General features: G+C 38.4%; 123 protein-coding genes and 1 tRNA gene. 61 read left to right on the top strand and 63 right to left on the bottom strand.

The window, feature by feature from the left end; translation table 11 throughout:
* Nucleotides 1-247: 247 nt before the first annotated feature.
* The gene (locus IM793_RS16415; RefSeq protein ID WP_193423167.1) at nucleotides 248-1,729 is read right to left on the bottom strand and encodes an NAD(P)/FAD-dependent oxidoreductase; all 1,482 of its coding nucleotides are present in this window, start codon (nucleotides 1,727-1,729) and stop codon (nucleotides 248-250) included.
* Between the two features lie 551 nt (nucleotides 1,730-2,280).
* Between IM793_RS16415 and IM793_RS16410 the strand changes: the two genes are divergently transcribed.
* The 3 genes from IM793_RS16410 (at nucleotide 2,281) to IM793_RS16400 (ending at nucleotide 4,219) form a co-directional block, all read left to right on the top strand.
* The gene (locus tag IM793_RS16410; RefSeq protein ID WP_193423165.1) at nucleotides 2,281-2,811 is read left to right on the top strand and encodes a hypothetical protein; all 531 of its coding nucleotides are present in this window, start codon (nucleotides 2,281-2,283) and stop codon (nucleotides 2,809-2,811) included.
* Between the two features lies 1 nt (nucleotide 2,812).
* Nucleotides 2,813-3,502 carry a lycopene cyclase domain-containing protein gene (locus IM793_RS16405; RefSeq protein ID WP_193423163.1) on the top strand — a complete coding sequence of 230 codons (690 nt, stop codon included), beginning with the start codon at nucleotides 2,813-2,815 and terminating at the stop codon, nucleotides 3,500-3,502.
* Between the two features lie 474 nt (nucleotides 3,503-3,976).
* Nucleotides 3,977-4,219, top strand: a complete 243-nt coding sequence (locus tag IM793_RS16400) for a cytochrome b5 domain-containing protein (protein ID WP_193423161.1) — start codon at nucleotides 3,977-3,979, stop codon at nucleotides 4,217-4,219.
* Between the two features lie 114 nt (nucleotides 4,220-4,333).
* On the opposite strand, the gene IM793_RS16395 is transcribed toward IM793_RS16400, so the two are convergent.
* Nucleotides 4,334-5,254: a PfkB family carbohydrate kinase gene (locus IM793_RS16395; RefSeq protein ID WP_193423159.1), complete on the bottom strand. Its 921-nt coding sequence runs from the start codon at nucleotides 5,252-5,254 to the stop codon at nucleotides 4,334-4,336.
* A gap of 144 nt (nucleotides 5,255-5,398) precedes the next feature.
* Between IM793_RS16395 and IM793_RS16390 the strand changes: the two genes are divergently transcribed.
* A tRNA-Asn gene (locus tag IM793_RS16390) sits at nucleotides 5,399-5,475 on the top strand.
* Nucleotides 5,476-5,800: 325 nt separating this feature from the next.
* On the opposite strand, the gene IM793_RS16385 is transcribed toward IM793_RS16390, so the two are convergent.
* The 23 genes from IM793_RS16385 to IM793_RS16275 all read right to left on the bottom strand — a co-directional run bounded on the left by IM793_RS16385 (nucleotide 5,801) and on the right by IM793_RS16275 (nucleotide 40,088).
* Complete coding sequence (locus IM793_RS16385) at nucleotides 5,801-6,907, bottom strand: TlpA disulfide reductase family protein (protein WP_193423157.1); 1,107 nt, start codon at nucleotides 6,905-6,907, stop codon at nucleotides 5,801-5,803.
* A gap of 14 nt (nucleotides 6,908-6,921) precedes the next feature.
* Nucleotides 6,922-8,040 (bottom strand): TlpA disulfide reductase family protein, encoded by a 1,119-nt coding sequence (locus tag IM793_RS16380; protein ID WP_193423155.1) that lies wholly within the window; start codon nucleotides 8,038-8,040, stop codon nucleotides 6,922-6,924.
* A gap of 27 nt (nucleotides 8,041-8,067) precedes the next feature.
* Nucleotides 8,068-8,622 (bottom strand): TlpA disulfide reductase family protein, encoded by a 555-nt coding sequence (locus IM793_RS16375; protein WP_193423153.1) that lies wholly within the window; start codon nucleotides 8,620-8,622, stop codon nucleotides 8,068-8,070.
* A 36-nt stretch (nucleotides 8,623-8,658) separates the two neighbouring features.
* Entirely contained in the window at nucleotides 8,659-9,660 is a 1,002-nt protein-coding gene (locus IM793_RS16370) for a DUF1735 domain-containing protein (protein ID WP_193423151.1), read from the bottom strand.
* Between the two features lie 34 nt (nucleotides 9,661-9,694).
* On the bottom strand, nucleotides 9,695-11,101 hold the full coding sequence (locus tag IM793_RS16365) for a RagB/SusD family nutrient uptake outer membrane protein (protein WP_193423149.1): 1,407 nt from the start codon (nucleotides 11,099-11,101) through the stop codon (nucleotides 9,695-9,697).
* Between the two features lie 3 nt (nucleotides 11,102-11,104).
* On the bottom strand, nucleotides 11,105-15,175 hold the full coding sequence (locus IM793_RS16360) for a SusC/RagA family TonB-linked outer membrane protein (RefSeq protein WP_193423147.1): 4,071 nt from the start codon (nucleotides 15,173-15,175) through the stop codon (nucleotides 11,105-11,107).
* A 330-nt stretch (nucleotides 15,176-15,505) separates the two neighbouring features.
* Nucleotides 15,506-16,699: a FecR family protein gene (locus IM793_RS16355; RefSeq protein WP_193423145.1), complete on the bottom strand. Its 1,194-nt coding sequence runs from the start codon at nucleotides 16,697-16,699 to the stop codon at nucleotides 15,506-15,508.
* Between the two features lie 88 nt (nucleotides 16,700-16,787).
* Nucleotides 16,788-17,381 carry an RNA polymerase sigma-70 factor gene (locus IM793_RS16350; protein ID WP_193423143.1) on the bottom strand — a complete coding sequence of 198 codons (594 nt, stop codon included), beginning with the start codon at nucleotides 17,379-17,381 and terminating at the stop codon, nucleotides 16,788-16,790.
* 1,565 nt (nucleotides 17,382-18,946) lie between these two features.
* Entirely contained in the window at nucleotides 18,947-20,056 is a 1,110-nt protein-coding gene (gene glf, locus IM793_RS16345) for a UDP-galactopyranose mutase (protein WP_193423141.1), read from the bottom strand.
* Nucleotides 20,056-21,693 carry a beta-1,6-N-acetylglucosaminyltransferase gene (locus tag IM793_RS16340; protein ID WP_193423139.1) on the bottom strand — a complete coding sequence of 546 codons (1,638 nt, stop codon included), beginning with the start codon at nucleotides 21,691-21,693 and terminating at the stop codon, nucleotides 20,056-20,058. The genes glf and IM793_RS16340 overlap by 1 nt, the downstream gene beginning before the upstream one ends.
* Before the next feature lie 23 nt (nucleotides 21,694-21,716).
* Nucleotides 21,717-21,959 (bottom strand): hypothetical protein, encoded by a 243-nt coding sequence (locus IM793_RS16335; protein ID WP_193423136.1) that lies wholly within the window; start codon nucleotides 21,957-21,959, stop codon nucleotides 21,717-21,719.
* 2,069 nt (nucleotides 21,960-24,028) lie between these two features.
* Nucleotides 24,029-24,361 (bottom strand): hypothetical protein, encoded by a 333-nt coding sequence (locus tag IM793_RS16330; protein ID WP_193423134.1) that lies wholly within the window; start codon nucleotides 24,359-24,361, stop codon nucleotides 24,029-24,031.
* A gap of 926 nt (nucleotides 24,362-25,287) precedes the next feature.
* Nucleotides 25,288-26,733, bottom strand: a complete 1,446-nt coding sequence (locus tag IM793_RS16325; protein ID WP_193423132.1) for a hypothetical protein — start codon at nucleotides 26,731-26,733, stop codon at nucleotides 25,288-25,290.
* A gap of 343 nt (nucleotides 26,734-27,076) precedes the next feature.
* Entirely contained in the window at nucleotides 27,077-27,673 is a 597-nt protein-coding gene (locus IM793_RS16320) for a Crp/Fnr family transcriptional regulator (protein WP_193423130.1), read from the bottom strand.
* Between the two features lie 260 nt (nucleotides 27,674-27,933).
* Nucleotides 27,934-28,833 carry a serine protease gene (locus IM793_RS16315; protein ID WP_193423128.1) on the bottom strand — a complete coding sequence of 300 codons (900 nt, stop codon included), beginning with the start codon at nucleotides 28,831-28,833 and terminating at the stop codon, nucleotides 27,934-27,936.
* A 10-nt stretch (nucleotides 28,834-28,843) separates the two neighbouring features.
* A complete protein-coding gene (locus tag IM793_RS16310) occupies nucleotides 28,844-29,935 on the bottom strand; it encodes a thioredoxin family protein (RefSeq protein WP_193423126.1) in 1,092 nt (363 codons plus the stop codon).
* 17 nt (nucleotides 29,936-29,952) lie between these two features.
* Entirely contained in the window at nucleotides 29,953-31,299 is a 1,347-nt protein-coding gene (locus IM793_RS16305; protein WP_193423124.1) for a TlpA disulfide reductase family protein, read from the bottom strand.
* A gap of 62 nt (nucleotides 31,300-31,361) precedes the next feature.
* Nucleotides 31,362-32,282: a hypothetical protein gene (locus tag IM793_RS16300; RefSeq protein ID WP_193423122.1), complete on the bottom strand. Its 921-nt coding sequence runs from the start codon at nucleotides 32,280-32,282 to the stop codon at nucleotides 31,362-31,364.
* An 11-nt stretch (nucleotides 32,283-32,293) separates the two neighbouring features.
* Nucleotides 32,294-33,874, bottom strand: coding sequence for a RagB/SusD family nutrient uptake outer membrane protein (locus IM793_RS16295; protein ID WP_193423120.1), 1,581 nt, complete (start codon nucleotides 33,872-33,874; stop codon nucleotides 32,294-32,296).
* 12 nt (nucleotides 33,875-33,886) lie between these two features.
* Nucleotides 33,887-37,552: a SusC/RagA family TonB-linked outer membrane protein gene (locus IM793_RS16290; RefSeq protein WP_193423118.1), complete on the bottom strand. Its 3,666-nt coding sequence runs from the start codon at nucleotides 37,550-37,552 to the stop codon at nucleotides 33,887-33,889.
* A gap of 133 nt (nucleotides 37,553-37,685) precedes the next feature.
* Nucleotides 37,686-38,840, bottom strand: coding sequence for a FecR family protein (locus tag IM793_RS16285; protein WP_193423116.1), 1,155 nt, complete (start codon nucleotides 38,838-38,840; stop codon nucleotides 37,686-37,688).
* A gap of 68 nt (nucleotides 38,841-38,908) precedes the next feature.
* Nucleotides 38,909-39,502 (bottom strand): RNA polymerase sigma factor, encoded by a 594-nt coding sequence (locus tag IM793_RS16280; RefSeq protein ID WP_193423114.1) that lies wholly within the window; start codon nucleotides 39,500-39,502, stop codon nucleotides 38,909-38,911.
* 172 nt (nucleotides 39,503-39,674) lie between these two features.
* Nucleotides 39,675-40,088: a VOC family protein gene (locus IM793_RS16275; protein WP_193423112.1), complete on the bottom strand. Its 414-nt coding sequence runs from the start codon at nucleotides 40,086-40,088 to the stop codon at nucleotides 39,675-39,677.
* A 255-nt stretch (nucleotides 40,089-40,343) separates the two neighbouring features.
* Here IM793_RS16275 and IM793_RS16270 point away from each other — a divergent pair, with 255 nt between their 5' ends.
* Complete coding sequence (locus IM793_RS16270) at nucleotides 40,344-41,498, top strand: aspartyl protease family protein (RefSeq protein WP_193423110.1); 1,155 nt, start codon at nucleotides 40,344-40,346, stop codon at nucleotides 41,496-41,498.
* A 189-nt stretch (nucleotides 41,499-41,687) separates the two neighbouring features.
* Here IM793_RS16270 and IM793_RS16265 read toward each other — a convergent pair whose 3' ends face one another.
* Nucleotides 41,688-42,302, bottom strand: a complete 615-nt coding sequence (locus IM793_RS16265; protein ID WP_193423108.1) for a hypothetical protein — start codon at nucleotides 42,300-42,302, stop codon at nucleotides 41,688-41,690.
* Between the two features lie 328 nt (nucleotides 42,303-42,630).
* Here IM793_RS16265 and IM793_RS16260 point away from each other — a divergent pair, with 328 nt between their 5' ends.
* From IM793_RS16260 to IM793_RS16185, 16 genes are all read left to right on the top strand, one after another.
* Complete coding sequence (locus IM793_RS16260; protein WP_193423106.1) at nucleotides 42,631-43,635, top strand: histidine kinase; 1,005 nt, start codon at nucleotides 42,631-42,633, stop codon at nucleotides 43,633-43,635.
* Entirely contained in the window at nucleotides 43,632-44,324 is a 693-nt protein-coding gene (locus IM793_RS16255; protein ID WP_193423104.1) for a LytTR family DNA-binding domain-containing protein, read from the top strand. The genes IM793_RS16260 and IM793_RS16255 overlap by 4 nt, the downstream gene beginning before the upstream one ends.
* A gap of 17 nt (nucleotides 44,325-44,341) precedes the next feature.
* Nucleotides 44,342-46,096 carry a CocE/NonD family hydrolase gene (locus tag IM793_RS16250; RefSeq protein ID WP_193423102.1) on the top strand — a complete coding sequence of 585 codons (1,755 nt, stop codon included), beginning with the start codon at nucleotides 44,342-44,344 and terminating at the stop codon, nucleotides 46,094-46,096.
* Nucleotides 46,097-46,574: 478 nt separating this feature from the next.
* Nucleotides 46,575-48,110, top strand: coding sequence for a SulP family inorganic anion transporter (locus IM793_RS16245; protein WP_193423100.1), 1,536 nt, complete (start codon nucleotides 46,575-46,577; stop codon nucleotides 48,108-48,110).
* A 524-nt stretch (nucleotides 48,111-48,634) separates the two neighbouring features.
* Entirely contained in the window at nucleotides 48,635-51,649 is a 3,015-nt protein-coding gene (locus IM793_RS16240; protein WP_193423097.1) for a SusC/RagA family TonB-linked outer membrane protein, read from the top strand.
* Nucleotides 51,650-51,683: 34 nt separating this feature from the next.
* The gene (locus tag IM793_RS16235; protein ID WP_227256277.1) at nucleotides 51,684-53,189 is read left to right on the top strand and encodes a RagB/SusD family nutrient uptake outer membrane protein; all 1,506 of its coding nucleotides are present in this window, start codon (nucleotides 51,684-51,686) and stop codon (nucleotides 53,187-53,189) included.
* Nucleotides 53,190-53,200: 11 nt separating this feature from the next.
* Nucleotides 53,201-54,310: a discoidin domain-containing protein gene (locus IM793_RS16230; protein ID WP_193423093.1), complete on the top strand. Its 1,110-nt coding sequence runs from the start codon at nucleotides 53,201-53,203 to the stop codon at nucleotides 54,308-54,310.
* Nucleotides 54,311-54,313: 3 nt separating this feature from the next.
* Nucleotides 54,314-55,438, top strand: coding sequence for a DUF5007 domain-containing protein (locus tag IM793_RS16225; protein ID WP_227256276.1), 1,125 nt, complete (start codon nucleotides 54,314-54,316; stop codon nucleotides 55,436-55,438).
* 21 nt (nucleotides 55,439-55,459) lie between these two features.
* Nucleotides 55,460-58,606, top strand: a complete 3,147-nt coding sequence (locus IM793_RS16220) for a SusC/RagA family TonB-linked outer membrane protein (RefSeq protein WP_193423090.1) — start codon at nucleotides 55,460-55,462, stop codon at nucleotides 58,604-58,606.
* 11 nt (nucleotides 58,607-58,617) lie between these two features.
* Complete coding sequence (locus IM793_RS16215) at nucleotides 58,618-60,138, top strand: RagB/SusD family nutrient uptake outer membrane protein (RefSeq protein WP_193423088.1); 1,521 nt, start codon at nucleotides 58,618-58,620, stop codon at nucleotides 60,136-60,138.
* 19 nt (nucleotides 60,139-60,157) lie between these two features.
* Nucleotides 60,158-60,898: a hypothetical protein gene (locus IM793_RS16210; protein WP_193423086.1), complete on the top strand. Its 741-nt coding sequence runs from the start codon at nucleotides 60,158-60,160 to the stop codon at nucleotides 60,896-60,898.
* Between the two features lie 34 nt (nucleotides 60,899-60,932).
* The gene (locus IM793_RS16205) at nucleotides 60,933-62,552 is read left to right on the top strand and encodes a DUF5008 domain-containing protein (RefSeq protein WP_193423084.1); all 1,620 of its coding nucleotides are present in this window, start codon (nucleotides 60,933-60,935) and stop codon (nucleotides 62,550-62,552) included.
* A gap of 39 nt (nucleotides 62,553-62,591) precedes the next feature.
* Complete coding sequence (locus IM793_RS16200; RefSeq protein ID WP_193423082.1) at nucleotides 62,592-64,286, top strand: DUF4983 domain-containing protein; 1,695 nt, start codon at nucleotides 62,592-62,594, stop codon at nucleotides 64,284-64,286.
* Nucleotides 64,287-64,317: 31 nt separating this feature from the next.
* Nucleotides 64,318-65,754 (top strand): PA14 domain-containing protein, encoded by a 1,437-nt coding sequence (locus IM793_RS16195; protein WP_193423080.1) that lies wholly within the window; start codon nucleotides 64,318-64,320, stop codon nucleotides 65,752-65,754.
* Between the two features lie 13 nt (nucleotides 65,755-65,767).
* Nucleotides 65,768-66,601, top strand: a complete 834-nt coding sequence (locus IM793_RS16190) for a PKD domain-containing protein (RefSeq protein WP_193423078.1) — start codon at nucleotides 65,768-65,770, stop codon at nucleotides 66,599-66,601.
* A gap of 456 nt (nucleotides 66,602-67,057) precedes the next feature.
* Nucleotides 67,058-69,532, top strand: coding sequence for a glutaminase family protein (locus IM793_RS16185; RefSeq protein WP_193423076.1), 2,475 nt, complete (start codon nucleotides 67,058-67,060; stop codon nucleotides 69,530-69,532).
* Between the two features lie 691 nt (nucleotides 69,533-70,223).
* On the opposite strand, the gene dinB is transcribed toward IM793_RS16185, so the two are convergent.
* Together dinB and IM793_RS16175 are read right to left on the bottom strand one after the other, a co-directional pair.
* Complete coding sequence (gene dinB, locus IM793_RS16180; RefSeq protein WP_193423074.1) at nucleotides 70,224-71,324, bottom strand: DNA polymerase IV; 1,101 nt, start codon at nucleotides 71,322-71,324, stop codon at nucleotides 70,224-70,226.
* Between the two features lie 252 nt (nucleotides 71,325-71,576).
* A complete protein-coding gene (locus IM793_RS16175; protein WP_193423072.1) occupies nucleotides 71,577-71,936 on the bottom strand; it encodes a PleD family two-component system response regulator in 360 nt (119 codons plus the stop codon).
* Between the two features lie 287 nt (nucleotides 71,937-72,223).
* Between IM793_RS16175 and IM793_RS16170 the strand changes: the two genes are divergently transcribed.
* The 12 genes from IM793_RS16170 (at nucleotide 72,224) to IM793_RS16115 (ending at nucleotide 91,822) form a co-directional block, all read left to right on the top strand.
* Entirely contained in the window at nucleotides 72,224-73,252 is a 1,029-nt protein-coding gene (locus tag IM793_RS16170; RefSeq protein WP_193423070.1) for a LacI family DNA-binding transcriptional regulator, read from the top strand.
* Between the two features lie 418 nt (nucleotides 73,253-73,670).
* On the top strand, nucleotides 73,671-76,658 hold the full coding sequence (locus IM793_RS16165) for a SusC/RagA family TonB-linked outer membrane protein (RefSeq protein ID WP_193423068.1): 2,988 nt from the start codon (nucleotides 73,671-73,673) through the stop codon (nucleotides 76,656-76,658).
* Between the two features lie 15 nt (nucleotides 76,659-76,673).
* Nucleotides 76,674-78,257, top strand: coding sequence for a RagB/SusD family nutrient uptake outer membrane protein (locus IM793_RS16160; RefSeq protein WP_193423066.1), 1,584 nt, complete (start codon nucleotides 76,674-76,676; stop codon nucleotides 78,255-78,257).
* 17 nt (nucleotides 78,258-78,274) lie between these two features.
* A complete protein-coding gene (locus tag IM793_RS16155; protein ID WP_193423063.1) occupies nucleotides 78,275-79,285 on the top strand; it encodes a SusE domain-containing protein in 1,011 nt (336 codons plus the stop codon).
* Nucleotides 79,286-79,358: 73 nt separating this feature from the next.
* Nucleotides 79,359-81,293, top strand: a complete 1,935-nt coding sequence (locus tag IM793_RS16150) for a glycoside hydrolase family 13 protein (protein ID WP_193423061.1) — start codon at nucleotides 79,359-79,361, stop codon at nucleotides 81,291-81,293.
* An 85-nt stretch (nucleotides 81,294-81,378) separates the two neighbouring features.
* Nucleotides 81,379-82,065, top strand: a complete 687-nt coding sequence (pgmB, locus tag IM793_RS16145) for a beta-phosphoglucomutase (RefSeq protein ID WP_193423059.1) — start codon at nucleotides 81,379-81,381, stop codon at nucleotides 82,063-82,065.
* 101 nt (nucleotides 82,066-82,166) lie between these two features.
* Complete coding sequence (locus IM793_RS16140) at nucleotides 82,167-84,491, top strand: glycoside hydrolase family 65 protein (protein ID WP_193423057.1); 2,325 nt, start codon at nucleotides 82,167-82,169, stop codon at nucleotides 84,489-84,491.
* Complete coding sequence (locus IM793_RS16135; RefSeq protein WP_193423055.1) at nucleotides 84,488-86,353, top strand: alpha-amylase family glycosyl hydrolase; 1,866 nt, start codon at nucleotides 84,488-84,490, stop codon at nucleotides 86,351-86,353. Before IM793_RS16140 ends, IM793_RS16135 begins: the two co-directional genes overlap by 4 nt.
* A 127-nt stretch (nucleotides 86,354-86,480) precedes the next feature.
* Nucleotides 86,481-87,857 carry an MFS transporter gene (locus IM793_RS16130; RefSeq protein ID WP_193423053.1) on the top strand — a complete coding sequence of 459 codons (1,377 nt, stop codon included), beginning with the start codon at nucleotides 86,481-86,483 and terminating at the stop codon, nucleotides 87,855-87,857.
* Nucleotides 87,858-87,929: 72 nt separating this feature from the next.
* A complete protein-coding gene (locus IM793_RS16125) occupies nucleotides 87,930-88,169 on the top strand; it encodes a hypothetical protein (RefSeq protein ID WP_193423051.1) in 240 nt (79 codons plus the stop codon).
* 218 nt (nucleotides 88,170-88,387) lie between these two features.
* The gene (locus IM793_RS16120; RefSeq protein WP_193423049.1) at nucleotides 88,388-89,947 is read left to right on the top strand and encodes a S10 family peptidase; all 1,560 of its coding nucleotides are present in this window, start codon (nucleotides 88,388-88,390) and stop codon (nucleotides 89,945-89,947) included.
* Nucleotides 89,948-90,859: 912 nt separating this feature from the next.
* The gene (locus IM793_RS16115) at nucleotides 90,860-91,822 is read left to right on the top strand and encodes an acetyl-CoA carboxylase carboxyltransferase subunit alpha (RefSeq protein WP_121287702.1); all 963 of its coding nucleotides are present in this window, start codon (nucleotides 90,860-90,862) and stop codon (nucleotides 91,820-91,822) included.
* A gap of 199 nt (nucleotides 91,823-92,021) precedes the next feature.
* On the opposite strand, the gene IM793_RS16110 is transcribed toward IM793_RS16115, so the two are convergent.
* The 3 genes from IM793_RS16110 to IM793_RS16100 form a co-directional block, all read right to left on the bottom strand.
* Nucleotides 92,022-92,576, bottom strand: a complete 555-nt coding sequence (locus tag IM793_RS16110) for a transposase (RefSeq protein WP_193423047.1) — start codon at nucleotides 92,574-92,576, stop codon at nucleotides 92,022-92,024.
* A 232-nt stretch (nucleotides 92,577-92,808) separates the two neighbouring features.
* The gene (locus tag IM793_RS16105) at nucleotides 92,809-95,847 is read right to left on the bottom strand and encodes a DUF2723 domain-containing protein (RefSeq protein ID WP_193423045.1); all 3,039 of its coding nucleotides are present in this window, start codon (nucleotides 95,845-95,847) and stop codon (nucleotides 92,809-92,811) included.
* Between the two features lie 216 nt (nucleotides 95,848-96,063).
* Nucleotides 96,064-99,090, bottom strand: a complete 3,027-nt coding sequence (locus IM793_RS16100; protein ID WP_193423043.1) for a DUF2723 domain-containing protein — start codon at nucleotides 99,088-99,090, stop codon at nucleotides 96,064-96,066.
* Nucleotides 99,091-99,460: 370 nt separating this feature from the next.
* On the opposite strand from IM793_RS16100, the gene IM793_RS16095 reads away from it, so the two are divergent.
* The 3 genes from IM793_RS16095 to pth all read left to right on the top strand — a co-directional run bounded on the left by IM793_RS16095 (nucleotide 99,461) and on the right by pth (nucleotide 101,898).
* On the top strand, nucleotides 99,461-100,402 hold the full coding sequence (locus tag IM793_RS16095; protein ID WP_029278327.1) for a ribose-phosphate pyrophosphokinase: 942 nt from the start codon (nucleotides 99,461-99,463) through the stop codon (nucleotides 100,400-100,402).
* Between the two features lie 154 nt (nucleotides 100,403-100,556).
* Entirely contained in the window at nucleotides 100,557-101,141 is a 585-nt protein-coding gene (locus IM793_RS16090) for a 50S ribosomal protein L25/general stress protein Ctc (RefSeq protein ID WP_121287705.1), read from the top strand.
* A 196-nt stretch (nucleotides 101,142-101,337) separates the two neighbouring features.
* On the top strand, nucleotides 101,338-101,898 hold the full coding sequence (gene pth, locus IM793_RS16085; protein ID WP_025144146.1) for an aminoacyl-tRNA hydrolase: 561 nt from the start codon (nucleotides 101,338-101,340) through the stop codon (nucleotides 101,896-101,898).
* Nucleotides 101,899-102,948: 1,050 nt separating this feature from the next.
* Here pth and IM793_RS16080 read toward each other — a convergent pair.
* Both IM793_RS16080 and IM793_RS16075 read right to left on the bottom strand, forming a co-directional pair.
* Nucleotides 102,949-103,614 (bottom strand): tetratricopeptide repeat protein, encoded by a 666-nt coding sequence (locus IM793_RS16080; protein WP_121287707.1) that lies wholly within the window; start codon nucleotides 103,612-103,614, stop codon nucleotides 102,949-102,951.
* 123 nt (nucleotides 103,615-103,737) lie between these two features.
* A complete protein-coding gene (locus IM793_RS16075) occupies nucleotides 103,738-104,145 on the bottom strand; it encodes a hypothetical protein (RefSeq protein ID WP_193423041.1) in 408 nt (135 codons plus the stop codon).
* Between the two features lie 105 nt (nucleotides 104,146-104,250).
* On the opposite strand from IM793_RS16075, the gene IM793_RS16070 reads away from it, so the two are divergent.
* Together IM793_RS16070 and IM793_RS16065 are read left to right on the top strand one after the other, a co-directional pair.
* Nucleotides 104,251-105,354, top strand: a complete 1,104-nt coding sequence (locus tag IM793_RS16070) for a DNA replication/repair protein RecF (protein ID WP_193423039.1) — start codon at nucleotides 104,251-104,253, stop codon at nucleotides 105,352-105,354.
* Nucleotides 105,347-105,637: a DUF721 domain-containing protein gene (locus tag IM793_RS16065; protein WP_121287710.1), complete on the top strand. Its 291-nt coding sequence runs from the start codon at nucleotides 105,347-105,349 to the stop codon at nucleotides 105,635-105,637. The genes IM793_RS16070 and IM793_RS16065 overlap by 8 nt, the downstream gene beginning before the upstream one ends.
* A 98-nt stretch (nucleotides 105,638-105,735) precedes the next feature.
* On the opposite strand, the gene IM793_RS16060 is transcribed toward IM793_RS16065, so the two are convergent.
* The 3 genes from IM793_RS16060 to IM793_RS16050 form a co-directional block, all read right to left on the bottom strand.
* Nucleotides 105,736-105,912, bottom strand: coding sequence for a hypothetical protein (locus IM793_RS16060; protein ID WP_168202555.1), 177 nt, complete (start codon nucleotides 105,910-105,912; stop codon nucleotides 105,736-105,738).
* A 319-nt stretch (nucleotides 105,913-106,231) separates the two neighbouring features.
* Nucleotides 106,232-107,002, bottom strand: a complete 771-nt coding sequence (locus IM793_RS16055) for an FKBP-type peptidyl-prolyl cis-trans isomerase (protein WP_193423036.1) — start codon at nucleotides 107,000-107,002, stop codon at nucleotides 106,232-106,234.
* Nucleotides 107,003-107,136: 134 nt separating this feature from the next.
* Nucleotides 107,137-107,556: a nucleoside-diphosphate kinase gene (locus IM793_RS16050; protein ID WP_025144153.1), complete on the bottom strand. Its 420-nt coding sequence runs from the start codon at nucleotides 107,554-107,556 to the stop codon at nucleotides 107,137-107,139.
* Between the two features lie 244 nt (nucleotides 107,557-107,800).
* Here IM793_RS16050 and IM793_RS16045 point away from each other — a divergent pair, with 244 nt between their 5' ends.
* The 3 genes from IM793_RS16045 (at nucleotide 107,801) to IM793_RS16035 (ending at nucleotide 111,020) form a co-directional block, all read left to right on the top strand.
* Entirely contained in the window at nucleotides 107,801-108,811 is a 1,011-nt protein-coding gene (locus IM793_RS16045) for a bifunctional oligoribonuclease/PAP phosphatase NrnA (protein WP_193423034.1), read from the top strand.
* Between the two features lie 46 nt (nucleotides 108,812-108,857).
* A complete protein-coding gene (locus tag IM793_RS16040; protein ID WP_193423032.1) occupies nucleotides 108,858-109,853 on the top strand; it encodes an FKBP-type peptidyl-prolyl cis-trans isomerase in 996 nt (331 codons plus the stop codon).
* Between the two features lie 198 nt (nucleotides 109,854-110,051).
* Nucleotides 110,052-111,020 (top strand): FKBP-type peptidyl-prolyl cis-trans isomerase, encoded by a 969-nt coding sequence (locus IM793_RS16035; RefSeq protein ID WP_193423030.1) that lies wholly within the window; start codon nucleotides 110,052-110,054, stop codon nucleotides 111,018-111,020.
* A gap of 294 nt (nucleotides 111,021-111,314) precedes the next feature.
* Here the strand turns inward: IM793_RS16035 and IM793_RS16030 are convergent, their stop codons facing one another.
* From IM793_RS16030 to eat, 8 genes are all read right to left on the bottom strand, one after another.
* Nucleotides 111,315-111,785: a CYTH domain-containing protein gene (locus IM793_RS16030; RefSeq protein WP_193423027.1), complete on the bottom strand. Its 471-nt coding sequence runs from the start codon at nucleotides 111,783-111,785 to the stop codon at nucleotides 111,315-111,317.
* 47 nt (nucleotides 111,786-111,832) lie between these two features.
* Nucleotides 111,833-113,782 carry a beta-N-acetylhexosaminidase gene (locus IM793_RS16025; protein ID WP_193423026.1) on the bottom strand — a complete coding sequence of 650 codons (1,950 nt, stop codon included), beginning with the start codon at nucleotides 113,780-113,782 and terminating at the stop codon, nucleotides 111,833-111,835.
* Between the two features lie 973 nt (nucleotides 113,783-114,755).
* The gene (locus IM793_RS16020; protein WP_193423025.1) at nucleotides 114,756-115,145 is read right to left on the bottom strand and encodes an STAS/SEC14 domain-containing protein; all 390 of its coding nucleotides are present in this window, start codon (nucleotides 115,143-115,145) and stop codon (nucleotides 114,756-114,758) included.
* A 3-nt stretch (nucleotides 115,146-115,148) separates the two neighbouring features.
* On the bottom strand, nucleotides 115,149-116,513 hold the full coding sequence (locus IM793_RS16015) for an aldehyde dehydrogenase family protein (RefSeq protein WP_193423024.1): 1,365 nt from the start codon (nucleotides 116,511-116,513) through the stop codon (nucleotides 115,149-115,151).
* 27 nt (nucleotides 116,514-116,540) lie between these two features.
* Nucleotides 116,541-117,260 carry a gamma-glutamyl-gamma-aminobutyrate hydrolase family protein gene (locus IM793_RS16010; RefSeq protein ID WP_193423023.1) on the bottom strand — a complete coding sequence of 240 codons (720 nt, stop codon included), beginning with the start codon at nucleotides 117,258-117,260 and terminating at the stop codon, nucleotides 116,541-116,543.
* 120 nt (nucleotides 117,261-117,380) lie between these two features.
* Entirely contained in the window at nucleotides 117,381-118,529 is a 1,149-nt protein-coding gene (locus IM793_RS16005; protein ID WP_193423022.1) for an iron-containing alcohol dehydrogenase, read from the bottom strand.
* 240 nt (nucleotides 118,530-118,769) lie between these two features.
* Nucleotides 118,770-120,131: a glutamine synthetase family protein gene (locus tag IM793_RS16000; protein WP_193423021.1), complete on the bottom strand. Its 1,362-nt coding sequence runs from the start codon at nucleotides 120,129-120,131 to the stop codon at nucleotides 118,770-118,772.
* Entirely contained in the window at nucleotides 120,131-121,444 is a 1,314-nt protein-coding gene (gene eat, locus IM793_RS15995) for an ethanolamine permease (RefSeq protein WP_193423020.1), read from the bottom strand. The genes IM793_RS16000 and eat overlap by 1 nt, the downstream gene beginning before the upstream one ends.
* 251 nt (nucleotides 121,445-121,695) lie before the next feature.
* On the opposite strand from eat, the gene IM793_RS15990 reads away from it, so the two are divergent.
* A complete protein-coding gene (locus IM793_RS15990) occupies nucleotides 121,696-123,726 on the top strand; it encodes a M48 family metallopeptidase (RefSeq protein ID WP_193423019.1) in 2,031 nt (676 codons plus the stop codon).
* A gap of 37 nt (nucleotides 123,727-123,763) precedes the next feature.
* On the opposite strand, the gene yiaA is transcribed toward IM793_RS15990, so the two are convergent.
* Nucleotides 123,764-124,171, bottom strand: coding sequence for an inner membrane protein YiaA (gene yiaA / locus IM793_RS15985; RefSeq protein WP_193423018.1), 408 nt, complete (start codon nucleotides 124,169-124,171; stop codon nucleotides 123,764-123,766).
* A 306-nt stretch (nucleotides 124,172-124,477) separates the two neighbouring features.
* Between yiaA and IM793_RS15980 the strand changes: the two genes are divergently transcribed.
* Both IM793_RS15980 and IM793_RS15975 read left to right on the top strand, forming a co-directional pair.
* Nucleotides 124,478-125,974, top strand: coding sequence for an NAD(P)H-hydrate dehydratase (locus IM793_RS15980; protein WP_227256275.1), 1,497 nt, complete (start codon nucleotides 124,478-124,480; stop codon nucleotides 125,972-125,974).
* A gap of 125 nt (nucleotides 125,975-126,099) precedes the next feature.
* Nucleotides 126,100-126,801 carry an AIM24 family protein gene (locus tag IM793_RS15975; protein WP_193423017.1) on the top strand — a complete coding sequence of 234 codons (702 nt, stop codon included), beginning with the start codon at nucleotides 126,100-126,102 and terminating at the stop codon, nucleotides 126,799-126,801.
* A gap of 583 nt (nucleotides 126,802-127,384) precedes the next feature.
* Here the strand turns inward: IM793_RS15975 and IM793_RS15970 are convergent.
* The 4 genes from IM793_RS15970 to IM793_RS15955 all read right to left on the bottom strand — a co-directional run bounded on the left by IM793_RS15970 (nucleotide 127,385) and on the right by IM793_RS15955 (nucleotide 130,410).
* Nucleotides 127,385-128,242: an anti-sigma factor domain-containing protein gene (locus IM793_RS15970; protein WP_193423016.1), complete on the bottom strand. Its 858-nt coding sequence runs from the start codon at nucleotides 128,240-128,242 to the stop codon at nucleotides 127,385-127,387.
* A gap of 2 nt (nucleotides 128,243-128,244) precedes the next feature.
* Complete coding sequence (locus tag IM793_RS15965; protein WP_121287728.1) at nucleotides 128,245-128,796, bottom strand: RNA polymerase sigma factor; 552 nt, start codon at nucleotides 128,794-128,796, stop codon at nucleotides 128,245-128,247.
* A gap of 114 nt (nucleotides 128,797-128,910) precedes the next feature.
* Nucleotides 128,911-129,804: a lipoyl synthase gene (gene lipA, locus IM793_RS15960; RefSeq protein WP_025144173.1), complete on the bottom strand. Its 894-nt coding sequence runs from the start codon at nucleotides 129,802-129,804 to the stop codon at nucleotides 128,911-128,913.
* A gap of 174 nt (nucleotides 129,805-129,978) precedes the next feature.
* Nucleotides 129,979-130,410, bottom strand: a complete 432-nt coding sequence (locus IM793_RS15955) for a GNAT family N-acetyltransferase (protein ID WP_193423015.1) — start codon at nucleotides 130,408-130,410, stop codon at nucleotides 129,979-129,981.
* A 449-nt stretch (nucleotides 130,411-130,859) separates the two neighbouring features.
* Here IM793_RS15955 and cysS point away from each other — a divergent pair, with 449 nt between their 5' ends.
* The 5 genes from cysS to IM793_RS15930 all read left to right on the top strand — a co-directional run bounded on the left by cysS (nucleotide 130,860) and on the right by IM793_RS15930 (nucleotide 136,325).
* Nucleotides 130,860-132,320, top strand: coding sequence for a cysteine--tRNA ligase (cysS, locus tag IM793_RS15950; RefSeq protein WP_193423014.1), 1,461 nt, complete (start codon nucleotides 130,860-130,862; stop codon nucleotides 132,318-132,320).
* Between the two features lie 37 nt (nucleotides 132,321-132,357).
* A complete protein-coding gene (locus IM793_RS15945) occupies nucleotides 132,358-133,038 on the top strand; it encodes an aspartate/glutamate racemase family protein (RefSeq protein ID WP_193423013.1) in 681 nt (226 codons plus the stop codon).
* A gap of 238 nt (nucleotides 133,039-133,276) precedes the next feature.
* Complete coding sequence (locus IM793_RS15940; RefSeq protein WP_193423010.1) at nucleotides 133,277-134,257, top strand: M28 family peptidase; 981 nt, start codon at nucleotides 133,277-133,279, stop codon at nucleotides 134,255-134,257.
* 89 nt (nucleotides 134,258-134,346) lie between these two features.
* The gene (locus tag IM793_RS15935; RefSeq protein ID WP_193423008.1) at nucleotides 134,347-135,204 is read left to right on the top strand and encodes a nuclear transport factor 2 family protein; all 858 of its coding nucleotides are present in this window, start codon (nucleotides 134,347-134,349) and stop codon (nucleotides 135,202-135,204) included.
* A 233-nt stretch (nucleotides 135,205-135,437) separates the two neighbouring features.
* Entirely contained in the window at nucleotides 135,438-136,325 is an 888-nt protein-coding gene (locus IM793_RS15930; protein ID WP_193423006.1) for a glycerophosphodiester phosphodiesterase family protein, read from the top strand.
* Nucleotides 136,326-136,393: 68 nt separating this feature from the next.
* On the opposite strand, the gene IM793_RS15925 is transcribed toward IM793_RS15930, so the two are convergent.
* The 8 genes from IM793_RS15925 to IM793_RS15890 form a co-directional block, all read right to left on the bottom strand.
* Nucleotides 136,394-136,582 (bottom strand): hypothetical protein, encoded by a 189-nt coding sequence (locus tag IM793_RS15925; RefSeq protein WP_090502258.1) that lies wholly within the window; start codon nucleotides 136,580-136,582, stop codon nucleotides 136,394-136,396.
* Nucleotides 136,583-136,723: 141 nt separating this feature from the next.
* Complete coding sequence (locus tag IM793_RS15920; protein ID WP_193423004.1) at nucleotides 136,724-137,245, bottom strand: hypothetical protein; 522 nt, start codon at nucleotides 137,243-137,245, stop codon at nucleotides 136,724-136,726.
* A 260-nt stretch (nucleotides 137,246-137,505) separates the two neighbouring features.
* The gene (locus tag IM793_RS15915; protein WP_193423002.1) at nucleotides 137,506-137,994 is read right to left on the bottom strand and encodes a DinB family protein; all 489 of its coding nucleotides are present in this window, start codon (nucleotides 137,992-137,994) and stop codon (nucleotides 137,506-137,508) included.
* 101 nt (nucleotides 137,995-138,095) lie between these two features.
* Nucleotides 138,096-138,485: an RDD family protein gene (locus IM793_RS15910; protein WP_132398390.1), complete on the bottom strand. Its 390-nt coding sequence runs from the start codon at nucleotides 138,483-138,485 to the stop codon at nucleotides 138,096-138,098.
* Between the two features lie 93 nt (nucleotides 138,486-138,578).
* A complete protein-coding gene (locus IM793_RS15905; protein WP_193423000.1) occupies nucleotides 138,579-139,196 on the bottom strand; it encodes a hypothetical protein in 618 nt (205 codons plus the stop codon).
* Nucleotides 139,197-139,379: 183 nt separating this feature from the next.
* On the bottom strand, nucleotides 139,380-140,342 hold the full coding sequence (locus IM793_RS15900) for a MoxR family ATPase (protein WP_193422998.1): 963 nt from the start codon (nucleotides 140,340-140,342) through the stop codon (nucleotides 139,380-139,382).
* A gap of 5 nt (nucleotides 140,343-140,347) precedes the next feature.
* Nucleotides 140,348-141,706, bottom strand: coding sequence for a peptidylprolyl isomerase (locus IM793_RS15895; RefSeq protein WP_193422996.1), 1,359 nt, complete (start codon nucleotides 141,704-141,706; stop codon nucleotides 140,348-140,350).
* A 54-nt stretch (nucleotides 141,707-141,760) separates the two neighbouring features.
* Nucleotides 141,761-142,285, bottom strand: a complete 525-nt coding sequence (locus IM793_RS15890; RefSeq protein ID WP_370629796.1) for a hypothetical protein — start codon at nucleotides 142,283-142,285, stop codon at nucleotides 141,761-141,763.
* Nucleotides 142,286-142,452: 167 nt separating this feature from the next.
* On the opposite strand from IM793_RS15890, the gene IM793_RS15885 reads away from it, so the two are divergent.
* Nucleotides 142,453-143,106 (top strand): hypothetical protein, encoded by a 654-nt coding sequence (locus IM793_RS15885; protein WP_193422994.1) that lies wholly within the window; start codon nucleotides 142,453-142,455, stop codon nucleotides 143,104-143,106.
* A 100-nt stretch (nucleotides 143,107-143,206) separates the two neighbouring features.
* Nucleotides 143,207-143,779, top strand: coding sequence for a non-canonical purine NTP diphosphatase (locus IM793_RS15880; RefSeq protein WP_193422992.1), 573 nt, complete (start codon nucleotides 143,207-143,209; stop codon nucleotides 143,777-143,779).
* A gap of 134 nt (nucleotides 143,780-143,913) precedes the next feature.
* On the opposite strand, the gene IM793_RS15875 is transcribed toward IM793_RS15880, so the two are convergent.
* Entirely contained in the window at nucleotides 143,914-146,352 is a 2,439-nt protein-coding gene (locus IM793_RS15875) for an OstA-like protein (protein WP_193422990.1), read from the bottom strand.
* A gap of 65 nt (nucleotides 146,353-146,417) precedes the next feature.
* Here IM793_RS15875 and tilS point away from each other — a divergent pair, with 65 nt between their 5' ends.
* The 4 genes from tilS to IM793_RS15855 all read left to right on the top strand — a co-directional run bounded on the left by tilS (nucleotide 146,418) and on the right by IM793_RS15855 (nucleotide 150,272).
* Nucleotides 146,418-147,749, top strand: coding sequence for a tRNA lysidine(34) synthetase TilS (tilS, locus tag IM793_RS15870; protein ID WP_193422988.1), 1,332 nt, complete (start codon nucleotides 146,418-146,420; stop codon nucleotides 147,747-147,749).
* Nucleotides 147,750-148,238: a hypothetical protein gene (locus IM793_RS15865; protein WP_029282618.1), complete on the top strand. Its 489-nt coding sequence runs from the start codon at nucleotides 147,750-147,752 to the stop codon at nucleotides 148,236-148,238.
* Between the two features lie 189 nt (nucleotides 148,239-148,427).
* Nucleotides 148,428-149,570, top strand: a complete 1,143-nt coding sequence (gene bshA / locus IM793_RS15860) for an N-acetyl-alpha-D-glucosaminyl L-malate synthase BshA (RefSeq protein WP_193422986.1) — start codon at nucleotides 148,428-148,430, stop codon at nucleotides 149,568-149,570.
* 255 nt (nucleotides 149,571-149,825) lie between these two features.
* The gene (locus IM793_RS15855; protein WP_029279950.1) at nucleotides 149,826-150,272 is read left to right on the top strand and encodes a KTSC domain-containing protein; all 447 of its coding nucleotides are present in this window, start codon (nucleotides 149,826-149,828) and stop codon (nucleotides 150,270-150,272) included.
* Between the two features lie 288 nt (nucleotides 150,273-150,560).
* On the opposite strand, the gene IM793_RS15850 is transcribed toward IM793_RS15855, so the two are convergent.
* The 4 genes from IM793_RS15850 to IM793_RS15835 all read right to left on the bottom strand — a co-directional run bounded on the left by IM793_RS15850 (nucleotide 150,561) and on the right by IM793_RS15835 (nucleotide 154,785).
* Nucleotides 150,561-151,292: a phytanoyl-CoA dioxygenase family protein gene (locus IM793_RS15850; protein ID WP_193422984.1), complete on the bottom strand. Its 732-nt coding sequence runs from the start codon at nucleotides 151,290-151,292 to the stop codon at nucleotides 150,561-150,563.
* A 4-nt stretch (nucleotides 151,293-151,296) separates the two neighbouring features.
* Nucleotides 151,297-151,791, bottom strand: coding sequence for an SRPBCC domain-containing protein (locus IM793_RS15845; protein WP_193422982.1), 495 nt, complete (start codon nucleotides 151,789-151,791; stop codon nucleotides 151,297-151,299).
* 18 nt (nucleotides 151,792-151,809) lie between these two features.
* A complete protein-coding gene (locus IM793_RS15840) occupies nucleotides 151,810-152,919 on the bottom strand; it encodes a lactonase family protein (protein ID WP_193422980.1) in 1,110 nt (369 codons plus the stop codon).
* 282 nt (nucleotides 152,920-153,201) lie between these two features.
* On the bottom strand, nucleotides 153,202-154,785 hold the full coding sequence (locus IM793_RS15835; RefSeq protein WP_193422978.1) for a pseudouridine synthase: 1,584 nt from the start codon (nucleotides 154,783-154,785) through the stop codon (nucleotides 153,202-153,204).
* A gap of 263 nt (nucleotides 154,786-155,048) precedes the next feature.
* On the opposite strand from IM793_RS15835, the gene IM793_RS15830 reads away from it, so the two are divergent.
* Nucleotides 155,049-155,831, top strand: coding sequence for a lytic transglycosylase domain-containing protein (locus IM793_RS15830; RefSeq protein ID WP_193422976.1), 783 nt, complete (start codon nucleotides 155,049-155,051; stop codon nucleotides 155,829-155,831).
* Between the two features lie 264 nt (nucleotides 155,832-156,095).
* A complete protein-coding gene (locus IM793_RS15825) occupies nucleotides 156,096-157,136 on the top strand; it encodes a ferredoxin--NADP reductase (RefSeq protein ID WP_193422975.1) in 1,041 nt (346 codons plus the stop codon).
* A gap of 62 nt (nucleotides 157,137-157,198) precedes the next feature.
* On the opposite strand, the gene IM793_RS15820 is transcribed toward IM793_RS15825, so the two are convergent.
* The gene (locus IM793_RS15820) at nucleotides 157,199-157,663 is read right to left on the bottom strand and encodes a hypothetical protein (RefSeq protein WP_193422973.1); all 465 of its coding nucleotides are present in this window, start codon (nucleotides 157,661-157,663) and stop codon (nucleotides 157,199-157,201) included.
* Nucleotides 157,664-157,832: 169 nt separating this feature from the next.
* Between IM793_RS15820 and IM793_RS15815 the strand changes: the two genes are divergently transcribed.
* From IM793_RS15815 to IM793_RS15800, 4 genes are all read left to right on the top strand, one after another.
* Complete coding sequence (locus IM793_RS15815; RefSeq protein ID WP_193422971.1) at nucleotides 157,833-158,792, top strand: hypothetical protein; 960 nt, start codon at nucleotides 157,833-157,835, stop codon at nucleotides 158,790-158,792.
* 112 nt (nucleotides 158,793-158,904) lie between these two features.
* A complete protein-coding gene (uvrA, locus tag IM793_RS15810; protein WP_193422968.1) occupies nucleotides 158,905-161,829 on the top strand; it encodes an excinuclease ABC subunit UvrA in 2,925 nt (974 codons plus the stop codon).
* A gap of 77 nt (nucleotides 161,830-161,906) precedes the next feature.
* Complete coding sequence (locus IM793_RS15805) at nucleotides 161,907-162,674, top strand: TatD family hydrolase (protein ID WP_193422966.1); 768 nt, start codon at nucleotides 161,907-161,909, stop codon at nucleotides 162,672-162,674.
* A 419-nt stretch (nucleotides 162,675-163,093) separates the two neighbouring features.
* Nucleotides 163,094-164,113: an asparaginase gene (locus IM793_RS15800; protein ID WP_193422964.1), complete on the top strand. Its 1,020-nt coding sequence runs from the start codon at nucleotides 163,094-163,096 to the stop codon at nucleotides 164,111-164,113.
* Nucleotides 164,114-164,290 lie beyond the last annotated feature (177 nt).

Here is a 164,290-nt window from a genome sequence, read left to right as displayed (position 1 = left end):
AGGATGGAGATGACGCTTAAACTTTGAGCAAACTCTGCCCAAAATACCCTAAAAAGCAAAAGGCCTGGAAAATCCAGGCCTTTTTACTTATCATATATTTGGTTAGTTGATTCTTATTTTTTCTTTCAACAAATTGCCTTCTCTCTTATTTCGAAACAAATGCAAACCTCAAGTGATTATGTGTTTTGAAGCGTTATTGCAGTGTTTTTGTTTTGTGGTTATAAAGATAGGGGAAATTTTAAATTTGTCAAGCTTTTTTTAACTTTTTTTTTATTTCTTTTGCTACCACTTGTCCAGAGATGATTGCAGGTGGCACTCCTGGGCCTGGAACGGTTAATTGTCCGGTATATAAAAAATTTGTTACTTTACTTTTTATTTTGGGTTTTAAGAAAGCAGTTTGTTTCAAAGTGTTTGCTAATCCATACGCATTTCCTTTAAAAGCGTGGTAATCTTCAACAAAATCATTCATGGCGTAACTCCGTTTAAACAGGATGTTACCACTAATGTCGTTTCCAGTTAATTTTTTGAAGCGGTTTAACAATAAATTAAAATATTCTTCCCTTTTGCTTTCGCTATCTTTTAAATCGGGTGCAAGCGGAACCAAAAAGAAAAGGTTTTCGCAACCCTCTGGCGCTACGCCCGGATCGGTAACCGATGGACAGCAGGCATAAAACAATGGTTTTGTTGGCCATTGTGGATTAGTGTAAATTTCTTCAGCATGTTGGTCAAAATTCTCGTCGAAGAATAAATTATGGTGTAATATATTGTCTAGTTTTTTATCTAGGCCGATATAGAATAATAGACAGGAAGGCGCCATTGTTCTCTCCTCCCAATACTTTTTACTGTAATTACGGTAAGGTTGATCAAAAAGACGTTGATCGATGTGTTGATAATCTGCATTGCCTATAAAAAAATCGCTTTTAAAGCTGCCTTTATTTGTAATCACTTTTTCAGCAATATTGTTTTTAACTTCAATTTTAACCACCTCGGTATCGAAAATAAATTTCACACCCTGCTCTTCGGCAATTTTCTGCATGGCATTCACAATTTTGTGCATGCCACCCATAGGGTACCAGGTACCTAACACCAGATCGGCATAGTTCATCAGACTATATAATGCGGGGGTATTTTGTGGTGTGGCGCCTAAAAATAGAACTGGGAATTCTAACAGTTTCCTTAAACGCTCGTTTTTAAACAACTGGTGTACGTGCTTGCGCATATTGCCCAATAGCTGTAGTTTGATTCCGCTAACAGCTAAACGTGGGTCGAAATATTCCATTACGCTATGCGAGGGTTTGAAAACATATTCGTTCATGCCTACATCGTATTTATACTTCGCCTGATCGAGGAAATGTTTTAGGTTACCGCTGCTGCCGGGCTCTAATTTTTCAAATAAAGCATATAGGTCATCTAATGTCGCTGGAACATCAATAGTATCACTTTTACCAAAATAAATGCGGTAAGAAGGACTTAGCCTTTTCAGTTCATAAAAATCGGACGCTGTTTTATCAAAGATCTGGTAGTAGTTTTCGAAAACATCGGGCATCCAATACCAACTTGGCCCCATGTCAAACAGAAAATCATCTTTTTCCCAGGTTCTGGCCCTGCCACCGGCCATTTCGTTCTTTTCGATAACAGTAACATCACAACCATCTTTGGCCAATAAAGCTGCCGCAGCTAAGCCTGCAAAACCAGCACCTATGACGGTAACCGTGGGTTTTTTCTCCATGATGTAAATAAAGGAATTTTATTGCGTTTTGTTTTGGTTTTTTGTCATTCTGTGTTTGTCATTCTGAACGCAGTGAAGAATCTTTCTTTTGTTAGCAGTAATCCTTATGGAAGCTTGATTCGATCGATCGTTTAGGTGTTGTGTTTCATCGGTTGTAGATCCTTCGCTGCATTACCATTGACAGAATCTATAAGTACGGTCGTCATTCTCGCGCAGGCGGGAATCTTAAAGCGCTTGCATTACGATTATTCATAAGTTTCCCTTATTTCAAAGGCATTCATGAGCACTCCGTGGTTCCCAATCAAGTTGGGAATGACGATTCCTCGCAGCCTATAATCCGCTAAGAAATCTGTTATTCATATAATTTTTAATAATAAATTATTCCTCAGGATGACAGTGAAGAACCTTTCTTTTGTTAGCAGTAATCTTTATGAGAGTTTGATTCGATCAATAGCTTGGGTGCTGTGTTCATCGGCTGTAGATCCTTCGCTGTGCCACAGGATCACAGTGGAAGCAAAAGCGCTTAGCTTTTCTTACCTTTGTCCATAATCATGACTAAAATACGCATTATATTTTTGCTGCTCTTTGCAACAAGCCATATTACTTACGCTCAGTTATCCACTAAAGAAATTGCGATATTAAAAATTAATATGGTTAAGGCGGTTGAAAACTCGAAGCTAACCGACTCGTTATTTGCCAACCTGAACAAACTTTCTAATAAAACAGCCCTGATAACCGGCTACACAGGAACCCTGGAGGCGCTCAAAGCCAAACATTCCTGGAATCCATACAACAAGATCAAGTATGTGAGCCAATCGCTAAAAACAATGCAAAAAGCTATAGATATGGACAAGGAAAATCTGGAGATCCGTTTTATGCGGTTTTCAATTGAATTTTATACCCCTTCCTTTCTCGGTTTCAGTAAAGATTTGGTTCAGGATAAAAAAGAGATCGTTAAACATTATCAAAATGAAAACTTTGGTTTGGCCGATCGTGAGCTGGTTAAAAACGTAGCTAAATTTATGATCGACAGTAAAAAATGCAGTTCTGCTGAAGTTAAAATTTTGACCAAACACCTTTAGAATGAAGTATATCTATTTACTTATTAATATTGCTGTAATTTTTTTTCCACTGGTTTTATCGTTCGATAAAAAGGTTCATTTTTTTAGCAAATGGAAGTTTGTATTTCCTGCAATATTGCTCACTGGTATTATATTTTTAATTTGGGATATCCTGTTTACCAAGCTCGCTGTATGGTCTTTTAATCCCGATTACCTTATTGGGGTAAATCTTTTGGGGCTACCTTTAGAAGAAATTCTATTCTTTTTAACGGTTCCTTATGCCTGCGTATTTATTTACGAATGTTTGAATGCTTATTTTCCAAAAAACGACCTGCAAAAGTATAGCCTCGCGTTAAGTAATTTGTTCCTGGGGCTTTGTGTGGCCATTTTATTTTTTGGTTATAACAGGTGGTACACGCTGATCAATTTTGGCTTTTTATTTGTGGTGCTGGCTTATGTAGAGTATGTAAATGTCGATTTTAGGTTTATGTACAAGTTCTACAGGGCATACCTGATTTCGCTTATTCCTTTCTATGTTGTAAATGGATTTTTAACTTCTATACCTGTGGTGATGTACAACGATAAGCAAAACCTTGGTTTTAGAGTGGGAACTATTCCTTTCGAAGATCATTTTTATTTAATGGGGCTCTTGTTGATGAATATTTACCTGTACGAAGTTTTTAAAAGCAAGGGCGATAAAAGCCAGGCATAAGATAAGATTGTTTATTTTTTTGGAAAACAAATATTCAGTAGTTTTTAGCGGGATTCAGTCATTACTCCCGACTTAACGTCGGGATTCATTGCATCCGATAGCTATCGGATCGGGTTTAAGAACAGGGTTTCTGCACACTGCAATCCCAAAAATGAAATGCTGTAGTAGCCAACTAGTCCCGGTTGAAGCCGATACCCTGCAACAACGAGGCACGAGGCAGCAAAGCGTATAAGCGTAAAACGGGAGGAAACTTGGTGCTTTGTACAGGCCTTGTGCTTCAAATAAGAATAATAATTGAAATATCCAGATATTGGTCTTCGACTCCGTTCAGACAGAGAACTTTGCATTGACTTTGCGTTAAAAAATAATAGCTACTTTGACCTATGTAAGGAGTTAAAGAAAAGCCAATATGCCCTCATATTTCTTATATGGTTAAAAACCTTTTTGATTATCTTCAACCCGAAATTAATTTAAATGGATTTACCCAGCTATACCAAGCAACAACTCGCTTTACGCAACGGACAGGACAAACCTCAGATCTGGGTGGCTTATAAAGGTTTAATCTACGATATGACCAATAGCAGGCTGTGGCGGAACGGTAAACACTATGAGCACTGGGCCGGACAGGATTTGACTGACGAACTGCCTGATGCACCGCACACCGATGCTGTTTTTGAAAAATTTATACCGATAGCAATATTGGCTACACTAAGTTGATTTTTGTCAGGGTAGAATTAACGATAGAATTAAAATTAAGATATGTCATGTTGAGCCTGTCGAAACAGCTCGTGTTAAGTCCTTCGACAGGCTCAGGATGACAATTAATTTATATTAAATTTCTATAGTGAAAGCACTTAAGTTTACAAATTCTTGTATTCTCGCTGCAACTTCCTCATCGGTTAAATTTAATAACTTTTCTGTTCCAAATTTCTCTACACAGAAAGAAGCCAGTGCAGAACCGTAAATGATTGCATTTTTCATGTTATTGAAGTTGATTGTACCCACCTTAGCCAAATAACCGATAAAACCTCCTGCGAAGGTATCGCCAGCGCCTGTAGGATCAAATACTTCTGCCAAAGGCAAGGCCGGAGCTGAGAAAATCTGATCTTCATGGAATAACAATGCGCCATGCTCACCTTTTTTAATGATCAAATATTTTGGGCCCATTGTAAGGATTTTCTTCGCTGCTTTTACCAATGAATATTCGCCCGACAACTGACGTGCTTCGGCATCATTGATGGTTAATACATCCACCATTTTAATGGTTTCCAATAAATCATCCATCATAATATCCATCCAAAAGTTCATGGTGTCCATTACGATCAATTTCGGGCGGTTTTTAAGGCGCTTAATTACCGTTTGCTGCACCTGTGGGGTTAGGTTACCTAACATCAGGTATTCGCAGTCTTGATAACTCTCCGGGATGATCGGGTCGAAATTTTCCAATACATTCAATTCCGTAATTAAAGTATCGCGGCTGTTCATGTCGTTGTGGTATTTACCTGACCAGAAAAATGATTTTTCACCTGCTTTAATCTGTAGTCCTTCGGTGTCAATACCGTGTTTGGTTAAGGTGTCAATATCTGATTGATGAAAGTCATCCCCCACTACAGCTACAATTTTTGCTTTATTATAAAAGTAAGAAGCGGCTAAACTTGCGTACGTTGCAGCACCACCAACAATTTTATCTGTTTTTCCGAAAGGAGTTTCAATAGCATCAAAAGCTACAGTACCTATGATTATCAGGCTCATATATATGTATTAAATTTTTTTTTAAATTTTTCACTGCAAATATTGCATAAATAATTTAAAAGCCCTAATATTGCATTCCCAAAAAGAACAAGGGTATATGTACTGCAAAGTGTAAATAACCTCGTTTTAGGAAACAACCAGCACTCCTTCTTAGCTCAGCTGGTTAGAGCATCTGACTGTTAATCAGAGGGTCGCTGGTTCGAGCCCAGCAGAGGGAGCCAAAACCCACGACGAAAGTTGTGGGTTTTTTGCGTTTAGGGCTGGGCGAGAAGTTTATCTTGAGCGCAGACGAAAGGAGCCCAGTAGAGGGAGCAAAGATTTTCAAGACTGAAAATCACATAAAAACCCCATTTCTAGCTAATAGGATGGGTTTTTTTATTTCCATAATAGGATTTTCCTACCTCCATTTTGTCTTTTCAATAGCCAGGTAATGTTGAGTTTTACAGGAAAAACTGTCGAATTTAACGTGTAACTTTCCAATGCTTTTTTAGCATAAGAGACTGTTTCAAAAATTAATGATCCAGCCTCTTTATACTGAGCGCATATTTAATGTATATCTAAGCTATGATTCTCCTGGTTGTGATCAGTCATTAATTCAGTGAGCTTTTTAGTTAACTCTATACCTCTTAAATCTTTGGCAACAATATTTCCCTTAGGATCAACCAATAAAGAACTTGGAATCGCCAGTATTCCGTAATATGTAGCAAGTTCCCCATTCCAGGCTTTCAAGTCAACCACCTGCGTCCAGGGCATTTTTAGCGCAGCTAATGCATGCATCCATTCATCACGGCTGTCGTCAAGGGAAATGCTTAAAATGGTGAAATTTTGATCTTTAAACGTGCTGTAGTTTTTAATCAGATTGGGGATTTCTTTGCGGCAAGGAGAACACCAGCTTGCCCAAAAATCAATCAGCACATACTTACCTTTATACATCGAGATATCAATTTGATTACCATCATGATTACTCAGGGTAAAATCCTTTACCTTTTCACCAATCGCACTGCGCTTAAGTATCACCAGCCGCTCAGCTATGCGCTTTCCTTCTGAGGTTGATTGCATTTTTTTACTTAACAACCCGTACATCTTTAGCACGCTTTCGTAAGTGCCTATTCTGCAATGTTCTGTAGCCAGGTTTAAACTGTACGCACTTCCGCTGTGGCTACCGATGTACTGAATGGCCATTGCCATTTTCTGTTTCGCAATATCTGAATACCTTTTCTGGCGTTCCAACTCCTCAGCCTCGCTTACCTTACCATATTGCGAAGCAACCATGTTAGACTCCTCTGTTAGAGAACTCGTCATTTGCGCATAGGCAACAGCTTCGTCATTTGTTTTCGAACCACTTACCTGAAGGTTATCTACTGAATCCCTGCTTCCCTTTATGATCATTTCTCCCGGATCAACGAAAATAGAAATTGCCCTGCCTGGAAAGATCAGGGTGATTTTTTGCGATTCGGTTACTGGTGCGCGCCAGACAAATTTTCCATTAGTAATTTTCAATGAAGTGTCTTTTTTGGTAGATCCCTCATAATATTTGATCATCAGTTTCGAATTCCCTATGGCTTTGATGTCACCGCTTAAGCGCAACTGAGCAAACAAATTTGTGGTTAAGCATAAGAGCGCGGCTGTGCTAAGGGTTAAAAAACGTTTCATAAATCCCATCGCGGTTAAAGTAAAGTTGCTAGTTTTTTATTAAGCTCCTCGCCACGCAAATCTCTTCCAATGATCTTCCCTGTTGGGTCCAGCAAAAAATTGGCGGGTACGGCATTGATGTGGTAGAGTTGAGCGGCATAACTTGCCCAGCCTTTAAGATCAGACACTTGCGTCCAGTTCAGGCCGTCTTTAACAATGGCATCCATCCATTTCGCCTTCGCATTTTCGCCCCCGTCTAAGGATACGCCAAGGACCGTGAAGTTTTTTGACTTATACTTTTCATACGCTTTAACCAGGTTTGGGTTCTCCTTTCTGCAAGGTCCGCACCAGCTTGCCCAAAAATCTACCAACACATATTTACCTTTGAATGAGGATAAACTTACATCCTGATCTTTGGTGTTCTTTAATATAAAATCAGGTGCCATGTTGCCCACAGTTAGCGCTTTCGCTTTTCCAATTTTACTTAAAAAGGATTGTCCGGCAACAGAAGCCTTTAGATCAGCGTTTAAACTGTTGAATAAGGCAGTGGCTTTTTCCGGGTATTGGTTCGGGTCTATAGTGCTGCGCAGCAAGTTTAAACTCACCAGTGAGTTGGGGTGTTTCCTGATATAGCTTTCCTGCACCTGCATTCTGCTGTCTGCCAGGCGTTCAAGTAATTCTTTTAATTTTGCTTTCTCCTTACTGTTGTCGGCTAGTTTTTTATAGTCCGCATTCATTTGGGCTTCTTTGTGCTTAATTGACATTAATGAAGCGATGAGCTCCTGCTGGTCCTGATTTAAAGGTGTACCAGAAATTTTTGCCCTGATTAATGAATCAGTCGTATTTATTTCGATAATGCCGTTTTCCAGGTAAATTGCGATCTGGTCCGGGTTAGGCCTCGACTTTAAATTTTCACCATTCTGCCCCAGCAATACAAAGGCTTTCATTGGCATAGATACAGTGCCTTTAATCATAAACTTACCATCCGGCTGAACGGTAGCAGAGTCATATCTCATACGTCCCTGCTCTTGATATGCCAAATAAGCCGTAGCTGGAAGTTTAATTTTACCTATTGTTGCATTGATGGTGTACTGTTGCTGGGCTAAAACGGCAAAAGGTGCTAATGCTAACAATGTGATCAATCTTTTTTTCATGTATTTCATTTTTAATAGTATACTGTTTTAAATTCCCTTAAGCTTTATCAGTTCTTGCTCAAGTTCCGGCTGTGATGGTTTAGTCATGTTCAGACTTAATATGATGCCATTTTTATCCAATAATATATATCGGGGAATGGTATTGATGCCAAAGGCCTTTTCGAATGTTTCATCTTTTACCTTCCATTGGAGGCCACCCATCTGGTTAAGTACCGGGCCTTTCCATCGCCAAACCTGGGTGTCCAGGGATATGCTTAAAAAAGTGATTTCCTTGTCTTTCATTTTTTTTGCAAGTAAAGCGAAATGAGGATATTGAATACGACAGGGCGCACACCATGAAGCCCATACATCAATGAGCACATATTTACCTTTCAGCTCACTAAGCTTTACATTATTCCCGTGATCTCCTGTTGTATCCTGAAATATAATATCCGGGCATTTATCGCCTACTTTAAGCCTTATGGTATCCGTAACGACATTGGAGTTGCTATGTTTTTCTGATAAATATGGTTGGGCTGATATCATTTTACTGAGCAAAGTGATCATCGTTGCCAAGGCCCAAAATTTTGACGTTTTTAACATGTCTTTGAATTAAATTTCTGAAATATAAACCGTTAATTATTTGAAAAACCGGAGATAGGCCCTGCAGGAATCATTGGCTACGGGGGGAACGCCATATGCCGAACCGGTATAGGTGATGATTTTTACGCCGGTTATATACCATCCGGATTTTAATGTCGCCCTATTGATAAAGCCTACGCTAATACTGTCTTTGCTTAATAAGGCCCTGGCGGGTACAGTGACGAGATTTTTGGTAAATATTGTATTTGCTTCGGTTAAGCTTGTGCCAACAAATTTTTCTTTAGTGATCGCAGCAGCGATCTCACTTTGTGTAAGGAAGCTTGCCTGCACGCTGACATCGTTAGCAGGAAATACCTTATTCAGCGTTATTCTTAATTTCAACGAATCACGAAGGGTACCAATGTTGTTCACTTGTAAAGCACCACTTGTTAACCTTGTGAGACTAACTCCGGTGCCTACGGTGGCGCCATATATTTTCGCTTGCAGGTCGCCTTTAGTGACCAATACTTTGAAGAAGAAAAGTGAATATTTTAAATTGGCGCCTTGTTTTGAAGACAAGGTAACGGGTACAAGGTAAATGGTGCTGTCTTTTAACTGACTGCCGTCCTTCAATAACACATACAACGAATCTTTCGCCTCTACATCACCCGAAGCGAATGGAAATTTCCCTTTATGAGAAACCTCGAAAGCACCCCCGGATATAGTTGGATTTTTTTCCTGATACAGTTGATTGTATTGTGTAACCATCGACGGATCGACAACTGCGGTTATCGTATCCACAGAATTCACCGCCTCTTTTAGTCGCACGGGTACGCCAACATAATATGGCGTAAAATTATATTCCTTGCCATTTAACCTAACTACATTGCTACCTTGTACATAAGAAACCATTCCACTGTCAAATCTGGATTGTAGCCCATCGGCATCGCTCGTGTTCTTTTTGCAGGCGGCGATCCCTAAAAGCAGCAGGGTAAACAGCAACGCTCCTTTAAAACTTAACATTGAGCCAGGTATATTATAATATGTTTTGTACGACATGATCTTATTGATTAAATAATAAAATTCACCCACGTTATCTTGGGTTTTGACTGATGTTTGGATTAGCGGCTAATACGGTAGTACTGAAAGGTACCAGGTAACGCCCTGATCCTGCGGGTAAGGTTGCGAGCGTGGTGTTGCCGGCATAATTGAGACGACTAAGGTCTCTCTTTAAACTTGTTTCCTTGTTTAACCTCTTCAGATCAAATAAACGAAGCCCGCCGTGGTAAAACAATTCACGTCTCCGCTCATCCAATACATACCCTAAAATATTTGTTGCCGTATAGGTGCGCTTTTCTGCGTTAAATGTCGCAGGCGATAACCTGGTTTCCCTAAGTTTGCTGATCAGTGCGCTGGCTTCGGAAAATGACCCGTTACGGGCTAAACATTCCGCTTTAATCAACATCACTTCCGGTACACCGATGCTATTGTCAAATACCATGGTGTTACCATTCGCAGAGTTGTAATATGCAGGTTGAAATCTGCTTGGTGATACGAATTTTTTAGAATACCTTAAATCAGAAGTCGTTAAGGTGTTTGTAAGTGTTGTGCTGGGTAAAACCGTAGCGTTATTAAAAGAATAAAATGCAATATCCGTAGTTATCCGTCCCAGCAATATTTCCGGATTGCCTACCATGTCAGGTAACTGGGATAGGCTTTTATAGTCGATTGAATTATAATTTAACAAAGTACGTTCCTTCGCTAATGTAGAATCTGCATAGTTTGAGGCCGAAATATAGTCTCCTTTATATAAATAAGCCCGTGCCAACAAGGCATAAGCCGAGGATTTTCCGGGATGAATCACATCAGTTCCTTTACTGCTTAGATGCGAATTGTTTACCGCTGCTTTCAGGTCAGAAATCACCAGGTCATATACCTGTCCAACGCTAGCCCTCGGCGGCAAGGCATTGCCCTTTGCGGTGAGTACAAGCGGAACACCAGGATCGTTGAAAGCTGTTGTTGGATCGTAAGCTGCACCATAAGCATTTACCAGCTGCAGGTAGTAAAATGCCCTGTTTACAAGGGCTTGTGAAATGACAACGCTTTTATTTTCTTGCGTATTATACCCGTCTGCAGGCGCAGCATTAATCCGGTCCAGAATGATATTCATTTGCAATATCCTGGAATACGTAGAATTGTACATCTCGTCTTGATCAGAGGGGTTCCAAACGGTGTTCTGCCATAAATATGCCCGCAGATAATAATTGGAGGAGGCTGTAGTTTGTACATCCGAATACTGAAGGTCGTCACTCATCACATCCAATAGAAAAAAATGGCATTTGCTTAGTGAATCATTGTTGAGCATCTCCTGAAAATCCTTCACCGTAGTTGGGTTCACATTAGTGGAAGAGGGCGAAATATCAAGAAATTTTTTACAGCCTTGAAATGACCATAAACTATAGGCAGCCAAAAGAAAAAATAGTGCGCGTTTATACATCATATTTTAAAAATTTACACTTATGTTACATGAATAGATTTTTGCCAGTGGACTTCCAATTCTCCCGTCCTGGCTCACAGTTGCGGGATCTATATTATATTTATTCTTTGCCCAATAGGCAAGGTTTTGTACCTGAAAGGTCATTACAAAATAACTCAACCCATATTTTTTGAGAAAGTTGTTTGGTAAGCTAAAGCCTACCATTACCTCTTGCAGTCGAATATTATCTGCGGGCAATATGGTGTTACTTGAATAGCGGGTAACAAAGTCCCTGTACGGGCTAACATCAGCGATTTTTGGTACATCAGTCCGGTTCTCATCTCCTGGAACCCGCCATCTGTCGGCAATCAAACTGCTGTTTTCCCGGTCGTATCCAGGATACGGCCTGTAATACCTCATCACATACCCTAAATTAAAGGTAAGCGCTACACGCGCAAAAAATTGTTTTACCCTGATTTCCTGGATAAATCCACCGGTAAAAGGTGCTTTGGTTACTCCCTGGTTGATTAAGGCAGAAGCAACCGTAATACTGTCCAGCTGAGCGGTGACGTTTCCATTCTTATCATACATCTGAGGATCCCCGGATGAATTTAGTCCTGCCCATTTTGGCGCCCATATATTACTGATATCATAACCCTCCCTTGCTACTGTTGTATAGCTGTTTGTTGCAGTAAAGCGTGTTACAGGTACATTTTTCGCGATGTTCTTATTGTATGCACCATTTAAGGTAATAGTGTAATTGAAATTATTGGATTTGATCAGATTTGCGCTCATGAAAAGCTCTATCCCCTTATTGGTAATGCTGCTGTAGCTAACCTGGGAAGAAAGGCCTGTACTTGGATCTGTTAATACAAACAGGTTGTTATTTACACCGCCGGAATTTTGATTATAATACCGCACATCCGCATTGTATCTACTGTCAATCAAACCAATTTTGCCATGAACTTCAAACATCTTATTGGCCGCAGGTAAAAGGCCAAAGTTGCTGTTTGTGGCCTGGCTAAAAGATCCGCCTGTTGCAATATTGGTTGATGTCATCAGCGAAAATCCCTGATACGGGCTGATGTCCTGTAAGAGCGCGTTAACTTCAAGATCGGTTATCGTGTTAGATTTAAAGTAACTTTCCCTAACAATGTTATAGTAAAAGCCACCATTGTATTGTGCTTTTCCTTCTGGTGATTTTCCATAGTTAAAGTGAAGATTAAGCAGCTTCTTTCTCAGAAACATATCTATTCCACCACTGAGGAAATTTAATTCTTTAGTCGTATTGCTTTTCGCATTGTACGTGTTGTTTGTTTCCAGGTTTCCTGTATTGGTTTGCGTATTGTAAGCCCCGTTTACAACAAAAGTACTATCGGCAAAAGCAAGCGATAATTTTTGATAGAGCAACTTAGAGCTTTGGCCTTGCTGCTGGGTGGGGGTGGCTCCATTTACCCAAATGGTATAGTTTTTAAAATAGGGCTGCAAATACCTGCTGTTACTATATTGAGTAGGCAAATCCGGCATTTTAATGTTGGTGGTTCCAACAGATAATAAAACATCCTTTAAAACGCTGTTCCAATTTTTAACCACTCGTCCTGTCACATCGCCACTATAAGAAGTTTGCGTTGAGTACGTCGCTGCCTGTCCGTAAAGCGGGTTTAATACGTTGATATAGGTTCCCACCGCTTTTATTCTATCCGAAAATCCATATATAAGGGATGCATTCCCATTTAGGTTACGGTTTCTGGTGGTGTCGCCTGACAGGCGATGTGTCAATATACTCGGGTAAGCACTAGAGGTGGCCCCTGCAAACAAAGAATAAAAGTTGGTTATAGCTGCATCAGTTGAAGGAAACGTTGGTAAATAAACGGGTGTACTGGTTTTTGTTGATGAATTATAACCATATAATGCAGCATTGGCCGGACTACTGCTAAGGGTACTTGCAGCACCCACACCTAAGGTAGCGCTAATGTTATGTTTACCAATTACCCGGGAGTAGGTGAGGGCGGATCTTAAGTTTAGGTCTTCAGAAACCCGGTTGCTCTCCTGCAGTATGTCACCGTATGGAAGATAAAAGTTAACACCCTTACTGCTTAACTGTCCATATTTATCTACCAGTTGTCTTGAATAGCTTGATTCGGCACCATAGAGTGTCTGGTTATTTGTATTTCTACCGGTATACAAAAAAGAGGTAACCCATGACAGGCCAGGTAGCAACTGCCAATTCATGTTTAAGTTGGAACGCTTGATTGTTTCCTTAGATGAATTTTTATTGACTCTGGCGTCTTGAAGCAAATTTACTCCATAATTCTTATAGCCAAGTCCTACAATCTTATTGTTTGCATCTTGCGAGAGTAAAGTGTAATCATAAGCATAACTTCCCTGGTCATCCAAAAGCATCTGATAAGGGTCCAATCCCAGGTTTGCAGGAGAAAAAGAATTCCCGGCAGTGTTTTTTGCATCTGAAAAATTGACAAGCCACCGGATATGAAGTTTGTCTTTTAAAAGACTAAAATTATTGTTCAGGTTGAAAGTGTACTCATTTTTCTTACTTCCCAGGCCATTGTCATGTCCGGTGATGTAATTACCTATAGCCGTAAACTTATACGCTTTTGTACCCCCGCTAACGGTTAGGGTGTGGTTTTGATTAAAGGAACTTTGCTGAAGCATGTTAACCTGGTCTTCGTTATCCAGCCTCCCCAGAGAATCCCATCGCGATTGAAACTGCGTCTCGGTAATCTGTTTTAATTTTCTTTTACTAAGCAGCTGCCTTGCAGGAGATAATCCAAATGGAGTACCATCATTATTTAGAAGTAAAGCCGGATCGTTAAGGTATTCTAAATAAGTAGCTGTATTGGCCAGGTTTAATTTTTGCCTGTTATATTTGGGTGCCGGCGAGTAATATAAATTAGTTGAATAATTGATCTGCAATTGTCCTGCCCTTGCCATTTTTGACTTGATCAGGATAGCGCCCCCAGCAGCTCTAGAGCCCCATTTAATTAATTCTTTAGGATCCTTAATAACTTCAATAGACTCTACGTTAGTCATCGGGTAATTGGCCGGAAACCCATCTTGCGGAAAACCATCGATTACTACGAGCATATTAGAGGCATTGCTTGCAAAATTGCTTGCCCCTCTGATCTCGGGGACTAAAGTATTCGTTACCGTTGTGATTGTATTGATATGGTAAATAAGGCTGATCTCGGCAGGAACATTGGTCCCCTTCAATAGCAGGTCAATAATCTGCTGTCCTTTTGTTTTACCGACAGCGGCCAGGAAATCTTCGACAGAATAACGCGTGAATCGCCTGGACTCCTGTCCACCTACAGTATGGGAATAGGCGTCAATACTAGTTACTGTTTTAGTACTTGTGTTTACAATTTGCAAACTCAATCCAGGAATAGTACCCTGCAGTACCTGTGCAAGGTTCATATAACTCCGGTTTTCCATGTTAATAAATCTTGTAGGATTAGCTTTAGCCTCATTCATCCGGTGGATTTGTACTTCCGATAAATCAATACTTTCCAAATCACCTTTCTTTAAATTAATTTCTATTGATGTCGTGTCAGAATAGCTGATACTCTGCTTGGCAAAACCGGGAGCTGATACTACAAGAGTACCGGAAGCACCAGCCACGATCCTAAACTCACCCCTGGCATTCGAAAGCGTTTTAAAACCAAGATTGAGCTCTTTGATCATTACGTCTTTTAAAGGCAGTTGATTTTCGTCCATTACGATGCCTTTGAGATGTAGTGCCGGCTTTTTTCCGGGATCTGCTTTGGAGGCAATATTTTCCGTTTTTTTCTGTTTCACCAATATCGTCTGGGCTATAATGGTGTAGGTTAGCGGTAAACCTTTAAAAGCCTGGCTGAGTGCCTCCTCAACAGTGCCATTATTTATATCAACGGTTACTTTGGGTATACTCTTGATGTCCTGGCTGTCGTATAGAAAGGTGAATTTAGATTGTAACTCAATTGATTTAAAGATGGTTTGAATATCTACATTTTTTTCATGAATGGTAATTTGACTATAACTTTTGGTATTGACCAATAAAAATAATATAGTACTTAAGAGTGCTGTTAAACTAATCCGCATAGTAGATCCGCTTTTTAGGTAACAGGTTATTAGTAGACATTATGGGGAAATTGCAAAGCAAACTTATTTTTTTAATCAGCAGCAATACCTGCTGCAAGGGCTTATATAAACCATTTAAATACATACTTTTGTAGGGTTTGGGTTAAACGTTGATATTCAATTGCTAATTTTTTTGATGGTTAACCTTAATCATGATTGAACCGGGGAGTGCGTCAACACTTTCCGGTTTTTATGTTAACCGACTTAGATGCTAGATGTGGTGTAGATCTTTCTTCATTTTGTGTGGTTTAGGTGAGTAGTTAGGTTGGTTAGTTAATTGTTGTTCTATTATTAGTTTTTTACAATAATTGTTCGTCCTTCAATGCTGAAATGCACATTAAAAAAAGCAAGCATTTGTAAAAATTCGGATGCATTGACATTACGTTTGATTTTTCCGGAAAATTTCCTTTCTGGTATTTTCCCCTGGTATACAACATCCACATCATACCACCTGGATGCCTGGCGCATGATCGTTTCTAAACTGACGTCATTAACCTGAAACAGACCATTTTTCCAGGCTACAGCCTGTTCCAGATCTGCTTTTCTTACCAGGATTGGCCCGGATGATTTATTGATAGCTAGTTGGCCCGGTTTAAGAAGTGCCGTAAATCCGGTGTTCAGTTGAAGTATCTTAACAGCCCCCTCCAGTAATGTTGTTTTAATGTCCGGTTCATCATCATAACTGTTGATGTTGAAATGGGTGCCCAATACTTCAACAAGTTGATTTCCAGATTGAATTATAAAAGGTTTTGCTTTATTTTTAGCTATTTCAAAATAAACTTCTCCGGTAATTTTTACTTTTCGTTCCTTACCGGTGAACGTGGCAGGAAAACTGATAGAAGAAGCTGAATTTAACCACACTTTACTTCCGTCAGACAAAATAACATGATACTGACCGCCCCTTGGCGTTTTAATGTTATTAATAGTTGACCTTATACCTGATGCTGTGTTTGAACCAACGGCAGCATGGTAGCTGATTTCACCATCACGGGACTTATTCACTTCAATGTTATCTTCACTTGCTAATTTCCCGTTATGGGCATCATCCAGATTTATGGTTGAGCCATCGCTAAGGGTTAGGGTGGCTTTGTTGCTACCTGGCCTAAAATCCGCTTTTACGTTTTGCGTATCAGCGGTGTGCTTGTGTGTAAAAAGATAACCGCCAATGGTCATCAATATCAATAGAGAGGCAGCGACTGAATATTTAAACCATCTATTTTTACAATGGATTTTGTTCATCACTTTTTTCCGCTCTGTACCATCGATGCCAGACAGAATGTTCTGCAACATTTTGTCTCGCTGATCTTCAATAAACGGACTTTGCTGTGGCGTATAACTTATATAAAGATCTTCTACCAATGCGCTTAATTCTTTATCAGAATCAGTTTCACTAATTAAAAGCATTAGCTCATTCCGTTCTTCGGCAGTATCCGTTCTATCAAAATATTTTTGAAATAAATCAGCTATACGGTTTTTTTGAGTCATAATCTTCAGTAAAGCATTTTTTAATTAATGCTATTTTAATACTAAAGACACATGCTCTTAAAAAAAGGGGTAACTGAATTTATTTTTTTTAAAAAAATAATGGAGTAACTAATATTGATATAATAACTATATCGCTTTGAGAAGATACCTCGCTTTTAATGAAACGCAAGGCCAACTTAATATGCTTTTTAACTGTTTCTGGAGATATGTTTAAGATTTTAGCGATTTCTTCGTGTTTTAACCTTTGTTCCCGGCTCAGTTTGTAAACTTTCTTTTGCTGAGGAGGTAGTTTTTCTACTGCTGTATCTAAAAGTTGGCGGTATTGTTCATTTACACTAGAATCATCAGGTAGATCATCTTCATCCGACTGCTTTAACCATTCCAATTGCCTAACTTTGTTATTAGCCTCTTTTCTTAAATGATTTAAGGTCTGGTTTCTGGAAAGAATAAACAAGTAGTAACAGAAATTATCTAATTCATTAAGCGTTTCTCTTTTAAGCCACACTTTTATAAAAACATCCTGAACAATCTCTTCAGTAACTTCGATTGAGTCAGTAAGTTTATAAATATATTCTCCAAGTTGTTTATAATAGGCATCAAAAAGTTCAGTAAATGCACGCTGATTCCCTTTCGCAACTAATGCAAGTAAATTAGCTTCATTTTTTACAGGTTTCAGAGCCATTTTTTTGAATAATTTTTAAAGTTATGTAAAATTTTGGCTAACTTCTTTACTTGTCTGCCAATTGGAGCATGAAAGATAGTTCATGTACCTAAAGAATTTATAGATTTAAACAAAATAGCTTCTAAAAACTGACAGATAACAATTTACCGTTATAAAATAGGTCTGTATACAAAAATAAACCTTGATCTTTAGAAAAATTAGCTTGTATCAGCATGTTCAATAAGATAAATATGATACTCACTGCGTGGCTAGTTTAATGGCCTCATCAAGGATTTCATCTTTATCCTTCTGTATTCCTAAAATGGTATTCTTTACCATCAGGTATTACATCGTTTAAATGATGTTTACTTCTGTCAGGTTTTTTAACCAGCATACCTTAATAAAAAAAATGATATCCGCCTGGCATGGAAACTAAATTTATATTTCCATTAGTACCTGAGGTTGGCTGCACTACTAACTTGAGTTCGATAATTAATTGGAAGAAAAATATGTAATCAAAGCGATATTTTTTATATTTAAGTATCTAAAATTCAATTTTTTTAACAAAAAAAACGATGATAAATGTGATTTTAAAAAAGGCAAGGAATTATGCTCTTAAATAGTTCAGGAACCTGCAAATAAATTACATATCTGGAATGGTGTCTGAGTGTGAAAAGACTGTTGAGCAATTATTGGCGGAACTAGGACCAAAAAAAAGCAGTACCGTTCTCAGCTTGGTACAAAAAAATAAATGATAACAATGAATTAAGCTAGTAATGATGTATAAAGTTACACAAAAAATAATCTTTTGTAAACTGGAGAAGAACCACTTTCACTGAAATACACAGTCTTTATCTGAAAACGTTATGAACGAGTTACATATCCCGGTGTGTATTTCGGTGAAACTGGCCACCAATTGATTACCAGATGATGCATATCTAAGCTCCTCCCTCTAAACAAATATACATTTCGGTTCCAAATCCATTTCCCTCAGGATTTTTCGCTTTAATCCATCCTACTGCTGAATTATCTTCAATTCATATCTTCCTAAAGATCAAAATCCATCCGCAGGTACCGTAACGCATAAAAAACACACCATAATTCCTCCAAATAGCTAAACGACCATTGCTACCCCGAATGGCAGATGTGCTCCCAGGCGCCTTTATTTATGTAGAAAAATTGAAAGATTATTCCTGAAAGCCAGTCTCGAAAAAAAACTGATCGAAAGAGCAGAACGGCCCGTTTGCCCCGAAACAGGTGGTTATTTTAAAGAGAAATAGAGTGACAGCTTAAATGCGGAACGGACGGCCATTTTTGCCGAAATACCCACATAATCACGGCTGTAGTGTTAGCTAACTTATATTCAATCAAATTATCACCCCTCCCAATTCTCATGTATTTTCTTAAGAACATTTAAAACAACGTTGTGAACCAAAACTTCCCTTACTTATATCAGAACTTCTCAATATTCAATATTTACTTCTCATCCATCTTCAGCAATGAGTTATAAATCTACTTTAAATCCTTTGTTTTGCAGGTATAACCATAGTACAGCTTTATTCTCGCTATTGCCATATCTATTTAAATTAACAATTCATTAACCTTGCACGCTTTAGGGCCGATGCGATTACCTGGTGCATATCGTAATACTTGTATTCTGCTAGGCGTCCTCCAAAAAATACATTTTCCTCACATTCGGCTAGTGCCCGATATTTTTTAAATTTTATTGTGTTCACGACATCATTAATGGGATAAAAAGCTTCCATGCCCTGTTGCCATTCTTCGGGAAATTCTCTAGTGATTACAGTTCCCGGCTGTTTTCCAAATTCAAAATGTTTATGCTCTATAATTCGAGTAAATGGAACTTCCCTTTCGGTAAAATTTACAACAGCTACACCCTGATAATTTGGAATGTCTCTATACTCGTGTTCAAATCTTAAGCTTCTGTATTCTAAACAACCATACCTATAGCTAAAATATTCATCGAGTTTACCCGTATAAATAAGTTTAGTACCTAATTCTGACAAACATGCTCTACTACTAATGAAGTCTACATTCGTCCTAACCTCTATCCCTTTTAGTAAACCACTTATTAAAACATTATATCCACCAACTGGTATGCCCTGATATTTATCGTTGAAATAATTATTATCAAAAGAGAACCTGACTGGAAGCCTTTTAATTATAGAAGGAGGAAGGTCTACTGCATCTCTTCCCCATTGTTTCTCTGTATAACCTTTTATAAGCTTATTGTATATATCGACTCCTACCATCTTAAGCGCTTGATCGGCTAGATTTTTCGGCTTCCCCAGGTTATTTATCATGCTGATCTGACTCTTTATATGATCTTCTGCCGCCTTAGGTGTTTGAGTTTTCCAAAGCTGATAAAATGTATTCATATTAAAAGGCAGGTTATACAATTCCCCTTTATAGTTGGCCATTGGAGAATAGATAAAATTATTAAAAGTACAATATCTATTCACGTAATCCCATATCTGTTTATCATTTGTATGAAAGATATGAGGTCCATATTTATGTACATTAATTCCCTCGATATTCTCACAAAACAGATTACCACCAATGTGATGTCTTTTCTCAAGAACCAGACATTTTTTTCCAAGATCGGTCATTTCTCTGGCAATAACTGCTCCAAAGAGCCCTGATCCGATGATCAAAAAATCATAAGGTGCTTTCATTAATTATTAGGGTTAGAAAATTTCACAGGGTGGTAGATTAGGGGTTCCGTCATTTCTCCTTCTGTTATAAAAGGACGGTACCTCATACTCCCTCTCAGCATACCTCCATAATTGTCAGGTTGTGAAGCTGTGTAAAAAAAGTTTTTGCATCCTGGCAATACATATTTACCTTCTCCGCCGAATTCTGAAATGCTAAAGCCAGCTGACTTCAATAATGTTGGCAATAAAACTTCGAAGTGCCCCGACCAGCCTTCACTATGGCACTGATCTATGTATGCCAAGGCTGACCTCGATATTCGAAATATTGGGTTAAATGACCTAATATATTCCTTTTCAATCCCACTCTGTTCATTCTTTAAGCTACTCCACCAATACCAATCAGGTTCATCTTCATAATCTCTGATGTGACTACTCAAAAAATCATCATCAATCCCATTATTCAAAAAATAAGAAAAGAAAACATCCCATCCTCCTAAAAACCTAACATCATCTTCAACATACCAATAGAAATCATATTCTGGAAAATCCCTGAAAAATTTGATCAATGGAAAGTGGTTACTTCCATCCAATTCTGCATGCCGCATGGTTTGATATCCCAACCCCTCGTATATTTCATCTGAAAATACATAAGGGGCAATATTCAGAAGTTCACTATCCAATGGTTTGTCTTGGCCCTTATGATACAACATCGTAATATCTGAAAGTCCCGTAATCTGCGTTTTAAGGCGATTGTATTCACCCAATATTCTAATATCATTTTTGTTAGTTAAAAAGGCAACAACTTGGTTCACTACCGTGGCACCTGACTTGATTTCGGAATCAGAAACATCTTCAGCGCCGGATCTGACTGTGTTTTTATCTAGAAAACTCAATATCGAGTCTGAAATACCAGGTTTGAATTTTCTTGCAAATAAGTGTTTACTTCTTTTAATGATAGCTTCATCTTTACAAGTTAATATTCTTGGGTGATTGAATGGATAATCCCATTTTATGAGCCTAAGGCTGTTGTTTACCAGATTATCTACAATAAATGGCTCCTCACAGGCAAACAATAGTGTCTGAAAAAAACTTTCATCAGGAATTGTGACTAGTTTAAAATAGGAGATAAATTCAGGATTAAATGCTAAAAACGACAAAACAAACTCCATAACCTCATAGGGAAATGACCACCACTGTGACCCTCCATATAACTTCATGTTTTCCTGAATAATCTCGAAATTTGGAAAGCGGCTTTTACCACCATTATTCCATTTTGAATGAGGAATTGTAAAATAGTCTATAAATATCTTCTTTGGATTGGCCTCCAAAAACCTTTCAATATGCCTTACGGACTTTAAAGGATAATCACTTCCACTCAACAATACTACCCGACTGGTCTCCGGTGAATTTTTCTGGATAAATTTCATTCCTGAAAGCGTCGCATCTACTAACCCAAAACTTCCCCACTGCGACTCCTCTCTATTTTGTAGAAAGAAAACCTGAGCATCATTTTCAAAGTAAGAAGCAAAACCATCAATTGCTATTCGTGCATCAATATGTACTACAAAATTGCAATTATCGCTTCTTAAAGCCTTAATAAGTCGCGACAATTGTTTTGGGTTTTCATGGGCTAATATAAGATAACTAATTAATATCATAAGTATTCTAGATCAATTAACATTTAGTGAAATTCCTGAGTAATAATCTCATTCGCCTTTATTTCTCTTTTTATTATTAGCCTGTGTTCAGAATTTTTATTTTCAAATCCTGTACAAATGTCTTCGTAGGAACTTTTTTGATCATCTTCATTTATCCAAAGCTTAATATCCCAATTTTCTATATCTGCTAAGAAAAACGTTTGCCGTTGGACGCTCATGTCTGATGGATTATAGGGCAGCCTATTGCTTATATCTCCAAAATTCATGCATTGGCATCCTATAACTATTATCAATTGTTAAATCTACAAAATCCAAATTGAAAAATAGTTAGTCTGCTGAAAAATCAAATTGGTAATCACCGAGTAATTACGAGTTTGGAAATACCAGGTTTAAGGAAATATGAAAAAGTGATAAAATATGTGTATCAGAAGCTACTTTTGTAAGCTGAAAATTTAGCGGGCTGTACTCGGAATGCCAATATTAAAACTTCACCTCAACTGCCCGCTGGATTGCCAACCTTCAATCAAGGCCAGCGTAGCGCTGCGCTTTTTTTCCCAAGTTATTCATACAGGCAAAGCTAAATCCAGAAAATTAGCAAGTCAGGATGTACTTGGTAGGTTGGTTACTGAAAGACCGCACTATCAATTTGTTCTGGTTGATATTCCTGACTAAAGTATCGATCTAATGTTTTATAAAAGAACGGTATAAATTCAAATCATTATTTTATAAAATTATATTATTTAGATTTTTTTAAATTCATCGGAAAACTGTACGTTTCGATTTATAGTGCATATTTTTAGTATTATTCAAGTAAAGAAATAATATGAGTTTAGTAATGGAGCAGGCTGAAGAATACGGTCTACGTGGTTTATCCAGTGTGCCTGAAAAAAAGGTTTGTGCATTCAGATATTGAAGATTATGCAATATTGCTTTTCATTAAACGTAATGGAGAAGAGAATAAATGTGATTATTGTGAGAAGCATAAGAATGTAATAGGTCTGGACCCTTTAATGATTTTCCTAACGGATACACTTACACACTTTTTTACTGATCAGCAAATTTTATGCAATATGTTTAATCTGAGGAGGCTATTTGGGTGGGTTTGATGGGCCTTGGAAAATACTCGAAATATGGGATTATCTGTAGAAAATGATACTTTACAGCAGGATATATAATAGTTTTGATCACTCAAGTGCATGGGTAGTGAAGAAGTTTCTGAATCCAATTAGAACTACGAAGGCTGGTTTCATTTAATACGTTGTAAAGTATTAATATCTTTTTCTATTATGACATTCCCCTATGTTTAATTCTGCCTAGACAGTCTAGTGGCCTCGTCAAGGATTTCATCTTTACCCTTCTGTAATCCTAGAATGGTATTCTTTACCATTACATCAGGTATTAAACCATTTAAATGATGTTTGCTTCCGCACGGGCACTAAAAAGTACCAATTAAGATTAGATTAGAAAAAGGAGTAGAAACAGTTCAACTTTTGTTTTCTGATTCGTATTTACCATGCCATATCATTTATAATTTCATTAACTATATCAACTAATTTAGTCAAAGGAGCTATAATTTGGTTCGAGAATTTCCCCTTAGGGTAGGAAGATTTTTAATTCCATAATAGGAAGTTTCCTACTCCATTTTGTCTTTTCGATAGCCAAATAATATTAAGTTTTACAGGAAAAACTGTTGAATTTAACGTATGACTTTTACAAATATTTAACAAAGAAAATCCCGCGATTTAGGGCTTCCGGTATCCGTAAACGCAATTTTTTTAAAGTTAAAATGGCAACAGTTGATGCAAAAATCTACGTTTACCATTACAAAAATGATGGTAAGTGCAATGTAAAGATCAGAATTTACCACAAAAATCAGCAGAGGTTCATCGAAACGACACACTATCTATGCGACAAACAGTTAAAAATGCATCCTGAAAACAAGCGGGAGTTCTTAATCAAAGATCAGTTTGTTAAAACACTGGTCAATTCCGAATTGGATAGCTATAGATTGGCCATTAGCAACCTTGGTCCAAAGGAAAATTCTTTGATACAACACATTTCCCAATAATACCCCAAGCTATCCATTCAGGGGTACAGGCTGTTATTTGATTTTAGGAAAGGTTGTTGATGAATTTGGGTTTCCAAGCCTGGAGGTAAGCAAATTTGCTAAACTTGAAATAGCGAAAAATCCAGTAATGGATTAACAGTTAGCTGGCTGGAACAACCTAACTAATTGAAGGGCTTAACATTTGAAGTAACTTAGAAAGTTTGGCGCTAGCGCCAAACTTTCTAAGTTTTACCGGACAACAGTGATTAAATATTAATCGAACTCAGATTATGACTTCTTATATGGTAGTTTATACCTATCATCTTTAATGTTTAAATAAGTATGCCAACGCCAGAAAGCGATAGGATTCTTCCAGAAAGTTCTATATAAAACAGTATCTGCTTCCTGAACTTTGTTGCTTTTCACATACTCTTTAAATGATTCTTTTATCCCTGTTATATTGTTTCCACTTCTATCGGGCAAGACGAAATTTCCTGAATCATTACTATATCTATAATGCTTTTCATCTAAAGCGTAGTCGAATATATAGCTCAATGGCGGAATATTGCTTAGAATAATTGTTATACCGGTCAATATTATTAAAACATATTTCTTTTTCATGCATGTCTTTTCCTCAAATTTTGACTATCGTGAGAGATAATTGGCACGGCATTTCAACTATTGTTATTAATTCTATTGACTATTATTAAAATAATCCATACAATTAAATATGGAACTAAAATAAAAGCAAATATTGTCAGGTACCAGGAAGCTAATATGCCAAATAATAAAGGTATGTATATGATAAGCTTTCTGTTCTTCAGCTTATTATGAATAAACGGCAGTAAAAGCAGTGCTATATTTGTTGTGAATTGTAGTATCCAATGTATAAACATTAGCCAAGCCAATTGATGACGGATTATATCAAAATAAAACATTTTTGGAGCGGTGAAAAATGTGTATTGATACAAAAAGCTATATTCCCCATTTATCCTTATCCCTGTAAATAAACTAATTAACCCAAGAATAACGAGTAACGAAGTAATCTTTCTATCTTTCATATGAAAACCACTTAATTGCAACTATTTTGTCATTTATTGCGGTAGTTAAATATCCCAAGTATAGGCCGATTGAATCATTTGACTTGTTTATCTTTATTTGATTCTACTTTTTTTACTATTATTAGAATGACCCATATAGTCATAAATGGAATCAATATGAAAGAGAATAGACTTAGATGAATAGATGCTAAAACTGCAAATAATAGCGGTATGTATATGATAACGTTTCTATTCTTCATTTTGTCGTAAATAAATGGTAAAATAAGAAGAGCTAAATTCGTCGAAAATAATAAGACCCAGTGTATGATCCTCGGCCATCCCATTTTATTATAAAGCATGTCGTAATAGAACATTACTGGTGCTCCACGAAATGTGTATTGGTATAGAAACCCATATTCACCATTTATTCTAATACCCGTAAATAAGCTAAGCAGTGCTAAAATTATGAGTAATACAGTGATCTTATTATTTTTCATATAAATTCCTTTAGTTACATGGACCTTTTCCAATTGTCCCAACACTTGATATCGTATCTGCACCAGGTAACGATCTTAAGGTTTGTCCAAAATTTCCCGGTGTGTTCTTAAATAGTCCGGATGTAGAATTGGTAAACGTAGCACCTGCTGCATTCATCCAACTAATTGCTGCATCAGTGCAATTATATTCATCCCCAAGAACATTGGTTAGTACATAATTCTTCGTTGCGAAATCTCCTTCAACTTTTGCTAGACCGTTATTAAACTGTTGTTGTGTAACATCAATAGTATAGCTTACATCAAATGCGTGCGAACTATTGTTTACCATAGTACCTTTATTGGCTAGGATGCTTTCAGATGGATAAAATCCCAGTGTCTGTTTAACACTAGTACCATCTAAGTTATTTTTTTCAAAAGTCACGAAGGTATGTCCGACATCAAAATTATCTCCATTTATAGTCGAGAATATAATTCCTGTAGGTACATTGTAGGGATTATTTGTAACAACCCCACCAGTTGGAAGAATTATGTTGTACCAATCACCTTGACCCTTTACAGGTTGATCAACAAAAATTGTCATTTTATAAGTTGCGGGTTTACCGTCTGCAAAGCATTTGGTGTATTTTTTAATGTCTTGAATTTTAGGTATATTATTCGCTACAGGTACCGCTTCCGGTAGCTCTTCTGCAGTGATCGTAGGTGTACCTGGAGTGCCTCCACCACCACCGCTACTGCCCCCACATGTCGAATAAAGCACGTCAATATAATAATAACCAACCCAGGACTGTTGCAAATTCCAAAATGATCCGGTAGTATACGCTGCATAATCAAGTGCTACGTGAATCATATTTCCTAGTTGATCATTATCTGTTATATTGTAAAAAACCATGTCGTTTTGGTGTCCATACAGTGGCATTTCATAATCTAAATTCAAATTGTTTTTCATATATCCAAACACGAGAGTTCTGAAATAATTAGCGATTTCAACACTTTTATTTTGCACAGAATATTCATCCCCCCGATATCCAGAAAATTGATAATAAAAGTCAAAAGTTATTGCAGTTTCACAGGTTCTGATATATTGTGTTATTGACGAGCCGGCTCTATCTTTTGTTGTAAGCGACATCTTTTGATTTTTTACCGATGCTATATTCTTTTGCTTCAACTCTTTTTGGATTGTCTTTTCCCGATTAATCACGGTTTGAGGTATGGTCAGACCCATTGTCGAGAAATTGTAAAGTATGGTTTGCAACCTACGCGTTTCTGAAGAGCTGCCAGCCGTAGCAGATGTGGTAATATAAGTTCTCACAGTAGCCTGAAAAATATTTTTTTCGGTGCCAAAGGATAATTCTAAGGCTTTGTTGCAAGGTTGGTTGTCATTTAGAATCGGTACATAGTAATTGATACTGCGTTTGGCATCAGATGAAATCCTAAGTACAATTTTCTCCCAATCCAATTTTTAATTTGGCTTTAACGAAGCCTCATCGGGATGGTCTTTGGTGTAACTGACCCATTGTGTATAGAGTTCCTTAACAAAAGGGGAGGTTGACTGATCGGGTGGCGGAACATCAACAAGACGCGTCTCTTTTTTGCACGAAATGGCAATGACTGCGATAAGCAATAAATAATAACGATAAAATCGCTGGATGGAGGTTAAGGTCTGCGTCATTTTAAATGTCTAATAGTGGTCAATTTGGTGATTTTAATAAAAGTAAGTTTGCTTTAAGAAAGCACCTTCTCACTATATTAAGTTATACTCCAAAAATATGAGATCACTCTTTGAGATTTTTTGACAAAAGTCACAAAATGAAACGCTTACTTTTTCTTATTCGACTTAAAGTTTCTCTGCTTATACCCAAATAGGAAGAGATATGACTCAGAGAAATTCGGTTCAAAAGTTGGGGTTGGTTTTGAATCAACTGTTCATAACGTTGTTTAGCGGAAAACATACGCAGCGAATTTGCCTGCGCTTCATTACGTATATAGTATAATTCCGTAAGCCTTCTTCCAATAATATTAAATTCAACGAAACGCTCATAAAGCCAATCTAGCTTATCCTTCCTGAGAACAATAAAAACACTGTCCTCCAATGTCTCAATATATTCAAAACTAGGCTGGGAAGTAAAAAAGCTGTATACTGAGATAACAAGTTCATTTTCAAACAAAAACCACGTATTTGTTTCAATGCCCTCTTTGTTTAAGTAAAACACCCTAACAGCACCACTCACAATGAAATAAATACGTTCACTTTTTTCTCCTTCACTTAACACCTTTTGGTTCTTATCCAAACTCATGATCTTACTCTGCTCAACAATAGCTTCTTTCAATGTGGTGGATAGCTCGCCCAATTTTGAGAATACCCCAAACAATTGGGCATAAGGTGTTAATTTTTGCATTAGAAAGATTTTCAGACAATTTAGAACTTGTAAAAGTTATTTAATAATCTCAGTATTAAACTAAAATTTAGTTACCTATAAATCCGCAACTAACAATACGCAGGCCATACAGCGCAATACCTACCTTAATTATTTAATTAAGTTAAATATTTCAAAATGTAATAGCGCTATTAGCAAAAACCCAAAAAGAGGAAATACCATTTCAAGGCATTTCTCTTTTTGGATTTAACTGTAACAGATTACTTATGGAAAACGCTATTTTAAGGCTTTATAAGTTTATACAAAGATTCCACCGGCACGGTATTCTTCAATACCATCTGCAATCCCGGATTCATCTCACTATGTATTAATGGATGTGTATTAGAAACAGTAGCGACAACATCACCATATTCATTCATCACCGGACCTCCGCTTGATCCTGTTGCATAATCTGCTGAAATCACGACCATTTCGCGAAAGAATTTGTTATTTGGTTCTCCCGCTTCCTCCAGGTACTTGTCCATCACGTTACCCTGTGAAAAGAAATAATGCATCCCTTTTGGATGTCCCAATACGAAGACCTTTTCGCCCACTTTTGCACCTTCTGCAAGCGGTAAAGCTGGTAACAGATCACCATTAGTCTCCAGTTGGAGTACGGCCAAATCATTTTCTTTTGAGGATGTCAATACCGATTTTACGGCATAGGTGCATCCATTGGCCATACGAACAACGAAACCTAAAGGTTTATTTCCGTCCGTCATATTCGCATACTGGGCGACTACATGGTAATTTGTTACCATTATCCCTTTGGGATCAATAATGTAACCTGAAGATTCGCTGATGTGTGCATTAGAACACCTGGGACATAAATAAACGCAACCTGTAATTACAGTAGCGGCTTTTGCACGCTCGTAGATCGCATTGGCTGTTAAAACTTTTTTTGAAGGTTTAACGATTCCAACAGCAGCTGATTGAGGTGGATTAACCAGCACCTGCTTTGCTTCCTGCAAAGTCATCGTCTTTACTTTCAAAAGCAAAGAATCTACAGATTTCTGATAATCGGCTGCTATCTTGGCATCGTTGGTAAATCCTTGCGCCATTGTAAGAGTAGAAATTAAAATAAAACTCAATAGCATTATAATGACCTTTTTACAGGCCAACTTCTCTGAAAATATACTCATCTTAATCCTATTAATTAGTAAGACCAATCATGCTACGATAACCTTTAGCTTCTTTCTCTAAACTCTCCACCCTGGTTTTAAAATAGTCTTTAATGGCTGCTTTCTGTGCATCATTTGCTTTAGCCATCTGCCCCATTAAAATTCCGTCCAGTATTCCCTTGTAAACATCTGTCGGAGGCATTATCCAGATATAACGCTTATAATAGCTGATCAGACCATCGATATCTTTGTTAGTTACGTAAAGCGCAATCTTACAAATGTGTGTTTCTGCCTGATCTGGTCGTAACTTTAGCAAACCAATAATATAAGCAACCTCTTCAACCTCCTTAGAGGTGTAAAATATGTTGTAACGTGCTGCGCTACCTGCGGCAATGCAATACATGTCTTTTCGCACTTTGTCGAAAATAATGCGGTTGATAACATCAGTACCCATCGCCTGATCCATATCGCCCTTATACATCAAAAGCTTATGAAAAAAAGGACTGCCAAACTTCACGGTACCTAATGCCAGTTGAAGATAATCAGGGCTAAATCTTTCATAATCTAAAAGGTGGTCAAATACATCTTCCAAAACTGGTGAAGGATCCTGAGAGTTTTGGTACAGTGCAAGGGCGTAAGGCATTCCAGTCTGCATGCCTTTCTGTGCTTCATAAGCTGCTTTGAGGCCTTTCAGAGAATTCTTCGGATCTAAGGCAGCCTTTACTTTTTCCACAAATTCATCGGCAGTCGACTTTCCAACTACTCTATTGATTTCCTGCCCCTGAGCATTCAGAATTAAAAAAGTAGGGTATGCGGTTACATTGTATTTTTTCCCGATTTCTTTGCCTTCACCTTTCTCCATATCGATTTTTATCGAAACGAATTTTGGATTGATATAATCGCCCGCAACCTTTTTTGGAAACTCCTGTTGCGCCATCTCAATACAAGGTATACACCAGGTTGTGTAGCAATCAATTAAAATAAGCTTTTGTTTTGCAGGGTCATTTGCTTTTGACATGGCTTCGCTGAGTGTTAAGTGCTCAAAATTGATGCCTTGTGCGAGCACTTTTTGTAAAGGAAGCAAAGCGAATACAAGCAAGAAAGCTGCGATTAATTTATTCATCTTAAAGAGTTTATGCATTATAATTTTGAATTGATCAATTCTGTAAGTTTTGGATCAGACGGTCTAGGCGCGTCGATAGCTACTGTTTTGCCGTTTTTATCAAATAACATGTAACGAGGCACGGTTTCCAATTCATAGTCTTCTGCAATCGGCCCCTTACGGTTAGAAAACAAATGCAAGCCAGACATTTTCTTACTTTCTACCATTTGTTTCCATTTTGCTTTATCAGTATCAATGGAAAGGCTGATAAATGTCACATTCTTTCCTTCAAAAGCTTTTTCCAGAGCTTCAAGGGCAGGTAGCTCGTCCAAACATGGTTTACACCAGGTTGCCCAAACATCAATAAGCACCACTTTACCAAGGTTTTCTGACAGACGGTGCATTTTTCCGTTCAGGTCGGGATATGAAAAATCTATCCAATCTCCTCCTGCAACCCTCATTTTGGCGCGGGCCTGCAATAATTTCATTTTGGCTTTCTGCTTTTCAGTAATCATAGAAGACTGATAGGTATCCAGATAACCTAAGAGATCGAAAGTTGCACCTTTTTCAGCTTGAGCTAAAGCGAAATCTGCTTTTAGCTCTTTATCAGCGATATCAGGTACAAGTAACTGGCCTCCTATACCCTGTTCGTTGTTGTATATAATGTGTTTTGCAAAGCCAAAGTACTGCATTAAGTTAAAACCTATAGGCAAGGTCCAGATTTGCTTATCAGAAAAAGTCTCATTTTTAAACCAGTTTACCAGGTACGGCGGATATTCATTTTTAGTACCTACATTTAAGCCAGTCGCAATCGGTACTAAAACATCAAACTTATAGCTGTATGGCAAGAGGTATTTAACTTGTTTATCGAAAGAAGCGTTTCCGGTATTGATGTTTTGAACAAAATCGGCAACTGGTTTTTCCAACGAATCCAACACCTTGACATAGCCTTCACTCGGTAACGCATATCCTTTTGGGGTATAACCGTACTTTCTAAGCGGCAGTATCATCTTATACCAGTCAGCAAAAACCTTATTTTCTTTACTCACTTTTCCTGAATACGTGATGGCTCCATCGCCAGCGTCAATCATCAGGTTTTCTCCTTTATGAAGGTAAAATGGATAGAGCTCTCCATACATGCCAACATATCTGATCACATCCAGATCAGAAGCACTCAGTTCAGCATTAAAAGTTTTCGTTACTTTATCGATTTTTGGTTCGGCGATTAAAGTTAAATCTGCATTTTCTGGTTTGGCGATAAGCATACTCTCAGCTAGTGCGCCATTGGGAAGAAGCTTCTTAAATTTACCTGTAATGGTAGCACTCTGTGCAAATGCCGTCAGTGACATCGTTGCCATTAAAATAGCAATAATTGATTTTTTCATTTGTTTAATTTGAATTTTTAATAGGTGGGTATGGCGTGCATTCGCCACACCCGTTAAGTAGTTTATAAAGTTGGGATGCCTAAATCTGTTAATATTTGGCGTATTAAATTATATTTTATCATGATTACCGGGTTGGTGCCATACAGCTGCTTAAATTCTGCATCTGTACGCCCAAGTATAGCTTCCAGGTACATATTTGCATCCATAGAAGGCGTTGCTGGCGTAGAATATGGATTTGTTGGCTCCGCATCAATAAAGCCTATAGCCTGCAATGATGGTCTTACACCGGCGGGCAAACCAGTTACCCTTGAGTCGAGGTAAAACGTAGCCAGATCATAGGCATCGCTCACCGTGACGAATTTCCGGGTAGCATTGGCAAATTTATCCAGTATGTCGGCGTATTTAGGCCTGAGCATGGCATTTGTAAGCATCGCCCGCAAGATCGCTCCTTTATACTGTGTTTTTGTGGCTTGATTCATCGTAGGAATGTCCGCAATCTGACTGATCACTACGGTATTTAACCCCTTAAAAGCATATTTAAAACCATTGGTATTCAGGTTGCCAACTAATAAAATACTGGGTACATAAACGCCTTTCGGCAACACCGATAAAATTTCACTCTTCAAATAGGCAAGTGCAGCAGGTACATCCGCTTTGTTGCAATAAGTGAATGAGTTAACGAGTGGTGGCGCTCCTGCCTGCAATCCGCCAATGGAGTAACTTAAAGACAATTTCTCATAATGGGTAAAATTATGCCCAAAAACATCTGTTCGGGCTTGTGTACCAATGGTATCATTAACGAACACCGGAATCCCCGTCTCTTTAAAGAAGAGGTAATTGCTATGAATGGTGGGGTCGTTGGGATTGTCATCCACCACCAGCCAGTTTTTATCGTAATCCGGAAAAACGGTTACCTCCTCCTTCCGGCATGCTGTTGCCAATAGAACAAAGAATATACCTGCGATATAAATTTTATGATTCATATTAAATATGTTTATAGAGGTTGAACGGTACGTACACTTCTGATGGGATTTGTTAAAGTACCCCGGTTAAATTCTATGGCGTAATTTGGTATCGGAACCTGCCAGCTCGGCGCATCCTGAGCAAAAGACTTCAATACATAATTACCAATAGGTGTATTTGCATTGGTTTGTGCATTGTAGCTGTAAGCCGGGTGTTTGATGTTAAAATCTTGCGAAAGCGGGTATTTGGAATTTACCGCATACCGTCGCAAATCGAACCACCTGTGCCCTTCAAAACACAATTCCCGTCTGCGTTCTGCCCTGATAAATTCAACCAGTTCTTGATTGCCTGTTGGAATTTGATCCATACCGGCGTTGCGAAACCTTTTCAACCGCAATTTCTGAATCTCATTTCTCGCGTCTTCATTTGCACCAGTCATCGCTAAGGCCTCTGCATTGTTTAAAATTACTTCTGCATAACGGAAAGAAAAAATGCAGGATACCTGTTCCGGGTCATTGTAGGCTTGCCAGCTACGGTATTTTGCCGGTAACCACGATTTAGTTTTAGCAGACCTTTTAAAGAAAACATTAAGCCTGAGATCATCTGATGCATAGCTACTGATTAAAGTGCTTGAGGCTTTAAAAGACGAGGCGAGACGATCATTACCATTATTATTAGAGGTAGAATCATTTACAAATACCGCAGGAACCGAATTTGGCCCCATGGTAAAAATGGATTCAGTCGAACTCCGGTAAGTGAAATTGGCATCTGGCGAATATAAATTCAGATCATTAAGCGTGTAGCCCATTGTGCCAAAACTTTTGCATGCAGCAATCGCCTTGTCGTATTGCTCGGTATATAAATATATTCGGCTTTGCAGAATTTTTACCGCTGCAATCCCAACCCTTACTTTAGTGGCAGGGTTATAGCCCTGTAGGTATTGTTCGGCCTGTTCAAGGTCTGCAACAATTTGTTTATAAATTTTATCATTGTTGTCTCTTTTAAAATAATTGTCTTCTACTTTTTCAGAGATTTTCAATGGAACACCTTCATCCGTAGCAGCAGAACTGACACGGTATGGACTGCCATAAACATTTTGTAACAGATAATAATAATAGGCCCTTAAGAAATAGGCTTCGCCCCGAATGTGCTGTAAGGTTGAATTATCGGATGTTTCAGCTAATTTTGAGGCCTGAAAAAGTATAGCGTTTATAGCTCCCACCCGCTTATAAATCTTTCTCCATAAAACTTCCTCCCAGGAAAGATTCAATACGTTTACAGCTGGGGATTGGCTCCAGTTGTGGAATGCGGACAATTTATAAAGTGGGGTAGGCTTATCAGTATCTGCAAAGCCAAGTACAAACTGTTCAGAATCGTCGTCCATAACATGGAGCCATGGCGCGGTTAAACCAGTTTCTGAAAGATCGCCCATGGTCTCCTGATCACTATAAGCGGAAAGGGAGACACTGTTTATGAATGCTTCTCCGATCATGAGCTTGTTCAAATCATCTGTATTTTGAACATATTTCAGATCTGTTGAATATTCATCCAGGAATTTGCTGCAAGATGACATCAGCAACAATACCGGTAAAAATATATAGATGTATTTCATGATGCTTTAAGTTTAAAATGAAACATTGATGCTACCTGAGTAAGTAGGCGTTAGTGAAAGGTTGATGTTTGGCGTTGAACCAGACTGTGTTGGATCTTGTCCTTTCAGCATTTTACTGCTGATAATGAAAAGATTGGTTCCGGTTACGCTGACATATGCTGAACTCAGTCCAAGCTTGTGCACTAATTTATCTGCAAAGTTGTACCGGAAAGAGGTGGATTGCAGCTTCAAATAGTCTCCACTCACCAGTCTGATGTCCGAATTGTCGTACATATCATAGATACTGCCTCCAAGTTCGTAAGCTACTGCCGGATATTGAGTCCACCAGGGCGAGTTCAAATAATTGTTTGCTTGCAGTCCGGGTATGTTGGTGTACGCTTCATCTCCGGGCCTGCGCCAGCGGTCTACAAACTCTTTACGAAGGTTTTGCTGTGGGTATGCAACTGCTGTTCCATATCCTGAAGCGATCTTCATCAAACGAATCTTGTTGCCCAAAGAGTAGGTTAAATTGAAGGATAAACCAAAGTTCCTCCAGCCGAAATAATTGGATAAACCGCCTTGAATAAAGGGTTCGCGGCGTCCAGACTCACTCATCACCTCCAGGTATACGTCTTCTCTTTGCATTGAACCGTATTTTTGTTGATAAGCAGCTGCCTGCTCCTCTTCTGTTCCATAAAAAATCGGAGAACCGTCTACCGGGCTCAGCCCCTTAAACTTATAGGAATAGAACGTATTCAGTGGCTTACCGGCAAGCTGAACAGTTCCGGCCAGAAAGTCGGTGTATTTGATGTTATCAACCAAAACATTGTTTCTGTTGTTAATTGTACGATTTAAAACTTTGTTCAACACCTGCCCAAGCTGCGGGTCAAAGTGCCATGTGAATCCACGTTTTGAACCTTTTGCGCCCACATTATCGATCGCTCTAATACTTAAACTTACCTCGATACCCTTATTTTCCAGTGTACCGCTATTGATTACGTACTTTTCTATCCCATTAATCTCTGAAACCGTTTTATCAAGAAATGCATCTTCAGTCTTTTTATAGAAGTAGCCCAGCGATCCGCTTATTTTATTTCCAAACAAGGAGAAGTCCATTGCAACGTTAGAGGAAGAAGTCCGTTCCCATTTCAAATCCGGATTTGGGAAATTGACAATTTTCGAAGACTGTGCATTGTAATAAAGGTCTGTAGTTGGTATTTGCTGAATCACCATATTGGCAGATTGTCCTGGCAGCATATTTCCCTGCCAACCCCATGAGGCTCTCATAGCGAGATCATTTACCCAGGACATATTTTTCACCAAATCGTCTTTCATATTCCATCGACCGGAAATGGCCCATATCGGCAGGAATCTATTGTTTGCTCTTGCTCCGAATAAGTTCGACTGCTCACCCCGGATATGTACATTCACCATGTAACGGTTATTCCAGGAATAACCCGTGGTACCGTACCAGGCCAGGCTATTTGTCAATTGACGGCTATAGGAGCCTAGCGCCTTAATATTAGACATCCATTGTTGATAATATGCCGTATTAGTAGTAGGTACGACATCGAAATAGCCACCCATTTCAGGGAAATACCCTCTTCTGGTGATTTCAAAACCTTTGTATTCGGAAGATATAGCCTCTATACCCGCACTTGCGTTGATCGAATGTTTAGCATCTTTTCCAAAATAAGTGCTGTAATTGGTCTGTATACGGGCCGTATACCCGTTGTTACGCATTTCACTTCTTTGCAATTCACCGCCGACAGGTGCAAGATCTGATCGGAGATTCTGGTTCCCCCTTAGTTTATAAATGTAGTAAGTGTCTTTCGTATAATATAGCTCTCTATTGTTGCTGCTCGCATTGTAAGCAAATGTACCATCTACATCCAGGCCAGTCATTACCCTATATTTTATTAATGCCCTGATGTTGGCTGAAATAAGGTCAGTATGGTCTCCTGAATTTTCCTTTTCTTTTAGGATGTTGTAATTATAAATCGGTGATCCGCTAATCACCTTTGGATAGAAAAAATAACTGCCGTCTGCATTGTAAGCCGGGATCGTTCTGCTGGTGTTGTAAGCATAGTTCATCACACCTAAATCCTGCGGGGTATAATCTCTGGTTGAATAGTTACCGGTAAATGAGATTTGAGCCATAAATTTTTTATAATCTGCAGTAATGCTCATGAGCGACGAATAGCGTTTATTATTCTCACCCTTAATAGCACCATTTTCATTCTGATAACCTAAAGAGGAATAATATTTGATTCCATTGGCGCCACCGGAAAGGTTTAGGTTATGATTCTGAGAGATGGCATCCTGGGTTACAAGCCCCATCCAGTCTGTATTTACATTTGCATAATAATCAGTCAACTGCTTAAATTCATCGTATTTTATATTACCTGCATAATAGTCCTGAAGTGCTTTTTCGTAACCTGTAAACTGCGTAACATTGTTGTACTGCATTCCTCGTTCGATCATCTCTTTAGAGACATCCATACGTTCCTGCGAGTTCATCATGTACATACTTTTATCCGAGTACCTTGGGTGCCTGGAGAAGCTGGTTGTACCCATGTAGGAGATTACAGGTCTGCCAACCTTACCTTTCCTTGTTGTGATTACAATTACGCCGTTACCTGCTTTTGCACCATAAAGTGCCGTTGCTGATGCGTCCTTAAGCACATCAATTTGTTCAATATCCTGAGGATTCAGTCCTGCGATTGCATTACCCAGTAAATTTACAAAGTCGAGGTCATTGATCTGTTGTGGGTTAACATTAACAGGATCGGTTAATACAATTCCGTCTAAAACCCATAGTGGCTCCCTGTTTCCCAAAATCGTTGATGTTCCCCGAATCCTTAACCTCGGCGCGGCACCCACCTGACCAGAGTTTTCCATAAAGATCATCCCGGGAACCCTGCCTTCTAATAATTTATCAATGGTGTTAATTCCGGGAGTGATTATACTATCCATTTTAAGGGTAGTTACTGCACTTGTCAGCTTTCTGCTGTCAATCTTCTCATACCCCGTGTTCACAATAGTTACTTCGTTCAGGGCTGAAGAAACAAGTTCCAGTGTAACCACTCTGGCCCGTATGGCATTGACTTCCAATTTGGCATAGCCCAGGTGATGGATCTCCAGTGTGGCGTTTGCGTACTGAGTAGGAATTACAAATTTCCCGTTTTCATCTGTTCTGGTTGAAAAACTTGCACCTTTAACTTTAATTGTAGCCCCGTCCAACGGTTTACCGTCCTCTGTAGTCACTCTACCCTCTACGGGAGTCTCCATCAAATCAGAAGGAGCAGATGCGTTCTTATCCAGTATGATAATGATACGGTCTTTGATTTCATAAGTAAGCGGTTGTTCAGCGAACAATTTCCGTAATGCGTTGATTAACGGTTCGTTAACAAGCTTTAAGGTTACCGGTCTGGCTTTTTTTAAAATCCGGTCGTTGTATGAAAAATCATATTTCGTTTGCTTACTGATGGCCTCTGCTGCCTGTACAAAAGGTGCATCTTTTAAGTTAATGGAAACGGTTTGCGCACTCAATTTACTGCTTAGCTGTAGTGCAAAAAAAGCCAGGAAGATGAAAATAAATTTAACAATAAATGGTGATGTGCTGCTGTTGGTTACAGTATCGCCTGGTTCAGACGGCACACGCCTCCCTTTGTCCTTGTGGATAAGGAAATAGTTCATATTTTTGTAAGGTTAGTTAGTTTGTTTGAATGGTTTGTTGATTATTTCTCTGAATCGGATCTATCTATCACAGCTGATGGTGTGCCCACACCGTCAGCCTTTTTAACAGATGCCGAAAATTACATGGTAAATTCTAGCGCATAAGCTTTACACTCCTTCCTTTGATCTCAAATTTTAAATCCGTTATTTTTTCGAGTGCGTGTAATACTGTAGATAATTTTTTATCCCTGCTGATTGATGCATGAATCTGTATATCAGTAGGTATCCCGGTGTAATCAATATCCAGGTTATACCAACGTTCAACCTGCCGCATAACTTCGGTTAATGGGGTTGCTTTAAAACGGAACTGACCGTCTTTCCAGGCAATAAATAAACTTGCGTCAACTTCTGCGATTTCGAAACCAGCGCCCGCAAGTACAGATTGTTCTCCGGGATGCAGTTGCGGTGCCTCATCATTACCATCTCTGCTAAGTTGTACACGACCATTGACCAAAGTGGTAACCGTTTTATTGTCATCATTATAAGCGTTAACGTTAAAACTGGTTCCCAAAACCCTTATCTGCTGTCCCCTGGTGCTCACAATAAATGGCTGGCTGGCATTATGATGTACTTCAAAATAAGCTTCACCAAGAAGTTCTACCCTTCTTTCTTTACCCGAAAAAGTTGCCGGATAAGACAAGGATGAGGCTGCATTTAGCCATACTTTGGTACCATCGCTTAATGTGACACAATACTGTCCCCCTTTTGGGGTAGTTAAGGTAAGATTTTGATCTGACTCTTCATTTTCAACCAGTGTTCCATCTTTATAGTGGACAATTCCATTTTCGGTAATAATCTCTTGTTTTTCGCCGTTCAACTGATATACGGTACCTTTTGATGAAATTAAAGATGCACGGTTGGTTCCGGGTTGTATATCAGTGATGTAATCCTTTGACGCCAGTTTACCAGCCGAATCATTTTTTAAAATAAAATATACAGATAAGGATAGAAAAATCAGAACTGCTGCCGCCACTTTAGTGATCCAGGAAATTCTGCCCATCAATGTGGGTTTCCTCAGGCCTATGTTTTGTTGAATTTCAATCCAGGCCAAATCTGCTACTTCAGCAGATTTTTCTTCAGGTATATCTGAAGTAACTTCAGATGCAAAATAAGCTTGAAGTAATGTATTTAATTGCTCCTCATTATTCCCAGTCTGAAAAAATGAGTGTAATTGAAACAACTCCTCATCATCGATGGAATTATTTGTATATTTTTCAAATAAAAGTTCAACATTAATCTCTTTGTTCATCTAATAGGTTGTTTTATCCACGGGTATATAATGAATACACACAAAAAATAAAAAATAGCACCCCTAGATCAATTATTTTTCAAAAAAATTGGAAGTAAGCATAATAAAAGTTCAAGATGTTTAGATCTTAGCACCAGTCTCAACCTTTTATTAGACTCCTGAATATGATGGTTGATCGCAGACGCGCTGATCTTTAACTCATCACTAATTTCCTGATAACTCCGTCCTTCTAACTTATGCATGACATAAACCTTGCGCTGTCGCTCTGTCAGTTTACTCAAAGCCATGTTCAGCAATGCTTTAGTTTGCGATGCATCGTCTGCATCGTCCATAGGATTATAACCTACATCCGGATCGATTTCGCTCCGCATAAGCTGGTCATAAATATTTCTTCGGAAAGTATTTTTTGAAAGATTTGCTGCCATTTTATACAGCAAAGCGCTAAAACTAAGTTCTGGATCTATTGTTTTACGAATTTCCCAGATCTTCATGAAGATGTCCTGGAGAATATCTTTGGCTATTTCTTCAGATTTTAAAATCTGAATCAATTTTGAAACCAGGCGCTTCGCATAACATTTATATATTTCTTTAAATGCAGATTCGTCCCCATCCCGCAACTTTCGCAGCAGTTCCTTTTCATCGGTGATGGCTATTTTTCTCAAGAAAATCAGAAGTTAGTTGAAATCGAAGGTAACAAAAAAGTAACTTAAACACAATAACATTGACTTAACAAACCAATGGTTTGACCTTGGTTGGCTTTTATCTGCCCGTTCCAAACTAAAAAAGCAAGCAAAGGATTTTACCATGCTTGCTTTACTTAAAGTCATATCTAAATTACCCCTGCTGTTCAGGCATGCCATTCGGGTCCATCCATACATATTCCCAATGATGACCATCAAGATCATCAAAACTATGCTGATACATAAAACCATAATCGGTAGCCGGATTAGGTATCGTCGCGCCAGCTGCTACCGCTTTATCTACCATTTCGTTAACCGCATCTTTACTCTCGGCCGATATGGCAATGGAAGTTTCTATTGTTTTGTGTGCATCTATAATTTCTTTTTCGGTAAACGTTTGGAAAAATGTTCTGGTCAGCAGCATGATATAAATGGTATCGCTAATGATCATGCAGGTTGCTTTCTCATCGGTAAATTTGGGATTAAAAGTATATCCGAGTTTGGTGAAAAATTCCACCGATTTGTTAAGATCGTTAACAGCGAGGTTTACGAAAATTTGAGTTGCCATATGGTTTTTATGATTTAGTATATTCAAAGGTATATTAAAGCTACATAGGTATTAATGTGCAAAAACGACAAGTTAGGGGGTAAAACGCGACTTATTGATGGCTTGCCAATTAGAGAAAGATTATGGAAGAGAAAGCACAAAAAAAATAAATCTATAGTGGCTTAGAACCATTTTTAATTCTTTTATCTTTAGTTTTTGGTAGTAACCATCAATATCATCTCTTGCAAAACTTAAACCTTTATCTATTACCCGCTCATGAAACAAATATTACTCATTTTAACCGCCTTATTGCCCTTTTATACTTTCGCTCAAAAGAAATTGCCAGTTGTAAAGGCAAGTGCTGGCCAGGCAAAAATTTATGAACAGGAGAACGCAGTATCGAACTGGTATATCAATCCCAAAATAAAACCGGATGTTTTTATAACCGGTAAGTTCACAAAATCTGAACGCGTAAAATTCAAAACTGATATTGATTCAATCGTTTTTAGCATCAGCCCGGGGCAGAAAAAGGAGTTTATTGTTTTGTTAAACGGCAAAGATTCGTGCCTTACTCAGATTACTGCTCCTGCGCTAAAAAACTTAAGTAAAGTATTGTCCGAAATTCACGACTCAATACCTTTTTTCGTTAATAAATTCAATACCAATTTTTTGCCGGTCGTTTTAAATGGCACTGACTCGCTGTTGTTGAATTTTGATTCAGGTGCAAATGACATAGACCTTACCAATGCTGCACTGGCGAAAAAGGTGAAATCGAAACTCAAACTTTACGACGCAGAATACGGTATAAAAATTGGAAACCATACCTACAAAAGCAAGATTTATGACATAGAATTGGCAGGCAACGAAACCGACGGACTGCTGGGATGGGATATATTCGATGGCATGATTGTGGCACTGGATTACGATCAGAACAAAATGATGGTGCATTCTACCATGCCAAAGGAGATTTTACAGGATAAACAATATACCCGTTTTAAGATCACCTATATCAAAAATAAACCATTTATCGAAAGTGAAATTTCGCAAAGCGGAACCAAAAATAAAACCCTGTTTTTATTCGATTTGGGTTACCAGCGTACGGCTATGCTCGATAACGATTTGCTGCGGGAAATGAAGTTTCCAACCGAAAAGATGGAAGTGATCAAAAAGGTGATGATGCACGGAACAAGAGGTAACGAAGTGCCGGTAACCACAGTAAAGCTGCAAAGTTTGAAGATTGGTAACTTTGAACTTAAAAATGTTCCTGCGCAAGTGATGGAACAAAATAAGCCCATGCCCGGTATTAACGTTCATTACCTTGGAACCGATATTCTGAAAAGATTTAATACGGTTTTTGATTTTCAAAATAATGTGATCTATTTAAAGCCAAATCATCTTTATGATGTCGCCTATGCAGACCAAAAGATCTAATATAGGCCGGCATCCCGACTGAAGTGCAATGAAATGGAGAGATCTTTAAACAGGGGCTTTTACTTCCATCATCTATTTTTTACCGCAAAGAGTGCAAAGGGAAGACGCAAAGCACGCAGAGTTGCCTGGCTAGCGTATAGTATCGGCTTTACGTCCATCTTACATCATTCATTTTGCCTCAGGCCTCCGTTAATTAGTAAATTGTATCTGCTGTACCAAATAGGCTTTCCCAAATTGCTGTGGATCGTGTACCACTGTAGCTTTAATGGCCTTCCATTTTGGCCGTTGTCCATTTTGCCAGTTCGTACGGATTTCCTGTGCATTCAACCAGATTTCCTCCAGCTCATTCTGAATGGTACTGTTTGCATAAGTGAGCTGTAACTTACCTGGAATCAGATAATAGTCATTTCCAGTTTTGCTTAGTCTTATTACTGGTCCTCCAGGTACATAAGAAGTAATCAGCTGCAAGGTAAAAGATTCACTTCCTTTATACTGCTCTTTGCTGATTATCTTTTCGAAAATAAAGTAGTATTCAGGCCCGTCTTGGAGGGGCACTTCATCGCGGTTGAACTTCGCTTTAACACGGTAGGTATAACCAGGCTCCCGCTGATCAAAACCCGAAAGCGAAGCGCCAGCATCGACATTACCGGGCAATTTTAACAGCTGATCGTTATCTGCACCATAGCGATGGCTTACCAGTAATTCAACTTCCTGTCCGTTTTTTAAGTTCAGCGGACCATATCTTTCTGATTTTTTACAAGAAACAAATGCGAATACGATGAATAGAAGGAGTAGATTTTTCATAGAGATATGATTTTAGATAAGGTCCACTGCTAAAACGTAAAGATGCCAATAGACGCTACAACAGATTGATCATTTTGTTTCTCCCGCAGATTTAACAGATTAACGCAGAGCGCACCAAGATATTTTTTGTTTCTTTGATGCAATAGACTTCGGACTAATTCCATCCCTTTACTCCTGACTAAAAACCACTCATCCCCCAAAATCTTACGCTCCTGTACTTTGTCTTTTTTCTTAAAATTAGTTTTCGTTGTTTTGTTCAGCGCAGAAAATTTTGGTAAAGAAATTCTACATATCACTTTATTGGAAATGTCAGCTAATTGGCTGGTCGGTGGCGGCTTTATATTGGGCATTCCAGGGTTGGTCTGCTGCAGGTAATTTTAGATTCGATTTGGCTGTTGTGCAGTTTGTTTCGGATGTGCTGATGTACATTTTGATTACCCATTTGTACCGTAATTTTGCAAACAAAAACCGTTGGCAGGATCTTTCAATAGAGAAACTGATCTGGCGGATGTTGATCGTTATTCCGGTAATGGGTATTTTTTATCTGCTTGTTACCACTGGTAAATTGTACCTGGTGAGGCTGTTGTTTCTGAGCCATCCAGCACAGTTGTTTGCCGATTTTTTTAGTATAAATGCTCTTGGTATTTTTGTAGCTGGCATCCGCTTAATGGCCATATGGCTTTTGGCTTACCATCTTTACCATTATGCAAAAAGAGAAATCAGGTTATCGGTAGAAAATGCCAGACTGGAGCTTAGCTTTAAACAATCGCAGTTGGACAATCTTTCTGCTCAGTTAAACCCCCATTTTCTATTTAATGCACTCAATAATATAAAATCTTTGGTTTACACCCGCCCCGATGCTGCAGGTAGGGCAATTGATCTGTTAAGCGAACTGTTGCGCAGCGGATTATATAAGGGTAGTGCCATGCTCATCAGGTTAAATGAAGAAGTAGACCTGGTTAGAGATTACCTGGAGCTGGAAGCTTTGAGAATGGAAAAAAGATTAACTTACAATTTGGATATCGATATTTCGCTTTCCGGGTTGATGGTGCCACGTTTGTGCATTCAAACATTGGTCGAAAATGCGGTAAAGCATGGAGTTGCCTTAGAAAAACATGGTGGAAAGATTGAAGTAATAATTAAGGAATATGATGGATTTGTAAATATCTGTGTCTTAAACCCGGGCAAATTGGAACAGGATAAAACGACTACAGGAATCGGACTTCATAACCTGAAAGAAAGACTCGATCTCAGTTATCATCACCGTGCTTCTTTCAGCCTGTATGAAATGGAGCAAAAAGTTTGCGCCGAAATTAAAATTCCGATCAGATGAGAAACATTAGGACGCTAATCATCGACGATGAACGTGGCGCAAGGCAGGAGCTGATGAGGATGTTAAAAAGCTATCCTCAGATTACTGTATTGGGAGAGGCTGCTAATGCTGATGAGGCTGAACAGCTTATCGGACTTTTAAAACCCGAACTGATTTTTTTGGATATACAGATGCCTGGTCGTTCGGGTTTCGATCTGTTAGAAAATCTGGTACATGTGCCACAGGTGATTTTTGTAACGGCTTTCGACAGTTATGCGGTGCAGGCTTTTGAAGTAAGTGCCATGGATTACCTGATGAAACCTGTACGTGATGAACGTTTTAAAAGTGCAATTGATAAAGCCATAGAAAAGATGAGCGTGGATGATGGCACAGCTATTTTTGTAAAAGACAGGGGCAAACATCATCTCATAAAGTGGAAAGATGTGCATTTGATCGAGTCGGTAGAGAATTATGCGCGACTCTTTTTCGGCAAGGAGCAGGTATTGCTCAAAACCTCCTTAAACAAACTCGAAGAAAACCCCGATTGTGAAAGATTTTTTAGAGCCAGCAGAAGTATATTATTTAACCTCGACTACATCAGTTCAATAAAAAAAGATGATAAGGGGATGTTTGTAGAGCTTAAGATGGGAAATTTAATCAGGATCTCAGAACGGAGGGCTGTTAAATTAAGGAGCCTCATTAAAATATAAACTATAATTTTTTGATCATGAAAATAAACTTAGTAAAACTGGGTGTGGCTGTGCTATGCCTCATAATGGGCATAGAAACTTTTGCACAACAAAAACTAACCTTACCCGATAGCAATAATTACATCATTAACGATAGTGTGATGATTAAAACAAAATACGGCATTACTTTATCTGCTGTAGTGGTGAGGAAAAAAGGTGTTCGACAGAAATTACCAGCAGCACTCTTTTATTTTATCTATTCCAATACAAATAGAAGTTTGATGGAAGCCAAATATGCAGCTGATCATGGTTATATTGGTATTGTTGCAGATGCAAGAGGAAAACGGCTCAGTTCCGATATGCCGGTGCCTTACGAACATGAAACCAAAGATGTAAATGCAGTTATTGATTGGATCATCCAACAATCATGGAGCGATGGCAGGGTGGGGATGTATGGTGGAAGTTATTCAGGCTTTGCACAATGGGCAGCGGCTAAACACCTGCATCCGGCATTAAAAACCATTGTGCCCTATGTAGCGGCTATTCCAGGGCTTGGCTTGCCTATGGAAAACAATGTTTTTTTAGCCGCTAATTACCAGTGGGCCTTTTATATTACCAACAATAAATATACTGATGAAGAGGTAAATAACGACAAGGTCCGCTGGCGCAACATGAGGTTTAATTGGTGGAATAGCGGGGCTGCTTATAATAAGATTGATAGCGTTGACGGCACACCAAATCCATTGTTGCAGAAATGGCTTAGCCACCCTGATTATGATACCTACTGGCAGTCGATGGTACCCTATGGTAGCGATTTTAAACACATCAATATTCCGGTGCTCAGCATTACCGGTTATTACGATGATGGACAGGTTTCTGCATTAGAATATCTCCGCGAACATTATAAGTATAGTCCGTCAGCTGAACATTATTTAATTATAGGTCCTTATGATCATTTTGGATCGCAGGTGGGTGGAGTAGCCAGGCTAAGAGATTATGAGGTAGATTCAATAGCGCTAATCAATACCCGTGAAATCACTTTCAAGTGGCTCGACTATATTCTTAAAGGCGGAAAGAAACCTGCATTGTTAAAAGATAAGATCAATTTTGAGGTAATGGGCGCAAATAAGTGGAAGCATGCTTCTTCATTGGCAAAGATGGAGGATTACCACATCCGCTTTTATCTGGATAGTGCTGAAAACGGGATGATGCTGTCGGAGCAAAAGCCAGCCAAAGAAATTTTCATGCATCAGCAGGTTGATCTGGCCGATAGAACTAAGTTTTACAACGATTATTATCCTGATCCGATCATCAAAAAGGAGATCGACAGATCTAATGGACTGTTTTTTATCACGAAGCCATTTAATCAAGTCGTTTCAGTATCAGGCGCACTAGAGGGGCAGCTTAAAGCCATCATCAACAAAAAGGATATGGATGTAGGACTCATTCTGTACGAAATTACTCCATCAGGGAAATATTTTAAGCTCTCTTATTATTTAGGAAGAGCCAGTTACTCATATGATATGAGCAAAAGGAACTTGCTTAAGTCTGGGAAATTAGAAACTATACCTTTTCATAGGTCGAGAGTATTCAGCAAGCAGCTGCAAAAAGGTAGCAGGTTGCTTTTAGTGCTCAATATTGATAAAAATCCTTTTGCACAGATCAATTATGGAACCGGTAAGGATGTGAGTACAGAAACGATAAAAGATGCAGGCCCTCCACTTGAAATTAAATGGTCGACACAGAGTTTTATTGAGCTTGGTCTTTCGGCGGATGTTGAAGGTTTGTTTTAAATCATGTAACTGGTCCGGATTAGTAACCCAGACCTGAATGCTACAGATTTGCAGTAAGTTTCTGATGTTTATTTGTCCCCCAGATTTAAAAGATTAACGCAGAGGGCATCAAGGTATGTTTTGTTTCTTTTTGCACAATAGACTTCAGAATCTGGACTTTAGATTAATCTAAGAGCCTGTTTAAGAACTAAATAAAATTATTTCGTATGTCAGTCTGAGGGATAATTTATTTTATAAAAATCAATATGAATGGACAGATGAATAAAGAAGGTGAATAGTCTCGAAGTATCTTCATTTCGACCGCAGTAGAGAACCCGAAGGCTCTGCGAAGCAAAATCTTTTAAATTTGATTTCAATAAATAGTACAAAGATCTCTCCACTTCGCGTTGCTCCAGTCGAGATGACGACCATTCTATTGAGTCTTCAATGGCAGAGGTTAGAATTTTTTAGATATTTGCAGTTGCTAATAATTTTACTGATGAAGCCTTACCTGCAACTATTCGATTTTTCAAAGAAAATAAATTACAGAACTGAAATTCTTGCAGGTTTAACGGTGGCCATGACCATGATCCCTGAATCGCTATCATTTGCTATTCTTGCGGGTTTCCCTCCTTTAACCGGTTTGTACGCTGCTTTTATTATGGGCTTGGTTACGGCTGTTTTAGGCGGCAGGCCAGGTTTGGTTTCCGGTGGGGCAGGTGCAACAGTAATTGTGCTCATCGCTCTAATGAAAAGCCAGGGTATAGAATATGTTTTTGCAGCAGTGGCTTTGGCAGGTGTAATCCAGATTATGGTTGGGCTGTTTAAACTTGGGAAATTTGTCAGATTGGTTCCACAGCCCGTAATGTTCGGTTTTGTTAACGGTTTAGCGGTTATTATATTCATGTCGCAGTTAGAACAGTTCAAAACCCTTGTTAATGGTAAGGTAGAATGGTTGAGTGGTATGCCTTTATATATCATGCTGGCATTGGTATTGCTCACCGTTGCCATAGTGGTTATCCTCCCAAAAATAACCAAAGCCATTCCATCCTCACTGGTGGCTATCATTGTGGTTTTTCTTGTTGTTTTATGTTTTGGGATTGATACCAAACTCGTTAAAGATATTGCTTCAGTAAATGGTGGCTTTCCTCCCTTTCATATTCCGAAAGTACCGCTGAATCTGGATATGCTCAAGATCATTTTCCCTTATTCACTTATTATGGCTGGTGTGGGCTTAACAGAAGGCCTGCTTACGTTGAACCTGGTTGATGAAATTACAGAAACCAAAGGCAATGGGAACAGGGAGAGTATTGCACAGGGAATTGCCAATATTGCCAATGGTTTTTTTACCGGGATGGGCGGTTGCCCGATGATTGCACAAACGTTGGTTAACCTTTCGGCAGGAGCGAGGGCAAGGTTATCGGGTATTATTGCGGCCCTAACCATATTGCTCATTATTTTAATCGGTGCCCCCGTTATCGATCGTGTGCCTATGGCTGCGCTGGTTGGTGTAATGATGATGGTAGCCATTGGCACTTTTGAATGGATGAGTTTTAAGGTGATTAATAAAATGCCTGTGCAGGATATTATTATAGGTATAATGGTGGCTGTAATTACGATTTGGCTGCATAACCTGGCACTTGCCGTATTAGTAGGAGTAATTATTTCGGCGCTTGTTTTCGCCTGGGAAAGTTCTAAACGGATACGTGCCAGCAAACATATAGATGTTGATGGTGTAAAAACCTATGAAATATTTGGTCCCTTGTTTTTCGGATCGATTGCCAATTTCAATGAGCTGTTTGATGTAGTACACGATCCGCAGCATATTATTATTGATTTTAAGCATAGCCGCGTTTTTGATATGTCGGGCATTGATGCGCTGAATAAACTAACTGAACGCTACCGTTCGGTTGATAAAAAACTCCAATTAAAACATCTGAGTAACGACTGTAAACGCCTGCTGAAAAATGCTGATCAGATTATTGCAGTAAATATTATAGAAGATCCTACTTATCGGGTAGCCACTGAACAATAAATTAGGTTAAGCTTTTGTTTAAGGTATACCACCATTTTAACCATACTCACTGCAGAATATAATAAGGGGTAATTACTGTGCACAGACCAAAACTATTGCTGGTAGTTTAATGGTAACGCTTTGTCCATAATCAAATTTTTTACTAAAACGTTTAAGTGTTTTAAGAAATTGTAACCTAAAATTGTTCGGATTATTGTTGAAAAATATCCTTATATGCTGTTTTATAGGATGTTAATTTTTTAAATTATTTTGATAATATTTACTTTTTACTTGTCTGGCTGACAGTTATTTTAGTATAATTAAATATTATTGTGCTATTTAATAAAAATTTCATAAAAATGACAATTTATTGTTAAAACGTTTTAGTATATTATATATTTGAGTTAACCAAATACTAAATTTTATGAGAATCCCTAACTATTACTACCAGAATTCCTGTCTTTTTAACCTAGGACATATCTTGCCGTTTCCGAAAAAATAAGTTTTAGAAATCATTTTTTTACCAATTAAAAGATCCATTAACTATGCGATACTTATGGGCGTGCCTTGTTTTTTTTGCCGCGTTTACGTTAAACGTTTTACCGGTTTTTTCGGTAGGTAGAAAACTTCATAAAGGCCTAACGATTAATTATTTGATCCTTCAGGATACGACGAAAATTAAGATCGTGTCGGCTAAAGATTCTTTGCGAAAAGATAGTCTTGAACAGATCAGGAAAAAAACACTTTACAACAAATTGGCTGGTGGTGTACAAAAAGACACCAGAGATTTATCGCTCTTCCCTGCTATTTCATTGCAGCAAAATTTAAAGGGCAATTTTGCTGGTCTTTATGTTCAGGAACCCTCAGGCGAACCAGGTTCTATTCAGAACATGTTTATTAGAGGAGCTGCAATGCCGCTATTATCTAAAAAGGATTTGTACGATGCTCAGCCTCTGGTAGTTCTCGATGGAATCCCCTTGGTGCGGGAGCATCCTTTCGCTTTTGACATACAACAATTCGATTTTAATAGAATCGGTCCTGCAACTAATTTGTTGTCCGGTATTGATATGAATAATATTGCATCGGTAGAGGTACTTAAAGATTTAGGTTCCACTTCTGTTTACGGGCCTAGAGGTGTTAATGGGGTAATTGTTTTAACCTCAAAAACAGCAGTGGGTAAATACCGCGCTATATCTTTCAACTCGTATATAGGTATGGTGCAAAAACCATTTGTAAATACCATCAACGGTAAATATGAAAATGAGTTCAGACAGCGCTTTTATGATGTATATACCACAAATGGCAGATATTCTGATGATGAAGAGTATCCGGTATATTTAAGCGATTCGCTAAATAATGTGTACAGTGGAAAATCAGACTGGACAGATTTATACTATAAAAATGCGCTGGTATATGGCATTAATTTCTCACTTGCCGGCGGTACGGATAGAGCAAACTTCAGGTTTGCATTGGGCAATACCAAAAGTGAAGGTGTAGCAGATCAAACGGGTATCGACCGTTATAGCGCCACTTTCAATATCAATATGAAACCAACCAAATGGTTGTTGTTTTCGACTATGATTAATGCGAACCGTTTAAACCGCGATAGAAATAAAACCTTGCGTGACCGGTTTGCACAACTTAATTATTTTCCTGATTTAAGTGCGCCTCTACCTCCGAATAAAGATTTCTATGGTTCATACCTGCAAGAATATAAGAAAGGTTTTGATGATAATAAAACAAACTCTATTCAGGGTTATGCCAAATTAGAAGGGATTTTTGGCCGGTTTAAGGTGGTTTCATCTTTTAATGCCGATTACAGTGAGGGCTATAGAGATGTTTTTTATGCCAGAACGCTTTTGCAGGGAAACAGTTATGCATCCAATTATTATGGCTTTAGCCAAAGATTAATGATGGATAACAAAGTAACTTACGATTTAAACCTGAATAAGGTTCACGATTTTCATTTTGCCTTAGGGCAATCCATGCAATGGGATATTTATAAATATAGTAACGCCTACGCTTATAAAGGTGTTAATGATTATATTAAAATCAATTTGCTGGATTCTAAACCTAAAAATGACGATGGTACGGATAATGGAGGTTATTTAACACCAGTTGCTTTTCCAAGAGAATTGACTTACCGGTTTTTAGATAAAACAGAAGATAACTTATTGTCTTTTTATGGAAAAGCCGACTACTCATTTAGCGATAAATACTTCTTATCAGCCATATTACGTTTAGATGGCTCTTCAAATGCACAACCAACAAGCCGTTGGTTTTATTCGCCAACTATTTCGGCCGCCTGGAATATCAAAAACGAGTTTTTGAAAGATAACAGCTTGGTTGATGATTTGGTATTGCGTGCAAGTGTTGGTAGAATGGGGCGCACCTTTAGTTACGATAATTATACACAGGGGCCACAATATACCGCCTCAGTTGGTTATACAGGTAATTTAACGGTGCCCGGATATAATGCATTCGGTGTTTTAACACGTCCTTATCAATTTGGCTGGGTAGGTTATGGTGTGCCCTGGTCGTACTCAGATCAACTTAATGTTGGTGCTGATGTCGCAATGTTGAAAAACCGTCTTCACGTTTCTGTTGACCTTTATAGCAAAACCGATAAAAACCAATTAATTGGGATCCCTGCTTATGCCGAATATGGTTATAAACAATCTATCGAAAGCGGAATGTCTGTTAACAACATGGGTATCGATTTTACAGTGAGTGCTCAGATCATCGCGAAAAGTAAATTTTCATGGAATTCGGCCTTAAATTTTAATCACAACGCTAACGAATTGAAAGCATTGCCAAGAGGATTGGATCAATTGGTAATAGGGAACAGATTTTTAAAAGTTGGCCAGCCGGTAGATCAATATTGGTTATTAGAGAATAATGGCATTTATACTTCAGATGCTGATGTACCAGCGGTTAACGGACAAAAATTAAAATATAAGGGAATTGTTTTAAAGGCCGGCGATCCGCGTTGGAAAGACCAAAACGGAGATAATACCATTGATGATAACGATAAAGTATTAAAAGGCCATTCATTACCAACCCTTGCAGGTGGTTTCGATAACAATTTTAGATATGGAAATTGGAGTCTGGCTACAAGTCTCTACTTTAATTTAGGAAGAAAGCTAATCAACCAGGAGATGGCTAACCATTTTGATTTTGTTAACCGTGAAGGTAATACCGATATCAGTTCTGTTAAAGAAATTACTTTCTGGGAGAAACGTGGCGATTACTCAAAATATCCACTTTACAATCCCTGGAGTACGGTAATCCCATACCGTGCAGATCAGGATCTTTTTTTAGAGAATGCTTCATTCCTAAAATTAAGGCAGGTTTCATTAGGTTACGAACTGGGTAATTTGCTCAATAGGAGGAACATCAAAATCAACAAATTCTTCGTATACGGTGCAGTGAGTAATATTTTCACCATCACGCCTTACACTGGTCAGGATCCTGAATTGGTGAGCTACGATGGCGTTGATACAGGTTATGGCCAACCCATTCCGAGAACATATACCCTGGGTGTTAAAATGGAGCTTTAAGATGAAAACAAGAACTAACAAAACATCAAGTAAGATGAAAAATATATTATACACACTTCTGGTTTCTATAATTGCCTTTTCGAGTTGTAATAAAGCTTTAGAAACCGATTCCACCAGGGTTGTAGGTGAAAAAAATGCCTGGAATACAGTAGAGGATGCCCGATCCGGAATTTTGGGGGTTTATGCTTTAACACGGGCTGCTTTATCAGATAATAACGGCCACTGGATTTATGGTGATGTAAGAACAGGAGAGTTTTTGAGTCCAAAAAGACAGGATTTAAAAGCTGTAATCAGCAATAATTTAAATGCAGCATATCCCGTAATGGAGGCGTTATCTGATTGGACAAGGTTTTATGCCATTGTAAACGGGGCCAACGTTTTCTTAGAAAATATTGGTCATGTAAAAGAAACAGATAAACGATACACGAGCAATAACATGACCGTGGATATTGCGCAAGCCAGGTTTTTAAGGGCTTTTGCCTATTTCTACATGGTAAGAATCTGGGGCGATGTACCATTTATTACCTCTTCAGACGAAGGTAAATTTACCAATAAACCCCGCGAAAGCCAGGCCAGGATTTTAGCATGGGCTGAACAGGAAATGCTAAAAGCAGCGGCTGATCTGCCATTTATTTATAGCGGTGGCGATGTACAGCAGCCAACTGATTATTATAATGAAACTTCAGGCAGATGGGGTGGTGCTTTGGCTACAAAAGTTACGGTATACGCGGTTTTAGCTCATTTGGCAGCCTGGAATGCCGATTATACTAACGTTGCTAAATATGCCAAATTTGTTGAAGATAATTACGGTAGAAGTGCAGGAGGTTTTACAGGAAGTGCTGATTTATCAAATTCCAATGGGTTTTTCTACAATAAAAACACCAGGCAGATGTTCGGTTTTAACTCCGATTATGGTCACGTAGATGGTTCATCTACCGGGCATATTGAAGAGTTAACTTTAGCTGAACCGGTGATGACCAAGTCCGTTCCGGATATTTATCTTCCGAAAGATTCGATTCTGAAATATTTCAATGTTGCCAAAGATCAAAGGTTTGCCGTTGATACATTAGGTCAGGCAAAATATGATGGAAGATATTTTACGAACATAAACGGTAAGTATCCCATTTTCAGCAAAATCAAAGTGATTCAGGGCGGAGGAACAGATCCGAATTTCAGGTATTTTACCAGTGCTTTGGTTTTTACCCGCTTAGAAGACATCGTGTTATTAAGAGCAGAAGCGCTGTCTGTCTTGGGCGACCAACAGGGAGCTTTAAATGAACTGCTTTCTGTGATGGGTAGAAGGTATGATGACGGACTTTCTATAAACATAGACGACGTCATAAAATTAATCTTCGAAGAGCGCCACCGTGAATTGTTGGGTGAAGGCTCAAGGTGGTATGATTTGATCCGGTACAACAAGATCAAACAGAACGACGCCAAGTTCATGAATCTCATCAATTCTGGTGGAATTTACTGGCCTATATCAAGAAAACTCCTTTCCCAAAATAGTTTATTAACCCAAAATGCTTACTGGCGCTAATGATAACGGATATGAAAAATTCAATAAAATACATAGGCGCACTGGCAATCTTATCATTGCTTACGCTCATCAATTCGGCCTGCAAAAAGAATGGAGGATTTTACGATGCGCCAGATCAGAATGTAACCTTTGCCGGCAATACTTACGATTATTTGAAAAGCAAACCAGGGGTTTTCGATTCGCTTATTGTAGCGATTGACAGGATGGGTTTGAAAAAAACATTAACCGATAGTAATGTTACGTTATTTGCAGTCAGCAATCCAAGTTTCCAACTGGCTTTACGGAATCTAAATACGTTAAGGAAACTATCTGATAAAGACCCACTTTTTTTGGCCAATATTGATGCCATTCAGTTAGATACGATGACTTCGTACTACATCATCAGAGGTAAGAAAACAACCGATTCATTAAAACTTCAGGATGGCTTAGACTTGAAAAGTGTACATATTGGTTATCCGATGCATGCGAGTGTAACCAAAATATCGGCTTCTGGCCAGGTTGGTGCCGGACCGGAGGTTATTAATTTTGATAATACCAAAAAAAGCAAATTCGTTCGCAACTGGGCGACCAGTACAACCTCATCAAATAACATTAAAACCAAAAATGGAATCGTACATGTAATCAGTGCTGATCATGTATTTGGCTTTAATGAATTTGTTACCCGATTAACTTTTGTACCACCACCGCCTAACCTTTACCTGGAAATTGGCGGGATATTTTCATCAAACCGCGAAAATGGCGGAGGTATAACCAGTGGAGAAAATTCGCGAAAAGTAATTGATGGTGATGATCATACCAAATTCCTGGCCGACTTACAAGGCGAACTATGGATGAGGTTTGAACTTAAAACACCTGCTGTTTCATCGGTATATACCTTAACATCTGCAAATGATGCCAACGAAAGAGATCCAAAAGCATGGACTTATGAAGGCTCGATGGATGGTTCAAACTGGGTAGAATTGGATAGAAGGTCTAACTTTTTCTTTGAAGAAAGATATCAGCAAAAGGTATTCAGGTGTACCAATACGGTTGCCTACAAATTTTACCGCATTGTGATTACCGAACTCAGAAACAGTGGCACATTCCAGTTGGCTGAGTTTACCATAAACAAAACGAAATAAGTAATGCAAAATAGAAACATTAAAATAAATAGCCCGATGAAATCGATCATATATAAATATTTTGCGCTCCTTTTACTTGCTTTAACCGTTTGCAGTAGCTGTAAAAAGATTTTCGATTTACCCGATGAGAAAGATTATATCAGCAATAATGTGAATTTTAGCAATAAAATTCTGGAGCCAATAATCGGAAGAACCAATCTTATCGGTGGTTTTAACAGCGATAACTCAACCAATCCCATCACGTTCGAAATTGTAAACGTCAGGTTTGGGGATGGAAAGCCAGTGAGCGATCTTTTTACCACAGCACCAACTTACGTATGGACAGCCCCTTACACCGGTTTGGAAAAAAGCCTGGCTGAAATTGAGGCAAAAAGGAAAATCGAAACGCATCCGATATTCGAAATACGTTCATCAGGCGAATTCATCTTATGGCCATCAGCTACCAACCAGATATTGAAACCCCGTCCGACAGATAGTACCAACTTTTCGCAGGATACACGCTTTTTTGATGTAAAGGTTAAAAATACCGGTGGTGAGCGCCTGATCCGGGATTTTCAGATCAGACCTTTCAGAGAGCGCCCTTACGAGCCATCGAATGATTTTAATGCTTATACAGGTTTGCCTGCCCCTGATCCAAAATTTCCGTTAGACAAAAATCTGAGAGATTATATCCGTCCTTATCTGAATAATGTTATCGGGGCTACTTCTAATTTAAACTTAGTGAGCAACAATGATAAAAAGGATGCAATTGTTTACATCCGTCCGCTAACATCAGGAGGTAATGGCCATTCGTTACGCATTGTGGTTTTGGGTAAAGATTCTTTACCGATCGATCCTAAGTTTTTCAATGAAACGGTTTGGGATAAAATGATCCATGGTTTCAATATCCAGAAAACCGATCAATATGTCCAGTATGATGTTGCTTATCCGATACCATTGGTAGAAATCCCTACATCTTATGCCAGAGGCGGATCGAGGGCAAAAGCAGAACTGAGTTACTCCCGGATTGGTTTTGGGGGGGCACGTACAGTGGCCAATTTCGGTGTCGATTTCGCTATTTATAAGGCTGGCGACTGGGAAATCGTCTTTTATTTCAAAAATGAGAACCCAAAATTTGCTAACGAATAGTTGATCAATAAAGCTAATATTATGAAAAGAAATATACTTTTATATACATTACTTATTGTATGTATAATCTATTGTACGAATGCCTATTCGCAGGAAAAAAATATTATTGTAAATGGCAGGGTTCTGGATAAAGAGACCAAACAGGGGGTGCCAGGCGTATCTGTTGTTCTGCAAAGCACCAATAAAGGCTTAACGCAAACCAATGGCGATGGAAAGTTTTCGGTTAACGTACCTGTTGGCGGAACACTTTTATTTAAATTTTTAGGGTACAATACCTCATCGGTTAAAATTACCAATCAAACCAATATCACCGTAACCATTAGCGAGGATCGTAAAGATCTGAATGATGTTATTATTGTAGCCTACCAAAACAGACCAAAAGAAACAACTGCCGGATCGGTAACGGTGCTTAACGCTAAGGATGTATCCGATATTCCGGTATCAAACATTGAAACCCTTTTACAGGGTAAAGTACCAGGGTTAAATATCCAGAACAATACCGGTGCCCCTGGTTTTAGGGGATCGGTACAGCTTCGTGGTTTATCGAGCTTAAGTATTTCGGGTAGTGGTAACGATTCATTTTTACAACCTACATCGCCATTATATATTATTGATGGCGTGCCTTTAGATGCAGATAAGGCAGCAGAGTTTGGTTTTCAAACACAAGGTCCAGGGGTGAGTCCACTTTCGCTAATCCCTCAGGAGGATATCGAAAATATCCAGATCCTGAAAGATGCGCAGGCCACTTCTATGTACGGCTCCAGAGGTGCTTATGGGGTAATCATCATCACCACAAAAAGAGGTAATTCTAAAGTGCCGCGTATTAAATACGTATCGAACTTTTTCGTTAATGCTCCGCCTAAATTACGAGAAACATTAGGCGGTAATTCAGAACGCCAATTAAAAATTCAGCAAATTATTTTAAATGCAGAAACCATTAATCAGATTAGGGGAATAAGCAATACACCTTTTCTTGCCGATAGTTTAAATGCGTATTACAATAACTCTACCGATTGGCAGGATGTATTTTATCAAACTACCTTTAACCAAAGTCATAACCTGGCTTTAGATGGTGGTGACCAAAAATTTAATTACAAAGCCAATATGGGCTATTATGCCGAAAAAGGTGTAATTAAAAACACGGGTTATAACCGTTACAATTTAAACATGAATATGGAGTTTAAACCGAATGATAAATTTAGATTTTTCGGTTTCGTTAATGGTTCGGTAGGTAAACAGAATAAAGGTAACGGTGCGGGTTTACTTCAATCAGGCGTGGCTTCAAACGGTCAGGCATCAACGCTTTTGCCTCCTCCGTCTTTTTATCAGGCATCTGGTGGGGTATTATCTGCTTTGCAAACCCTAAACGATAATAATTCCAGAAATTTAAGAGCAAATATCGATGCCCGTTACGAATTTATACCAGGTTTCGCAGCATCTTCTACCTTAAGTTATGATTATACCTCAGATACTGAAACTACATTTACACCAGCTGCGGCCAATGGATCATTTGCCAAGCTTTATGATTATAATGGCAGAAATTTCCAGTTATACAATAGAAATGCAATCACTTACGCCAAAACATTAGGTGAAAAGCATAATTTCTTTATCAATACATTTAACGAAATTTATAAACAAGGTTCCCAATCATCAATAAGCCGGCAGGAAAGAATTCCAAACGATCAGCTTCAGGGACCAGTCGGGTTCGATGGTTATTATTCAAGAGGCGGCGGAGTTTTAAGTAGCTATAAAAATGCTACAATTGCCTCTTTCGCAGGGTCGCTATCTTACGATTATGACAAAAAATACGTAGCCGAGTTCTCTTACCGTTTAGATGGTACTTCATCAAGTGGTTTGGAAAATCCATATTCAAAAAACTCTTCAATAGGTTTAAGATGGAATTTCAATAAAGAAAACTGGTTAACCGATCAAAAATGGTTAGACTATGGTAGTTTAAGGTTAACCTGGGGCCAAAATATTGTGCCAACAGGTAATCTTCAAAGTATTTATGGTATTTATAACCTGAATGGAAATTACAACAATACGCAAACCATTGGTATCAATTACGATTTAATTCCAAATCCGGCTTTAAAGCCAACCACTACAAGTCAGTATAACCTTGGTTTTGACATTGGTTTCCTAAACAGATTCTCGATCGTTGTGGATAGTTATTTTAAAAAGGTAGATAATTTATTGTTCGATCGTGTTTTATCTAATACAACAGGTTTTAATAAACTATCGAGTAACGATTTGGGGATCGCCAACTATGGTACCGAGATTAGCTTAATTGTTAAAGCCGTTACCAGTAAGGATTTTGACTTATCTTTTTCGATAAACGGTGCATATAACCGCGATGTGCTGTTAAAATTACCTGAAGAGTATAACGGGCAGTATATCCGCTTTGATGGTTCCGGTTATCTGCAGCATAATGTTTTCCGTGTAGGCAGAAACACCCTGTCAAACTATTTAAGAATTAACCAGGGAGTTTACAAAACAGATGCGGATGTACCTGTAGATCCGGTTACCGGAAAAAGGTACCAAACAAACAATACCTTCTTTTACGGGGGAGACCCGATCTTAAAAGATGTAAATGGCGATTATATTCTGGATGGCAGAGATTACGAAATTACCGGAAACTCACAACCATTGATAACAGGTGGTTTATCGTTCACCATGAGGTATAAAAAATGGGGGCTAAATATGTACGCCAGTTATACAGCCGATAGAACAATCTTAAATAATGCACTTGCCGATCGTATTGCCATCATGAGAGATCCTTATGCACTAAATGCCGTAGTACCATTAGGCGATTTAAATATCTGGCAGAGACCCGGCGATGTAGCCAAATATCCATACCCTTATGATTTTAGCCGTTATGGAAATATCCAGCCATTAAGAGCCGATCAAACCTTATGGCAGGAAACTGGTACGTATCTGAAAATTAACAATTTAACACTTTCTTATATGTTCGATAAGAAGTTGATAAGCAGATTCGGACTGGCCAATTTAAGGATATTTGGTTCTACCAATAACCTGATTACATTTTCTAAGTATAGCGGCCCTAACCCAGAAAACGTAACCGCATTGGGTCGCGATATTTCTAACGGTTATCCTGTGCCACGTACCTATAACATTGGTTTGAACTTAGAACTTAATACAGGCAACTAAAAATATTGATTATGAAAAAAGTTATTATTTACACTTTGGTTATTGCAGCATCTTTTTGCTTGCCTTCATGTAAAAAGTTTTTAAACGTACAGCCTTTAGATAAACTAACAGGGAACAATTTTTTCCAGACTAAAGAGGACGTTGTTGCCAATATTTATGATTTGTCGAGGATTGTTTTTAGTAAAATAAATGAAACACATTATGTTGGTGCGGTTGGAGAATACAGATCAGGCGAGGTATTGCACGAAAGCCAGTCTGATAATGCCGCCTCACGCGAATATGTGGAGTTCTTAGGTCGAAATGATTTATTAAACCTGATCAGAAGAGGGCAACCCTGGGACTATTATAATTTTGATAGAATAACAGATTGGACTGGTTATTACAGGGCAATTCAAGGTGCCAATATCCTGATCGCGAAATTAGATGAGGGTGTTCCGGGGGTTTCTGAAACAGAAAAAGGACAGTTTAAGGCTGAAGCCGCATTTATTCGCTCACTTTGTTACTTTACCATGGTGCGGTTATTTGGCGATGTAGTGTATTATACTGATGCATTTCATTCTACATCCTTACCCCGCGAAAATTTTGTATCTGTATTAAATAAATGTATAGCCGATTTAAATGGTTATAAAAATCAAATTCCATTTACCTATAGCGATCCTGCTTTAAAGGGCGTTCGGGCAAGTAGAGGCAGCATCATTGCCTTAATGATGGAGATGAATATGTGGAACGCTGGTTTTGATGGCGCTAACGCAAGAAAATATTATCAGGCTACTGCAGATCTGGGTAAAGAATTGGTTGCAAGTAATGCCTATCGGTTATTGCCGCTTTCAGACTGGTCTACAGTGATTAAGGGCCGTTCGGATGAAAGTTTGTTCGAATTTTATCAAAGTATAAATTATGGAGATGCCGTACTGAATGTTGCGCCGATTGCCGATATGTTTTTGCATTACCCATACAAAAGACCTGAATATACCCACCGCGTAAGTTTTGCTTATTACAGGGGCGAATACATGCAAAAAATCTTTCAGGATGGGGGCGACAAAAGAATCACCACCTGGTTTAACGAAGATATTTTTGCCGACAATGGTAAGTTCATGTTATTAAAATATGCGAAGAACTCTTTCATTGTAGGTGAGGAAGATGCCAATCCGGATAATACTTTTATGATTTTTAGGTACGGTGGAGAACTCCTGTTGGCGGCAGAAGCGCTTGCAAATATAGATGAAGATACCGAAGCCATAAAACTGGTAAATATGGTAAGGAACCGTGCCGGCGCCTCTCCGTATACGTCTTCAAATGGAGATCTTAAAGAATTTATTTTTTACGAACGTTCAAGGGAACTGATCGGTGAGGGGCACCATTACTTCGATTTGGTTAGGACGAAGAGAATTTTAAATAGCCAGTATTCCTACAACGTGCTTACATCCGATAAATTTAGTCGTGGTGCCTGGACCTGGCCAATTAACTCAGGTGCACTAAACAACAACCCATTTATGAAATTGAATGATTACTGGGTTAATGGTGGTAATTAATTTTTATAATAAAAGATATATGAAAAAGCTAATTTTTGCTTGTGCTGTTGTACTGCTGATATTAAATGCTTGTAAACGTGATGAGTACTACCGTGATGGAGGCTTGGCTAACCCTAACTTTGAAGGCAATATGCTTCAATATTTGCAGGCTAAAAAAGTACCTTTTGATACCATAGCCCAAATTGTTAAGCTGGCGGGTATGGAAAGCGCCTTTTCTAATGAAGACTTTACTTTTTTTGCGCCTGATGATGATGTAATTAAAAGAACAATTGGAACAATCAGAACTGATGGGTTAAATAGTTTTCTTTTTTATGCAGGAAAAGATACCGTTAAAACACTGGATCAGATTAGCCCGTTAATTTGGAGGAAATATCTGCAGCGCTACATGTTTAAAGGTGTGAACAGATTAAAAGACTATCAGCAAATAGATTTTGATGTTAAAAGTGTTTATCCGGGTGGTTTGTATTATTCTCTTGGTGGTAATATCTCAAATATTGGTGTAACCTATGGTACTGCCAACAATATCAAATATATTGGCTACCGCCAATTGGTTTTAACCTACATTCCGGATGCCTCAAAACCAAATGACAATTGGTACATCAATAAGGTATCATCATCTGATATAAAACCTACCAATGGTGTAGTACATGCTCTGGCCTTTAACGATTTGGCAGGTGGTGCTTATTTTGGATTTAACCCAAATGATTTTTTTAGTGATGTGTATTACAGTGGGTTAACGCCTTCTGATTCTTCGAAATAAAATCACATCCGGTGTTACCTCAAGAAATTAAACGATGAAAAAAATTAAATTAATATTCGCAATAATCACTTTGATTGCTTTTAGCTTTCAGGGATGTAAAAAAGCAGATGATGTGATCCCTGATCCTTATGCTGATGCTAAATCTCCTTTAGGTGTGGCCATTTCGCAAACTGATGTCCCTGTTCCTGCTGTTGGAATTGTAGGTACATCTGTAGTCATCAAAGCTTCAGGCTTTGATAAATATAAAAATCAATTAACCTTTATGTTTAACGGCGAAAAGGCTGAGGTAGTTAATGTAACCGCCACTGAAATTACGGTTAAAGTTCCGGAAACCGGAAGTACGGGTGTAACATCAATTGCTATTGGCGACCAGTTGTTTATTGGTCCAACCTTTACCGTAACGGGGCTGATTCAGATTGATCCTACATTCAAAGCTATAGCTGGTACTAACGGTTATGTAAGTCAGGTGTACGAAATGCTTGATGGAAGGAACATTGTGGTTGGTAATTTTACAAATTTTGATAACAAAGGAGGTGTGGTTCCCATCAATAGGATCGCAAGAACATCATTAGACGGAGAATACGACCGTACTTTCCGTACAGGAAGAGGATCCAACGGTGGCTTAGCCAGAATTGTAGAAATTGGTAACCGTTTTATTATAGCAGGTGGCTTTTCCGGATTTAACCAACGGACTGAAAACATCAGCAACATTACCAGTTTGTTTACAAGCGGAGCAATTGATACTGTAAAAATTCAGACAAAAAGAAAGCCAACGGTTACCGATACCGTTACACAGAAATGGTTTCCGAGGTTTAACGGTGGTACAAATGGTTTTATTGACCGTGTATATGCGCACCAGGGAAAAATTTTAGCAACCGGCGATTTTAGGTATTATGTAAAAAGAACTTACGATAAGTTTAATTACGATTTATCAAGGGATACTGTAATATTGGACAGTACAGAAATTCGACAGATTTTGCGCTTTAATTTAGATGGTAGTCTTGATAAAACATTCCGTTTTAATACCGCTACCAATAAGGGAAAAGAAAGTGCAAACGGACGTGTGGACACTTACATGCATATCGATGCAGAAAAGTTAGAAAAACTGGTTGTGTTTGGTAATTTTACCACATTCGACGGTCAGCCGGCCAATCGCATTGTAAGGTTAAACCCAGACGGAAGCATCGATCCAACTTTTACGCCAGGCTCAGGAACAGATAATGTGATTTCATCCTGTACTTATAACACCTCTACAAAAAAATACGTAATTACAGGAAACTTTACTCAATACAATGGCAAATCTGCGCTCGGTGTAGCTGTTTTAAATGATAATGGCACCTTAGATGAAACATTTGTTTCTAAATCATTTGAAGGTGGCATACCTCGTTTTGCTAAACAGCTTAATAATGGGTTAATCGTGGTAAGCGGGTATTTTATTAAATACAATGGCATCACCAGAAATGGTTTTATGGTTTTAACACCAACAGGATCATTGGCAAAAGGATACAATTCTACAGGTCCTTTTAATGGTAACCTGTCTGATGTAATCGAAACCAAATCGGCAGATGGTAAAAAAGCATTATTATTAATCGGCGACTTTAATCGTTTCGATAATTTACCATTATACAACATTATTAGAGTAACGATCGAATAATAGATTAAGCTAACCAGGATATAAATTAAGATGAGTATGATGAAAAAATATAAATTATTGATTGGCTTAATCGCAACAATAATGATTACGGCCATATTTTCTTGTAATAAAGAATTCGAAAGAACAATTGGAGATAAGAATGCCAGTGACACAACAACTGTTAAATACGGAAACCGTAAGGTACTTTATTTGGTTGTTGACGGAGCAAGGGGGCAATCGGTTTTAGATGCAAATACGCCTAATATCGATGCAATTTTGCCGCACGCTATCTACACATGGGTAGGTTTAAGTGATGCTGAAGCACCCGGAAATGCAACCAATTGGGCAGACATGTTAACCGGCGTTAAAAAAGATAAACATAAAGTTACTACTGATGCATTAACGAATAACAATCTGCAGAATTACCCAATTATCTTCAACAGGATTAAAGAGGCCAGTGCAAAATCGAAAATTGTTACCTATACCTCATCAGCGGTTTTTAAATCATTAAATTCAGGAGCCGATGTGAGTAGCCTGTTGGCAGATGATGATGCGGTTAAAGCCGGATTGATCAGCAATCTAACTAGTGATACTGCAACGGTTATTGTAGGCCATTTTACAGGGATTAATGCGGCCGGTGCAGCATCCGGATATGATGTTTCTTTTCCGGCCTATAAAGCAGCTATCGAAAAATTCGATACTTCTGTAGGTGAAATCCTCGCTGCACTAAAAAAACGTCCTGATTATAACAATGAGCAATGGCTGGTGGTTATTGCATCAAGTGCAGGTGGGCAATATACCTTACCCTCAAATGCCGATGATCAAACTATTTTTAGCCAGCCAAAAGTAAATTCATTTGTAATTTATTATGCACCAACCTACAACAAACGAATTTTAACAAAGCCATTTACAGGTAACAGGTATTTAGGCAAAACAATCCGTTTTAAAGGGGAAGATGTGAGGGCACAGGTTGATGCTGCTGACGCAGATGTTTACAACATAGACGACACTACAAAAGTGACCATAGAACTTAAGGTTAAAAAGAACGAAGACAAATTTTTCTGGCCGAGTGTTTTAGGTAAACGTAATGAGTGGTCTGGCGGTCACCCAAGTGTAGGCTGGGTTATTTATTTAGAAGAAGACTATTGGTATTTTGAGTGGCGGGGTACCAAAGATGGAGATTACCACCAATGTAGGGGGGGGAGTTTTGCCAAGGGGAAATGGACAAATTTAACGGCGAAAATAGAGGTGCGTAATGGCCAAAGGTTTGTTCGTACCTATACCAATGGTAGCTTTAATAATGAGCTCGAAATTACAGGTTCAGGTTCGCTGGCAAATTCGAATCCTTTAAAATTGGGATTTTTAAACGGAAATGGACACGGGGTACCGGATGTATATGTAAGTGACATCCGCTTTTTTAAATTTTCTGTTCCGGATGGAATGATCGGCAACTATGCCTGTCAAACTTCAATCGATCAAAGTCATCCATACTTTAATTTTCTGGTAGGGTATTGGCCCGCAACAGATGGAAATGGTAATATCATGGCAGATATAAGTTCTCAGGCACATGATTTTAAATTTCAGGGAACCTATGCCTGGGAGAGTTTTAACGATTTAATCTGTCCTCCGGCACCAGAAACACTGGCCATATTTGTTCCTCAAACATCAGATATACCTGCACAGATTATAAACTGGTTAAAGATTGCCAATAAACAAACATGGGGGCTTGATGGCCGGGTTTGGTTAGATCAATAACGGATTTGCTGATCATTTAAAATATCGTAAAATGAAAAAAAATATATATATCGCATTGATAAGTTTAGCCATCATTGGTGTTTATTCTTGTCGCAAATCACAAATAGATGATTTAAAATTGCCGGATCCCAATACCAGAAGTGTAACAGGAGAAGGTATTGTTGCAGGAAACGTTTCCATAGATAACGAATACATTAAAGTTCCTTTTAAAATTTCTTTAACGGGCGTTGCAGAAGAGGCTTTTCAGGTAGGTTTAACTTTAAATAACGATACGGTTACGCAGTTAATTAATAACGGAACCATTACAAATGCAATCCTAATGCCGTCTGCAGGGGTAGAATATCCTAATGTGATCAACGTGGCTTATGGCACCGATAACAGCGAAGGTGTCGCTATTGTTCGCCGGTCAGTATTGGAGCGTAATTATGGTAAAAAAGTTGTTTTCGCCCTAAAGCTTTCAGCTCCCGGTAAAGGAAATAAGATTGCAGCCGGCAAATCTACCATCATGGTTATTATTAATACTGCCGATCTGTTAAAACCTACCGATCTACACTATTTAACTTTAAATGGAGGTGGTACCTATAATGTAGTGTACCAGGGCGATTATATTGTAGGTCCTGCCGGGGTAACGATTCCGCTTATTGTAAGTTTAGAAAACCAACCATCAACAGCTTTCAATATTAAAATCAAAGAAAACATAGATACCATTGCCACTTTAGTTGGCAGGGGAACTTTGCCCGCAGATGCAATACACCTGGATGCTAAAGATTATAGCGTTGATACTTTGGTTCGGTTTGCTACAGGGGCTTCGAGTACGATCGTCAGACTTCAGATCCCATGGCCGGTTTTCGACGCCAATATTGTTGCAAATAAAAAATTTGCATTCGCTTTCAGCATTAGTGAGGCCAGCAATCATGTAATTCACCCAACCAAGAGTAAATTAATAGTGATTGTAGATCCTAATGTAAATTTGGATAATAACTCTTACATCACCGGAAACGGTACTGGTTTAACAGCAAAATATTATACCAATACCCAATTAGACCCTGATGATGGGCGTGCGCCATTTGTAACCAGAGTTGATGAAACCATAAACTTTAGTGGTGATGGATGGCCAGACAATGTGAAAAATGCAGTTGGAACTCAATTAAGCAGGGACAACTTTGCCAGTAGATGGAAAGGCGAGTTTTTGGCACCAGTGCGTGGTATTTATACTTTTTATCAAACCCGTTGGGATGATGGCTCAAGACTATATGTTAATGGTGTACCATTAGTAGACGATTATACCACCCAATGGGATAAAGATACACGTAAAGGCACCATATTTTTAGAACGCGGAAAACGGTATACCATTGAAGCACATCACCGTGAAAATGTAGGCGGGCAGCAGGCTTATCTGGAAATTGAAGTGCCGAATATTTTATCAAAAAGGGTAATACCAAAATCTCAATTATTTCCAACGCCTTAAATATTAATAAGATATGAAAAATAACGTAAAAAGATTATTCAGCATTCTATCTCTTTTAATACTTATTGTAATTACAACAGTAAAGTGTAAGAAAGATGCAGAAGAGATTGCTCCTGTGGTAGACGAACCTAAACCAACTGCAGGTTTTGATTATGCCGTAGCCAGTCCGACAAAGTTTTTAGAATACCAGTTTACGGGTACTTCTACAAACTATAAAACTTTGTTATGGCAATTTGGCGATGACAGTACATCTGTAGCGGTTAATCCAAAACACGTGTATCGTTTTCCAGGTAAATATAAAGTTACTTTAACCACCAGAAACAGCCAGGGCTATTCGGCTGCAAAAGAAGTGCTTTTAAATATTGTAGATCCAAATTTCGATCCAACAAAAATTGGGGAGAATTATATGCAGACCGTTGGCGGCATATTCTCGGTAAATTTAGAGGCTGGTGCTGGACCTAATTCTGATGAGGGATCAAAAAAACTGGTTGATGGCGATACCAAAACCAAATTTTTGCAGGCAGGTTTTGATGGTACCCAAAGATGTACTTTCGAGCTTGCAACACCACAGGTAGTTGGTGCTTATACTTTAACTTCAGGAAACGACGCTGAAGACAGAGATCCCAGGTATTGGATTTTACAGGGATCATTAGATGGTATTCAGTATACGGACCTACATACGGTAACCACTTGTCCATGGCCAGCGCAAGGTGAGAGAAATGTTACCAAAAGGTATTATTTCGACAACTTTGTTGCTTATAAATTTTACCGTCTTTATATCAAAGCCAACAGGGGAAGCCGTGTATTTCAGTTATCTGAGTGGACCATCAATAAAAAACAACCCTAAATAATAAGCGCTCCACAAAATTTGAAGAATACATGAGGCTTAACAACCTCATGTATTTTTTTTGAAGAAGTCAAGTTAGAATAACGGACAGGCCATAAAACTTGACTTCTTTGAGATTTATTTTTCTTTTTAAATAAAAGAAGTCAAGTTTCCTGGCATTATGGTCATTAAAACTTGACTTCTTAATGGGTAATGTCACCCTGATCCGATAGCTATCGGATTTATTTCAGGGTCTATTTAGCAGAAAAGTAACAGATCTCCAAAGAAGTCAAGTTTCCTGGCATTATGGTCGTTAAAACTTGACTTCTTTAGACTCTGTTTTAAATGTCGTTCTGACAATTAAAAATTGACTTGTGTTGCAAAAAGTAAATTATATTTTATACATTAGTAAAACGTTTAACTAAGCGTTACATCTAACCAATATATAACATCAGATTTTCGATACACACAAAAATTATGAACAAAACCAACACTTTAAAATTCTTAGGCATACTGGGCTGCATGTTCGTAGGCAGTTTGCTAAAGGCGCAGGAGCGGAAGGCTCCGGCTTATCCCCTAATTACACATAATACCTATTTCAGTATCTGGTCTAACACAGATAAATTAAATGAGTCTTCTACTCAACATTGGACAGGTGCCGATCATTCTCTTTTAGGAATGATTAATGTTGATGGAGGTATTTATCGCTTTTTAGGTAAAGAAACCACTACCTATAAAACGGTTGTACCTACTTCAGATGAAAAAGCTTACGAAGTAAAATATACAGAAACTGAACCTCAGGGCGATTGGAAAGCTGCGAACTACGTGGCCAGCACCTGGCAAACAGGTCACGCACCAATAGGAGATGATGCCAAAAATGTAAAAACATTGTGGAAATCGCACGATATATGGGTGAGGAGAACCTTTAACGTCGCTAACCCGGCATCAATAAACGAACTGTTTTTAAAGATCAACCATGATGATAATATTGAGGTTTACCTGAATGGAAAGAAAATCTACACCAAAGAAGGCTGGACCAATAACTTCCAATACATTGCCTTAAGCAATAGCGATAAAAGTGCGTTAAAAGCCGGACCTAATGTAATCGCCATCCACCTCATTAACACCGACGGTGGCCGTTTCCTGGATTTTGGTCTGGTAGAAAAGCTAAAAGACAATGCCGAAAAGGTGCAGCTGGCTAAACAAAAAAGTGTTGATATCAATGCCACGCAAACCATTTATAACTTTACCTGCGGTAAGATCGATTTAAAATTAACTTTTACCTCGCCATTGTTAATGAACGATTTGGGTTTATTTGCACGCCCGGTTTCTTATGTTTCCTATCAGGTAAAAGCAAATGACGGTAAAACGCACCAGGTGAAAGTATACCTGAGTGCATCATCAAATATTGCGGTTTATCGCCCTGCGCAAGAAGTTACGGCGAGCAAATACAGCACAGCTAAATTATCGGTATTAAAAACAGGTACAGTAGAACAACCAATTCTTCAGAAAGCAAGTGATGATATGCGGATTGATTGGGGTTATTTTTATGTAGCTGCGTCAAAAACAAGCAATGCCATCCAGTTTGTAACGGCCGAGAAAGATGCTGCCGATGCTTTTAGAAATGGCAATTCTGCTTCAACAGCTAAACAAGGCAAAATGCTCGCGTTGAATACTGTTATCCCCTTTGGAATAGTGGGTAAAGCTGCGGTAGAAAAATATGTTGAATTAGGCTATGATGAAATATATTCAGTTCAATACTTTAATAAAAATTTAAGACCATGGTGGAATACCTCAGGTAAGGAAACCATTGAAAATCAGTTAACCGCAGCGGCTAACGAATACAAAACCGTAATCCAGAAATGTGAAACATTTAATAAAACCTTGTATGCCGATGCTTTAAAATCAGGTGGTAAAGAATATGCTGATTTATGCGTTTTAGGTTACCGCCAGAGTATTGCAGCACATACTTTGGTAAAGAGCCCGCAAGGTGAAATTTTATGGTTATCGAAAGAAAATAACAGTGGTGGTTTCATTAACACCGTTGATGTAACTTACCCTTCGGCACCATTATACCTGATTTATAATCCCGAGTTATTACAAGGCATGTTGAACGGTATTTTCTATTTCAGCGAAAGCGGAAAATATCCTCATCCCTGGGCAGCTCACGATCTGGGTACCTATCCACTAGCCAACGGACAAACTTATGGCGAGCCTATGCCGGTTGAAGAATCGGGTAACATGATTATTTTAACTGCTGCCATTGCCAAAGCGCAAGGAAATGCCAATTACGCCAAAGCACATTGGAAAACCTTAACCACCTGGGTTGATTATTTAACCAAAGAGGGTTTAGATCCAAAAACACAATTATGTACCGATGATTTTGCTGGTCACCTGGCCCGTAATGCCAACTTATCGGTAAAAGCGATTGTAGGCATAGCGTGTTACGCCCAAATGGCCCAAACATTAGGTTATGATGATGTTGCTAAAAAATACAGGGATATTGCAGAAAGTATGGTGCCAAAATGGATAGAAATGGCCGATGCAGGCGATCACTACGCTTTAACTTTTGATAACAAAAATACCTGGAGCCAGAAGTATAATCTGGTTTGGGATAAGGTTTTAAATTTAAATTTGTTCCCTCAAAAAATATATGATACCGAAACCAAATATTACCTGACCAAGCAAAACAGATACGGTATTCCGTTGGATAGCAGAAAGGCCTACACTAAAAACGACTGGATCTTGTGGACCGCTACTTTTGCACCAACACAAAAAGAATTCGAAGCTTTGGTGTATCCTGTTTACAAGCATGCTATCGAAACTGAATCGAGAGTGCCTTTGAATGATTTTTATGATTCAAATACCGGTATCCGCGATAACTTTAAAGCACGTAGTGTTGTGGGTGGTTTTTACATGAAAATGCTTGCCGATAAATTAAATAGTAAATAAGATCTCACCCCTTTAAATTAACAATCAAAGGTTCTGCATTAATTTGTAGAGCCTTTTTTGTTTCCCTCTTTTAGAGCGGTGTCCGCATGACGGGATGTTTTAATCATGCATTATAAACCACTAATCTTTATTGCATGCGATAGATCGTCCTTTTCGATCGTAGTGGAAAAATCTACAAGACTGGTTTAAATAAACGTAAAAGATTTCTCCATTTCGCTGCGCTTCAGTCGAAAGGACGACATTTCTAGTTCTGCGATACATGAGCTTATATGTTTCTTAAATGCCTTATATGGTCAAAAAACTACGGTAGTTCTCACTTTAGGATGAATCCTATTCCTTGGTCTGTGTCCTCACAGACCGAAATTGATCGTATTATGTATAGGAAATGATTGGCTTGTGGTTCTTGGAGGTTTTCGGCCCCGCCATTCGCTACTTCCGATGAAGGATCGGAACCGCTGCTGTCGGGTTTAGGCACAAAGGCTGGTGCAAAATGCAACCCCGAAAATGAAATGCTGTTTTGGCTCACTAGCCCCGGTTGCAGCGTCACCCTGCAGCAACGAGGTACGAGGAAGCGAAGCGTATAAGCGTAAAACGGGAAGGAACTGACTGTTTAGTACAGGTATTGCGCTCCAAGTGCAAATTGGTGTTTTATCCTTTTCTGCTTTGTACTGGCCTTGCGCTTATGTTTTCATCAAAACTCAAATTCCAGCTGATTACTTTCTGGCTTTTCGATCTCCACATCATCATAAAACCGCGATAAGGTAATACCTAAAAGCCTCACCTGTGTTGTACCGATAGCGGCCTCTTCCAAAAGTTTAATCGCCTCTGCATAAATTATCTCAGCTTTGTTTATGGGTATAGCAAAAGAACGGCTGCGCGTAATCAGTTTAAAATCTGCAAATTTGATTTTTAAGGTTACGGTTTTGCCCTTTAATTGATGTTTTTCCAAACGTTTAGCTACCGTTTCACTGATCTGTTTCAGCAGATCGTGCATCACCGAATCTTCATTGGTATCTTCCGAAAAGGTATCTTCTGCGCCTACCGATTTGGTTTCGCGATTCGACTGAACGGGGCGTTCATCAATTCCGCGTACAATTTTATAATAAAACATTCCCGATTTCCCGAATTGGGCAACAAGCTGAGCTTCAGTTAATTTTTTTAAATCTGCACCCGTATTAATCTGCATGGCCTTCATTTTGGCGCCGGTAACTTTACCCACGCCAAAAAACTTCTCGACCGGAAGTTTTTCCATAAAAGATTCAATCTTCGATGGGCCAATAAAAGTTAAGCCATCTGGTTTATTCATGTCTGAAGCTACTTTGGCCACAAATTTATTGATCGATACGCCTGCCGAAGCGGTTAAGTTTAACTCATTTTTAATGGCATCTTTAATCGATTGTGCAATATCAATAGCCGACCCAATTCCGAGTTTATCTTCCGTTACATCGAGGTAAGCTTCATCCAATGAAAGGGGTTCTATACTATCGGTATATCGGCTAAAAATTTCCCTAAGCGCTTTCGAAACCGCGGTGTAGGCATCAAAACGGGGGTATACGAAAATTGCTGTCGGGCAAAGTTGATAAGCTTTACTCGAAGACATTGCCGAGCGGATTCCATATTGCCGTGCTTCGTAACTGGCTGTAGAAACCACACCACGGCTATCGGGCTTGCCACCAACCACTAAAGGCTTTCCACGGTATTCAGGAAAATCGCGTTGCTCTACAGATGCATAAAAAGCATCCATATCAATATGAATTATTTTTCTTAAAACCGGTAGATCTAAATCAGACATGCAATGACCTAAATTTCGTGATTTTTATCAGGATTATCGATTTAGATTTTTTTCTTTACAAAATATGGAGAGAGTACCGACTTTGTTTTAAGTAATTGCCCGAACGGTTTTATTTTAAGGAGATTGAATAATGAGATTTTGAGCGAAGCTAAATTTATGAAGGCAGATCTCTCCGTTCTGCTGCGCGCCAGTCGAGATGACGATCGTTTCGGAAAGCTACACACCTTAAACCTTATCCCTTACACCTTTTATCTAATCCAACAATACTTCTACTTTATTCAGCAGCGAATCCATCTCGAATGGTTTCTCCATAAAATCATTCGCACCAGCATCGAGTGCAGATTGCCTGATATCTCTACTGGCGGAGATCATTAAAATTGGAATTTCGCTAAATTCCGGGTCGTTTTTAAGTTGTCTGCATATATCCCTGCCATCATATCCACTCATCCAAATATCGAGCATAATCAGGTCCGGCTTATTTTTTACTGCATCTATTACTGCCCCACCATCATATGTAAATTCAACATTATAGCCCATTACTTCCAAAATCATCGTCACAGCGTCAACAATTCCTTCGTCATCATCGGCGATGAATATTTTCTTATTTCCCATTTTGTAATTTTATTTCATCTAGTTATGCTTTGCAATAGGTTAAATGAGAAGGTGATTGATAGCGTATACTAATTAATGCAGTAAAGATGCTTTTTGTTTTAAAAAAAATGAATATTTATTTAAAGAATTTTATGGTGAATATTGACTAATGTCAATTGATAAAGTATAGCTGTTTTATTCCCGCACTAGTGAATTAACTGATAATTTATTTTACATGGCAGATATTCGTGCATTAATATTTTATATTTACAGCGTTTATTCGACTTAATTGGGTTTAAAAGCCAAAAATGGATAGTATTAATATAAAAAAGTTAGCAGAAGCATTAAAATTATCTACTTCTACAATTTCGAGGGCTTTTAGGGATAATAGTGACATTAATCATGTTACAAAAGAGCGTATACTGGCCAAGGCGAAAGAGTTAAACTACCAACCCAACCATTACGCCAGTAATTTAAGGGAGCAAAAAAGTAAAACCATTGCCGTAATTGTACCCGAATTAGCGAATAATTATTTTTCGCAGGCCATTCACGGTATTGAGCGCTTAGCCAGAGAAAATGGTTACCATATTCTGATTTACGTAACCGATGACGATTATCAAAAGGAAGTAACTTTCATTAACCACTTACATAATGGCAGAGCCGATGGCATTATCATGTCTGTTTCCGGAGAAGCCAACGATCATAATTACCTCAATAAATTTGGCAGTAAAAGGCTGCCGCTTGTATTTTTCGATCGTATTTACGAAGACATTGATACTCCAAGGGTAATTACAAATGATTATAACAGCAGTTTTCTGGCAACAGAACACTTAATAGAGCAGGGTTGTAAAAGAATTGCTTACCTGGTGGTGAATAAAAGTTTATCTATAGGTAAAACCCGTATGCAAGGCTATCTTGATGCACTGGCCAAACACCAGATTCCTTTCGAAGAAAATTTAATTGTAGATTGCAGTAATAGTTACGAAGAAAATAGTGTGATCATTAAAGATGCTTTAATGCAATTAAAACCCGATGGTGTTTTTACATCGGTAGAGCGTTTAGCTTTTGCCACCTATTATGCTTGTTACGATCTTGATATTAACATTCCCAAAGATTTAAAGGTGATCAGTTTCTCCAGTTTAGAAATCGCTCCTTTGTTAAATCCTTCACTTACTACAATCACCCAACCGGCCACCGAAATAGGGGAAGAAGCGGCTAAATTGTTGTTTACTATTTTAGATGATCATGCCGATAAAAACCTGCCGAATGAAGTGGTTTTAGAGTCTAAAATTATCAAGCGGAATTCGACTGTAAATGGGCAAAAAACGAGCCTGTAAATGGGCTGATTTTTAGTTCGAAAAATTCAAAAAAATTCTTCACTTAGTGTAAAATACGCAGAATTTATACCAATTTTCGGGAACGTTCCCGAAAACAGGAAGAATTTTAGTCTAATTTTTTCGGGAACGTTCCCGAAAAAAGCACTAAAAATAACTTAGTGTAATTATTACACTTTAAATTAGAATTTTTAAATTATAAAAATTTGATATTCAATTAATTAAAAATTTAACAATTGTTTATAGTAGACTTTTTCCTGTATTAAAAAACTATTTTTTATGCTGATTTTATTGTTGATATTTTAGCCAGAAATATATTTTTTAAATAAATTTTGAAATATCATTAACAGCTGTAAATTAGGCCAATGTGTAAATCACTATAATATTTAACCAAATTTTTATTCTTAAACGAGCTTCAAATATGAGAGTATTTTACCTGTTAAAACAGGGGCTTTTGGTGCTGTTAGTTTTTTCAGCATTAATGGTAAAAGCACAAACCGGATCAGTATCTGGTAAAGTGCTTGACGAAACCGGCCTACCATTACCTGGTGCTTCTGTTGTTGTAAAAGGAACAACAAGAAGTACATCAACCGATGCTGATGGTAATTTTAAACTGGCAGGATTATCGAATGGCTCGATAACGCTATCTGCAAGTTTTATCGGCTATCAAACCCTTGATAAAGTCCTAAGCATTTCAACAAATGCTACTGTTAATTTTCAATTGGTGCCTGATGCACAAAAACTAAATGAGGTGGTGGTAATCGGTTATGGTACTGCCGAAAAAAAGAATCTAACCGGATCAATCACTACGGTAGGCGCTAAAGATTTTCAAAAAGGAACGATCACAACGCCTGAACAACTTATCCAAGGTAAAGTGGCAGGGGTTAACATTATTAGCAGTAGTGGTCAGCCAGGGGTTGGGAGTCAGATCCGCATCCGTGGCGGAGCCTCATTAAATGCTAGTAACGATCCATTAATTGTTATTGATGGAGTTCCTTTTAGTGGAAAATCAATCGATAACGCACCTAGTCCTTTATCATTGATCAACCCGAACGACATCGAGACCTTTACCGTGTTGAAAGATGCAAATGCTACAGCAATTTATGGTTCGAGGGCATCTAATGGCGTAATCTTGATTACCACTAAAAAAGGGGGTACAGGTGCGCCGGTAATTAATTTCAGTACCAATAATTCTGTTGCAACCATTGCAAAAAAGGTAGATGTGCTCTCGGCCGATCAAATCCGTACTTTTGTAAATGCCAATCCAACCTCTGCCTATGATGTAGGCAAAACATTTGTTTCACTTTTAGGAAAAGCAAACACTGATTGGCAGGATGAAATCTTTCAAAATGCTTTTGCAAGTGATAATAACCTCAGTATTGCAGGTAAATTTCATGGTGTTCCCTATCGTGTATCAGCAGGTTATTTAGATCAGCAAGGTTTGTTAATTACCGATAGGTTTAACCGGGCAACAGGAGCCATTACAGTTTCCCCAAGATTATTCACCGATCATTTAAAAATTGATCTAAGTCTGAAAGGGACATTAACCGGATCCCACTTTGCCAATGATAACAATAATGCCATTGCCAATGCCATCCAGTTTGATCCTACACAATCGGTTACCGCAACTAATCAGTTTGGAAATTATTTCGAATGGTTAAGAGCAGATGGATCCTTAAATCCTAACGCACCAAGAAACCCGGTAGCGCAGATCATGTTAAGAAATAATAATGGAAATGCCGCCCGAAGCTTTGGAAATGTAAGATTCGACTATTCTTTCCATTTTTTACCAGAATTACATGCTAACTTAAATTTAGGTTACGATGTTTCTAAAGGCACAGGACGTATTTTTGTTCCGGCATTTGCCGCCACAAGCTTTTCAACTAACGGATCTTCTACTCAATCGCTGAATACATCCAACAATAAGGTATCTGAGTTTTATTTAAATTATGCCAAAGATGTGGGCCGCATCAGAAGTCGTTTTGATGCAACCGCGGGTTATGGTTATTATGATAATGCGAAAACAAACTTCAGCTTTAACGAATATAGTGCAACAGGGGTATTAAGAACTACGCCTAAGTTTCCATTCTCTGTTGACCGCAACAAATTGTTATCCTACTACGGAAGGTTAGTTTACACCTTAGCCGATAAATACATCCTTTCAGGAACCATGCGTGCAGATGCGTCATCAAGGTTCGCCGAGGAAAACCGTTGGGGTTATTTCCCTTCAGTTGGTTTTACCTGGAGAATTGCAGGCGAAAACTTCTTAAAGGAAAGTAAAGCCGTTTCAGATTTAAAACTGAGGTTAAGTTATGGTGAAACGGGTAATAAAGATGGAGATACCGTGGGCGATTACAGTTATCTAGCTAAATATTATTCGAACAGTAATACGGGACAATATCAGATAGGCGATACTTTTTATGATTATTACGCACCTTCTGCATATGATCCTGATTTAAAATGGGAAACCACCACTACCTATAACGCTGGTTTAGATTATGGCTTTTTCAAAGGAAGAATCTACGGTGCATTAGACGTTTACTATAAAAAGACAAAAGATTTATTGGCTACGGTGAACATTCCTGTAGGAACAAACTTTAACAATAATTTGATTACCAATGTAGGTAATATGGATGTAAGGGGCGCTGAGTTTAGCTTAAATTTTGCAGCTATCAAAACGGATAACGTTTCATGGGATTTTGGTTTTAATGTAGCTTATAACAAAAGAAAAGTAACCAATTTAACCTTAAATCCTGATCCGGGAAGTAAGCAAGGTGCAGGCGACATTACTGGTGGAACAGGGGTTACCATTAAATACAATGCTGTAAATCAACTTCCTGGTGCCTTCTACGTTTACAAACAGGTTTATAACAGTGCCGGAAAGCCATTGGAAGGTGTATATGAAGATTCAAATGGTGATGGCGTAGTAAACTCAAATGATCAGTATTTTTATAAGTCGCCAGATCCTAAAATTACTTTGGGATTCAACACTGCCTTCAGCTATAAAAAATGGACCATCAGTACGGTACTGAGAGCTAACTTAGGCAATTATGTTTATGATAACGTATCATCAAACTTTGGTATTAAAAACAATATTCTTAGCGCAGCTGGCTTAATTAACAATGCTAGTGTAGATTTCTTAAACACCAACTTCACTACAAGTCAGTATTTAAGTGATTACTATGTTAAAAATGCTTCATTCTTAAAAATGGATAACCTTGGCCTGGCTTATGATGCCGGCAAGTTATTTAAAAATAGCAACACCAATTTAAGAATTACGGCCAATTGCCAGAATGTGTTTGTAATCTCTAAATATAAAGGGCTGGATCCTGAATTAACAGATGGTATCGACTTTAAGTTATATCCCAGGCCAAGGACATACACACTAGGTTTAAATGTTGGTTTTTAATAAAGATAAAGAGAAATGAAAAATTCGTTTAAAATAATATTGGCAACCACAGGTTTATTACTTTCTTTAAATTCTTGTAAGAAAGATGCCTTAAATTTAAAGCCTACGAATGATGTAACTGCCGACGTGGTATATGCTACGCCTGCAGGATACAAACAAGAGCTGGTGAAATTGTACGCTACTTACGCATTAACCAGTCCAACAGGATCAGATAATAGTGATATTGGCGGCTTAAATGCTGGTTTTGCAGATTTCTTCCGTTTATTCTGGACTTCCCAGGAGTTGGTAACCGATGAAGCAATTTGTGCCTGGGGAGATACAGGTATTCCGGAATTAGATTATGCTACCTGGAATAGCGATAATCAATTTTTAAGGGGTTTATATTCTAAAAGCATTTTGCAGATTACGATTTGCAATGAGTTTCTTCGCGAAAGTACACCTGAGAAGCTGGCAAGTCGCAATATTACTGGTGCCGATGCTTCAGCCATTCAACGTTACCGTGCCGAAGCCCGTTTCTTAAGAGCATTTCAATATTGGGTTTTATTAGATGGTTTCGGAAATCCCCCTTTCGTAACAGAAGAGGATGCGATTGGCAAAACCAATCCTAAACAAATTCAAAGAGCAGCTTTGTTCGCTTATGTAGAATCAGAATTAAAAGCGATTGAAGGTGATTTGGCCGATCCCCGTACCAACGATTATGGCCGGGCAGATAAAGGAGCCGACTGGGCATTGTTAGCCAGATTATATTTAAATGCTCAGGTATACACGGGAACTGCAAAATATGCAGAAGCCATTACCTACTCAACTAAGGTGATCAACTCTGGTTATTCATTAAAAGCTAATTATAAAGATTTATTTTTGGCCGATAATAATGTAAATAATACAGAAAACATTTTAACCATTAATTACGATGGTGTAAGAGGAACAAATTTCGGAGGAACTACCTTTTTGGTTAATGCTGCAATTAATGCAGACATGAGCCCTGCATCATATGGAGTACCTTCAGGTGGCTGGGGTGGTAACAGGACCCGTCAGAATTTACCGGCATTATTTCCTGATCCTAACGGAACGGCAGATAAACGCGGTATATTTTTTGGCTCAAAAAGTAATGTGGACGATATCGGTGTATTTACAGATGGATTAAGGGTAACGAAATTTAAAAACATTACTTCCGGAGGAATTACACCTGCATCGTTAAACGGCACATTCAGTTCATTGGATTTTGCATTATTCCGTTTAGCAGAGCAATACTTAATCTATGGTGAAGCCGTAATGCGTGGTGGTTCAGGCGGGAGTACAGCACAAGCACTTACTTATGTGAATAACTTGCGTCGCCGTGCTTATGGTAACAACAGTGGCGATTTAAGCAGCCTCTCAGTAGATTTCTTTTTAGACGAACGTGCCCGTGAATTGTATTGGGAAGCGCACCGTCGTACTGATCTGATCCGTTATGGCAAATTTACTGGTTCTACTTATTTATGGCCATTTAAAGGAGGCGTTAAAGCAGGCGCAAGTTTACCGGCTTACCGTAACTTATATCCAATTCCGACAGCAGATTTAATTGCCAATCCAAATCTGGTTCAGAACACAGGTTATTAATCTTAATATTTATAAAGATGAAATCAATATTCTTTAAATCCTTAGCCTTTAGCTTTATCATGCTCTCGCTATGGTCATGCAAAAAAGACGAAACCCGTGCCATAGCCAATGCAGGCACCGGAGGTTCTTTAAAAAGTTCGGCTACATCTGTAGTTTTGGATAAAAGCATGCTCACTACCAATGTGGTTACTTTTACTTTAAGCAATGCTAATTTTGGTTATCAGGCAGCTGTTACCAATACTTTACAGTTATCTCCAAAAGGAGCAAATTTTGCAGCAGATAAAACAAAAGAAGTAATTATTGATCCAAATGTGACTAGTAAAAGTTACAACGGATTGGATTTTAACAATTTATTGCTTTCTTTAAATTTATCTACTGCTGTAAATTCTGATGTAGAAATCAGGGTAAAAGCAGCTATCTCCAATGCGATAACCCCGGTTTACAGTAACGTAGTTTCTATAAGTGCAAAGCCATTTCCTTTAACTTCCTGGGTGTACGTACCGGGGGCATATCAGGGATGGAATCCACCAACAGCTGATAGCTTAGTTTCTGTCTCCGGAAATGGCATTTATACGGGAATTATCAAGTTCGATGGTGGTAATTTTAAGATTACTGCTGCGAAGAAATTTGACTTAGCTTATGGTGATGCAGGAGGTGGTAAACTCAGTACTTCCGGTGGTGATATCAGCTCCGTTTCGGCGGGTTTTAAACTGCTAACTGTCGATCTTAATGCGAATGTTTACACCATCGCCGATGCAGATTACTGGTCAATTATTGGTAATGCCATTCCCGGAAGTAACTGGTCTGTTGATACTGACCTTAGTCCGGTAAACGATGGTAAAAACACATGGACTGCAACCGTTGCTTTAACTCCTGGTGCCTTTAAGTTCAGAAGGAATCACGATTGGGGAACCAGTATTGGTGATAATGGTGGAGATGTTAATGTTACTGTAGCTGGTACCTATAAGCTGATCTTAACACTTAATGCCGATGGTAAAACAGGTGCTTACACCATGGTTAAAATTTAATTATTAACTATACTATTCCTGTAGAGATCTTTTGATCTCTGCAGGATTTTTAAAAAAATTAAAAAGTTTTAGCATGATCAAATCACTTACCTCTGCTACCTTTCTTTCCGTTAATTCTTCTGCTTTAAATGCTCAAACTAAAATCCATGCAAATGCGTGGAGATTTAAAAAAACGTTGACTATCCTTATTATACTGCTTAGCAGCATCAATCTTTTTGCACAAAAGTTAGAGCGGGTAGAGCCGATGTTCTGGTTTACAGGTATGCACAATCCTAAGTTGCAATTGCTGGTTCATGGCGAAAATATTGCTTCAAGCTCGGTTTCATTAGCTTATCCAGGGGTAAAACTCGCAAAGGTTAACAAAGTTGAAAACCCGAATTATTTATTTCTCGACTTAACAATTGCTCCATCAGCCAAGGCCGGCAAATTCCCGATTAACTTTGCCATTAACGGAAAAAAGACATTTACTTACACTTACGAATTAAAAAACCGGGATAAAAGTGCAGGCAGGATTCAGGGTGTAACCAACAAAGATTTTATTTACCTGCTCATGCCCGATCGTTTTTCGAACGGCGATAAAAGCAACGATGTTGTTCAGGGTTTAACCGAAACCGCATTAAACCGCGACAGCATGTACTACCGTCACGGTGGCGATATCCAGGGCGTAATCAATCACCTTGATTACCTGAAAGATTTAGGAATTACGACCGTTTGGATGACACCAGAGGTAGAAAATGATATGCCACAAGCTTCATATCATGGCTATGCAGTAACCGATCATTATAAAATAGATCCACGTTATGGCACAAATGCACTTTATAAAAAGTATGTTGATATTGCTCATGCCAAAGGATTAAAAGTGATTAAAGATGTTGTACACAACCATATTGGCACCCAACATTGGTTTTATAAAGATTTACCGATGAAAAGCTGGTTAAACCAATGGCCGAAATACACGCAAACGAGTTATCGCGATCAGACCTTAATGGATGTACATGCATCAGCAGCCGACCGCAAGCAGATGCTGGATGGCTGGTTTGTACCTTCAATGCCCGATTTAAACCAGCGTAATCCTTATGTACAGAATTACCTGACCCAAAACCACATCTGGTGGATTGAATATGCAGGTATTGATGGTTTACGCCTGGATACCTACGGTTACAACGATCCGGTTTATATGGCCGATTGGGCTTTAAAAGTGCAGGCAGAATTCCCGCACTTATCCGTATTCGGCGAAACATTGGTAACCGCAGTGGCCAATCAGGCTTTTTTTACGGGTGGTAATACCGTTAACCGTGGTTTCGATACCCATTTACAAGGCATTACCGATGCTACTTTAAAAGATGCGATTTATGAAGGAATAAATGGCAAGAATGGTTGGGTAGACGGAATTAACCGTTTGTATGCAACCCTGGCACACGATTTTCTTTACAAAAACCCAAATACCAACTGCATATTTTTAGATAACCACGATATGAGTCGCTTTTACTCAATGGTTGGCGAAGATTTCGATAAATACAAAATGGGAATGAGTATCTTGTTAACCATGCGGGGCATTCCGCAGATGTATTACGGAACTGAAATTTTAATGAAAAATTTCTCCAATCCAGATGGATTGATCCGTTCTGATTTTCCTGGTGGATGGGAAGGTGATAAAAAAGATAAATTCATTGCCGATGGACGTACAAACAAAGAGAATGAAGCGTTCAACTTTGTAAAAACCTTAGCGAATTTCCGCAAAAACAGTCCGGCATTGCAAACAGGTAAATTGATGCAGTTTGTACCGCAAGATGATATTTATGTTTATTTCCGCTACAATGTAGAACCAAAAGGCACTGTAATGGTTATTGTAAACAATACTGAAAAAGAAAAAACATTAAATACCGATCGCTTTGCCGAAAGAACAGCAGGAATTACTTCCGCTAACAACGTAATTACAGGCGAAAACATCGAATTCAAAAACATTAAAGTACCCGCTAAGACCACTTTGGTGCTTGAGCTAAGATAGATGGGTAAAGGTAGAGAGTTTAAGGTGTAGCTTTACATCTCGATACTTGATACTCACTACCTGATACAAAAAAATATAACAAAAGATGCAAGAAAATCTCAAATCTCAAGTCTCAGATCTCAAATCTCAAATCAAAGCTTGTCTTTTCGATCTTGATGGTGTGCTGGTAGATACTGCCGTTTACCATTATAAAGCCTGGAAACGTTTAGCCAACACTATGGGTTTCGATTTTACAGAAGAGCAGAACGAGCAGTTAAAAGGCGTTAGTCGGGTAGAAAGTTTAAACAAGATTCTCGCCTGGGGCGGAGTAGATAAAACCGATGCCGAAAAAGAAGAACTTGCCAGTTTAAAAAACGGCTGGTATGTAGATATGATTACCAAAATGACACCTTCAGAAGTTTTACCCGGAACTGTTGATTTTTTAACCGCTATTCACAAAGCCGGTTATAAATTGGCTTTAGGCTCGGCAAGTAAAAACTCAGGGATCATTTTAGAAAAAACAAATTTGGCCCATTTCTTCGATGAAATTGTGGATGGCAATATGGTCACCAAATCAAAACCAGATCCCGAGGTATTTTTAAAAGGAGCAGAACTTTTAGGCTTTAAACCTAATGAATGCGTAGTTTTTGAAGATGCTGTTGCAGGCGTAGAAGCGGCAAAAAGAGGCGGAATGAAAGCTATCGGTATCGGCGAAAAAAGCGTACTCACCGATGCAGATGTGGTAGTAAGTGGATTAGATAAATTAACAGTTAAAGATTTAGAAGAGTTGTAAAGGAGTAGCAAGTATTAAGTAGCAAGTATCAAGTAGTTAATTTATCTTGATACCCGATACTAATTACTTGATACTAGTAACTCGCTACTTGATACTAGAATATGAGAAACTACATTAAAGCAGATGAGTGGAATATTATCGAAGAAGGCTTTGATCCACATTTAAATAAAATTTCGGAAAGTATTTTCAGTTTGGGTAATGGACGTATGGGCCAGCGCGCCAACTTTGAAGAAACGTATACCGGAGAAACCCTACCTGGAAATTACGTTGCAGGTGTTTATTATCCGGATAAAACACGTGTGGGATGGTGGAAAAACGGTTATCCCGAATATTTTGCAAAAGTATTAAACGCGGCAAACTGGATAGGTATCGAAGTAAAACTAGATGATGAGATTCTTGATTTAGCAACAGCTGAGGTAAGCGATTTTAAACGTGTGCTGAACATGCATGGGGGATACCTGGAGCGTACCTTCACTGCAAAATTAAAAAGGGGTAAAACCTTAAAAGTTAAATCAACCCGTTTTTGCAGCATTGCTGATGATGAAGTTGGTGCGATTCGTTATAGCATTACGCCATTAAATTTTGATGGTAAATTAACATTAATGACTTTTATTGATGGCGATGTTAAAAATCAGGACAGTAACTATGACGAAAAATTCTGGTATATGGTTGCCGATGAAATTTCAGGAGCAGGAGCAGAAGCTTATATCAAACTAAGAACAAAGAAAACTGAATTTGAAGTTTGCACAGGGAGTAATATCGAGCTGTATAAAAACGCGGAGAAATTAAATCTCAATCCTGAGGCTGTTCGCAAAGAGAAATTTGTGGGACAAACTTTTTCTCTCGATATTAAAGCAAACGAAGAGATCACGCTGATTAAAATTGCAGCGAATTTATCTTCAGAAAATTATCCTAAAGAATCACTTTTAAAAGAAACAAAATCTGTAATAGCCAAAGCATCTGCTAAGGGTTTTGATACCTTGTTAAAGGAACAAGCCGAAGCATGGGCAATCAAGTGGGAAGAAAGCGACATCATTATCGAAGGTGACGTTTCAGCTCAACAGGCTATTCGCTTTAATATTTTTCAACTTTTTCAAACCTATACCGGTAAAGATGACCGATTGAACATTGGTCCGAAAGGTTTTACCGGCGAAAAATATGGTGGCTCAACCTATTGGGATACTGAGGCTTATTGCGTGCCTTTTTACCTGGCAACTGCTCGACAGGAAGTAAGTAAAAATTTGTTGGTGTATCGCCATAAACAATTGGGTAAAGCCATAGAAAACGCCGCAAAATTAGGTTTTAAAGATGGTGCAGCGCTATATCCAATGGTAACGATGAACGGTGAGGAATGCCACAACGAGTGGGAAATTACTTTCGAAGAAATCCACCGTAATGGAGCCATCGCTTTTGCCATTTTTAATTATATCCGTTATACAGGCGATGAAAGTTACCTTTCTGATTTTGGTTTAGAGGTATTGATCGGTATTGCCCGTTTCTGGAAACAACGCGTTAACTGGAGCAACGATAAACAGCAATATGTAATGCTTGGTGTAACCGGACCAAACGAATATGAGAACAATGTAAACAACAACTGGTACACTAACATTTTGGCAACCTGGTGTATGAAATATGCTACCGAAGCCGCCGAAATTGTAAAAGCACAGCAGCCAGAGAAATACAATACTTTATTAAAAGCATTAAGTTTTAATCAGAAAGAATTTGCCGATTGGGCTGATATTATCGAAAAGATGTATTATCCACAAGATGAAAAACTGGGCATTTTCTTACAGCAGGATGGATATTTAGATAAAGAACAGACTTTAGTGAAAGATCTACCTGCCAGCGAACGCCCGATTAATCAAAAATGGAGCTGGGACAGGATTTTACGCTCGTGTTTCATTAAACAGGCCGATGTTTTACAAGGATTATATTTCTTTGAAGAAGATTACGATCTGGATACGTTAAAACGCAACTTCGATTTTTATGAGCCACGTACCGTGCACGAAAGTTCATTGTCGCCTTGTGTACACAGTATTTTAGCGGCAAAATTAAATGACGAAGCACGTGCATACGAATTCTACTTACGTACCGCTCGTTTAGATCTGGATGATTATAACAACGATACAGAAGATGGTTTACACATCACTTCTATGGCAGGAACCTGGATGAGTGTGGTAGAAGGTTTTGCGGGCATGCGTGTGCGCGACGGTAAATTGCAGTTTAATCCTTTCTTGCCAGGCAAATGGAAATCTTTTTCATTTACCATTGGGTTTAGAGGCGCTACCCTAAAGATTAATATTACCGAGAGCGGTATCAATATTAAAAATAATGCCGCTGTTGATTTAGAAATCGGCATTAGAAACCAGTTTTATAAATTGACTGGAAATACTGAAATTGAAGTAAACAACACAGCGTTGGTATGATTGTAGAGGTAAAATGTAAAATGGAAAACGGACGGAGATTTGCCTCGACTGATCGTCATTGCGAGGAACAGCCTGTTCCGATTTTTCGGGAAAGCAATCTTAATGCGGTAGCCTATATTGTTGCTATTTTCTTTTTACTTATTTCATCATCATCCTTTGCACAAAAACAAAGTACAAAAATGAACGATAAGCAGATCGTTATTTACCAGTTATTGCCCCGCTTATTTGGGAATAAGAATACCACCAATATCCCTTACGGAACCATCGAACAAAATGGTTCGGGTAAGTTTAACGATATTACCGATAAAGCCTTAGATGGCATAAAAGAACTCAGCGTAAACTATATTTGGTATACCGGCGCAATTGCCCATGCAAGTTTAACTGATTATTCTGCATACGGAATTAAACCTGATGACGCCGATGTGGTAAAAGGCAGAGCAGGCTCTCCCTACGCCATTCGCGATTATTACGATGTAGATCCTGATTTGGCTTTTGATATTAATAATAGAATGAAGGAGTTTGAAGCGCTGGTGAAAAGAACACATGCTAAAAACTTAAAAGTGCTGATCGATTTTGTACCCAATCATGTTGCCAGGAGCTATCATTCTCATGCAAAACCAAAAAATGTAATCGATTTTGGTGCCCAGGATGATGTAACAAAAGCATTTAGTGCTCAGAACGATTTTTATTATACTCCTGGTCAGCCGTTCGCCACGCCAACTGGTGGTGCAAAGCAAACACCAATTACGAGTATGCAGGATGGGAAATTTGATGAAAATCCTGCTAAAGCAACAGGGAACAATGTGTTTTCGGCGCAGCCTAAATACGACGATTGGTACGAAACCATTAAGTTAAATTACGGCGTAGATTATCAGAACGGCGAAAAACAATATTTTGAACCCATTCCGCCAGTCTGGCTGAAAATGCGTGATATTTTAACCTATTGGACCAATAAAGGAGTGGACGGTTTTAGATGCGATATGGCCGAAATGGTACCCATTGCTTTTTGGAACTGGGTCATTCCACAGGTTAAAAAAGTGAATCCTGATTTAATTTTTATCGGAGAGGCCTATAATCCAAAAGTTTATAAACAATATTTAGATGAAGGTAAATTTGATTACCTATACGATAAAGTGGGTTTATATGATGGTTTAAAAAGATTGATCAGGAATGAATCAAACGGAGATGTAAAAGATATCAGTTTCGTTTGGCAGAAAGAGAGTGCTGGTTTTGGCCACCGCATGTTACGCTTTTTAGAAAATCATGATGAAGAACGCATTGCATCTGCCGGATTTGCAGGCAAGGCCGAACTGGCTCTACCCGCAATGGTAGTTTCAGCAACTTTAGGTGGCGGTCCGGTAATGCTTTATTTTGGTCAGGAAGTTGGCGAACCGGGAAAAGGTCAGGAAGGTTTTGGCGGCGATGATAACAGAACTACCATTTTCGATTATTGGGGCGTTCCGAATCACCAGAAATGGATGAATAATGGTGCTTTTGATGGTAAACAGTTAAATGAAAATGAGCAGAAATTACGTGCTTACTACCAACAGTTATTAAAAGTTACTTCCACAAGCGATGCTGTAATAAATGGCGAAATTTATGAAGTGCCTGTTACTGGGAACATCAACAACCGCATGTATGCTTTTATCCGTTACTCGGGTAAACAGCGTTTATTGGTCGTGGCCAATTTTGATCGGACAGAAACTTTAACCGCCAATATTGAAATCCCAGATAAGATTTTAAAAGTTAAACATTCATCGCCGGTTAAGGATCTGTTAACAGATAAAAAATTGAATATCCCGGCAGGAACAAGCATTCCAGTAACCTTGGCGCCGGTTAGCGCTCAGGTGATAGAATTTTAAACTAATTAAATTAACCGCAAAGAACGCAAAGGCATTCGCAAAGAACACCAAGTATAAGCGCCCAGCTTTGCGTTCTCTGCGTTTCTTTTCTCTGTGCCCTTTGCGGTTAAAAACTAAACCAGATATAATGACGTTAAAAACAATATTCGAAAATCCCAAATTAACAATCGTCCAGATCATCAACATGAGTGTTGGTTTTTTCGGGATTCAGTTCGGTTGGGATTTACAAAGGGCCAACATGGGGCGTATTTACGAAAACCTGGGCGCCAATCCCGATCAGGTTCCATTGTTGTTTTTGGCAGCACCTTTAACAGGATTACTGGTTCAGCCGGTAATAGGTTACCTGAGCGATCGTACCTGGCATCCAAAATGGGGTAGAAGAAGGCCTTATTTTATGATTGGGGCCATTGTGAGTAGTATTGCTTTAATCTTTATGCCGCATAGTAGTGTATTGTGGATGGCAGCCGGACTGCTTTGGGTTTTAGATGTTTTTGGAAACATTGCAATGGAACCTTTCCGCGCTTTTGTTACTGATAAATTGCCTGATAGTCAGGTTAATCGTGGCTTCATTATGCAGAGTATGATGATTGGTTTGGGTGGCAGCGTGGCTTCGGCCTTACCGTGGATTATGAATAATATATTCCACTTAACCAATACAGCAGAAAAAGGGAGTATTCCGGAAAACGTGAAGTTTTCTTTTTACATCGGTGCTTTTTTCTTCTTCGCTGCAGTATTATGGACGGTTTTTACCACGAAAGAATATCCGCCTCAGGATGTAGATTTTAAAGAAAAAGTACAAGAAAGCAATAAAGGTTTTGGCGGCGGTGCAAGAGAAATTTTTCATGCCTTAAGGAATATGCCAAAAAGGATGCAGATTGTTTCTTTGGTTCAGTTTTTTACCTGGCCAGGTCTATTTTTAATGTGGTTTTATTATACCACGGCAGTGGCTGTGAATGTTTTTGGGGGTAAAGATGCTGCTGATCCGGTTTATGCACATGGTGCAGATTTTGGCAGTTTAACACTCGCTTATTACAGTGTAATTACTTTTCTGTTTGCCCTGGTGCTGCCAAAAATTGCCGATGCATTGGGCCGTAAAACCACACATGCCCTTTGTTTAGTCTGCGGAGCCATTGGTTTAATCAGCGTAGCCTGGGTGCACGATAAAAATATGCTGTATTTATGCATGACAGGAGTAGGCATTGCATGGGCCAGTATCCTATCGATGCCTTATGCCATGTTAAGCGGATCGTTGCCCAAAGATAAAATAGGGATTTACATGGGTATCTTCAACTTCTTTATCGTATTGCCCGAAATTATCGCTTCGCTCGGTTTTGGCTGGCTCATGCGCAATGTACTCAATAACGACAGGCTTTTGGCCGTACAATTAGGCGGTGGATTGATGATTTTAGCAGCTGTAATCTGTTATGTATTTATCCGTGAACCAAAGAAAACAGATGAGGTTCTGACTTCTAAACTGGAAGTAGAAGAGAATAGATCTGTGTAAAGATATCCATGGTCTGTGTCCTCACAGACCGAGGCGGATGCAATGAAAAAAAATATTTACCGACCTTGGTTCATGTCTGCAAGGAACGAAAAAGGCAAAAACATCCTTTATCTGTTTCTCTTGTTAACAGTGTTTACTAGCGCATGTAAAAAAGCATCGACTGATGAAGATATAGCGGCAAATATCGATTTCGGATCGGCTGGAACCTGGATCGATGCGGTTGGTGCCGGTATTAATTTAGGTACCGGTATTTACTCACAAACTTTAGCTCCTGGCGAATATCATATTTTTAGTAAAATGGCTTTAAAGTAATTTAATTTACAAATAGAAGCTGCATCATAATCATAAGTATGGAATTATCATCCTGTGTAACTTATGCGTAACGTTAAATAAAGACTTTACTGCTGTATACTGCATGTTATTGAAGAATCTGTATACCAAAAGCAGTGCTGGCTTTATGGTAACATTTCTAATGCGCTTTTTTGATTAATGCTACAATAGTTTGATATTTAGCAACCAAACCAAACTAGATGAAATTCAGATTTATACTCGCTACATTTTTAAGCATGGGCATTTTTGCGTATGCACAACAAGGACCAAGAAAAGGCCAATCAAAAGAAACCATAACCACTACGCAGGTTACCGTTAAAGACGAAGCTAAATCCTCTACAAACGAACGGAATATTAATGTAGAGAGCTCTGTAATTACCAATCATTCGGTAAATATTAATGGCAAAGCTGTTCCGTATAAAGCCACTACAGGTACATTACCAGTTTGGGATGAAGATGGAAAACCGATTGCTGGTTTGTTTTATACTTACTACGAACGGAGCGACGTGCAAAATCGGGACGGACGGCCTTTAGTGATTTCTTTTAACGGAGGTCCGGGCTCAGCTTCAGTTTGGATGCACATTGCCTATACCGGTCCGGTAGTGCTGAATATTGATGATGAAGGTTATCCCGTACAGCCTTACGGTTATAAAGAAAATCCATATTCTATTTTGGATGTGGCCGATATTGTATACATCGATCCGGTTAACACAGGTTATTCCAGAGCGGTGAGCAAAGATATTCCAACCAATAAATTCTTTGGTGTACGTGCCGATATTAAATACCTGGCCGAGTGGATCAATACTTTTGTAACCCGTAATAACCGATGGGCTTCACCAAAGTTTTTAATTGGCGAAAGCTATGGTACTACACGTGTTTCAGGCTTAGCTTTAGAGCTGCAAAACAGTCAATGGATGTATTTAAATGGTGTGGTATTGGTTTCGCCAACCGAACTCGGTATTGAGCGTAGTGGTCCTGTTGATGCCGCTTTGCGTTTACCGTATTTTGCGGCTACCGCATGGTACCATAAAGCTTTGGCAGCCGATTTACAGGGCAAAGATTTAACGGACATGCTTCCTGAAGTAGAAGGTTTTACCATTAATGAGTTAATTCCGGCTATTTCGCAGGGCGGGATGCTGAGTGCCGATAAAAAGAAAACCATTGCCGCAAAAATGGCGCGTTACTCCGGTCTTTCAGAAAAAGTAATTTTAGATTATAACCTTAATGTACCAACCGATTTCTTTTGGAAAGAACTATTAAGAGATAAAGGTTTTACTGTTGGCAGGTTAGATTCGCGCTATCGAGGCATTGATAAAATGAGTGCAGGTGAAGGACCCGATTATAATGCAGAGCTAACTTCCTGGCTGCATTCCTTTACGCCAGCTATCAATATGTATATCCGTAACGAGCTGAATTATAAAACCGATTTGAAGTACAATATGTTTGGTTCTGTTTACCCATGGGATAAATCTGGCGATCAGACGGGAGATAATCTGCGTCAAGCCATGGCGCAGAATCCATATCTGCATTTATTGGTGCAATCGGGCTATTACGATGGAGCCTGCGATTATTTCAACGCGAAATATAGCATGTGGCAGTTAGATGCAGCAGGTAAACTGCAAGACCGTATGAGTTGGGAAGGTTACCGGAGCGGGCACATGATGTATTTACGTAAGGATGATCTGAAAACGGCGAATAACCACATCCGTGAGTTTATCAAAAAAGCATTACCAAAAGCAGGCGAGGCTGCTAAGTTCTAAGATTTTAGCGTTGACAAATTCCTATGCACATTGCTATTAATTTGTCAACGCTTTTAGGTTTATTGGAGCGCAGTTGCAGTATAATAATTATTGTTAGTCCTGCTTTGCGCTATATCTTTTTTATTCTTCATGTCATGCTGAGGCACGAAGCATCTCACCCCGATGAAACAGATGCTTCGTGCCTCAGCATGACAGCAATTTGAAGGTAGTGTTGTAAAAAAGTATGCCGCTCCAATCAGTGCTAGGTAGGTTAGGGCGGTGGCGCGGAAACCCGGCATAGTTGCACAGGCATTCGTAATCTAAACATAACAGCCGCGATAGCCCCAGATTTTTCGTCTGGGCTAAAGCAAATGGCAGGGCTGCTTTTAAAGAAGTACTACTGGAAGTGCTTTCCAAATCATATCACCTTTTCATGACTGAAAGAATGCTACGCGTGTTCGCTATCAATTGGTAAACGCTTTTCAAATTATTTGGAGCGCCGGTGTAGTACAATAATTAATGTTCGTCCTGCTTTGCATTGCAAGTCCGCGCTCGTGCCTCGCTTGCGTGCTTTCCATTGCAATCAGGGCTAGGTAGGTTAGGGCGGTGGCACGGAAACCCGGCATAGTTGCACAGGCAGGTGTAAAGTAAACCCGACCGGAGTGAGATGCCGATTTTAAGCATCTGTTTTTATTTACTTTATGGCATGCTTGCTTGTTTCACAGGTTTTCAATCGGCAGAAACGGGGGCGGGACAGAACCAAACCAAAGCACTACTGCAATTGCTTTCCAAATCATTAAGAATAAAAAAATAGTAAAAGGCTATTTACGATGCTATTTTCCATTATGCTAACACGATTTACTCCGGCAAAAACGCAAACAAAAAACTGTTCACTGCAAACTAAAAATAATTACTTATTTTTGTGGTTCAATTATGCAGCAAATAAAAACATCATTCGATTTTGAAAAACCTATTGCCGATTTAGTTCAGCAGATAGAAAAGGTTAAGCAAGTTGCCGAAAAAACTAAGGTAGATATGTCTGCCACTTTAGACGAGCTTGATGGTAAATTAGATGAAACTACCAATAACTTATATAAAAATTTAACCGGTTGGAACAAGGTTCAGATGAGCCGTCACCCAGATCGTCCACAAACTCTTGATTATATCAATATGATCTGCGATGATTTTATCGAGATGCATGGTGATAGAACGGTTAAGGATGACAAAGCGATTATCGGTGGTTTTGCTTCCATCAATGGTCAAACGGTAATGGTTATCGGTCACCAGAAAGGTAAAAATACCAAAGAGCGTCAGTTTCGCAATTTCGGTATGGCCAATCCGGAAGGTTACCGTAAAGCATTGCGTTTAATGCGTTTGGCTGAAAAGTTTAATAAACCGGTTGTCTCTTTTATCGATACAATGGGTGCTTACCCTGGTTTAGAGGCAGAAGAGCGTGGACAAGGTGAAGCTATTGCCAGAAACTTATTGGAAATGTCTATCCTTCGCGTGCCGATTATTTGTGTTGTAGTTGGTGAAGGTGCTTCCGGAGGTGCTTTGGGCATCGGTATCGGTGATAAAGTATATATGTTAGAGCATACCTGGTACTCGGTAATCTCTCCTGAATCTTGCTCATCTATTTTGTGGAGAAGCTGGGATTTTAAAGAGAAAGCTGCTGAATGCTTGAAATTGACTTCTGATGATATGTTTGGCAACAAATTAATCGATGGCATCATTCCTGAACCACTTGGTGGCGCTCACCAGGATCCGGAGTTAATGGGTAAAACTTTAAAAGATTACCTAATTAAAGATTTAGCTGCTTTAGGTAAATTAAAAACGGATAAACTGATCGAACAACGAATTGATAAATTTTGTGCGATGGGTGTTGTAAACGAGTAATCATTAACTAAAATAAATTTGAATCCTGTTTGGCAATGCTAAACGGGATTTTTTTATGCTCACGCTCGTTTCTAACGAGCGTGTAAATAGGATATCGTATTTTATGGTGTTAGTTATCGATATATTTAGCTTGCTTTACGATATAATCGTAAAGCTATTGCTGCACTCGTTAGAAAAGAGCGCAAGAATTCAATAAATATTAATCAATGTCTAGTAATTCAATTTCTATTAGTCCTCTAAGCCCGTGATAATTAGTCGCGGAACTATAAATATAATGTTCGGGCTCTGATACAATTCCAGCTCTAACTGGATTTTGATGAATGTAATTTAACTTTTGAAATGTAAAATCTCGACTGATTAATTCAACAGCATGGTAACCGTCTTGCCAAACCTTATAATTCTCAATTCTTGTCGAGTATTTGCCTGCAAATTCAAATTTATTCAGCAGCCACTTTTTCCTGCTTTCATTTCCTGAAGTAATCTCTTCGATAATCGCCCTATTCGTAAACTTCTTAAAATCTCTAATAATTTCAAAAAGTTTTACATCTCCACTCGCGGAGGCAATGAGATGTATATGATTGGTCATCAGGCAATATACGTAAAGTGTTAACCCTTTGTTGGATTGGCAGTATTTCAGTGAATTAATAATAATTTCTTTATACGATGAACGGGTGAATATATCTACCCAATCCACAATCGTAAAAGTTAAAAAATAAATGCCTTCCGGATCTCTTGCTTGGTATTGGTTTGACATATATTAAAAGTATTTATTTATTCAGAAAAATCATAATTGCTCACGCTCGTTTCTAACGAGCGTGTAGATGGCTGGTCGTATTTACGATTATATACGCTTTTATTTTTAAGTAATTTTTTTACGATGAAATCGTAAGGCTATTACTGCGCTCGTTAGAAACGAGCGCAAGCAAATAAAAAAAGCAGCTACAATTAATGCAGCTGCTTCGTAAATTTATTTTCAGATTCGCTTATTATTGTGGACCCTGTTGCGGGAAAAACATCGACAAACGGCTTTCTAAACTGTTGAAGGTTTTCTGCAGCTTATCGCTCAATTTATCCTGACCTGCAGCTTTACTTGTTTTAATCATTCTGTCCAGGTAATATAAGCCTGTTTGAATGTTCTGCGATCCGGTTAAACCTTTCGATTGTGAAATATCAGCCAGGTAGTTTAATTCCTTATTGATATAATCACAAGATTTGTCTAAAATATCATTTGCTCTGGCAGTTTCACCTAGTTTATATAAGTTTTCAGCCATATAGAATTTCACTACAACCGTACGGATGCCGAAGAATTTATCAGGCATTACCGCGAAATATTTATCTACTACTTTTTTAGCTTCAGCAGTTTTACCTTCTTTAATTAAGCTGTTGGTTAAGCTACTAAATAGGTTCGTGAAAATGAAAGTATCATCTGATGATTGCGGATCTAAATATTTAGCGGTTTTCATATTTCCCCACTTAAATTTAGTCATCACGTTATTATACAAAATCGGGGTATTTAATTGCTCTGGTCTATCCTCAGATGCTGTAGTATCAGCTTTAAGCGGTAATAAACGCATGGCCAAACCTTCGCTATATAAATACTTGTCTAAGCCGTTATATTGCTCTGAAGGAACGGTAGATGCGAAATAAATCGGACGTTTCCAGTTGTTATGTGCAAGGATATCGAACATGGCCAAAGTTCCTTTAGTAACATAACCTTTATTAAATTTCCAATCCATGGTGGTAGTAATTTTTGAAGCATCAGCTGCAGGCACTGTTCCTGTGCTGATTACTTGCTGCGGATCTACCGTAATTTTAAGGTTTTTAGTTGGCAGGAAATTAGATTTTGATCCATCCTGCATGGCTACTTTATCGCTCTCATCGTTTGATAACAATAAATCAACTACATTTTTAAGCTCAACATTACCTGCAATTTTATAATCATCATACGGCATTACATCTCTTTCACCCTGTACATATTGTTCAGGTTTCATGGTAATTGGCAATGGCGCAGATTCATTTTGTTTTTGTCTTAAACCATTGATGTACCAATCTGTATCAAATAAACTTAAGTTTACAATACGTACATCAGGACGCACATTTTCTACTTCCTGGATATACCAGAGCGGGTAGGTATCATTATCGCCATAAGTAAATAAGATGGCATTTGGTGCACAGGATTGTAAGTAATCTAAGGCAATATCGTGAGGAACCATTTTGGTAGAGCGGTCATGGTCATCCCATCCCTGCTCGGCCATAATTACCGGTGCAGCCAATAATCCAATCACCGTTGCACCAATGGCACCGGTAGTTGGGGTTAGTTTTTTAAACAGCCATTCTTTAATGGCGAGTGCGCCGAGCCCAATCCATATGGCAAAGGCATAAAAAGATCCAACATAAGCATAATCCCTTTCACGCGGCTCCAGGGGTTTTTGGTTTAAGTATAATACGATCGCTATACCCGTAAAGAAGAATAATAATGCTACAACTCCGGCATCTTTCTGGTTGCGTTTAAAGTGCCAAAGTGCGCCGATTATTCCCATAATCAACGGTAAAAAGAAAAAACGGTTGTATGCTTTATTATCAACAGTTGATGGCGGCAAATGACTTTGATCTCCACGTAACCAGCTGTCAAACGGTTTAATACCACTAATCCATTCGCCTTCAAATCCACTGCCCTGACCTTGCTCATCGTTCTGGCGACCAACAAAATTCCAGAAAAAGTAACGCATATACATGTAGCCGATCTGGTAGCTGGCCAAAAAGCCAACATTATCAACTAAGTTCGGGTGTTTACTATCATCCAAATGCATCCACTCTTTATAAAAACTGGCATGTTTAGGGTCGTCGCTATACATACGAGGCAATAAAGTGTTGTTGCTATATTCGTAATCGGTTTTTTTACCCGCTACTTCATATTTTTCTTTTCCTTTTCTCCAGATGGTTTTACCTTCTGTTACACCTGTTCTTTCAGAGTTATAATTAGGACCGTAACCCAATGGCCTATCGCCATATTGCTCACGGTTCAGGTAGCTTAAGAAAGAGAAAGCATCTTTCGGTGCACTATTGTTTAAGTTCGGATCTGCTTTTGCCCTGATGATGATCATCGAGAAAGATGCATAACCGAAAATGATTAAAACGGTAGAGATTAAACCTAAGTTTAATAATCTCTTTTGATGCTTGATCGAATAACGGATCCCCCAAACCAATGCACTGATTAATAAAACAGCGAAGAATAAAACGCCTGTTCCGAAACCAAGACCCAATGTATTCACAAAGAATAAATCGAAATAAGCGCCGAACGAAACCAGGTATTGGATAATACCATATTGGATTACCGCTAAAATTAAGATACCAACAATAAGTGTTTTGAAAATACCTGCAGTAGTTGCTTTATCAGTTCTTTTAAAATAATAAATGAAGGCAAGTGCAGGGATAGTTAATAAGTTTAACAAGTGGATACCAATTGATAAACCCATAATATAGGCAATAAATAGTAACCAACGGTCTGCGCGTGGCTCATCGGCATGTGCTTCCCATTTAAGAATAGCCCAGAATACAATCGCGGTGAATAAAGAGGATTGTGCATAAACCTCAGATTCTACTGCCGAAAACCAGAAACTATCAGAGAAAGTATAAGCTAAAGCACCAACGGCACCCGCACCCATAATACTGATCAATTTACCGGTTGTTAATTCTTCACCAGCTTTTAATACTGTTTTTTTAGCCAATGCAGTGATGGTCCAAAATAAGAATAAGATAGTTGCCCCGCTTGAAACAGCTGAACCAACGTTCATCCAGTAAGCGATTTTAGTTAAATCTCCAGCTGCGAAAATGGAGAAAAAACGTTGGATCATTAAGAATAATGGTGCGCCAGGCTGGTGAACAACCTGCATTCTGAATGCCGATGCTATAAATTCACCGCAATCCCAAAAACTGGCAGAAGGCTCTAAGGTTAAAACGTAAGTTAGTGTAGCAATTAAAAAGCAGATCCAGCCTACTATATTATTAACTTTTGAATAATTCATTGGTTTGTTTAATGATATTAAAAATTGTTTTCACATAAAAATGCTGCCGAAATTAACTATTCTAGTCGATAAAACAGGTAAATTTTTGCATTGATTTAACAATTTTTAACGGCTTAAGACCTTTAACATAAAGGATTTTAATTTATTGGAGAAGCAAAAACCCATAGGCGGAAAGGTGAAATCTGCCTATGGGTTAAAATTTAGAATGTTTTTTGACTAACCAGTTGCGAACGGCGTAAACCTGGTGATTAGATCGTTATATTGTTTTTCGAGATTTTTACTCAACGCACCTTGCTTAAAAGCCTCAGTTAATTTTACCATTTGCCCCAAATAACCAAGGTAGAAACGAACATCCTGCTCTGATGACAACTGATTTTTGCTTTCCGAAACATTTGCAAGGTGGGTGAGTTCCTTACCTACATAGTCTGCCGTTTTTTTGATCATTGCATTGGCACGGTTCAAATCATTTAACCGATACAGGTTTTCAGTAAAATAATAGGTGCTCATTACCTGGCGCATACTGTAAAATTTAGCCGGAATTACCTCAAAATATTTATTTGCCACTTTTTTGCTCTCCGCAATTTTACCTTCGTTTATCAAGCCAGTTAATAAGCCGTTAAACATATTAGATAACATGGTTACGTCATCAGCAGATTGCCTGTCTAAATAGTTTGCATTTTTAATGTTGCCGAAACCATATACATTCATCAAATTATTGTACATGGGTTTCAGGTTTACACGATCAAAATCCTGTGTAATCGCTGTATCGGGTTTCAAGGGTAGCAGCCTTTTGTTTAAACCTTCCGAATAGAGGTATTTGTTCAATCCTACGTATTGCTCATCGGGCATGCCTCCGGTAAAATAAATCGGTCGTTTCCAATTGTTATGCGTTAAAATATCAAATAAAGCTAAGGTACCTTTAGTTACAAAATTAGAATTGTAAGTCCATTCCATACTGCTCGCAATTTTACCGGCATCCTCTTTGGGTACGGTTCCTGTATCCAAAACCTGTTGCGGATTCACCGCCAGTTTAAGATTTTTGGCTGGCAGCACATTGTATTTAGAACCATCTGTCATGGTTACTTTATCTTCGTCGTGATCGGATAAAAGCACATCTAAAATTTCCTGTAACTCAATATGCTGTGCAATTTTATAATCCTGGTAATACATAATGTCCCTCGTGCCTTCAACATATTGCTCAGGTTTTAAGGTGATAGGTAGTGGTGCCGATTCATTTTGCTTTCTGCGCATGCCATCGATATACCAATCGGCAGTAAATAAACTCAGGTTTACCACCCGAACATCCGGACGTACATTTTCCACTTCCTGTGCATACCAAACCGGATAAGTATCGTTATCACCATAAGTAAATAAGATGGCATTTGGTGCACACGATTTTAGGTAATTAACCGACATATCCCTCGCTAAGTGGCTATCAGAACGGTCATGGTCATCCCAGCCCTGGTTGGCCATTAGAATTGGGGCTCCAAACAAGGCAATAACTGATGCGAAAATACTTGCGCGTGCAGGCGTTAGTTTCTGGAAAATAAAATCCTTCAATCCAAATACGCCTAAACCGATCCAGATGGCAAAAGCATAAAACGAACCCACATAGGCATAATCCCTTTCACGCGGCTCAATAGGTACAGAGTTCAGGTAAACTACAATAGCCACACCAGTAAAAACGAAGAGTAAACCGATAATGCCCGCATCCTTTTGGTTACGTTTAAAATGCCAGACGGCACCAATTAAGCCGATAATTAATGGCAAAAAGAAAAATCTATTGTATGCTTTGTTCTCTACAATTGATGGTGGAAGGTTTTTTTGATTGCCAAGTCTGATGGCATCTAATGGTTTTACACCGCTAAGCCAATTGCCATCTTTTCCGCCAAACTGTCCATCTTCATTGTCCTGTCTGCCTACAAAATTCCACATAAAATAACGCATATACATCTGTCCGGTCTGGAAAGAGAATAGATATTTTAAATTATCAATAAGTGTAGGTTTATGTTCATCATCAAAACCCTTGTAACTTTTGTAAAACCTCACATGTTCGGGTTTATCGCTGTACATACGTGGCAGTAAAGTTTTATCGGCAAAAACATAAGCTGATTTTGTACCGGCCGGTTCGTATTTTTTGTCACCTTTACGGATAATTTTGCCCGTTTCTTCAATGCCAATCTTTTCTGAATTGTAATTCTCCCCATAAAGTAAAGGCCTGTCGCCATACTGGTCGCGGCCCAGGTACCTCGAAAGTGAGAATACATTATCCACATTATAATTGTTCAGGTTAGGTTTGGCCTGCGCCCTGATAACCAACAACGAAAAAGAACTGTATCCAAATAAAAGCAGTACAGTAAATAACAGGATCAGGTTTAAAGCCCTTTTGTTTTTAAGGATAGAATAACGGATGCCATACACCAGGCCTCCGATCAATAAAACAACAAAAAACAATATTCCCGAACCAAAGCCAAGGTTCATGGTATTTACAAAAAAGTAATCAAAGCTTGCAGCGAGCGATACTACGTATTGGATGAGGCCAAATTGTACTACAGCCAAAGTCGCAATGGAAACAAAAAATATTTTTAGAATACTTTGCCAGCTTGGCGATGGATTCTTTTTAAAATAATAAACAAATATTAATGCAGGAATGGTAAGCAGGTTTAAAATATGCACACCGATCGAAAGCCCCATTATATAAGCTACAAAAAGTAACCAGCGGTCTGCTTTTGGTTCATCAGCCTGCGATTCCCATTTTAAGATACCCCAAAATACAATGGCGCTGCAAAGCGACGACATGGCGTAAACCTCAGCCTCTACAGCAGAAAACCAGAAACTGTCAGAAAACGCATAAGCCAAAGCCCCAACCAAACCGGCACCCATAATGCCAATAATTTGCTGTTTGCTGATTTCTTCACCTTTTTTAATTACTGTTTTCTTTGCTAAAGCCGTAATGGTCCAGAATAAAAATAAAATGGTTCCTGCGCTTGCAAGGGCCGAAGCAATATTAACAAAATAGGCTACTTTGGATTTGTCGCCAAAAGCCAGGGTAGAGAATAACCTTTGAATCATGGAAACTATTGGAGCGCCAGGCTGATGTACTACCTCCATTCTGAAGGCTGAGGAGATGAATTCGCCACAATCCCAGAAACTTACGGATTGATCTAAAGTTAAGATGTACGTGAGTGCGGCAACGCTAAAACAGAGCCAGCCTCCAATGGTGTTGATCCTTGAATAATTCATAGTTTAATTTTAGTCTTTGATAATAAATGATTTAAGTGGTTCGCAGTAAAAAAAGTCGTAGAAAAAAATAAAATGTTGCACGCTATATGATGATTTTTTTATCTTTGCATCGCAAACAAAGAACAGCAGGAAAGAAATTAAAAATATTTTAAAATCACTCTTGCATATTTAAAATAAGGTTCCTACATTTGCATTCCCTTTCGAGGAGAATATCCTTGAGAAGTTTTTGTCCGATAGTATAAGGGTAGTACAACGGTTTTTGGTACCGTTTGTCTTGGTTCGAATCCAGGTCGGACAACGAAAATTTAATAACGGATCATGTTTTAAATAGACATGATCCGATTTTTTTTAACCGTAACTACACGAACCCATGCCATTGCAGTTTAACCCGGTAAAGCTTTTTTCCGGAACAGGTTCTAAGGGATTATCACTTAAGATTGCCGAGCACTACGGCAAGCCACTTGGTAGCGTAACCATTCACAAATTCAGTGATGGAGAGTTTCAACCTTCCTTTGATGAGTCAATCCGCGGTAGTGATGTTTTTCTAATCCAGTCTACTTATCAGCCAAGCGATAATTTAATGGAGCTTTTGCTAATGGTTGATGCTGCTAAAAGAGCATCTGCACATTATATTACAGCAGTTGTTCCTTATTATGGTTTAGCCCGTCAGGATAGAAAAGATAAACCGCGTGTAGCAATCGGTGCCAAATTGGTGGCTAACTTATTAAAATCAGCAGGTATTCACCGCATTATGACGATGGATCTACATGCTGCACAGATACAGGGCTTCTTTGATATTCCGGTTGATCACTTAGATGGATCGGTAATCTTTGTACCTTATATCAAAAGCCTGGGCTTAAAAAACTTAACTATTGCATCGCCAGATATGGGCGGTTCGTATAGGGCACGTACTTTTGCGAAATTTTTTAATGCTGAAGTAATTATTTGTGATAAACGCCGTAAACGTGCCAACGAGATCGAATCGATGTCGATTATCGGTGATGTGACCGGACAGGATGTGGTATTGATCGATGATATTTGCGATACAGCCGGAACCTTATCAAAAGCTGCGGCTTTGATTATGGAAAACGGTGCAGCAAGTGTAAGGGCAGTTTGTACACATGCTGTATTATCAGGAAAAGCGATAGAAACGGTAGAAAATTCGGTATTAACCGAACTGATCGTTACGGATACAATTCCATTAAAACAGGAAAGTCCGAAAATCAGGGTATTAAGCACAGCCAGTTTATTTGCAAGGGCAATTGCCAATGTAAACGAGCACGGGTCGATTAGTGATCTGTTTAGGGTATAGCGTTAAGCGAGTTGCGATAAGCGGTTAAAAACGCCAGCCACCAAACGCAAAGCGATAAAGAGAGTTTAAATAGGTTGAAGGTAGAGGGTTGAAGGCTTAAGGTCTTGATACTCGATACTTAATACTGACTACTAATAAATAAATATAAATAAAAATGAAAACAATCGCAATTAGCGGTTCTCCAAGAGAGAACGTAGGGAAACGCGATGCCAAGGAACTTCGTTACGAAGGTAAAGTTCCGGCGGTATTGTATGGTGGAAAAGAGCAACAACACTTTGCTGTAGTTATTGCTGACTTAAGAGATGTTATTTATACCCCGGATGTAAACTTTGTGGAGATTGATGTTAACGGTACTAAAACTAAAGCTATCGTAAAAGACACTCAATTTCACCCACTTACCGACGTATTAATGCACATCGATTTTCTTCAGTTATTTGACGAGAAAGAAATCGTTATGGAGATCCCGGTTAAATTGACAGGAACTTCTCCAGGTGTTAAAATGGGGGGTAAATTAATCCAGAAATTACGTAAACTACGTGTTAAAGCATTACCAGCTAACATGCCACAAAACGTAGAAGTAAGCTTAGAGAAATTAGAAGTTGGTAGTTTATCTCGTGTTCGTGACCTTAAAGGTGATAAATACGTAATCACTAACACTCCTGAAGATACTATCGTTTCTGTTGCAATGTCTAGAGCATTAAAACAAGCAGAAACTGAAGCTGCTAAAGGTAAAAAATAGTACAAGGATTTCACAGATTAATGTGATTTCACAAATTCTAGAAGCGGTAAAGAAGAAATTCTTTACCGCTTTTTTGTTTACACGAGGTTATCTGTCAAATGCTGCCCCTTACTAGATATATAGATTCACGACTCCGGACTTCAGACTTTTCGCTTTAGTCTTTGGTCTTTTCGCTTTAAGCTTCTACCTTTGCCCCATGAAATATCTTATAGTTGGCTTAGGGAATATCGGACCGGATTATGCGCACACCAGGCATAATATTGGTTTTGATATTGCTGATGAACTGGTTAAAGGTTTAGGTGGTAGTTTTGATAATATCCGTTTGGCCTATTATGCTGAGGTGGGCTTTAAAGGCAAAAAATTGCATGTAATTAAGCCTACTACTTTTATGAACCTGAGCGGTAAGGCCGTTAACTATTGGATGAAGGAGCTGAAAATAGCACCAGAAAATGTACTTGTTATTGTTGATGACCTTGCATTGCCTCTGGGAAAGCTAAGATTAAAACTGCAAGGCTCAAGCGCTGGCCACAATGGCTTAAAAAGTATCGAAGAAGTTTGTGGTGGGCAAAACTACGCACGCCTTCGTTTTGGCATTGGTAACGATTATCCGAAAGGCCGGCAGGTAGATTTCGTTTTGGGTTTGTTTGATAAAAATGAGCAATTGGAACTTCCTGCATTGATTGATAAAAGTGTAGAGTTGATTAAAAGCTTCGTTACCATTGGGCCAGCCCATACCATGACGGCTTTTAATAAATAGATGGTTAATTGTGTAAATCATGCTGTAATCCTGAGGGTTAATTTATTTCATAAAAATCAATATAAATGACAGTATTAATCTATGCGTAAAAATCCCTTGAGTTACCGTCATTTCGAGCGGAGTGCAACGCAGTCGAGAAATCTAACTAAATAGATCTCTCCATTTCGCTGCGCTACAGTCGAGATGACGACCTTTCTATTGGTGTTCTGTCAATGGTAGTGTGGTCAAGATTGCTTGAAGAGCAATTGCAGACGCACTTCTTAATGTTTGTTCCTGCTTTCCATTACAAGTCCTCGCTGCGCTGTGGGCTTTCTATTTCAATCAGGTCTAAAACGCAGCACCTCTACTGCTATTGTTGGTAGAATAACATAGTTTATATAGATTTCCTTTCCTAGTCAATTACCTATATCCTCACAGCATCTTGACTGATTTAAATCATCTTCTAGGGAAAACGATATCGCGGATCAAGCTGCTGTCATCCTGAGTTTAGCGAAGGATCTTTTATTAGCTAAGAATATATAATAACCATATAAGAAATATAAGAACATTTAAGTTAATATGCCCTTAAATGCCTTATATGGTAAATAAATATACAACTTCCTTTTCCTGCACATGCAACCCAAAATAGTATTGTTGGCTGTGCAGCTTAAACCCGACCGCAGTGGTTCCGATTTTTCATCGGAAGGAACGTAGAGCGGGGCTGCAATAACCTAAAAGCATCTGCACCTGATTTCCAAAAAAAAAGATAATGGTTCTTGTTATGAGACTGTCTATCGTTTTGGTGAGCTACAAAGTACGATATAGAATGAATAGTCTTGGAGTGTCGTCATTTCGAGCGGAGTGCAACGCAGTCGAGAAATCTATTTTCCAATTTAATCTGGCTCATAGATCTCTCCATTCCGCGATGCTCCAGTCGAGATGACGATCTTTCTATAAGAATCTGTCATTGATAACTTAGTCGAAAGATCAATAATTGCAATTACGAAAAGCTTTAAACAAAAAAAGACCACCTTTCGATGATCTTTCCTGTAAATATGTTTTAGTTAGTGTTTATTTAACTTGTTCTTGAGCCCTTGCAATGTAAGCATCAATTAACTGCGCTTCTGCGCTCTCAGGATATTGAGTTTTAACTTTAGTATAAGCATCAACTGCACCTTTAAAATCTTTCAGGTTTTCATTCACCAAACCTAATTTCTTTAAAAACATTGGTGAAGTAAATTTACTCGCTTTATCAGCTGCTTTTTTATAATACGTAGAAGCTTGTTTGTAGTCTTTCAACTCGCTATAGGCATCACCTAATAAACCTAAAGCCAATGGGTCCGCAACTGGGCTACCAGTAGCACTATATTTGTTTAATGATTCTATAGCTTGCTTATATTCGCCCTTACGTAAGTAAATACCACCCAAATAAAGATTAGCTAAGTTTGCCGATTTAGTATTATCGTACTCTTTAGCAATCTGTTCTAAGCCTGGGTAACCACCTTCGCCTTTAACAGCTCTGTTCGATAGCGAATCTACTCCAACAGATTGCTCTGCTTTGTACATTTTGCTAGCGGCTTCTTCAGCACGACCTTTTAAATACACGCCTTGATACCAAAGATATATTAAAACTAATAAAACTACAGCGCCTGCAATAAACAGTAAGCTTTTATTATTCTCTTGTAAAAATGAACCTTTTTTAGTTGGTTGAATTGTCTGGTTATCTGTTGTAGACATGTTTGTTTAAAAAATTTAAGATTGCAAAAATACATTTTTCAATCAAAGTATCAACCTTTATTTTGAAGTATTTGATTAAACATTAGTTATTTAGGCCTGCAGATCGTAAAATGATTACGATCATTAGCGCAACAAGCTAATTAGTGTATTAAACCAGGTTTGGTTATCGCTAAAAATACCGGTGTGGTTAATCACCAGGTATACGGTTTGACTTTCCGAGCGGCTCACAGTCGATCTAATTCTAATGGGTTGCCAGAATGCACCGAAATTTTTTGCAGATGAAGCTGGGAATAAATCGTCGAAACCCATATAGACCTCTTCTATATTTGATAATGGGAGTTCCAATTGTTCATCTCCGGTAATAAAAAGGCCATTGGAGGCCAACAAAATATCGCCTTCGTGATTGTGAATTGGCTTTAAAAACGAAAATAGACCTGCGATTTTTTTAATCCAGTTCGAATTTTTATCATTGGTCAGTTCATGATCATAAGACCATAGAACATTCCCTTCTAACATTTTTTGTGCAACCATTTATTTTTCCTTGCGATGAAAGTACAATTTTTTTAAATGTTATTAACGTTTATTTTAAACAATGGATGTTAAGAGGCTAAAAAAGGGTAAATTTGTGACATATTTATGTGGTTAAAAAATATTACCCTTCTAAATTTTAAGAACTATACCGATGCAGATCTCCGTTTCTCGGAAACTGTGAACGTTTTTACGGGTAATAATGGCTCTGGAAAGACGAATATGCTCGATGCGATTCACTACCTCTGCCTATGTAAAAGTTACTTTAATCCCATCGATAGCCAGCAGATCAAAACCAATGAAGAGGTTTTTATGATCCAGGGCGATTTTGACCGCAACGAAAAAAACGAAAAAATCTCCTGCGGTGTAAAACGCAATCAGAAAAAGCAATTCAAGCGCAACAAAAAAGAATACGAGAAATTGGCCGATCATATAGGCCTTTTTCCGGTTGTAATGGTTTCTCCCTATGATGTGAACCTGATTATGGAAGGTAGCGAAGAGCGGAGAAAGTTTATCGATAATGTGATTTCGCAGACCGATGCACATTACCTGGATCAGTTGATTACCTATAACCGTATTTTGTTAAACCGGAATGCTTTGCTAAAGCAGATCGCCATTACCAGAAAGTATGATCCTACGCTGCTCGAAATTTTGGACGAACAATTGGTTATAGCCGGCAACAAGATATTCGCCATCCGAAAAGCTTTTATGGATGAGTTTATTCCATTGTTTAATCAATATTATACCTACCTTACCGAAAATAAGGAAATCGTTGAGTTAAATTATCAATCGCAATTGAATGATGCGGCTTTTGAGGAACTATTGAAAAAATCAGTAGAAAAAGACCGTGTGCTCGAGCGGACCACAACTGGTATTCATAAAGATGAACTGGCTTTTATCATCAGCGGAATGCCTTTAAAAAAGTTTGGCTCGCAAGGACAACAGAAGTCTTTTTTAATTGCCTTAAAACTTGCACAATACGCTTATCTCGCTAAAAACAAAGGATTTAAGCCGTTGCTTTTGTTGGATGATATTTTTGATAAGTTAGATGATAACCGTGTTCAAAAACTAATGCAAATGGTTTCTCACCACGATTTTGGGCAGATATTTATTACAGATACAGGAAGAGAAAGAGTAAAATCAATTTTTGAAAAAATAGAAGTTGATGTAACTTTGTTCGAAGTAGATAACGGAACGATACAAAATGCGTAAACCCAATGATGTTACCGTAAAAGATGCCATCAGCAAAATGCTGGATGTGTATCGTTTGCGCCGTAAGTTTGATGAAACTTCAGTCTTGTCTATCTGGCCAGAGATTATGGGTACTGCAATTGCCAACCGTACCAAACAGATTTATATTCACGATAAAAAATTATTTCTGAGGATAGAATCTTCTGTGATCAAAAATGAATTGGTTATGGTGAGACAAGGAATAATCCAGAAATTAAATGAGCATGCCGGCAGCGAGGTCATTACCGAAATGGTGTTTTTGTAAGGCGTAATAAAAGAGCAAAAGTTAAAACTCATGCTCTTTATATTTTACCAAAGATTAAATGCCGACTAAAGACTGTTGACTTCGGACTCAAGATTAAACTAACTTCTTCCTCCGCCAAATATCTTTGCCAAAATCCAGATCACCAGCGCAACCACAACTACAACTACGATTACGCCTACCCAAACGCCGGCTTTAAATATACCTTCTACCAGTTCACAACTACTTAAGGTGGTGCATAAAAATGCGATCAGTGCTAAAGGGAATGCTTTTTTCATATTTATGTTAATTTGTAATAGCTAACATCGAATATTCAAGAAAGTTTTAATTATGGGTTTATTTAGCTCGATTCTAAAGAAATTCCTGTTTAGTGGTGTCAGATGTTTTACCATCTGACACAGTATCGATCACTTTTTTGATAGGATTATTCAATAAAAAAACAGTCAGATGGTAACATCTGACTGCACATTAAAATCTTATTGCATTAAGATTCTAAAAAAAAATCGTCATCTCGACTGGAACGCAGTGAAATGGAGAGATCTGCTTAGATAGATTTCCCGACTTCGTTGCAATCACTCAAAATGACGAATAGCATTTTTATTTTCCGTTAACCTTCAACAGCTCAACTTCGAAAATCAAAGTGCTGTAAGGAGGAATGTCTGCTCCTGCACCGCGTTCACCATAAGCCAGGTTGTAAGGGATAAAGAATTTATATTTTGAACCTGCTGGCATTAATTGTACCCCTTCTGTCCAGCCTGGAATTACACGATTTAGTGGAAAAGAAATCGGCTCACCTCTATCGTAAGAGCTGTCAAATTGCTTTCCATTTAATAATGTTCCTTTGTAGTGTACCAGTACCGAGTCTGTTGCCAGTGGTTTAACGCCGGTACCTGCCGTTAAAACTTCGTATTGTAGGCCACTTGCAGTTGTTTGAACACCTGCGCGTTTTTTGTTCTGTTCTAAGAAATCTTGTCCTTCTTTCATAATGGGTGCGTATTTAATTTTATTTGCTGCTTCTTCAGCTTTGTTTTTTACTGATGATACCTTTGCTAATGCTTCATTTATACAGTGTTGAGCCTGCTGCTGGGTTAATACAACTTTGCCGCCAGTAAATGCATCTTTCAGTCCTTTTAACAATACTTCGTAATTTAAGGTAGAAAGGCCGGTTGTTTTTAAACTGGAACCAATTGAAGTGCCAAAAGCATAACTGGTAGAGTCTAAAGTAGATTTTAAACCGATGGTAGGAACTGACTTTTTACTGGTTGTAGTCGGTTTTTTTGCAACTGTTTTTTTTGCTGCTGTTTTGGTTTGTGCATAAGATGCAACAGCGATACCAGACAAGCATACCGCTAAGAAAATTCGTTTCATTATTTATGTTATGGAGTAATTAATTCCAACAGGTTTAAATGGTGGATTATATTTAAGGCCGAAAGATACAAAATAGATAAAACAATAAAACCCCGAATATTCGGGGTTTTATTGTAATTTTTTTGTGTTGGAAACTAGAAACGTTCGTCTGCTTTGAAGAAGAAGTTACCTTCAATTTCTGCATTTTCATCAGAATCTGAACCGTGAACTGCATTCGCATCGATTGATTTTGCGTATTTCTGGCGGATTGTCCCTTCTGCAGCTTCAGCCGGGTTAGTAGCGCCGATCAATTTTCTAAAATCTTCAATCGCATTGTCTTTTTCTAAAATAGCAGCAACAATAGGTCCTGAAGACATAAAGCTTACTAAATCTTTGTAAAAAGGACGCTCAGCATGAACAGCATAGAACTGACCAGCAGTTTCATCTGTAAGTTTAGTATATTTTAATGCAATGATTTTGAAACCAGCATTAGTAATGTCGTTAATGATTGATCCGATATGACCGTTTGCTACTGCATCAGGCTTGATCATGGTAAAAGTTCTGTTAGTGCTCATTGTGCTTTTGATATCAATTTTTTTGCAAAAATACGTTTTAATTGATGAATAATCAATACAACTTGTTTTTCAGTCGAGAATGGATGATGATAAGGATCAAAATAGCCAATTAACCTTGTTTTGATCACTAATCTTACCAGCTATATATCAATATCTTTTAAACTATCATCCTGCTCATTCTAAAATCTTTAAATCCTAATCAATCCTAATCTAAATTTACTTAGCTTTGCAGCGCAAAAAATATATGCTTACATTAACTGAATTAAAAACATTATTGGCTACGCCACAACGAATTGTGATCACTACGCATCACAAACCCGATGGCGATGCAATGGGATCATCTCTGGGTTTATATGGATATTTAATTCAAAAAGGCCACCATGTTAAGGTAATCACCCCAACCGATTACCCTACTTTTTTGCATTGGATGCCGAACAATAGCGACGTAATTATTTTTACAGAAGCGCAGGAAAAGGCGGCACAATTGGTTGATGAAGCCTCACTCATATTCTGCCTTGATTTTAATACCCTGAGCCGCATTAATGAATTAGGCGAACTGGTTAGGGCTGCAGGGGCTAAAAAGATCATGATTGATCATCACCTGGAGCCAGAAGATTTCGACGATTACCGCCATTGGGATATCAATGCATGTGCTGCTGCACAATTAGTTTACGATTTTATTGCAAATCAGTTACAGGATGGCGAGTCGATCAATAAAGATGTAGCTTCTTGCCTTTACACAGGTATAATGACTGATTCTGGATCTTTCCGTTTCTCATCAGCAACTTCGGAAGTATACCGTATTGCCGCAAATCTGATCGATTTAGGGGCCGACCAATCGAAAATCCACGAATTGGTATACGATAACTCGAGCGAAAACCGACTACGCTTTTTAGGCTACTGCCTATCTAATAAACTAGAAGTTTTAAGAGATTATAATACAGCCATCATTTCGGTTACCAAGGAAGAATTGGCGCAGTACAACAGTATTACCGGCGACACAGAAGGAGTGGTAAATTATGCCCTTTCCATCAATGGTATCCGTTTGGCCGCGTTAATTATAGAACGTACCGATAAAGTTAAATTATCTGTCAGGTCTACAGGCGATTTTCCGGCTAACGAAATCTGTAAGAAATATTTCAATGGTGGTGGCCACAGAAATGCGGCTGGCGGCGCATCAGAAAAATCTTTAGCTGATGTAGTAAACGAATTTAAATCGATATTAGCAGAATATAAAGAACAATTGATAGCTTAGGAAAAAGAAATAAAACAATAAAAATTTAAAAAAGTCAAATTAATAAATGAAAAAGGGAATTATTATTCTAGCAGCAGCCACTTTAGGTTTAGCAGCATGTAAACAAGAGAAAAAGGGAGCTGGTGGCTTACTATATACCATTCACCACTCGGCAGGTAACGAGAAAATCAAAGAAGGCGATATCGTTAAAATGAATTTTATTCAGAAAAACGATAAAGATTCAGTTTTATCAAGCACTTTCGACAGCGAAACGCCTGCAGTATTTCCTGCTCAGAAAAAAATGTATGCTGGTGATATGAACGATGTTTTAACATTGTTTGGAGAAGGCGATAGCGCTACTTTTAAAGTAAATTTAGATACTATGGCATTTCATAGTAAACAACCTAAACCAGAGCAGTTCAAAAATGATAAATACATCACTTTCACGGTGAAAATCGAGAAAGTATTCAAGAAAAAAGCTGGCGAAGCTGACTCTACTTTTAACAAAAGAGCTCAGGAGTTTTTCCAGGCTGATTATAAAGCTGCTTCAGAAAAAAAGAAAGCTGCTGAACCTGCTAAGTTAAAAGCTTATTTAGATGATACTAAACTGGCAACTAAAACTACTGCAAGTGGTTTACACTACATTATCGAAAACGCAGGAAGTGCAGAAAAACCAGCTTTAGGCGATACCGTACTAATCGAGTATACTGGTAGAGTAACTAAAAAAGGTAAAGATGGTAAATACAAAATCTTCGATACAAGTGATGAGAAACTAGCTAAAGCAGAAAACGAATTTAAGGCAGGTAAACCTTACGGTCCTCAGAAAATGCCTGTTGGCGGAACAATCCCAGGATTTACTGAAGCTTTACAGTTAATTGGTAAAGGTGGTAAAATTAAAGTAATTATTCCTTCTAACTTAGGTTATGGTGAGCAAGGTGCACCACAAGTTGGTATTATGCCTTTCAGCCCAATTGCTTTCGATTTAGAAATTAAAGATATTATCAAAGGAAAACCAGGTGCAGCAGCTCCAATGCAAATGCCTGCTCCGGTAGTTAAAAAATAATTCTTTTAAGATATTTTGAGATCCTGCTTATTCATTTAAGCAGGATTTTTTTTGCTCAGCTTTTTATTAACTCATCAAGAAATAAAACATTCCAAAGATTTATAAAAACTTATTATAACCTATCTTTGTAGTGTTCTAATAAAACACAGTATACATTTTGAAATAGGATCTGCAGACTGTTTTTTAATAAATAACTAAATGAAAAAAGGAATAATTATTCTCTTGGCAGCAGCATTAGGACTAGGTGCCTGTAACAAATTCGAAAAGGGTGAAGGAGATATGACTTACAAGATCTATAAAAGTGAAGGTAAGCCAAAAATTCAGGATGGCGATTATGTAAAATTAAACGGAGTTCAAACGGTAGAAACCAATACCAATCCCGATTCTGTAATGGTAAATACCTACGACAATGAACGTCCTGCTTTCTTTGCCATTAGCAAATCGATGTTCAAAGGCGATTTAGCCTCTGGATTGAAATTACTTGGTGAAGGAGATAGCGCCGTTTTTAAATTGAACCTCGATTCAATGGAGAAATATTCAGGTCAGCCAAAACCAAAAGGACTAAAATCGAATATTGCGTCATTTACCATTAAAATTGAGAAGGTTTTACACAAAGGAAAAGATGCTGATTCTGTTTTTGAGGCAAAGAAAAGACTTTTTTTTGAGGCTGAATACAAAGCGCTAAACGAGAAAAACAAAACAGTAGAACCTGCTAAAATAGCTAAATACGTTGAAGAGAATAATCTGAAAGTAACTACTGCGCCATCCGGACTACAATATGTAATTTTTGCACCGGGTAATTCAGAAAGAGCAACTTTAACGGATACGGTATTAATGGACTATACAGGCCAGTTTACCAATAAAAAATCGAACGGAAAATTAAATGTTTTTGATACTTCTGATGCTAAAATTGCTAAAGAGGCTGGGATTTTTTCTGAAAGTGTACAATATGTACCTCGCAGCTTACCTTTAGGGCAATTACCGCAAGGCGTTATCCAAGGCATTCAGCTGATCGGGGTTGGCGGTAAGATTAAAATGATTTTGCCATCAAAATTGGGTTTCGGGGAGAACGGAGGTGGACCAATTAATCCGTTTACGCCATTGGTTTTTGATGTAGAGCTGAAAGGTATTATTAAACCAGGTGCAAGTTTGCCATTGGCTAAATAAAGTTGATCATATCTTATAGGTTTTCGAAATCATTAGACCTCGCAGGTTTTTAAACGGCATCGCCCTCAATAAGGCCGCTAAAAAATAATATAAACTACAAGCTAAACCTGCGAGGTTTGCAAAAGAACTGATTACTGAAAATTGTAAACTGATAACTGATTTGGGCGTTACCCAAGCTGCGCAAGGGGCGGGCTTTTCAGGGCTACGCTTCGCTCCGGTACCAATGAAGGATTGGTACTGAACCCTTACAATCCCTAACGCAAACCTAACTTTTATAAAACTGAGTTCGAAAACTTAAACCCAATCTTTAAAAGGTTTAACCGTGAGGTTAGAATTGTAATATTTTGCCTCTTCGGTAACTTCAGTGCTTACCCAATCCGGTAGATCGAAAGTTTCTTCTTCGCTTTCCAGTTCAATTTCGGCAACAATAAGGCCTTCATTGTCACCAGAAAATACATCCACTTCCCAAAGCTTGCCGTTAAATGTAATTTCATAGCGTGTTTTAGAAAGTTCTGATTGCGAGAAATTATTTAGTAATTCTGTGGCTTCATCAACTGGGATCTCATATTCATACTCCATCCTTGTGGCACCAATGGTTTGGCCTTTTATGGTTAAAAATCCTTTGGTTTCGGTTGCCCTTACGCGTATAGTTTTATCTTTATAAGTGAGTAAATAACCTTGTCTAAAAAGTTTTCCTTCCGGTTTATTCAGGTTATCCCACTTTTGCTGATCAATTAAAAATTTGCGCTCTATTTCTTTGCCCATTGTAGATTTCGTCTTTCCCGCGAAAACGGGAATCTTAATGCTTATTGTTAACGTGCTCTTTTCTGTAAATCTGCTACTGGCATACTAATCAATCTTCCAATCGGTTGTTTGCCCCGGTAGGTAATTACACGTAACATACTGGCATCTTTTGGTACCTGTAATGCTGCTGTATATTTGGGATAAAAACGGTCGGGAGTAGAGTTGTCAAAGCTATAGTAGATATCCAAACCATCTATTTCTGGAGTTAATTCGATCATTAACTGTTTATCTGCGCTACGTTTTACCGTAAAAATCGGATCGTAAATTGCAGGGGAGTATTTAATCTCAGCAAAATCTAATCTTTTGAAATGCTGTTGTGTACGATCAACAAAATTTGTCCAGTTTTTCTTCTCAATTGGGCTCCATATTGATTCGGCAATGGCAAAAGCACGGGGATAAACCATGTATTCTACCTGTCGGAAGGTGAAAATCTGTTCAGTCCACAGGTTGGCTTGTGCGCCAATCACATACTGTGCATTTACGCCTGCCGGAACAGGGTTAAACTGATAAGCTTTGTTTAATCTTAACGAAGCATACACTTTTGGCTCAGTAATAGCATCAGCCTGCATATAATCTAAATAAGCGAAATCAGTCGGGCTCATCACTACATTGTGTTTTTCGTTAGCGGCCTGGATGCCATATTTCATTCCCCTCCAGCTCATCACTGCCGCTGTTGGCGATACGCCTCCTTCAAGAATTTCATCCCAGCCCATAAATTTTTTACCTTTCGAAATCACGATCTGTTCTACACGTTTTTCAAAATAGGCCTGAACTTGCGGAATGGTTTTTAAGCCTTCGCGAAGCATTAAAGCTTTAACCTGATCGTTCTTTTCCCAAAAATTATGAGGGGCTTCATCGCCACCCATGTGAATGTAATCGAAAGGGAAAAGTTTAGCTACCTGTGTAAGTACTGAGTCTAAAAAGACATAAACTTTTTCGTTTGCCGGGCAAAGTGTATTATCAACCAAAGCTGTTGGTGGCGCGCCACGGCTCCAATCCATAATTTTTTCGCCAGAGCGAACTTTATAATTAACGGCCTCTGGTGTGCACGATAATTCTGGATAAGAGGCGATAATGGCTAAACTGTGCCCCGGAACATCAATTTCGGGTAATATATTTACAAAGCGTTCTTGTGCATACTGAACAAGTTCTTTAATGTCTTCCTGTGTGTAAAAGCCACCATAAGTACGAGGTTCATCTGGGGTTGGTGGAGTGAAATCGCCAAAAGTACCGGTTTTTTTAACACTCCAGGCACCAACTTCAGTTAATTTGGGCAAACCTTTAATTTCGATTCTCCAGCCTTCATCGTCCGCTAAATGCAAATGCAGTAAGTTAAATTTATAGCGAACCATGTCGTCTATAAACTGCTTTACTTCCTGTTTAGTGAAAAAGTGACGGGCCACATCGAACATTAAACCTCTCCAGCCCAATTTTGGATAATCTACCACATCAACACAAGGTGCCTTCCATTTCACATCTTTCACCAGTTCTTTGCTTTCTATTTCGGCAGGGAAAAGCTGAAGCAAGGATTGAACGCCATAAAAAATCCCAGCTGGCTGGTTTGCGGTGATGACAACCTGGGTAGGGTTAACATTTAGTTTATAACCTTCTTTACCGAGTTGAGCATCCTCTTGCGTATTTAAAATCAGTTTGATCGTAGGATGGGTCGAATTGCTTACGGTGCTTACAAATTTCCCTGTAGCTGTGGTTATCCGGTCAGACAGATAAGTAATAGGTTGCTTTAACTCTGCGCTTTTAACCGCTTGTATAATTACATTTTCAGGCAAAGTAAAGGTACCTGCCTTTTTCACCAATGAAACAGGCTCAGGTATAATGGCAATCGGTGTTTGTGCAACTGCACTTTCGGCCTCACCGATTTCAGTTTCTGTAACGATAGATTGGGCGAAAGTATTGGCTGCAAAAAAACAGCAGGAGATGATCAGGACTAATTTTTTCATTAAAATAATTAAAACGGTTTAACCGGATAAGTATAATCTGCAATTTATTAAAAAAGATTTTAATCAAAGGTATTTGTGCGAAAGGAAATGTACAAGAAGTAAAGCGCGGAGCGTATGGCAGTTGGCGTTGGATAAAATCGCTCGTCATTTCGACTGAAGCGCAGCGAAATGGAGAAATCTATCTAGGCAGATTTTGCTTCGCAGAGCCTTCGGGTTCTCGACTGCGTTGCACTGCGCTCGAAATGACGGTAACTCGAAGATTTTTAGCTATAGATTAATTGCAGTCATTCATTATTTTTTACGCAATAAATTATACCTATCAAAGACAGAATCCTATAGTACGTCCATCATTCCTGCGCAGGAGCTATCGTGTGGACACATCTTTTTTAAATTTAGTTTAGGCGTTTTGCTAACCAACTTTAATACAGCACGGATTTTAACCAAGGACGCTGTCAATTCCAAGAGCCGGAGAAATCAAAAAAACAGGTGCACGAAAGTAAAAATGGCAGTAACAAACCTGAAACGCAGTGGTTTTGTGTTCATAACCGATGATTTTATTTTAAAAAATATTGAACACAAAACGAAGTGTCGCTGTTTTTTTGATGCGTGTGAGATTGTGCAAAGGCTCATTGCTGGATTGGCAAAGCGCTTTGGGTACTTTGGCGCTCCAAAGTACCATGCCCCGCGGCATAGAGCGTAAAAAAACATTTATCTCTAAAGTATAGTTTTAAGATATCAAAGCTTGCCATTAGCAGGAAAGATGCTGAAATAAATTCAGCATGACGATCGACCTAGGTAACCACGCTAAAAACAAATGTAAATTAACAGAGATATGTTCACACGATAGGTGCAGGCCGGAATCTTAAAGTGCCTGCATTACGATTCCTCGCAGCCCAAGATTGGTAAAAAACTATCATTTATATCGGTTTACGCAATAAGTTTAACTCTCACGATGATATCTTTTTGATTTAAACTACAAAAACTGCGTTAACCATGCCCTGGCTTTCTGATCATCCGTAAATGATTTTATTGGGATAGGCGGGTTTTGAAACTTAAACATGATCTTCATAATCAATTGTGATAAACCAGGTTTCGAAACCAGTGCCATAGCTGTATAAATTTGAGGCAACTGCTCTGTTGAAAATTTTCGTGTTTCTTTGTCCGGAACAGGAGAATTTTTTAAGTAAATTAACAGTGGAACCTTCTTGTTATTGGTGATTTTCTTCACCAGCGCTACGTTGGCCGAAATATTTTCTATTGTACGTAAAATGTTTTTACTATAAGAAATAAGGATTCCATCATCTGTTAATAAATAATCGGCAATTTCGCCTTCGATAAGGTTGTTATCTCTATCATTACCCATATTTTATCCCCTTAAATGATAACCTTTTGGTTTGGTAAAAGCCCTTAATCCCTGGTGGGATAAAGTAGCACCGATACCTGAATACTTTCTTCCGCTCCAGGGCAAGGCTGCACTCACCCGATCGCAGCAATTCCAATAACCCGAACCTGCATCAATCTGAGACAGTATTTTTTCAGCCCTTTCCTGATTGGCTGTATAAACCGATGCCGTTAAGCCATAATCGGTATCTTTCATCATTTTAACGGCTTCAATATCGTCTTTTACCTTCATAATGCCGATAATCGGGCCGAAACTTTCTTCCTGCATCACCAGCATATCATTGGTAACGTCCGTTAAAACTGTTGGCTTAAAATAATAACCTTTTCCTACAAGCACTTTGCCTCCGGTTAACAATTTAGCACCTTTATTTAAAGCATCTTCCACCTGTTTTTTCAAGACCGCTATTTGTTCTTTCCTCGTTAAAGGTCCAATATAAGTGCCGTCGGCTGTGGGTGAACCACTTTTCCAGCTTTTAACTTCGGTAACAAAGGCATTTAAATAATCGTCGTAATTTTTCTCATGGACATAAATGCGCTCAACGGAACAACAACTTTGGCCATTATTGTAAAAAGCGCCATCAGCTGTACCAACCGCTGCAGCGACTACATCAGCCACGTCATCAGCAATATATAAAGGATCTTTTCCACCTAACTCCAACTGACAGGGAACCATTTTTGAAGCTGCTTTTTCGTAGATGAATTTTCCTGTTTTATAGGATCCTGTAAAAAAATAACCATCGAAATTCATTTCTAATAGAGCTGCGCCTGTTTCTTTAGCACCAATGGCGATTTGGAAAACATCATCAGGTACACCTGCTTTTTTTAACAGTTTTTCGATCTTTAGTCCGGTTAAAGTAGCATATTCTGATGGTTTGTACATCACTGTATTACCACTTAAAAGTGCCGGAATAAAAACATTTACACCAACCAGGTAAGGATAATTCCATGCCGAAATGTTGCAGACCACACCTAAAGGTTCATATTTAATAACCTCTTTCAAACCCGGTTCCTCAACCATCACCTCATCAGCCAGATATTTTTCGGCATTAGCCAGCATCCATTTAATGCGTGCCCTTGCGCCGTTAATTTCATTACGCGATTGTTGTAAAGGTTTGCCTACTTCGCTGGTTAATACCGCCGCCAGTCTTTCTATTTCAGCTTCCAGTAAATCACTGAACTTAGCGATCACTAAAATTCTTTCCTGAAGGGTTTTATTTGCCCATAGCGGCTGCGCTTCTTTTAAAGCATCAAATTTTAGCTGAAGTGTAGATGAATTATCCTCCTCCAAACTGATAATGATTTCTTCTGTTGCGGGGTTGATGATCTGCATTTTAAAATGATTTGTAGATTAAAGCGATTACACAGATTGATGTTTTATTTGTGAATTGACTGCATGAATAAATGCCTCGTGTATATTTTTGCTAAATGGACTGTGCTGATCTTTCAAACGCTCGGGATGCCATTGCACAAATAACAAAAATGATTTTCCTTCCGGTTCCAATCGTTCCATGGCTTCGGTAACCCCATCAGGAGAAATTGCGCTCACCACCAATCCTTTTCCGGTTTTATCGGTACTTTGATGATGGTTGCTGTTTACCAATCCTTTATCCGTATTTACAATCTGGTTGAGCCATGAGGATGAATTCACCAAAATTTCATGGTAGCGGTCTGATTTATCGTGCATTTTAGAATGATCGAATTTTCCCCAGGTTGCGATATCGGGGATTAAAGTGCCACCAAAAAATACATTTCCTACCTGCATGCCGCGGCATATACCTAAAACCGGGATTGAATGAGCTTCGGTATAGGTTAAAACTTTAAATTCAAACTCATCTCGTTTTTCATCGATATCATCCTCATAGCAATAAGAATAATATTCGGGCTGGTTATAAAATCTCGGATGCACGTCTTCACCACCGGTTAAAACAATACCATCGCATTTTTTGATCTCGTCGAAATTGTTAAGCTTGTATCCGAGCTGGATTACCTCTACATTTTGGTTGTAGGATAAGACCCAATCCCGGTAAATGGCGTATTTACTGCAATCGGTAACGCCAATAATTATTTTATCAGACATAGTCCATTATGTTTTGCCACAGATTTTCACAGATGAACACAGATTTGGATTGTGATCTTTTATTTAAGTAATACCACCTTTATCTGTGCTCATTCTCTTTATCTGTGTTTAATGATTACTTTAAAGAGCACTTAAGTACAATTGTTTAAAATCTTCTCTGCTTACTGGTTTAGGATTGTTTGGATGTGCGAAATCTGCAAATGCTAAATCGGCAAGTGTTTCTATGTGTTCATTTTTAACGCCAATATCACTCAATTTATGCGGAATATTGACTTTCGTGTTCAAATCGAACAGATATTTTACAACGGCTTCGCCATTTTCCTCTTTAAGCTCGAGTGTTCGGGCAATTTTTTTAAACCGGTCTTCAAAACCCGCAATGTTGAATTGCATACCATAAGGAATATTCACTGCATTTGCGAGGCCGTGGTGGGTATCTAAAAGGGAAGAAAGCGGATGCGCCAACGAGTGGACTACGCCTAAACCTTTTTGAAAGGCAATGGCGCCCATCATCGAGGCCATTAACATTTTGCTCCTGCTTTCTAAATCGGGCTTATTGGTGGCGCGTTCCAACGAATCTTTGATAAACGAAATACCTTCTAAGGCAATTCCATCGCACATCGGGTGGAAATTTTTGGCCAGATAAGCTTCCATATTGTGTGTTAGGGCATCCATACCTGTTGCTGCCGTTATGAAAGATGGTAAATCCATGGTTAACTCCGGATCTGCGAAAACGATCTGCGCCATTAATTTTGGCGAGAACAAGATTTTTTTCTGATGGGTTTCATCATCGGCGATTATGGCACTGCGGCCCACCTCACTTCCCGTACCTGATGTGGTTGGGATGGTAATAAAATGGGGAACATCGTTGGTTACGTAAATATCACCACCGATTAAATCATCATATTTAAATAAATCTTCGCGATGGTTAACACGCAGGACAATGGCACGAGCAACATCCAAAGCTGCACCTCCTCCAATACCAATAATGCTATCGCGATGGGTAGCATCCCAGGCATCGGTGCCTTTGTAAACATCGCTTTTTATCGGGTTTTTGTGTATGTCGCTAAAAACCTCGACAGAAATGCCTTTTGACTTTAAATCTTTTACAATGCTTTTAAAAAACGGAAGCTGGGCAATGGTAGAATCAGTAACAATCAATGGCGCTTTTAATTGGTTTTTGCTTAAATAAGCCGGTAATTCTTTTACGGCACCTGCACCAAAACGGATGGTTGTGGGGAAATTAAACTGATGGATTTTATCAAATATCATGATATTCTTATTTTAGGTATTTAAGACCTGTTCTTTTTAATTTATTTTACCATCTGAGGCTATGTTATTTAAACCTAACAGTCAGCGATTAACTACGGTGTTTTAAGGTGACTTAGGTGGTTAACATTTTAGCTTGTTTTATTTTTACCACCTTAGTCACCTGAGCCCACCTAAGGTTAGATGTTAAAATATTCCCCTAAGGCATTAGTATTCCCAATCAAGTTGGGAATGACGACTCTACTAAATAATTTCTAAATACCTTTTCAACTCCCAATCGGTTACTACTTTGGCATATTGTTTACATTCCCATTCCCGTGTCATCGTAAAATGATCAACGAAATTTTCGCCCAATAATGTTTTGGCCAGATCAGAATTTTTCATCTTTTGTGTGGCCTCGAATAAATTACTGGATAATACACCGTTTGATAAATCGGCATATCCGTTTCCCTTGGTAGCAGGTTGTTCCAATTTAAGTTTGTTTTTAATACCGTACATTCCGGCGGCTAAACAAGCAGAAAGTGCCAAATATGGATTGGTATCAGATCCTACTATTCGTGTTTCTAAACGTGAAGCTTTTTTACTTCCCGGCAATGCGCGCAATGCCGTAGTGCGGTTGTCGATTCCCCAGGTTACGGTGGTCGGTGCCCATGCTCCCTCAACCAAACGTTTATAACTGTTTATGGTAGGGGCAATCATCGGTAATAGGTGTGGCAGGCAATGCAGCTGACCAGCGATATAACTTTTCATCATTTCGCTCATTTTATCCGGATCCTTTTCCTCATAAAATAGGTTGGTTTTGTTTTTACTGTCCCATAAGCTTTGATGCACATGTCCGCTACAACCAGGTAAGTTTTCGCTTATTTTAGCCATAAAAGTGGCCAGGATACCATGTTTGTAGGCAATTTCCTTTACAGCTGTTTTAAATAAAATCGCTTGATCGGCAGCTTGTAAAGCCGGGGCATACTTGATGGCAGCTTCGTAAACTCCTGGTCCGGTTTCGGTATGTAAGCCTTCAATCGGGATGTCGAATTTATTCAGCAGTTCGAACAGGTCGCCCATAAATTCATTCTGGTAAGTGCTTCTTAAAATAGAATAGCCAAACATGCCCGGACTTAAAGGTTTTAAATTGGCAAAACCTTTCTCATATATGGTTTCTGGTGTTTCCGAAAAATTAAACCATTCAAATTCCTGTGCAAAAAGTGGTGAGAAGCCTTCATTTTCACATTCTGTGATTAGTTTTTTTAGCAGCTGTCTTGGGCAAACAAAATTTGGTTGATCCTGGTCATCAATAAAATCGCCCAAAAAGAATGGCACCTCATTTTCCCAAGGGATTTTTCGAAAGGTTTTTAGGTCGATTTTCACCTGGGCATCCGGATAACCTGTATGCCAACCCGTGTATTTTCCATTTTCGTAAGCTACATCACCAGCATCCCAGCCAAAAGTAACATCACAGAAACCCAGGCGACCTTCAACCAGTGAAGCAAACTTTTCGGCAGCGACATATTTCCCTCTTAAAATGCCGTCGATATCAGCAACAGCCAATTTAACTTTTCCTGATGGATGATGTTTTACATAATCAAGGATTTCTTTGCTCGTACTCATTAATCTGCCTTTTTAAAGATTTTATATAGAAGAAATATGCCTAAAATAATGCTTGAGTAAATTAAACCTAATTTAAGATTATAAATCAGCATTGCGATGAAAGAAACACAGGAAATAATTAATGCGACTATGGGAAATAGCGGGTAAACAGGCGTTTTAAAAGGTCTTGCCATTTCAGGACTGTTTTTTCGGAGTACCATTACTGAAACCATCGATATGATATATAAAGTTAAGGCACCAAATACAGAAATAATGATAATTTCGGCGGTTTTGCCAGATAAAAGTGCGATGATGCCAATGACCATATTACCGATCAGAGCATTTGCCGGTGTTTGAAATTTTGGTGAGATTTTTCCCAATATTGCGGGGATGCTTTTCACTCTTCCCATTTCGTAGGTAGACCTTCCAGCTGCTAAAACCAATCCATGGAAGGAGGCGACCAAGCCAAATAGGCCAACCGTAATGAGTAAGTGGTACATTAAATGATTATCGCCCGTAATCATCGAAAGGGCTAAAGGTAGAGGTGAATCGGAAGTCTCGCCCGATTTCCCGTTTTTATATACAATAGCTTCCCAACCACCGATTCCAATGGTGGAGATAAAAACCACTACGCATAATACAACCAAAGTAAATATACCCCAGCCAAAACCTTTGCTGATATCGCGCTGTGGGTTCTTGGTTTCCTCGGCTACATTGGCAACCCCCTCAATGCCCAGGAAAAACCAGATGGCAAAAGGGATAGCTGCGAAAACACCACTCCAGCCATTTGGAAAGTTGTTATGCACCAGATTTTCAGCATGAAACTTGGGTAAGGTAATGCCTGAAAACAGCAACAGCTCGCCAACAGCCAAAATGGTGATAATGACTTCGAACGAAGCAGCAGCCTTTATACCATAAACATTTAAAGCCGTAAAAATGAAATACACCGCAATTGCACTGGTAAGAATGGGTACCTGCGGGAAAAATGCATTAAAATAAGCGCCTATGGCGAAGGCAATGGCAGGCGGCGCAAATATAAATTCGACTATTTGGGCAATACCCGCAATAAAACCAATGTTTTTGCCCAACGCTGTATTGGCATAATCGAAAACACCTCCAGCTTTTGGTATGGCGCAGGCCAGTTCGGCATAGCTGAAACTAAAGGTAATATACATCACCATGATGGCAACCGTAGCAATGGCCATACCCAGGGTGCCACCCTTTTCGAGGCCTAAATTCCAGCCGAAATACATTCCCGAAATTACATAACCCACGCCAAGCCCCCAGAGCATAAAGGGGGTAAGCGTTTTCTTTAAGCCATCTTTTTGTTCCATGGGTAGGATTTACAAGATTTAAATAGGTTTATAAAATATGCTCGAAAATGATAAACTATTAGCCTCGGTATCTGATGTTTAAAGTAGTAATTATTTTCGAATCATTTCACTATCACTCGTAATTGCTGCAATAATTTATTGTTAATTTTTTTAAAGCGATTTTGAGCATTTATCCGTTTTGTTATCTTGCATAACCAAACAATATCTTTATGTATGAAAACGCTCTTCGGCCTTCTGAAAATTTTAAGAAGATGGCAGCCAAGTCTGTACAGGCTATTACCTTATTTGTTGCCACCTATATAGTATTAATAATATTTACATTGGCGCTAACCGCAGTTTCCTGTTATTTGGGGATAAAGCTCATGGAATACATCAGCTCTTCCGTTACTTTTATTTTGGGCATTGGTTTGATAGGTTTTGGTTTTATGATCCTGTTTTTTCTGGTCAAGTTTATGTTTAAGAGCAATAAGCTGGACAGGTCTCATTTATTGGAAATTACCAGGGCCGATCAGCCTGAAATCTTTAAAATGATTGATGAAATTGTTTTAAGTGTACAAACAGATTTTCCGAAAAAAGTATACCTATCTAATGAGGTTAATGCTGCAGTTTTTTACGATTCGAACTTTTGGAGCATGTTTTTCCCGGTGCGTAAAAACCTGATGATCGGATTTGGTCTGATTAATACCACCACTGCTGATGAACTGCGTGCAATATTAGCCCATGAGTTTGGCCACTTTTCGCAAAAGAGCATGAAGGTTGGTATTTATGTATACCAGTTTAACAAGATTATTTACGATATGCTTTATGAAAATGAAAGTTATGATAAAGTAACGCGTGGCATAGCGAACGCAAGTTCTTATATTGGTATTTTTGTGCTGATTTCTGATAAGATAATCGGTTTAATGCAACAGATTCTAGTGCGTGTTTATCAGGTTTTAAGTGAGAGTTATAGCAAACTTTCGCACGAAATGGAATTTCATGCCGATGCAGTTGCTGCAGTTACCGTAGGTTCTAAACCCCTTGTTGATTCGTTATTGCGCATGCAGCTCGCAAGCCGTTCTGTAGATATTCTCTATAACTATTACGAAAGAAAAATTGATGATTGTGTTATTTCGGCAAATATTTTTCCACAACAGATTTTGGTAATGAATTTTTTGGCTCAACGGAATAAACTGCCTTTCGAAAATGGATTCCCGCAGGTGAGCATTGGTTATTATAACCGCTTTAACAAATCAAAAATATCCTTTTCCAATCAATATAGTTCACATCCAGAAACCGATGAGCGTATTAAAAGATTAAATGACCTCAGAATTCCTGTTGGAAAACCATACAATGAGATGGCGAACACACTACTTGTAGATCAGGAAAGAATAGCTGAAAAATTTACAGCACAGATATTCCAGCGTGCAGTTTACCGAGAGCAACCATCGGTACAGCACTTAAGTGACTTTGAAGTAGATTTTTTGAAAGAAAATGATCAAAATTCTTATCCAGATATTTTTAATGGTTATTTCGATTATAGAAATCCCTATCATCAGTTTAATATAGATTCATTTGATCTGCCAACAATTCCATCTGAATTGAGCGTTGAAGAGTTTTTTGATGATACCAACTTAAGCGTAATGTATGAGTTGAAAGCATTGGAATCAGACCTGGCTACAATAGATAATATAGATTCACAGGTGATCAATGTTAAAACATTTAATTACGATGGCAAAAAGTATTCGCTGGCTGATTGTAGGGCAATGATTGATTATTTGAAGGGTGAAATAAGTAAGAAAAATGGGCAATTGGCTCTGCTCGATGTAAAGGTTTTTGAATATTTCAGGTTTTTGGCAAAAGAAAATCAAATTGAAGCAACATTTAAATCGCTTTCGATCAAATATAAGCAGGTAGCCGAAGAATTTACGGTTCAAGAGAATGCTTATTTAGATCTGGCCAATGCAACAAGATTTATGCATACATCAGCATCCAAGGAAATGATCAAAAGAAAGATGGTGGTGGTTAAAAAAGAAGAGAAAAAATTTAAGGATTGTTTGATTGCAATCGTTAATGATGATGCGTATGCCAGTTTAATAACAGAAGAGGCAAAAACAGCCCTCACTGAGTACTTAAAACACAATTACAAGTATTTTGGAGCAGATCTTTATTTTGATGAAGAGCTTAAGGACTTATTTTTTACCATGAATTTTTTTGGAGGAGTTATATCCGAAAGGCATTTTCTCACCAAAAAAGAACTTCTGGCGTTTAGCGCAAAATTGGCAAATCCGGTGTTTAGCTGAATAAAAAAGCCAGTAGTTAATACCACTGGCTTAAATCTTACTCCGAATCGCGGTTTTTATTCACAATCTGGCTGTCTCTCGTATTTTTCTGAACGGTAATAGCGCCAAATAAGGAGAGTAAAAAGGCAAAGGCATAAAATCCTTTCTCGCTGGGTAGCAAAGTTGCATTCCACAAACCAATTACCAATAAAGTGACGGTTAATAGCGTAGAGAACCAACTGATGCCATAATAAATTTCTGTAACGGGAATACCTTCCAGTTTATCGCGAACAGCTTTTTGTAAAGAGATTACGGCGAAAAGGCCAAACATTAATACGGTGAAATAATATCCTTTTTCATTGAGAAGCATATCAGAACGCCACAGACCTACAATAAAGCCTATCATTCCGATACCTAATGCCATCCAGGCAGCTGCCACAAATGCATTTGATGGTTTTTGATTCATTGTTTTGAGATTTAATTTAATTCAATAGTCAACGCTAAAGATTGGCAAAAGGTATAAAAATTAAAAGAGAGTATTTCAAATTATTTTTTTGAATGCTGAGCCTGGGAGATAATTATTATGGGATTGTGCTATCTGAAATCAATAAAATAATCTGGGTAAAGATATATGGGATGTACAGGTGAATAAAAAATCTGTGTGCATCTGTGGTTGAAAATTCCTGATAGGCTTAATTACACAGCATTATGGAAAGAAATCAAACAAAATCCTATCTTTTGCATTATAGCTGTATAATCTTACCTTAGTTATATGCGAACATTGCTTACTTCTGCCCAAATGCGTAGTGCTGATCAGTTTACGATTGCCAATAAACCCATTGCTTCAATTGATCTGATGGAAAAAGCGGCGAGGGCTTTTGTTCAAGCTTTTTTAAGAGACGAGTTCGATACCAATAAAAGCTTGGCTATAATGTGTGGTAAGGGAAATAATGGGGGAGACGGACTGGCTATTGCGCATTTACTTATCGCTAATGGATATGAGAATTTAAAAGTCTACATCATTAACTTCAATGAAAAGCAGACTGAAGATTTTGCAATCAACCTGCAACGAATTGAGGAAACACGCTGTAAAAAAACGATCATTAATCAGGCTTCTGATCTAAAGCATTTGAAAGCCGACTTAATTATTGATGCCATCCTAGGCTCGGGCTTAAATAAGCCTTTGAGCGGAGAATTTGAAGCGCTTGTGCAGGCCATAAACAAGTTGAATAAAAAAGTATATGCGGTTGATGTACCAACAGGTTTTTTTGCTGAAGGTAAACTCCCGAAAGATTATTATGGGATAAAAGCCTACAAAACAATTTGTTTCCAAAGGCCGAAGATTAATTTTTTTTTCCCTGAGTCGGCCTTGGCGACTGAAAAATATGAAGTGGTTGATATTGATCTGGATGAGGATTTTATCCAGAAACAAGCTGCTGATTTCTACTTAGTGGAAGAAAGTGACATAGAGAAGATCCTGCAGCCCCGAAAATTATTCACCCATAAAGGTACTTATGGTCATGCACTGGTTATTGCGGGAAATACCAATACCATGGGTGCGGCTTTGCTTTCTTCTATGGCTTGTTTACACACAGGTGCGGGATTAACCACGGCTTCTATTCCGCATAGCGGGTTAACAGCCTTAAATACCACCTTACCAGAAGTAATGGCCCTGCCAAGAGATGAATACACAAGAATAGAGAACCCAAAGAAATATCAGGCCATTGCTATTGGCCCAGGTTTAGGTACTGAAGCCGAAAATGAAAGGCTGCTCGAAAGCCTGATTTTGGCTAACCAGATGTTGATCATTGATGCAGACGCTTTAAATATTTTAGGTGAAAGGCCCGATCTGATCGATAAACTCGCCGCAAATACCATTATCACCCCGCACATGAAAGAGTTCGATCGCTTATTTGGTGAACATGATAATTGGTGGGATAGGGTGCAAACAGCTAAAGAACAGGCCATAAAACAAAAGATTGTTATCGTTCTTAAAAACCAGTATACTTTTATTTGCCTGCCAACAGGCAAGGTACTCATCAATCCTACAGGAAATCCGGCGATGGCGCAAGGCGGAATGGGCGATATTCTTACAGGCATTATTGCAGGTTTTGTAGCGCAGAAATATTCGGCAACAGATGCCGCTCTTCTGGCCTGCTACATTCATGGAAAGGCAGGCGATCATTTAGCACAGGAACAATTTGTCGTTACCGCATCGCATCTTACCGCCAGGATATCAAAAGAAATTAAAGCACTCATCTCAACCTAGTTTGTGATGTGCTTAGCCACAATTGTGGAAAAAAAACCTTTACTAAACTACTATTTTTTTAGTTTATAATTGATAGTTTACACAATATTTAAATAACAGATATCTTAAACGGAAAACAAATTATTATGGCACAAAAAGAGTACACGCTGAACGAACTTATTAAGGAATCAGCAGAAAACCCGGCAGAAAACGATTTTTTTGAACTGGAAAAACCGGCCATGTTGGAGGTAAACTTAAAAAATCAAAAAATTCTGGCAAAAGCAGGTTCGATGGTTGCTTACATCGGAAATATTGATTTTAAAAGAGAAGGCCTATTGAGTAAAGGTTTGGGCGGTTTGTTAAAAAAAGCCATATCTGGTGAAGGTACCTCGCTGATGCACGCAACAGGAACGGGCAAATTATATCTGGCCGATGAAGGGAAGAAAGTAAAGATCATCAAACTTCAAAACGAAGCCGTTTTTGTAAATGGTAATGATGTATTGGCTCTGGAAGAGAGTATTAAAAATGAAATAAAAATGCTAAAAAGCATTGCAGGTATGATGAGTGGTGGTTTATTTCAGGTTAAACTTTCGGGCAGCGGTTATATTGCCATAACCACACATGGCGAACCAATTTTATTAAGGGTTACTGCCAATCAGCCTGTATATACTGATCCGAATGCTACAGTAGCCTGGTCTGAGAATTTAACGCCTAACATTAAAACCAATTTAACTTTCGGTTCCTTCATTGGAAGAGGAAGTGGCGAATCTTTCCAATTAGAGTTTTTTGGCGAGGGATGGGTGTTGGTACAGCCTTACGAAGAAGTGAAGTACGCAGCGAAGTCTTAAAATAGTAGAATCGTCATTTCGATCGCAGTGGAGAGATCTTAATCGATAAGGTTTCTCCATTTCGTTCACTCGGGGCAACAAGATTTATGCGTTAAATATATAGGCGTTTTTTTGGAAAGCAGTTTGCAAAAGCATTTGTGTTTAGACAGTCCTGCCATCTGCTTTATCCCGATGAAAAATCGGGATGCCCGCTCCTTTCAGGTTTAGGTGGCACAGCCATTCATCCTATTTAAGGTTGCAAGGAGCAAAAAACCTTTAGCTTAAACGGTTTTCCTCCTAATTTAACAGGCATAATGGGAGTTGATGCAGCCTTGTGAAGAAGTGAAATATGCAACTAAATCTTAAAATATAATATTCCTTGGTTCGTGGATACACAAGCCAAGGAATATTATATTTTAATCGTCATCTCGACTGAAGCGCAGCGGAATGGAGAGATCTATCTAGACAGATTTTGCTTCGCAGAGCCTTCGGGTTCTCGACTTCGTTTCACTTCGCTCGAAATGACGATTCTTTAGTTAAAAAACAGAAAATCCCGGCATTTCATCAATGTCGGGATTTTATATGTTGATTAAATAATTTCTATCTACACACCACCCATTACGGTTAGCTTATCCATTGTAGGGTTAACGCTTCCGCCCATAGGCTCTAAAGTTACGGCAAATGCCTGTGCTTCCTGTATGGTTTGCATTTTTACCAGTGCGTCATTATTAGTCGAATCGGTTTTTCCAAATACGCCTAAACTTACCGGCTTACCATTTACCAAGGCCCACAACTGATACTGATGTTCGGCATCCGTTTTTGGTAAATCCATTGCCACATAGTTAATCAGTACGCTTTTATCTTTTTTATTCCAGTAAACCTTCATTTTAGATGCTGGACTAAATGCCTGCCCTGCCATACGGATGGTTGCCCATTCTTTGCTATCAGCCATGGCTGCCATATTATCCAAACCCTGGTTCTCAAACTCCAGTTTGCTTACAACCCCGGCAAACTTTTGTTTATCCAGGTTTAAACTTGCAATCTGGTCATGCGCAGCGTTCAGTTTGTTATAAGTTATAAACAATGCCGCGGTACTTACTACCAATAAAGCTATACAGGCAACTAAGGCGTACCGTAAAGTTCTCACTTTGGCATCACTTCCATCCAAACGTATAATTCTTGGTTCTTCTGTATAAATTGGTTCAGGTTGAACATTCACATTCTCTTCAACTTCACTTAATCCCAACTTTTCGAATAATCTTGTTTCTACATCTGCAGATGGTTCTACAGCATTTTGCATAGCATATTGCTCCATAGCTTGCTCAATGGCCGCTATTTCATCTCTTACCTCAGGGTTTTGAGATGCTATTTCCTCAACCTGCAACGTTTCTTCTGGTGATAAATCACCTAAAACGTACAGCTCAAGTACTCCAGATTCGATATATGCTTTTAAATTTTCCACGCTCAATTAAAATTCCTTCTCAATTCAATAATAGCCAACCGGATCCGGGTTTTCACCGTACCTAATGGCAGATCTAACTTTTCTGCGGCCTCCACATGTGTGAAGCCCTTGTAATAAACTAAATCAAGAACTGCTTGTAAATCCGGTTTAAGGTTATCTACAAGTTGCTTAACACCAAGAACATCGGGGTTAAACGTAACCTTGTTTTGTTCATCAACGAAACTTACGTTATTTTCTATATCTTGGTTTTTGAGTGAATTCTTAAAGTCTTTAGAACGGAGTTTATCGATGGATAAATTGCGGGCAATATTCATCATCCAAGTAAACAAACGTCCTTTTGTATGATCATAGTGTGCTGCAGACTGCCAGATTTTTACGAAAGTTTCCTGTAAAACATCTTCTGCAAGCTCTGTATGGGTAATAATGCGTGAAATAACGCCGTAAAGCGCCGAAGAATACATGCTGTACAGCGTTTTTAGTACCGCTTGATCTTTCGATTGCAGTGCTTGAACGAGTTCAGGTTCGGTTAGGGTTAATTTTTTTAATGCAGTCACTATTGATCACTAAGATACAATACAGAACACTAAAAGCAAAAAAATGTTTTAAAAATGCATTCCGCTTAGGAGTGCGATTTTTAAAACATTACTAATCTATTTCTTAAAATATAATTATGCTATTCCTTCAATAGGGAAAAGGTGTTTTTCAGCATGGTAAGATGAACGTACCAGCGGGCCGCTTTCTACATATTTTAAGCCTTTTGCCAAGCCGGCTTCTTTGTACATCGCAAAAGTATCAGGATGGATCCAATCAACCACAGGATGGTGATTACGGGTTGGTTGTAAATATTGTCCTAAAGTTAGGATGTGAACGCCATTGGCCACTAAATCGTCCATAGCTTCGAAAATATCTTCTTCAGTTTCGCCAAGTCCAAGCATAATGCCTGTTTTTGTTCTTAAACCAAATTCCGAAATTCTTTTTAAAGCTTCCAGGCTTCTGTCGTACTTCGCCTGGATGCGTACCTGTCTGGTTAAACGCTTAACGGTTTCCATATTGTGCGAAACCACTTCCGGACGTTCTTCTAAAACGCGGTATAAATTATCCCACTGGCCTTTAAAGTCAGGGATCAAAGTTTCTAAAGTAGTAATTGGACTTTCTCTGCGGATAGCCTGTAAGGTTTCTGCCCAGATAATTGAACCACCATCTTTTAAATCATCACGATCTACCGAGGTAATTACGCAATGTTTAACCCCCATTAATCTCACTGAATCTGCAATACGGTTAGGCTCGTCAACATCAACAGCCAATGGCCTGCCTGTAGCAACTGCACAGAAAGAGCAGCTTCGGGTGCAGATGTTACCCAAAATCATGAATGTTGCCGTACCTGCGCCCCAACATTCGCCCATATTAGGGCAGTTGCCGCTTTCGCAGATGGTATGGAGCTTGTGTGTGTCTACTAAACTGCGAACTTGTGCGTATTCTTTACCAACGGGTAATTTTACACGTAACCAATCTGGTTTACGTTTAACTTCAGTCACAGCAGGTACTACCGGTAAATCAATCATGCTACAAAGTTAACGAATAGGATTGAAATGTTACAACGTAGAAATGTTTGAAGGTTGTAATAAAGTTGGGCCAACTTGCGAAGTCTGGCTGGGAAGAGGCGGAGTTAAACTTCGCAAGTTTAGCAAGTGCCTGCCTGTGGTGTCGGATATTCCTGTCTGAAACTATTGAAAAAATTAAACCACATTCATTTCGAACGCGATTTGTTGTTTATTTTCCTTAAAGCCAATCTGCTCGTAAAACCGATGACTTTCCGTTCGTTTGGTGTTGCACCTTACCTTAAGTTTTTTCACCTGATGCTGTTCTGCCCAAAGCTTTACGCTTTCAATTAACTGTTTTCCAATTTTTAAATTGCGGTAAGTTTCATCCACTATCAAGCCTCCAATTTCGACAAATGGATCAGATTCTATTCTTAAGGTATAAAAACCATGGATCCAGCCTACTACTTTGTCGTCAACTAAAGCAACAAATGCACAGTTGTCGTTACTGTTATTAATGTGTTTAATTCTGGCTGATGTTTGCTCAATGTCACTCTCGTAACCCAATTGTGTGGACAGCCAGGCCACACTTTCTGCATCTTCTTTGGTTATTACTCTGATTTCTACCATCGTTAATAAGGTATTATGTTGAACTAAATTAAGATTAAAAAATTATTCTCCCATCAGATGGTATCATTTGACGGAATGCATGCCCGGCGCTGGCCAACTTACGAAGTCTCACAAGGCCAGAGGACCGGCAGACTTCGTAAGTTTAGCAGCGGATTTTTAGCTAAAAGCACCGGAATAACCAAATTAAACCCTATTGCAGCGGCAGCCTGAGCCTCTTCGGCGAAGCTACAGCGGAAAGAGGGGGCTGCTGTTGCCGATGAGCAGTAATACACCTTTTCTAATATTTGGGAAAAATCGATATTACAATCTTAATAATTAAAATTTTGTTTACAGTCAGATGGTAACATCTGACTGCACGGATACGATTTATATATGTTACTTAAAAATCATAACCTTAACATTGCAACTTTTAACGTTTTAACTTTCTAACTAAATCTTACATTTGCAATATGAATACTGGCTTACAGCTTTATAATACGCTTTCGCGCAAAAAAGAACTTTTTCAACCCTTAAATGCACCCAATGTTGGGATGTATGTTTGCGGTCCTACTGTTTATAGTGATGTGCACCTGGGTAATTGCCGCACGTTTATTTCTTTCGATTTAATTTTTAGGTACCTTAAATATGCTGGTTATAAAGTACGTTATGTACGTAATATTACCGATGCAGGTCACTTAGAAGGCGATAGGGACGAGGGCGATGATAAATTTGCAAAACGTGCGAAACTGGAGCAGCTTGAGCCAATGGAAATTGTACAGAAATATACTTTGGGTTTCCATGATGTAATGCGCATGTTCAACACGCAGCCGCCAAGTATCGAGCCTACCGCTACCGGACATATTATTGAGCAGATCGAAATGATTAAGGTAATTATAGCCAAAGGTTATGGTTACGAAGTTGACGGCAATGTATATTTTGATGTAGAAAAATACAGTAAGGAGTACAATTATACCATTTTAACCAACCGCAATCTCGAAGATATGCTGAACAATACCCGGGAATTGGGCGGCCAGGATGAGAAACGCGGAAGGTTAGACTTTGCCTTATGGATAAAAGCAAAGCCAGAAACCTTAATGCAATGGCAATCGCCATGGGGCATGGGCTTTCCGGGCTGGCATATCGAGTGTTCGGCCATGAGCGCCAAATATTTAGGCGCTGAATTTGATATTCATGGTGGTGGAATGGATTTAGCAGCAACGCACCACACCAATGAAATTGCACAATCTGAAGCTTGCAGCCATAAACAACCTGCCCGCTATTGGATGCACACCAATATGCTTACCGTAAACGGTACGCGCATGTCTAAATCTGCCGGAAATGGTTTCCTTCCTTTAGAATTATTTACTGGTGACCATCCTTTATTGAAAAAGGGCTTTAGCCCGATGACGGTGAAGTTTTTTATGTTACAGGCGCACTACCGGAGTACATTAGATTTTTCTAATGAAGCTTTAGACGCCTCGGAGAAAGGTTTTCGCCGCTTAATGGCTGCAATTGGCTTGTTAGATAAGTTAACAGTTTCTGAACAGAACGATTTCGATATTGATGCATTGAAAGAAAAATGTATTACTGCGATGAATGATGACTTTAACAGTCCGATTTTGGTTGCAGAGTTATTTGAAGCAGTTCGGATTATCAATACCGTGTATGATGGTAAAGGGAAAATCTCTGGAGAAGCACTAGAAAAGTTAAAGCAACTGATTAACGATTTCGTTTTCGATCTATTAGGACTGAAAGATGAGGACGCCGGGGGTAACGACTTAAACGGCGTTTTAGACATGGTGATTAACTTAAGAACGGAAGCAAAAGCGAATAAAGATTACGCCACTTCTGACCGTATCCGTATTGGCTTACAAGAGTTGGGAATTCAGCTTAAAGACGGCAAAGAAGGAACCACCTGGAGTAAGGCTTAGTTGGTACTAAGTCTACAGTCCAAATTCGATTTTAGCAATGAGAAAAATTGGTTTAGTAGGTGGTATCAGTTGGGTATCTACTATAGATTATTATCGTTTTATAAATGAGGGGGTAAATGAGCGTTTGGGTGGGGTAAATTTCGCTGAATGTTTAATTTACTCCCTTAATTTTGGCGATGTTCAGGATAAAACCTGGGAAGGATCGTTTGATCTTTTGCACAATGCCTGCGAAAGTTTAAAACAGAGTGGGGCAGAAGCAATTGTACTCTGCGCCAATACGGCACATCTTTTTGCCGATCAGTTACAAGAAAAAATAGCTCTGCCTATTATCCATATCGGTACCGAAACCGCTAAAGCCATAAATGCTACTGGAATTAAAAATATAGGACTCTTAGGTACCGTATTTACTATGGAAAAGGACTTTTATATTAAAAAGCTCGAAGACCATGGGTTAAATGTTTTGGTGCCTTCTAAGAAAGAAACCCGCGATTATATACAGTTTACCCTTAAAGAAGAATTAGGTAGAGGTGTAATATTGGAAGAGACCAAGACACAATATATCCAGATAATTAATGATCTGATCAAGGGAGGAGCGGAGGGGATAATTCTGGGGTGTACCGAAATCCCTATGCTGATCAGTCAGGATGACTTTGAGATTCCGGTATTTGATACTACCAAAATCCATTGCGAGGCGATTGTGGATTACATGCTTTCTTAGACCACACTTTATTATGCTATTTCCTGTTGCTTCAATGGGGGAATAATTAAGCGCGGGAACAACCTTGAAAATTTTAAGTTCATCAAGGAATCCGTCCTCCTTTTTAATGGGAAGAAGTTAAGGGCTGAAAACAAATCTCATAAGTTTTCAGGCTCAGCAAGAATTTGTCCCCCTTTGAAGGGGCAGGGGGATGAGAGATAATTACACTACTTCAAACAATTTTCCGTTAGATTAAACAATGAATAAAAAACTTTTAATACTGCCTTTATTGGCGTTAATCGGATTTCAGGCCTGCCAAAATAAAACAAACCGAAATGCTGATGAAAATGTAGAAAAGGCAACAGGTTTAGTTTCTCCTGATTTTAATGCCGATAGTGCTTATGCTTATACCAAAGTTCAGGTTGACTTTGGTCCAAGGATTCCGGGTACCACGGCTCATCAAAAATGCGCAGATTATTTGGTGGCAAAATTAAGGACGTTCGGTGCAGAAGTAAGTATCCAGGGTGAGCAAACGCAAACTTATGATGGGAAAAGCTTTCAACTGAAAAATATTGTCGCCGTTTTTAATCCAGGTCAAAAAAAGAGGGTTTTAATTACGGCACACTGGGATGCCCGTCCATTTTCTGATCAGGATACCGATCCTGCAAATCATGCAAAACCTTTTGATGCGGCAAATGATGGTGCAAGCGGGGTGGCGGTGATTTTGGAAATGGCACGTCAGATCCAACAGAAACAGCCAGATGTTGGAGTTGATTTTATATTGTGGGATTTAGAAGACTATGGCAAGGCCAATGATGAGACACCAGATGAAACTACATGGTGTTTAGGCTCTCAGTACTGGACTAAAAAAGCAATTAAGGCAGGATATAAAGCTTTGTACGGCATTAATCTCGATATGGTTGGTGGCGGTAACGCACAGTTTACGCAGGATGAAATCTCCCGTCAGGCTGCTCCAAATGTAGTGAATAAGGTTTGGGACATTGGTAATGAAATTGGCTATGCCTCTTACTTTACGAAAATTCCGAGTGGGAAATTAGTTGATGATCATCTTTGGATGAACAAAGCAGGCATTCCATCTATCGATATTATCCATTACAATGACAACAGTGGTTTTTATATCAATTGGCACACGCAATTGGATAACTTAGCCAATATTGATAAAAATACGTTGAAGGCCACCGGGCAAACGGTTTTAGAAGTCATTTATAGAGAAAAATAACTGGTCTTAATGTGTAATTGTTAATTACTTTTAAGTCCATACATTAAAGAAAATTCTATATTCGCCAAACAATATTATCTTAATTAATAATGAAACAATTATTTTCAACTGCAATAGCTTCGCTTTTCGCCCTGGGTGCTTTTGCCCAAAAAAGCGACGGAACAACCAAATCTTTAGTAAATGCTGAAAAGGATTTTGCTAAGTCAATTGCCAAAAATGGAGATAAAGAAGCTTTTACAGACTATTCGACAACAAGCACTTTAGTGTTTAGGCCAAACCCAGTTAATGCTAAAACTTTTTATGCTGGCAAAGCAGATACTGAAAAGGATGTAACATGGACCCCAAACCTTGCAAAGGTATCACGCAGTGGCGATTTAGGTTTTACTACAGGGCCATATGAAGTTGGAACTTCTGAGAAAAAATACGGTCAATATCTATCGATCTGGAAACCGGAAAACGGCAGGTGGAAACTAGCTATTGATTTAGGAACGGAAAGCAATAAACCTTTAGCTAAATCTAGCCCACAGTTTACTGAACCTAAAGATCATGTTGCTCCAAAGTTCTTAAATGAAAGAGAGATTAAGGCTGGGAAGGATATTATCTTAACTACCGAAAAAACATTAAATACTTTGTTAAAAACACATGGAATTGCAGCATTTGGAGGGTTTTTAACCAACGATGCACGTTTACTTTTCCCGGGTAACGAAGCCATTGATGGAAAAGGGAAAATTATTGCTTTTTATAACGGAATGATCAGCAAAATTAACTTGAAAACAACAGGGGTAGATAAGGCAATCGGTAGTGATTTGGCTTATACCTATGGTGTGGCTACTATCGATTACAAAGCCGATTTACGTGAAAGTTTTAACTATGTTTTCGTTTATGAAAAAGCAGCAGATGCAAGCTGGAACTTAATTGTACAGGCTTTTGTACCTGCAGAAAGATAAAAAACAAATGTGAATTAAAGAGGGCTCTCCATAAAAAGAAGCCCTTTTTTTATTTCAGAGATTTATCTTTTTTCCGCACTCAAGGTCGGTTTAGCCCCGATTGAAGCGGCATCCTTGGAGCATAGCGGAAAGATATAGCGAAAAGCGGGAACAAACATTAAAAATAGCACAGTTTTTGCGCTTCAAAACAAGGATAATTACAAATAAAACAACCTTTTTTACGTTTAGAATTCATGCACAAAAAGTTACTTCTACTCTCCACGCTTACTTTACTTTTCTTAAACGTTTCTGCTCAAAAGAAAAAATTTGATGTACAGGGTAAAGCTGGTGCACGCGGTATTATGCCCGAAAATACCATTGAGGGAATGTTAAAAGCTATCGATTTAGGTGTTAACACCTTAGAGATGGATGCAGTAATCTCAAAAGATAAACAGGTCGTGCTTTCACAAGAGCCTTATTTCAATAACGAGATTTCTTTGCAGCCTAACGGTAAATCGATTACTTTAAAAGATCAGAAGAATTATAACATCTATAAAATGGATTATGAGGAGGTTAAAAAGTTTGATGTAGGGAGTAAAGTCCATAGCCGCTTTCCCGGACAAATGAAGTTTAAAGCTTACAAACCGCTACTCTCTGAAACCATAGATGCAGTTGAGGCTTACGTTAAGGAACACAAACTAGCCAAACCGGTTTATAGTATCGAAACAAAAACGATTAAAAACGGCGACAATGAATTTCATCCTGAGCCTGCAGAATTTGTGGAGTTGATTATGGATGTCGTTAATTCGAAAAAAATTGCTAAAAGAGTTATTATTGAATCGTTTGATATGCGTACGCTGCAGTACCTGCATGAGAAATACCCTAAAATACAAACTTCATTATTGATTGATGAAAAAGAACCTTTTGAAGATTATATTGAGAAATTAGGTTTTAAACCTACTATTTATAGTCCCTATTCCGTTTTGGTTGGTAAAGGCCTGGTAGACCGTTGCCATGAAATGGGTATTAAAATTATTCCCTGGACAGTTAATACGGTGAAAGAAGTGAATTATTTTATGAGTTTGGGGGTAGATGGCATCATTACCGATTTCCCAAACATCATGGGGCAAATCAAAAAATAAAGAAGCATAAAAAAAGCGTTCAGATTTTAAACCGGAACGCTTTTTTTATGCTTTCTGAAAAGAAAACCCTAATGGTGTGCCTCTGGTTTTTCGTGCGCTGCTTCAGTTTTTTCATGATGAGCAGATGCTTCTTCGTGGTTAAAGATTGGTCTGGTGAAATAGACACACAGTAATAAAACCAGAATCCATGCAGCCAATGGTAAAGCCCAAATGCCTTTTGTTTGCTGAGCCGGTGCGTGTGAATCGTGAGCTGACATATCGAATATTTTTGATTTAAAAATTTATGCTTTGTAATTGTGTGGTAAAGATAGTAACAAAATTAAAATAATAAGAGCAATTTGGCGAATAGTATTTTAAGGTCATCCAGCGTATTAGAAAGGGATAAAAGGCAGCGCCTTTTATCCCTGTAAATCATAAATCATTGCTTTTGTGCTATTCATTTTGCTTTTAATACGGTTTTGATGCTCCTGTAAAGTGCTTTGTTCATCCTGAACGGCATTAAACAGTTCGGCTTTTTTGAAATGGTTTGCCGCCTCTGCAAAATTTTGCTGTTGCTCAGCATGTAGGCCCAAACATTCGTATATATGTGCTTCGCACACACCAGGAACAAGTAAAGCCTTCTCTGCAACCTGTTTCACCAATTTGTGCATTTTAAGCGTAATAACAAGTTCCAGATAGGGCTTATATACTTCTGGAAAATCAGAATCTAGCTCAATGCAGCGTTTGTAATAATAACCTGCGGTTTTGTAATCTTTAAAGTGGTTTTGATAAATATCTCCCAATTGAAAATATGCTCTTGCATAATCAGGATCGAAAACAATAATTTCGTTAAAATACTGAAGTGCCTTGGGTAATTCGCCCCAGTGCAGTTCTTCAATGGCCTGTAGATATTTTTCTTCTACAGTGGTATAAATGTCCATAACGGATATAATTAATTTTGATAAGCAGTTAAATGCTTAGCAAATACGTAATAAATTGATTTTTAAATTTGGGTTTTGTTTGTTAAAACTTAAAACCGCGTTAAGGGTTGGGAAGGAAATTTAAGTCCATACCCAAACCCTTTATGCCACAAGACGGGCTAAAGTGCATTTTTTGGATATGTAGTTGACGTAGCATTTCTGTAAATTTGACGCAAAGATATTTATTTTCAGTGAATTGCAAATTGTTTTTTTTCGATTAATCAGCTCTTCATCCTGATAAGTGCATTTTTAATCTGCCTCCTATGCCTTAAAATATGAACAATGGCATGTTCTAGCATCTGTTCTACATCGTATTGTTGCCCCCACCTCGTGTTGATCTTTTTTGATTGATCGAACTCTTCCATGATGATTTCGGGATTTCTATTGAAAAAGTCCTCATTATATTTAAGCGCTTCCCGGAGCCTTGAAATATAGGGTGCCACCTGATCAAATTGCAATCGTTCCGGCCTGATAGTTTCTAATCCGATGGAGTTTTCGATATAAACGGCATAACTGAACATCGATGCGGTTACATGTGTCAAAATAGTTTGGATGGAAATACAATCTGTATTTGAGCTTTCTGGCTCGATGGTTTTCAGTAGTTGCTGTTGGGTGATTGGTTCAATTACTTCGATCAACTCATCAACCGCCTTTTTATATTCATCAATTAGTGCGGCTATAGCACCGGTAAGTTTATTGGCACCCATCATAAAACAAATATAATTGTTTGGAAGGTATTTGTTAGTCTGTATTTGTAAATCCCGGTTAACAATAGGAAAGTCCTCAATTCTTCAAGTTAATTCAACTAAAGTTAAAGCTTTATCATCACACTACCCGAGGCCAGATCGTGGATGGCCCTTCTTTGTAGATTTGAATTGATGGTTAGAAACGAAATCCAGCCTAAAGCAAGTTTTATTGGGTACCGGAGAATAGCTTGTCCAATATTGATTTTCTGGCTAATATCCTCATTTTTCCTTACCCTGATTCCTTTAATGTAATTACCGATGGTGCAGCCGAATGTCATGAAAAGTGGTTCATAAATCACAAATAAAAATGCAAATAATAAGATCCGTACCCATTCTGGTACATTGTTAAAGCTGTCTAATACATTTGAAAAACACACCATAAGAATGATGATAATTATGGTGTCGATAAATGTAGATTGTAATCTTTCTACTAGACTTGGGTATTTTTCTTCCATTTTGAGTGCGATAATTTATTGTAGAATATTAAGTTTAAAATAATAATATTTTTTGTTAATCTGGATTTACAATATAAGGATTACAAATCCCGACTAACCAAGTTGTTCTAACTCGAACTGTAAATTTGATTTTGCCTGGCTTTCAAATTTGTGATAAAAATAATCTGTTTTAAAAATCCGGTCCATTTTTATGAAATGTTCCAGAACCTTTTTTCGTCCTGGAATATAAATGAGATCTGGATAAACTGAATATTCTTTTCTTACGTTTTGCGAATAAGTAGTATAGTTTTCTAAGCTCTGGCCTAATATCGAAAGATCTGCATCAGTAAAATAATTTGTATCAGATTCAGGATAAGCAAGATGTTTTTTAGTGGCTATTATTTGAGTTTTGCAGTTATCAATAATGTGATTGGGAACTGAAATCTGCGTCATTCTCTTCTGGGCAAGTTCAGCACTTTTCTCTTCATTATCCGATTTTAATGCATTATAAATAATGTCATGATAGAACATAGTAAATAGAATACTTTCCCAACTTTCAATGCTAACTTTTACTTCAGTAAGTTGTGTCAACAAGTTTTCAAGATGTGAAAGTGTATGATAATGTCTTTTTTTATGAGTGTAGTTTTCCTCAATTTCAGCCCAAAATTCGGCTATTATACGGTCACTATCTGTATAATTTATTAAGAGATTAATGAATGTATCTTTTAGCACGAGGTTTTGCGAATAGTATCGATACACAAGATACAAATTGGAGTTGACTTTTCCTGTTGGTTGGAATTTGTAATCTCGACTTTGTTATGGATTCCGTTGTATTGTGGATTTGTAATCCACTAATAGAAGTTAAAAATTCTGGCTCATCAGATGGGACTGCAAATCCCGACTAGCTTAATGCTACTACAATAAATCTTTAATGATTTTCTCGATTGATAAGCCTTCAGCTTCTGCACGGTAGTTACGCACAATGCGGTGACGTAAAATAGGCTCGGCTACAGCTTTAACATCTTCAATGTCTGGTGAATATTTTCCGGTTACAGCGGCATGGCATTTTGCACCCAGCACTAAAAATTGCGAAGCACGCGGGCCTGCACCCCAGCTAATGTATTTATTAACGGCATCGGTAGCAAACTCACTGTTTGGGCGGGTTTTAGCAGCCAGTTTAACTGCATATTCCAATACGTTATCGGTTATAGGAATATCGCGGATCAGTTTCTGAAAATATTGGATATCATCTGCATGGATAATTTTCTGCAGTTGGGTGGTTTTATTACTGGTGGTGTTTTTTACGATGTTCAATTCATCTGCAAAGGCAGGATAGTTTAACTGAATATTGAACATGAAACGATCTAATTGAGCTTCGGGTAGGGGATAAGTTCCTTCCTGTTCAATAGGGTTTTGTGTGGCCAAAACGAAAAATGGTTTTGGTAGAATATGGGTTTGTCCAGCTGCGGTAACCGATTTCTCCTGCATGGCTTCCAACAAAGCCGCCTGGGTTTTTGGCGGTGTACGGTTAATCTCATCAGCGAGGATAATATTAGAAAAAACAGGCCCTTTTATAAATTTAAAGTGCCTGTCTTCTCCTAAAATCTCTGCACCAATAATATCACTTGGCATTAAATCGGGTGTAAACTGGATCCGGTTAAAATCGAGGTCCAAAACAGATGCAACTGTTTGTACAAGTAAAGTTTTAGCCAATCCTGGTACGCCAACCAACAAACAGTGTCCGTTGCTAAAAATGGCGATTAAAACAGATTTTATGATGTCATCTTGTCCAACTACTACTTTGCTTATTTCGGCTTTGATGTTGTTGAAAGATTGATGAAGTGCATCAACAGCTTCTACTTCGTTCTTATACTGCATTGGTGTTATTTTGCTGCTGTGGTTTTAGTCCAGATTTTTAATTCATCACAGGTATTAAATTCATCGTCGATTTTAATGTAAGTATTTTCGCGACGTTTTTCAAACCATTCACTTAAAGTACGATTAATTTTATCACTCTGTGCAGCATCTCTGATTTTTGGAAAATCTTGAGCTAAGTTTGCTTTGTGCGGTGGAATTTTAGATTTTAAATATAAAATGCGATATCCTTGTTTTCCATCAGCTGAAGTAAATAAATCTGGTTTAGAAATACCACCGATTTTCATGCTATCGATTACCAGAAACACAGAAGGATCTAATTTATCAATAGGAATAAAAGTACTTCTTGCCTGAACATTTTCTGCATTGAGCATCATACCACCATTGTATTTGCTCTCTTTATTGTCTGAATAAAGGTTTGCCGCAGCAGCGAAACTTATTTTTTTACCAATAATGTTATTGTAAATGCTATCTGCATGTAATTTTAAACGAGTTAAACTTTCTGGTGTAGTTTTAGGTGTAATTAAAATATGTCTAACATGTACCTGCTCACCTCTGCGCTCTAAAACCTGTAAAAAGTGAAAACCATAATCTGTTTCGAATACTGGCGAAATTTCTCCGGCTTTTAATTTAAATGCCCAGGCAGTAAATTCTTTAACCATGGTGTTTCTGTCGATAAAACCGTAATCACCACCATCGGCAGCAGAACCTGGATCTTCAGAATAAGTTTTTGCTAAGACACCCATATCCTCGCCACTTTTAACCCTTAAACGAAGGGCTTCAATTTTATCGCGGAATTTCTGTTTTTCTGCTCTGGTTAACTGTGGATTTAAAATCACTTCACCAACTTCAACCTCGGTATTAAATTCCGGAACGCTATCACCCAAAGATTTGAAATACTTTTCAACCTCCATTGGCGTAACATTAATATTTTCGGTGATTTTTTGCTGCATTTTCTGTGCAATCAATTCATCTTTTACTGATGGTCTGATTTCATCTTTGTACTGCAACACAGATTTATTTAAGAATTGCTCTAAACGCTCCTGGCCACCTGCACGCTGCATACTGTAACGCATGCGCTTGTTAACCTCATCATCAACGGCACCGTCCTCAACCATTACTGAATCGATTTCAGCCTGTTGTTTAAGCAGCTTTTGAGTTAAGGTTTGTTGTAAAATTTTACATTTAATCTCACTGTTAGGCTGGTTGCCCTGATAAAGATATTGTGTGTATTGTTGGTTTAAATCTGATAGCAGGATAATATTATTTCCTACAACAGCAGCAACTTTATCTACAGTATGCTTTTGAGCGAAACTGTTTAAAAACAGGCAAATTAAAGCGGTTGCTACTAAAAAAACTTTCTTCATTCTATTTGTTATATTTTGCAAATTTAATATTTATGGTCAAAAAAATCAGGTTGGCTATAACTTGGCAAGCTTCTTCAACTCGTTTTCGTTAATTTTGATCTGATATTTTTGTTTTAGGACTTTAAGCCATTTTTCTTCTAAACTTAGTTGGTAATCGGCAATTACCTCTCCTCTAACTTCGCTTAAAGGTTTATTGTAATTTTGTTGGTTTTTCGTGTAAAATTCATTTATCGCCTGTTCATCTTCCTGCGCCTTATTCCATATTTTTTGTTCAGAAATATTGAACATTAAAACACCTTCGCGGTATTCGTTCAACAGGAAATCATGATCTTTGCTACTCACCCCAGCTTTTTTATGTGTGGTCAATGCATCCTCATAAGTTTTAATTTCTTCCTGGTAACGTGCGTTTTTGTCCAGTCCCATTTCCCGGGCATCTAAGACCTTAAGCTTAAAATTTATATACAAGTTTAAATAGGCTTGTAAAGTGTCGTACGCAGCACTAACGTTTCCATTATGGCTTTTTTTGTATGCCCACATAAATTCTTTAGCACTTATTGATTTACCGTTTATAACAGCCACGTTTTGTGCAAACGAAATGCTATAAATAAAGCTAAAAACAAATAGGCAGTAAGCTTTCTTCACGCAGAGCACTCTATAAATTTTAAGGGATAAAAGTAACAATTAGCGACGCTATTATAAGATATTTAACTAATTTTAACAGAAATTATTATCCAACAAAAATACGAATGGAAAACCAGGTTACCAACAATGCGAATGCTTTACGTTTATTTTTTACCGAAGAGGTTTTTTTGGTAAAGGATGAAAGCGTAGAAATTCTGCCTTTGCGTAATCCAGAGGCAGTTTCAGTTGTCGAAAAAGTTTCCGTTAATGAAGTAAAAGAACCTGTTTTAAAACCAGAAATAACGCAAATTCCTGGGATTAATCCTACAAATTCTCCTAAAGTTTATCCACAAGCCCCTGAAATTCCGCATATTGTGGCCGAACCAGCGCCTGAAAAAACGTTTAAATTTTTGGGTGGAAATAAAAAATCAGTACTCATTTTAGTTAATGATAGTGAGCATGATGTAAGTACGGAGCAAGGCAGAGAGCTGTTGCGGAAAATTGTTAAAGCTGTAGATTTAGGTACCCCCGATTTTGCCATCCTAAATTATTCGAATTATAAAGGAACCGATTTCGTAGAATTAAACCGGTTTTTTAAACCTGCCATTATGTTGTCTTTCGGAGTAGCGTTTGCCGACTTGCGACTGAACCTTACCTGGCAGAATGAAATTATCGTTCACGAAACCACCAGAATTATCTTTGCTCCAAATCTCCATCATCTAGATAGTGATTTAACCGCAAAAAAAACACTTTGGGGGCATCTGCAGAAAATTAAATAGCGATTTCGCAAGCGTATCAAGTATTAAGTGCCGGGATATGGCATTTTAATTCAGCTCGAAAAATCTTAAACCCTATACCTTAACCTTTTACTTTCCTAAAATGAAAAAACTTGTATTTGCTACCAATAACCAACATAAAACTGAAGAAATACGCGCTGCACTTGAAGATAAATATGAAGTGCTAAATTTGGAAGATATTGGTTGTTTGGTTGATATTCCTGAAACTGCTGATACTTTTGAAGGCAATGCAACTTTAAAAAGTAGCTATGTGGTTGAACATTTTAATTTGGATTGTTTCGCCGATGATAGCGGTTTGGAGGTTGAAGCTTTAAATAACGAACCTGGTGTTTACTCTGCCAGATATTCTGGCAGCCGCGATAGCTTAGAAAATATTCAAATGGTTTTGGCCAAGCTTGAGGGGAATCCCAATAGAAAAGCAAGGTTTAAAACTGTGATCTCCTTAATGCAGGGTGGTAAAAATCATATTTTTGAAGGTACAATAGAAGGTACAATCAGAACAGCATTATCAGGTTCGAAGGGTTTTGGTTATGATCCCATTTTTCAGCCGGATGGTTACGATATTACTTTTGCTGAAATGGATATGGCAGAAAAGAATAAAATCAGTCATAGGGCTATTGCACTAAAAAAGATGTTGAATTTTTTGAGGGGATAGGGTATGGGCTTTACCAGATATTAAATTTTGAATGGGTGGATCGTCATTTCGACCGTAGTGGAGAAATCTTTGAACTTTTCATCAAAAGATTTCTCCATTCCGCTACGCTCCAGTCGAAATGACGATCAAACTTACTACATTTTACTGACTACCTTTTTCACTTGAGCAGAATCTTTTTTCACCTGAACTGAGTCCTTTTTCGGTAGGATGGGTTTAATGCTAAAGTTGGTCATGTCTGCTGGTTTAGCTTGAGGTAATTTCTTATCTACATTTAAGCTGTCTTTTCCCAATGTGATTTTCGGTTTAACCGCTGATGCTGCTGATTTATTTGCTGTGTTTGTGGTTTTAGAGCCAGCCACAGTTTTACCTGCAATTGCTTTTGCCTTTGCTTTAGGCTTAGTTTTACCCGAAGAGCCTATGGCATCTTTTTTTGATTTCGGACGTTCAGTCGGTTTCCATGAAAATCCTTTTAAAACATGATCTTTTGCAATCGTATTTTCGGGATTCAGCGCCCCTTCTATCCCCTTGATATAAACAATTTCTTCAATGGCATTTTCATTATCCTTAAAAATGAACTTTATCCTACTGCTTAGGGTTTGGTTCATTTCTTTATACACCTTGGTGCTGTCATCCTGGGTATAATAAATACTTTCGGCATTACCATCTACATAAAGGATCTTAAATTTTCCATTCGTAAAGAAACCCGTCATTAACCTTCCTTTTATTTGATTAAACCTTAACGAATCTTTTGGTGTATTTACTAAAAATGCGTTCCTAAATGCCTGTAAGTTATTCAGTTTTTTATTCTTGAACTGTACAAATATCGTGTCGCCAACCTGCTGAGAGCCTTCCGACCAGAGGATAGGGTTGCTATAGCAACGTAAAGTAGAATCGGCACTGGTGTAAAACAGACTATCTGTTTTGGCTTGTATATTTGTTTTGAAAATTTTAACGCCATGGTAAGCCTTAATAATACGCGTTTGAACAGTGTCGGCTGGGTTAAATTTTGTCGTATCAGTTTTTAAAGCGCCGGCTTTTAAATTCCCCAGAACTTTTGTTAAGCTATTTTTGTCGCCAGATTTTATTATCTTATTTTGCAAACTATCGATTTTCGTTTTTGAAACATCATTTACAATTGGTGAAGCCCCATTGATAATCTTTTTTTGCAAACTATCGATTGTGCTTTTCGATACATTCTTTGTAATCGCATTGGCTTTATCAGATAGCTTTTTCAGACTATCAGTTTTAAGTTTAGGCAGGTTTTTGATTATAGAATCGGCCTTGTTCTTTAAAAGGTTGTTTTTGTGCAAACTATCGGGATTAAGCTTGGGCAGTCCTTTGCTAAGTGAGTCTACTTTTGATTTTAAACTGTCAACGCTTTTATCCTTCAGGTTAAGCAGATCTTCGGCTTCAGCATCGCCTTTGTTCTTTTTCTTTTTATCAGCCCTGCTATTTTTACGCTTATTTCTGTCTTCTTTTTGGATAGATTTAGCTTCAGGTTTATATTTTGGCTCCCCTTTTCCTTTCTTTTCTCCGGTATCTTCATCATCCTCGCCAACCTGATTGTCGGCTTTAATCGAAATTTTAGGAACTAGCTTCAAGGTTTTTTGCAGCACCATCTGTGTTTCTAAGGTATCGGCGCCCATCCATAAACTGTCTGGTCTTTTTTTATTCTTTACCATGACCGAATCTTCGGTGCCAATTCCCAGGTAGGCATTCCGGGTAACCAATGTCCGCTGATCCAGTTTGTAATAATAGCCCAAATCGCCGAACATCTTCATCTTATCTTTTGTATCAGAAAAAACAATGTTTTTAACTGCTTTACCAACCCCTTTTTTTCCGAAATAATACAAACTATCACCTTTTAAAGAACGCGTACCCTGTGTATATAGGTTTTTCTTTCCGAAAAAAGCATCCTCGGTCATGGTATTGTATTGGCCATTCTCTGTATACAGATTATCATCTTTTCCTTTGATATTAGTTGGACCGTAAAAGTAAGTCCATTTATTTTTAGTGTTGTAGCTCATCGTATCCGATTTGATGGTGGCTTGTGGTGTAAGCACGACTACATTATATCTGAAATACGCATCACTGCCTTCGCGGCTATAACCCTGACTAAAGTAATAGCCATTTTTACTGGTTACTGTTACTTCCTTATTTACAATCTTACCTCCACTAGTATAAGTGCCTATTTTGCTGAAGGTATTGTAATCCAAGATATTGGTGGTTAAGGTGGATGTTGGGTCTTTCATCACCACATTTCCGGTTAAATGCGCCTGTTTTTTATTTCCGTCATACTCCAATTGATCTGAATAAATATCGGTGGTAAGCTGGTTGATATGTACATTTTTAAAAGCTTCGAAATAGTTCCGCTCGCTATAAAATACAGCGCTATCGCAGGTCAAAGTTGCATTATCTTGTTGGAAAACAGGGTTTCGCAGGTAACTGATTTTTTTTTTGGTATCACCAGTTATCTTGGAAAACGAAACGATTTTAATCTTCGAAGCAGGTTGCTGGCCGAATAAAAATACTGGACTGATTAGAAAGAGTAAAAAGACAAATAGTTTTTGCACACTACAAAGTTAGTTTTTTGTTCCGAACGTTCGGAATACCAGTTAAAATTAAATATTTTTGGTGGATGTTACCCGTAAAACAATTTCAGGATTTTATTGAACAGCAACAGCTGTTTGTTCGGGCTAACAAGATTCTTTTGGCCGTAAGCGGAGGAAAAGACTCAGTATTAATGTTGCATTTGTTTAAAGCAATAGGCATTGATGTTGGTGTGGCACATTGTAATTTCAATTTACGGGCTGATGAAGCACAACGCGACGAAAGTTTTGTTGCACTATTGGCCAAAAATTTGGAGTTACCTTTTTATGTAACGCATTTTGATACCAAAAAATATGCGGCCGAAAATAAAATTTCTACCCAAATGGCCGCACGCGATCTCCGTTATAACTGGTTTGAAGAAATTAGAAGTAAAAAAGGCTACGATTACATTGCCCTGGCACAACACCAAAACGATGCGGTCGAAACGGTACTCATTAATCTTACCCGTGGCACAGGCATAAGCGGATTGCACGGTATTTTACCTAAACGGGATTTACTGATCAGACCCTTGCTCTTTTTAAGCCGGCAGCAGATTGATGAGTTGGTAAAGGTTAATAATTTAGATTTTGTAGAAGATAGCTCGAACGCAAGTATAAAATACACCAGGAATAAAATCAGACTACAGGTAGTACCGCATTTGCAGGAAATCAACCCAAATCTCGAAAAAACATTTGCTGAAAATATTGCACGCTTTGCTGAACTGGAGACTTTTTTAAATATCCAGGTTCAGAAACTTGCAAACAAAATTCTAAATAAAAGGAATGATGGCATTTATATCCCTTTGGATGAGATTTATAAATTAAACCCGCAAAAGTTACTGCTTTACGAGTTACTTAAGCCTTTTAATTTCGGCGAAAATGTAGTGCAGGAAATTTTAGATAGTTTAAAGGCATTAAGTGGTACACATTTTTTTAGCGCTACCCATCAGGCTATTATTAATAGAAATGATTTGGTTATTGTTGAAAAAAACATATCGGTCACTGCTAATCAATTTATCCATCCAACAACAGAAAACATTGCTTTTGCCAATGATGAAATTTCGTTAACGTTTACCGATGAGGTGGAATTCGAAATTAATTCGAATAAGGCATTTGTTAATGCCGATAAATTAATTTTTCCTTTAGTATTAAGAAATTGGCAAAATGGAGATAAATTTATTCCACTGGGCATGCGTAATCTTAAAAAGATAAGTGATTATTTTATCGACGAAAAAGTTCCCCTACATCTGAAAAGCGTCACCCCAATTCTGGTTAACGGGAACGGTGAAATTGTTTGGATTGCAGGTATGCGGCAGGACAACCGATATAAATTAACTACAGCAACAAAAAAAGTTGCTATATTCGAACTCAAAATTAAATAAGTGGAAAGCAAATACGCCTATATCGAAAAACAATACATCGGCCGTGATTATGTGCGCATTTTCATCAGGCTAATTATGGCTGCTTTCTGTTTTGCCGCTTATGTTTACGAGCGCGATCGTGACAATACGCAAGATTTGTTCCTCGTAGTAGGCTTCGGGATCATTGGTGTTTCTATGCTTTTGCTTTTCCTTATTCAATACAAAATTGTGGTGGATAATGGTAGCATGATCCTGGATGGCCTTTGGACAACCAAGCGTGTTAAGATTGATCTAAATAGCATTGTTGATGTGCGTAAGGCAACTTATAGTCGTTATTTTTTCAACAATCCTGTTTACAACCTGCACACAAAAGGTACAATCCGCTTTTATTCATCGGGTAAGGATGCAGTGGTTTTAACCGATAGGGATGGCTTGGAATATTTTATTGGTACCCAAAGGCCAAATGAACTCTTCCTTGTTATAAAAGAAGAAATGCGCAACCTTAAATAACTTTATTTCATTTCCCATCTACTCATTTTTATATAATTGTTTCTGGTTTTAGCCCTGATGGGATAGCTATCTGATGTGTCGCATTGGGAAGGAAAATTAATAATCGCATCTTATTACATTATTGCAATAAACCGACACGCATTATAGATTAAAATCGGCTACATTTGCGGTAACAACAATACATTTACGATGAAGATAGGAATTGTTTGCTACCCCACTTTTGGCGGTAGTGGAGTAGTTGCAACAGAACTTGGTAAGGCACTTGCTAACGAGGGACACCAGGTTCACTTTATTACTTATAGTCAGCCCGCAAGGCTCGATTTCTTTTCTTCCAATCTGTTTTATCACGAGGTATCAGTAAGAGATTATCCACTTTTCGATTACGCCCCATACGAATCGGCGCTGGCCAGCAAATTGGTAGATGTTGTTCGGTTTGAACAATTGGATGTGTTACACGTTCATTATGCCATTCCGCATGCATCTGCAGCTTTTATGGCGAAGCAGATTTTGGCGAGTTATGGCCTTCATATTCCGGTAGTAACCACTTTGCATGGTACAGATATTACTTTAGTGGGTAAAGATCCAACCTACAAACCTGTGGTTACTTTTTCTATTAATCAAAGCGATGGGGTAACTACAGTGTCCGAAGATTTGAAAGAAGATACCTATAATCATTTTGAGATTACTAAAGAAATTAAGGTAATTCCAAATTTTATAGATTTTTCGCGATTCAGTTTACAGGCAAAAGGACACTTTAAAAAAGCGATTGCACCAAATGATGAACGCATTTTAATCCATACCAGTAATTTCAGAAAAGTGAAACGTACTGCTGATGTGATCAGGATTTTCGAAAAAGTACAAGCAGTTATTCCATCAAAACTATTAATGGTAGGGGATGGGCCAGAACGCGCCTACAATGAGCAGCTTTGCAGATCGTTGAATATTTGTGAAAATGTTAGGTTTTTAGGTAAGCAAGATGCCGTAGAAGAAATCCTGTCGGTTTCAGATCTTTTCTTAATGCCATCAGAATCTGAAAGTTTTGGTTTGGCAGCATTAGAGGCCATGGCTTGTAAAGTACCCGCAATTACCACCAATGCCGGCGGTTTACCTGAACTTAATATTGATGGCTTTTGTGGTTACATGAGTAATGTTGGTGATGTAGAATCGATGGCGGCCCATACCATTGAAATTTTAAAAGATGATGAAACGCTTAACCGTTTTAAAGAAAATGCGTTTAAAAGGGCACAGGATTTTGATCTGAAAAAGATCCTGCCGATTTATGTTAGCTATTATAAGGAAGTAATCGAAAACTCTTTGCAAGCTAAATATTAACAATAAGGCTCACTTTATATTTAACCACAGATAAAAAGGATGTTTACAGATGATAAATCCGTGTTTATCTGTGGTTAAAAAACTTAAGTATGGTATTGGGAATTCCCTGGCTGATGATCCATATGAGTAATATTTAAGAAAAGTAAACTTTCTCTAAATCAAATGATTATAAATCGTATCTTTGCAGCCTGAAACGGTTTGGAGGATAAATATTCCTAAATCATTTCGACAAAAAATAAAAATAGGTTATCCCAAATGAAGAAAATAGTTGATTACAGAAAGCTTTTGAGTGTAGATAAAAATGCTGAATTAAAAGAGCTTAAATCTGTGTACCGTACATTGATGAAAGATTGTCACCCTGATAAATTTCAGCAGGAAGAAGAGAAATTAGATGCAGAAGCCAGAAGTAAAGAAATTATCGAAGCTTACCATTTCCTGGTAAGTATTGCGCCAGAAACACGCGAACAGAATATTGAAACGTACACACAAACGACTACCTTGTCGAATATTCAGGATTTTGAATACAAACAACAGGTTTTAAATATCCAGTTTTTTGATGGAAGTGCTTATGAATATTTCGATGTTCCAAAAGCAATCTATGTGAAATTGGTTAACGCCGATTCGCCAGGTCGTTTCGCCCGCAGACATATCTTTAATGAATTCCCATACCGCAATGTAGCCAGAGTTGCAGAACCGGCATAATAAGCGATATTTATAATATTTAAATGGCTCCAATGACAATTGGAGCTTTTTTTTATTCCTTAATAGCCGATAATATTAGTTTTCTATATCGTTTGGTGCTATAAAGATACTGAGCTAAACTACCATTGAAAGGTTTCGATAGAACGGTCGTCATCTCGACTGGAGTGTAACGGAATGGAGAGATCTTTGAAGCCAGTTAATTTAAAAGATTTCTCCACTGCGGTCGAAATGACGATTTATCTTAACCTGTCACCCCGCAAGCCCCTTGTTTTTTCTAAAACTGAATTCTCATGATGACGTGCGATCAAAATTAAGATATTCCGACCACTGTAATTCTTTGGGCAGTGTCTGATTGCTAAATTCAAGATGAATTACCCTTCTTTTTTGATTGTTTGTTGTTCTGCTCGAGCTATGCAGGAGCAACGGTTTCATAACCATAAGTCCACCCCGCGCTACATTGCAGCTAACTTCTTTTTCGATATTCCAGTCGATCGTTTCGGGCCGGTAAATGCCTTTGCTGTGCGAATTCGGAATTACTTTTAGCGCACCATTCTCTTCATTGGTATCATCAAGGTGAATGCGGATGGTAAAATTACTTTCAAGGGTATTTAACGGTGGCTGTACAGCGAACTGATTATGTTTCTTGGTGTAAGGGCCAAATCCCGGAATTTTTACTTTTTGGTTAACAGAAATAGTCAAATCCTGATGATAAGAAACAAACCAATTCGAAGTTTCGGGTTTGTCGAAGTAGATTGATTTAACAAGAAAATAATCTTTGCCAAAAATCTCTCGTATGATGGCTTTTAGTTTTTTATTGAAAATTAGCTCAATAGTTCCTGGAACTTCTTTTAAAAACTGGCGTATTGCAAAAAGATCGTCTGATTTCCTAAAGGTTTCTTTTGTCGTATCTGCTCCGTTAATTGCTGCCTGGATATCTTCAATTTCCTGATCTGTAAATACATTATCAATCACGGAAAATCCTGATTCCTTAATTTCTTTTTCCTTAACTGTTAAATACATCACCTCAATTATTCAACATTGGCTTAAAGCGGTTATCTTTATTTCTCAAATCCAAACCGCCTTCATAAACGGATTTTAAATTAACCAGGTAAAAACTCCAACCACTATGACAACCCAGGCGGATGTTCCGCTTAGAATGATCATCTTCAGGGATATTCTTTTGGGTCAATTCTACAACGGTATATTCAAATTCTTCATGCAGCTTGATCTCAACCAAACAAGCTCCGGCAAAAGTAAACTGAAAATAATCTGTGCTGTTTGCTTCGGTTACGGTTCCATTTTCGATATCATCATACAGGTACCAGATCCATTTATACCGATCGCCTTTAAGTGCGTTCTGCGTTTTACTGAGCAGTACTTTATTCTCGTCAGTAAAGGACGCATCGCTTAAAAACCATTTTTCAATTTCGCTGGCTTTTGTCCAGGCGTTGTAGATGTCCTCAAGTTTTGCTTTAACGGCAATCCTGATGGTGAATTTGGTCCAATCGAAGTTTTCCATTGGCTAAATTTTGTATGATTAATTAAATACTAAACAAACCGGAGCACCAACATCGATCCTTTTGCCGCTATCGGTTAATTTACCCGTTGTTTTGTTGCGGTTAAAAATAACAATGTTGTTGGTATACTGATGTCCGATCAATAAGAATTTTCCGGTCGGATCAATCGTAAAGTTTCTTGGCCCTTTGCCCAGGGTACTTACCGTTTCAATAAATTTCAATTTTCCGGTAGGTAAAATAGAGAATGCAGAAATGCTATTGGCATCGCCACGGTTAGTTTCGTATAAGAATTTTCCATCAGCCGAAACATGGATATCTGCGCCATCAATTTTTCCTGTAAAATCTTTCGGCGTGGTGCCGATCTCCTGGATTTTGGTCAAACTTCCATCTGCGTAAGCAAAAACAGTTATAGTACCGTTAAATTCGTGCGCTAAATAGGCAAATTTTCCATTCGGACTAAAAGTAATATGCCTCGGGCCAGTACCTGCATTGGTTTTTATAACCGACTTTACCGTTAATATTTTTTCTTTCGCGGTTGGATTATAATTGTAAATATAAGTTTGATCCTCGCCCAGATCGTTAACAATTAAGTATTTATGATCTGGTGTAAATTTTGTCATGTGTACATGAGCGCTTTCTTGTCTGCCTTTCGGATCGATGCTTTTTCCGGTATGTTTGATGATCTGCAAGGCTTCTGTTATAGACCCGTCAGCTTTTCGTGAAAATACCGCTAAGCTACCACCACTATAATTGGCTACAATTACATTTTTGGTATCAACGGTAATGAAACAAGGGTCGGCACCATGACTGTCAACTTTGTTTAAAAAAGTTAAATCGCCTGTTTTGGCATCATATTTAAATGCGCTTACCGTACTTGTTGCACCGGTTTCGTTAACGGCATAAATAAATTTGTTATCAGGTGAAACGGCTACGTAACTTGGATTAGCGGTGTTTTTTGCAATGCTTTTTACGGTTGTAGCCGCTGTTAAAGTATTAAAATCGTAAGTATAAATTCCTTCACTTTTTCCTGGTGCAGTATAGGTGCCGACAATGAGATTATAGTTGATTTTTTGAGCGAAACTAAGGGTCGATAGCATAGAAAGGATAAGCAATGAACTGAGTTTTTTCATGAAACGATGATGTTGATTTTAACAAATATAAATAAAGTTGGCCACTGAGGCATAGAAAACACGGAAGATGTTTCTTCATTATCGTCCTCGTTTGTAACGAGGATGAGTGAGAGATGCATTTTTAATGCATGTTCATTGCTGGACGATACAATCGTCTTTCTCCTGCATCCTCGTTAAAAACGAGGGCGATTGAGGCTCTGTGAACGCTGTGCTTTCTCTGTGCACTTTGTGGTAAAAAATAGCAATACCAAAAGAGGCAGCCAATCGGCTGCCTCTTATATCTTATTTTATTAAATGTTTAATCTGGATCAATTCATGTTCTTCAAGATAGCGCCATCTACCACGTGGTAGGTCTTTCTTGGTTAAATTGCCATAAACAACGCGGTCTAATTTTTCTACATTATAACCTAAGTGTTCAAAAATACGGCGAACAATCCTGTTTTTGCCACTGTGGATCTGGATACCGATTTCTTTTTTGGTTCCACCTGCAACGTAAGAAATGTTATCAGGTTTAATCAGACCATCTTCCAGCTCTAAACCAAAAGCAATTTTGTTCAAATCGCCTTGTGATAAAGATTTATCCAGTTCAACGTTGTAAATTTTAGTGATACCGTTTTTAGGATGTGATAATTTATCAGCTAAATCACCATCGTTTGTCATTAACAACAAACCTGTGGTATTGCGGTCTAAACGTCCAACCGGGTAAATACGCTCGCGGCTGGCTTTATCAACCAACTGCATTACCGTACGGCGTTCCTGTGGATCGTCGGTCGTGGTGATGTAATCTTTTGGTTTGTTCAATAAAACGTAAACTTTTTTCTCGCGTTTTAATAATTCGCCGTTGTAACGAACCAAATCCTTTGCCGGGTCAACTTTATGCCCAAGCTCGGTAACAGCTTCGCCGTTTACGGTAATAATGCCTGCAATAATCAATTCGTCGGCTTTACGACGAGAGCAGATGCCTGCATTTGAAATATATCTGTTTAGACGGATTAGGCCTTTATCTTCGTTTGTTTTACGGCCTTGGGTAATTACAGTGCGCTCCGGGCGGTTAAATTCTGTATCTCTTGGCTGTGCATCCTCGCGTTTTCTAAAAGGACGGGTGTCGCCTTCCCTTGGCTCTCTAGGTTTTACATCTCTTGAACTTCCAGCACTTGGCTTGAAATCGTCTGATTTACCTCTTGACTTGTAATCTTTATAGCCACCTTCTCTAGGTTTGAAATCTCTCGATCCGCCATCTTTCGATTTGAAATCACGGTCGCCCTCTCTTGGTTTGTAATCTCTCGACCCACCTTCTCTTGGTTTAAAGTCGCGGTCGCCAGTTCTCGGTTTAAAATCTCTCGAATCTCCATCCTTAGATTTGAAATCACGCTCTCCTGTTCTTGGCTTATAATCTCTTGCACCACCTTCTCTTGGTTTAAAATCCCTGTCTCCTGTTCTTGGTTTGTAGTCTCTTGATCCGCCTTCTCTCGGTTTGAAATCACGGTCGCCGGTTCTTGGTTTGTAATCTCTTGATTTACCTTCTCTTGGTTTAAAACCACGGTCTTCTGCTCCTGAATCTTTGGATTTAAATTCACGATCGCCGAATTTGAAACTCTGTGGTTCCGAATCTTTCGATTTGAAATCACGTCCGCCTGATCTTGGTTTGAAATCTTTTTTGTCTCCGAAAGATTTTGATTTGAAATCTTTACTGTCTGCGCTTCTAGGTCTGAAGCCTTCTTTTGAATCGGATGATTTTTTGAATTTGCTGTCTTTGTTGTCTGATCTTTTTCTGTCAGACCCGGCCGAACTACTTCTGCCTTCTGTTCTCCGACTGTCTGATTTGGACTTGTCATCCCGACTGTTCCTGTTGTTTTTATTTATCATGATACGCTTTTAACCGCATTAAAAATGCGGGCTGCAAATTTATGAAAAAATGATGAACATAACAATTCTGGGAGCTGAAAAATTAGATAAAAAAATAGCCTCTAATATAGGGAAATTTGTCTGAAAATCAAAAATTAAAATCCACGTTTAAAGCACTTTAAAAGCCGTTTTTTGGGTTTATTTGTGTAACTGTTTGATAATGTGCTTATTATTTTTTACCTTTGCCAGCGTTTTTATATAAGTTCACCAAAAAAAGGAGGAAAATGTTAAAGAAACACATCGTACCATTTGCAGTAGTGGCAACACTATTTATCTTGGCAAAAGTGTTCGCTTACCAAATGCCCTTAGCACAAAAAAGTCTTTTAAAAGAAGAAAAATTAAACACTACAATACCCAAATCTGATAGCCTAAAAGTAGAAAAAGAGGAAGCTCCTCAATCTTTGATGGCACAGTTGAATTTCGCGGAAGAAACCCTGCCATTAGGCGATAAAAAGGTAGAACGCAAAATGAAAAAAATTCTTGCAGCACACACTTACGGAAATACCCAAACCAACCGCCTGCATACAAAAGCAGCAAAATGGTTTCCTGTAATTGAACCCATTCTCGCTGCTTACGGAATCCCGAACGATTTTAAGTATTTGGCTTTGGTCGAATCTGGAATGGCGGAAGGGGTTTCTCCAAAAGGTGCAGCCGGAATCTGGCAGTTTATGCCCGGCACAGCCCGTACCTATGGATTAAGAGTAAATGGGAATGTTGATGAACGCTATAATTTGCGCAAATCGACCATTGCAGCCTGCAAATACATTAAAGAAATGTATAAAGGTTTAGAAAGCTGGACATTGGTAGCTGCTGCTTACAATGTTGGCGACGGACGCTTACGCAAGCAGATCAATAATCAAAATCAGGATAATTACTACAAAATGAGGCTTAACCGCGAAACTGGTGGCTATGTTTATAAGGTGATTTCTATGAAACAGATTATGGAACATCCGAAACGTTACGGTTACGCAAAACCGCGCGTATTATTGGCCTACAACGCCGAATAATATAATTAAGATAAAGACAAGCATTTGGTAAGGCGTCCCGGTTTTTAATCGGGACGCTTTTTTTTGGAAAATGATTTCACAGATTATTGGATTACGCCGATTTGTTTTGCTGATTAATGTTTTGCTTGCCACAAAGTCACGAAGGCGCAAAGTTATTTTTATGCATTATGCTAACAAATTAACCAATGAACCAGTAAATATTTTGCAGTTAACAAATGACCAATGAACTATTGAACTAATAAACCAATTTCTTTTCTTTGCACTATGTTCAAACTGCGCATTAATAAAATCATCAATCAGCCCGGCGATAATATTACTTTTCAATTTGAAGATTTGGATCAGTACCCTACGTATTTAGCGGGGCAGTTTTTATCATTGGTTTTTCAAGGAAGACATAAAGAAGTGAGAAGGTCTTATTCTTTTAACAGTTCGCCAGATGTAAATGAACCTTTGGCTATTACGGTAAAACGGGTAGAGAACGGAGAAATATCGAGGTTTTTGCACCATAAAACTTCGGTAAATGATATTCTTTTGGCTCAGGAGCCGCAGGGGCTTTTCAGTTATTTACCTGAAGAAAATTTAGAACGCGATCTTTTTCTTTTTGCTGCAGGAGTTGGCATTACGCCATTGTTTTCGATTATGAAAACGGCATTGGTGCGGGAGAAAAAATCGTTGGTGACATTAATATATAGTAACAGATCAAAAGAGGAAACTTTGTTTTATGATGAACTGACCGAATGGCAACAGCAATATCCTGATAGGTTAAAAATTGTCTGGATTTTTAGCAACAGCAAAAACTTAATGACGGCCAGGCTGAATAAATTCTATATCGAGAATTTAATTAAAGAACATCTGCATTTTGAACGGGATAAAGCACTTTTTTACAGTTGTGGACCGGTTATCTACATGGATCTATGCCGCATTACCTTATTGGGCATGGGTTTCGATATCACACAGATTAAAAGAGAGACTTTTGTGCTGCCAGAAGATGAGATAGATGAAGATGATAGTTCTGAAAAAGTAGTCGATAAAAATACGTATTCGGTTGTTTTAAATTTTAAAGGGGAATCATATAATCTCGTAGTGCCTTGGCCAAAGCGGATTTTAGATGTTGCACTTGAAAATAAAATTAAACTTCCTTATAGTTGCCGTGGCGGCGTATGTAGCACTTGTGTTGCCAATTGTATCAAAGGAAATGTAAGAATGGATTATAATGAAGTACTTACCGATGATGAATTGGAAAGGGGTAGAGTGCTTGTCTGTACAGGTCACCCCACAGAGAATGGAACAACGATAGAGTGGTAAAGATTATAGAGGATTCTCTTCCTCTAATTTTCTAGATACGTGATGATAAAAGTGTCAATTCACTATTTTTCTAATTCAGACTCCCAAAAATTTTTAAGGTCATTTAATATGTATTCTGCATCAATATTTACTTTTCCAATTGCGATGATATAATCAAATTTTCCAGGAAAGGTAAATGGTAAAGTTGTCCCCATTTGGCTTTTAATAGTTGGGATTTGGGTAGAATTAGTTTTGTGTTTTGAATGATTACAGAGTAATCTCACAAGTATTAATTTGTGATTAATATCTTCCAGTTTAGTTTCATCGAACACAAAATTATTTTCGCCTTTCATAATTTTAATCTTTTCTTTTGCGGCCTTTTTAAGGTTATCGCTTGCTTCAGAGCTCTTTATGATCCATTCAGGCAGTGCGTTAATCGTCATAAAACAATCTATTAATTCATAAATGTGATTGTTTTGCTTATACCGTTTCATGTCATAATCTAGTTTTTTGAATAGATCAATGAAGTTATTTATCTGTGGTAACATAATATACTTTATATTATTATTCTTGTTTATTTTTCGGTGCTCATATGAATATGCTTTTTGAAAGTCTAACTATCTTTCAAAAGCATTGCAAAGCGAATTTAGTCTTTAGTTTTTATTAAGTTGATTAATAAACAAAAAACCATCGCGCATTGCGCAATGTTTATCTGGTATGATAAAAACTTTTTTTACGCTTATCATCTGCCTCATCTGTTTACAATCCTTTGCTCAGGATTCAATAGTGGTAAAAAGAGAGTTTGCGAATAAAGAATATATCCATCTGTACAAAGAAAATGCTGATTTAGCTTATACGGCACCGGGAGGAGAATTGGGTGCACCTTCAAAATATGTAATCAACGGTAGGCTTACTACCACTTATATGCTTTTGGGTAGTTATAAATCGCCAATTGCCTTTGCGATTATTCCTGATTTTACGGTCCGTGTGCGGACTGAATTTTCTGCTGCAGTACGAACACCGAGTTACCGTTTAGGCGGAGCGCTTTACGCGAGGCTAAATCCCGATCCTGAACATTATAAATATGCCGAACTTGCTTTTACACACCATTCAAATGGTCAGGACCAGAGCGCATTTAATCCTGACGGTACAATTAATACCCATACAGGAAATTTTAATGCGAATTATTTAACGCTTTCTTATCGTTTTGGAGATTTAACACCAGTTAATCCAGATGGAAGTTATTATTCATTCAATCATCGGCTTGGTTTGCAGTGGTATAAATTTTTCAGGTATGAGTCTGCGCTTAATGAAGGTTTTGGATTTACAAGAGTGTTGTATGGTTTCTCCTGGCGCAGGTATGATGAAATCGAAAAAAACGCAAGGAATAAGCAGAAAGTTAAAACCGAAAAAGAAACCTGGCGTTTAAACACTGAGTTATCTTATGCCGTAAATAAAATTCCATCCAAAAATTTTGCCAATATCCAGAAGCGGTTAAATGCCGAAATCAACTTCAATTACAGTTTTCCTTTTATGAATAATGTGTTTTTGATGGCTGCGGTTGGTTATTATGGCGAAGATAATTACAATATCTATTTTCAAGATCATTATGGTTATGTGCGCTTTGGCTTATCATCTGGTTTCCTTAGAAATAGAAGCCGACATTATGACAATTAATAGGTAATACAGATTGGTTTTGACTTTCATTTTGATAAAATTTTTAGCATTTTTGCGGATTGAAATCTGGTCTTTTTTAAGACCCGGTTTCGGCCCCAACTTTAAATAAAATATGAGCAATAAATCTATCGACCTCGGCGAGCAAAAAGATGTAGAAGTATATGGTGCGAGGGTACATAATTTAAAGAATATAGACGTTAGTTTTCCGCGTAATCAACTGGTTGTAATCACTGGTTTAAGTGGCAGCGGTAAATCTTCATTGGCTTTTGATACCATTTATGCGGAAGGACAGCGCCGTTATATGGAAACATTCAGTGCCTATAGCCGCCAGTTTATGGGCGGTATGGAGCGCCCGGATGTGGATAAAGTTTCGGGACTAAGTCCGGTTATTGCAATTGAGCAAAAAACCACCAGTAAAAATCCACGCTCAACCGTGGGTACCATTACCGAAATTTACGATTTTATGCGTTTGCTTTATGCACGTGTTGCCGATGCCTATTCGTATAATACCGGTGAGAAAATGGAGCGCATGAGCGAAGACCAGATTCTGCAGAACATCTTCAATAAATTTGATGGTATGGCTGTAAATATCCTTGCCCCGGTAGTTAAAGGCAGAAAGGGGCATTACCGCGAACTTTTCGAACAGATCCGTAAACAGGGTTATGTGAAAGTGCGTGTAGATGGGGAAATTAAGGATATTGCTGCTAAAATGCAGGTAGATCGTTATAAAATCCATGATATTGAAGTGGTGATCGACCGCCTTATTATTGACGTGAAAGATAAAAAACGCCTGCTCGATTCACTGCAGATTGCAATGAAAATGGGTAAAGGGGTAATCAAAATCAGCGATAAAGATAATAATGTAGCACATTTTAGTAAGTTTTTGATGTGCCCAACAACGGGTATTTCTTATGACGAACCACAACCCAATAGTTTTTCGTTCAATTCGCCTTATGGCGCCTGCGAACGTTGCGATGGCTTGGGTTATATTTTTGTAGTCGATAAAGATTCGGTTATCCCAAATCCAAAACTGAGTATTTTAAATGGTGGCTTGGCTCCTTTGGGCGAATATCGCGACATCTGGATGTTCCAGGTATTAAAAGCTTTGGCCAAAAAATACAGTTTCTCGCTTTCTACACCGATCGAAAAATTAAGCGACGAAGTGATCAATATCATTTTAAATGGTTCTCCTGACCTGATCAAGGTTGAGGTAGAATACAATAAATGGAACGTTCAGAATTATAACATCACTTTTGACGGGATAATTAAAATGCTCGAAGAGCAGAACGAAAAAAGAAGCGAATCAGCATCTGACGATATGGACGAGTTCAGGAAACTAAAAACCTGTCCGGAATGTCATGGTGCACGTTTGAAGAAAGAAAGTCTGCATTTTAAGGTAGATGGCAAGAACATTTTTGAACTGTCATCAATGGATATCAACAACCTTCATCAATGGTTCGAAAAAGTTGATGAACGTTTATCAGACCGTCAGAATATTATTGCCAAAGAAATTTTAAAAGAGATTAAAGCGAGAATTGGCTTTTTGACCGATGTGGGTTTAACTTATTTAACTTTAGATAGAACTGCACGTACACTTTCCGGTGGCGAGGCGCAACGTATTCGTTTGGCTACACAGATCGGTTCGCAACTGATGAATGTGATGTACATCCTGGATGAGCCAAGTATTGGTTTGCACCAACGTGATAACGAACGGCTGATCAATGCACTTAAAAATCTCCGCGATCTTGGAAACACCGTTTTGGTGGTAGAACATGATAAGGATATGATTTTGGAGGCCGATTGGGTAATTGATGTGGGGCCAGGTGCCGGTATCCATGGAGGTACCGTTGTAGCCGAAGGAACAGCCGCACAGATCCTGAAATCGAATACCTTAACTGCTGACTATTTGAATGGCAAAAGGCAGATTGAAACACCAAAAGTCCGCAGGAAAGGTAACGGGCATAAATTGTCGATTGTTAAAGCCACCGGACACAACTTAAAAGAGGTTTCAGTAGATTTTCCTTTGGGTAAATTTATTGCAGTAACCGGAGTCTCGGGCAGCGGTAAATCGAGTTTAATTACCGAAACTTTATACCCGATTTTAAATCACCATTTCTTCAGGGCTAAAAAAACTCCTTTGCCTTACGAAAAAATTAATGGTTTAAAAGAAATTGATAAGGTAATCGAGATTGATCAGGCACCGATTGGCAGAACGCCACGTTCAAATCCTTCAACTTATACCGGCGTTTTCTCCGATATCAGAAATTTGTTCGTTCAGTTGCCTGAAGCAAAAATCCGTGGGTATAAACCAGGCCGTTTTTCTTTCAACGTAAAAGGTGGGCGTTGCGAAACCTGTCAGGGTGCTGGTTTAAAGGTGATTGAAATGAACTTTTTGCCCGATGTACAGGTACCTTGTGAAGAGTGCGGCGGAAGAAGGTATAACAGGGAGACTTTAGAAGTTCGTTTCCGTGGAAAATCGATCAGTGATGTGTTGGATATGAGTATTGAAGATGCCTGTACTTTCTTCGAAAATATTCCGATCATCTACAGAAAGATCAAAACCTTAAAAGATGTTGGTTTAGGTTATATTACTTTGGGCCAATCGTCGGTTACTTTATCAGGAGGGGAGGCACAACGTGTAAAACTGGCGACCGAGCTTTCTAAAAAAGATACTGGAAAAACCTTCTATATTTTAGACGAGCCTACAACGGGACTTCATTTCGAAGATATTAATGTGCTTTTAGGTGTATTACAGGAGCTGGTTGATAAAGGAAATACCATTTTGGTGATCGAACATAATTTAGACGTGGTTAAAGTTGCCGATTGGGTGATTGATTTAGGAGAAGAAGGTGGTGCTGGCGGCGGGAGGATTTTATTCGAAGGTACACCGGAAGGTTTGATCCAGAACCCGATCAGTTTAACCGGGAAATTTTTGAAAAAGGAAATGGAATGGAATCCTCAGAACGGAAAGTCTGAAGTCGGAAGTCAGGAGTCCAAAGTCAAAGCACCGAAAAAAAGCAAAGCTGAAAAGAAATAGAATTCCTTGTACAGGTATCAAGAATCAGCAAATCCATCTTGATACCTGATACTTATTACTTGATACTATAACAAAACATGATCTTCACCGATACCCATACCCATTTATATTACGAGCAGGATGCCGAGAAAAAGGCCCAGTTAATGGAGCGTTGTTTTGAAAGCGATGTGAACCGTTTGTTCTTGCCCAATGTTGATGTGAAATCGATCGCGATGATTGATGACCTGGTGGCGAAATATCCTGAAAACTGTTTTGCAATGGCCGGTCTCCATCCCTGTGATGTAAAAGAAGATTACCTGGCGCTGTTGGATGAAATCTATAAAAGCATTGCCGGGCGGAAAATTTATGCCATTGGCGAAATCGGGATCGATTTATATTGGGATAAAACCACTTTAGCTATCCAGCAAGATGCTTTTCGCAAACAGATTGGCTGGGCAAAAGAGTTAGGGTTGCCGATTGTAATCCATTGCAGAGAGGCTTTTGACGAAGTTTTTGAGATATTGGAAAGTGAAAGAGATGAAAAATTGCGTGGTATATTCCATTGTTTCACCGGAAATTTGGCTCAGGCAAAACAGGCTATTGATCTCAATTTCTATTTAGGTATTGGTGGCGTGGTCACGTATAAAAAAGCGGGTCTGGATCTGGTATTGGCAGATATTCCTTTAACTGATCTGGTTTTAGAAACCGATTCTCCTTACCTGGCACCGGTTCCTTTCCGTGGTAAACCCAATGAGAGCAGTTACCTTGTTTATATCGCACAAAAACTGGCTGATATTTATGGCGTTTCTATTGAAGAAATAGCGGATGTGACTACGGAGAATTCGAAGAAAATTTTTGGGGTTTAAAGTCGCGTCATTGCGAGAAGGCTTTTTCAGCCGACGAAGTAATCTATTCAGTGGGACCTTAGCATCATTATTAGTGGAGTGCAACACAGTCGAGAACCCACAGGCTCAGCGAAGCTAAATCTATCGAGGTAGATCTCTCCGTTCGCTGCGCATCAGTCGAGATGACGCCCCATCTTTGGAATTTTTGAATGATTGCGGAGCGTAGCGTAATGGAGAAATCTGTTTCACAGGATTCAGTAATTGATTTTTGAGAATACGCCGCGTGGCTAAATTATCAATTTGATATGTATTTTCTGTTTAAAATACTAAAATGTTAATTTTTATGAACTAATCAGTCTTTTTGTTGCTAATTTAAAAATATCACCTGATCATTTGTAAATTTTTAGTTTCTTTGCGCTGAGCAACCTTCACTAAACCAAATGACCAAAATACTTATAATTTATACCGGCGGCACCATCGGTATGATTAACGATCCTACAAACGGGATGTTGATTCCGTTTGATTTTCAGCAGATAAAAGAAAATGTTCCGGAACTGGGCCGTTTAGATTACCAGTTAGATGTACACTCTTTCAATCCGGTTCTGGATTCATCAAACATGGATCCTGAAATATGGAAAACATTGGCCGAACTCGTTTACAATAAATACGATCAATACGATGGCTTTGTGATCCTGCACGGATCGGATACCATGGCTTTCACCGCTTCTGCACTGAGTTTTATGCTCGAAAACCTCGATAAACCTGTTGTTTTAACCGGATCGCAGTTGCCTATCGGAGAAATCAGGACAGATGCTAAAGAAAATTTAATTACTGCGTTAGAAATTGCTGCAACTAAAGAAGATGGTAAAGCATTATTTCCTGAGGTTTGCATTTATTTTGATGCACAATTATTTAGGGGCAACCGTTCTATTAAATACAATAGCGAGAAGTTTGAAGCTTTCCGTTCGCCAAATTACCCGGTACTTGCAGAGGCTGGAGTACATTTACAGTTTCACAGAAATTATATTTTAAAGGCTACCGGTGGTGAATTAAAATTGCATACCAATTTTAATTCGAATATTGGTGTGCTTAAATTATACCCGGGAATTACGCCACAAGCCGTTCAGGCCATCACCGATTCTAAAGTAGATGCCATCATTTTAGAAACTTTTGGCTCTGGTAATACCTCCACCGCACAATGGTTTTTAGATAGTTTGCGCCAGGCCATTTTAAATGGAAAAATCATTATTGATATCTCTCAATGTAAAAAAGGATCGGTACAACTTGGTCGCTATGAAACCAGTAGGGAATTGTTAAAAATGGGCATTGTAAGCGGCTACGATTTAACTTTCGAAGCTACGGTAACCAAACTGATGTTTGTAATGGGCTTGGGGCTATCTTTTGAAGAAAGCCGTAAATTGATGGATGAATCGTTGCGGGGTGAAATGACCAAAGATTAATACATTAAACCTTGCAGGTTTCACAAACCTGCAAGGTTTAAATCTACAATATTAAATTAACCGTCTTACTTAGATGCACTCAGGTGACTTGGGTGGTCAATGTTTTTAGAAAACAAACAGTCCTGTTCATTGTTGGTCACTTAGTCCTGCTATTCCTCCAAGTCCTCACTCATTGCT

It is taken from the genome of Pedobacter sp. MR2016-19 (genome assembly GCF_014947265.1).
Lineage (GTDB): Bacteria > Bacteroidota > Bacteroidia > Sphingobacteriales > Sphingobacteriaceae > Pedobacter.
This window is presented reverse-complemented; position numbering and strand designations above follow the sequence as displayed.

Coding starts and splice junctions, on each gene's coding strand:
- IM793_RS16125 (WP_193423051.1), top strand. CDS start 87,930: ATGTCTGCAAGGAACGAAAAAGGCAAAAACATCCTTTATCTGTTTCTC.
- IM793_RS16195 (WP_193423080.1), top strand. CDS start 64,318: ATGAAAAAAAATATATATATCGCATTGATAAGTTTAGCCATCATTGGT.
- IM793_RS16235 (WP_227256277.1), top strand. CDS start 51,684: ATGAAAAATATATTATACACACTTCTGGTTTCTATAATTGCCTTTTCG.
- IM793_RS16045 (WP_193423034.1), top strand. CDS start 107,801: ATGCTTACATTAACTGAATTAAAAACATTATTGGCTACGCCACAACGA.
- IM793_RS16055 (WP_193423036.1), bottom strand. CDS start 107,002: ATGAAACGAATTTTCTTAGCGGTATGCTTGTCTGGTATCGCTGTTGCA.
- IM793_RS16140 (WP_193423057.1), top strand. CDS start 82,167: ATGAGAAACTACATTAAAGCAGATGAGTGGAATATTATCGAAGAAGGC.
- IM793_RS16035 (WP_193423030.1), top strand. CDS start 110,052: ATGAAAAAAGGAATAATTATTCTCTTGGCAGCAGCATTAGGACTAGGT.
- IM793_RS16205 (WP_193423084.1), top strand. CDS start 60,933: ATGAAAAAAATTAAATTAATATTCGCAATAATCACTTTGATTGCTTTT.
- IM793_RS15975 (WP_193423017.1), top strand. CDS start 126,100: ATGGCACAAAAAGAGTACACGCTGAACGAACTTATTAAGGAATCAGCA.
- IM793_RS16360 (WP_193423147.1), bottom strand. CDS start 15,175: ATGCGGATTAGTTTAACAGCACTCTTAAGTACTATATTATTTTTATTG.
- IM793_RS16275 (WP_193423112.1), bottom strand. CDS start 40,088: ATGGCAACTCAAATTTTCGTAAACCTCGCTGTTAACGATCTTAACAAA.
- IM793_RS15830 (WP_193422976.1), top strand. CDS start 155,049: ATGTTAAAGAAACACATCGTACCATTTGCAGTAGTGGCAACACTATTT.
- IM793_RS16005 (WP_193423022.1), bottom strand. CDS start 118,529: ATGATATTTGATAAAATCCATCAGTTTAATTTCCCCACAACCATCCGT.
- lipA (WP_025144173.1), bottom strand. CDS start 129,804: ATGATTGATTTACCGGTAGTACCTGCTGTGACTGAAGTTAAACGTAAA.
- IM793_RS16290 (WP_193423118.1), bottom strand. CDS start 37,552: ATGAACTATTTCCTTATCCACAAGGACAAAGGGAGGCGTGTGCCGTCT.
- IM793_RS16255 (WP_193423104.1), top strand. CDS start 43,632: ATGAGAAACATTAGGACGCTAATCATCGACGATGAACGTGGCGCAAGG.
- IM793_RS16405 (WP_193423163.1), top strand. CDS start 2,813: ATGAAGTATATCTATTTACTTATTAATATTGCTGTAATTTTTTTTCCA.
- IM793_RS16335 (WP_193423136.1), bottom strand. CDS start 21,959: ATGAATTTTGGAGATATAAGCAATAGGCTGCCCTATAATCCATCAGAC.
- IM793_RS16075 (WP_193423041.1), bottom strand. CDS start 104,145: ATGGTTGCACAAAAAATGTTAGAAGGGAATGTTCTATGGTCTTATGAT.
- IM793_RS16110 (WP_193423047.1), bottom strand. CDS start 92,576: ATGTCAAACCAATACCAAGCAAGAGATCCGGAAGGCATTTATTTTTTA.
- IM793_RS15940 (WP_193423010.1), top strand. CDS start 133,277: ATGAATAAAAAACTTTTAATACTGCCTTTATTGGCGTTAATCGGATTT.
- IM793_RS16215 (WP_193423088.1), top strand. CDS start 58,618: ATGAAAAAAGTTATTATTTACACTTTGGTTATTGCAGCATCTTTTTGC.
- IM793_RS16060 (WP_168202555.1), bottom strand. CDS start 105,912: ATGAAAAAAGCATTCCCTTTAGCACTGATCGCATTTTTATGCACCACC.
- IM793_RS16165 (WP_193423068.1), top strand. CDS start 73,671: ATGAGAGTATTTTACCTGTTAAAACAGGGGCTTTTGGTGCTGTTAGTT.
- IM793_RS16020 (WP_193423025.1), bottom strand. CDS start 115,145: ATGGGTAATGATAGAGATAACAACCTTATCGAAGGCGAAATTGCCGAT.
- bshA (WP_193422986.1), top strand. CDS start 148,428: ATGAAGATAGGAATTGTTTGCTACCCCACTTTTGGCGGTAGTGGAGTA.
- IM793_RS15825 (WP_193422975.1), top strand. CDS start 156,096: ATGTTCAAACTGCGCATTAATAAAATCATCAATCAGCCCGGCGATAAT.
- IM793_RS15885 (WP_193422994.1), top strand. CDS start 142,453: ATGGAAAACCAGGTTACCAACAATGCGAATGCTTTACGTTTATTTTTT.
- cysS (WP_193423014.1), top strand. CDS start 130,860: ATGAATACTGGCTTACAGCTTTATAATACGCTTTCGCGCAAAAAAGAA.
- IM793_RS16365 (WP_193423149.1), bottom strand. CDS start 11,101: ATGATGTATAAACGCGCACTATTTTTTCTTTTGGCTGCCTATAGTTTA.
- IM793_RS16135 (WP_193423055.1), top strand. CDS start 84,488: ATGATTGTAGAGGTAAAATGTAAAATGGAAAACGGACGGAGATTTGCC.
- yiaA (WP_193423018.1), bottom strand. CDS start 124,171: ATGAATCAAAAACCATCAAATGCATTTGTGGCAGCTGCCTGGATGGCA.
- IM793_RS16220 (WP_193423090.1), top strand. CDS start 55,460: ATGAAAAGAAATATACTTTTATATACATTACTTATTGTATGTATAATC.
- IM793_RS16230 (WP_193423093.1), top strand. CDS start 53,201: ATGAAAAATTCAATAAAATACATAGGCGCACTGGCAATCTTATCATTG.
- IM793_RS16225 (WP_227256276.1), top strand. CDS start 54,314: ATGCAAAATAGAAACATTAAAATAAATAGCCCGATGAAATCGATCATA.
- glf (WP_193423141.1), bottom strand. CDS start 20,056: ATGAAAGCACCTTATGATTTTTTGATCATCGGATCAGGGCTCTTTGGA.
- tilS (WP_193422988.1), top strand. CDS start 146,418: ATGTTACCCGTAAAACAATTTCAGGATTTTATTGAACAGCAACAGCTG.
- uvrA (WP_193422968.1), top strand. CDS start 158,905: ATGAGCAATAAATCTATCGACCTCGGCGAGCAAAAAGATGTAGAAGTA.
- IM793_RS16395 (WP_193423159.1), bottom strand. CDS start 5,254: ATGAGCCTGATAATCATAGGTACTGTAGCTTTTGATGCTATTGAAACT.
- IM793_RS15845 (WP_193422982.1), bottom strand. CDS start 151,791: ATGGAAAACTTCGATTGGACCAAATTCACCATCAGGATTGCCGTTAAA.
- IM793_RS16000 (WP_193423021.1), bottom strand. CDS start 120,131: ATGAGTACGAGCAAAGAAATCCTTGATTATGTAAAACATCATCCATCA.
- IM793_RS16155 (WP_193423063.1), top strand. CDS start 78,275: ATGAAATCAATATTCTTTAAATCCTTAGCCTTTAGCTTTATCATGCTC.
- IM793_RS15800 (WP_193422964.1), top strand. CDS start 163,094: ATGACCAAAATACTTATAATTTATACCGGCGGCACCATCGGTATGATT.
- IM793_RS16415 (WP_193423167.1), bottom strand. CDS start 1,729: ATGGAGAAAAAACCCACGGTTACCGTCATAGGTGCTGGTTTTGCAGGC.
- IM793_RS16025 (WP_193423026.1), bottom strand. CDS start 113,782: ATGAAAAAATTAGTCCTGATCATCTCCTGCTGTTTTTTTGCAGCCAAT.
- IM793_RS15820 (WP_193422973.1), bottom strand. CDS start 157,663: ATGTTACCACAGATAAATAACTTCATTGATCTATTCAAAAAACTAGAT.
- IM793_RS16190 (WP_193423078.1), top strand. CDS start 65,768: ATGAAAAATAACGTAAAAAGATTATTCAGCATTCTATCTCTTTTAATA.
- IM793_RS16310 (WP_193423126.1), bottom strand. CDS start 29,935: ATGAATAAATTAATCGCAGCTTTCTTGCTTGTATTCGCTTTGCTTCCT.
- eat (WP_193423020.1), bottom strand. CDS start 121,444: ATGGAACAAAAAGATGGCTTAAAGAAAACGCTTACCCCCTTTATGCTC.
- IM793_RS16175 (WP_193423072.1), bottom strand. CDS start 71,936: ATGGGAAATAAGAAAATATTCATCGCCGATGATGACGAAGGAATTGTT.
- IM793_RS16090 (WP_121287705.1), top strand. CDS start 100,557: ATGAAAACAATCGCAATTAGCGGTTCTCCAAGAGAGAACGTAGGGAAA.
- dinB (WP_193423074.1), bottom strand. CDS start 71,324: ATGTCTGATTTAGATCTACCGGTTTTAAGAAAAATAATTCATATTGAT.
- IM793_RS16300 (WP_193423122.1), bottom strand. CDS start 32,282: ATGAATCATAAAATTTATATCGCAGGTATATTCTTTGTTCTATTGGCA.
- IM793_RS16210 (WP_193423086.1), top strand. CDS start 60,158: ATGAAAAAGCTAATTTTTGCTTGTGCTGTTGTACTGCTGATATTAAAT.
- IM793_RS15840 (WP_193422980.1), bottom strand. CDS start 152,919: ATGAAAAAACTCAGTTCATTGCTTATCCTTTCTATGCTATCGACCCTT.
- IM793_RS16265 (WP_193423108.1), bottom strand. CDS start 42,302: ATGAAAAATCTACTCCTTCTATTCATCGTATTCGCATTTGTTTCTTGT.
- IM793_RS16340 (WP_193423139.1), bottom strand. CDS start 21,693: ATGATATTAATTAGTTATCTTATATTAGCCCATGAAAACCCAAAACAA.
- IM793_RS15815 (WP_193422971.1), top strand. CDS start 157,833: ATGATAAAAACTTTTTTTACGCTTATCATCTGCCTCATCTGTTTACAA.
- IM793_RS15910 (WP_132398390.1), bottom strand. CDS start 138,485: ATGGAAGAAAAATACCCAAGTCTAGTAGAAAGATTACAATCTACATTT.
- IM793_RS16160 (WP_193423066.1), top strand. CDS start 76,674: ATGAAAAATTCGTTTAAAATAATATTGGCAACCACAGGTTTATTACTT.
- IM793_RS15895 (WP_193422996.1), bottom strand. CDS start 141,706: ATGAAGAAAGTTTTTTTAGTAGCAACCGCTTTAATTTGCCTGTTTTTA.
- IM793_RS15805 (WP_193422966.1), top strand. CDS start 161,907: ATGATCTTCACCGATACCCATACCCATTTATATTACGAGCAGGATGCC.
- IM793_RS16030 (WP_193423027.1), bottom strand. CDS start 111,785: ATGGGCAAAGAAATAGAGCGCAAATTTTTAATTGATCAGCAAAAGTGG.
- IM793_RS16010 (WP_193423023.1), bottom strand. CDS start 117,260: ATGTCTGATAAAATAATTATTGGCGTTACCGATTGCAGTAAATACGCC.
- IM793_RS16305 (WP_193423124.1), bottom strand. CDS start 31,299: ATGAAAAAATCAATTATTGCTATTTTAATGGCAACGATGTCACTGACG.
- IM793_RS16065 (WP_121287710.1), top strand. CDS start 105,347: ATGCGTAAACCCAATGATGTTACCGTAAAAGATGCCATCAGCAAAATG.
- IM793_RS16115 (WP_121287702.1), top strand. CDS start 90,860: ATGCAGCAAATAAAAACATCATTCGATTTTGAAAAACCTATTGCCGAT.
- IM793_RS16240 (WP_193423097.1), top strand. CDS start 48,635: ATGCGATACTTATGGGCGTGCCTTGTTTTTTTTGCCGCGTTTACGTTA.
- IM793_RS16380 (WP_193423155.1), bottom strand. CDS start 8,040: ATGAAAAAAAGATTGATCACATTGTTAGCATTAGCACCTTTTGCCGTT.
- IM793_RS16355 (WP_193423145.1), bottom strand. CDS start 16,699: ATGACTCAAAAAAACCGTATAGCTGATTTATTTCAAAAATATTTTGAT.
- IM793_RS15935 (WP_193423008.1), top strand. CDS start 134,347: ATGAAACAATTATTTTCAACTGCAATAGCTTCGCTTTTCGCCCTGGGT.
- IM793_RS16130 (WP_193423053.1), top strand. CDS start 86,481: ATGACGTTAAAAACAATATTCGAAAATCCCAAATTAACAATCGTCCAG.
- IM793_RS15850 (WP_193422984.1), bottom strand. CDS start 151,292: ATGTATTTAACAGTTAAGGAAAAAGAAATTAAGGAATCAGGATTTTCC.
- IM793_RS16170 (WP_193423070.1), top strand. CDS start 72,224: ATGGATAGTATTAATATAAAAAAGTTAGCAGAAGCATTAAAATTATCT.
- IM793_RS16350 (WP_193423143.1), bottom strand. CDS start 17,381: ATGGCTCTGAAACCTGTAAAAAATGAAGCTAATTTACTTGCATTAGTT.
- IM793_RS16070 (WP_193423039.1), top strand. CDS start 104,251: ATGTGGTTAAAAAATATTACCCTTCTAAATTTTAAGAACTATACCGAT.
- IM793_RS16370 (WP_193423151.1), bottom strand. CDS start 9,660: ATGTCGTACAAAACATATTATAATATACCTGGCTCAATGTTAAGTTTT.
- IM793_RS15920 (WP_193423004.1), bottom strand. CDS start 137,245: ATGGACATTTATACCACTGTAGAAGAAAAATATCTACAGGCCATTGAA.
- IM793_RS16320 (WP_193423130.1), bottom strand. CDS start 27,673: ATGCAAAAATTAACACCTTATGCCCAATTGTTTGGGGTATTCTCAAAA.
- pth (WP_025144146.1), top strand. CDS start 101,338: ATGAAATATCTTATAGTTGGCTTAGGGAATATCGGACCGGATTATGCG.
- pgmB (WP_193423059.1), top strand. CDS start 81,379: ATGCAAGAAAATCTCAAATCTCAAGTCTCAGATCTCAAATCTCAAATC.
- IM793_RS16040 (WP_193423032.1), top strand. CDS start 108,858: ATGAAAAAGGGAATTATTATTCTAGCAGCAGCCACTTTAGGTTTAGCA.
- IM793_RS16375 (WP_193423153.1), bottom strand. CDS start 8,622: ATGTTAAAAACGTCAAAATTTTGGGCCTTGGCAACGATGATCACTTTG.
- IM793_RS15930 (WP_193423006.1), top strand. CDS start 135,438: ATGCACAAAAAGTTACTTCTACTCTCCACGCTTACTTTACTTTTCTTA.
- IM793_RS16285 (WP_193423116.1), bottom strand. CDS start 38,840: ATGAACAAAGAGATTAATGTTGAACTTTTATTTGAAAAATATACAAAT.
- IM793_RS16330 (WP_193423134.1), bottom strand. CDS start 24,361: ATGAAAAAGAAATATGTTTTAATAATATTGACCGGTATAACAATTATT.
- IM793_RS16120 (WP_193423049.1), top strand. CDS start 88,388: ATGAAATTCAGATTTATACTCGCTACATTTTTAAGCATGGGCATTTTT.
- IM793_RS16410 (WP_193423165.1), top strand. CDS start 2,281: ATGACTAAAATACGCATTATATTTTTGCTGCTCTTTGCAACAAGCCAT.
- IM793_RS16385 (WP_193423157.1), bottom strand. CDS start 6,907: ATGAAACGTTTTTTAACCCTTAGCACAGCCGCGCTCTTATGCTTAACC.
- IM793_RS16100 (WP_193423043.1), bottom strand. CDS start 99,090: ATGAATTATTCAAGGATCAACACCATTGGAGGCTGGCTCTGTTTTAGC.
- IM793_RS16150 (WP_193423061.1), top strand. CDS start 79,359: ATGATCAAATCACTTACCTCTGCTACCTTTCTTTCCGTTAATTCTTCT.
- IM793_RS15925 (WP_090502258.1), bottom strand. CDS start 136,582: ATGTCAGCTCACGATTCACACGCACCGGCTCAGCAAACAAAAGGCATT.
- IM793_RS16400 (WP_193423161.1), top strand. CDS start 3,977: ATGGATTTACCCAGCTATACCAAGCAACAACTCGCTTTACGCAACGGA.
- IM793_RS15855 (WP_029279950.1), top strand. CDS start 149,826: ATGAAGAAAATAGTTGATTACAGAAAGCTTTTGAGTGTAGATAAAAAT.
- IM793_RS15915 (WP_193423002.1), bottom strand. CDS start 137,994: ATGATGGGTGCCAATAAACTTACCGGTGCTATAGCCGCACTAATTGAT.
- IM793_RS16245 (WP_193423100.1), top strand. CDS start 46,575: ATGAAGCCTTACCTGCAACTATTCGATTTTTCAAAGAAAATAAATTAC.
- IM793_RS16050 (WP_025144153.1), bottom strand. CDS start 107,556: ATGAGCACTAACAGAACTTTTACCATGATCAAGCCTGATGCAGTAGCA.
- IM793_RS16105 (WP_193423045.1), bottom strand. CDS start 95,847: ATGAATTATTCAAAAGTTAATAATATAGTAGGCTGGATCTGCTTTTTA.
- IM793_RS15900 (WP_193422998.1), bottom strand. CDS start 140,342: ATGCAGTATAAGAACGAAGTAGAAGCTGTTGATGCACTTCATCAATCT.
- IM793_RS16250 (WP_193423102.1), top strand. CDS start 44,342: ATGAAAATAAACTTAGTAAAACTGGGTGTGGCTGTGCTATGCCTCATA.
- IM793_RS15990 (WP_193423019.1), top strand. CDS start 121,696: ATGGCAGCCAAGTCTGTACAGGCTATTACCTTATTTGTTGCCACCTAT.
- IM793_RS16200 (WP_193423082.1), top strand. CDS start 62,592: ATGAAAAAATATAAATTATTGATTGGCTTAATCGCAACAATAATGATT.
- IM793_RS16185 (WP_193423076.1), top strand. CDS start 67,058: ATGAACAAAACCAACACTTTAAAATTCTTAGGCATACTGGGCTGCATG.
- IM793_RS16015 (WP_193423024.1), bottom strand. CDS start 116,513: ATGCAGATCATCAACCCCGCAACAGAAGAAATCATTATCAGTTTGGAG.
- IM793_RS16095 (WP_029278327.1), top strand. CDS start 99,461: ATGCCATTGCAGTTTAACCCGGTAAAGCTTTTTTCCGGAACAGGTTCT.
- IM793_RS15945 (WP_193423013.1), top strand. CDS start 132,358: ATGAGAAAAATTGGTTTAGTAGGTGGTATCAGTTGGGTATCTACTATA.
- IM793_RS15880 (WP_193422992.1), top strand. CDS start 143,207: ATGAAAAAACTTGTATTTGCTACCAATAACCAACATAAAACTGAAGAA.
- IM793_RS15955 (WP_193423015.1), bottom strand. CDS start 130,410: ATGGTAGAAATCAGAGTAATAACCAAAGAAGATGCAGAAAGTGTGGCC.
- IM793_RS16295 (WP_193423120.1), bottom strand. CDS start 33,874: ATGAAATACATCTATATATTTTTACCGGTATTGTTGCTGATGTCATCT.
- IM793_RS15980 (WP_227256275.1), top strand. CDS start 124,478: ATGCGAACATTGCTTACTTCTGCCCAAATGCGTAGTGCTGATCAGTTT.
- IM793_RS16080 (WP_121287707.1), bottom strand. CDS start 103,614: ATGTCTACAACAGATAACCAGACAATTCAACCAACTAAAAAAGGTTCA.
- IM793_RS16315 (WP_193423128.1), bottom strand. CDS start 28,833: ATGAGTATATTTTCAGAGAAGTTGGCCTGTAAAAAGGTCATTATAATG.
- IM793_RS16270 (WP_193423110.1), top strand. CDS start 40,344: ATGAAACAAATATTACTCATTTTAACCGCCTTATTGCCCTTTTATACT.
- IM793_RS15835 (WP_193422978.1), bottom strand. CDS start 154,785: ATGATAAATAAAAACAACAGGAACAGTCGGGATGACAAGTCCAAATCA.